A 230,686-nucleotide genomic window follows, 5' to 3' on the forward strand; every position below is an offset into this window, starting at 1 on the left:
GACGAACGGGCCGTCGTTCGCCGGTTATCGCGGGCGCGGAAGGCTCCGCGCGATGCCGTGATGCGGGCCCGGATGATCGAGCTGAGCTGGTCGGGGCTACGGGTGCCGGCGATCGCCGGGGCACTGGACTGCAGCCCCAAAACGGTCCGGTGCTGGCTGCACCGCTTCAACCGCTCGGGCCTGCGGGGGCTGGATGATCTGGGCGGGCAGGGCCGCAAGCGGCGGATCACCGAGGAGGAACGCTCCAAGATCATCGCCCTGGTCAAGACCGTCCCGCCGGGGCGGCTGAGGTGGGAGCCGGTCGGGGAGCTGTGGGCCTTTGACGAGTCCGGGCCACCCGAGTGGACCCTGGATTCCCTGGCCGCGGCGGCACGGGCCGAAGGGATCGAGGTGGGCCGCTCGCAGGTCCGCCGCATCCTGCTCGCCGAGGGCGTGCGCTGGCGCCGTACCCGGTCCTGGACGCGTTCAAAGGACCCGGACTTCGTCCCAAAAGGACACGGATCATCGGCCTCTACACCCACCCGCCCGACGACGCGACGGTGATCTGCGCCGACGAGCTGGGGCCAGTGATCCCGCGGACCTTCCCGCCCGCACCCGCCTGGTCACCCGACGGACACCGGATCAAAGCGGAACTCGACTACAGCCGCGGACCCGAGAAAACCTGGGTCTACGGGGCCTTACGCGTCCGCGACGGCCAGCAGATCACCATGGCCGCTTCCTCCCGCAACAGCGTCTTCTACCAGCAGTTCCTGCAACAGATCGAAGACGCCAACCCGACCGGCGAGGTCTGGATCGTCACCGACAACCTGTCCAGTCACAACAGCCTGTCCACCCGGACCTGGCTCGAGGACCATCCCCGCATCCACCACGCCTTCATTCCCGTCGGCGCGTGCTGGCTCAACCTGCAGGAAGGCTGGTGGCGCATCTTCCGCAAAGCCGCCCTCGCCGGCCGCTCATTCGCCAACCGCGACGACATCGAATACGCCACCACCCTTGCGACCAGCCAGCTCAACTCCCGTGCCAAACCCTGGGTCTGGGGCAGACCCGCACCGCCAACCCGCCGACTACGGCGCCGATATGTGTACACCGTTTGAGGAACCCAGCACTAGGGTTCGTCTTCAAACGGATCTTGCCCAGAGTAGGAATGACGCGAGATTGACCGCTGCCTCGTAGGAGGTGGCGGTCTTGTCGTATCTGGTGGCGATGCCGCGGAAGCCCTTGAGCTGGTTGAAGCAGCGCTCGACGACGTTGCGCCGACGGTAGAGCTGGCGGTCGAAAGCGGGTGGCCGGCCGCCGCGACTGCCGCGATTGTGGCGGTGACGCTTCTGGTCGGTCTTTTCCGGGATGGTGCATGCAATTCCGCGTTTGCGCAGGTAGGAGCGGAAACCACGAGAGCTGTAAGCCTTGTCGGCGACGACCTGGTCGGGTCTGCAACGGGGTCGGCCCGGTCCCATACGCGGGACGTGAATGCGTTCCAGGAGGGGACGCGCGCAGGTGCTGTCGTGGCGTTGTCCGGGTGTCAGCAGGACGGCCAGGGGCCTGCCGCGACCGTCGCAGGCGAGGTGGATTTTGGTGGTCAGTCCGCCTCGGGATCGGCCGAGGGCGTGATCGTCCGGTTCGTCCGGCCGGTGGGTCCCCCTTTTCGGCCGGTGGCGGCCGAGTGCTGGTGGGCGCGGACGATGGTGGAGTCGATCTGGACGAGCCAGTCGATGTCGCCGACAGCGTCCGTGCCCGCCTGAGCCGGGCATTCGGATGGGCCAGGGGTCAAGCAGCCGGTGGCTGCTGGGCCGGGGGGTTCGCCTTCAGCTTCTCGAATGCGGTGGGCGTCGAGCGGTGCGGCAGGAAGTCCTTGATCTGTTGAGCGCAGTCGGCCGGACTGGCGGTGCTCGTGTCGCACTCGATGTCGTAGAGGCCGTGGGCATGGACCTGGGTGATCTGGCGTGCGGCCAGCCCCGGTAGGCGGTCTCCGCGCTCCTGCTCCCGCCGTTGCAGTTCCAGCAAGGGGCAGTGCACTCCGACCAGTACCACGTCTTCGGGGGCGAAGAGTGCGACGCAGTCGAGCAGGTACCAGGGTTCGCTCAGGACGTGGTCCACCACGACGTTGTTGCCGCCCGCAGCCATACCGGCGACCGCACGGTGGAAGCCCATGAATGCACGCCTGAGCACCGATGGCAGTTCGTCCGGAGCGATGGCCCGCTGCGACCGCATGGCATCGAGCATGTCCACCGGCATGTGAAAGTACATATCGTCCAAGACCGTGAGGAGCGCCTTGGCGATGCTCGACTTCCCAGAACTCGACGTGCCGTTCAGAAAGATGATCAGCCCGCCGGATGGCTGCGAAGCACCCGCCGAGCCCGCATTCCCGTGCGATCCATTTTCTGTTGGAGCCGCCATCATCTTCCCCCCGCTTCATGAGCTGCCCTTGTCCGATCATGATGCATGCTCGGTCGGCGGCCTGGGCGGGTGGTGGCCGTCTGGACGACGAAATCCGCGTCTTCAGTGCTGAGTTGGCGGGGACGGCCTCCCGCCCATCGAGGGTCCAGGCAGGCCAGGCCGATCTCGTTGAAGCGGTGGATGACACCGCGGACGGTGTCCTCGTCGGCCTGGACGAGCTGGGCAATCACCGGGACGCGGTTTCCGCCGGCCGAGGCCAGCAGCATCATCGCCCGTCGATAGCGCACCGAGCTGGTACTGCCCCGGCGCACGATCTGCTGCAGTTTCTGCCCCTCCTGATCGGTCAGTCGGCGCACCCGCACAAGCTCGGCCACCACACCTCCAACGGTCGGAGCGGACGTCACCACCCATACAACCGCTCCGAAGGCTCACCCGGCGAACCAATACGGTCACAGCACTAAAGGGTGTTGCACAAGGCCGTGAACTGGGCATCTCCGGTGTATGGCAGGGTTGTTGAGGGCCGAACGGGTGTGGGTGGAGACATTCACCGGGCTGTAAGTGACGCAGTTCGCGCGTCTGTTGAAAGTGGTGCGGGAGCGGGGCGGTAACGGCACCCTGCGGGGCCGGGCATGGTCGCTGCCGCTGGCCGAGCGGGTGCTGGTGGTCGCGGTGTACTACCGCACCAATCTGACGATGCGGCAGCTGGGCACGCTGTTCGGTGTCTCCTCCTCCACCGTGTGCCGGGTCATCCAACGACTGGGACCGCTGCTCGCGATCGAGCCCGTCTCCCGCCCGGCCGATGCCCCGGAACGCATGTGGATCGTGGACGGCACGCTGATCCCGCTCCGCGACCGGTCGGTGGCCGCATCCAGCCGCAACTACCGGTTCTCGGCGAACGTGCAGGTCGTCGTGGACGCGGACACCCGGCTGGTGATCGCGGCAGCACGACCGGTGCCGGGCACGACGGCGGACGCCCACGCCTGGCGTGCGTCCGGGCTGAGCCGACACTGTGAGGGCGTGACGGTGCTCGGCGACGGCGCCTACCTCAACTGCGGCATGGCGGTACCGCACCGCAAACGCCCCGGACGGGCTCTGCTCCCGGGCGAGGAGGACGACAACGCCGCCCACCGCAAGGTCCGCGCCCGCGTGGAACACGTCATCGGCCGCCTGAAGAACTACAAGATCCTCCGCGACTGCCGACAGCACGGCGACGGCCTCCATCACGCGGTCCAAGCCGTCGCCCACATGCACAACCTCGCCCTCGCATCATGACCAGAAGACTGTGCTCACCCACTCTGGCCTGCCCGAACACGGCCTTGTGCAACACCCTTTAAGGCTTGTCCCGTAACACCTGACCGCAGTTGAGATTTCTTCGGCATGCCTGTCTCCACGACCTGCTCCTCGAAGCTGAGGTTCTGCAGGTAGTGGCGGATGCGGATCAGCTCAGGGCTCGAACGAGTCCTTCGTGCTGGGCCTCCGAGAGCGTTTGACACCGCTGCATGCCAAGAGCTCGGTCCCGGTAGCGTCGAAGTACAGAGTGAAGAACCAGAGCCGGTCTACTGCGTCGATGATCCCGGTACGCAGTTGTTCGCCGCGGTGCCGTGCGAGGATCTCAACGGTCTCGTCGAGGCCGATGATCTCTTGCACGCCGCGCTTCAACGACCGTCTCAACCTCGTTGCGGCGATGCCGGCGACCATCCACTGGGGCACCTCCCTGTCCCAGACCTCTACCTCGGCGCCGGCGGCGATGGCCTCGCGTGCTGGCTTGCACGCGCTCGTCTGGTCGGTGAGCATCGCGGCGATGTCGGGGTGCCATGGGTGCTCGTCTTCGGTGGCCATGCGGTGACTGTAGAGACTGAACGTGGGCGTTGCTACAGGATGCGGCGTGGCCGGCGCTGGGCGGGGAGACAGAGGATCGCGATGTTGTGCCCGGCATCATGGAACGATCTTGTGGTGGCTGTTGTGATCACGGCGTCGGAGCCGTCTTGGATAGCCCCGTTCAGCGGGCTGAGCCCGCGTTCCTTCAGGAAGCTGGTGACCGCTCTGCGCCGCGAAGGTGCGGATCCGGTCCGCAAGGGCAGACCGTGGTCCCTTCCGCTGGAGGACCGGGTACTGCTCGTGTCGGCCTACTGGCGCACGAATTTGACGATGCGCCAACTCGCGCCGCTCTTCGGCATCTCGAAGTCCGCGGCCGACCGGATTATCGACCATCTCGGTCCCGCGCTTGCTCTGCGGCCCCGCAGGCGGTTCGCCAAGGGCACCGTGCTCATTGTGGACGGCACCCTGGTCCCCACCCGGGACCACACCATCGCCGAGCGGTCGAAGAACTACCGGTACTCCACCAACCACCAGGTCGTCATCGACGCCGTCACCCGCCTGGTCGTCGTGATCGGCCGGCCGCTCGCCGGCAACCGCAACGACTGCAAGGCATGGGAGGAGTCCGGCGCCAAGGCCGCTGTCGGCAAGACCCTGACAATCGCCGACGGCGGCTACCCGGGCACCGGACTCGTCATCCCACACCGCCGCCAGCGCGGCCAGACCGAACTCCCGGCCTGGAAAGAGGAGCACAACAAGTCCCACCGGCAGGTCCGGGCCCGCGTCGAGCACGTATTCGCCCGCATGAAGACCTGGAAGATCCTCCGCGACTGCCGCCTCAAAGGCGACGGCGTCCACCACGCCATGCTCGGCATCGCCCGGATGCACAACATCGCCCTCGCCGGATAGATCAGCGGGCCGTACGGCGGGTCAGCCCTGCCCGACGCAATCTGGAGATCATTTACGGGACAAGCCTTAGTAGGACTCCGTTAGGTCTTCCTGTTGGCGCTGATCAAGAGCATGTTGGGTTGGTGGACTTACATGAAGTGAGGCGTGTTCGGGCGACGTTGGCGTTGTTTGTGGCCGATGTGTTCGCTTCGGTTCCGCGGAAGGATCAGCGGGCCAAGGGCGACTGCTATCTGCGCGGACTCATGCTGGACGGCCGCCGCAAGTCGATCCAGGCGATGGCTGCGCGACTGCCGGACGGCAACGAACAAAACCTGCAGCAGTTCGTGAACCAGTCGACCTGGGATCCGGAGCCTGTGCAGCTGCGGGTCAACGAACGGCTGCTGCCCCTGGTCGACCCGGTGGCCTGGGTGATCGACGATGTGTCGATGCCCAAGGACGGCCGGATGTCGGTCGGTGTGGCTCCGCAGTACTGCGGAGCCCTGGGCAAACGCGCGAACTGCCAGGTCGCGGTCAGTGTCCACGCTGCCAGTGACACTGCCTCCTGCCCCCTGCAGTGGAGACTGTTCCTGCCCCAGGAGTGGGCCGCGGACAGCCACCGCCGCACCAGGACCCTGATTCCGGCCGAGGTCACACACCGGGAAAAATGGCGCCTGGCACTCGACATGCTCGACAAGCTCGCGGACTGGGGGATGACACCGCCAGCGGTGGTGGCCGACGCCGCCTACGGCACCAATGCACACCTGCGGGCCGCCCTGTCGAAACGAGGACTCACCTATGTCCTGTCCATCCGGTCGGACGTGAGCGCCCACCCCTTCGACGCACAACCCATGGCCCCGGACCGCAAAGGAGATGTCGGCTGCTGGCCGCAGCCTCGCTACCGCCAGAAGGCACCGTCCGTGGCAGTCCTTGCCACAAGCCTTGGACCGGAAGCGTTCACCCCGCTCACATGGCGCCAGGGCTCGAAAGGGGAGTTACGTTCCCGCTTCGCAGCCGTGCGTGTGCGTCCGGCCGGAAAAGCCGTCGAACAACCGGTCAAAGCAGCGGCCTCGGCCGAGCAAGGCTGGTGGGACGGGGTCCTGCCCGACTGCTGGCTACTGGCCGAATGGCCCGCCGGCGCCGAAGCTCCGAGCGAATACTGGCTGTCCAACCTCCCGCCCGATGCCCCGATCACCGATCTGGTCCGCCTGGCCAAGGTCCGCTGGCGCATCGAGCACGACTACCGGGAGCTCAAACACGGCCTGGGCCTGGACCACTTCGAGGGCCGTTCCTGGCCGGGCTGGCACCACCACGTCACCCTCGTGACAGCCGCCCACGCCTTCCTCACCGAACGGCGCCTGGCCCCAAAAGCACAGGAAGCAGCTTCACCCTCTACCAGATCCTCGACGCTCTCCAAGACACCCTGAGGTGCTGGACCGGGATCTGCACCAGCTGCCAGCAACCCCTCCCCACCAGAACCCGCACGACAACAAGATCAAGAAAGACCTAACGGAGTCCTATTAGTCTCGCCGGTCGTGATCGGAGAGACAGTGCCTAGTAGGACGACGCGCGCGAGGCGACCTGGCGCGAACGCGCGCTCAACGCCGAGGAGGCCCTCAAGACCGCACACGGCGAGATCCTCAGCCAGCGGACTCGGATCGGTGAACTCCTCGGCCAGATCCGCGACTTGGAAACCGAGTGGACCGAGGACACCATCCAGCGGATCACCACCGAGAACGCCACTCTCAAGCAGCGAGTCCGCCAGCTCACCACCGACAACCGCACCCTCGACGAGCGACTCAAGGCTGCCCGCTCCAACCTGCGGTTCCAGGACCGCCGCGTCGCCGACCTCGAAGCCCAGATCGCAGCCCCGCCAAGCGGGTGATCACACCCGCGCAGCCGCCTCGTGGCGGATGGCGGCATCAACCAGTTGTCCAGGTTCGAAGACCGCCACCGCCACGCGGAACTCCGGGGCCAGCGCGGCCCACACCTCCTCCAGGAGCTCGCCCTGATCGGCTGCCTCGGTCCGGGCTTCGAGGAACGGCTCACCGGTGGCGACCTGCTGCCCGTCGGATCGGTATGTCGTCATCAGTACGGCATCCCCGGGGCCCAGACCGCGGACGGCGAGCGTCAGCACGTCGGCCGCCGACCTGCCGGCAGCGCTTCGACGGGCGGCACCGAACCAGGCGTCCTGCTCCGAGCGCAGATCCGCCGCCACGGTGATGCGAGGCGTGAAGATCGGCGGATCGGGTTCGTACTCCAGGCCGGCCATCGCCTCGGTCGGCGTTCGCCCTTCCTGCAGCCGGTCCGACACCACGGCTACCTGCTCTCCGTTGCCGAAGACCAGCCAGCCGCCCCGCTCACGAGCCGCGACATAGTGCCGGAGCGGATCGTGGGCCAACTCCCCGGTCGGCGCGACGATGAGCTCTCCGTCCCCTCGGCGCAGGACACGGGCCTTGGACGCAGTACTACGTCCGGTGAGGAAGTAGCCGCCGCACAACGCGCCGCCCAGGGTCCTCGCCCACAGCACACCCCGCCCCGGATAGCGATTGCCTGCCACTACCTCATGCACCTGGTCCACAGGGACGCACACTCCTCGGCCGGTCGCCTCAAGAACGCGGATCTCCACGCACCGCCATCCAACCGGAGACGCGGCGGCCCTCGACCGGCGCCCCGATCGACAGCCGCGCCGGGCCCCCTGACAGTCACTCGGATGAGCGATACCAAACGGCACCCATCCACCGTAACGGACATGTAGTTTATGAATCGCCGCAGTTCAGACCTGGTATCCGAGCTCCTGCGGTCGGTAAAAATCTCCAAGGCGTGGTCACCGATAACGAACTGGATCTTCGTATCGATCTCGACGAGCTTCCGGTCCTCGGCGATGATCTCCTCGTACCGGGCCCGGCTCACATTCCCGATCTTGGTCCCTGCGGGCATACCGCCCACCCCCTGAGGCCCAGGCGCGTCGAGCAATGCCGCCGACGACGAGTCGCGGCCCCACTCCCCGCAGCGTCAACCCACACCGAGATCCGTAGCAACCTCAGGCCAACGCTCCAAGAGCATCAGCAGGGTTCAAAGACGGGTTCTTACGGATCACATCGCGGGGATTCGATCTCAGGACCTGCCGACGTTGATGGGACTGCGGCCTGCGACGATGCGCTTGTGAGCTATGACCTTGCGGTTTGGGAGGGCGACCGTCCACTCGACGACCGCCAAGCGGGCTTGATCTACGACGAGCTCTACGAGCGCTACCTGGAGTCGGACGATGTCGTCGTGCCTCCGGCGCCGTGCATCGTGGCCTATGTGGAAGAGCTCGTCGCGCGATATCCGGACAACGCTGATCGCAGTGTCGTATGGGCGTCCCCGCCGGTCATCGAGGAGGCATCAGGCCCGATCGTGTACCTGCTCATGTCCTATGGCAAGGCGGAGGAAGTGTCCGAGTGGGCCGCCACGCTGGCTCGCGAGCACGGACTCGTCTGCTTCGATCCGCAGGGAGAATGTCTCCGGCCGTGATCTGCTTGTTCGTTCAGCGGGCGGATCATGCGCGGCGTTGGGGCTGCTGATCGCCTTTGCGGGAAGCGGCGGAGCTTATGCCGGGTTCCTGCTGATCGGCCGGTGGGGAGCGGAGGCAGGGGGCGCCGCGGGTGTGGGGACGGTGCTCCTGTGCGTGAGGATCACGATCTTTCTGTGTCATCTGCGGACAAAGTCCTTCCTGGAGAGCATCAAGGTGGGCGACGGGAAGGCGGAGGCGACGGCGGATGCTGTCCTGCGCGGGATCGCGTTGTGCCATCGTCGAGCGCCGGACGGATGTGGCTCTGTCCACCGGCCACGCCGAAGCGCCCCTGTGGAGGACGACGGTCGCCTACTGCCACGGCGGACCGGCCACGGCACACCCGCCCGCCGCTCCCGGTCGGGTGACGGAGCTCTCCTCATGCCTGCGGCTGGTCGGGCCGGGTGTTTCCCGGCCCGACCAGCGGCCCGTTTACAGGCCCAGGAGGAGCCAGGTCAGCGTGATCGCCGCCACTCCGACTCCGATGGCGGCGCCGAGCCGCAGGTCCCGATAGGCGAGGTAAGTCGCCACGCCGCCCACAATTACTGATCTCTTCGGGTTGTTGTCGGGTGCTGATCCCTGCGGTAGGCCGGTCGTATGCGGTACACGCAGGGCGGCGGATTGACCGCCGAGCGGCGACAGTTTCGTGAGCGGATCCGGTACGAGGCGGGCGAACGGTTCACACGCGGCGATAAGAGCGCGGTGATCGCGAAGGATCTGCGGGTGAGCGAGCGGTCGGTGGAACGCTGGCGGCGTGCCTGGCGGGAGGGCGGGATGGATGCTCTCGCCACCGCGGGGCCGCCGAAGTTGCCCAGGCTGTCCGACGGCCAGTTCGCCGAGTTGGAGAAGGAGTTGGCCCTCGGACCCGCCGAGCACGGCTGGGAGGACCAGCGGTGGACTCTGGCACGGATCAGAGCCGTGATCGCCTTCAGGTTCCGGATCGACTGCTCGATGGCGGCGGTATGGCGGCTGCTGCACCGCCACGGCTGGTCCTGGCAGTCTCCCGCGCGCCGGGCCATGGAGCGCGACGGGCATGCGGTCGAACTGTGGAAGAAGGACGTGTGGCCGCAGGCGGAATGACTGCGGCGGCGCTCGGGGCCTTTGTCGTCTTCGAGGACGAGGCAGGGTTCTCGATGACGCCGCCACGGGCCCGCACCTGGGGCCGTCGTGGGTATACGCCCGTGGTGCGGGTGCGGGGCCGGTCCTGGCGCCGCTGGTCGATCGCCGCCATGTGCTGTTACCGGCCGGGCGAGGCATCCCGTCTGATCTACCGGCCGCACCGCCACCGCAAGCACAAGGGCACAGGACGTGACAGCTTCTCCTGGCGTGACTACCGCGACCTGGCCGTCCGCGCCCACATCCAGCTCGGCGCCCCCATCGTCTTGATCTGGGACAACCTCAACGTCCACCGGGCCGCCGGGATGCGGGAGTACGCGGCCGCACATGACTGGCTCACCATCGTGCAACTGCCCTCCTACGCACCGGACTTGAATCCGGTGGAGGGCATCTGGTCGCTGTTACGGCGCGGCCCGCTGGCCAACACCGCCTTCACCGACGACGAGCATCTCGAACGCACCCTGCGCCGGGGCCTGCGTCATATCCAACTCCGACCCGACCTCATCGACGGCTGTCTCGCCGGCACCGGACTCACCCTCACTCAGCGCCCGACAACAATCCGGCGAGCTCAGTAGGGCGACAATGGCGGTGAGGTCGATGTGATTTCCGTTCACGAGGTTCCTTCGGCTGAGGTCCCACCACGCTGCTTCCAGCAAAGTTGCTCGCGTGGTGGGACCTTCCCTTGTTCCGGGCCGGTCGGCCGGATTGAAACAGTGCAAAATGCTCAACTGGCCATGAAATTCGGCGAGTCGGCAATTCACTCTTTTCGTTCGCACCGTACCTACGCCCCTGCTCCCGCACGGCTGCTGGCTGTTGTGGTGGTCGGGTGGCGTGGGTGCCGGTCTTGGGCGGTGGCGGTTCCGGGACGCGGCTGCCGGCCGGCCCGCGGTCGAGGTGCTGCTCCCTGTCCCGCTGCGCGCCGGACCGTCCGCGAGGGGTCAACTGGCCTTCTCCTTATGGTGGTTGGCCTGCAGTTCTGGTCGGAATCTGCGTGTGGGTGACCGGCCGGAGCGGGGAAACCTTCGTGTGGACGCCGACAGCGGGGTGGGCGTCGTGCGGTTCCGGCCCGGTTCGGGGGAGCGTCTCCGGCGTAACTCGGTGTCGCGGCCCGGGGGACCGGCCTGTTCACCCAGCACCTCGGCCACCGTTTCCCGGGCGGCGGCCAGCTTCACCAGGGCGCCTTCCGCTGCCACGAGCGCGGCCTGCACCCGGTCGGCCTCCTCCCGCAGCCGGGCCACCTCCTCGCGGAACTTCTTCTCCCGGGCCTCCAACATTCCGAGCACCGACGGCACAGCCACCTCCACGGACGAGACGAGCAGACGAACCGCCCCATCTCTCCCGCCTCCAGGCGGAGTTCACGCCCACCAACCTCGAACCACACGATCACGTTCGGAAAGCGCAAGCCTTCTCACTTCACCGCGTTGACTGCCACACGAATGGAGTTCGTCGAAGCGGGCGGTCTCGGGACAACATCTCCTGCGCAAGAAAGCTGTGAGATTACTGTGGCCACACCGACCCCTCTTTGCCGTTTCTTTCACTTTTCGAAGGTCGAATACCAGCCACGCCCGGCCGGTCGCTCGCGTGGGGCTGAGTGCAGTTCATGGCGCGTTTCCGGTACGGCGCACACGTGGGGCGAGCATGGCCGGCGGGGTGGCCGTGGGAGTCCCGAGATTGGACCGAAGCTTGGATCATTCAATTCAGCGAATCCTCAGGCCGCGGTCTGAGAGTCGCGGGAGCCGAGTCTCCGAAATGAATGGTTTGCAACTGCGGTCAATATGACGGCGGAGGTGGCCGGCTGGCGCCGACCCTGGACGGGTGCCGCCGGGCTTGACGATGGTCCCTGTCTGCGCAGTCTCCGCCCTGCCCTATTTGGTAGCACCCGTGGTATGGCTGAATCTTGCGCTTCTTCGCTGTATACGCCATTGACCAGCTGTGATGCGCGCGGTTCTGATGAGGCGGCCGTACGGGCGAGGTAAGGACTCCGTGAACGGGTGGGGTGGGGGATGGGGTTTTCTTGGCGTGCGCGCTCGGCGGTCGCCGCGCGTAGACGTGTGGTCTCGTTGGCCGCGACGGCCGCGTTGATGGCAGCTCTGCCGACGCTGGCAGTGCCGGCGACCGGAGCACACGCGGACGACACCACGGTCACCGACCAGCCGACGCCGGAGGCACGGGCGGACGCGGAGAAGGCAGCTGAGACGGGTGAGCAGGTCGAGGTCGTAGGTGAACGCACGCCCTACACCACGACGTTCGCGAATCCGGACGGGGTGACGTTCACGCTGAAGGACTCTGTCGTGCCGGTGCGGACGCGCCAGGCCGATGGTTCCTGGGCGCAGCCGGACGCGACGCTGGAGGCGAGGTCGGACGGCACGGTCGGGCCGAAGGCGTCGGTCGCCAAGATCTCCTTCTCCAACGGCGGGGACGGCGCCGACCTGGTGAAGCTGTCCCTCAACGGGCGTTCGCTGACGGTGGGTTGGCCGGGCACGTTGCCGAAGCCGACGCTGGAGGGGGACTCGGCGGTGTACGGGGATGTCCTGCCGGGCGTGGATCTGCGGATGACCGCCACGGCCGAGGGCTATCGCGAGGTGCTCGTCGTCACCTCGGCGTCGGCTGCCGCGAACCCGGAGTTGAAAGAACTCTCGTTCCCTGTGCGGGCCGACGGGCTGTCCCTGCGGGACGGCGGAGGCGGCGGCCTGTCCGCGGTCGACGACGACGGCAACGCAGTCTTCCGTGCTCCGGCCGCCCAGCAGTGGGATTCGTCCGGCGACACCACCAGCACCGCATCCGCCTCGCCCGCGGCCTCCGCCCACTCGGCGTCCCAGAGCTCGTTCACGACAACGGCGCAGGACACTGCCACTGCGGCGAGCCCTGGCGACGACGGTGAGACGACACCGGACCCGACCGAGGGCCCCAGCGACGGGGACACCTCCACTCGTCTTCCGGTCACCGCGGAGCAGAGCACGATCAAGGTGACCCCGGATGCGTCGATGCTCGCCGCCGACTCCGCTGTCTTCCCGCAGTACATCGACCCGGATGTCGGTATGACGGCCTCCGAGCGGACCCTGCTGTCCTCGGACGGGGACACCTTCTACAACTTCTCCGGCGGGGACGACGGCAAGGGCGTCGGCTACTGCGGCACCTATGTCACGGGCGGTGTCGGGTACTACTGCGGCTCCGGCTACAAGAACCGCATGTACTTCGAGTTCTCGCCAGCGAAGCTGGCGGGGAAGCACGTCCTGGACGCCACGTTCGCGATCACGGAGAAGTGGTCGATGTCCTGCACCCCCTCCTGGGTGGACCTTACCCGGACGGGCAACATCTCCTCGTCGACGAACTGGCCGGGTCCGACGGCGAACTGGGACCTGATGGTGGACCGGAATGTGTCCGCGGGACGCGGGTCCGCCTGCGATCCCAGCCAGCCCTCTGCCTCGATCGAGTTCAACGACAGCCCCACTGAGCCGAACGAGAACCTCACCTCGACCATGACGAAGTTCGCCAACGGTGACTTCTCCCGTCTGACGCTGATGCTTAAGGCGCATGACGAGACCGACCCGAACGGTTGGAAGCGGTTCGACGACAACGCGGAAATCGACGTGAAGTACGTCGGTATCCCGGCCAAGCCCACGAAGATCGGTCTGGTCGTTGGGGCCACTACCGGGACCACTGTCGCCTGCGAGACCACGCAGTCGGACCCGCTGGTGGTGTCCGAGGCGAAGCCTTTGCTTCAGTCGACGCCGCAGACCGCGGCGGGCGGTGAGTCGGGTGCGTCGCTGAAGGCCGTCTACAGTGTGGACGCGTACTCGGCGAGCAGCGGGACGTGGTCGACCGTTTTCGAGACCGCACACCCCACCAGTGGGTATGTGGGTGACAACGTTTCGCCGGGCAGCGTGCAGACGTCAACGCTGACTGAGGGGACGTTGTACCGGTACCGGTCGTGGACCCGGTCGTACTACAACAGCGGTGGCGATTATCTGGCCGGTCCGTCGAACGGGTCAACCACGGGCTGGTGTTACTTCAAGGTCGACCCGAGCCGCCCCAAGGCCCCAGGGATCGCTCTGTCGAGCCCGTACTCGGTGTGCGACACCAGCTCCTGCACTGCGGCTGGCGGACCGGGTACGGACGTGACGTTCACGTTCAGTCCCGCGTCCGGGGACGCGGCCACCAACATCGCCTACCAGTACAAGCTGTCCTCTTCGGCCGCATGGTCGTCGATCCCGGCCTCGACACCGACAGTGACCTTCACCCCACCGACCTCGGGCACCTTCAGTATCGTCGTACGAGCGGAGGACTCGCTGGGCCCAGGCGCCCAGAACTCGGTGGACTTCCTGGTCGCGGAGGGCGACGGCCCGACCGGCCAGTGGCACTTCGACGAAGCCAGCGGTGCCGCACTCGACACGTCCACCACGGTCGCGGCCGAGCAGGACAACGCGACGCTCTCCTCTTCCGGTGCCTCCCGGGACGATCGTGGCCGGAGGGGTGTGCTGACCCATGACGCCACGGGTGCGGAGCTGGCGACGCCGGTCACGGACACGGGCCTGACCGTGGACGGTTCGACAGGCTACGCGGCCACCTCCGGCCCGGTCGTGGAGTCCCGGTCGTCGTACACGGTCGAGGCATGGGCCCGGATGGCCGCCACCCCGAACCGCAACTACGTGGTGCTCTCCCAGACGGGCAGTGGCAGCACGCAACCCGGCTTCGCGATCTACTACTCCACCTCCTACAGCAAGTGGATCTTCAACTGGCACTGGACGGACTCGGCCGGCACCACACACTTCGTGCGCTCGCTCGCGGATGCGGCCTCGCCTCCGGTGAAGGTCTGGACGCATCTGGCCGGCGTGTACGACACGAAGACGGACACGATCCAGCTCTACGTCAACGGCAAGGCACAGGGCAGTCCGCAAGCAATCCCGAGCGGGGAGCCGGAGGCGGACACCGGCCCGTTGGAGTTCGGCCGTGGAAATGGCACCACCGCGGGGACGTTCGCGGATTACTTCAGCGGGCAGATCGACGAGGCCACAGTCTGGCAGCGCGCCCTGTCGCCGACAGAGCTGTCCACCGAGGCGCAGCTGAAGACCAACGACAGTTACGCGGCGGCCGAGTTGATGGCGGCCTGGGATCCGTCCGCGGCAACCGGCACCACGGTCACCGACACCACCTCCGGGTACGGAACGTCCCTGACTCTGTCGGGCGGGGCGTCACTGGACGGGACGGGAATCGTCCTGGACGGCACCGACGACGCCGCGTCCGCGCCGGGCCCGCTGGTGGACGACACCGGATCCTTCACCGTGACCACCGCCGTGCAACTGGACAGCACCGCGCTCGCGGCGAAAGCGGTGGGCTACATGGGGCAGGTCCTCGGCCAACGCAGTGCGGACGGCTCCGCCTGGGGCTTGTGGTACGAGCGGACGGGCAGCAGCGATCCCGATCCTGAGACCGGTGCCACCGCTCCCGCCGGGTTCTGGCACTTCGGCCGCCTCAACACCGACGGCAGCTTCACCGGAGTGGTTTCCGACGATGTCGCCGACCTGGGGAGCGCGGTGCGCCTGACGGGCGTGTTCGACGCCCAGTCCGGCGCGGTCAGCCTCTACGTGGGTGACGCGCAGAACGGTGACACCACCGCTTATACGGCGACTCCGGGAACGGGTGACTTCGCCGTCGGCAAGACGTACGTGAACTCTGTCTGGGGCCGCTATCTGCCCGCGACGGTCAGCGACATCAGGGTCTGGGCCGGGGCCATGGCCAGCCAGCAACAGATCGTCGAAACGGTCGGGGACTGACCTCCCCCCTCCCTGGTGAGGCGGCACCTGCTGCCGCCTCACCCGAGCAAGTCCAGCGCTTCCTTTGTTGATGACTTCTGACGTGTGAGGGGTTGTTGTCGTGAGTGCCGCCAGTGGTGCGAGACGCCGTAGACATCGAGTGCTCACGGTCGGCGTGACACTCGCGCTGGCCGTGGCCGGTCTGACTCCTGTGGCCGCCCAAGCCGCGACATCCACCAAGCAGTTGGTACCCGCCGTACCGGAGCAGCGTTCCGACACCGTGAAGACCGTCGACGGTCTCGGGGCGAAGAAGGCCCGGGCGCGGGTGGCCGCAGCTAAGGCCGCCAACAAGAAGCAGGCTCAGGACGCCCTCGCGGAACAGAAGGCGACGTGGCCCAAAGCCTCCTCCACTTCCGCGCCCTTGGCTGCGTCCGGCGTCACCCGCCTTAGGGCAGGTGGACTGCCCGTGTCCCTGAGCCGTACCGCAGGAGCGAAGTCCGCCTCGGGCACGGCCGGCGTTCAGGTGCTCAGCCGCAAGACCGCAGCCGCGGCGGGTATCAAGGGCGTGCTGCTGACCGCGAGCGCGAGCGGCGACGGCAACGCCAAAATCAGCGTCGACTACAGTGCCTTCGCCTCGGCGTACGGCGGTGACTGGGCAGGCCGCCTGCACCTCGTACAACTGCCGGCCTGTGCCCTGACCACTCCGGACAAAGCCGCCTGCCGAGTCCAGACACCCTTGGACTCGCACAACAACATCAGAGGCCAGAGTGTGTCCGCCACGGTCCCGTTGGGGCAGACACCTGTCCAACAGAGCGACACACGAGCATCCCGCTCAAGCGCCCGTACGGCCGAACTGTCCCAGGGCACGGCGGCCTCGGCCACCGTGCTCGCACTGACGGCCACCTCGGGAGAGTCGGCATCCGGATCGGGCAACTATTCAGCCTCACCCCTGTCCTCGTCGTCGAGCTGGCAGGCCGGCGGCTCCTCCGGTGCGTTCACCTGGAGCTATCCGCTGTCCACTCCGCCGGCCGCGGCGGGCCCGGCGCCCTCGCTCTCCCTGGGCTACGACTCCGGCAGCACCGACGGCAAGACGGCGTCCACCAACAACCAGTCCACCCAGGTCGGTGAGGGCTTCGACCTGAGCGAGTCGTCGTACATCGAGCGGTCGTACGCCTCCTGCGACGACGACGGTCAGACGGACAAGCACGACGAGTGCTGGAAGTACGACAACGCCTCGCTCGTCCTCAACGGCAAGTCCACCGAACTGGTCAAGAACGACGCCGACGGAGCCTGGCACCTCAAGGACGACGACGCCTCCACCGTCACCCACTCCACCGGCGCCGACAACGACGACGACGGCGTGACCGGGAACGACGGCAAGGGCGAGTACTGGACCGTCACCACCGGCGACGGCACCCAGTACGTCTTCGGGCTCAACAAGCTCCCCGGCGCCGACGCTCAGCGCACCAACTCGGTGTGGACCGCGCCGGTCTTCGGCGACGACTCCGGCGAGCCCGGCTACGACCAGGGATCCAGCTTCGCCGACCGCTCCCTCACCCAGGCGTGGCGCTGGAACCTCGACTATGTCGTCGATCTGCACGGCAACGCCATGTCGTACTGGTACACGGCCGAGACGAACTACTACCCCAAGAACGGGGCCTCGACCGCCAACACCAAGTACACCCGCGGCGGACACCTGGACAAGATCCTCTACGGGCAGCGTGCGAGCACCCTGTTCACCGGGACCGCCTCGGACGAGGTGACGTTCTCCTACGACGAGCGGTGCACCGCCTCGGACTGCTCCTCGCTGACCGACTCGACCTCGGACAACTGGCCGGACGTGCCGTTCGACGCCATCTGTGCGAGCGGTGCCGACGACTGCAACAGCGACAGCCCGTCGTTCTTCAGCCGCAAACGACTGACCGGCATCGACACCCTCGCCTATTCGGCAGCCACCTCGGCGTACACGGCTGTGGACTCCTGGGCGCTGACGCAGAAGTTCCTGGACGGCCAGGACATCGGCGACACCTCCGACGAGACCCTGGTGCTTTCCTCGATCCAGCACACCGGCCAGAACGGGACCGACATCACGCTGGACCCGGTCACCTTCACCTACCAACTACGGCCCAACCGGGTGGACTCCACCTCCGACGACATCCTGAAACTCAGCATGCCGCGCATCGCCACCGTCACCTCCGAGACCGGCGCCATCACCACCGTGACCCTGTCCGACCCGGAGTGCGTACGCGGCTCGAACATGCCCTCGTCCGAGGACAACGACACTCTGAGCTGCTATCCCCAGTACTGGCACATCAACGGCGCCACCGAATCCTTGCTCGACTGGTTCCACAAATACCGGGTCACCGCCGTCCTCAGCACCGACCCGACCGGTCTCGGCGAGGGCGTCGAGAACTCCTACAGCTACGCCGACCCGGCCTGGCACTACAACTTCGACCCGCTGGTCCCGGCCGACGAGCGGACCTGGTCGCAGTGGCGGGGCTACGGCAAGGTCACCACGACCACCGGCGCGGCCGGCTCCACCCAGTCGAAGACCGTCAGTCTCTACATGCAGGGTATGGACGGCGACAAGCAGTCCGACGGCACCACCGCCTCCGCCACCCGCACCGGCCTCGACGTCTCAGGTCTGGACGTCTCCGACCTCACCGACAGCGACCAGTACGCCGGATCCCTGCGTGAGCAGGTCACCTACAACGGCGCTATCCCGGTCACGGTGACGGTCAACTCCCCCTGGTCCAAGCAGACGGCCAGCCAGCAGAAGTCCTACGCCAGCATCAAGGCGTACTACGTCCGCACCGGTCAGAGCTCCACCTCCACCTACCTCACCGCGTCCGCGACCTGGCGTACCCGCACCACCAGCACCACCTACGACGACTACGGCATGCCCACCCAGGTCAACGACACCGGCCAGACCGGCGTCAGCGGCGACAACACCTGCACCCGCACCTGGTACGCCCGCAACACCGGCATCGGCCTGACCAGCCTCGTCTCGCGTACCCGAGTCGTGGGCCAGGACTGCTCCGTCACCGAGGCCGGCCTGAACCTGCCGACCGCCTCCACCTCGCGCGGGGACGTCCTCTCCGACTCGGCGACGTCGTACGACAACGCCTCCGCCACCGCCTGGTCCGCCACCCAGACCCCCACTCTCGGTGAGGCAACGTGGACCGGACGGGCCGTCGCCTACCCGGCCGCGGTCACCAACGGCGAGCGCTTTCCGGGCACTTGGCAGACTGTCGCGAAGACCACTTATGACGACAGCGGAGGCACGGCCGGCCTGGGCCGTCGACTGACCGTCACCGACACGGCCGGTAACACCACCGCGACCGCCTACACGCCCACCGATTCGGGCCCGCTGACGAAGACCAAGGTCACCAACGCCAAGGCGCAGGCCACCTACACCTACACCGATTACGCCTCGGGTCTGCCCACCAAGGTCTACGACGTCAACAACAAGATCACCGAGACCAGTTACGACGCCCTGGGCCGCGAGACGGCCACGTGGCTGACCAACCGCTCCCACTCCGCGAACCAGACCCCGAACTACACCTACGCCTACAGCGTCACCAACGACGCCCCCTCCTGGACGTCGACCTCGACCCTGAAGGCCGACGGAACCACCTACAACACCGCGTACACGATCTACGACTCCCTCCTGCGCCCCCTGCAGACACAGTCCCCCACCCCCGACGGCGGACGACTGCTCACCGACACCCGCTACGACAGCAGGGGCCTGGCCTACGAGACCTACGCGGACGTCTTCGACTCCGCCAACCTCCCCAGCGGCACCTACGCGCGAGCCGAATACGGAGGCGCGCCCAAGCAGACCGAGACCGTCTTCGACGGCGTCGGCCGGGCCACCAGCAGCAGCCTGTACGCGTACGGCGTCAAGAAGTGGACCACCAGCACCAGTTACACCGGTGACTCCACCGCGACGACAGCACTGAACGGCGGCTCGGCGACCCGCACGATCACCGACATCTTCGGCAACACCGTCGAGAAGCGGGCCTATGCGGGCACCGACCCCGCCGACGCCGCCTACGGCGCCGGAGCGGGAGCCGCCTACACGTCCACCAAGTACACGTACACCCTGGACAACAAGCCTCTGACGGTCACCGGGCCGGACAACGCCCAGTGGTCCTATGTGTACGACCTGTTCGGCCGGCAGACCTCGGCCTCCGATCCGGACCTGGGCACCACGTCCACGAGCTACACGGCCCTGGACCAGACGGACACCACCACCGACAACCGCGGCACGCAACTGCTGTACGGCTACGACGTGCTGGGCCGCAAGACCGACCAGTGGCAGACGGCGAAGACCGACGCGAACAAGCTGGCCCACTGGGACTACGACACTCTCGCCAAGGGCCAGTTGGACGACGCGATCAGCTACGTCGGCGGCACCACCGGCAATGCCTACACCCGCAAGGTCACCGCCTACGACAGCCTCTACCACGCCACCGGCAGCCAGCTGACCCTGCCCTCCAGCGACCCACTCGTCGCCGACGGTGCGGTTGCTTCGGCGACCCTGGCCACCACCTCGTACTACAACATCGACGGCACCCAGCAGTACTACAGCGAACCCGCGGCCGGCGGCCTCAGCAGCGAGACCGTGGACTACGAGTACAACGGCCTCGGAATGGTCACCGACGTCGGGGGCGCCACCGGCTATCTGCTGGCCGCCGACTACAACGCGCTCGGCCAAGTCAACCAGTACACCCTGGGCACGTCCGAGGCGCTGACGGCCAAGAAGGCGTACATCACCAACACCTATGAGGAAGGCACCGACCGGCTCACCCGCAGCCTCACCACCGACGCCACCCGCAGCGTCCAGGACCTGAACTTCACCCACGACGACGCCGGCAACGTCACCTCCACCTTCGACACCGCCAATCTCTCCGGCACCGGCGCGACCGACTACCAGTGCTTCACCTACGACGGCTACCAGCGCCTCACCGACGCCTGGACCCCGTCCACCGCCTCCTGCGCCACCAGCGGCCGCACCACGACCAACCTGGGCGGAGCCTCCCCCTACTGGACCTCCTACGGCTACACCAGCAGCGGACTGCGCACCACGGAGACCGCGCACACGGGCACGGGAGACTCCTCCCGCACCTACTGCTACAGCACCACCACCCCTCACCAGCTCACCGCGACCACCACCGCCACCTCCTGCACCGGTGTGAGCGCCACCTACGGCTACGACAAGTCCGGTGACACGACCACCCGTCCCAATGGCACCGACACCCAGACGCTGACCTGGAACGCCACCGGTGGCCTCGACACGGTCACCGAGAAGTCCAGCACCGGCACCACCAAGAGCACGACCAGCCACGTCTACGACGCCGACGGCAACCTCCTCATCCGCCGCAACACCAGCGGCGAGACCGTCCTCTACCTCGGTGCCACCGAGGTCCACCTGGACACCTCGACCTCGACGGCCAAGTACTGGGCCCAGCGCTACTACGGCACCGGAAGCGCCACCATCGCCCTGCGCACCAACAAGAGCGGCACCCAGACCCTCTCCTACCTCTCCGGAGACCCGCACGGCACGTCCACGGTCAGCCTCGACGCCACCACCCAGGCCGTCACCAAGCGCTACCTGACCCCGTTCGGGGCCGCACGCACCGGCGGCACCGGCGTCTGGGCCGACGACAAGACCTTCCTCGGCAAGACCACCGATCCCACGACCAGCCTCACCTACGTCGGCGCCCGCGAATACGACTCCGCCATCGGCCGATTCCTCAGCGTCGACCCCGTCCTCGACACCGGCGACGCCCAGTCCCTCAACGGCTACACCTACGCCGACAACAGCCCCGTCACCGGCAGCGACCCCTCGGGGCTGATGAATGTGCCGGATCCCGGCGGCAGTGGCGGATCAAGCGACGGAGGGAACAAGCAGTGCCCGCCCTTCTGCAGCGCTGACGGCCAGCCGCATGGCCCCAGTACTTCCACCGGGGGCAGCAACAGGAATTCCGACGGCAGCCCCGGAGGCGGCACCGTCTCCTCGAACAGCCAGGGGAACGTCAACGGAGGCGGCGGTGGCGTCTCGGGCTGGGTCAGTGATGTCGGCAAAACCATCGTAGGCCAGGCCAAATCGACCGTCGTCACCATCTTCCAAGCCCCCGTTCAGCAGTTCCTCGCCGACAAGAACTGCTTGTTGGACGGCGACGGCTGCACAGACCTGCTCACCCAGCTGCTCATGGGCTCCAATCCGGCCCTCGCCGGCGCGGCAGCGATGACATCGCGCGGCGAGGAAATATACGGCGACTACGCGAACGGCAAGAGCGCCGAAGGCACCGGAAAGCTGCTCTTCGACATAGCCCTCCTCCTGGGAACGCGAGGCGCCGGCGCCGAGGCCGAGGGTGAAGTCGGCGTAAGCAAAGTCATTGAGTGCAGTTTCACCCCCTCCACCCCGGTCCTGATGGCCGACGGCAAGACCAAGCCCATCGGCGACATCAAGACCGGCGACAAGGTCGAGGCCGCCAACCTCACCAACGGCAAGCACCAGGGCCTCCGTACAGTCACGGCCACTCACGTCAACGACGACTACGACCTCGTCGACCTCAAGATCCAGCTGGCCGACGGAAAGACGGAAACCCTTCACACCACGTCCAAGCACCCCTTCTGGGACGACACCCTCCACACCTGGGTCCCCGCAGGCCAACTCCTCGCAGGCCACGCCCTCAACACCGCCGACGACCGCCACGTCCACGTCACCGCCGTCACCCCACGACCCGGCGACCGCGACATGTACAACCTCACGGTCGAGGAACTGCATACGTACTATGTACTCGCTGGACAGACGCCGATACTCGTTCACAACTGCAAAACAGGAGGATTGAGTCTCTCGGGTGCGCGGCACGTCAGCGGACGCTTTCCCAGGACTGCTAACCCCGGGGAGACGCTTTACCGTCAGAAAGAGGACGGGACGGTTACTGCGTATGCGCGTTATGATGAGGAAGGAGAAATTTCCCAGCGCGCGGACCTCGATCCTGACTCGGCACCGCATGCCGGAATACCGGCTCCACACATTCTCGATATGGCCAGGCATGTCAATCCAAAAACAGGCCAGGTTTTTCGCAACTGGGAGAAGATGCCGCGGCCTCTACGCCCCGAGGAAGAACTATGCGGCTGCCGGTAGACCGAGCTAAATATGGATGGCTGACATGGAAGTCGTTCATAAATAATTGAATACTGGTAGAAATGCATCACCTCAGGCGCTCGCAGTAACATGACGGGCGCCTGAGGTCTCTGAATTTGTGAACCTCTGTGGGTTTGCCGCCATATCCCTGGGTGGCTCGAATGGCTGACCCCTACGCAAGTGACGTGAGGAGCTATCTATGAATGACCCGATGGACTACCCCGGAATCAAGTCCTGGGTGGAGGAATGGGGAGGGGGGGTTGATTACCTAGATTATGTGAAAGGTCATGGCGATCTAGGAATGATGGTGGCATTCTCCCGGATCTTCTGGCCGCGTTTTATCGAAGTGGAGGGGTGTGTGCTGTGGGATCGTGCTTACGAAGAATCGAATTTTAAGGCATGGCGCGAGAGTCTCTCCGGTGACATTCGAAAAATTGAGGCGACACTGAATCGGCTGCGAGTCTGGCAGATTGTCGATTCGGATGATGTCGAAGAGGACTGGCGGGCGCAGGATTTCTTTGCCGCATGTGTTGCAAAAACGTGGGGTGCTGCGTTGTCTGCCGAATTTCCTCACCGGAATTTCGATGTTCGGGTTATTGGTTCCGAAGATGGCCCCATTGTTACCTTCTCATCCGGATCCATGTAGTTCATGGTTTTGCCTATAGAAATGGAATCTGGTCGGGGCCGCCCGGCTTCCAGTGCCTGGCGCTGACCAGATAGGCGCTCACTGGACCGTCAGGCTCTCGGGTCCAGTCGGATTGAACGCCAGTCGGTGAAAGGCCCGCGCCGGCATCAGCGCCACCATGAAGTCGACGTAGTCCTCCAGCTCATCCAAGATGGCCGGGGCCAGCAGGCAAACCACGATGCGCTGACCGTCCCCGCTGTCGCGCACCGCTCCAGCTTCAATCACCTTGCTCCCCCAGCGCTCCCACATCGGGTGCGCCTCCATCCGCTGCACGTTGTCGTACGGCATGGGGAAGTCGTTCCACTCGCCGAGCCTTTCCGCCGTCAGCGATCCGGTGTGCAGTGCGTGAGCCAGCCTCGCGGACTCCACCGCTGCGATCTGGACCCGCCGAACCATCGGAACAAGGCGGCATGCCCGGATCAGCAGGCTTTCCGGCACGGATCGGACCAGGTCGCACTCTTTATCGAACGTCGGAACGCCGAGCAGGTGCTGCCGGGCATCGGCTCTGAGTCCCGCCTCCATACCAGGCGGCAGGAGACCGACCGGGACACCGATTGCTCGGGACAAGTTCTCCTTGACGCGCTCCACCACGATGTCGATGGCAACCTCCAGGTCGCCCTCGTCGATCTCCTCATCCGTGTCCCGATTGAAGAGTGTCATTAGTTCGGCTAGCTGGAGCGCTGATCCCTCCTTGACCGGGCCCGTTGCGATGTCCTTCAAACTCCAAGTATGGCCCTGGCGCTTGGCCTTCCGGTCGGCAGCGCCCTGGCGGGCGAGCGCGGCTTCCCGCGGCGAGGCGGCTTGGACGTCCATACCCACTCGCCGGCGCAGCGCAGTCAGGTTCTCGATGACCGCTTCGCGTAGGAGGGCGGCGTCCGGTTCGGACAGCGTGGCGATCAAAGAGATCGGGCCCATCGTCAAGGTGCCCTGCGTTGCATGATCTGCCAGCAGTTTCGCCCGCTCGACGATCTCGTCGCTGAGCTCCGACTTGCTACCTCCGCCTCCGGCGTACGCCCTGGGAAGTCTCGGTAGGAAGCTCCGCTTCTGCCACCGCTCGATCTGTGCCTGAGACGCTCCCGACAACTCCATCAGCTCGCGCATCGCTGTGCTCGTGGTCCTCGCCATGCGGCTCAGCGTAGAACCTCGCGAAGTTCCGGGATCGCTCCGCCCATAGCCCTGTTGGTGACATGGCGCCGTGCCACTCGGCACAGACGAACCGCCGGTTAGGGCGGACAGCGAGGAGAACGTCGTGACCATTCAGATCGCGCCTCTGGCAGCCCTGCTCATTGTCGTGGGCTACGCCGTTGGCATCGGGGTCTTCAAGTACACCGCGCGGACGCACGGAGCCGCTGGCCGTGGCGACATGGTGGCATCGATCCTCACGGGGGCTGCCGTCGCGACACTCCTCGCTCTCCTGCTGGCCCCCGGCTTCGGGCAGTCGTCGGCGCCCTCCATGCCGACGCCGGGCGCGTCTGCTCGGTAGGCAAACATCAGCTGGACCTTTGCCCGGCATGTACGACTCCAAGGGACCCCGCCGGCTGCTGTTCGCGTTCTTCGCCGCGATAGCGGATGTTCTCCCGTTGCTGTCACCGCCCAAGCCAGGAGGAATTGCCACGCTCGTGAGACGGAGCGGCCAGGGCATCGACCTGAGACAACGGAAGGCTCGCTGGTCAGGGAACACAGCCTCTGCCACGAGCGGCGAGACCCTACATCAGGCTATGAGCCGCGGCGCGCCATGGCATCTGATCGGGGCCGCTTCATCACGTACTGGCCCTCGACCCTCTGCTGTGTAGGTAGGGCGCCGCGATCAGGGCCGGCGGCCCGCCTCGCGGTTGCGGGCGGGACGGCTTCCGCGATCTGAATGTCCGAGTCCGACACCCGCACCGGACGCCAACCGAACACGTGTTTCGAGCGGGTGTGCTAGTCCTGGGGTGTGGTGGGTATGTAAGGAGGTGCAGGCCGGGCAGGGGGTGCGCGAGCGACGGGAGGTGTGAGGCGATGGATTTACTCATCTGCACACCGCCTCCGGGCATTCCGTCCGCTACGGTGCGTCGCACGGCCGGGACCTGGTGTCCCGGGCCGCAGGGCGCGGCATGAGCGCGCTCGCGCTCACCGATCGCGACTGTGTCACCGGGACGGTCCGTTTCGTGAAGGCCTGCGCCGCCCACGGCGTACGTCCGACACCGAGCGCGGTCGTTGCCCTCACCCACCTGGAGAACGCCGGCCGCCCGGCAGCAACCACCACCACCGGGTTCGACGAGCCGCCGGAGCCACTGCCGCGACGAGACCGGCGGGCCTGTCGATCTGGCCGAACACCTTCTCCAGCTTGGTGATGAGCTCGGTGGCAAAGTCCTGTTGCGTAGTTCGTGACCCGCGAACCAGTTCGAGACGACCATCTTCTTCGCGTCGACGTCGTCCCCGGCCGTGTACCTGAAATGCCGGGCCGGTGGTCACGTATCCACCGGCCCCGGCACAGGAGATCTACGGGACGCCCTTCAACACCCGCGAGAATGGGACGTAGACGAACAGGTGGGCACGGCGCCTCCGGCAGGTGGATCAGTCGACCCTGATGGAGCGGACGCCAGGCCGACCGTGACCAGGAACATCGCGATGGCCACGGCCGAGCCGATCGCTGTGCCCAGGTCCCCGGTGGGCGGGGCCGCGGTGCTGTTCTTCTTCGTGTAGAGGAACACTGAGACCCCGACGACCGTCGACACCATGACGATGAGCAGCAGACCGGTGGTGATGGGGAACACGGTCATCGGGAGGCCGGCATCTCCATCGGAGTGACGGTCGCGCCGGTATCGAGTGCCTCGCTGGACCCAGCGGGGGCGTTCGTGTTCGTTTCCGCAGGTAGGAGCGATTGTCCGACCTGTGCTGTAGCTTCAAGAATGCCAGTCAAGGGTTTCTCCTACTGCCCGTACACGAGGGGTGGGGGGACCCGGGACGCGCCGAGAGCCCTGGGATGCGGCAGCCGCCAAGCAAAGTCCGCATTTTCAGGGCTCTTTCGGCACGCTCAGCGTCCTGACACCCATGACGCTACCCGCAGGGTCTGACAATGCGGTGTCCGTGCCCGGCACGACACCGGCGAAAAGCCAGGTGCCGTTCTCCACCGCCTCGCTGATCACGTCGGCGTCACCGTGAGTGACTGATATATCGGGCCGTCGTCGACTGCACCGGAGCCGCCGCTCGCGGCGCAGGTCACCCCCTACCTTTGAGCGACAGCGCGCAGACACGGGACCTCTACGGGGGTACTGATGCCTGAGACATCGGCAAAGGAGTCCTTGAACTGGACGATCGGGTCCTGGTCCGCGGTCCCGGAACTCGTGCTCGGTGGCGATACCCCGTCCCGGCCCTGCGATCCGACAAGGACAGGGTCCGGATCAGCACGGCGAACGTGTGCCGCAGGTCGTCTACGAAGAGTCGGTCGCCGAAGGCACGGATTCGGGCAGGCCGAACGGGTATACCGCCCAGGCCTGTTCGAGGATCGGATTCAACGGCACGGTGGCGTGCCCGGCGAGGTCGGCCCGCACCCACCAGCCGCCGGCGGAGCCGGCCCGCGCGCCGTCGATGAGGATCGTGGCCAGGCCCGTGTCCGTGACGGTGACGGCATCCTCCAGTTCCCCGATCGCCGTGACGGGCGTGGGCACGGTGGACTCGGGCAGCACCGACCGGAACTCCGGGGCGTGGACCAGGTAGTAGGTGTCCATGGTGACGACCATCCCGAGGACCGGGCGGTCGTTGGGTATGTGCATGAACTCGGACCTGCGCTCCTCGATGAGCGCGGCGCTCCGGTCGATCTGCTCCACCGCTTTGCCGAGCTTCTTGTTGAGGTCCGTGGCGAAGTCCTTTGGCCCTAGCCGCAGTTGCGCGGTGGGCAGTCCCGACTTCACCTCGACGAGCAGGACGAGGACGGGTGCACCGGCTGCGACGGCAGCCGCGGGCCCGGAGGCCACGACTGGGATGCCCGGATGCGGACCATCACCGAGGCGCAGCCCGACATCGGTAAATGGTTCGACCGGGACGTGTGGACCCGCGCGGTCAACGACACCGGCTACACCGTCACCCGCCGCTGACGCGGGTGCAGCTGCCCGCAGTTCGGTGTTCCGGTAAGAACTCTGTCACCGATCCTGCTGGCTTATTCCGTGCTTAGACGTCATCTCATTTGGTTGGGTAAGCTGCCAGTCGTGGCGAGGATCGTTGAGCGGCTGGTGCCGGATGAGTTGTGGGAGCTGTTCCAGCGGGTGGTGCCGGAGGCGCCGTCGCGGCCTCAGGGTGGGGGTCGGCGTCGGCACGGTGACCGTGAAGTGCTGGCCGCGATCGTCTTCGTGGCGACCTCGGGCTGCACGTGGCAGCAGGTGCCGACCGCGTCGTTCGGGCCGTCCGGAGCGACGGCTCACCGGCGTTTCACCGAGTGGTCGAAGGCTCGAGTGTGGGCCAAACTCCACCGTCTGGTGCTTGACGAACTCGGATCCCGTGGCGAGTTGGACTGGTCGCGGTGCGCGATCGACTCGGTGAACATGCGGGCCCAGAAAAGGGGGAGCTGACAGGTCCGAATCCTGTAGACCGGGGTAAGTACGGGTCAAAGATCCACTTGATCACGGAGCGCACCGGGCTACCCCTGTCCATCGGCATCTCGGGCGCCAACACGCACGACAGCCAGGCGCTGATCCCCTTGGTGCAGGGCATACCGCCGATCCGATCCCGCCGGGGACCCCGGCGGCGCAGGCCCCGCAAACTCCACGCGGACAAGGGCTATGACTACAACCACCTGCGGCGATGGTTATCCAGCCGAGGGATCCGGCACCGCATCGCCCGCAGAGGCATTGACTCCTCGACCCGTCTGGGCCGCCACCGTTGGACCATAGAACGCACGATGTCCTGGCTCGCTGGATGCCGCCGATTGCACCGCCGCTACGAGCGCAAGGCCGAGCACTTCCTGGCCTTCACCAGCATCGCCTGCACCCTCATCTGCTACCGCAGACTCGCCAAATGAGATGACTTCTAAGCCATCAGGTGTTGCGAGGACTGCGAGAATCCGCCAGTAGTCGGCTGGGGCTTCGTCGTGTCAGCGTTCGCTGCCCGGCGCTGGGGTGGAGGTGACCCGACGGGATGTGCAGTGCCGGGCGGCGGACCTCAACATCACAAGACGGCCACACGACCCCGCATCGCCCCACACGGGGCGCGATGATGCACCCTCAGCATCAGCACGCCCGGGGGGACCATGAACGCCCGCACAGCCGCCTGCGCGGCTCTGCTCATCGCGGCCGCCACCGCCTGCAGCAGCAACACCAGCAGCGACGACAGCAAGGCGCCCACGACTGCCGCCAAGCCCTCCAGCACGGCCACCACGACGGCGGTCGCCAAGCTCAAGGCCCTCGCCATCGGCGGTGGCCGCCACTGGTCGGACACCGACCTCGACGGCAGCCACATCAGCGCCACCACCAGCGTCATCAGCTATACCCAGCCGGCCAAGGTCGACCTCTCCGACGCGCTCGCCGACTTCCCCAATCCGACCTGGGCCATCCTCGAAGTCAAGGTTTGCGCCGACGCCACCAGCACCAACGTCATGGTCGCCCAGAGCCCGTGGGCCCTGGGCTACCCCGATGACACCCGGATCCAGGCACCCGGCGTCAGCGGCGCCGGCATCCCCAAGCCGGAGTACCCCGTCGAGAGCACCGCCGTACAGCCTGGCACCTGCCTGCGCGGAAAGATTACGTTCAGCATGGCGAAGGGCACCCGTCCCGACCGGATCATCTACGGCCCTGGCGGCCGCGACCCCGTCACCTGGACCGTGCCCAAGGCGTAGCCGAGGAGGCGCCCGTGGCCGGCAACCCACGCAACGGGCGCCTATACCGCCGGCTGTGTGCCTGGCTCCGAGCCCAGCGCTTCCCGTGCGCACGGTGCGGCCACAACATCGGATACGAGCTGCATGCCAAGCAGCCGCTGTCGTTCACCGTCGACCACGTCGTGCCGCTGTCCAAGGGCGGCGCACGCCTCGACCCCGACAACGCCGCGCCTATCCACGGCGCCCTCCCCGCGGCTCCACGTGCGGGGACAGGCTGGCGGACGCACGCTGAAGTCATGAACAGCCCGATCCCGCCAGGCCCTCCGGACGGGCCACTGCAACCCCCGGACCGCGGCGACAGGACTCAGTCGGAGCCATGTCCAGCGCGCCCCCGCTGGAAGGTCCTCACCCATGCGGGCGCGGCTCTCGTCGGTCTCTTCGTCGGTGTGCTGATCGGCGTCACGAGCAACTCCAGCAGCGACAAGGCAGCACCTTCAGCGACGGTCACCGCGACCGTGACCGCCACGCGCGCGGCCACCGACAGCACCCCGTCGGCAGCCGGCAAGGTTTCCTCGGGTGGGTTCCCTGGCGATGGCACGTACGTCGTCGGTAACGACATCAAGCCGGGCACCTACCGCAGCGGGGGCCCGCAGGGCGGCCTCGTCACCAGTTGCTACTGGGCCAGGCTCTCCAGCACCTCCGGCGAGGTGAAGGACATCATCGCCAACAACGCCACCAGCGGCCAGACGACCGTCACGATCGCCGCCACCGACAAGGCGTTCAACACCACCGGCTGCAAAGCCTGGAAAGAGATTAGCTAGCGGGAAGCCGTACGACCAGTCTGGCGCGCCCGGCCGCTGAGCCATCTGCCCGGGTAACCCCTGGGGTCTGGTGCACGATCGGGTGACATCTGAAATGGCTTGCCCTGTGGGGTGGGTGGGAAGGATGTCGCTGTGCCCAAGCCTTATCCGCAAGAGTTCCGCGAGGACGTCGTACGGATTGCGAGGAACCGCGGTCCGGGCGTGACGGTCGAGCAGGTGGCCGCCGACTTCGGAGTGCACGCGATGACGCTGTGGAAGTGGATGCGTCGCGCGGACATCGATGACGGGACCAAGTCCGGAACGACCGGCCAGGACAACGCGGAACTGCGGGAAGCGCGTCGGCGGATCAAGTTGCTGGAGCAGGAGAACGAGGTCCTGCGCCGGGCCGCGGCCTACCTGTCGCAGGCTCATCTGCCGGGAAAAGGGTCTACCCGCTCGTGAAAGAGCTGGCCACGGGCGGAATTCCCGTCACGGTCACGTGCAGGGTCCTGAAACTCGCCCGCCAGCCCTACTACCGCTGGCTCGAACGTCCCGTGACCGGTGCCGAGTTCGAGCAAGCCACACGCGCGAACGCGTTGTTCGACGCTCACCGCGAGGATCCGGAATTCGGCTACCGGTTCCTGGCCGACGAAGCCCGCAGCGCGGGATCCGGCATGGCCGACCGGACCGCGTGGCGGATCTGCCGGGACAACAACTGGTGGAGCGTGTTCGGCAAGAAGCGCGGCAGTACCGAGAAAGCCGGCCCACCGGTGCACGACGACCTCGTCCGCCGTGACTTCACCGCGACCGGCCCGAACCGGTTGTGGCTCGCCGACATCACCGAACACGTCACCGGCGAAGGCAAGTTGTATCTCTGTGCGGTCAAGGACGTCTTCAGCAGGAGGATCGTCGGCTACTCGATCGACACGCGGATGAAGTCCCGCCTGGCCGTCACAGCCCTCAACAACGCTGTTGCCCGGCGTGGACACGTCGACGGGTGCATTCTGCACAGTGATCGCGGATCGCAGTTCCGCTCACGGAAGTTCGTCCGGGCCCTCGACCACCACCGGATGGCCGGCTCGATAGGGAGGGTCGGCGCGGCAGGCGACAACGCGGCCATGGAGTCCTTCTTCAGCCTGCTGCAGAAGCAACGTCCTCGACCGCCGATCGTGGGCCACCCGCGAGGAACTGCGCATCGCGATCGTGACCTGGATCGAGAGGACCTACCACCGGCGCCGCAGACAAGCCGCACTCGGCCGGCTGACCCCCGTCGAATTCGAGACCGTCATGACCACACCGGCCCTTCAGGCCGCGTGACCGAACCTGTCACCCAAACCTGCAGCAGACCCGGCTGTGATCAGCGGCTTCTGTGATCGTCTCCCATAACCCGGTTCTGGTCGTCTGCTCAAGCTCAGGCTGCTGCCTTCTGCTGCAGGTAGTACGGAGCGAGGTCGCGCCGTTCGGCGGGACGGGTTTTGCTGTGGGTGAGACGCCGGGTCATTGGCGTGATGGCCGCCCACGTGATCAACGATTCGCTCATCTCGGGGAGCTGTTCGTGGTCGCGGAAGTGCCGGCGGGCTCGCATGATCCACGACTGGGAACGCCCGGCCACCCAGCGGCGCGGGAGGGCGACGAAGGCCTTCGCGTCCGGGTGGACGCCGGACCGTTTTGATGGTGATGTCGAGGTAGGTCTTGGCCCAGGTCACAAGCTTCACGGCGTAGGCGGAGTCGGCCCGGACGATGGCGATCTCGGGGTGGATGCGTGCGAGGCGGAACAGCAGTTCCTTGGCCGCGCCGCGGTCGGTCACGTTGGCCGCTGTCACCATCACCAGCAGCACCAGACCACTAGTTGGTGTGGTGTGGCTTGGGGTTGTTGTTTCTGTTGTTGTTGTCAGGCTGCTTTGTCATTTTTTGTTCTGGTGTTCTGTGTTTCCTTGGTTTTGTTTTTCTCCGTTGTTTCTTCGTCCTCTTTGTTGTTTCTGTCCCTGCTGCTGTGGCTGTCTCCTTCGTTCCCGTTGGTGTTCCTGTTGGTGTTCTCGTTGTTGTTCCCGGTGGTGTCTCCTTCGTCCTCGTTGTTGTCCCCGCTTTCGCTGCTCTCGTTCTCGTTGTTGTTGTTGTTTGTGGTGGTGGGGGGCCAGGGGTGGGGGGTGAGGTTGAGGGTGGTGAGGGTGGCGGGGTGGGTGATGGTGGGGAGGGTGTGTTGGAGGAGGGTGGTGATGGTGGTGGGGAGGTTTTGGTAGTTGGTGGTGGCTTGGGACATGGCTTGGATGCCGGCGAAGGCGCCGACGAGGATGTGGGCGGTTTCTTGGGGGTTGACGTGGGGGAGGAGTTCGCCTTGTTGTTGGGCTTGGGTGAGGAGGTTGGTGACGATGGTGGTCCAGTGGTGGAAGGGGGCGGTGCGGTCGAGTCCGTCGGCGCGTTGGTCGAGGGTGAGGCGGACGCCGGCGCGGACGAGGGGGTCTGTTTGGAGGCGGTGGGCGTGGAGCATGGTGGTGTTGATGAGTTCTTGGGTTTTGCAGGGGTGTGGGGGGACGGTGAGGTTTTGGTCTTGTCCGGCGAGGACGCCTTGGGCGAGTTGTTCTTTTGATTTGAAGTGGAAGTAGAGGGCGCCTTTGGTGACGTTGGCGGTGGTGAGGATTTCGCTGATGGTGGCGGCTTGGTAGCCGCGTTCTTCGAAGACGGTGGCTGCGGCCATGAGGATGGTGTGGCGGGTGCGGATGGCGCGGTCTTGTTTGGGTGCTGGCATGGTGTGGCTTCTTTCGTTGCGGGTGGGGTGCCCGCTGGTTTAAAAATACCGTCCAGTTCGTATAGTCTACGGGGTTCGGTGTGGGGGGTGGGGGGTTGTGTGGTGATCGGTTGGCGGGGTGGTCGGGGTGGGGGTGGGGGTGGGGTGTTGGTTTCCTGTGGGTGAACCCACATTTTTTGTGGCGATTTGTCAGTGTGTGTATGTGTTTGTTCTGTGTGGGGTCGGTTCCTTGTTGTAGGGGGTGGCGTTTGCGGGTGGGTGGCGGGTTCGGTCGGGCCGGTGGTGGGGGTGGGGTCCTCGGCGGGGGCTGTGGTGCCGGGTGGTGTGATGCCGGTTTGTTTCTGTGGTCCGGTCGGTGGCCCGTCGGGTGTGGGTGCCGGCTGTGGGTCCGGGGTGGTCTCGCTGCTGGTGCGGGGGTGTTCGTGGTGGGTTGTCGGGTTCGTGGTCCGGGTTCCGGTGGACGGCCGGGGGCTGTGTCGGCTCCAGGTCCGGCGGGCCGGCCGGCGGAGCGGGGTGGGGTGAGAAGGCCCTGCTCGGGGGCTGGGTTCTGGCGGTCGGTGGGTTTTCCCGGCCGGTGTCACCGCGGGCAGGTGGTGTTCCCGGTGGCCGGTTCGTCGTTCGGCGGTCTGTTGCCCGTGCTGTTCGGGTGGTGAGGCGGCGGCGCGGGCGGGTGTCCTGGGTGGTGTCGTGATGTGTGCCGGTGTGTCCGGGCGGCGGACTGTCTGGTGCCGGGGGTGCCGGGGGTGCCGGGGGTGCCGGGGGTGCCGGGGGTGCCGGGGTGTGTCGTGCCGGTCGGGGGGGCCGGGGTTTCTCGTGTGTTCGCGGCGTGGTGTCGCGGTGGGGGGTGTGGGCCGGCGCGGGTGCCGGGTCCGGGTGGTGTCGGGGTGTGTTGCCTGTTGCCCGGGCTGGTGTCGCCGGGAGTGGTGGCCTGTGTGTGGGGGCGGGTCTTTCTTGTCCGGGGCGGCGGGGCCGGGGCGGTGGGGGCGTGGGTCCGGTGTGCGTGCGGGGTGTGGGGGTGGGCCGGCCGGGGCTGGGGTGCCGCTGTGGTTGGTGGTTGGGGGGTTAGGGGGTGGTGGCGGTGATGGTGGAGTGGAAGACGGGGCGGTTGTTCTGGTGGCAGGTGATGTGGATGGTGTGGTGGGTGTCGGGGTGGGTGGGGTGGGGGGTGGGGGTGGTGTGGGTCTGGAGGTGGCAGGGGGTGTCGAGTTCGGCGTAGTTGGTGAAGGTGGTGGTGAGGGTGAGGGGGAGGGTGGGGTGGCCGAGGTGGGCGGTGGTGGCCTGGCGGGCGGCTTCGAGGAGGACCATGCCGGGGACGTGGTCGACGGGGTGGTCGAAGAGGACGGGGTGGCGGGTGTCGGCGCGTAGTTGCCAGGTGTGGGGGTGGGGGGTGGGGGTGAGGACGACGTCGGTGGGGGAGGTGCGGCCGACGGTCTGGGGTGCGGTGGGGGCGGTGAGGGGGAGGGGGGTGGTGTGGGTGCGGGTGCCGCGCAGGCGCTGGTAGACGGCGGGGGGTGTGCAGGTGCAGGAGGCGTCGGCGCGGGCGAGGGTGTGGCCGTCGCGGCGCAGGGTGCTGGTGTAGCGCAGGGAGGAGACGCGGCCGCGGCGGCGGGTGATGTCGGAGCAGGTGACGTCGATGGTGAGGGCGGCGGGTGCGGGGCCGACGTGGAGGTGTGCGGGGTCGACGGTGAGGGCGAGGTCGTGCATGACGAAGCTGTGGTCGAGGGGGACGCCGTATTCGGTGTGGGCGAGCAGGAGTCCGCTCTGGCGGATCGTCTCGGCGGCGATGAGGGGGTCGTGGCGGCCGTTGATGGGGGTGAAGAAGGAGTGGCCGCGCGGCCACTGGGCGCTGACGGTGAAGCGGTCCTCGCCGGTGCGGTGCCAGTCGGTGAGCAGGACCTCGGCGACGGAGGCGCGGTGGACGAACTCCTTGGGGACGGTCCGGGTCAGGGACAGGTGACCGAAGGCGTCACCGGCCCCGGACACCCCCGCCGCACCCGCCGTGCCTGCCGCACCCCCGGACATCGCCGTACCCGCGGACGCTCCGGCACCCGCGGACGCCCGGGCACCCGTGCCCGTGGTGTGCGTGGCGGGTGAGGTCTCCGGGGTGCGTGCGGCGGGTATGACGGGTGCGGCAGGGGTGGCGGGTGCGGTGGGTGCGGTGTCCGGGGCGGGCGGTGTGGCGGGGGCCGGGCGGTGGGCGTGGAACGTGGGTGCGGACATGGTTCCCCCTGGGCCGGGATCGGGACGGATCGGATGAGGTACGGGGCCCCGCGGTGCCCCGCCGTGCAGCACGGGACAGGGCGGGGTGGAGCGGGGTGGGGCGTGCGGTGCCGTGCTCGTACGGGACGGTGCGGTGCGGTGCGCCGGCATGGTGCGGCGGTGCGGTGCACTCGTGCGGTGTGGTGCCGTGCCGTGTGGTGCGGTGTGACGCGGTGTCCGGACCAGAAGATACATACCACTCGGTTTTCTTTCTAGGGGTATCGGGGCTTCCGGGGGCACGGGATGTGGAGGAACCCGCTCCGTGCCGGGTGGCCGGAACTGTGCCGGGCTCCCGTCGTCGGGCCGGCGGGGGCGTGTGGTGCGGGCGGCTTCGCGGGGTGGGCGGCGGGAGCCTGGTACGGGGTGCGGGGGCGGCCCGCCGGGGGTGCGGTGTGTCCGGTGCGGGGGCGGGGCGGGGTGGTTCTCCAGCGGTGCGGGAGTGGTCCTCCAGCGTGCCGGCGCAGGGTGGCCGCACGTCGGGATGAAGGGGGTGCGGGCCGGGTGAGCAGCGCGGAGAGCGTTTTCCGGGTGGAGCGCGGGCGGGCGAGCAGGGAGGAACTGGCGGCGCTGTGCGCCGTGCTGTGCGCGGTGCTGGCCGCCCGCGCGGACGACGGCGGCGACGGGAGCGGCACCGGGCCGGCGCGGGATCAGGCGTGGCACCCGGAGCGGACGGCCGCGGCCTACCGCCCTCCCCGGGCCTGGCGGTGACGGCCCGGGAATCCTGCGGAGGTGGCCGGTTCGGCAAGGGCGTCTCCCACCCCCTCATATAAACCACGCATGCGGTTTGTTACGGTGAGGTGACGTCGTCCGGTCATGCGGTGAGGGAGGGGTACGCCGCGGAAGGAGTGCCCGGCGGCCCGTCCCGCCCGATGGGCGGCGCGGGTGCCCGTGCGTGCCCGGGAGGGCGCCGGCACCCGCACGTGCCGGCCGGCACCCGCACGTATCGGCCGGCCGAGGCGCCTTCCGGCGCGGGTGTGGTGTGGTGCGGGTGTGGGTGTGGGTGTTGTTCCCGGAAGTGCGGGGCGATCCTGCGGTCTCCGGTGGTGCGGAGTGCCCGGGTGCGGGGCGGGCGGTGTTGTCCGTGGTCCGGCGCCGGGTGCCCCGCACCTGCCCCGCGTGGCGCTGCGCGCCGGCCTCGGCACCGCCGGCACCTCGCTCCTCCGTCTCTGGAGGCCGCCCGGTGGCTTCCGGCGGCCGCCCATCCGCCGCTTCCTGCCCTACCGAGCTTCCGGCGATCCGCCGTACGGCAGGGGTGGCGGCACGCTTCCAGCCGTACGTCCCCCTCCCCGGGAGGGTGTCCGACGGTGTCTTCGGGGTTCCCGCCGGTCGCGGACGGGGCCCGCCGCACAGCGAAGGGCGCGGTGAAGGCCGGGCGGGCGGCCCCCCGTCCCGGCCCCCTCCCGCGCACATACCTCCGCCCGGATCTGTGGGGGCGGGAGCGGAGTTCCGGCGGTTACCCGGGCCGCCCCCGCCCGGCACCCCGGCCCCGGCCGGCCCGCGCCCCACCCCGACGCCCCCGCACGTACGCCGGACCCATCCGCCCCCCACCACCCCGGACCGGAAAGACCCGCCCCCCACGGTCCGCGCTCCCGGCGATGCAAGCCCGGGCACCACACGACCGCCCGACATCACCCGGACACGGCACCCAGACCACGGCCCGCACCCCCGCCCTGAATCCCGCGCCCCCCGTACCGCTCAGCCCCGCGCTCCGCGCCCGCCCTGAACCCCGCGTGCCCTCTTGCCCCCGTGTCGCTCGCCCCCGAGCTCCCGTGCCGGTTCCCCGTGCGCTCGCGTGAACTCCTGGGCGGGCGGTTCGCCCCGTGTCCCGCCCGGGGTGGGCCCGGGTCCTGGCGGGGGTCGGGGCGGGTCCTGGCGGAGGTCGGGGCGGGGGCCGGGTTGGCCGGATCTGTGCGTTCCCGGGGGTGGGTTGTCCACCCGGCATTGACAAACCGTCCGTGCTGTTTTTTTATCGAGGGGTTCCGGTGCGGTGACGGCCGGGGCGTTGGGCGGTCCCGGAGTGCGGGGCCGTGGACCTGCTGTCGTGGCGGCCTCGTGGGGGAGTTGGGTGTGGACATCGAAGTGCTGGGCGCGCTGGCGGTGCGGGTGAACGGTGTGTCGGTCGTGCCGACGGCGCCGAAGCCGCGGCGGGTGCTGGGTCTGCTGGCCCTGCACGCCGATCAGGTGGTGGCGGTGGGTGCGCTGGTCGAGGAGCTGTGGGGGGCGCTGCCGCCGCGCAGTGCGCGCACCACCCTGCAGACCTACGTCCTGCAGCTGCGGGAGCTGATCGGCGTGGCGCTGGCCGCACCAGAACCACAACAGCGGCAGGAGCGGGGGGAGCAGCAGGAGGGCGGTGGGGGCGGGCGGCTGGGGGCCAAGGATGTTCTGGCGACCGTGCCGGGCGGTTACCGGCTGTCGACGCGTGGCGGCACGGTCGACCACCGGGAGTTCGAGCGCCGTGCGGGGACCGGTTACCGGGCGATGGACGCCGAGGACTACGCGGGGGCGGCCCGCCGTCTGGCCGGTGCGCTGGATCTGTGGAGCGGGCCGGCGCTGACCGGTCTGCAGGCCGGCAGCCAGATCGGCATGGAGGCCCGGCGGCTGGAGGAGGCCCGGCTGTGCGCGCTGGCCCAGCGCATCGACGCCGACCTGCGCCTGGGCCGTCACCGTGAGCTGCTGCCGGAACTGACGGTGCTGGTCAGCCGGCACCGGATGCACGAGAGCCTGCACGGCCAGTTCATGGTGGCGCTGCACCGCGCGGGCCGGCGCGGCGAGGCCCTGGACGTCTACCAGCGGCTGCGCACCACCCTCGTCACGGAACTGGGCCTGGAACCCTCGGCGCCGCTGGGCCGCCTGCAGCGCTCCATCCTGACGGCCCGCCCCGACAGCGCCCCCGTGACCGCCCCCGCCGCCGGCGGCACGACCCCACAGCTCACCGCCCGCCCGGCCTGACCCGGCCCGGTCTGTGTCCTTCTCGGCCCGCGGGGTTTTGCCCACCGTGGCCGGAACTGCCCGGAGTTGGGAATGTCCGCCTCCTGCAGGGCCTCCAGGATGCGCCGAGCCCTCCTCGCCGGCCGTCGGCCGAGGCTTGGGGGCCGCTTGCCGGCGTACTGCGGTGAGCCGCCTCACGTCGTGGCCGGGCCCTGGCAGCCGTTCGGGATTCGCCTCTGCCGTCGCAGAGGCGGCCCCGGTCCGCGCCCGCCTCTCCCGCGACGTGTCCGGATGCGGTGGCGTCCTGCCGGTCGTGGAGCGCTTTCGGGCGGGCGACCGCAACGACGGTGAGCAGGCCGTCCAGGCCGGTGAAGTCCGTCGGGGTCGGTGGTGAACAGGGGCGGGCCCTCCGCGACGGCGACCGAGGTGATCGTCAGGTCGGCGATGCGGCGCCGGGGCTGACGGCCCGCGCTGATGACGGCGGCGCAGACCTGGCCGTGGACGCGGGCGGCTTCCACGTCGAAGGGGACGGGGCCGAACCCGTTCTCGGCGCGCTGGAGGACGTCGGTGCGGCGGGCGCGTTCGGCGTGCTCGTCGTAGTCGTCCTGTTCGGCGTTGCCGCGGACGGGGTGGGGCCTGCGGAGAGTTCGGCCAGGGTGATGGAGGTGATGGCCATCTCGGCGGGCAGTTCCGCGGGGTCGATCCACTTGCGGAGAATCATGATGTTGGTGTGCAGGAGTCCCTGTCGGTGCTCACCGGGCACAGGGGGCGTCCGGCTCCTGCTCGGCGGTGGCGTCCTGGTCTGTGCGGAAGGCGTCCGGGAAGATGTCGGGGGCGGCGCGGGACATGGCGGCGAACTCGTCGCGCGGGACGAAGTGCCGGCGCAGGGGGATCAGTTCGCCGATGCGATGGCCGTCGCGGGTGACGGTGAAGGACTGGCCGCCCTGAACGGCGTCCATGATCTCTCTGGATCTGGTGCGCAGGTCGCGCTGGGTGATTTCGGGCTGGGCGATCACAGCCTCACCGTAACCGGGTAGCACACCGCTGGGGGCAAGCTGTATGCGGTGTTGGGTCGGGATCGGACTGGCGCGGCCTTCCGGCCTGCGCGGGCTACAAATCGTCAGGCAGGAGACGAAAGGCCGGATGGCCGGTCAGGGGACGGATCATCCGGAAGTGGCGGTCGGTGGTGAACATGGCGTCGGTGCGGTAAGCGGCCGCCAGGGCCACGTTCATCGCGTCGGTCAAACCGATGCCTTTGCCGCCGTCGGCGTCCGCGTACCCCTCGGCGACGGCGATCGCCGCACTCAAGTGCGCGCTGACGGCCGGGACTTCGAACCGACGGGTAGCCGTGTTGCGCTCGATGAACCGGGCTGCCGCCAGGGCCTTGCGGGTTCCCGCGCGCGCTGTGATCAGGTAGTCCAGCTCGGCCAGGACCATGGGGGAGATGACCAGATGGCTGACCGCAGCCAGGGCCTTCTTGTGTTCCTGATGGCCCGTGAGGTTAGGGTCGAGCAGACGGTACAGGGCGTTGGTGTCGGCGATCACGACCAGGCTCATGCCCCCATCCCCCTGAGCGTTTCCTCGATCTCGTCGACGGTGAGGTCGGGCAGGCCGAGGTCGGGCAGCTCTATGTCACCCATGGGGCTGGTCGGGTACGGGGGAACGTCGTTTTCGGTGATGGGCACGACCCGGGCGACGGGAGTGCCGTTCTTGGTGACGGTGACGGTCTCGCCGCGCGCCGCTGCGGCGAGGATCTGTGAGGACTTCTGGTTGAACTCGCGGGCGGTCGTCTCCATGTCCTACATGTTACTACATGGGAGAGGTTCGGATAGGAACGGACCGGCAGAAGGCGGAGGGGGCGGCGCGTCCCACCGCTTCCGATCGGCGAAAACGTCATTGATGCGGCCGGGGGTATCAGGTCGACCGCGATGCCGGCCCGGCCATGGGCCGGTTGCCGGTTGTTGTGTGAACCGGCTCCGGCCCGGCAGTCCGAAGAAGGCGGCTTGCTGTCCAACTGCTCCCGAGGGGGCAATGAGCCCGCCGCCGGCCTCGTCCTGACCGGAACGGCGACGGACATGCCGGGACCCCGGCGGATCCGCGGCCACCGGCTTCCCCGTCCGGTACGGAGCCGGCTGCACCGCGTGAACGACGGATGCGGCAACCGGGCCCCGGAACCCGCCTGGCCCGCGCCGGACCTCGAGCGCACCCGGACCGTCACCACCCACTGCCCCGACACACGCCCCCACCGCGCCCCGCGCCCTCGTGTCCCCGCGCCCTCGTGCTCCGGCATCCGGACATGAACGGGACCGCGCGACCCGGCCGGGCCGCCAGCACCGCCCCGGGAAACGACCGGCACCCCGTCCGCCCCCTGAAGCCTGCCCCGCCCTGTCCGACCGTGCACCCACTCACCTCCGGGACCGCACGTCCGGGGGCCTCCAACAGGCCACCCCTGCCGCGCTGTTGCCCGCCCCGGCAAAGAAGCGGGGCGCCGTCCCGGATGCTGCCCCCGGCCCGTGCCCGCCCCTCCCGCGGTGCTCTCCCCGCCCGCTCCCGGGCGGTTCTCCGGGACCATTGCAAAGAACCGTCCACCCGGTATATTTTGGCGGCGTCCGCACCCCTGGACGGTCGCGCGCGGCCCCGCAGAACCCGTGCCCGGGCCGCGCCGGAAGATGCCGCGGGAAGCCGCAGGAGGGCCGGCAGAGGCAGCCGTAAGACAGTCGGAAGACGGTCGGAGGGCAGGAGATGGAGGGGGAGGGAGGGGGAGGCGCCGTGCCGCGCAGCGCACGGTGTCGTGCGGGCTGCCGTACACCTTCTCCCGTCTCCGCTCCCCTCCCTGCCCCCGCTCTTCGTCTCTTCGTCTCCGTCTTCGGTTCTGTCTTTCTGTCTGTGGGTCTTCTTCCGTCTTCCGGTGTCTTCGGGTTTCCGTGCCGGCCGGTGTTCCGTCGCCGGCGGGTGCGGTGCGTGGACGGCGTGGTTCTGGTCGGGGATGAGGAGGGGGAGTCGGGGATGGCGGGTGACGTGCGGGCGCAGGTGGTGGTCGTGGGCGGGGGTCCGGTGGGGCTGGTGGTGGCGTGTGAGCTGGCGGGGTACGGGGTGCGCACGGTGGTCGTGGAGGAGCGGGGCGGGGTGTCCGCCCGGCCCAAGGCGACCACGCTGCATGCCCGGGCCGTGCAGTGCCTGGTGCGGCGGGGGTATCTCGCCGGTCTGCCCGGGGGGCGGACGGCGTCGGCGCCGACGCGCTGCGGGTTCCATTTCGCGGGGATTCCCGGGATGGACATGTGCGCGCCGGCGCTGGAGCCGCCGCCGGTCCTCAAGTGTGAGCAGGAGCGGCTGGAGCGTCATTTCGAGGCGCGGGCGCTCGCGGCGGGCGCGGTGATCCTGCGCGGTCTGCGGGTGACCGGCGTCCGGCAGGGGCCGGAGGGGGTGCGGGTCACGGCCGAGGGACGCCACGGCCCGGTGACCTGCACGGCCCGCTACGCGGTGGGCGCGGACGGTGCGCGCAGCGTGGTGCGCGAGCAGGCGGGTTTCGCCTGCCGCAGCTACCCGGCCACGGTCTCCGCGCTGGCGGGCGACGTCCGTCTGGAGGAGCCCGGCGCGCTGCGCCCGGGCTGGCACCGCACCGAACGCGGCTGGATCGTCGTCAAGAACATCGACGAGCCCGCCGACATCGACGGGACCACCGGCGCCGGTGGTGTCCGGCTGCGGACTCTCAACTGCACGGGTGCGCACCGTGGCCGGCAGCTGCCGCCCACGCTGGAGGAGCTGCGCCGGGAGGTCGCCTGGATCACCGGGCGGGAGGTCGCGATGGGGCGGGCGCGGTGGCTGAGCCGGTTCAGCGACTTCAGCCGTATCGCCCGTTCCTACCGTGCGGGGCGGATCCTGCTGGCGGGGGACGCGGCGCACGTGCACTTCCCGATCGGCGGGCAGGGGCTGAGCGCCGGGGTGCTGGACGCCCTCGGCCTCGGCTGGAAACTGGCCCTGGCCGTCCGCGGCGCCGCCGCCCCGGGCCTGCTGGACAGCTACGACCAGGAACGCCGTCCCGCCGCGCAGCGGGTCATCGACAACACCCGCGCCCAGCTCGCCCTCATGCGCCCGGACGCCGGCCTGGACCCGCTGCGCACCCTGTTCGGCGAGCTGCTGGCCCGGGGCGGGGAGGGCGAGGGCGGGGTGCTGGCCTCCATGGTCAGCGCCCAGGACACGGTGCTGCCCGCCCGCACCGCGGATCCCTCGCCCTGGGAGGGACGGTTCCTGCCCAACACCGAACTGGCCACCCCGCAGGGCCGTACCGACGTGATCCGCCTGCTGGCCGGCGGATCGCCGCTGCTCCTGCTGTCCGGCGCGGACGGCGGCCGCTGGGAGGCGCAGGCCCGGCCGTGGGCCGGCCTGCTGCGGGTGGTACGGGTCCGGGCGGCGTCACCCGCGCTGCCGGGCGGGGCGGTCCTGGTACGGCCGGACGGATACGTCGGCTGGGCGGCCGGCGCCGGCCCCCTCGCCCCCGCCCTGCGCACCTACTTCCGCGAAGACACGGGCGAAGGCAGGGACGAGGGCATGGGCGAGGGCACGGGTGAGGGCAGTGGGAGGGGCGAGGGCCGCGAGCGGGAGGAGCCGGACACCCGCGCCACCAGCACCAGCACCAGCACCAGCACCAGCACCGCCACCGGGACCGGCACGGTGACGGATGCGGGTGTGGACGCGGGCGCGGGTGTGGTGGCCGGGGTGGGTGCGGGGGTGGGGGATGCGGCGCGGGGTGCGGTCAGGTGAGGGGTGCGGGTCCCGGCGTGCCGCCGGTGTCGTGCAGCTGTTCCTGGACCCAGGCGCCCCGGGTCTCGGAGAGGTCCACCGCGGCCAGCACCGGGGGGATCACGACGGACGGCAGGACGTGCCGCAGCAGGCCGGTGACCCGGCGCGGCAGGTCCTGGTAGCCGGACAGGGACCGGGAGATGGCCTGGACCCCGGCGAACGCGCCGACCAGGACGCCCGCGGTCTCCGCCGGCACCACGTGCGGCAGCAGCTCGCCCCGCTCCCGGGCCTGTTCCAGCAGGCCGGCGCCGACCTCGCGCCAGCGCCGGAAGGAACCGCCGCGGTCCAGCCCCTCGGCCTGCTGGTCGAGGGCGAGCCGCACACCGGCCCGGACCACCGGGTCGGTGCGCAGCCGGTGGGCGTGCAGGACCACGGTGTCCACCAGCTGCTGGACCGCGCAGTGCCGGCCCGCCGCGGGCAGCCGGCCGTCCTGCTCGCGGATCACCCCCTCCGCCAGATCCTCCTTGGAGGGGAAGTGGAAGTAGAGCGCGCCCCGGGTCACCCCCGCCCGGGCGAGGATCTCGCTGATCGTGGCGGCCCGGTAGCCGCGTTCCTCGAAGACCCCGGCCGCCGCGGCGAGGATCGCCTGGCGGGTGAGGATCGCCCGGTCCTGCATCGCCGCCCCCGGTCTTCTCTCTCCGATGAGCCCGAAAGCCCAATAAAAACCGTCCAGTCCGGATCTTACTGCGTCCGGCCCCGCACCGGCAGACCGGACGCACCCACATCACATCCCGGCACCCCGGCCGTTTCCGGCCCGCCGGACCCGCCGGGCCGGAAACGGAAGAAGCGGAAGAATCTGTGAAGAATCAGCTCAAAAAGGGAATCGTGAGGCAGGGGCCAGGGGCCAGGGGCCAGGGGCCAGGGATCAGGGGCCGGGGAGCGGAAGGGGCGCGGGCGCGGAGTCATGGACGAGGGAGGAACGGATGACGGCGGGCGGGATGCGGCGTCGCGGGCCGGCCGCGGGCAGGACCCGGTGATGCCGGTGGTGCTGGTGACGGGTGCGACGGGGACGGTGGGGCGGGAAGTGGTCCGGGGTCTGCCCGCCGGTCTGCGGGTGCGGGTGATGACCCGGGATCCGGCGCGGGCCGCGGGGGTGTTCGCGGGGGCGGGGGTGGAGGCGGTCGCCGGGGACTACACGGACCCGCCGTCGCTGGCCCGGGCCCTGCGGGGCGTGGACACGGCGTTCCTGGTCACCACCGGTGTCGACGGCGAGGACGACGCTGCGTTCGTCCCGGCCGCCCGCGCCGCCGGGGTGCGGCGGGTGGTGAAGCTCTCCGCGGCGGCCGTCCTGGACCCCGGGGCCCAGGACCTCGTCACCCGCCGGCAGCGCGCGAACGAGGACCTGCTGCGCGGCTGCGGCCTGCAGTGGACGCTGCTGCGCCCGCGCGCGTTCATGTCCAACTGCCTGTCCTGGGCCGGGCCCGTGCGCCGCGAGCGCACCGTCCGCGCGCTGTACGGGACCTCGCCCAACGCCTGCGTGGACCCCCGCGACATCGCCGAGGCCGCGGTACGGGCGCTGACCGAGGAGGGCCACGCCGGGCGCGCCTACACCCTGACCGGGCCGCAGGCCCTGACCGCCGCCGACCAGACCCGCGAGCTGGGCCGGCTGCTCGGCGTCCCCCTGCGCTTCGAGGAACTGACCCCGGACCAGGCCCGCGCCGCGCTGGGCCGGCGTTATCCGCCCCCGGTCGTCGAGGCCCTCCTGGCGAGCGCGGAACGCCAGCGGGCCGGCGCCAAGGCCCACGTGGAGGACACCGTCCGCACCCTGACGGGTCACCCGGCCCGCTCCTTCCGGCACTGGGCCCAGGACCACCTCGAGGCCTTCACCCCGCCCCCGGACCAGACCGGCCCCCACCCGCAGACGCCGTAACACCCGCCCCGCAGACCGCAGATGGCAGACGCCGGGACGGCAGGCACCGGCACCACGGTGGCCCGGCCCGCGACCGCAGCCTTCCCCTCCTCCCGCCAACTCCCGTACCACCACGGCCCACCACGGCGGTACGGGACGGCGCAGAACAGGAGATGCGGCATCCCCCCAGTCCCGGGAGGCGGGCAGCAGTCGTACGACAGACAAGGCACCCGCGGCCGGAGCGGCCCGCCGTCCCTGAACGGCGAGACCTGCGCGACGCCGCACCGGGCACCGAAGACACGCGCCGCCCGGTTCGCTCCCGGACCGGGTGCGCGGGCCCCGCAGGCCTCACCCCCGGAGAACAGCGGCCCCGCACCCTCTGAACCCGCACCCCCTGAAACGACGGCCCTGACCGCCCGGGCAAACGGCGCCCCCCAGCGGCACCCCGGCCTCCGCCCCGCCCCCGGTAAGCCACCACGCCGGACGACCGGCCCCTCACCCAGAGCCGCCGCCCCCGGCCCGGCAGCCCGCCCCCGGCCCGGAACACTGCTCCCCACCCCACCCCACTGCACTCCATCTCACCTCAGCCGCCCCCGACCGATCCTCAAGCGATCCCTCAGCACTTCTCCAGCGGTCCGGCCGACCATGGCCGTGGGCCGCGAGGAGAGGAGGGACGGGCCGGACACGGCAACGGCGGACACCGCACGGCGGCGGGAACACGCGGGCCCGGCACCCGTGCGGGCCGCTCCCGCCCCGGTCACCACCCCTCCCGCGCCCGCGGCCGGACAGCACCCGGCCCCCGCGGCGCCCTCCCCGCGCACGCCGGACGGCGGCCGCCGCAGAACCCCACCGCGGCCCGGCGGGCGGCGGACGGGTCCACCGTGTCCCGAGGCGGCTTCCAGCCGCGGGGGAGGGCACCTCATGGACGGTTACTTTTGCTCTCGATGGGACCGGGGCGGATCTCCTCTTCTCCCGGCTGTCCCGGAAACGGACCAGGGATGACGATGACGACGGCGCTCGCACCGGTCGCGGCAGGACCGGGCGGCATGCACGCACACGTGGCGGAGCTGCACGCGATCAGGGCCCAGGCGACGGCCGGGCCGAGCGAGAAGGCGACGGCGGCGCAGCACGCCAAGGGCAAGCTGACGGCGCGGGAGCGGATCGGTCTGCTCCTGGACGAGGGTTCCTTCCAGGAGGTCGAGCAGCTGCGCCGGCACCGCGCGACCGGTTTCGGCCTGGAGACGCGCAAGCCCTACACGGACGGTGTGATCACCGGCTGGGGCACGGTCGAGGGCCGCACCGTGTTCGTCTACGCGCACGACTTCCGGATCTTCGGCGGCGCGCTGGGCGAGGCCCACGCCACGAAGATCCACAAGATCATGGACATGGCCCTGGCGGCCGGCGCGCCCCTCGTCTCCCTCAACGACGGCGCCGGCGCCCGCATCCAGGAGGGGGTGAGCGCGCTGGCCGGCTACGGCGGCATCTTCCAGCGCAACACCAGGGCCTCCGGGGTCATCCCGCAGATCAGCGTGATACTCGGCCCCTGCGCCGGCGGCGCCGCCTACAGTCCCGCGCTGACCGACTTCGTGTTCATGGTCCGCGGCACCTCGCAGATGTTCATCACCGGCCCGGACGTCGTCAAGGCGGTCACCGGCGAGGAGATCACCCACAACGGCCTGGGCGGCGCCGACGTGCACGCCGAGACGTCCGGGGTGTGCCACTTCGCCTACGACGACGAGGAGACCTGCCTGGCGGAGGTGCGCTACCTGCTGTCGATGCTCCCGCAGAACAACCGGGAGGCCCCGCCGCGGGTGCGCACCGCCGACCCGGCCGGCCGGCGCGGCGAGATGCTGCTGGGCCACGTCCCCGCGGACGGCAGCCGCCCCTACGACGTGACCGGGGTCATCGAGGAGATCGTCGACGACGGCGAGTACCTCGAGGTCCACGAGCACTGGGCCCGCAACATCGTCTGCGCGCTGGCCCGCCTGGACGGCCAGGTCGTCGGCGTCGTCGCCAACCAGCCCCGCACCCTGGCCGGCGTGCTGGACATCCGGGCCAGCGAGAAGGCCGCCCGGTTCGTGCAGATGTGCGACGCCTTCAACATCCCCCTGATCACCCTCCTGGACGTGCCCGGCTTCCTGCCCGGCGTCGACCAGGAGCACGGCGGCATCATCCGCCACGGCGCGAAACTCCTCTACGCCTACTGCAACGCCACCGTGCCGCGCATCTCGCTGGTCCTGCGCAAGGCCTACGGCGGCGCCTACATCGTGATGGACAGCCAGTCCATCGGCGCCGACCTCACCTACGCCTGGCCCGCCAACGAGATCGCCGTGATGGGCGCCGAGGGCGCCGCCGGCGTCATCTTCCGCCGCCGCATCGCCGAGGCCGCCGACCCCGAGGCCATGCGCCAGAAACTGGTCAAGGAGTACCGGGCCGAGCTGATGCACCCCTACTACGCCGCCGAACGCGGCCTGGTCGACGACGTCATCGACCCCGCCGCCACCCGCGAGGTCCTCATCCGCTCCCTCGCCATGCTCCACAGCAAGCACGCCGACCTGCCCTCCCGCAAACACGGCAACCAGCCGCAATGACCCCGCCCGCCCCCGGCCCGCCCCCACACCCGCCGCCTCCCGGCAGCACCCCCGGGGCCGGGGGCGGCACTCCCTCCCACACGAACAGCACAATCAGTCTGTTTATGGCGTCCGGGAGCCCCCGCCGCGGCCGCGCGACCGCCCCCTCCACCACGCCGGCCCGGCCCGGACCCGGGCGGACACCCTGGCGCGCACCCCGGGGCCCGGCGGCCCGGATCTCCATGTACCCGCAGTTCAGGGGGTGTTGGAGAGAGGGTGGCGGGGGAGTGGTGCGGGTCCGGCTGCACGATGCATCAAAACAGCGCAAGCGGTTTGGTATTGACAAACCGTCCGGCCTGTTTTGTACTCGGGGTACCGGATGACGGCACACACCCACCGAGGGGGCGACGGCGTGCAGATCGACGTACTGGGCACATTGGATGTCAGGGAGAACGGGGTGTCGATCGCTCCGACCGCGCCCAAGCCGCGCCAGGTCCTGGCGCTGCTGGCACTGCACGCCGACCGGGTGGTGCCGGTGTCCGCGCTGGTCGACGAGCTGTGGTCGGGCCGCCCGCCGCGCAGCGTGCGCACCACCCTGCAGACCTACGTCCTGCAGCTGCGCGAACTCATCACCCTCGCCCTGCACACCCCCGGCTCCGACCCCGGCCCCGGCCCGGACCCCGAGCCGGGCTACGCCGCCCCGCCCGCTGTGCCGTCCGCCGTGTCGGCCGGGCCGGTGCGGCGCGGTGCCAAGGACGTGCTGGCCACCGTGCCCGGCGGGTACCTGCTCGTCTCCGGCGGCGGGACCAGCGACGTGCGGGAGTTCGAACGCCTCGCGGGGATGGGCTACCGCGCGATGGACGCGGGCGACCACAAGGACGCCTCCCGCCTGCTGCGCGAGGCGCTCCTGCTGTGGACCGGCCCGGCCTTCGCCGGCGTGCCCGCCGGCGCCCGGCTGGAGACGGAGGCCAGAAGGCTGGAGGAGAGCCGGCTGTGCGCGCTGGACCAGCGCATCGAGGCCGACCTGCGGCTGGGCCGCCACCGCGAGCTCCTCGCCGAACTGACCGTGCTGAGCAGCCGCTACGCCACCCACGAGAACCTGCACGCCCAGTTCATGCTGGCCCTGCACCGCTCCGGCCGGCGCGGCGAGGCCCTCGACGTCTACCACCGGCTGCGCGCCACCCTGGTGCGGGACCTGGGACTCGAGCCCTCGCCCCGGCTGCGGCGGCTGCAGCAGTCGATCCTGGTGGCCGCGCCGGAGGGCCCGCCGCTGGTCCCCGGGCAGGCGCCCGCCCTCCCCGCACCGCCCGCCGCCCGCACCCGCGTCGGCGTCCGTCCCGCCTGAAGTCGCCCGCCCGCGGCGGGAGACGGCGGCCGGCGCAGTGCCGCGATTGCGGCTGCGGCGCGCCACGGGGAGTGGGTAGCCTCGGACGGAACACCTAAGTTACCGACTGGTAACCGGTTTTTCGCCGGTTCGAGGAGCCCACTCATGCAACTCGTCGCGATCATCGTGTCGCTGGCCCTGACCACGGCCGGCTTCACCCTGTTCGGCCGCGCCCTCTTACGGATCCACCACTTCCTGCGGCTCGGCCTGCCCGTCCCCGACGGCCTGCGCACCGCCGCACCCTGGCGCCGCAGCGCCACCCTGGCCAGGGAGTTCGCCGCCCACACCCGGATGAACCGCTGGGGCGTCATCGGCGCGGCGCACTGGTTCGTCGCGGTCGGCTTCTACGCCCTGCTCATCACCCTCGTCAACGCCACCGGCCAGCTCTTCCAGGCCGACTGGCTGCTGCCGGTCATCGGCGAGTGGACCCCCTACAACGTCGCCGTCGAGTTCCTCGGCACGGCGACCGCCCTGGGCATCCTGGTCCTCATCGCCGTCCGCCAGCTGAACAGACCGGACCGGCCGGGCCGCAAGTCCCGCTTCGCCGGCTCCAGTTCGGGCCAGGCGTACTTCGTCGAGACCGTCATCGTCGTCGTGAGCGTCTGCATCGTGGTGCTGCACGCCCTGGAGGGCGCCCTGCACCACGTCGACGCCTACGAGGCCTCCTTCTTCATCTCCTACCCGCTGGTCGCCGGCTTCCGGCAGCTGGACCCCGCCACCCTGCGCGACCTCGTCTACCTCGTCGCCTGCCTGAAGATCACCACCTCCTACGTCTGGATGATCACCGTCTCGCTGAACACCGACATGGGCATCGCCTGGCACCGTTTCCTGGCGTTCCCCAACATCTGGTTCAAGCGCAACGCGGACGGTGAAACCTCCCTCGGCGCCCTGCTGCCGATGACGTCGGGCGGCAAGCCGATCGACTTCACCGACCCGGGTGACGACGACGTGTTCGGCGTCTCCCAGGTCGAGCAGTTCTCGTGGAAGGGTCTGCTGGACTTCTCCACGTGTACGGAGTGCGGGCGCTGCCAGTCGCAGTGCCCGGCGTGGAACACGGGCAAGCCGCTGTCCCCGAAGCTGCTGATCATGTCGCTGCGGGACCACGCGCATGCCAAGGCCCCCTACCTGCTGGCGGGTGGCGGCACGTCCATGGAGGGCGAGGAGAAGGCCACCGAGGAGCAGTTGGCCGGCGTGCCCGCGGCGGCTCTGGCGGAGGCCGGGCGTCCGTTGATCGGGACGGCGGAGGAGAACGGGGTCATCGACCCGGACGTCCTGTGGTCCTGCACCACCTGCGGGGCGTGCGTGGAGCAGTGCCCGGTGGACATCGAGCACGTCGACCACATCGTCGACATGCGGCGTTACCAGGTGATGATCGAGTCGGCGTTCCCGTCCGAGGCCGGGACGATGCTGAAGAACCTGGAGAAGAAGGGCAATCCCTGGGGGCTGGCGAAGAAGCAGCGCCTGGAGTGGCTCAAGGAGGTCGACTTCGAGATCCCGGTCGTCGGCCAGGACATCGAGGACCTCACCGAGGTCGAGTACCTGTACTGGGTCGGCTGCGCCGGCGCGCTGGAGGACCGGGCGAAGAAGACGACGAAGGCCTTCGCCGAACTCCTCCACATCGCGGGCGTGAAGTTCGCGATCATGGGCGGCGACGAGAAGTGCACCGGCGACTCCGCCCGCCGCCTGGGCAACGAGCCGCTGTTCCAGGAACTCGGCATGGAGAACGTCATGGCGCTGAACACGGCGTTCGGCGAGGAACTCGACGACGACGGCAAGGTCGTGGCCGGGTCCGCGAAGCCGAGGTCGGCGAAGAAGATCGTCGCGACGTGCCCGCACTGCTTGAACACCATCGGCAACGAGTACCCGCAGCTCGGCGGCGACTACGAGGTCATCCACCACACCCAGCTGCTCCAACACCTCGTCGACGACGGCAAGCTGGTCCCGGTGACGCCGGTCGAGGGCATCATCACCTACCACGACCCCTGCTACCTGGGCCGCCACAACAAGATCTACACACCCCCGCGCGAGATCATCGCCAGCGTCCCGGGCCTGCGGAACGAGGAGATGCACCGCCACAAGGAACGCGGCTTCTGCTGCGGCGCCGGCGGCGCGCGGATGTGGATGGAAGAGCGCATCGGCAAGCGCATCAACAACGAACGCGTCGACGAAGCCCTCGCCCTCAACCCGGACATCGTCTCCACGGCCTGCCCCTTCTGCCTCGTCATGCTCACCGACTCCGTCAACGGCAAGAAGAACGACGGCAAGGCCAAGGAATCCATCCAGGTCGTCGACGTCGCCCAGCTACTCCTCGACTCGGTGAAGAGCCCGGCCGGCACAGCGGGTCCGGCGGGTCCGGGTGCCGCGGAGGGTGCCGTGGAGCCGGAGTCCGCCGTGTAGCGGTGGCGGGGGAGTGTCCGGGGAGGATCGGGGGCCGCCTGTGGCGGCCCCCCAGTCGTTGACCAGCGGTGTTCGTGCCCGCTTCATGCCCCCATGCATGAAACCGCTCATGCGGTTTGTTAGTGTGTGGGGTGCGGTTCCTGCCCCGCCGCGCCCGCGCGGCCTGCGGCTTCGCGTGCACGGCGGCCTTCCGTGCCGGGTCTGTGCGCGGTGGGCGGGACAGGGCCGACGTCCCGGTGCCCAGGAGGCAGCACATGGTCAAGCAGGAGCGGGCCGCCCGCACGCGGCGTTCGCTGATCGAGGCCGCGTCCGAGGTGTTCGCCGAGGCCGGTTTCGCCCCCGCGTCGCTGGGCGCCATCAGTACGCGGGCCGGTGTCAGCAACGGGGCGCTGCACTTCCACTTCGCCAACAAGAACATGCTCGCCGAGGCGGTCGAGGCACAGGCCGCCGGGACGGTGTCCGCGATCACCGGGGCGGCCCGGCAGCGGCAGGGCGAGTCCCTGCAGGCGGTGGTGGACGCCACCCACGGCCTGATGGACGCCCTGGCGCGGGACACCGTTCTGCGCGCCGGCTTCCAGCTCGCCGGCGACACCGCCGCACGCCCCGCGGCGTCCCCGCACGCGCTCCCGGGCCCGCGCGCGCAGTGGCAGCACTGGGTCGAGGACAGCCTGCGCCGGGCCGGGCGCGGCGGCGCGCTCGCGCCGGGGGTGTCGGGGGCGGACGCCGCCCGGGTCGTCGTCGCCGCGACCGTGGGCCTGCAGGTCCTCGGCGCCGCGGACGCCTCCTGGCTGCGCCGGCACAACGTCACCCGGCTGTGGGAGGTGCTGCTGCCGCGCCTCGCCCACCGGCGGGACCTGGCCGCGCTGATGTCCGGCGGCACCGCGCCGCCCGCCGCCGCAGCGCCGCGGGCCCGGCGGCAGCCGCCGCCCGCCGGACACTGACGGCAGCCCCCCGTCCTCACCCTCCCGCTTCTCAACTGGCCCCGGCCTTCCCGGACTTCACCGCCCCGCACGCCGACAGGCCGGGGAAGGAAGGGGGGTGGGCGTGTGCGGGGGAGCGGACGGCGTCAACTGGCCCTGGGGGGAGGGGATTTCAGCGATGCCGGTGCATTTGTTCCGGCCGGGCTTTCCCCGCTTCCCCTCCCGCCGGCCGGCCGCCGCGGCCTGTCCGGCGGCGGGGTGTTGAGGACCGCTCGAAGGCCGCTGAAGGAACCCGCGCCTCCGGTGCGGGGGCGGCTAGCGTGCAGATCCACCGACGCATTTCCGCCATCGGGAGTGCCCCACGACGAACGGAGGAAACCATGGAGATTCAGGTTCTGGGTCCGCTGTGTGCCGCCGTGAACGGGGACTCGATCGTCCCGACCGCCGGAAAACCCCGGCAGGTTCTCGCCCTGCTCGCGCTGTATCCGGGCCGCGTCGTGCCCGTGTCGACGCTGATGGAGGAGATCTGGGGGACGGAACTGCCGCAGAGCGCGGTGACGACGCTGCAGACCTACATCATGCAGCTGCGCCGCAGCCTGGGCACGGCCATGGGACCCGGAGCCCCGGGCGGGGCGAAGAACGTTCTGGCCACCCGGCACGGCGGCTACCTCCTGCAGGTGCCGCCCCAGTCCGTGGACGTGCACACCTACGAACGCCTCATCACCGAGGGCCAGGAGGCCTTCGAACAGGGCGAGGACGAACGCGCCGCCCGCTGCTTCCGCCAGGCCCTGGCCCTGTGGCAGGGCCCCGCCCTGGTCGACGTACGCCTGGGCCCGGTGCTGGAGATCGAGGTGCTGCGGCTGGAGGAGTCACGGCTGGTGACCGTCGAACGGCGCATCGACGCGGACCTGCGGCTGGGCCGGCACGCCGAACTCATCGCCGAACTCACCGACCTGGTCGCCCGTCACCCCCAGCACGAGGGCCTGCACGCGCAGGCGATGCTCGCCCTGTACCGGTCCGGCCGACAGGCCTCCGCCCTCGACGTCTACCGCCGGTTACGCAGACGGCTGATAGACGAACTCGGCGTGGAACCCACCCCGCAGCTCCAGCGCCTGCACCAGGCGATGCTCGCCGTCGACCCGGAACTCGACGTGATGGCCGGCCCGCGCCGCGGCTCCACCTTCGACCGCTACGCCGCCTAGCCCTCCCGCCACGACGCCACACCACGCCCGGTGTTGGTGCCGAGCGCCGGTGTCGGTGTCGGTGCCGAGTGCCGGTGTCGGTTGTCGGTTCTCCGCTCCGGCGCACACCGGCCGCCCGGCCACCCCGGCAGGCAGGCTGCGGACGACGGACGGATGGCCGGACGCGACGCGTCGCCCGGCCGGGCCCGGTCCGCGGCAGACAGCGCCCCGCCCCGCTCCGCCCGGCCTCGTCCGCCCGCCGGGTCCGCGGGCCTCAACCCGGCCCGGACAGGCCGTCGTTCATCGGCGCTCTCCTTCGTGGATACTCCCGGCTTCAGCCGGGGGAGGAGACGAAGCTCCTGCGGAGCAGGGCAGGGAAAGCCGGTTCGCCGCCAGGGCGGACCGGCGTCCACCGTCTACCGGCTAACACCCGCCACGCACACGGGAACTGATAGAACGTGAGGCATGACGCGGCAGGTCAAGCGGGCGTTCAAGTACCGCTTTTACCCCACGGACGGGCAGGCAGTTGAGCTGTCGCGCACGTTCGGCTGTGTCCGCCTCGTCTACAACAAGGCGCTGGAGGAGCGCACCCGGGCCTGGTGCGGAGAGCAGCGCCGCATCTCCTACGTGCAGTCGTCGGCCGCGCTGACTCAGTGGAAGAAAACCGAGGAGCTGGCGTTCCTGACGGAGGTGTCCTCGGTTCCGCTTCAGCAGGCGTTGCGCCATCTCCAGACGGCGTTCGGGAACTTCTTCGCCCAGCGCGCGAAGTACCCGCGCTTCAAGTCCCGGAAGAAATCCCGCGTGTCGGCCGAGTACACGCGTAGCGCCTTCACGTGGCGCGAGGGCCGTCTGACGCTGGCGAAGATGGCCGGTCCGCTGGACATCCGCTGGTCGCGTCCCCTCCCGGAGGGTTCGGTACCGACGACGGTGACCGTGTCCCGCGACGCGGCGGGCCGCTGGTTCGTGTCGCTGCTGTGCGACGACCGTATTGCTCCGGCTCCGGCCACCACGAACGCGGTCGGTATCGACGCCGGCGTCACTTCCCTGGTGACCCTGTCCACCGGAGAGAAGGTCACCAACCCCCGGCACGAGCGCCGTGACCGCGCCCGTCTCGCCAGGGCGCAGCGGGACCTGTCGCGCAAGGCGAAGGGTTCGGCGAACCGGGAGAAGGCCCGCCGCAGGGTCGCCCGCGTGCATGCGCGGATCGCCGACCGGCGCCGCGACTTCCTGCACAAGCTGTCTACTCGTCTCGTCCGTGAGAACTGTGAGAATCGGCGGGTGCTGTCCCGGGCTGCGGCTTGACCCGCGTGAGAACGGACCGTGGTGTCCTGGTTTGGATCTGTCGGTCGTTGGTCCGGGGTGGTGCTTGCTGTCACCGGGCCGGCGGGGTGTGTCCCGATAGGGGCCTTGCCGTGAACAGGGCGCCGTCACAGTTTTGACCGCCCCGACCGGTCCGGTGTCGGCCAACCGACACTCCAACAGACCGGGAGCGGATTGACCGTGGCCAGTATGCCCAACCGTGTGCACGCCAGCCAGCGACAGCCCGACGGCGAGGTCGTTCTGGGGGTCGATACCCACAGGGACACACACGTCGCCGCCGTGGTTACTCCTCTCGGCGGAGTCCTGGCCACCGAGGCGTTCCCGGCCACCTCGGTCGGCTATCGCGAACTGCTGGACTGGGCCCGGTCTTTCGGGACACTCACGCGTGCCGGAGTCGAGGGCACGGGCTCCTACGGAGCAGCCCTGACACGCCACCTCCTGGCCCGAGACGTCCAGGTCTTCGACGTCAACCGGCCCGACAGGACGGCCCAGCGGCAGCAGGGCAAGACCGACACCGTCGACGCCCAGGCGGCCGCGCGGGCCGTCATCTCCGGCAGAGCCACTGCCCAGGCCAAGACCGGCAATGGGCCGGTGCAGATCGCGCGCATGTTCAAACTCGCCAAGGACTCCGCCATCAAGGCCCGCACCCAGGCCATCAACCAGCTCAAGGCCGTCCTGGTGTCCGCCGACCCAGCCCTGCGGGAGCAACTGACCCCTCTGACCAACCCGGCGCTGATCCGCACCTGCGCGAACCTGACCTCGGATCCCGGCTACCTCGGCAGGGACGACGTCCTGGACGCCACAGTGGTCACGCTCCAGCTGCTGGCCGAGCGCATCCAGCAACTGACCGCGCAGATCGACGAGCTGAAGCGACGCCTGGCAGGCCTTGTCCAGTCCCACGCTCCGCAACTGCTGGAGCGCGTCGGCGTCGGCCCGGACAGCGCCATCACGCTCCTGATCACCGCCGGTGACAACCCAGAACGCCTGGCCGACGAGGCGTCCTTCGCCGCGCTGTGCGGAGCCAGCCCGGTCGAGCGCTCCTCCGGCAAACAGCAGCGAAGACGCCTCAATCGCGGCGGCGATCGACAGGCCAACGCTGCGCTCTACCGCATCGTGCAGAGCCGCCTGCGCTGGGATCCACGCACCCAGGACTACCTCAAGCGGCGGACCAGCGAGGGAAAGACCCGGCGCGAAGTGATCAGATGCCTCAAGCGTTACGTCGCCCGCGAGATCTTCTCCCTCCTCCCACGTGCCGGGCTCACGCCCGTCCTGGCATGACTGCTTGACAGTCATAGGGGCGTCCAAACGGTTGTGATCGAGGACCTCACCGTCCGCAACCTGCTGAAGAACCACACGCTCGCACGCGCCATCAGTGACGCGTCGTGGACGCAACTCCGGTCCATGCTGGAGTACAAGTGCGCCTGGTACGGGCGCGAACTCGTCGTGATCGACCGCTGGTTCCCCAGCAGCAAGCTGTGCGGGGCCTGCGGCACCCTCGCGGCGATGATGCCGCTCAACGTCCGCGCGTGGACGTGCGACTGCGGTGCCGTACATGACCGCGACATCAACGCGGCCCGCAACATCCTGGCGGCCGGGCTGGCCGTCTTGGCCTGTGGAGCTGGTGTAAGACCTCAAGGGAGTTCTCCTGGCGGGCAGTCGGCGTTGAAGCAGGAACCCCTACGGCGCGAGCCGTAGGAATCCCCCTCCTTCAGGAGGGAGAGGAAGTCAACAAATCCCGTGCCGTGGCGGCCGCTTGAGGCCCTGCGGCGGCGTCCGGACACGCAACACCCCGCCCCCGGGGCCCTGTTGGATGCACCCCGGCGTGGTCTCCGCCGGTACTGGGGCCGTTCTCGAGTGGGGTTCGAGGCGGTGTGGCGATGCTCGGATTCCGCCCCGTCGCCGCGTCGGCCTGTGGTGGGGGGAGCGGACACACGGGAGGTTGCCATGCCGGACGAACAGCCAGTGCGGCTGCACTGTTTCGCACACTCCGCCGAGGGCGTCTCCGTCTTCGACCACTGGGCCGCGAGCGTGGGACCCGGTGTGCGGCCGCTGCCGGTCCTCCTGCCGGGCTGTGCCCCGCGGCGCGGCGAGCCCAGGGTGAGCACGCACCGGGCGCTGCTCGCCGAGGTGCTGCCAAGGTTCGGCGGCCCGCAGCCGGGTCCCTTCGTCCTGTACGGGCACGGGTTCGGCGCGATGATCGCGCTCACCGTCACCCGCGCCCTGCACGAGGCGGGCCTGCCGGGCCCGGCGCTGCTGGCGGTGGGCGCCTGGCCGCCGCCGCGGCTGCCGGCCGGGCTGCCCGACGCCCGGCGGGCCACGGACGCCGAACTGCTGCACGTCCTGGGCGGCCGCGGCGCGGTGCCGGCCGGCAGCGACGAGGGGATCTGGCTGCGGGCCGTCCTGCCGGTGCTGCGCGCCGACCTGGCGCTGGCCCAGTCCCTGCACGAGGCGGCCCGCCTGCCCTCCGCGCAGGGCCCGCTGAGCACCCCGGTCCTCGTCGTCGCCTCGCAGGACAACCCGCTGGCCGCGCCCCGGGCGGGGGAGGGCTGGCAGCGGTGGACCCGCGGCCCCGTCCGCTCCCGTACCGTCCCGGGCCGGCACTTCTTCGTCCGCGGCGGCCGTGAACTGCCCCGGCTGCTGGGCCGGGCCTGCCGCGTCGTACGCCGCCTCACCCCCGAACCCGCACCCGTCGGCTGACCCACCGGCCCGCCCCCCCCGCGGCGTACTGCGGCGTACCGCGATGTACCGCGGCGTACAGACGTGAGACGTGAAGAGAAAAAAGAACAAGGAAGAGAAGAGAGGTGTCCGGGATGGCTGGTGAGCGGGACGGCGGGGCGGTCCACCGCATACAGGTGGCCGCACCCGCCGGTGTGGTCTACGCCGTGTTGGCCGATGCGGCGCAGCTGCCGCTCTACTTCGCCCCGAGCATCCACGTCGAGCGCCTGGACTTCGACGGCGGGCGCGAACGCCTGCGGATGTGGTTCCTGGTGGGCGGCCGGCTGCAGTCGTGGACCTCGTGGCGCTGTCTGGACCCGGTGGAGCGCCGTATCGAGGTCCGCCCGGAGGCCCCCGGTTCCCCGCTGGAGTCGATGCGCGGCGTGGTCAGCATCCGCGACCGCGGCCCGCACGCCAGCGAACTGGAACTGCGCTACGGCTTCGGCGCCCGCGAGGGCGCGCCCGCCGGCGGCCTGTGGCCGGGGCGGCTCGCCGACCTGAACATCCGGCTCCAGCTCACCCAGCTGAAACGGTTCGCCGAACGGTGGAGCCGCCTCGACGACCTGGTGCTGTCCTGCGAGGACTCCATCCGCATCGAGGGCCCCGCCGAGTTGGCCTACGACTTCCTCTACCGGGCCGGGGACTGGCCCGGGCACGTCGCGCACATCAGCGGGGCCCACGTGAGCGAGGAGGCGCCCGGCATCCAGCGCCTGACCCTGCGCACCCCGGCCGGCGACGGCGTGCACACCAGCGAGTCGGTACGGATCTGCTTCCCGCACGCGGGCCGCATCGTCCACAAGCAGACCACGCCGTCCCCGCTGCTGACGGCCCACACCGGCGAGTGGTCCCTCACCGAGGACGAGCGGGGGGCGACCCTCACCTCGCGGCAGACCGTCGTGCTGTGCGAGGAGGACATCCCCGCGGTGCTGGGCGACGGCGCGAGTCTCGCCGACGCCCGCCGGCAGGTACGGGCGGCGCTCGGCCGCGACTGCCGGGCCCTGCTCACCCTGGCCGGCCGGCACGCGGCCGGCCGCCGTCCGCATGCTGGTGCCCCCGACCCGTCCTGTCCCTCCCGTCCGCCTCGTCCGCTAGAGAACGCCTCGAGCCGGCCCCCGGTCCGCGACAGCGCGCCGCCGGGCGCCGGTATCGTGACGCCCGCCCGCCCGGCATACGGTCGGCCGTTGCAACCGGCCGGCGGTCACGGCCGGTGTCGTGTCCCGCCCGGCACGGACACGGTCCGACCCTCTGCGCCACCACCCCCTGCCGCCCCTGCCGCGTTCCGTACGCCGCCCGGCGGTCCGCCGTTCTCGGGACCTGCTCGCACCCCGCTGCACATCCGCTCGGGTAAACGGACTCCGGGCGCGCAGGGCCATTAACGTGCTGATCTCGACCGTTGTGGACGCAGGCAGGCCAGGAGGCCGTCATGGCAGAGAGGCAGTACGGCCCCCCGGACCGGCCCCCGTGCGCCCGGCCCCCCACCGCCCCCACCGCCCGCGTCACAGCCGCCGCCGAAGCCGGGAACCCGCCGGGTCCGGACCTGCCGGATCCGCCGGACCTGCCGGGTCCGTGTGCGGCGGGTGAGCCGGCCGGGGGGAGTCCCGCAGGTCCGTCCCGCGCCCGCAGAGAGGAGACAGAGGGGATCCGGCCTCCCGTAGCGGCCCGCACGCCCCCGGACACCGCCATGACTGCCAACCGCTTCCCGAACGCGCCGACCGTGGTGGTCCTGGGCCCCGGCCCCGGCCTCCCCGCCCGCACCGCGCCGTGGGACCTCGACCTGCGCGGACCGCTCGATCCCGCCGCGCTGCACCGCCTCCTGGACCAGACCGCCCCCGCCGGCGGGCAGCGTCCGGGCAGCACCGGGCACCACCGGCTGCTGCGGCACGCCCCCGACCACCACACCCTGCGCTGCACGGCGACCGCGGACACCCCCGCCTTCGCCGTCGCGGGCCGCATCGCCGACCTGCTCACCGCGCAGGCGGCGTACGGCCACCCGCTCACCCCCGCCCAGCGTGCGCTGCTCACCCGGGCCGGCGCCGCCCGCGGCTACCGGGCGATGTTCCTCGAAACGGCCGCCGGGACGGACACGGAAACGGTGCGCCGCGCCCTGCACACCGTCGTCGCCGCCCACCCGCACCTGTGCCTCCGCCTCGACACCGCGACCGGCCACCTGAGCGGCCCGCCCGTCCCGGCCGGCCAGGACCTGCTGACCGAGGGGCGGTTCACCGACGAGAGCGGCTTCACCGAGGCCGTCACCGCACTGGCCCGCACCCTCGACCCACCCGGCGGCATCCACCTCCGGGCCCTCCTCGCCCGCGACCACCGCCCCTCCCACCCCCACACCGACCGCCTCACCCTCCTCACCCACGAACTCACCGCGGACACCGCCGCCTGGCAAACCCTCCTCACCGACCTGACCAGTGCCCTCGGCCCGACGGCCATCGCCGGTCCGGCTGCGGTCCCTTCCCCGGCCACGGTGCCGGGTCCGGCCGCAGGTCTTTCCCCGGCTACGGTCTCCGGTTCGGCTGGGGTCTCCGGTTCAGCTGAGGCTGTCGGTTCGGCTGCGGTTCTTTCCTCGGCTACGGCGCCGGATCCGGCCGTGGGCTTTTCCCCGGCCGCAGTCGCCGGCTCGGCTGAGGCTGTCGGTCCGGCTGAGGATTCTTCCTCGGCCAAGGTGCCCGGTCCGGCTGAGGTACCCGGCTCGGCCACGGCCTCCTCCTCGGCGGCAGACCCGGCCACGATCCTCGGCTCTGCGGACTTCCCCTCGGCCGCGGCGCCGGGTGCGGCCACGGTTCTCCCCTCGGCCGCGGTCCGCACCGCGGTACGGGCGCAGTGTGCGGGCGACGGCGTGGCCGACTGGGTCGCGGGCCTGCGCGAGTTGGCCCGCGACCCCGCCGAGGCCCGTCACTGGAGCCTGATCGCCGAGCGCAGGTCCCGCCCGGCCGCCTCCCGCCCCGTCGCCGGGCGGCCCCGGCCGAGCTGGACGGCCGACGCCACCGCGCCACCCGGCACCGCCCCGCTGCCGGCCTCGGGGACCCTCACCCCGGGAGCCGGACCGGGCGTCGCTCCGGACACCACCCCGGCCATCACCCCGGGCACTGCCTCGGAAACCGGGCCGGACACCGCCGCCCCGCTCCCCACCCCGGAAACTGGACCGGACCCCGCCCTGCCGCCTGCCCCGGAGACCGGACCGGGCACTGCCTCGGGCCCCGCGCCGTTGCCCACACCGGACCCCACACCGGAAACACCCCCGCCCCCCGCCCCGGACCCGGTGCAGCGCACCGCCTTCGCCCTGGACGAGGAGCGGACCGAGCGGATCACCCAGCACCTGGCCCGGCGTCTCGCGCTCACCGCTGAGCAGGTGCTGACCGGTGTGTTCGCGCTGGCGCTGGCCCGCTGGCAGCACACGGACGAGGTCGGGTTCGACGTCTGCAGCGATCCCCGGAGCGGTCACCCGGGCCTGCGCCGCCACGTCGGCCGGCTCACCGATGTGCACCCGGTCCAGCTCACCCTGGATCCCGGCCCCGACGCCCTGGGCCAACTGGCCGCCGCGGCAGGCTTCCTGGCCGCCGGCGCCGGCCGGGCCGCGGGCGGCGCCGGCTTCGGGGCCTGCCGTGAGTTCAGCCCCGACCCGCTGCTGCGCGCCACCCTGCGCGAACTGCCGCCCGCCCCCGCCTGCCTGATCCTGCACGCCCCGGACGAAGCACCGCCCGCCCCGGCCCACCCCGTCCCCGGCATACCGGAACACCGCACCCACCGCCTCCACGCGCACGCGCGGATCACCGCCGGCCGACTGCACCTCACCCTCGACCAGCTGCCCGACCGGCCCACCACCCCCGCCCCGGTGACCCCCGGTCCCACCACTCCCTCGGCGTTCGACGGCCTCCCCGGCTCCCCAGGCACCGACGACCTCACCACTCCTTCGGTATCCGCAGGCGCTGCCGAGAGCCCGGCGTCAGCCGCCCCGGTGACCACTGGCCGTGCCACCCCCTCGGCGACCGACGGCCTTCCCGACGCCCCGGACACCGACGACCTCACCACCCCGTCCGTGACCACCGGCGTCACCGAGACCTCGACGTCCACCGCCCTCACCGGCCCCCCGGCAACCCCCGCCCTCCCCGCTCCCGAGACACCCCCCACGCCCACCTCCACCCCCACGCCAACAACCCTCGCCCCCTTGCTGCGGGACGTACTGGAAGAACTGGCCGACGCCGCCACCGCCCCGGTCCCGGCCGCGTTCGCGCCCACCGCGCAGCAGGTGGCCCTCTACACCGGGGGCGACGCACAGCCCGGTACCGGCCGGCATGTCGAGCAGCTCGTGTGGGTGTGGCACGGGCCGCTGGACACCGAGCGGTTCGGGGCCGCCTGGCAGTCGGTCTTCGACTGCGAGGCGGTGCTGCGCACGGCGTTCACCGGGACGAGCCCGCCGCAGCTGATCGTGCACGGCCGGGTCACCCCGGACATCACCCACCGGATCCCCTCCGGCGGGGACTGGGCCCCGTTCCTGGAACGGGACCGGCTGCGCGGCTTCGACCTGCGCTGCCCCGGCGCGCTGCGCCTGACCCTGCTGGAGCCGGAACAGGCCCCGCCCGCCACCGCCGGCACGCCCACCCGGATCGTGCTCACCTACCACCGGGCCCTGCTCGACACCTGGTCCGCGCACCTCCTGCTGCGCACCTTCTACCGGGCCTACCTCGCCGGCGGCACCCTGCCCGGCGGCGAACGCCGCCCCGACCTGCGCGACTACACCGCCTGGATCGCCGCCCAGGACCCGCGGCCCGCCCGCGCCCTGTGGGCGCGCTTCACCCCGCCCGGCGCCGCCGCCGCGGCCTCCCGGCCGGGCCGCCCGGGCGAGGCCACCGGCCTGAGCGGGGTCGGCCGGGCCCGGCTGCGCCTGGACCCCGCGGAAACCGTCCGCCTCGCCCGCTGGGCCGGCACCTGGGGCACCGCGGAGAGCAGCGTGCTGCAGGCCGTCTGGGCGATGCTGATCTACCGCGCGTCCGGCGCCACCGGACCGGCCCCGGTGTGTTTCGCGGTGACCGTCCCGGGCCGGGGCATCGCGCTGGACGGCGCGGCCTGGCTGCCGGGCCCGCTGCGCAACCTGCTGCCGATGTCCATCGAGGTCGACCCCGCCGACACGGTGCCCCGTCTGCTGCGCCATCTGCGTGACCGCGCCCTGGACATGGCCGCCTACGAATGGCTGCCCGCCGACCCGCCCCCCACCCCTGCCCCCACCCACCCCCAGGCCCCCCAGGCCCGGGCGCATGCCGGGGCGGACGCCGACCGCGCCGAGACCGTCCTGGTCTTCGAGGACCCGCCGCACCCGGTGCACGGCCTGGAGAACGAACTGGCCGCCCACGGCATCCGGGCCGAGTTCCCCGGCACCGTGCCCGCCCGCTCCGTCCTGCCCCTGGCCCTGCTCGCCCACCACGACAGCACCGGCGGCCTCATCCTCACCGGTGTCCACGACCGCGCCCTCCTCGACGAGGCCGCCGCCGCCGAACTGCTGGTCCAAAGCGCCCTGCTGCTACGCGAACTCCCCCTGGGAGCAGACGAGTCCACCACCGTCGCCCAGGTCCTGAAACTCCTCGAGGGCCGCGCCGTACCCCCCATGGCCGACGACACCCCCAAGGCCGACACCCCCACCACCGGCCCGACCACCGATCGCCCCGGCCCGACCACCGATCGCCCCGCCCCGACCACCGATCGCCCCGCCCCGACCACCGGCCTGCCCGCCCCGATCACCGGTCTGCCCGGCCCGATCACCGGTCTGCCCGGCCCGACCACCGTCACCGGCTCGGCCACCGGTCCCATCGGCCCGACCACCGGTCCAGCCGATCCCCCCGGACCGCCGGCCGCCCCCGACCCGGCCACCACCCCCGCCCCAGATCCCGCCGCCGATCCCGTCGGCCCGGGCACTCCGCTGACCCTCCTGCGCGCGGCCCGTCACCAACAGGCGGGCACCATCTGCCTCGTCCCGCCCCCCGGCGCACCGCCCACCTGCTACGACCTGCTGCCCCCCGCCTATCCCGGCCCCCAGGAACTGCTGCTCCTCAACACCTCCGCCAACCCCGACGCCGGCAGTGCCTCCGCCGCCCTGGCCGCCCGCACCGCCGGCCGGCCCCTGCTGCTCGCCGGGTTCTCCGGAGCCGGCGCGGTGGCCTGCGACCTCGCCCGGCGCCTGGCCGTCGCCGGCCGCCGCCCGCCCCGGGTGGTCCTCACCCCCGCCCCGCCCGGCGAACGGGAACGCGCCCGCGTCCTGGCCCGGGCCCTCCAGAACGCCACCGCACCGCCCCCGTGAGCGCCACCGCACCCACCCCCCCGACCGGGTCGCACCCCCCCGATCGAAGCCGTACACCCCTGACCGGGGTCGCATGCCCCCTGACCGCAGCCGCACCACCACCCCTGGCCGGACAGGGGCAGGAGCAGGACACCACCACACCGGCTCCTGTCCCTGGGGCCGCCCGCCTCCCGGGGATTGGGGCCGCACCACTCCCTGACCCGGAGCCCGCTCCACCCCCCTGGCCGGGAGCCGCTCCACTCCTCTTCCGCCGGGCTTCGACCCCGCCTCGTCCGCGGCCGGGGACCGTGGCGGTGGCAGGGGTGATCCGGCCCGGCTGCCGACGCCGGCCGCGCCCCCAGGCCGCAAGCTTCTGGAGAGCCATGTCCCGTCGTCTGTCCGCCTCGGAGTCCGTGGCCCAAGGTCACTCCGACAAGATTGCCAGCCGGATCAGCGACACCGTCCTGGACGCCCTGCCGCGCCGGGACCGCCTCGCCCTGCTGCGCCCTGTCTGCGCGCAGACCGCCGCCTGCGGCCGCTTCGGCCGTGAACTGCCCGACTTCACCGGGGAGCGCACCGACCGTGTCCGGCACCTGAGGGCTGCCGCCGGTCCGTGAACCCCCGCCCCCGCCCCCGCCCCGGCGCCTGCCGCCAGGACGACGGCAGGCGCAGCGGGGCCGGGGGATTCCTTGCACGCCGGAGCGCCATCCGCTCCTGACCCGCACCGAGCAGAGGAGGACGCGATGTACGACATCACCGAGGTGGACAGCAGGCCGTCCCAGGACGCGGCGGACGCCCCCCTGCCTCCGCACCCGCCCTTGCCGTTGTCCCTGTCCTGTACGCCGCCGCTGCTGCTGGCGGGGATCGACGAGGAGGAGTGGGGGGAGCCGCACGTGGTGCGCGGTATCGACTGACACACCGTCCCGCCGCAACCCCGCCCGTGCCGTTCTCGAGCCGTCCGCGAGCCGCTCTTGGCAGCCTGCGTAGGAAGGAGACGGCGACGGCACGGAGGGGGCGGACATGGGACGGGTGCTGCGGGGCGGCCGGCGGGCGCTGGCGGACTATGTCGTACGGCGGCTGTGGTTGTCCCTGGTGGCCTTCGGCTCCTCCTACGAGCCGTTCGCCCAGCAGGTGGCCGGGCAGCGGGAGCGGCAGGTGCCGCAGCGTCCCGGCGGGCCGCCGCCGGCCCATCCCGAGCGGGTGCGTGAGGATGTCGCGCTGTCCGAGCAGGAGAGGCGGATCCTGCGGCAGCTGTGGCCGGCGGGGTATGCCGGGCACCGGGCCCCCGACGGAGACGGCGGCTGAGGCTGGGGCTGAGGCACGGGCGGCGGGGGAGCAGGTGATGGGGGAGCGGGTGAGGGGCGGCCGGTGGCCGCCCCCCTTTTTTCTGTTCAGCACTCGGCCTTTTTTCTGTTCACCACTCGACGAGGGCGAAGCTGGCGGACATGCCGCCGCCGAAGCCGGCCAGCAGGACCAGTTCGCCGGGGCGGATGTCGCCGGCGCGGACGGCCGCGTCCAGGGTGATGGGGATGGAGGCGGCGCCGGTGTTGCCGTAGTGGGTCACGGTGCGGTGCATGACCGCGTGGGGGAGGGCGAGGTGGGTGAAGACGTCGTCGAGCATGACGCCGTTGGCCTGGTGGGGGACGATGTGGTGGACGTCGGCGGGCTCGACGCCGGCCTCGTGGAGGAACGCCTTGGTCAGCTGGGGGAGTTGGTCCACGACGAAGTCGCGTACGGCGCGGCCCTCCATCGTGAAGTAGTGCAGTCCGGTGTCCAGGGCGGCCGCGTCGAGGGGCCGGCGGCTGCCGCCGGCGGGGACCTGGATGAGGCCGGTGAGTTCGCCGAAGGTGTGCAGGGCGACGTGGCGGACGACGGGGCCGCGGTCGGCGGGGCCCAGCACCATGGCGCCGGCGCCGTCGCCGAACAGGACGACGGTCCTGCGGTCGGCGGGGTCCAGGATGCGTGAGTAGACGTCGGCGCCGATGACCAGGGCGTGGCCGCCGCGGCGCAGGATGACGCTGCCGACCGCGGAGAGCGCGAACACGGTGCCCGAACACACGGCGTTGACGTCGAAGGCGGCGGTGCCCGAGGCGCCGAGGTTGTGCTGGACGTAGGCCGCGGTCGGCGGCTGGGGGTGGTCGGGGGTGGAGGTGGCGACGGCGATCACGGACAGCTGCTCGGCGGTGATGCCGGCCGCCGCCATCGCGGCCCGGGCGGCGGCGGTGGCCAGGTCGGAGGTGGCCTGGGCGGGGCCGGCCCAGCGGCGTTCGCGGATCGCGGTCTTGCGGGTGATCCAGGCGTCGTCGACCCCGGCCGGTGCGCCGGCCTCGTCGTTGGAGACGATCCGCTCGGGCACGTAGGCGCCGGTGCCGAGGATCCTGACGTCCCTGATGGGGCTGCCTGTACCGAGGATCGTCGCGTCGTCCATGCGGCTGCCCTCCCCTTCGCATGGTGCGTGAATGGATGAATGGCGGGTGCGGACGGCCCGTGCGCGGTGGCGGGGCCGTCCGCACCCGCAGAAGTGCTCTCGGAGTGCTCTCGGAGTGCTCGCGGGGGTGTGTCAGCGGGTGGTGTAGAGGCGTTTGTGGCCGCTGATGCCGGCCAGCCGGTAGGGGCCGGTGGTCTGGGCGGGGGTGGCGTGGTCGCCGCCGTCGGCGGGCAGCCGGTGTTCGTGCAGGGCGCGGTAGCCGGCGTAGTCGACCTCGGTGCGCCGGGTGATGGCCTCGCGGTGGGCGGCGGTGCGCAGATGGTCTTGGTAGCCGGCGACGACGGTGCCGGCGAAGAACTCCGCCACGCTTCCGGAGCCGTAGCTGAGGAAGCCGATGTTCTGGCCGGTGAGGTCGTCGGCCTGGTCCAGGAGGGCGGCCAGGGCGAGGTAGAGGGAGGCGGTGTAGCTGTTGCCGATGACCCGGTTGTAGGCGGTGGTGTGGCCCAGGGCGGCGGTGACGGCGGTGGGGTCGGTGTCGCGGCCGCAGTAGTTGAGGAGGTGGCGGTGGGCCTTGTGGGCCATCTTGGTGAAGGGCTGGTGGTAGCAGAACGCGGCGAACTCCTCCAGGGTGCGGCCGCCCTGCTCGGTGTAGTCCTTCCAGGTGCCCTCGACGGCCTGCAGGTAGGCGCCGACCGATTCCTGCCCGTCGACCAGGGCGGTGTCGCGGTAGTTGGGCCGCCAGAAGTCCATGACGTCGGCGGTGAACACGCCCGAGGGGTCCTCGATGCGCACCAGCGCCGGGTTCACGCCGACGAGCATGGCGACCGCGGCGGCGCCCTGGGTGGCCTCGCCGGGGCTGTCGAGGTCGTAGCGGGAGACGTCGCTGGCGATGACGAGGACCTGCTGGGCGGGGTCGCGGCGGACCAGGCCGACGGCGAACTGCAGGGCGGCGGTCGCGCCGTAGCAGGCCTGTTTGAGTTCGACGACGCGGGTGGCGGAGGGCAGGCCGATGAGGGAGTGGACGTAGACGCCGGCCGCCTTGGCCTGGTCGATGGAGGACTCGGTGGCCAGGATCAGGGTGCGGATGCGGTCGCTGCCGTGGCGGGCGATCAGGGGGGCGGCGGCGGTGGCGGCGAGGGTGACGATGTCCTCGTCGGCGGCGGTCACGCTCATCGACTCCTGGCCGATGCCGACGTGGTACTTGCCGATGTCGGCGCCGTTGTGGGCGGCGAGCGCGGTGTGCGGCAGGACGAACTCGCCGGTGGCGAGGGACAGGTCGTGGATTCCGATGGACAGGGACATGGTCAGGCACCAACCTTTGCGGTCTTCGGGTCGCGTTCCAGCTGGACGTGTGCGCGCATCAGTTCGCCGGGGTTGGTCTGCGCGGCGAGCAGGGACAGCTCCCCGCACAGCACGCTCGCGGCGGCGATGACGGCCAGGCGGCGGGCGTTCTCGCCGGGCGCCCGCTGCTCGCGGCAGCCCAGGCGGGTCAGGTTCGTCTCCACGAAGCCCAGGCCCTTGCCGTTGCCGACGGTGCCGACGATCAGGTTGGGCAGGGTGCAGGCGAAGTAGAGGTCGCCGTCGCGGTCCTCGGCCATCGTCACGCCCTGCGAGCCCTCGACGATGTTGGCGGCGTCCTGGCCGGTGGCCAGGTAGAAGCCCAGCAGCATGTTCGCGTAGTGGGCGTTGGCCGAGCGCACCCCGCCGGCCAGCAGGGTGCCCAGCAGGTTCTTGCGCACGTTGAGTTGGGCGATCTTCGCGGCGGTGGTGTGCAGGACGTCGTGCACCACCTGGCGCGGGACGAGGAGTTCGGTGACGACGTTCTTGCCGCGGCCCAGGATGCCGTTGATGGCGGTGGCCTTCTTGTCGGTGCAGTAGTTCCCGGAGATCGAGCCGTAGGAGATGCCGGGAACCGTCGCCAGGAGGTGGGCCAGCAGGGCGTCGGAGGCGAGGGTGGCCATGTTGTGGCCCGAGGCGTCGCCGGTGGAGAACTCGAAGCGCAGAAACAGCAGGTTGGCGTTGATCTCGTGCCGCACGCCGAGGAGGCGGGCGTAGCGGCTGCAGCCGCGCACCACCTCCCGCAGCTCCTCGATCCGCGCCTCCACGCTCCGTGCGGCGCTGTACGCGGCCTGCGCGTCGGTCGCCTCGACCAGGACGGAGCGGGTCATCCGCTCGTCCACCAGGGTGGCGACGATGCCGTCCTCGACCAGCATGGAGACCTTCGCGCCGCGGCCCACCGAGGGCCACAGCGGCGACTCGTAGGTGGCCAGCGGGATCCGGGTCTCGGTGCGGGCGACGTTCCCGGAGATGCGCAGGGGTCCCACCCAGCGCATCGGGACGCCGGCGGTGGCATGGGTGTCGGTCATCGGGTGCTTCCCGTCGTCGGGGCGCGCAGCGCGCCGGAACTGGAACGGCGGGCCAGGGTGCCCGTCTCGATGCCCCGGTCGGCGCAGAAGGCGCGCAGGGAGCCGTGGATCAGCAGGTCGCAGCGGGTCAGGGCGGCCGGGGTGGGGGCGCCGAGCATCGTCTGCAGGGCCGCCAACTGCTCCAGCCAGCGGGCGAGTTGGGCGGTCAGGGCGCCCACGCCGCCGTCCAGGAGGGTGCGCAGGAAGATCCCGGAGGCGCCGACCGCACGCGCCCCCAGCGCCAGCGCGCGGGCGGCGTCGAGCGGGCTGCGCACACCGCCGGAGGCCAGCAGCGGCATCCCGGTGTCCTGGGCGTCCAGCAGACAGGCGGGCGCGGACTGGCCCCAGCCGTGCAGGAAGGCGTACTCGCCCAGCGCGCGGCGGCCGTTCTCGATGCGCGCGAAGTCGGTGCCGCCGCGGCCGCTGACATCGGCCGCGGCCACCCCCAGCGTGCGCAGCAGCTGGACGCTCTGCCGGCTCAGCCCGTTGCCGACCTCCTTGACGATCACCGGAATGTCGACGGCCGCCGCGATCTTCTCGATCTGCCCCGGCCAGGAGGCGAAGGACCGGTCGCCCTCCGGCATCGCGGTCTCCTGCGCGGTGTTGACGTGGATCTGCAGCGCGTCGGCCCGCAGCAGCTCGATCGCCCGCCACACGTTGTCCACCGACGCCGTCGCGTTGACGTTGGCCAGGACGAACCCGTCCGGGTTCTCCTCGCGCAGCACCCGGAAGGTGCCCGCGCAGGAGGGGTCCTTGAAGTAGGCGTTCATCGACCCCGACGCGATCGGCACCCCGCTCTCGCGGGCGGCGGCGGCCAGGTCCCGGTTGATGGCACCGGTGCGGGCGCTGCCGCCGGTCATCGCGTTGACGTAGAGCGGCACCGGCCAGGACAGGCCGGCGAACGAGGTGGCCAGGGACACCTCCTGGCGGTCCAGGCCCGCCAGGGCGTGATGGACGAACGACACCTCGTCGAACTGGTTGGTCCCGCGCGGGCTGTCCTGCTGCTCGATGGCGAGCCGGACGTGGTCGTCCTTGCGTTGAGCACTCATGGCTGTGGGGTCCTTCCGGGCCGTCGCGCGGCGGGGTGCACGGGCAGGGCTTCCACCCCGGCCGCGCTCCACCGCCGCCGTACCTGACAGATGTGCCGGGACGCCGCCGCGTCCAGCAGGGCGATACCGCAGTCGCCGCCGCCCGCCCCGGACGGCTTGGCCGCGCCGCCGACGGCCTCGGCCGCCTCGCACAGCCGTGTCAGCCGGGGGGTGAAGATGCCCAGCCCGACCGCCTCGTCCAGCCGCGCCAACTCGACGCGGGCGGTGCGGATCTGCTCCAGCAGTCCGCCGTCGTCGCCGCGCTCCAGCGCGCGTACGGCCGCCTCCACCAGCCGGTTGCTGGCCTCGGTGTACCGGCCGCGCGCGGCACCGTCCTGCCGGCCGCGGCCGCGGCGGTGCAGGCCGGCCACCAGGGACGCGGTGGAGACGGGCTCCCCGGTCCAGCCGACCTCCAGCCGCAGCCCGGCCGGCGGCGGCAGCCGCCGCACCGCATGCCCCGGCCAGGGCGCGGCCAGCGTCCGCGTGATCCCCACCCGCCGGGCCAGGTCGAGGACGAAGGCCCGCTCCGGCGCCCGGTAGAGGATCCAGCCGCCCCAGGCACTGGCGGCCAGATCACCCCCCGAGCCCTTCGGATCGATCCGCGCACTCGCCAGCAGCGCCAGCCGGTAGCGCTCACCGGCCGACAGCCCGACCCCGCAGAACGCCGCCACGGCGTCCACCGCGGCCACGGTCACCGCACCGGAGGAACCCAGCCCGTACTTGCGCCCGCCCTCGTGCAGCCGGCTGCTCACCGACACCTTCAACGCCGGTACGCCCAGCCCGAGTTCGGCCAGCAGCGCACCCACCGTCTCGACGGCCGACACGACATGCGCGAGCGCGCCGCGCGCCCGCGCCCCGTCACCGGAACGGCCACCGGCGCCGGCGCCGGCGCCGTGGACGACGAGCCGCCCCTCCTGCCAGCGCCAGGCGACGGCTTGCGGGATGAGGTCACTGGAGATCACCACGTCGGGGCTGCCGGGGGCGGTGAGGTTGCGGGCTGTGCCGGGTTCGTCGAGTCCGTGCGGGGCGTGGGGTGCACCGGGACTGCTGGGTGCGCCGGGATTGTCGGGTGCGCTGAACTCGCTGGATCCGCCGGGTCCGTGAGGTCCACTGGGTGCGCCGGGTCCGCGAGGTCCGTCGGGGCTGCCGGGTCCGCTGGATCCGCCAGGTCCGCGAAGCCTGCGGGAGCCGCCGGGTGCGCCGGACTCGCCGGACTCGCCGGGTTCGCCGGGTTTGCCGGGCCCACCGAGCCCGCTGGATCCGCTGAGGCTGCCGAGTGAGCCGAGTGCGCTCGGTGCGCCGAGGCTGCCGGGTGCGCCGGTGACGGTGACGGTGATGTCGCGGTCGACCGCGACAAGGATCGCCGGGTTGCCCGGTTCCACCACCGCGTACTCGCCCGCGACGAACAGCTTGCCCGGCGCCCGCCGTACCACCGTGCGTCCCGCGGACACCGCCGTCGTCATTGCCGTCGGCGCGGTCATCGTCCGGCCCCGTCCGCCTCGTCGAGCAGACGGGCTCCGGGTCCCGGCCCGGCCACCAGCACCCGCGCCGCCGGTACGGCCTCGCCGACGGCGCCGGCCACCCGCCGCGCGTCCGCGCGCCGGCACAGCACCTTCACGTTCGGCCCGGCGTCCATCGTCGCGTAGGCCGCCACACCGTCCCGCCGCAACTCCAGCACCCGGTCCAGCACGGTGACGGTGGCCGGCGACAGATAGCGCACCGCGGGCCGCGCGGCCAGCATCGTCGCGTGCATGCCGAGCGCGTTGCGCTCCGCGATCTCACCCACCGCCTCCAGGTCACCGAGCGCCAGCGCCGCCCGCATGCCGGCCAGGTCGGCCCGGCTGGAGTCGGCCCAGGGCCGGTACAGCGGGGAGGTGTCCACGGTGCGGCGCATCGCCTCCCGGCTGGAGACCGTCTTGGCGCCCGCGTCGACCACGGCGACGACCAGCGCCGGGTCCATGCCCGCGGCGGGCACCGGCTCGGCGTAGGAGGCGGCGTCCGCCGCCGCGCCGGTGGCGCCGGGCGGTCCGGCGTGCCAGACGGCGAAGCCGCCGAACACCGACCGCGAGGCCGACCCCGACCCCCGGCGCGCCAGCCGGGACAGTCCCGTGGCGTCCAGCCCCAGCCCGTACGCGGCCGCGGCGGCCACGGCCAGCGCGGCGAACCCGCTGGCCGAGGACGCCAGCCCCGCCCCGGTGGGCACGGTGTTACGGCTGTCCACCACCGCCCGCCACGACAGACCGGCCCGCTCCCGCACCAGTTCCAGGAACGCGATGACGCGCCGCGCGGCCTCGCCCGTCGCGGGCACCCCGTCGAGGACCACCTTGTCGTGGCCGGCCGCGGCGTCCAGCCGGACGCGGGTGGTGGTCGGGAAGACGTCCAGCGTCATCGACAGACTGTCGCTCCAGGGCAGGATCAGCCGCTCGTCCCGCTTGCCCCAGTACTTGACCAGGGCGATGTTCGGATGCGCGACGGCGGTGACATCGGCGGCGTCCGCCTTCATCGGGCGCGGCACGGTCTGCGACAGCCGCGGCACCGTCTCAGGCAGGCTTGGCACAGTTGTCGGTGGTTCACGGCGCATGGCTGTCGAGCCCTTTCCGCTTGGTCTTGCGAGGAACCCCGGGCGTTCATGTCCGGGAGGAATTGCGTCCTTGGCCAGGTGACGCGGAGTGCCGCAGCGTCATGACGCTGCTCGGCCGCCGGCTCTTTCGTGCGGTCAAGGCGCCAGCGCACGGCCCTGCGTGTCATTGGTCCGGGCGAGCGGTGTACAAGGCCCGCCGGGCGGGAGTGCCGGTGGTGTACGTCGATCCGGCGTACACCTCCCGCACCTGCGCCGAGTGCGGTCACATCGGCAGAGCGAACCGGGTCTCCCAGGCCTGGTCCGCGTGCCGCAACTGCGGCGTCGTTGCGCATGCGGACCGCAACAGTTCCCGCAACATCCGCGTCCGCGCGTGGGAGTTGTGGCGACGCGGGGCCCCGTCAACGGCCCCTGCCCCGCCCCGAACAGCTCGGAGCGGGGCTGGACGCAAACGCGGCATCACACCCGGTGATGCCCGTTGTGCGAGCCCAGCGTCTTAGCGCTGGTCAGCGTTGACCGGTACGAGCCATGTCTGTACGGCGCCTGCCTCGTGCAGTCGCCGGGTGACCTCCCGGGCCCGCTGCGGCGGGGCCAGCGCGATCATGCAGCCGCCCAGACCACCGCCGGTGATCTTGGCGCCGAGACTGCCAGCCCCCAGCGCGGCCTGGACCAGCCGCTCGATGGAGCCGGTGCTCAGCCGGGCCGCCCGCAGCAGCGCGTGATAGTCCGTCATCCGCCGGCCCAGGTCACCGGCCCGGCCCTCGGCGAGCGCCGACAGGGCCTCCTCGGTCAGCTGCGAGGCCCGCCGCACGAACCGCGTCCGCGCCCCGGGCCGGCGTTCGAACCCGTCCCGCAGCAGCTCGACCGCCTCCCGGGTACTGCCCGGCTCCCCGCTGTCCGCGACGATGAACAGGCCGTCGCAGCCCAGCCTCAACTCCCGTGTCCGGCCCGCCCGGAACAGCAGCGGGCGCAGCGCGCCGACGGTCATGGCGTCGACACCGCTGGCCCTGCCGTGCGCCATGTTCTCGGCCGTCTGCACCAGGTCGAACGCCGTGGCCTCGTCCAGCTCCCGGCCGAAGAGGTCGGCCAGCGCGAACGCGATCGCCCGCGAACTGGCCGCGCTGGAACCCAGCCCCCGGCCGTGCGGGATCGCACCGTCGAGGATCACGTCCAGATGCGGCCGGCCGCTCACGCCCATCCGCGCCTTGAACTCTGCGGTCAGCCGGCGCAGACCGTCGGAGGCCTGCGTCACCATCGCCCGCGAGGGCGAACCGGTCACCGTGTAGGACAAGTCGCCCTGCCCGTCGCCGGGTTGGGAGGACCAGCCGGCACTGGCGGTGACCGTGAGCTGCGGGATCGGCAGGGCGAGCGCCGGAGCCCCGTAGACGACCGCGTGCTCGCCCAGCAGGATCGCCTTGGCGTGGGCGCGGCCGATGCCGACCGAGCGGGACCGGCGGCTGTCCGGCACCCCCTCCGCCGAGGTCGGTAGAGTCAACGCACTCAGCTCCCTATGTCAGTTGTGCATGGAGATGTCTGTTGTGCAGGGGGTCCGCGAGGGCGCGCGGCAGCAACTGCCGTACGCGACAGGGGACTTCACCGACTTCGCTGCTTCACCCGCGGCGCGGTGCCGGTGGCGGGGCACCGCGACAGCACCCGGGTGCGCCGGGCGGCGGAGCGGACGCGGTGGAAGAACGCCGGAAGAAACGGTGAAGGAAACCGCGAAAGAAAAAGTGCCGCGCGCCCGATGACGGGCGGCCGCGGCACGCGTCCCCTGCCGTCGCACGGCCTCGCGGCGGCTTTTGGGCAGGGGAGATGTAGGGAGATAGTGACACGGGGTCAGGCCCCCCGCCAACACCGCACCGAAGTGACGTGGGTCACTCGGATGGAGGGGCGGATCCGCAGCCCGCACAACCGCCGCAGCCGCGGCTGCCAGGGCAGTCGCGGCGGGCACATCGAGGGCTACGGGCGTACAGGGAAAGGGAATTGACATCACGTCAGGAGAGTCGGCGGGCTGAGAGCGGCGGAGCGGGGGAGTGGGAAAGTCGGTGGGCCGGGAGCCGGGAGCTGGTCGCCGGAGGTCGGAGGCCGGGCCGGTGTGGGGGTGGGCCGGGGTGCGAGGCCCGGGGTCCGGTCAGGGCCGTCGGTGCAGGGCGATCTCGGTGAGTTCCTCGATGTCGAACTCCGAGCGGCGGTTCGGGGCGCCGTAGCGGGTGATCTTCCCGCGGCTGACCCACTTGCGGATCGTCGCCTCGGACACGCCCACGGCGAGGGCGGCCACTTTGGTGGGGACGAGCCGGTGGCTCGGTGGCTTGATCATGCGCTGACGCCCTTCCGCTGCCGTTCCATGAGGGTGCGCAGCCCCAGCCACTCGCCCACGTCCCACGCGTGCCCCGAGGAACAGCGGATGCTGCCCCCCGAACCCGAACCGGCATCGTTACCGCCTCCTGCGCCGGTCGGGCCGCCTGTGCCGGTGGCGTGCTGGGGGAGGGCGCTGATCGTCCCCGGGCAGCCGTCCACGACGCAGTTGCGGATGAGGGCGTTGAGGGGATGGGGGTCGGGGTCGATGGTCCGGCGCAGTTCGCCGACCAGGGACTCGATCTCCTCGGCGAAGTCGTCGGCCGGGGGCTGGCCGGCGAGCCATTCCAGATGCCGGGTCAGAAACCGTGCCAGGGAGGGGACGGCACGCGGCGGAGTGGTGATTCCGCGTTTTTCCGCGACCATCGACGACCACGACTCGAGAAGGGTCTCGATGCTGTGGCGGGCGTCGAGGACGGTGATGTCCAGGTGGTCCCTCCTGCGGCTGCCGGAGACCTTGGTGGGATTCGTGCGCCGGCCCGTCAGGGACGCCTGGTGCAGGCATTCCTGGTGAAGGGCGGGAAGCACCCGCAGATGGTGCGCCGCCCTTCGCACGCACGGGGCGCAGAGGACGGACCCGGCGGCGGCGACGCTTTCCTGGGGGTGACTCCTGGGGCATGACTGGGAATTCATCGAAACTCCTCCACGAGGCGTCGGCGCCCCGCAACCGCTGTCCATAACTGTGCTTTTCCAGATATCCCGCATATCCCGCATGTCCCGCGAGCTCTCCCGGACCTGCCGTTTCCCCCGGACCTGCCGGCTCTTCCGGCTCTGTCGGTTCTTCCGGCTTTCCGGACCTGCGGGTTCTGCTGTCGGATATCCCGTGCCGATCGCGGCAGTTGACCCGGCGCTTTCGTCCGCCAAGGGCTGCTGCGCCGGCCTCTGACGGTTCCTTCCATTACCCGACGGGCGACTCGAGTCCCGATACAGCCCGGTTCGGGAACACGCCGGTGAAATACGGGGCCCGTTTTCTCGAGGCCTTTTCCACCCGGAGCCGAGCCCTGGTCGAGCGCCTGCACGGACGGTGGCCGCAGGAAGGGAGGAACTGTGGACGGTACGCACGCAGGCGAACGCGCAGTAGACGCCGGACTCCTCGCAGGGCCGCTCGTCATGACGGCCGCTCAGTCTCCCCCGGGCGGGGCCTTTCCCCCCGGGGACCCGGACCCACGCGCCGCCGCGCCGCCACCCGGCGACGCCGCCACGGCGCATCTGGAGGTGTGCCTGGTCGGTGCCGGCCCGCGGGGCCTCTCCGTACTGGAACGGCTGTGCGCGCAGGAACGGAAGTCGCCCCGCTGGGACACCGTCACCGTGCATGTCGTCGACCCCGACCCGCCGGGCTCGGGCCGGGTGTGGCGCCCCACCCAGTCGCGGCACCTGCTGATGAACACCGTCGCCTCGCAGGTGACGGTCTACACCGATGCCAGCGTCCGCATCGACGGCCCGCTGGAGGAGGGCCCGAGCCTGTACGAGTGGGCCCGCGCCCTGGAGTCGGGCACCCTCGACAGCGGCCCCGGACCGGCCGGCGGCACGGAGCTCCTCGACCAGGACGGCGCGGAGATCGCGGAGATCCTCGCCGAGGCGCGCGCCCTGGGCCCCGACACCTATCCCACCCGCGCCCTCTACGGCTCCTACCTCACCTGGGCGTTCGGGCGGGTCGTGGCGAACGCCGCCGCGCATGTACGGGTGCGCACCCACGCGGCGCGCGCCGTCGCCCTCACCGACACCGACGGCGTCCGGGCGGGGCGCCAGAGCATCACCCTGGAGGACGGCACCCGGCTGAACGGCCTGTCCGCGGTCGTCCTGGCGCAGGGCCACGTCCCGGCCCGGCTGTCCACCACCGAGCGGCGGCTGGCGGGCTTCGCCGCCCGGCACGGTCTGACGTACGTGGCCCCCGCCAACCCGGCCGACGTCGACCTCTCCCGCGTACGGCCCGGGCAGAGCGTGCTGCTGCGCGGCCTGGGGCTCAACTTCTTCGACCACATGGCCCTGTTCACCCGGGGCAGGGGCGGCGTCTTCACCCGCAGCGGCGGCCGTCTGGTCTACCGGCCCTCGGGCCGCGAGCCGCGCCTGTACGCCGGGTCGCGGCGCGGGGTGCCCTACCAGGCGCGCGGCGAGAACGAGAAGGGCGCCCACGGCCGCCACCGCCCCCGGCTGCTGACCGCCGGCTGCGTCGCCGCGCTGCGCGCGGGGGACCGGCGCAGCACGGCCGTCGACTTCGCCGCCGACCTGTGGCCGCTCATCTCCAAGGAGGTGTGCGCCGTCTACTACGCGGCCCTGCTCACCCGGCGCGGTGAACCGGCCGCGGTGGCCGAGGAGTTCACCGAGCGCTATCTGCACGCCGAGCCGGGCGGGGCCGAGGACCGCCTGCTGGAGGAGGCCGGAATCGCCGGGGCCGAGCGCTGGGACTGGGAGCGCCTGGCCCGCCCCTACGGCGCCCGCACCTTCCCCGACCTGGCGGCCTTCCGGACCTGGCTGCGCGGCCATCTCGACGAGGACGTCCGCCTGGCCCGCCAGGGCAATGTCAGCGGGCCGGTCAAGGCGGCCCTGGACGTGCTGCGCGACCTGCGCAACGAGGTCCGGCTCGCCGTCGACCACGCCGGCCTGAGCGCCGCCTCGCACCGCGACGACCTGGAGGGCTGGTACACCCCGCTCAACGCCTACCTCTCGATCGGCCCGCCGGCCTCCCGCATCGAGGAGATGGCCGCGCTCATCGACGCCGGCGTCCTGGAGGTGACCGGCCCCGGCCTGCGCATCGGCACGGACGCGCACGATCTTGGCGGCCCCTGCTTCGTGGCCACCTCCGAGACGGTTCCCGGCGTACGGATCCGGGCGGCCGTCCTCATCGAGGCCCGGCTGCCCGCGATCGACCTGCGGCGCACCGCCGACCCCCTGATGAACCAGCTGCTGCGCACCGGCCAGTGCCGCCCCTACCGCATCCCCGCCCACGACGACGGCAGCGGCGGGGGAGAGGGAGAGGGCGGCGGGGAGTACGAGACCGGGGGACTGGCGGTGTCCGGACGGCCCTACCGTCTGATCGACGCGCACGGGGTGCCGCATCCGCGCCGGTTCGCCTACGGGGTGCCCACCGAGTCCGTGCACTGGGTGACCGCCGCGGGCATCCGGCCCGGCGTCGGCTCGGTCACCCTGGAGGACTCCGACGCCATCGCGGCGGCGGTCCTCGCCGTACCGCAGGCACCCGCCCCCGCCCGCTGGCCGGCCTGGGCCGCCGCAACTCCCGTGCCCCAGAGCCCTGTTACGGCCCCGAGCGCGAAGGCGGACGCATGACCACCTCCCCCCGGCAGCCCCCGCCCGCCGCCCTGTCCGCGCATCTGGACGCCGGGCTGCTGTCCCCGGTGCGGGCGGGCACCCCCGTCGAGGCGGCCGTCGGCGACGGCGCGTGGCTGCAGGCGATGCTGGACGCGGAGGCGGCCCTGGCCCGGGCGCAGGCCCGCCTGGGCACCGTGCCCGAACACGCGGCGGCAGCCGTGACCGCGGCCGCCCGCGCGGAGCTCTTCGACGTACGCGAACTCGCCCTGGCCGCGCGGGAGACCGCGAACCCGGTGGTGGGCCTGGTCGCGGCGCTGACCGCGCGGGTCGCCCGGGACTGCCCGGGCGCGGCCGAGTACGTGCACCGCGGCTCCACCAGCCAGGACGTCCTGGACACCGGCGCGATGCTGGTGGCCGCCCGCGCGCTGCGCCTGATCGTCGCCGACCTGCGGGCCGTCGCCGATGCCCTCGCCGTCCTGGCGGCCGGACACCGGGACACGGTGATGGCGGGCCGCACCCTCGCCCTGCACGCCGTGCCCACGACCTTCGGCCTCAAGGCGGCCGGCTGGCGCCGCCTCGTCCTGGACGCGGCCGACCGCCTCGACCGTGCCCGCGGCGGGCTTCCGGTGGCGCTCGGCGGCGCGGCCGGCACCCTGGCCGGCTACCTGCAGTACGCGGGCGAGGACACCGATCCCGCCGTCCTGTCCCAGACCCTGACCGCGGCCTTCGCCGAGGAGACGGGCCTGACGGCACCGGTGCTGCCCTGGCACGCGCTGCGCACCCCGGTCGCCGATCTGGCGGCCGCCCTCGCGCATACGGCCGGGGCGCTCGGCAAGATCGCCGCGGACGTGCTGGTGCTGGCCCGTACCGAGATCGGCGAGGTGGCCGAGCCCGCCGTGGCCGGCCGGGGCGCGTCCTCGGCGATGCCGCACAAACGCAACCCGGTGCTGGCCACCCTGATCCGCTCCGCCGCCCTCCAGGTGCCCGCGCTGGCGAGCGTGCTGATGCAGTGTCTGGCCGCCGAGGACGAACGCTCGGCCGGGGTGTGGCACGCGGAGTGGCAGCCGCTGCGCGAGTGCCTGCGGCTGACCGGCGGCGCCGCGCACACGGCCGTCGAACTCGCCCGCGGCCTGACCGTCAGCCCCGAGCGGATGCGCGCCAACCTCCGCGCCACCGGCGGACAGCTCCTGTCCGAACGCGTCTCCGCCGTCCTGACCCCCCGCCTGGGCCGGACGGCGGCCAGACAACTCCTCACCCAGGCCTCCCTCCTCGCCACCCGCACCGGCCTCCCGCTCGCCGACGTCCTGGCCGGCCTCCCCCAACTGGCCGGCGTACTCACCCCCCAGGAAGCAACCACCCTCCTCGACCCGGCCGGCTACACCGGCGCGGCAGCGGCCCTGGTGGACCGCTCCCTGCTCCTGCCCGACTCCACCGCTCCCGATCCCGACCGCGACCCCGGCCTCCGCTCCGACGATGCGCCCGGTACCGGCCCCGGCGCGGGTGCGGTGGCAGCGCCGTCCGGCGGACACGGCACCTGACGACACCTCACCCGCCGCCGGTCCGGGGGCCTTTGGCTTCCGTACCGCCGTCACCGACCCCAACTCCCAAGCCGTACAAGAACGTTGCCCACCCGGCACGCACCGGGGCCGGCCCGCGACGGTGCCTCCGTGCACCCACCGGACCGGCCCCGAGCGCTGACTGCTCCGGTACCCGGACCGGTCTCTGAACGCCCACAGCCCCGGCACCCGGCACCCGCCGGAGCAGACCCCGGTCCGGCACCCGGAGCAAGGCCAGGCCGGCTCCCGTACCGGCACCCGGCCCCCAGCCCCCCCGGACTCCCGGTCCGGCCCCCAGCCCCCCGGACTCCCGGCCCGGCGCCCGAGCATTCACCGGCCCGGCACCCGGGCCCCCGGACGGCCCCCCGGACACCCGCCCCGCCCCCGGACTGCCCCCTGGACACCCCCGCCGGACCGGCCCCCGGAGCAGACCCAGCCCCGCCCTCCCCGGAGCAAGATCAGCCCCGGCCCCCGCCCCGCCCCCCTCCCGGAACAGCCCCCGAACCCCCCACCCCCCGAAACAGCCCCCGAACCCCGCCCCACCCCGCTCCCCGCCCTGGTCACGCCCCTGTCGCTCAAGTCCCGCTGGAGTCCTCCTCGAATCTCCCCGGAGCCGCTCCACAGCGCCGGTGGAGTCCCGCTGGAGAGGGGCTGGAGGGGTGGTCCTCGGGCGGTCGAAGCGGCCGTCCGGGGTGATGGGGGCGCCGCATGATGAAGGCACAACGAGCAGGGAGGGCAGCCGAGTTGAGTGCATACGCGGGGGCCGGCGCGGGTGGTGGACACGGGCGTGCCGTGGTCATCGGCGCCGGTCTCGCCGGGCTCACGGCGGCACGGGCCCTGGCGAACTTCATGGACCACGTCACGGTGATCGAGCGCGACCGGGTGCCCTCCGGACCGGGGCGGCGCCCGGGGGTGCCCCAGGCCCGGCACACCCACACGCTGGTGCCGGCCGCCCACCAGGGGCTGGAGCGGCTCTTCCCCGGCATCGGCCAGGACCTGGCCGGCGCCGGGGCGGTCCCGCTCACCGTGCCCCGGGACGTGCTGCTGCTGGGGCCGGGCGGCTGGCTGCCCCGCTCCGACACCGGCGTGGCGCTGCTCTCCGCCGGCCGCGACCTGATCGACGCGGTGGTGCGGACACGGCTGCGCACCGACCCGAAGGTGGCCTTCCTGCCCGGGCACGAGGCCGTCGCCCTGCGCGGCGGCCGCCACGACACCGTCACCGGCGTGTGGACACACGCCCGCGACCGCGGCGCTCCCCACGGCCGGGGCGGGCGGCGTCTGCTGCCGGCCGAGTTCGTGGTCGACGCCTCCGGCCGCGGCTCCCACGCCCGGCGCTGGCTGGCCGAACTCGGCTACCAGCAGGCCCCGCAGAGCCTCACCAGCGCCCCCTCCGCCTGCGCGAGCGCCGTGTTCGCCCCGCCGGTGGGCCATGTCGCCGACTGGAGGAGCCTGGTGCTGAGCGCTGCGCCCGGCCATCCGCGCCAGGGCGTCCTGCACCCGGTCGAGGGCGGCCGCTGGTCGGTGACCCTCACCACCGCAGGCCCCGCCCGCCCGCCGGCCGGCCACTCCGCCCTGCTGCACGCCGCGCGCGCCCTGCGCCACCCGCTGCTGCACGACGTCCTCGCCGCCGCCACCCCCCTCGGCCCGGTCTACGGCCGCACCCGCACCGGCGCCTGCTGGCACCGCTACGAGAAACTGCGCCGCTGGCCCGACCAGTTCCTGGTGGTCGGCGACGCCCTCGCCGAGCTGGACGCGCCCGGCGGCCAGGGCATGGCGCTGGCCGTGCAGTGCGCCCTGGCGCTGGACCAGTTGCTGGCCTGCCACGGCACCGCCGTCGGCATCAGCCACCGGCTGCGCCACGCCATGGCCGGGCAGGTGGCCCCCGCCTGGCAGCAGGCCCGCTCCGCCTCCCGTACGGCGCACGGGCCGCGCGCCCGGTACGCGGCCCGCATCGCGGCCGCCGCGACCACCGACCCCTACGCGGCCGGCATGCTGCTGCGCACCCTGCACGGCATCACGCCGCCGCCCGGCGGCGCGCTGCGGCCGCGCGCGCTGCGGGCCGCCCTGCGCACCCCGCGCGGCCCCGCCCCGTACGCGCCCCCCAGCACCACCCACGGCCCGGACGCACCGCGCCGCCGCGCGCCCGCCGCCCCGGCCCGCCCGGCCGGTGCCCCGCACCCGCGCCCCACGGGCCTGCCCGCGCCGGCTCCCGCCGGTGAGCGCGGGCGGCCGTGAACACCCCGCCCGCACCCGGTCCCACGAGGTGTCCCGCATGACGAGAGTGGAGAAAGTGAACCGACCAGCCGCCCCAGAAGCCGGCCCGGCCCGCACCCCCGGCAGGGCAGACACCGCACGCCGGCCGGTCACGGGGGAGACCGGCACATCCCCGGGCGCCACCCGACCCGCCCACAGGACAGCCCCGTCGGGCCCGGTCCCGTCACAGCCGGCGGCGGCGTGCCCGCCGCGGCGCCCCGCCCGCACCGTCCGGCGGCGAGGGGAAGGGGCACGGGCATGAGCGGCACCGACACACCCCCGCGCGCCGGCCGCACCGCCGCGCCGCGCGGCGAACGCATCGCCGACTGGACCGACGGCCGGCTGGGGATCTACAACTTCCGCTTCCTGGTGCGCAAGGTGTTCCCCGAGCACTGGTCGTTCATGTTCGGCGAGATCGCCCTCTACAGCTTCGTCGTGCTGCTGGTGACCGGGACCTGGCTCACCCTCTTCTTCGACCCGAGCATGTCCGAGACCGTCTACAACGGCTCCTACGCCCCGCTGCGCGGGGTGCAGATGTCGCAGGCCTACTCCTCCACGGTCCACATCAGCTTCGAGGTGCGCGGCGGCCTGTTCATCCGCCAGCTGCACCACTGGTCGGCGCTGACCATGATCGGCGCCCTGTGCCTGCACACCCTGCGCCACTTCCTGACCGGCTCGTTCCGCAAGCCGCGCGAGCTGAACTGGCTGTTCGGGTTCACGCTGCTGGTGCTGGTCACCCTGGAGGGCTTCGTGGGCTACTCCCTGCCCGACGACCTGCTCTCCGGCACCGGCCTGCGCATCGCCGAGGGCGTCACCCTGGCCATTCCGCTGGTGGGCACGTACCTGTCGATGTTCCTGTTCGGCGGCGAGTTCCCGGGCCACAACGTGATCGGCCGGTTCTACGGCTTCCACATCCTGCTGATCCCGGCCATCGTCGTGGCGCTGCTGACCGTGCACCTGATCCTGGTCTTCTACCACAAGCACACCCAGTTCCGGGGCCCGGCCCGCACCGAGAAGAACGTCGTGGGCCAGCCCCTGTTCCCGCACTACACGGCCAAGGCGGGCGGCTTCTTCTTCATCATCGCCGGGGTGCTCTCCCTGCTCGCGGGCATCGCGCAGATCAACCCCGTGTGGACCTACGGCCCCTACAGCGCCGACCAGATCTCCCAGGGCTCCCAGCCCGACTGGTACATGGGCTTCCTGGAGGGCGCGCTGCGGGCCATGCCCGCCTGGGAGTTCAGCCTCGGCGGATACACCGTCAACCTCGGCATCCTGATCCCGGCCGTGATCGTGCCCACCCTGATGATGGCCGTGATCGCGCTGTGGCCGTTCCTGGAGGCGTGGGTGACCGGCGACCGGCGCGAGCACCATCTCCTGGACCGGCCGCGCGACCACCCCACCCGCACCGCGTTCGGCACCGGCTTCGTCGCCCTGTACCTGGTGCTGTTCCTCGGCGGCGCCAACGACGTGCTGGCCCAGGAGTTCCACCTGTCCCTGAACCAGATCACCTGGGCGGTACGGATCGGCGTGTTCGCCGTCCCCGCACTCACCTACGTCCTCACCCGGCGGATCTGCCTGGGCCTGCAGCGCCGCGAACGCGACACCCTCCTGCACGGCCGCGAGACCGGCCGGATCAGGAGACTGCCCGACGGCGAGTTCGTCGAGGTCCACCAACGCCTGGACCGGCAGCGGGAGTACGCACTGCTGGCCCGCAGGGCCTACGCCCCGCTGCCCGCCCCCACCCCCGAACACGACGGCGTCCCCAACCCCGACCGCCGCCGGCAGGCCCTGCGCCACCGCCTCAGCCGCTGGCTCTACGGCAACCAGATCGCCAAACCGACCCCGCAGGAGATGCGCGAGGCCCTGGCCCACCTCGGCCACCCGGACAACGGACACGCCGCGCTGGAGGGACACGCCGCCTCCAACGGGCACGCCTCCTCGTCCAACGGCCACGGCCCCTCCACACCCGGCTCCGAGTCCGAGTCCGAGTCCGTGTCCGCGGACTCCGGCGCGGGGCGGGGTTCCGCCCGGGACCGGGAGGCGGGCCGGGAACCGCACTGACCCGAAAGACGGGGCCGGTGAGGGCGGCGCGGGTGATCGGGGGACGGTCACCCGCGCCGCCGCCGTTCCACGACCACCCCCGCCACCCTGACGAACCGTCACTGTCCGCCGCCTTCAAGGCAGTTGCCGTAGAGCACGGCGGGCATGGGCACGGGCGCGGATACGGCCGGCCGCGCACCGCGCGGGGAACCCCGGCCGCCGCGCACCGCGCCCGCCGTACCCCGCCCCTTTGTCCGGTTGTCCGGCGTGTTCGTGCCGGAGTGTCCGCGGAGGCCCCGATGAACAGAGTTCCCCGGCGCCCGGCCCCGGCCGAGTCCATCACCCGGGCGCGTACCGGTCTGACGCGTGACCTGCGCGGCCGGCAGCGCCGCTACCTCATGGCGATGCTGGTGCGCACCGTGTGCGTGGTGGTGATGGCCGCGACCTGGAACCGCTGGCCCGTCCTCGCGGCCTGCGCACTGGCCGGCGCGGTCGTCATCCCGTACGTCGCGGTGGTCCTCGCACAGGCCCACTGGCGCCAGCAGCGCGGCCCGCGCCACGCCGTGGCCCCGGTGGTACGCGAGGAGCCCGCCGCCCGCGTCGTCCTGGAACCCACCCTGATCCTGCCGCCGGAACGGTGATGCCGCTGGGGGGCACGGGGTGCTCAGTGAGGATCGGCGGTTCCACCCAACAGGGGAATCAGCACGTCTGATGCCCCGATCTCCTGCAGCCGATGGCTCACGTCCTGCCACTCGTGCGGCGATTGACGGCGGGAGGCTGCTGACCTGGGGTTCTTTGGAGATGTGTGCGCTGACCAGGGGAAACGCCTCTCGGTAGTTCTCACTGGTCTACGCCGTTTCCCAGGCTCATGTGCCCTGGTTGTACCCTCGCCGTCCTAGAAGGCTATCGGCCTGCTGAGCGACAGGAGTTCCTGGTCCAGTCCCTCAAGGAAATCCTGGCGGCTGGTGCTGGGGCGTCCGCCCGCGTGTGAGCGGACCCGGACCGGGTGCGCCACACAAAGCTGTGGTGCACCCGGTCCCGGTCACTGCGCTACGCGTCCGGGCCCAGTGATGCCAGGTCGAAGGCGTTGCTGATGGTGCTGTAAGCGTCCGCGGTCAGATTGACGTGGTCGCCGGAGTCGAAGTCCGCCGGGGCCGTGTCGTTGCCCAGTTTCAGTGCTTGCGGGTCCGTAGTGCTCGCTGCGTCGGTGACCGCGACGATCGCCTCCGCGTCCACATAACTCACCGTGGGCGAGGTGAAGTCGAGTTGGTCGGTGATCCAGGTGTTGGTGTCGATGCGGTTCTGGTCGACTGCCGCCGTGCAGGCGCTGTTGCCGTCGCAGGGTGTCAGGGTGGTGAAGATGACCTTGATGCCCCAGCCCTTCAGCTGGTCCCGCAGCAGTCCGAGGGCGCTGTCGATGTCGACGTCGTCGTGGCCGGCGACTCACCGTCGGCACCCTCCACACGTACTATGTGCTCGCGGGAGCCACGCCGGTCCTGGTCCACAATTGCGGCCCTGGTGGTCCGGAATTTGGTCAGGCCTGTACATGCAGCGGGGATCAGGGGTTTGCGCGCCTTGGGACAAGCAAGGAGAGCACTGGTCGGCTCTCGAAACAAGCGCAAATGGCGGAAGATAACTCAAAGTCGTTCGGGCATGGTGTTTCAGTGCGAGCGGTTGATGGTCCGGTTGAAGGAGCATCGGTAGCGACCAAAGAAGAGATAGAGACAGCTGGGTTCTCGTTGATATTCACTCCGACGCGAAATCTTCCTATGCATCACACGCTGATACTTCCGAAACCGGTGGACTCGGCAGTTCAAAGAGGTTTCAACACGGTGTTTGGTCGGAGCTGATATGACGGGAAATCTAGATGGGATCCGCGGTCAACTTCAGGTGTTAGTGATCTTCGACTGGCGTGATGGTCCACTGGAAGGGATCTTGAGGTGGAAGAGCGAGAGTTCCTGCTGGTATTTCAAGCTGTTCGCGGAACGCCCTGAGAGCTCAATTCTGGACGATAGGATTTTCGGGCTCTGGGAAATTCCGGATTCAGATGGATCGGTCCTCAATGAGGAGTTCGGCGATGGTGGTGACGGTCCGGTTGTCTGGCCAGTTTCTGGTGGGCTCGGCTCGGTTGAGGCGCGCAGAATTGTTGACGGGCTTTTGTCGAGCAGGACTGGATCACCGAATCTGATTGTTCGAACTGAGGACTTTGTTAAAGTTCTCGGTGTATGGGCTGTAGTGCTTGATTGATTGAGCGGGGAGGGATTCCCCCCGGCAATAGGTAGATGGGTTCCGGTGGATTGATTTCCGGCGGGGCCCACCTGCTGTTTAATGACAAGAACACCAGTCGGTCGAGGAAGGCCAGGAACGCGCTGAGTTTAAGGCTTGTGTGGTCGAAGAGACGTCTCAGCGTCGCGCAGAACGTCGGTGATCACATCGGAGGTGGCGTGCAAGTGGCCGACCCGGTCAGCGCTATCGCCGTGACCGCGACGGTCTTGTTCGACGCGGCCAAGAAGGTGCTGGAGCGCAGATCACGCAGGGCAGCGGAGGGTGGCCGATGAACCAGGCCAGAGTGGATGCTGAGGGAATCGTTGAGCAATACGGTCGGGACGGGGTCCTGTCCTCAGAGAGCCTTGCCTCTGCGGAGTTCGGTGTCTGGGATCGACTGACTCCGGGCGTGCTCCTCGTCATGGCCCTTGGTGTTGCCGCAGCTGAGGACCCGTCGTTCGTCGAGCGGATCGCGGAGTCGGACGACACGCTACTGGCCGGGTTGATCGCGGGAGACTTCCGCGCGATTGAACTGGGCGTCGAGGACGCGACCAAAAGCTGGGATCAGATTGTTGCCCGGCTCGTGGAGTACGTCCGGCGCCCTGATGCGTCGGAGGGCACCTTCGACGTTCTGCTGTCCGAGGCGGAAGAACTCTGGTCCGAGGTGCTTGATTCCGGCGAGATGACGCGTCCTCAGGTGAGGGACGGCGAGTTCGGGCCCTGGGACGCGACCGAGACGCCGGTGTCCGCCGGAGTGGAGCGGCTCGACTACGGCGTGTTGAGGGTGCCGCTGTTGGAGGGCGCGGGTATGCATCCGCTGATGGCTGGTGGGCGTACCGTCGGGGTGACCGTCTCTCTCGGTGATGCCGCCTTCAGCCTCCAGGCGTTCCGGGTTCCTGTGGAGCCGGCCTGGAGGAAGACCCTCCCGAAGATCATCCAGGGGATCCGGGATCAGGGCGGTACGGCGGAGGAGGCCGAGAGCGGCCTCGGATCCGAGGTCCGTGCGCGGATCTTTGTTGTGAAGGACGGGCAGCGAGTGCTTCAGCCGACGCGGATCGTCGGGTGCGACGGGCCGGGATGGCTGCTGCGTGGGAGCTACGGTGGGCCAGCGGCACTGACGGACTTGGTGGACCCGCGGGCCCATCACCTCTTCACCCAGACGGTGGTCGACCTGTCGGCGGCGGAGGGCCAAGCGGACGCGACCCAGGAGATCACGAACCTGGAGATCCGCTGGCCTACCACGGAGTGAGCCGACTGGGACGGGTGTTCCGATTCACCCCGTTCAGCAGCTCAGCGTAGGGCAGCGAGTTCCCGCGTCCACGCAACTGTGAATGCTCCCGGAACGCGAGCACGCGGGACTCGATTCCGTGTTGCAGGACGGGCTCATCACCGAACGATCGCAGCGACCTCGCTGGGCAGGAGAAGCTGGTTAGCGGACGAGTTGGATCTCGATGGCGAGAGCGCCGAGAACTCCTTTCTCGGGCGGGTAGATGGCGCGGATGTTGGCGAGCTGCTCGTCGTGAGTGGCGGTCGGGTTGACGTTTGCTGGCACCTCGCCGTCGAGCAGGGCCTCGAAGTCGGTGTACTCGGTTACGCGCTTGACCTCGACCTCGGTCGTGTCCCGCCTCGTGGTGTAAGCGACCTTGCTCGACGAGTTCCGGTAAGCCGCGCGTCGGCCACCTGATGGGCAACGACGCCCGCGTCGCGCGCGGCTGACCTGCCGTCAGCGCCATCGGCGGCCCAGAATCACGTCAGTGTCGCGATGACCTGCGCATTCCGAGCACCTGATCGGCTACACCACCTGACGGGACGCGATCTCGACCTCGCAGGTCTCGTCCGTGCCCTTGATGCGGAACTGGATGACGTCGCCGACGGCGAGACCGGCGAGGTGGGGGTATTTGACCCGTACCTCGATGGTCTTGGTGCCAGCGGCGACAAGGCCGAAGTACTGGCGGTAGAGGTTGAGTTCGCGGACGCGCGGGGTGGTGTTGCCCATGGGGCGGGAACGTTCCTGGGTACTGGTGCTGTGCTGTGAGCAGGCGGCTGATCTCGGCTGCGGAGTACGAGCGGAAGAAATGTCGGGGGTCGGACAGCATCGTCTCGGTTATGCAGCGGTTGGAAGCGATCCACCGAGGACCAGGAGGAGGGATCGGCCCAGAAGAGCCTTCCTCCCGGTGCGCCCGGTGTGCGAAGCCCTCATGGATCTGCTGCGTTGGACAGTCACGAGGGCACATCCAGGGCACATGGGCCTGGGAAACGGCGTCGACCAGGGAAAACCACGGAAAGGAGTTTTCCCTGGTCGGCAGACATCTCACCAAGAAACCAGGTCATGCGGGGCGCTGCCGCACGGTGTTGTCTCCCCTGGTCGGGGACCGCACGGCGAGCCGCTTGATCCGGCTCATGCCGCCCTGTATCGGGCCGTCCTCTCACGCGTCGCTCACGCGCTGCCGGCAGCAGCGCGTGGTCAGACCTGGCCGAGGTCGATCTCCACGGGGAAGGGGGCCGCTGCCTTGAGGACGCCGGTGAACACGTCCCCGTCCCGGTAGGTCTTCGTCGCGGGGTCGAGAACGTAGGTGTACACGAGAGGAACGCCTGTCGCGGCCTGCTCGATCCGCCAGTAGAAGCCGATGCCTGCCTTGGCGTACTGGTCGACCTTCACGATCCGGTCGGTGGTCTCCGAGCCCGGTGACACCACCTCCGCGACCAGCAGCACGTGCTCAGGGCGGGTGGGGGTGATGTCGATCGTGTCCGCGCGGTACACGACGACGTCCGGGCGGCGATTGGTGAGCGGGACATCCTGAAGCCGGACGTCGAAGTCCGTGTCGGCGTTCCATTCCGGGCCCGCGGCGGCATCCAGGGCGTTCGCCAGAATCCGGGCCGGCCGGTTGTGCCGCTTGGACGCACTCGGACTCACCACGACCATCCCGTCCACGATCTCGATGCCGGCGCACTGCTCCTCGGACCAGGACTCGTATTCCTCTGCCGTGATCTGCTCATGCATCCACGCCGGGGCCACCATCTCGGCCGTCATGAAGCACCTCCCGGACACTGCGCTGCGGGCCCGATCCCGCTGGACTCAGCCTACTGTCCGCCATCCGCCCGGCAGGCTGATCTTGCTCACGCCTTTTTCCCGCCGGTCGGCATCCGACCAGCGGGGCCCACGACAAGTGAGGAACCCCGGCAGGCCCCTCGCGACTCCTCAAGGCGCTGGAGAACGCGGGTACAGCGGCTTTGCCGCAGGTCGAGCCGGTGCTGGTTGATTCTGCCGTGGCGACGGACGTTCGTGAGTGCCGAATGCTGTCGGGGAACGGCGAGCGGGGTGGTACCCCGGACCGCTCCGCGTCCGGCTGTCGCGTCAGGATGACCGCATGACCGGGAGCGGAGCGGTCCTGCCGGTGTTGTTGCGCGAGCTCGATGATCCGGACTGGCTGGAGTGGCCGCAGCACTACAACCGTGCCGGGACTGCAGCCCTGTTCAGCGGTCTGGTGAGCCGGCTCGAAGACGACTTTGCAGCTCGGTGCACGGCTGAGCAGGACACTCAGGACTCCGGCGAGTACGGATGTCCTCTGTCATCCAACCGAGGCGCTTGACATGGAACCCAGCCGTTTCAGCTTCTTTGACAGCGAACCCAGTCGTGCAGAGTGAGCGCACTGGAGTGTGCTGGTCCACGTGTCCACTGAGGCAAGTAGCTCGTTGCGATCATGGCCCTCGCTTCGCTGACCAGGGGGCCTTGTGACGACGAAAGGCCCCACACGCCACCATGGCTCAGCGTTTGCATGACCAAGCTCCGTCTCGGTTCGGCGAGTTCGGCCTGTCCCCGGAGCCGCCCGCGGTCCATACGAAGGTGCTGCGGGACGAACTCGTGGCGGCGGCCGAGTGGGCCGCCCGGTACCTGAGCGAACTGCCCCAGGGCCCGGTCAGCCGTCCGCTGCCCACGCAGCTGCGGTCCGAGCTGCGTGCCGGGCAACTGCGGCAGCAAGGCGGGGAGTTGGGCGCGGTGCTGGACTTCGTGCGCGACGAGATCGCGCCATACCCGACCGGGAACGGGCACCCCGCGTTCTTCGCGTGGGTCAACTCACCGCCCGCACCGGCCGGGATCGTCGCCGACCTGCTGGCCTGCGCCGTCAACGCGACCTGCGGCATGGGCGAGAACGCCCTGATGGACCTGGAACGCGGCACTGTCCGCATGCTCGCCGACCTGGCGGGTCTGCCCGACGGCGCGGGCGGGGTGCTGACCAGCGGCGGCTCCATGGCCAACCTGCTCGCCCTGGCCACCGCCCGCACCTGGTTCCTCACCCGGCGCGGCTCCGCCGACGGCCCCGCCTTCGACCGTGACCACGCCCGTCTCACCCTCTACTACAGCGCCCAGGCGCACATGTCCGTCGCCAAGGCAGCCGCCTGCGTCGGCCTGCCCGCCCATCGGCTGCGCCCCGTCGCCACCGACCCGCACGACCAGTTGGACCCCGCCGCGCTGCGCGCCGCGGTCACCGCCGACCTGGACGCGGGCCTGCTGCCCTTCTGCACCGTCACCACGCTGGGCACCACCGCCACCGGCGCCGTGGATCCGCTCGAACCGGTCACGGACCTGTGCCGGAGCGTGGGCATGTGGCACCACGCGGACGGCGCCTGGGGCGGACTCGGTGCAAGCGTGTCGGCCCTCGCACCGCAGTACGTGGGCGTCGGTGGCGTCGATTCGCTGACCGTGGACCCGCACAAGACCCTCAGCGTGCCGGTGGGGTGCGGGGCGCTGCTCGTCCCGGACCCCGAGCACCTGCACACGGCCTTCGCCCACCAGGCGTCGTACCTGACCGCCGGTGAATCGGACGCACTGCCCTGGCTGTCCCACGCGACGATCGAACTGACCCGCCCCGGCACCCGCGCCCTCGCCGTGTGGGCCACCCTGCACCACCTGGGCCGCGACGGCGTCACCGGCCTCATCGAGCATTACCTGGCCCTCGCCGGCGAGTTGCGCGAGCGGATCACCGCCGAACCCCGGCTCCACCTGCTGGCAGGCGGCCCGTGGCCGGTCGCCTGCTTCCGGATCACCGACCCCGACCAGGGCGACCCGGACGCCCTGCACACCCGCATCGCCCGCCGGGTCCAGGACAACGGACGCGCCTACCTCGCCACCGTCTCCATCCACGACCGCACCGTCCTGCGCGCCGCCCTGTGCAACTACCGCACCATCACCGACGACCTCGACCTGCTGATCCGCGAAGTCCTCCACGCCGCCGACACCGAGCAGTCCGCCGCCGAGACCGATCAGCCGCCGCATCGGTGACCGCCGGCCCCGCCTGCTCGAACCCGTCGACCACATGGCGCTGCCCAGGCCGGTGAACATCTGCTGTCCAGGCTTGGGCTCTGGGCCACTTTTGAAGTGGCCCAGAGCCCACACTCGTGAGCCCGTCACTCTCGCGTTGCCATCCAACCTAGTCGCCGCAGGTCAGCGCGCTGCACACGACTAACTTCACTGTCGAAGGACAACAGACGTGTCGTCGTTCCTGCGGACGCGACCGTATGCGGAACCCGGATCGTGGTCTGTGTGAGCAAGTTCGGCTCTTTGGCTCTGGTCTGCGCGGACAACCCGGGCGCCTTCTTCGGAACGGAGGACGCCCGGAGCCAGGGTGAACTGGACGGCGTCGACCTTGTCAGGGTGAAGCGCGTGTTGGTCGAGCTCGGTTACGCGGTGGTCGCCGAGGAAGTGTTGGAGCGTGACTACGACGGGCCGAGCCGCCTGCCCTCGCATGTTCAGCGGCCCAGCTGGTGGTATCGCTTCTTCGGCGTCTTCTGACGATCACGACCACAGGGTCGGGCGGTGCCCGCCAGGCAGCCGTCGGTCACCTCCGGCTGGTGCTGCACCATCTTGAGCCTGCGCTTCACAGCGCGGGTGACCTGGCCGGGGTCTGCGGGGCACCGGGGCGTACATCTGCCGGCCAAGGCCAGTCGTCCGGGCGATCGTGCCCTTCGTTATCCAGGTGCTCCGCGAAGGTGGCTGCTGTGACGAACGATGCGGGCAGTCGGACGGCGCGCAGGTGAGGTTGTTCCGCGCGGGCAGCCCGACGGCAGGCTGGTGGATCGCGTCCCGCCAGGTGGTGTAGCCGATCAAGTGCTCGGAATGCGCAGGTCATCGCGACACTGACGTGATTCAGGGCCGCCGATGGCGCTGACGGCAGGTCAGCCGCGCGCGACGCGGGCGTCGTTGCCCATCAGGTGGCCGACGCGCGGCTTACCGGAACGCGTCGAGCAAGGTCGCTTACACCACGAGGCGGGACACGACCGGCTGGTGCAGGGCGGGAGCACTGCGGGCGCCGTGCCGAATCCGTCCCAGACGGATGCCGTACGCCGTCAGGGTTCCGGCCGCTGCCTCTGCTATCCCCGAAGTTGCCGGGTACATCCTGGTGCATCCAGGAAAGACTGGCCGGATGCACCGTCAGCTGGTGGACGCCCTGAGCCCTACTACCAGGGCACCGGACGCACACGTTCAAGGGCACTCCTCGGGACAGAGCACGGAGGGCAGGGCCAAGGCATCGACGTCCACGCCGAAACGCCAGCCGTAGTCCTTGTTCGTGGCCCGGCTGCAGCCAGCCGTGCTGGTGAACCAGCGGGTACGCATTCAAGAGCTGAACCGGTGGCATTTCAGATACCCGGCAGAGACACGGGTACCGGCGGTTGCTCCGCCTCCCGGCGGTTTCTTCCCCGGTCCGTGCTGGTGCGGCTGGTGTCCCATGCCAGGACCCAGCACCCCAGCACTTCCTGACCAGGGAGCTGAGGCAGGGGCGGATGCCTGCGACAGTGCTGCGTGATTGCCGCCTGTGACGTCAGCGGCCAGTGTCTTCGGGCTGCTGTCCGGCTGCTTGCCCAGCCCTGTGCGCCGGCGCCGGGCACGGGAAGGTCCCCGGCACGGCGGATCGTGGAACGTGCGGTCTGCTGATGGATCAGGTTTCCTGGTGTCCCGGCGGACCTGGCCGGGCCGCCTCGGGCGTCAGCAGGTGGACGTGCTCGGGAAACGCGCTGAACCAGCTGCGCCTGACGGTGTGGGGCGACACACCGTAGACATCGGCCATGACTGCCACGACGCTCTCCCGGACGGTTGCTTCCAGCCAGGCCGATACGGGCCGGCCGGATTCGAGAACCTGCAGTTTCCATGCCGTGGCCCGGGCAGGTCCCTTGGGCAGTGAGGGGGCCAGCAGGCGGACTGCTTCCACGCGGCTGAGGCCGGCGAAGCGCCGCAGATCCGCCAACGACTCCTCACCCGATGGGATCCCGGCCAGAATCCGGGCACCTTCCCGCGTTCGTCCGCGACACCATCGCCCAGCGTCTGAACCTTGCCCCTGCTGTAAACGGGGGCAGTGCTCGCCGAGCATGTGCGCTCCGTGGCCTCCATGCTCACCCTTTGGAACTTCCGGACGCGCGCGATCAGTACGCCGTCGGCTGAGTGCCGGAGGGGAACCGAAGTTGTCGGTGATCCGGTCGGCGGCGGGCTTCGGGACACCGAAAAGTGGGGCGACCTGTCGCGGGGAGAGGGGAAATTCCAGTGCGCCACATTATGTCGAAGTAGACTTAGACGCATTGCGTCGCAGTCGATGTACAGGAGAGCGAGTGAAGAAGGACCTGCCGGTCAAGCCGGACGACGTGGTCGACCGGGACCGGGAATGGGGTCTGCTTGCGGAATTCCTCACCGATCCGGATCCGGCGATGCGGCTCGGCATCGTGTCGGGGAGGCGGCGGCATGGGAAGTCGTACCTTCTGCAGGCCCTGTCCGAGGAGGTCGGCGGCCTCTACGTCACCGCCGTCCGGGAGGAGGGGCGACTTCCCGCGATCCAGCGGTTCAGTGATGCGATTGCCGCCCACGCCGGCCTGCGGCCGGGGAGCCTGCGCCTGACCGACTGGCGTGACGTCCTGTCCAATGCCCTTGATGTGACCGCCCGTTCGTCGCGCCCGTTCCTGGTGATCGACGAGTTGCCGTATCTGCTCCAGCACTCACCCGAGATCCCGGGTCTGCTTCAGCAGCTCTACGACGAGCGTCAGAGGGGTGCCCGGCCCGGTGCCGGGCCGGGGCCGCGGCTGATCCTGTGCGGCTCCGCGATGAGCGTCATGCACGAACTGCTCTCGGGGACCAAGCCGTTGCGGGGACGGGCCGTGGTCGATCTGCGACTGGGCGCTTTCGACTACCGTGACAGCAGGACCTTTTGGCAGATTACCGACCCGCTGACCGCGCTGAAGGTGCATGCGGTCCTGGGCGGGGCCCCCGGTTATCGGCCGGTGGCTGCCCGGCCGCATCCGGACGACGGCTTCGACACGTGGCTGGCCCGGACACTGCTCGATCCGGGCAGGGCGGTGTACTCGCGTACCGAGACCGAGTACCTGCTGCGCGAGGACCCGAGGATCACGCAGCACACGCTGTACTACGACATCCTCACCGCGATCGCGCGGGGCGCCACCACACCCAGCAAGATCGGCGCCGCGCTGGAACGCCCGCGCAACGCCGTCGCCCACCCTCTCGGAGTGCTGGAATCCACTGGATACATCCGGCGGGAACAGGACATCCTCCGATCCAAGCACCCCGTTATCACCCTCGCGGACCCGGTCATCCGCTTCAACCAGCTCATCACCCTCCCGCAGGCCGCCGCTGTGGAGCAGGGTTTCGCCGAGCAGGTGTGGCAGCAGGCCGCCCCGACCTTCAACTCCAAGATCCTCGGGCCGCACTTCGAAGACCTGGCCCGCGACTTCACCCGGCGCTACGCCCACACCCTGCTGCCCGGCGGACTGCCCGGCCCGGTCGGCACCACCGAGGTCGCCGACCAGACCGCCCGGACGAAGCACGAGGTCGACGTCATCGCCCTGGCCGCCGGTGAGCGCCCGCAGGCTCCCCGCGCGAAGATCGCGCTGCTAGGCGAAGCCAAGGCGACCGCCGCCCGCCGTGGGACCGGTGACCTGGAACGCCTGGAACGCATTCGTGCCCTGCTCGCCGACCAGGGGTACGACACAGCTGCCACGACCTTGGCCCTGTATTCCCTGCATGGCTTTTACCCCGATCTGGTCGACCTGGCCGACCGCCGTGACGACCTTCTCCTGGTCGATCTGCCCACCCTCTACGGCGGCTGACATCAAGAGCGGCCGGTCTTCGGACCCATCGGGTGCGGGTGGTCGCACGCAGGCCGCAGCGCACCGACGACCAGCGGATCGTTCGAGGCCCGCCGAGGCTGTTGGCCAAACGACGCAACGCTGAACTGAGAGGCTGTGGCACATCTTCTTTCGGCAGGTCACGGTGTTGCGAACGCATCCGTGATCCGGTTTCCCGTTCGGTTGGGCGTCAACGGACGGACAGCCTCACAGCAGTGAGGGACCTTAGGCCGACTGCCGTGAGGGCGGCCGGGACCGCATTGAGGCGGTGGTCCACACGACCATCGCCCGGCGGGCGGTACCTGTGGCCCAGTCGTAGCTCCGGGCGGATCCGCCCGGAGCTACGAGCCCTCAACTGCATCAATAAAACCGACTTGTCATGCAAGGACCTGACACGGACACCGGCCCATGTGCAGCGGTTGTGGTGATGCCTGCAGCTCCGGGGGCCAGCAGCATGGTGCTCAGCACACTTGCGTTCACAGCTGCGCCTGCAAAGGGCTTGAGGCCCTGGCCCGTCCGACCGAGGAAGTCGGCTCCCTGGCTCCGCAGGCGATGACGCCCGTGCGTTCCAGGCTGTGTGGGATTGCTCGCTGCCGTGCACCGGCAGGGGCCGGACCTGGCCCCAGACTACCGGTTCGGGGTCACTCTCCGTGGTAGAGGCGAGGCAAGCCGATCAGCTGAATCGTAGGGTCGTTCTTTGCAAGATGACTGAGTTCGTCGGTGCAGCCGGTCGGTGGAGTGTGGGCTGCGGCGGTCCGGGCGGGTGCTGATCCAGCGTGACACCTCGCGCGGGGAGGGCGGGCGTTCGCGTGGTTCGTCCAAGGGCAGCCCCGCCGCAAGGGGGCGATGGCCATCTTCACGCGCTGGTAGTGGCCGAGATAGCTCTTCGTCAGGAGTTCCTCATGGAGGATCTTCGCGCTGTGCTGCCTCTCGTCCCACCGTTGTTGCAGGTAGCCGAGGTAAGGGTCCAGCGTGGAGGGTCGGTGGGGCGGGCGGCGCACGACCTCCTGCCAGGTGCGGGCCCTGGCGTACTTGCGCACCGTCTTGCGGTCCAGGCCCAGTTCTCGGGCCACGGAGCTGTAGGTGCGGCCGGAGTCGAGCCGCGGTGGGTGGCAGTCACGTCCTGGACGCGGCGGGGCAGTCCCTGTCAGAGGTGAGAGCGGTCGCTGACCTGCACGGCGTCGGGGGCTCCGTCGGTGATGCCCTGCCGGTAGGTGAGTGAGCCGTCGCGGCAGGCGATCTCGACACCGGGATGGGCGCGGAGCCAGCGGCACGGCCAATGCCGTTGTTTGAGAGGTGCAGGTAGTTCCTCTCCCAAGCACGGTGACCGCCGTGGTGCTGGTTCGTTGATCCAGATCTGCTGCCGGAGTGCTGGCCTTCGCCGGATCAGGCCGGATCGTCTGGTCAGGGCCGTTTCCCGGCCGCCTCCTGGCGCATCCTTGCGGCGAGGGCCAGGAAGACCGAAAGATTCTGGACCATCTCTACGGGGAGCCTGGCCCACGGCTTTCCGTCACCATGCCGATGGATCTCCAGCCGGCCTTGTTCCACCGTGACCCGGTCGACCTCGTGCCAGTCGAGCCGGTGGTCGAGGTATCCGACACCGGCGGGATCGAGGTGGGCCCCGAAGAAGTCGACCCGTTCGCCCGCCTTCAGCCGGTCTCTGTCCTGCGGCAGCCGAACGCGCGTGAAGGTCTTTTCCAGTTCGTCGATGAACCGTGCGACCCCGTTGTACGCGTCGGTCACCGTGATCTCGGCGCCCTCATGGGGACGCACCCAGAGTTCGTGCGTGGTGACGCTGGTGATCCCGTTCGTCACTTTGGTGCTGCTCCGCCGAACGCCGGCGATCTCGTCCCATGAGTACGCCTCCGGCACGTGTCCGGCGACCTCCCGGACGATGCCGTGCTCGTAGTGACCTACCCAGACCTGCGTCTGCCGTCTCGTGAGCGCGAGGAAGAGGAAATACCCGACTGAGGCGACCATGGCGGTCCCCAAGATGAGCAGCGGCAGCCCGTAGTACCAGGCGCCGTCGCTCCGCTGGCCCTCCACCGCGGCCGAAACCCCCAGCCAGAGCACCGGCAGTGCGACCAGTGTCGGCAGCAGCACCACGATCCACGGGAAGCGCTTGGGCTCGGTCCACACCAGCCCCTGGCGCGACCCGAGTTCGAAGTCCCGCGCGACCCTGCGCATGGCGGGCGGAACAGGAGTGGAACCACGATCCGACACAAGCCCCCCACGGCCAGACAACGGAGGGCCATTATCGGGGAGGGGAGCCCGTATAAGGAAGAACGCCCCGGCCCGGCGCATCGGTTATGCGGACGGTCCCGCGCCCTCGGGCCGGGACGGTCCCCCGCTCTCGTCGCCGCCTCCGGCCCCACGACGTCCCGCTGCGCTCGCTCGGCAAGACAGACGCCCGCGCCGGCCAGGCCCCGGGAGGCGGGGGTCGCCGGAATCGGTCGGGGTTGGTGGTGTAGGCGTCGGCCAGTACTGCGGCTCGCTGGGCCTGGATGGCTTTCGCTGTGCCGTCGTGGACGGATGCGGGGGTGTGCAGCCCGATGCGGGAGTGCCGGTGGACGGTGTTGCAGTGGGTGAAGAACCGCTCGCGGAAGGCGCGGGAACCGGCTTACCGTTCACCGGGCGGGACCGACTCGCAGGTCTCCGGTTGTGTGCGGCACAACGCGAAGCTCGCCCTTGTGGACATGACAATCGCAAGCACGAGCCCGGCAAGTAGGAATACATAGAGGATCCGCCATGGCTGGGCCATCCGGTTGGGGCCACGCATCAGCCTCATGCCAATGAGCAGCATGAGCAACAAGGCGAACAGAAGCAGCGTCACCAGGAGATCCAGCACAGTGTCACTCTATGATCGCTTCGGCCGTCTCCGGCAGCCCTCGTTCGCCAACCCTGGAGATCTTCAATGGCTGGGGTTACGGCGGTTGGAAGTCGAGTCCGGTCTTGGCGATGAGCCCTTCGATGAGGTGGGGCCGGGTACTGGGTCACGTCCGCTGAGGTGGTGTGTTGACGGCCACTCGGTGATCTCGTTTTGAGGCCGGCCTCAATCGTTCTTGACGGTCCGCCGACGGAGTCGGCGGACCGTTTCGCTTTCGGTGGCTGAGGGTGGGCAGGCCGACAGCCGTTGTGTCGGGTGGGCGCCGGGTTCCGCTTTCCCGGTGTGGTGGTGCGGATCGTTGGGGTGGTCGGCGTGGTTCAGCGGTCCGCAGGAGCTGCCGCGGCGTACCGGGGGAGGAGGGGGTCTCGGTGGCCCGCTGCTCAGTGCTGGGCCTCTTCCGCCGGCCGGTTCTGCCAGGGGCGGCACATGAGCAGGAGGGAGGTGACGGCGGCGAGCGCGCTGCCGGTCTGGACGGCGGCCATGGGGACGGCGGTGCCCTTGCCGGCGATGCCGACGAGGAGGGTGGCGATCGCGCCCATGGCGAAGCAGGAGGTGCCCACCAGGGCGGAGGCGGAGCCGGCGGCGTGCGGGGTGCGCATCAGGGCCAGCGCGTTGGTGTTGGGCAGGACCAGTCCCAGCGCGGAGATCATGACGAAGAGGCAGCAGGCGACCGGGATCGTGCCGGCGTCGCCGAAGACGCCCTGCGCGACCAGCAGCAGCACCGTCCCGGCCACGGCGATGACGGCGAGCCCGGCGCCCAGGGCCCGGTCCAGGCGGACCCGGCCGACCAGGAGCTTGCCGTTGACGCGGCCGACGATCATCATGCCGAGCGAGTTGAGGCCGTAGAGGAGGGAGAAGGTCTGCGGGGAGGCGCCGTAGATGCCCTGGATGACGAAGGGGGAGGCGGCGATGTAGGAGAACAGGGCGCCGTAGGCGAAGCCGTTGACCATCACGTAGCCGGCGAAGACGCGGTCGGCGAGCAGGCCGCGCATGATGAACAGGGCCCCCAGCACGCCGCCGCCGCGGCGCCGGGCGGGCGGCAGGGTCTCCGGCAGCCGGCGCCACACCAGCGCGGTGAGCGCGACGCCGATCACGGCCAGGACGAGGAAGACGCCCCGCCAGGCGGTGAAGCGCAGCACCTGTCCGCCCAGGACGGGCGCGGCGACCGGGGCGAGGCTGGAGACCAGCAGCAGGGTGGAGAAGAAACGGGCCATCTCCAGGCCGTCGTAGAGGTCGCGCACGACGGCGCGGGCGATGACGATGCCGGCCGCCCCGGCCAGGCCCTGCACCAGCCGGCAGCCGATCAGCAGCGCGGCGTCGGGCGCCAGCGCGCAGCTCACGGAGGCGAGGACGTAGACGAGCAGGCCGATCAGCAGCGGCCTGCGCCGGCCCCACCGGTCGCTCATCGGGCCGACGATCAGCTGGCCCAGCGCCATGCCGGTCAGGCACGCGGTCAGGGTCAGCTGGCCGCTGGTGGCGGAGGTGTGCAGGGAGCGGGTGACGTCCGGCAGCGCGGGCAGGTACATGTCCATCGACAGCGGCGGCACCGCGGACAGGGCGCCGAGCATGAAGGTGATCAGGGCCCCGGTCCGGCGCAGCCCCTCCAGCCGGCCGGCTGAGCCGCCGGCCCGCGCCGGTGGTGCGGTCGACCGTTTGGTCCTGACGGTGGCTTCCTCGGCGCGAGACATTCGCCCTCCGTGTCCGGTCGTGTGGGTCTGGGCCGATGGTGGCAGCAGGCCGCTACAGAACCGGTCGGGTGCGGGTGGCGTGATCCGTACGCCAACTCCGCCGCCCGCCCCCGCAGTTGACGTGACCTACGTCACTTTGGGGGAGTCTTGGCGGGCGGACACCGGCCGTGTCACTATTTCGGCACACGCCCCCTGCCCGAAAACAGTTCGTACGGCGGACAGTCCGTACAGCGGGGGAGCGGTGGGGAGTTGAGGGGCCGAGCGCCCCGACTCCCCTTTTTTCTGCCCCTGTTGTTCTCTCCTGTTTCTCTCCGCGCCTGTCGCGCGGCGGCGGCCGCGACCCTGTGACCTCGTCCGGGTCTGCCGCCCTTCACCCCCGTCACCGGCCGGACGGCTTTTGTCAGGAGCCCTCTTGGAGCAGCTCATGGAGCACCTCGTGCGGCATGCCGTCACCACGATCCGCGAACGCTTCTGGGAGCCGCTGAGCCTGGAGGAGCTGGCGCGTGGCGCGATGGTCAGCAAGTACCACTTCCTGCGGGTGTTCACCAAGGTCACGGGGGTCACCCCGGGGCGGTTCCTGTGTGCGGTGCGGCTGCAGGAGGCCAAGGTCCTGCTGCTGAGCACGCAGTTGACCGTCGCGGACATCGGGGCGCGGGTCGGCTACAGCAGCACCGGCAGTTTCACCCGCCGCTTCACCGAGCTGGTGGGACTGTCGCCCACCCGCTACCGCGCCCTCTCCCTGACCTCGACCCTGACCCCGGCCCCGGTCTCGCCCCTGACCCCGGCCTCCACCCCGGCGGTGCCCGAACCGGCCGCGCCCGCACCTCAGTTGGCGCCGCGCGCACCCGCAGCCGCACCCGTGCCGGTCCGGTGTGCCGGCACGGTGACGGGACTCCTGCACACCACCACCATCACCGGCGGCGGCGGCGCTGGGCGGGCGGTGCGGGTCGGCGTCTTCGCCGGCCCCCTGCTGCAGGGCGCCCCCGTCCGTCTCACCCACGCGTCCGCGCCGGGGCCCTTCACGCTGGAGCGCATCCCCGCGGGCGTCTGGTACGTCCACGCGGTGACCCGCCCCGGACCCCCCGCCCCCGCCTCGGATGACGGCAGCGGCGGCAGCGACGACAGGGCTGACGCACCGTCACCGGCACGGCTGACGGCGGCCGTTGGCCCGGTGCGGGTCAAGGACGGCACCGCGCGCCGCCTGGAACTCACCCTGAGCGCGCCGGACTGGAGCAGGCCGCCGGTCCTCTCCGCCCTGATGGACCTCGCCCCGCACCCCGCGGCGGCGTGACGCGGAACCGTACACGCCCCACGCGGCGGACACGGCACCCGCACCCCACACCCGGCCCCACCCCCACACCTACACGCAGCCCCACACCCACACCCACACGCACTCCCACATGTACGTGCACGCGCACTTTTCCCCAGGCAGACCCTAGAGAAGGCGGACCCAGACATGGCCAGGCTGTGCAAGCCCGCGGTGCAGGCGCCCGAACACGTCATCACGATGGAGGAGACGCTGGAGTTCGCCCGGCGGGTGCACGAGGGGAAGGAGCAACTGCCGCTCGCGCTGCGCCTGATACGCAACACGGGCGTGCAGAAGCGCCACCTCGTCCAGCCCATCGAGCAGACCCTGCGCCACCCGGGCCTGACCGAACGCAACCGCATCTACGAGGTCGAGTCGAAGAAGCGCACCCCCCAGGTCGTCGAGGAGGCGCTGAAGAACGCCGACGTGGCGGCCCGTGACATCGACGCGATCATCTACGTGTCGTGCACCGGCTTCCTGATGCCGTCGCTGACGGCGTGGCTCATCAACACGATGGGGCTGCGCCCCGACACCCGGCAGATCCCCATCGCCCAGCTGGGCTGCGCGGCCGGCGGCGCGGCCGTCAACCGCGCGCACGACTTCTGCGTGGCCCACCCGGGAAGCAACGTCCTGATCGTGTCGGCGGAGTTCTGCTCGCTGTGCTACCAGCCCGACATGGACGACATCGGCTCGCTGCTCTCCGACGGCCTGTTCGGGGACGCGGTCGCGGCGGCCGTGGTGCGCGGCACCGGCGGCACCGGCATCGAGCTGGAGCGCAACGCCTCCTACCTCATCCCGCACACCGAGGACTGGATCTCCTACGCGGTGCGCGAGACGGGCTTCCACTTCCAGCTGGACCGGCGGGTGCCGGGCACGATGGAGCCGCTGGCGCCGGTGCTGCGGGAGTTCGCCAAGGACCACAGCTGGGACGCGGGCAGCCTCGACTTCTACATCGTGCACGCGGGCGGCCCGCGGATCCTGGACGACCTCGCGAAGTTCCTGGAGGTCGACCGCAGCGTGTTCCGCCACAGCTGGGCCACGCTCAGCGAGTACGGCAACATCGCCAGCGCGGTGGTCCTGGAGGCGGCCCGCCGCCTGTTCGAGGAGGACCCGCCGGCCCCCGACGCCACCGGCCTGATCGCGGGCTTCGGCCCCGGCATCACCGCCGAGATGGCCCTGGGCCGCTGGAACGACGGCGCCCGCGCCGACGTGGCCTGACCGGCCTCCCTCCGCCCCCGCTGCTGCTGCCGGCGCCTCTGCTGCTGTCTCTGCCGAAGGAACCGAATAGATGACTGGCCTCATCGTCCCGCCCGGCCAGGGCCGGAAACTGATCACCAAGGCGCAGGAAGTCACCTTCAAGGCCACGAAGGACCAGGGTTCCTCCCTGTCGGTCTTCGAGGTGGTCGTCCCGCCCGGCTTCGACGTCGGGGCGCACGTCCACCACGACGCGCAGGAGTTCTTCTACGTCCTGGAGGGCGAGCTGGAGCTCCTGGCGTTCGAACCGGAGCGGCGCACCGAGGACTCCTGGCACCGGTGGACCTCCCCGGACGGGGACCGGATCGCCGCCGCGACCGAGGGCGCCTTCATGTTCGTCCCCCCGGGCACCCCGCACGCCTTCCGCAACGCCTCCGACAAGCCGGCCCGCATGCTCTTCCAGTGCTATCCCTCGCCGTACCACGAGTTCTACTTCGAGGAGATCGCCGAGATCTGGCAGGCGGGCGGCACGGTCGACCAGGAGGCCGTGGAACGCATGCGCCGGCGCTACGACGTCCACCAGCTGACCCCGCTGCGCTACGAACCCCCCACCCCCGCACCGAAATCCGCCCCGGAACCCGCCCCCGGGCCCGCACCGGACCCCGGGCCCGCGCCGGAGCCGGCAGCCGCCCCTGCCCCTGCCCCTGCCCCTGCACCTTCTCTTGCCCCTGCCCCTGTTGTTTCTTCCCCCCGGGCCGCCGGGCGCGGAGCGTGAACGGAGTTGACCACGATGGACGCGATTCCCCTGGTGCACGCGAGCCTGGGTGAGCGGGAACTGGCCGCCGTCGCCGAGGTGTTCGCCTCCGGCTGGCCGGCCGGCCAGGGACCGCAGGGCAAGGCGCTGGAGGCGCGCCTGGCGGCGGAGTACGCGGTCGGTGACGCGGTCGCGGTGAGCAACTGCGGCGCCGCCCTGCACCTGGCCATGCTCGCCCTGGGCGTGGGCCCCGGCGACGAGGTCATCGTCGCCGACTACGGGTTCCCGGCGCCCGCCCAGGCCGCCCGCTACGTCGGCGCGACCCCGGTCTTCGCCGACGTACGCCCCGACACCTACACCGTCGACCCGCGTGCGGTGGCCGATCTGGTCACCGCCCGCACCGTGGGGATCGTCGCGGTCGACACGGTCGGCCTGCCCGCCGACTACACCGAGCTGCAGGAGATCGCCGACCGCCACGGCCTGTTCCTCGTCGAGGACGCCGCCTGCGCGGTCGGCGCCACCTACCAGGGCCGCAGGGCGGGCGCACTCGCCGAGGTGGGCTGCCTGTCCTTCCACGGCCGCAAGGGCGCCAGCAGCGGCGAGGGCGGCGCGCTGCTGGCCGCCGACCCGCAGATCGGGGCGGACGCGCGGCTGCGCTCGTCCTTCGGCATCGGCAGCATCTTCGACATGGGCAACGTCGTCGGCCTGCCCATCCCGACGTTCACCGAGATCGGCTACAACTTCAAACTGTCCGACATCGCCGCCGCGATCCTCCAGGTACAGCTGGGCCGTATCGGCGAACTCCTCGCCCGCCGCACCGCGGTTGCCGCGCAGTACGGCGAACTCCTGGGCGGCGAGGACCTGTTGACGCTGCCGCACGTGCCCGCCGACCGCACCCACGCCTGGCAGACCTACATGGTCACCCTGGACGGGAGCGTGGACCGCGGCGCGGTGGCCACCGCGCTGCGCGGCCAGGGCATCGGCTGCGGGCACGGCACGTTCGCCGGCCACATCCAGCCCGTGTTCGACGCGAAGCAGCACTGCCCCGTCTCGCTCGGCCTGGCCACCCGCCAGCTCGCGATCCCCATGCACGCCGAGCTGACCGAGGACCAGGTCACCCGCGTCGCCCACGCCCTGCGCACCGCCGTCCGCACCCACACCGGCACCGCCCGCCGTGCCGCGTAGGACCGACCTGTCCGTGCGGAGCCCGCCGCCCACGCGGCCCCCGTCCCGCACGCCACCCCACGCCCGTCCCGCAGCGTGCCCCCGAAGGAGACACATTCCTATGAAGGGCTCCACCGCCTACCGATCGATCCAACGACGCGGCCTGCACATCGGCCTCCTGCCCGAGATCGCCGCGGCGATCGACCCGTCGACGCCGATCACCCTGGACCACGACCTGGACGTCCTGCCCGAGGCGGGACGCCGGCTGACGGTGGGCCGGTACGCCGGACACGTCGACGACCTGGCCGCCCGGCTGTGGGCGGCCGGCGTCCGGCCCGGCGAACACGTCGTGATCTACAAGACGGCCAACGCCGACCACTGGATGCTGGCCTGCGCGGTCTCGCGTATCGGCGCGGTTGTGGTCAACCTGTCGCCGGCCCTGGACGCGGCGACCGTGGGCGTCCTCCTCGGCCGGGTGGGCTGCCCGACGCTGCTCACCGACGGCCCCACCCTGGACCGCCTGGCCGAGGTGCCGCTGGCGGACCTCACCCGCCGGGTGGTCACCTCGGCCGCCGACCGCCCCGGCACCGTCTCCCTGGCCGGCCTGGCGGGCGCGCCGCGGGTGCGGCCGGTGCTGCGGCCGCTGGACGAGGCCGCCGTCATCACCCACACCTCCGGCACCACCGGCATCCCCAAACTCGTCGTCCACACCCCCCGCACCCAGGCCGTCCGCCTGGTCCCGCAGTGGCGGCTGCTGGCCCTGATGCGCCGCAGGGAGACCGTCGCCATCCATGTGCCGTTCGTGCACTCCCGGATGGTCGCGGCGATGTCCCTGGCGCTGCTGAGGCGCTACCCGGTGCTGCTGATGCGCGAGAACGACCCCGCCGCCGTCGCCGAACACCTCCTCGCCCACCGCCCGGCCTTCATCGAGGCGCTGCCCAACTCGCTGATGGAGTGGGAGCAGCTCACCGCCGACCCGAGGATGCCGTTCGCGTCGGTGAAGGTCTTCTCCAGCACCTTCGACGCCATCCACCCGGGCACGATGAGCCGCCTGCTGAAGTCCTCCACCCGGCGCGGTGCGCTGTTCTTCCAGATCTACGGCCAGAGCGAGGTCGGCCCGGCCGTCGGCCGCGCCTACTTCCGTCCCTTCGCCCACAAGGCCAACGGCCGCTGCGTGGGCTGGCCCATGCCGAAGGGCGCCGCGCGGATCCGCGTCGTGAGCCGCGACGGCAGACGCCCCACCGAACACCACCCCGGCCGCATCGAGGTCGCCTGGCCGGGCCTCGCGAAGACCTACCACGGCGAGCAGGAGCGCTACGACGGCAACCGCAAGGGCGCCTGGTGGGGGACCGGCGACGTCGGCTACGTCACCCGCCTGGGCTGCCTGCACCTCCTGGACCGGGAGGTCGACATGATCCCCGGGGTGCGCAGCTCCCTGGAGATCGAGGACGTCGTCCTGGGCGCGCTCGGGGAACTGAGCGAACTGGTCGTGGTGCAGGGCCCCGACGCCCGCCCGGTCCCGGTCATCTGCACCCACGACGACACCCCCCTGGACCCGGCCCGCTGGCGCGCCGCCACCACCGCCTTCCCCCAGCTCGCCGACCCCGTCCAGATCCCGCAGGCCGAACTGCCCAGGACGGCCACGCTGAAGGTGCAGCGCCTCGCGCTGGCCCGCCGCTTCGAACAGCAGCCGAACCGCCCGGACACAACCCCGCCCGGCCCGGCCGCGCACGTCACCGACCCGAAAGGCTGACGCCGTGACACCTGACGCCACGCTCGCCCGGCTGCGCGAGTACATGGTCGGACCCACGCGGTTCATGAGCCTGCTCTCCGCCTTCGAACTCGGCCTGATCGACACCCTGCGCGAGCACCCCGGTGCGAGCGCCGCCCATCTCGGCGAGGCGGCCGGCACCACCCCGGACGCCGTGGAACAACTCCTGTTCCTCCTCGTCAAGGAGGGCTTCGTCGCCCACGACGAGGCCGCCGGCACCTACACCCTCGACGCGCTGGCCGCCGTCCCCGTCGCCGACCTCGACCGGGCCCTGGCCTATATGAACCTGATCAAGGTCACCGCGCTGCGCCAGCTGTTCCACCTCACCGAGTCCGCCCGCACCGGCACTGTCGTCGGCCTCAAGGAGCTCTACGGCGCCTCGGGCACCCTCTACGACGCGGTCGGTGACCACCCGGACCTCAACGAGTCCTGGCTGACGCTGATGAACAGCGTCACCGCCCACATCGACCCCTGGTTCTTCGACACCATCGACATCCCGGCCGGCTCCCGCGTCCTGGACGTCGCCGGCAACACCGGCCTGGGCGCGATCCACGCCTACCGCCACCAGGCATCCCCGGGCCTGAAGGTGACCACCTTCGACCTGCCCGGCAAGGAGAGCGAGGCGCTGGCCAACTTCCGTGCCGCGGGCCTGCAGGAGCATCTGTCGTTCATCGGCGGCGACGTCTTCGAGGAGATCCCGCAGGGCTACGACGTCGTCCTGGTCAAGCACTTCCTGGACATGTTCGACAAGGCCGACGTGGTCAGGATCCTGCAGGGCGTCCACAAAGCGCTCAGGGTCGGCGGCACGGTCAACGTCCTGGTGCCGGTCTACCCGGAGGACATCAAGGACACCGGCAACTACAACGTCGACTTCTTCCCGGCGTTCTTCATCGGCGCCGCCATGGGCCAGGGTGGCCCGCAGAAACTCTCGGTCTACGAGCGCTGGCTGCGGGAGTGCGGCTTCGAGGTGACCAGGGCGGTCACCAGGGACACCGCCCAGATCCCGCCGGACGTCATCCCCGTCCAGGCCGTCCTGACCGCGACGAAGACCGCGTGAGCGGCCGGCCCTCCACCCTGCCCCCGCATCTTTGGGAGCGGGGGGAGTCATGAGGGTGGCCGTGTCCGGGACCTACTCCTCGGGCAAGACCTCGACGGTGATGGCGCTGTCGCACTACACCGGCATCCCGCGCTCGCGCGCCCGCACCGTCCGGGAGATCATGCCGCAGGCCCTGCCCGGGGTGAGACTCACGGACGTGACGCCGGCCCAGTTCCTCCAGCTCACCCTGCGCCGCCACACCGGCCGCGCCGTGCAGGAGGCCCTGCTGGGCGACGACTTCGTCTCCGACGGGTCCTCCCTGCAGGAATGGCTCTACGGCGAGGTCCGCCGCCGCTACGGCATGAACCCCAACACCGCCGCAGCCGGGGGAGGGGGCGGGGGCGGGGGCGGGGTGCCGGCCACGACGGCGTCGCCGGAGATGGTGTTCTTCGGCGAGGTCGTCGAGCAGTACGGGCACGCCTTCAAACAGCACGTCAAGGCCACCTACGACGCCTACGTCCACCTGCGGCACGAACTGCCGCTCGCCGCGGACGGCCACCGGCCGATGAACGACGCCTTCCGCGCGGACGTCGACCGGATGCTGCTGGCCACCCTGGAGGAACTGCGCATCCCCCACCACGTGGTCGGCGGCCCCCTGGCCCGGCGGCTGGAGACCATCACCGACATCTTCGGCTGGACCCCGGTGATGAGCACGGCCGAGGCCATCGAACTGGCCCGGCAGGAGTACGGCCGCCAGGACTTCCGTATGGAGCACGAACGGGTCCCGGCACACCCCTGAGCCGCCCCGCGTCCGCAGGAGGACAACCGATGCAGACACCGCCCGTCATCGCCGTCGCCTACCACTCCGGCCGCGGCCACACCGACGTGCTGGCGCGGTCCGTCCGGGCCGGCGCCCGCTCGGCGGGCGCCGAGGTGACCATGGTCGGTGTCGCCGCCATGGACGACGCCGCGTGGGACAGCCTCGACCGTGCCGACGCGATCGTCTTCGGGGCGCCCACCCACATGGGGTCGGCGTCGGGAGCGTTCCACGTCTTCGCCGAGTCGACCAGCCGGCGCTGGGCGCGGCAGGCGTGGAAGGACAAGCTCGGATCGGGGTTCACGATCGGCGCCTGCAAGGCGGGCGACAAGGACTCCACCCTCGGCTACTTCGCGACCCTGGGCGCCCAGCACGGCATGATCTGGGTCAGCCTCGGCCTGCTCCCGGGCTGGCATCTGAGCCACGAGAGCGAGAACGACCTGAACCGGCTCGGCTACTTCAACGGCGCCGCCGCCACCGCGCCGGGCGACCTCCCCGCCGACACCGTCCACAAGGCGGACATCGCCACCGCCGAACACCTCGGCGAACGCGTCGCCCGCCTGACAGCGATCCACCTCGCCGGCCGCACCGCCCTGACCACCGGACAACGGCCCGCCACGGAGAACTGACCCGAGGCCCGAGGCCCGAGGCCCGAGATCCGAGGGCGGTCCGGGCGGAGCACCGGGGCGATCCCGGACACGCCCTCTGCGGACTGCCCGCCCCCCCCGGCGCTGCGCCCGGACCGGGTGGGCCAGGGGCGGGCCGTTCCGGCAGCGGACACAGACCCGCCAAGACCGTCCTCCTGCCCATGACGGCACCCAACTGCCCGATGGTGCCCGCCCGGTGGTCTCCGAGGAGTCCTCCGCCGGCCTGCCCGGAGCGGGACGGCCTCCGCCCGTTCTTGCCCGTCCTCCGGCGACGCAGGACACGGGCACCGGCCCCACCCGGGGGAGAGGCCCGCGCGCTACGGCACCCCACCCCCACGGTCAGGCCCCGCGGACCCACGCGCCGTACCCGTCCGCGCGTCACCCCCGGCTGCCGCCGGCGCGCGGGCCGCGTGTCTCCACCCGTACCAGGACAGCCACGCCCATCGCCGAGGGCGTCACCGCGGACGCGGCGGACGTACGGCCGCTCCCGCCGCCCGAACCCGGAGGGGACGGTCTCCCGGCGGGAACAGGAGCACCTGTGTCATCCCTGCACCTCGCGTCCATCGACGATTTCCTCGGCCCGCGCGAGGGCCGGTTCCTCGGCGAGGGATTCAAGCGGGTCGCACACTCGCTGACCGACCTCACGATCACACCGGCCACCACCACCCCCGGCACAACTGTCACCCCCGGTACGGCCGGCGGCGGTGCGGGCATCCGGGCCACGGCCCACCTCGCGCTGCCCGCCGCCTGGTCCCGCAAGGGTGACCGGTATCCGACCCCGCATCTCAGCTCCCTCGACGTGATGCTCTTCGCCGCCCGGCTCACCGGCCTGTACGCGGCCCACGCCTGCTCGCCTGCGCCCGGCGACCTTTTCGAGGTGTGCCGCGTCGACATCAGGGCCGGCTCGCGCCCGGACGAGGAGGGACTGGAGAGCTTCCCGGTCACCGGCCGGCTCGTCGCCGCCGAGACGGCCGGGCCGGTCTGGTCCACCACCCTGGACTGCCGCATCGGCTCCCTGTCGGCCCGCGTCCAGGCACGGCACGGCCCGGGCCGCCGCCCGCCCGGCCCGCCCCGGTCGTACTACCTGGCGGAGGAGCTGCCCGGACCCTGGAACGACGCGCCCTACGGCGTCCCGCACGGCGGGCGCCGCCAGCTGCTCACCGGCGTGCGCGTCGAGGACGGGGCCGGGGAGGACCCGCGGGCGTCGGCCCGGGTCGCGCTGGTCGGGGACGGGACACAGCCCGCCCTCGACGACGCACCGGCCACCATGATCGACGCGTTCGTCGCCGCCATGCAGCTGGGCCAGGTCCTGCTCTACACGCTGGACGGCGTCGAGCGCGCCGACAGCAACAACCTGTGGATGCGGCGCACCCGCATCACCGCCGGCACCGGCGCGGCGGAGGGGACGGGCGGTGAGGTGACGGCCCGTCTGGAGCGGGCCCGGCTGCTGCGCTCCCCGTCCGGCACCTGGCGTACGGCCGAGGTGGACGGCGCCCTGCACGGCGTGCGGGCGTGGGCCTCGGTGGCGCACCTGCTCACCTCCCCCTCACCGAGCACAAGCCGGGCGGAACACGGCCGTTGAACACGCCCGCACCCGCGCCGGACATCCCCGCCCCGCCCTGCTCCTGCCTCATCTGTCCCCGCCTGTTCCCACCCGCAACGACAAGGAGTTCCCGGTGACCACCCTGATGCTTTTGCCGGACGGAATGCGCCGCTGGTCCGAGGCGCACGGCGTCTCTCTCGACGACGGTTACGCGGCGATGGGGGACAAGATCGTCGAGTTCATGGACTGGGCCCGCCAGGAGGGGGTCACGACCCTCTACATCACGGCCTCCTCCGCCGCCAACCACAGCCGTCCCCAGGCCGCGGTGACCACGTTCATGAACGCGTTCACCGATGTGGTGCGCCGCGTCCACGACACCTGTGCCTTCGACTTCTCCGGCTCCCTCGACCTGGTGTCGGCCCCGCACCTGGCCGAACTGGAGGAACTGCGCGACAAGTCGGCCAGGGACGCGCCGTTCACGCTCCACTACATCCTGGGGATGTCCCTCACCCATGAGGTCGTGGGCATCTTCAACCGGCTCAACGGGAAGATCCCGGAGCTGACCGAGGAGATCCTGGCCCGCCACGCCTACGTCCCCACGCAGGTCGACCACCTCATCCGCACCGGCGGCGCGACCCGCATGTCGTCCTTCTTCCCGCTGATGTCCCCCTACGCCGAACTGCACTTCTCGCCGTGCCTGTTCCCCGACATGACGCGCGCGGACTTCGACGCCGCGCTGGCGGACCTGCGGGACCGGGAGCGGCGTTTCGGCGGCTACCCGCACTGAGCCGCCCCACCCCGCACTGAGCCGCCCCACCCCGCACTGAGCCGCGCCATGCCGCCCGCACCGTTCCCGCGGGGAGCCCGGTGACCGCACACAGTGGCCGCCGGGTTCCGCGGCTGTCCCGCGGTGGTGCGGCCGGCGTCCCGCCGCCGGTGTGCCGCGGCACGACCCTTGCTCTGCTCCCGGGCCGGATTCCACCTACGGAGATCTTTCGCCATGACCACTCATCAGACCTCGTCCCTGCTTCTCGGTCTCGCCGCCGTCGTGTTCCTGGCCCGTGTGCTCGGCATGCTGGCCCGGCGGCTGAACCAGCCGGCGGTGATCGGCGAGGTCCTCGCCGGCATCGCGCTGGGGCCGACCCTCTTCCACGGGGCGCTGTCCGACGCCCTCTTCCCGGCCGGCATCCGGCCGCTGCTGGGCGCGCTGGCCGCGGTCGGCGTGGCGGCGTTCATGTTCCTGGTCGGCCTGGAGTGGGACGCCTCGATGATCCGCGGCAGCGGAAGCCTGGCCGCGACCGTGTCCTTCAGCTCCGTCCTGCTGCCGTTCGGCCTGGGCATGCTGCTGGCCCTGTATCTGATGGACGACTACGGCACCGGTGACCGGACGGCGTTCATGCTGTTCATGGGCATCGCCATGTCGATCACGGCGTTCCCGGTGCTGGCCCGCATCCTCACCGACCGGGGCATGTCCCGTTCCCCGCTCGGTGTGGTGGCGCTGGCCTGCGCGTCCATCGACGACGTCCTGGCCTGGTCGCTGCTGGCCGCGGTGATCGCCGTCAGCGGCGCGGCCGGCCCCGACCAGTGGCGCATCCTGCTGGCCGTCCCCTACCTGCTGGGCATGCTCTTCGTCGTACGGCCCCTGCTGCGCCGCCTGGTGGCCCGCCGCCCGGCCCGCACGCTGACCCCGACGGTGTTCGCGGCCGCCCTGGTGGGCCTGCTGCTGTCGGCGGCGGCCACCGAGTGGGTGGGCCTGCACTACATCTTCGGCGCGTTCCTCTTCGGCGTGATCCTGCCGCGCGGCGGCAGCGAGCGGCTGCGCGCCGACGTGCACGAGCGGCTGGGCCACCTGAGCGGCACGCTGCTGCTGCCGGTGTTCTTCCTGGTCGCCGGTCTCCAGGTCGACCTGTCCCAGCTGGACGCGGGCGCGCTGGGCACGCTGGGGCTGATCCTGCTGGTGGCGGTCGGCGGCAAGTTCACCGGCGCGTTCGCCGCCGCCCGCCTCAACCGGATGCCGCTGCGGCAGTCCGCCGCGCTCGCGACGCTGATGAACACCCGCGGCCTGACCGAGCTCATCGTGCTGAACGTGGGCCTGCAACTGGGCTTCCTGGAGCGGGACCTGTACTCGCTGATGGTCGTCATGGCCGTGGTCACCACCGCGATGGCGGGCCCGCTGCTGAGCTGGATCACCGCCCGCCCCACGGACGTCGACCTGCCCCGCCCGCCCGCCCCCGCGACGAGCACCGACCCCGCGACCGGAACCGGAACCGGAACCGGTACCGGGCACCCGGCGGGAACCGTGGGCACGGCCGCCTAGCCCTGCCCGGCGCATCGAGCCGCAGGAGAGCGGCGGCCCCTCACCGGCGCCGACCGGTGGGCGGGCCGTGGCGCGCGCGGCCGCGAGACAGATAGAGAGAACCAGCGCGACGGGGGGCCCGCCCCTCGGGCGAAGCCGGGAAACGGCGGAGCCGCCGACCGCCGACCGGCGCCGCAGACGGGCGTGCCCCCCGGGGCGCGTCCGCGGCAGGATCCGCCGGCCGGGTCTCACCCTGTGCCTGCCTGCCGGCCGGCCGTACGCGCGCTGCGGGTCTCCTGGACCGCCGGCGGACGGGCGGGCCCGGGGGAGGGGACGAGGCGCGGGCCGGCCCGGCCCCGTCCTTCGGGGTCCTCGCCGCGGCAGGCGCGGACGCCGTAGCCGGCCTGCTGCTTCTCCCGCCGGGGTGCCCCTGCGACTGCCGTCGAGGTCCTCCGGGTCGCGGGACGGGCCGATCACCACCCGTTCACGCTGTTCACGCGCTCACGACTTCACCGACCCCGGCGTCAGTGAATTCTCCAGCGGTTCCCGAGCGGCCCCGCGTTATGTTCCCGAAGGCGGCGGAGCACGGGATTCCTGCGGAATCAACGACCGGCGCAGACTACTTGGAGTGTTGATGTCCCAAGGCACTGAGGCGGAAAAGCTGTACTCGGCCATCGAGGAGGCGGCCGGGCTGGTGGGGGCGGCCTTCTCGCGTGACACGGTCTGGCCGGTCCTGGAGGCGTTCCGTGACGCGCTCACCGACGGCGCGATCATTTTCAGCGCGCAGGTCAACGCGGGCCGGGTGGGAGAACTCGAATACACCGTCCAGGTGTCCCCGGGCACCGAGGGCCCCTATGCCCGGGCGCTGGCCGGCGGCCTGCTTCCCCCCACCGGCCATCCCGTCGCGACGCTGCTTTCGGACATCGAGGAGCGGATCGTCGTCGACGACTACTTCATCGACTGCGGGGTCGCCGACGGCTTCAAGAAGATCTACGCGCAGTTCCCCCGCAACCTGCAGAAGGTGTCGGAGTTCGCCCGGATCCCGTCGGTGCCGCGCTCGGTGGCCGACAACGCCGGTCTCTTCGCCCGTCACGGCCTGGAGGAGGTGGCGCTGGTCGGGATCAACTACCGCAGCAGGACGCTGAACCTGTACTTCCAGCTGCCCGCCGAGGTGGCGGGGAACCTGGACCCGCGGACGGTCCTGTCGCTGCTGCGGGCGATGGGGCTGCCCGAGCCCGACGAGCGGATGCTGGCGTACGCCTGCACGGCGTACCGGGTCTACGCGACCCTCGGCTGGGACTCCCCGGACATCCGGCGGATCTCCTTCGCCCCCGTGCCGTCCCCGGGTCTGGACCCCTCGGCGCTCCCGGCCCGGCTGGATCCGCGGCTGGAGCACTTCGTCAGGTCCTCCCCGTACACGTACGCCGGTGAGCCGGTCAACGCGTCGGCGGTCAAGTGGTCGCCCGGCGGGGACCATCTCGACCTCGCGGTGTACCACCAGATCTCGCCGCTGCTGCTGAAGGTGTTCACGTCGCACGCCCGCCCCGCCTGACCCGCCCCCCCGCTTTTGCCCTCCGGGGTGCCGTCCTGCTCGCGCCGGCTCCCGGCCGCAGCCGCACCCGCTCCGCGGTCATGTCACAGCCGCCACCCCGTGTCTCGTCCTAGGGGCGAGGCATCGAGCCCGTTCGCCGAAAACGCCGGACCACGGAACAAGGAGAAGATGATCATGGCAGCACAGAGCGCAGCCGCCGCGGCTGGGCCGAGCACGGGGGCGGCCGCGGACGCACGGCGGCGGTGGCTGATCGGCGCCGTCATCTGCACCGCCTATCTGATGGTCGGCCTCGACCTGACCGTCATGAACATCGCGCTTCCCTCCGCGCAGCGGGCCCTGGACTTCGGCAACGCCGACCGGCAGTGGATCGTGACCGCGTACGCGCTGCCCTTCGGCGGCCTGCTGCTGTTCTGCGGACGGCTGTCCGACCTGATCGGCCGCAAGCGGGCCTTCCTGATCGGCCTGCTGGGCTTCGCGGCCGCCTCCGCGGTGGGCGGCGCCGCGACCAACTTCGAGATGCTGGTGACGGCGCGGGCCTGCCAGGGCGCGTTCGCCGCGCTGCTGTCGCCGTCCTGCCTGGCCCTGCTGGCCACCACGTTCACCGACCCCAAGGAACGGGCCAAGGCCTTCGGCGTCTTCAGCGGCGTCGTGGCCAGCGGCTCGGGCGTGGGCCTGATCATCGGCGGTGCGCTGACCTCCGGCCTGAGCTGGCGCTGGTGCATGTACGTCAACCTGCTGCTCGCCGCCGTCGCGTTCTTCGGCGGCATGGCCCTGCTGCAGGACCAGCCCAAGTCGGACGCCCGGATGGACATCCCGGGAGTGCTGCTCGCGTCGGTCGGGATGTTCGGCGTGGTGCTGGGCTTCTCCAACGCGCACAACGGCTGGGGCGAGACCTCCACCTGGGGCTTCCTGGCCCTGGGCGCCGTCCTGCTGATCGCCTTCGCGATCTGGCAGACGCGTGCCGCGCACCCGCTGCTGCCGCCCCGGATCGTCCTGAACCGCACCCGCGGCGCCGCCTACTTCACCGTGCTCCTGGTCGGCATCGGCTTCTTCGGCATCCTGATGTTCCTCGTCTACTACATGCAGACCATCCTGGGCTACTCGGCGATCACCTCCGGCTGCGCGCTGCTCCCGATGATCGCGATCACCCCGGTGGGCACCAGCGTGGGCGCGATCAAGCTGCTGCCGAAGTTCGGCCCGCGGCCGCTGATCACCGGCGGCCTGCTGATCAGCGCCGTCGGCATGGCCGGCCTGACCCGCATCGACGCGAACTCCGCCTACGCCAGCCACATCCTGGGCCCCGTGCTGCTGGTCGGCATCGGCATGGGCCTCATCTACGGCGCGGCGCTGAGCGCGGGCACCTCCGGTGTGGCACCCCAGGACGCGGGCATCGCCTCGGCGGTCATCAGCACCGGCCAGCAGCTCGGCGGCGCCATCGGCACCGCACTGCTCAACACGATCGCCGCCGCCGCCGCCACCGACTGGCTCGCCGGCCACGTCCAGGGCAGCCCGACCGTGCGGGAGCTGCACCTGGCGTCGATCCACGGCGACATCCGGGTGTTCTGGTGGTGCACCGCCCTCCTCGTCCTGGGCGCCGTCGTCTCCGCCCTGCTGCTGCGCGGCGGACCCCTGCCCGCACCGGCCGGCGCCGGCGCCCCGAAGCCGTCCGAACAGGCCCAAGCGGCCCGCTCCTGACGCACGCCCCCCTCACGGACGGGCCGTCGAAGCGGCCGGCCGCACCCGGGTCACCCCCGGGCACGGCCGGCCGCACCCGCCGTTCCCGCTCAAGACCCGCCACAGCCGTACTCGAGCACCGCTGGAGCGTGCGGGGCGCGCACGGACACCGCCCCTAGGGTGAAAACCGCCCCGGCACAGGCCCGGATCCACGCTCGGCACCACGGCAGGAGGTCACGGTGAGCCGGATCGAGGAGTTCGAGGAACTGCGCTCCCTGCTGTTCTCCATCGCCTACCGCATCCTGGGCAGCGTCAGCGAGGCCGAGGACGCGGTCCAGGAGACCTGGCTGCGCTACGACGCCTCCACGGCGAGCCCCACGTCGGTGAAGTCCTTCCTGTCCGCGGTGGTGACCCGCATCTCGATCGACGTGCTGCGCTCGGCCCGCGTACGGCGCGAGCAGTACGTCGGCCCGTGGCTGCCCGAACCCCTGCTCACCGACCCCTACCAGGACCCGGCCCGCTCGGCGGAGCTGGCCGACTCCGTGTCCATGGCGGCCCTGATCCTGCTGGAGCGGCTCTCCCCGCTGGAACGCGCGGTGTTCGTGCTGCGCGAGGTGTTCGCCTTCGACTTCCCGCAGATCGCCGCGGCGGTGGGCCGCTCGCAGAGCGCCTGCCGCCAGCTCGCGGTACGCGCCCGCCGGCACATGGCCGCCGAGCGCCCCCGTTTCGAGGCCGGCCGCCGCGAACGCGACGAACTCGCCGCCCGCTTCTTCTGCGCGCTGCGCGAGGGCGACGTGGAGGGCCTGCGCGACCTGCTCGCCGCGGACGCGCAACTGGTCGGCGACGGCGGCGGCAAGACCCCGCAGCTGGCCAGGGCGGTCAGCGGCGCCGGCAACACGGCCCGCCTGCTGGCCTCGGTCGTGCCCGCGCTCGTACGGGTGGAGGTGACGCTGGAGCCGCGCGAGGTCAACGGCCAGCCCGGCGCGATCTTCCGCGACCGCGACGGCCGGGTCCTCACCGCCTGGACCCTGGACGTCCTGGACGGACGCGTCCAGACGATCCGCTCGGTGACCAACCCCGACAAGCTCGCCCACCTGGGCCCGGTCGCCGACGCCTGGGCACTGAGCCGCGAGGCCAACCGCGCCCGCCGCGCCACACACTGACCACACCCCCCACGACCCGCCCCTGCGCCCTCGGCGCCCCCCTCTTTTTCTCCCCGCCCCTCCGCACCCGCGGAGGGGCGTTCTGCTGCCCGCACACCTTCCCCCCGCCCTCCTCATGTCTTCCCTTCATCTTTTCCCTCGCGACGAAAGGGGTCCGCCGGTGACCACGGATGCCTCGACCACGGACGCCTCGGCACGCCTGAGCCCCCAGCAGTTCATCGACCGCGGTCCGATGAGCCGCCGGCAGTGGCTCATCGTGATCCTGGGCCTGCTCATGATGGTGGCCGAAGGACTCGACGCCGTCGTCGCCGCCTTCGTCTACCCGAAGATCGAGAAACAGTGGGGGACCGGTGACGGCGCCGTCACCGCCACCGTCACCCTGAGCGTGCTGGCGATGGTCCTCGGCGGCGCGGTGGCCGGACCGCTCGCCGACCGGTACGGGCGCAGGGGCGTCACCGCCGCCGGCATCGCCGTCTTCGGCCTGGGCACGGCCGGCATGGCGCTCACGCACGGCATCGGCCCCTTCGCCGGGGTGCGGATCGTGGCCTGCCTGGGGCTGGGCGCGGTGCTGCCGACGATGATGGCCCTGGTCGCGGACTGGACCCCCGCCGCGCGCCGGGCCCAGATGGTCGCGCTGGCCTTCGCCGGGGTGACCGCCGGCACCACCGCCGGCGGCATCCTCTCCTCGCTCCTGATCCCCGCCCACGGGTGGCCCGTGCTGCTGACGGTGTGCGGACTCCTCCCGCTCCTGCTGATCCCGGCACTGCTCGTGTACGTCCCGGAGTCGGTGAGCGTGCTCGCCGCCCGCGGCCGGCCGCCGGCGCAGGTGCGCGCGGCGCTGCGTGCCGCCGTCGCCGGCCGGGACCTGACCGGCGTGGACCTGGATCTGGACCGGGGGGAGACGGAGTCCCGGCAGCTCCCCGTCTCCCGGGCCGTCCTGTCCGGGGCGACGGCCCGCACCACGGTCCTGCTGTGGCTGTGCTTCCTGACGGGCCTGGGCGTGGTCGGCCTGATCCTCAGCTACCTGCCCCTGCTGGCCGAGCGCGCGGGCCTGACGTCCGCACAGGCCGGCATCGCCGTCGCGGCGTTCGGATGGGGCGGCCTGGCGGGACAGCTCGCGGTCTCCTTCGTCCTGCGGCGCTTCGACCGGTTCGCGGTGCTGGCCGCCCTGTGGACAGCGGGCGCACTGGGCCTGGCGGCCGCCGGCCTGTGGGCGCCGCAGTTCGCCGCGCTGCTGGCCGGGGCGTTCGTCCTGGGACTGTGCCTGCCGGCCGCCAACTCCGCGCTGCAGGTGATCGCCGCGCTCGCCTACCCGCCGTCCGCCCGCGCCACCGGCATCAGCTGGGCCAACAGCGCCGGCAAACTGGGTCCCGTGCTCGGCGCCCTGGCGGGCGGCCTGATGGCCCAGGCCGGCTGGAGCCTGGGCACGGTACTGACCGTCCTCGCCCTCCCCCTCGCCCTGTGCCTGCCGGCCGTACGCGCGCTGCGGGCCCGCGGCCGGGACCACCGGGCCGCCGAGCACACCGCCCCCCGCCCGCTGCCGGCCCCCGCACCCGGGCAGGTGTGAGCACACACGCGGCAGGCCCCGCACCCGGACCGGATGCGGGGCCTGCCTCATGTGCCCGCACCGTCACGTGCGGCCGAGCAGCCCCTTCGCCTCCACGGAGCCCTCGCTGATCTGGTAGTACGTCTGGAGCTTGAAGTACTCCCCGCCGGCGTACGACGCCACGTTGTACAGGCCCTTGCCGACCGCGCCGTAGGTGTGGGGGGCGTTCCGCGCGAACCCGGCGACCCGCGGGTCGACGTCGAAGCGCTCGGGAAGCTCGCGGACGTCGGGCAGCAGCGCGGCGAAGGTGATCCGCTGGATCGCGGGGGAGTCCCAGCTCAGGGTCGTGTAGATGCCGCCGGCCTGCGCGGCGTGCGCCAGCATCGCCGCGCTCGGCTCCGGCAGCCCGATGTCGCGCATCATCGCGCGCACGGTCTCCGGCTCGCGGCAGGCGGCGGGGGCCCCGAGGAAGTAGACGTTGACCGTCCTGCTCGGGTAGTCGATCCCGACCATGCTGATCTTGTCGTCCAGGCCGTAGCGGGCGTAGAAGTCGCGGTTGCCGCCCAGGCTCGGGGGCATGGAGGGGACCTCGGCGAGATCCGACAGCTTCTGCAGGTCCTCGACCGGGAAGAACGTCCAGGTCTTCTTGAAACCGCCGACCAGCCCGAAGTCGGCACCGTGGCAGGGGATCGGGAACCGCTCCTCGAGGTCGGCCAGCAGCGACCCGACGGGGTGCTCCGTCTTCTCGGTCAGCGAGTGCGCCACCGCGTGCGCGTACGGGTCGAAGCCCCGGGGGAACGCCGTGAAACGGCAGTCGAGGTCACCCGTGTCGCGCGTCGCCACCCGGAAGGCGATCACGGCCTGCGGGATGAGGGGCGCGTAGGCGTCCAGGATGGGCCAGACCCGGTCGCGCGAGGGAGTGATGTCCAGCAGCCCGGCCGTTTCCTCCATGACGGAGTAAAGACTTTCCAGCTCCGCTGTCCCGCTCATTCGTCTTCCTCCAGTGTCACCGTCAATGACCATATCGATTTCCGTATCGATATCTATATCGATGTCCGCGCACAACCGGGGCGGATCATCCGCACACGGCGCCGGTACCGGCGTCTGTATCGGCACCGGCAGAAAGCACGTCCCGGGCCGCCGCTCCATCGAAGCATCGACGCCGGAAACTCGGCCTGTCAAGATATTGGCTAATCTTTCCCACCGATATTCTGCAGGGCCGGTAAATGCAGCGGATTTCCACCGGGCCTCGAGCGGCCGCGGTTACTCTCCATGGGGTGAAATGCGGGATTCCCGGACGGAATTCGCGACGCAGGTGAACAGCAGCCCGCCGGATCTCCGCACAGAAAGGCCCGCCCCGCCCCCGGACCGCAGCGTCCTCTTCACCGCAGCGCCCTCTCCAAGGAAAAGGACACACCCCATGACGACGTCCGGCCCCGCACCCGCCGCCCCGGCCGCACCGGCTGCGCCTCCCGCCCCGAAGGTCGCCTTCGACTTCGACAACGGCAACTTCATCCGGGACCTGATCACCACCAACGGCGGCGGCGGCTTCCCCCGGCCGAGGCCATCGCCCCCGGCGACACCCCCGTCTACACCTGGATCACCCTCCAGTTCCAGACGGCCTGGTTCGACGCGCTGGCGCCCTACCACCCCACCGCCCTGGGCGTGCACTCCCGCATCGCCCGCCGCCCCGCCGCCGAGTCCGCCACCAACCGCAACAAGAACATCGCCGGCCTCCACGCCTCCTACCAGGTCGTCAAGGCCGTCTTCGAGGAACGCGCCCCGGTCATGCGGATGGCGATGACCGCGTTCGGCCTGGACCCCGACGACGACTCCCAGGACCCCACCACCGCGGTCGGCATCGGCAACACCGCCGGCAAAGCCGTCGTCGCCGCCCACCACGACGACGGCATGAACCACCGCGGCGACCACGACGGCCGCACCTACAACGCCCTGCCCTACGCCGACTACACCGGCTACACCCCCGTCAACACCGCCTACGAGCTGACCGACCCCACCCGCTGGCAGCCCGCGCTGGGACCCCACCAGCGCCGCGTCGGCGGCGGACCGGGCGACAAGGGCGTCTACACCGTCCAGCAGTTCCTCACCCCGCAGCTGCGGCTGGTCACCCCCTACACCTACAAGGACCCGGCCGCCTTCCCCCTCGCCCCGCCCGCCCACCTCGACCCCGCCGACCCCGGTGCCTACCGGCGCGCGGTCGACGAGGTCCTGGACGCGTCGGCCCGCCTGAGCGACGAGCAGAAGGTGAAGGCGGAGTTCTTCGAGCACTCACCGGTCTCCCTCACCTGGGCGCCGCGCGCCGCCGCCCTCGCCCACGACCTGGACCTGGACGGCTGGGCCCAGCTGTTCCTCACCACCGCCCTGGCCCGCTTCGACAACCTGATCGCCGTCTGGCACCACAAGCACGCCCACGACGCGGTACGGCCCCCCAGCGCGGTCCGGCACGTCCACGGCCACACCCCGGTGGCCGCCTGGGGCGGCCCCGGCCGGGGAACCGTCACCGACCTGCCCGCCAACTTGTGGAGCGGCTACCTGCCCCAGGGCAGCCACCCCGAGTTCCCCTCCGCGTTCACCGCCCTGTGCTCCGCCCAGGCCCAGGCGGCCCGGCGCTTCCTCGGCGACGACGTCCTGGACTGGACGCACGCCTTCCCGGCCGGCACCGCACAGACCGAGCCGGGCCTGGTGCCCGCCGGCGACCTGAAACTGACCTGGGACACCTGGACCGACTTCGAGAACGACTGCGCCGCCAGCCGGGTGTGGGCGGGCGTGGCCTTCCCCGGGACGACACAGCGCTCCATCCCCTTCGGCGCCCAGTTCGGCGACCTGGCCCACGACTTCGTGCAGCGCCACATCAGCGGCGACACCGAGGACTGACCCGCCCACCGCCGCCCCGCCCGCGGCCGGGGCGGCGGTGCGTGCGGCTCCCCGGAGCAGGAGAGACCCACCGACGGAGGACAGCCGATGAGCGCCGCCCCGCCCGCCCCGCAACGGCCCGCACCCGCCGCCGAACTGGTCTCCCGGGCCTGGACCGAGGCCCTCGCCATGACCTCCGCAGACCCCCACCCCGGCCCCGGCTCAGGCCCCGGCTCTCGCTCCGGTTCTGACGGCAGGGCAGACCCCGGCTGCCCGGGGCCCGGTGAGCTGGCGGCCCACGCGCTGCGGGCCCACAGCGCACTGGCGCAGGGCCTGGGCCGGTGCATCCCGGTCACCGGCCTGAGCCCCGGCGGCGGAGGCGAAGTCCGCGCGCTCGCCGCCTTCCTCGCGGTCTACGCCGCCCACGACGAACACCCGGCGCCCACCCCCGACACGCCGTCCTGACCCCGGCCCCCGTGCGCACCCCACCCCCCGGCGCGCACGGGACACGCGGCGGCGGCCACCCCCCCCGAGGCCGCCCCGCACGGACCGCCGCGCCCGCCCGTCCCGCCCCCCCCGGCCGACGGGCGGGCGCGACGGTCCGCACCCCTCGATGCCCCTTCGATGCCCTTCGATGTCACGTGCGCCGGGACCGTCTCGTCTCGTGCACGGCAGGCGGCAGACGTGCGTGCGGCGCAGAGGACGGGAAACCGGTGCCGCCGCCGGACGCACGGCGGTGACGACGGCCCGCAGGGGGTCAGTGCTTCTCCCGCGGCGAGCACGGCGAGCAGGAGGCGGACACCGTCCGCCGTGTCCAAGAAGGGAGGGGCCCGGGTGAGCCGGACCGAAGAGTTCGAGGAACTGCGGCCGCTGCTGTTCTCGATCGCCTACCGGATCCTGGGCAACGCGAGCCGGGCCCGGGACGCCGTCGAGGAGACCCGGCTCGCCTACGAGAGTGCCCCCGCCGTGCCCGCCGCGCCCCGGGCGTTCCTGTCGGCCGAAGTCACCCGGATCGCCCGGGCCGCACAGCACCCGGCCCACGCCCCCCTCCAGGACCCGCCGCACCCGCAGCAGCAGCCGACCTCGGCCCCGGCGGCCCTGTCGCCGATGACGGCGGCAGCGGCCGTACTGCTCCTGGAACGGCTCGCCCCGCTGGAGCGCGCGGTCTTCGCCCTGCGGGAGATCTTCGGATGCGACACGGCACAGATCGCGGCGGCCGTGGGCTGCCCGCAGGCGGTGAGCCGCCGGCTCACCGCCTGCGTGACGCCGCCGGAGGGGCCCGGCGGCCCCGGCCCGTCCTGGCCCGACCGCATCACCGGCGCGGACCACGTCGCCCGGGTCCTGGCCGCGGTCGTCCCGGCCCTGCTGCGCATCGGCGTCACCATGAGGCCGCAGGACGTGGACGGCGGCCCCGGCGCTGTCTTCCACGACCGCGACGGCACGGCCCTGGGCGCCCTGGCGCTCGGCATCCTCGACGCACGGATACAGACGGTCCGCTGGGTGAGTGCCCCGAAGCACCCCGGCGGCCAGGACGCGGCAGCCTGACACCCCGGCCCGCCGCCCCGGTCCGCCGCCCGCCCCGCCCCGCCCCACTCCGGCTTGGCCTGGCCGGACAGCGCGGTGCGGCAGCCCCCGCTCCCGGGAACCGCCGCACCGTGCTGTCCGTGCCGGGACCCGCCGCACCCGCTTCTGCGGGCCCCGGTCAGGCCCCGGCGTCATGTCATACGCCGGCCGCGCCGGCCTGCGTGGCGTCGGCGACGAGGTCGTCGAGGTCGAGGTCGAACAGCCCGCCGGCCCGCCCGCTGAGCCCGGAGATCAGCTTCACGAAGTCGACCTGGGCGTCGTTCTCCTGGCCGGGGTCGTTGATCTCCTGGGCCAGGTTGAAATAGAACCCCTTGGTCTTCGAACGGTCGTAGAAGCCCTCCACGAACGTACGGATGTCGTGGAAGAAGTCCTGGTACGCGGTCGAGTACCGGTCGAGTGCCTTCTCCTCGATCCCCGGGGTCTGCAGGATCTTGTCGACGACCTTCGACAGCGTGCTGCCCGCCAGCGTCGCGAGCGCGACCCCGGTGGAGAACAGCGGGTCCACGAAGGCGGCGGCATCCCCGACCAGCACCCACCCGTTCCCGTGGAAACGCTCGTTCGTGTACGACCAGTCGCGCGCGGAACGGTAGCCGGCGGCCTGGGTCGCGTCCTTGAGGATGTCCTTCAGCTTGGTGGTCTGCGCGATCTCCGACTCGAAGAGGTCCTCCAGCGACTTGTCGCTCCCGCTGGCGACGTCCGACCGGGTCACGTAACCGACGCTGAAGACACCCTTGTCGATCGGGATGCCCCAGAACCAGCCGTCCCGGGTCCCCTCGATGAGGATGTTGCTCCACTCGTCGCCGGGCAGCCGGTGGCAGTTGTCGAAGTACGTCCACACCGCGACGTTGCGCAGCTGGTCGTTCCAGTTGACCGTGGAGAACTTCCGCCCCAGCACCCGCGCCTGTCCGGACGCGTCCACGACCAGACGGGCCCGGGCCTCGTGGGTGCCGCTCAGGCCGCGCAGGGCGTAGCGGACACCGACGACCCGGCCGTCCTCCTCCAGGGGCTCCTTCACCGTCGCGTCCTCCACGACGAACGCGCCCAGCTCCCGCGCCCGGTCCAGCAGCAGCGCGTCCAGGTCGGCACGGCGCGTGTGATAGGCGTACGGGATACGGCCGCCCGTGGTGAACGAGAAATTCCACGGAACCTCGTTGTTCCCCCACACCAGAGTCCCGCCGTATTTACGCTCGAATCCCTTGGCCTCCATGCGCTCGACCAGGCCGAGTTCCTCCATGGGCACCATCACGCCGGGAATCAGGGATTCCCCGACGTGATAACGCGGGAACCGTTCACGGTCGAGCACGAGAACACGGTGCCCGCGCTTCGCGAGAAGCCCCGCGGTGGTCGCACCGGCGGGCCCGCCGCCGATCACGATAACGTCGAAATCCTCAGTGACCCCAAAAAGAGTGGGCGACATGCGAGACCTTCCCCAGTCATGGATTCGGCCGTACCCGCGAGCCACGTGAATTCATCTCCCGCTCCCGCAGAGCACGTTCACACATCAGGGTGCGGCCGGCACACCGGCAATGTCATCGCCGAGATTGCTCAACGCGAAACACAGCGCTTCTGCAGCGGAACCCCGCCACACATGCAGGACACGCACCCCCCGGGTCCCCGGCCCGTGTCACCCGCTGCGGGGACGAGGCGGCCCGGCCAGCAGGACGGGCTCGACCGCCTCGTAACGGTTGCGTTCACGCGCCGCGGCCCTCCTGCCCGACAGCACCGTGCCGAGCACCCCGCACAGGAAACCCGCCGGCACCGACACCAGAGCGGTCGTCGTGAACGGGAACCAGTTGAAGTCGGCCTCGGGGAACGCCGACTGAGGAGAACCGGAGACGAGGTTGGTGCCGGTCATCAGGACCAGGACACTGAGGCTGCCGCCGATCAGTGTGCACAGCAGGCCGGCACGGGTGTAGCGCCGCCAGAACAGACCGAACACCAGCGCGGGCGCGATGGCCGAGGCGCCCAGACAGAACGAGACGATCGCCAGCGGCTGCAGACTGCGGTGCTGGGCCAGCACCGCCAGCGCGATCACCGGCACCCCCACCGCGAGCGCCGACAGCCGCGCCAGCCCCATCTCCCGCAACGGCGCCGTGCCCGCGCGGGCAAGGACGTCATGGGCCAGCGAATTCGCGCACGCCAGCGTCATGCTCGCCACCGACGCCAGCAGCGTCAGGAAGATCGCCGTGGTGACCGTGGTGAACAACAGCCCCTCCGCACGGGAGAGATCCGCCCCGAACGCGGCACGCGCCCCCAGCAGATACGCCGTGTTGCCCCGCGGATCCGCCGCCGCGACCTCCTTGCCCCCGATCAACGCGGTCGCCCCCACCGCCACGACGGTCATCACCGCCATGAACAGCGCGACCGCCGACACCGCCCAGGACATCGCACGCCGCACCTGACGCGTACTGCCCGCCGTGTACATCCGCATCGTGACGTGCGGCAGACAGGCACCGCCCAGCACGATCGCGCACTGCGTGCTCACCATGTCCAGGGCCGGATGCTCCCCGCCCGCGAACTGCAGGCCGTAACGCAGGTAGCCCGGCCCGGCACCGCTGTTCTGCGCGGCGCTCTGGAACAGGGTCTGCGGGCTCCAGCCGAAGGTGTGCAGGATGAGCGCGGCGACGACGAGCCCGGAACCGAGGAGGATCACCGTCTTCAGGATCTGGATCAGCGCGGTCCCGCGCATCCCCCCGATCGCCGCGTACGTGATCATCAGCGCGCCGGCCCCGACGACGCAGCCGGTGCGCATCGAACTGTCGTCGAAGCCGAGGACGAACGCCAACAGCTGCCCCACACCGGCCAGTTGCACCACCATCATGGGCACCAGCGCCGCCAGCGTGACCACACACGCCGTGATCCGCACCGCCCGCCCCGGCATCCGCCGCCCGAGCACGTCCCCCATCGTGAACCGGCCCGTGTGATGCAGCGGCTCCGCCAGCAGGAACATCAGCAGCAGCAGCGAGAGCAGCGTGCTCAGCGCCAGCACCACACCGTCGTAACCGCACAGCGCGATGATCCCGCCCACCGTCAGGACGGTGGCCGCCGAGATGTAGTCACCGGCGATGGCCAGCCCGTTGCGCAGCGGCGACAGGAACCGGTAGCCGGTGTAGAACTCGTCCAGGTCCTCCCGGTCGGGACCGGTGATCACACACAGCAGCAGCGTCAGCGTCACCACACTGCAGAACGCCACGAGCGACCAGGACTGCGCGGCGCCCTCGAAATCCGTCACGGCCGCCACTGCCCCTCACGGCCCTGACGCCGCACCCGGCGGGCGAGCGGATCCACGAACCGGCGCGCGGTGACCTCGTAGAAGACCACCGCCAGCCACGTCACCGGCAACTGCACCAGCGCCAGGAACAACCCGAACGGCAGCCCGCCCGGAGCAGGACGCGCCATCAGGGAGGGCACCTCCACGGTCAGCGCCAGAAAGACCGCGAAATAACCGAGCGCGGCGAACGCGGCCACCCGCCGCTGCCACCGGCACGCCCGCCGCAACAGCCGCAGATCCCGGTGCGGCCCGGTCCACGGACGGACCCGGCCCGTGGCCCACCCAGGCGCAACAGCGGAAGCATGCCGTCCGGCCCGATGCGGCAGCGGACGTAACTCGGAGCTGTCGGAAGACATCCCAAGATCTCCTAGAGGGTCGTGGGCCCCACAAGGCACGGACCGCAAAACCGCGGGGAAACGGCCCGGTCACCGCACGCTATGCGCCTCCCGCACCCGCCGCAGCACTTCCGGCGAACTCCCTGATGAACACCAGTACGACGCCCTGACCTCGGATGTTGCAGGTGAGGAGGAGGTGACGGGGGACCACGGCAGTGCCCTGTGGGCCCTGGACACGTCGAATCGGCCGGCACACCGGCGGCCGGTCCGTAACGCTTGTTCCCCAGCCGGCCGGGCCTGTCCGGTGCCGGTGTGCCGGATGACGACCGTTGCCCGACTGCCGGGCAGACACGCGGTGGCGACGGCTGTCTCGCCAGTGACGACGCGGGATCCGTTTCGACGCCAACGGCCGTGAGGGACCTCGTGTGTTTCCCACTTCGATGCCCAGCCGACCCTCATGCGGATGTCAGCTGTCCTCATTGATCGCAGTCTTGATCCGTTGACATAGCGCGAGGAAAAGCGGCGGCATCCTCTAAGAATGCCCAGTGCATCGGCGTGAGACGTCGCACCGGATACGGCTGGAGGTCAACGACGCAGATTCGGCCGACCTGTACGCCCTTTGCTGCCATTCCTGACCGACTGTGTCACTTCCTCACCGGTCGTTGACTACACCTGAATGAAGGGCATCTCTGCGTGGGGGAGAAGGTGCTGTTCGTGCTGACGATCAATGTGGCGGTGCTGCTGGCGGTCATCATCTTCTTCCGGCTGCGCCGCCGGACTCAGGCACGCAGCCGCAATGACGAACTGCTGACCGTGCTCATCGTCCTGGCCTTCGGCGTGCTCATCGCCCCGACAACGTTCGGGCAGGGAGTCGCCCACACCATGGGACAGATCGCCGACGGCATTACCCAGTCGGGCCATTGAGGGACGTGGCCTCCGGCATGATCTCGCTGTCGGGATGTTCGGCGGACGAACGAGCACGCACCGACACCAGATCCTTGCCCCCTTCACCCAGCCTCGTCGTCATCACCGAGCGGGAGCCTCCGAGAACGCCGCACACGAAGAGGCCGGTCCAGGGCTACTCGGACCGGCCGTGTCGTAGCGAGGCTCGTCACAACGACTGCGCCCTCATGCTCAACTCCCGCAGGGTGGCCTTGTCCAGGAGCGGTCCTTTTCCGATCAGCGGGTGGCGGGCTGGCGTGGGCTGATCGGTTTGGTGCTGGTGGGTGGTGGCGCTTCAGGCGGATGCTCCATCCCTTGATCTTCGCAGGGAATCCCGGCCTTCAGGCCGGGCGGGAATGCGATCCTTCGTCCGGAGGCGCGAAGCGCCGGACTTCTCTGCGCTTTCGTTCTGACGGTCAGACAGGCCGCTTCTGGTTATCGATGTAGTCCTTGACGATGCTCAGTGGTGCGCCGCCGCAGGATCCCGCGAAGTAGGACGGGGACCAGAAGACGGACCCGGTGCCGATCCGGTTGATCCGGCCGGTGTACTCCGCGCGCAGGTAGCGGGAGCTGACGCCTTTGAGGCTGTTGACGAGCTTGGACAGGGTGATCTTCGGCGGGTAGTGCACGAGCAGGTGGACGTGATCGCCTTCGCCGTTGAACTCGCGCAACTCGGCCTCGAAGGACTGGCACACGTCCCGCATGATCTCTTCGCAGCGTGTCAGCATGTCGTCGTTGAAGACCTCGCGCCGGTACTTCGTGACAAACACCAAGTGTGCGTGGAGGTTGTAGATGACGTGGTTTCCACGTCTGATATCGGGATCTGGTTCCCAGCGCGGTGATATACGCCAAGTTTAGTAGGATCGAGCGAACTCGACCGGAGGGGGTGGGCTGAGATGATCCGTGCGTACAAGTTCCTCCTGCGGCCCACCGTCCGTCAGGCCCAGGCACTGGCCGAGATGCTGCGGGATCACTGCTGCCTCTACAACGGGGCCTTGCAGGAGCGGCGTGACGCCTATCGCCACAGCTCGAAGACGAGCGTCAGGTACGGGATGCAGTCCGGGCAGCTCAAGGAGATCCGGGCGTTCGACCCGGAGCGTCAAGGGCGGTGGTCGTTCTCCTCGCAGCAGGCGACGCTGCGTCGCCTGGACAAGGCGATGCAGGCGTTCTTCCGCCGTGTCAAGTCCGGTGAGACGCCCGGCTACCCGCGCTTTCGCGGGGTGAACTGGTTCGACACGGTCGATTTCCCGAAGGACGGCGACGGCTGCCGGTGGGACTCCATCCCGCACGACCCCGTTAGCCGTGTCCGCTTCCAGGGCGTCGGCCACGTCAGGGTCAACCAGCACCGCGCCGTGGCCGGCCGGGTCAAGACCGTGTCGGTCAAGCGCGAGGGCCGTAAGTGGTTCGTCGTGTTGACCGCCGAACAGGAACAGCCGGAGCCGCTGCCCGCGACCGCCAGCGTGGTCGGGATCGACCTGGGCATCGCGAACTTCCTCGCCGACTCGAACGGCGACTTCGTCCCCAACCCGCGCCACGGGCGCAAGGCCGCCGCGAAACTCGAAGCCGCACAGCAGGCCCTCTCCCGGTTCCCGCGCCGCCAGGCCAAGGACCGCACAGCCAACCACCAGCGCGCCGTGGACAAGGTTGCCCAGCTCCACGGCAAGGTGCGGCGCCAGCGCCTCGACCACGCACACAAGACCGCCCTCGGCCTGGTCCGCGCACACGGCTTCATCGCGCACGAAGACCTCAAGATCCGCAACATGAGCAAGGCCCCCGCACCCAAGCCCGACCCCGACCAGGCGGGCGCCTTCCTGCCGAACGGGGCCGTGGCGAAGGCCGGGCTCAACAAGTCGATCCACGATGCCGGTTGGGGGGTGTTCCTGACGATCCTGCATGCCAAGGCTGAAAGCGCCGGACGGGAAGTGATCGCCGTGGACCCCCGCAACACCTCCCGCACCTGCCCCGAATGCGGGCACACCGCCAAGGAGAACCGGCCCACACAGGAAAAGTTCCACTGCGTGGCCTGCGGCCACACCGCGCACGCCGACACAGTCGGAGCCACCAACGTTCTACGGGCCGGGCTGGTCCGTCGCAACGCCAACCCGGCATAGCGAGAAGCCCCCGGCTGCAGCCGGGGGAGGAGTCACGCAGCAGGTCCCTGCCGGGGCAGCCGGACACAAGCCGGCACTCGCTTCACGCGGCGCCGCTGACCCCGGGGGTGATGAAACGCCGGTGCAGCGGGCAGAACTCGCTCTCGGGCTCGCCGGTGATCCCTGCCTTCTCGACCGCAGGGAACAGCCGTGCGGCGAAGAAAGCCTGGAAGGCCTGCTCCGACTCCCAGACATCGGTCACGTTGAGTCCCTGGCCGTCGAACCACGCCACATGGACCTGAGCGCCCTCAGGCGCGGTCTCCTCCCAGCCCGCGGCATCCCGCACGGTGTCGTACTGCTCGGGGGTCACACCCGCCCAGCGCATGACCATCACCACAGCCAATTCCCGCTCCTTGCTCGTGTCGTCTACGACCGGCCCTCACGCCGGCCAACGCCCGACCACCTGCACCCGCACAACTGCGGCCGCCGGTCGCGGTGGCTCAGGCATCGTCCCGCGGGACACGCCCCCGGCGAAGAGCGCACAGAGGTGCGGCACAGCAGCGGTTCACTCTTCACGCCCGGCAGACAACGGCCTGACTGCCCGCACGGACATCTCGTTCCGCGGCAGGGAACAGCACCCCCAACGAACGCCCGGAGACCTGAGCTGCCGGTGAGCGACCGGACAGCAGGCGAGCTGACGACGGATGGCCTCGGCGGTGCGCAGTCCTGTCACCCCTGGCGGGGAAAGATGTCGCCGGCCGGACGATGACCGACGTAGACAGGGCGGCACCCGGGGCGGCCTGCACCACGTCCGCCACCCGCTGGAAGAACTCTCGCTGAGTCCTGCCCCCCCCGCGGTGCCGAGACTGCGATCAGGCCGGCAGGCCCAGGCCACGCAACAGTTCGCCGACACGGACGGTCTGCTTGCTCACGGCGTGTGAACCGCGCGACCGGGCGGAACACCGTCGCACACCCCGCAGGCGGTGACCGGCCCGGGATTCACTCGTTTGACGCAACGACACATCGCCACGTCCCCTCCCGGAAAGCGTCCTGCTCCATGCAACTTCGCTCGCTCCGGCGCCACACCGGGGGCGTCAGGTCCCGGGTCCGGCAGACCGAATCCGTCCTCGTCGAGCAGTACGGCGACCTCGTCCGCCTGGCACATCTCGTCCTTCCCGCCTCACTCGGCCGGCACCGGCGGGTACTCCTGGCGCACTCCCTCGTCCAGCGGACGCTGCGCCGCGCGGGAACGGCACCCACCGCACCCACCGCACCCGCCGTCCCCCTGCCGCGCCGGGAGTCCCGCGGCGGGGACACCGTCGAGCGCCGCCTCCTGGTGGAAGTGCTGCGCGCCGCGCTGACCTACGGGCGGCGTCCGCGGATGTGGCCCGCACGCTTCGTCCACCCGGGCGCTCTGCGGCCCCGGCTGCCCATGGTCTGGGGGCTGCGGCTGTTCCCGCGTTCGGGAGGAGCGGACGAACTCGCCCTGGCACAGCGGCTGTCCGCAGCCCCCGCCGCGGCCCGCGCAGCCTTCCTGCTGCGTACCGTCCACGGCCTGCCCCCCGACACCGTCCACGCCCTGCTGGAGTCGGCGGACGCGCCGGATGCGGCCGCCGCCCTGCGCACCGCAGGCCTCCTGGAGGAGGACGCGCGCAGGCCACCTGCCACCCTGCTCGCGTCACAGGAGTTCGACGCCTGCGCCCTCCAGGCCGGCCCCACCGATCTGCTGCGCCGCACCCGGCGAACCCGCCTGGTCCTGGGGACGGCCGCGATCGGACTCGTGACGGTGGTGACCCTGGTCGTGGCCGCCGGCGGCACGGCGCACCGGACGGGCACCCAGGCACCCGCGTCACACGGCACACCGGGGCCGGCCGACCTGGTGCGCACGGCCGCCGGAGTGTGGGACAACACCTCGCGGGTCGACTTCACCGCATGGCCGGCCCGCGGCTCCCGCGTCCACGACCAGCACCTCCTCGACCGCGCCCTGTCCGCATGGACGCGCCCGCAGGCCCGCACCCACCTCCACCTCGCCCCCGCCACGACCGCGAGCCCACCGGCGACCGCACCGCAACTGCTGTACGCCGGGGACGTCGGCGACCGCGCCGTGGTGCTGCTCTACGACGGAGCGCGTCTCGCCCGCTACAGCGAGACCCGCTCCGCGGCGCGGGACACGCAGCTCAGCATCGCCCGCGCCGACGACGCGGACGTCACCACGGCGGCGGCCCTCACCCTCACCCCGGCAGGCAGCACCGCCCGCTACCTGCTGGCCCCCTGGATCGCCGAGACACAGACCCGCGACCTGCTGCGCCCCGATGTCCCCGCCCGCGCGCTGCACGTCTCCAAGGACGGCGTCACGGACCCGGTCGCGACCGGGCCCGCGACAGGGGACTGCGACAGCCGGCCGGTCCTGCAACTGCGTTCCTCGCAACGCATCGCCGAACACCACGCGTTCCTGCTCGCCCCCCTGGGCGACCTGTCCCCGGTCCACCTCACCTACACCCCCCTGCCCGGACACGGCACACCACCCGCCCGCCAGCCCCGCGAGGCCACCGGCCCCCAGGCCCTGCTGGCCTGGGCCCACCAGGCCTGCTCCCTGCAACTGCTGCACGACACCGGCGTACGCGCCGTCAACACCTGGGACTTCGCCGAACAGGACCTGCCCGACGGCGGCGGCCACGCCGTGTGGACCTGCGCCCGCGCCGACACCTGGCGCGGACCCGGCGACGTGACGGTCTCCTTCCGCACGAGCACATACGCACCCGGCGCACCGGCCCGGACCATCACCCGGGCCCGCGCGACCGCGGCCTGCAGCCGGTTCGGCCAGCACGTCGTGGCCGCCGACGGCTGGCGCTCCCCGAACGGCCACTGGTACGCACTGGCCGCCGGCAGCCGCGCCGTCACACGCCTCACGGTGAGCGGAGACGTGACGGCCACGCAGCGAACCCGCACCCTCGCCGTACCCGCCCCCCACAACCCACGCATCACCGTCCGGGCCCGCCTCGCCACCGGCGAAGAGCTGAACGCCGTCGGCACTCCCGGAACGTGAAGGAAGAAGACCTCTGGCTCACGCCGGCGGGGGACCGGCCGCCCGTCAGCTCTTGCATGATCAACACCAGCCGCATTGCGACCAACCGGGCGAGCACCACGCGGGCGGAGCTCCTGTCCCTGGTCGGCAACGGCCATTTCGGCGAACTCGTCGGCTTCCGGTCGCCGGCGACAGCAGAGCAGTCTCGCTCCGGAGGCGTGTCGTTGCTCGCGGGCCGGCGCTTCTGCCCCACCGCGAACGAGACGTCCGCGAAGGCCACGTTGTGTTTGAGAACAAGGGCTGCCGGTGTTCTCAAACCAGCTGGCTCCTTTGCAGGTCAGCGAACCACAGCCTGCACGACAGGAGATCGTCACTCGCCGTCCGGGTTGTCCTTGCGCCACCTCCACCGCCAGAACTCGTCGACCCGATGGTCGTGTTCGAAGCCGGCACCGAGTGGCCCCACCCGTTCGATCGCCTCGGCGGTGCGCGGGTCGTCCCGCCGGGCGAGACCGTAGGCGGCCTCCAGACGCACGAGTTGGTTGTCCTCACCGAGCAACGCGGCCAGGGCGTCGGCAACGGCGGGCGTACGGTCCGGGGAACCGGCCAGCGCCGCCACGGCCTCACCCCGCACACCGGCATCCGGTGCCTCGGCCAGCAACAGCAGCGCCCGGGTGATCTCCGGGAGGAGGTCGCCGTCCCGCATGCTCGCCTCGCATGCCCTGAGCCGCACTCCGGCGTCCGGGTCGCGCAGGAGGGTGCGCAGGGCGGCCCTGGCCGCGGGCGTGCGGGTCGCGCAGAGGGCGTAAGGCACTTCGCGGCGTACACGCGGGTCGGGATGGCCGGCATGCCGAAGGCCGATGGCCTCCTGACCCGGATGGGCACGGTTGGTGAAGGCGTCGAGCACCTTCGCGAGCATCTCGCCGTCCGTTTCCTCGGCCGCCCACGCGGCCAGGACTTCGCCCTCCTCCTTCTCGTAGTAGGGACTGGTATCGAGGAACCCCCGCATCCGCAGGTAATCCACTACGAACCGGCGATGCGCCCGCTCCGGGTCGTGACGATGGGCCACCACAGCGGACCAGGTCTCGAAGCTGCGGCGCTCGGTGAGGATCCAGCAGACCGTGGACCAGCCCACATGCTCCTCGTCCGGCTGCTCCACAGCACGGGCGATCAGTTCGTCGACGGGGGTCAGAACACGGAAGGCCCACTCCAGCGCGGTCAGGATGGCACCGTGCCCAGCCCGCACGACGAGGCCGCCGAGCGTGACCTGATCGACCCAGTCGTACTCGCCGTCCTGAACCCGGACCGTCACGGCCGGACCCGGTGCGCCCGTCCTGCGCCGCAGCTCCTCGGCCGCGCCCGTCTCGTACCAGCTCCGGGCCGACGCGAGCAACCGTTCCCGGGCAGCCTCCGCAAGCCGCAGCCGGGGCTCCTTGCCCAGCACCGCCGAGAAGAGCGCCGGGGAACCGCCGTCGACGGCGCACCCCAGCGGCGTGGTCCCGTCCGGCAGCACCCGGTCAGGGTCCGCCCCGCCCTCCACCAACGCCTCGGCGACCTGCTCGTCGTACGCCGTCACCGCCACACACAGCACCGGCAGCCCGTTCGCGTCCACCGCATCCGGATCCGCACCCCTGCTCAGCAGATCCCGAACCGCCTCGGCATCCCCCGCCCGAACCGCCGACACGAGCCGACCCTCGAGTCCGACCTCGCCCATGATCCCGCCCCCCCGTTCCCAATGACACCGCCAGCCCGCCCGGCAGAGCGCGCATCTCGCCGGGGAAGCACGGTCGAGCTGCGCCGCCAGCTGTCCGCGGCCTCCACCCCGCTCGCAGCACCGCCCCACCACCGGCTACGAGAACTTCCCCGCGAAGGGCAACTCACCTGAGCCCCCGCCGCATCGCATTCTCAAACTATCTGGCAGCCCCGCGGAAAAGCCTGCCACCTGCCGGCTCGAATGCGATGGGACACCCACGTCACAGGCTCTACGGTCGCGCCAGTCAGCCCGAACCGCTGAGTACACGAAGATCGAGGAGACCTTCCAGGCCGGCAAGGGCCTCGCCGGCCTGGAAGAGCACCAGGTCCGCCGCCACACCCCCTGGCTGCGCTGGGTCACCCTCTCGGCGCTCGCCCACGCCTTCCTGGCCGTCATCCGCGCCGACGAGCACCCCGCCCCCACCGAACTCATCGCTCTCACCGGCAACGAAATACAGCGACCATTCGCCCTGCCCGCCGCATCCCCGAACCACCAACGCGACCATCGCCTGCACTGGTCCCTATGACGTCGTCGACACCAGGCCCGCGCCCGCGACTGCCACTACCGCCGACGCGAGGCCACAACTTGACTTCCTCCCCTGCCTAAAGGCGGGGGATTCCAGCGGTCGCCCGCTGGGGTTCCTGTTTCACCGACGACTGCCCCGTCCGGGAGGACTCCCGTTGAGGTCTTACACCGTCTCCACAGGCTGCTGCCGCCAGCCCGGCGGCCAGGATGTTGCGTGCCGCGTTCACGTCGCGGTCATGCACGGCGCCGCAGTGCTCGCACGTCCACTCACGGACGTTCAGCGACAGTTTCCCGCGCACCGTGCCGCAGCTTCCGCACAGCTTCGAGCTGGGGAAGAAGCGGTCGATCACGACGAGTTCACGCCCGTACCAGGCACACTTGTACTCCAGCATGAAGCGCAGGTCCGTCCAGGCCGCGTCCGAGATGGCGCGCGCGAGCGTGCCGTTCTTCAGCAGGTTGCGGACGGTCAGGTCCTCGATCACGACCACTTGGTTCTCGTGGACGATGCGCGAGGTCAGTTTGTGCAGGAAGTCGCGGCGCCGGTCAGCGATCCGCGCATGCACGCGGGCCACCTTGCGGCGGGCCTTCTCCCGGTTCGCAGAGCCCTTCGCCTTGCGCGACAGCTCCCGCTGCGCGCCGGCCAGACGGGCGCGATCCCGCCGCTCGTGCTTCGGATTGGCGATCTTCTCCCCGGTGGACAGGGTCACCAGGGAGGTGATCCCGGCGTCCAGGCCGACCGCTGTGTTCATGGCGGGGGCCGGGGCGATGGTGTCCTCGCACAGCAGGGACACGAACCAGCGACCCGCCGCGTCGCGGGACACGCTCACCGTGGTCGGCTCCGCACCTTCAGGCAGGGGGCGCGACCAGCGGATGTCCAAAGGCTCCGCCATCTTGGCCAGCGTGAGCAGTCCTTCGCACCAGGTGAAGGCGCTGCGGGTGTACTCGGCCGACGCACGGGACTTGTAGCGCGGATACTTCGCACGCTTGGCAAAGAAGTGGGCGAACGCCGCCTGAAGATGACGCAGCGCCTGCTGGAGCGGAACCGAGGACACCTCCGCCAGGAAGGCCAGTTCCTCGGTCTTCTTCCACTGGGTGAGCGCGGCGGACGACTGCACGTAGGAGATCCGGCGCTGCTCCCCGTACCAGGCCCGGGTGCGCTCCTCCAGCGCCTTGTTGTACACCAAGCGGACACAGCCGAACGTGCGCGACAGCTCCGCCGCCTGCTCGTCCGTGGGGTAGAAGCGGTATTTGAACGCCCGCTTAACCTGCTCCGCCATACCTCACCCTCTATCAACTCCCGTGTGAGAGGCGGGTATCGGACGGTCGGCGGTGGGCGCCGGTCCGCCCCGGCGGCGAACCGACTCCTCCTGCCCTGCTCCGCAGGAGCTTCGTTTCCTCCCCGGCCTGAAGGCCGGGGTATCCACGAAGGAAGGCCCCGATGAAGATCCACGACTGCGGATGGAGTGTTAATTGACTGAGCTCAGAAGCAACCGACCGAAGTCAGTGCGGCCCGAGGGCCCCCTCATCCCGCCGTTAGCGCCGCCAGGGCGCGGTCCATCGCGTCGTTGAATTCTTCCGGCGTCAGCGGCAGACGGGACTTGATGTCCCGACTCCACTGGTCGGCGAGGACCTCGGCGAAGCCTGCCTCGACACCGTCGAGCGCCGCGTCGGCCAGGTCCGACGGCGCGATCTTGGCCACGGGCCAGCCCGCCGCCATGTCGGTGTCGGCCAGGCCGAGGTGCACCGCTGTCACGAGCGTGCCCTGCTCGGAGAGTTCCAGGCGGACGCCGTTGGTCATGGCCCAGGCGGCGGCCTTGGTCAGGTGGTAGGTATTGGCGCCCCTGACCCCGAACCATGACATGGCGGAGAGGACGTTGACGATCGCGCCCCCGCCGTTTTTGGCGAGCGTCGGCGCGAACTCCCGGATCATTCCCAGGTGGCCGAACATGTTGGTCTCCAGCTCGTGCCGTACCGCGTCCAGCGAACCGGTCACCAGGTCGGTCCCCGTCTGGATCCCCGCGTTGTTGATGAGCAGCGAGACGTCCGGGGCGGCCTCGGCTGCGGCCCTCACGGATGCGGGATCGGCGATGTCGAGGGGCAGCACGTCGACCCCGGGCAGGTCCACGGTCTCGGGCCGGCGAGCCGTCGCGTAGACCTTGCGGGCGCCCCGTTCGAGCAGACGCTGGGCGAAGGCGCGGCCCAGGCCGCGGTTGGCTCCGGTGACAAGGGCAACTGAGTTGTTGATGTCCATGCCCGGTACGCTAAAACCTGACGCTGACGTCAGAGGCAAGTGCTGGTCATCAGGGCCGGGGGAGAGGAATCACCATGACCGTTACGCAGGCCGCGGTCGAGCGGTTGATCCGCATCGGCGAGGTGGCGCGGGGTGCCGGCGTCTCGGTACGCGCCGTGCGCTACTACGAGCAGCAGGGGCTGCTCGTCGCGGAGCGCAGCCCATCCGGCCAGCGTCTCTACCGGCAGGATGCCGTCGCCCTGGTCCGTTTCTTCCAGCAGATGTTCGCCGCCGGCCTGACCAGCCGAGGGATCATGGCACTCCTTCCGTGCTGGGACTCCGGGCACACCGACGCCGGGCAACGAGCCATGCTGCGCACCGAGCGGGACCGCATCCAGGCCAAGATCGACGACATGCAGGCTGCCCTGGACCGCCTCGACAAGGTCATCGCAATCACGGACACGCACCCGTAGGCGCGGTCGGTCGGACGTCGCACCAGCGATCTACGGCTGGAGTACTAGGGCGTGTTTCAGAAGTGGATCAAGCATCGTGGTCGGTTGGGCGGGGTGTCTCGTCTGTCCAGCCTCGAGGTAAGGCCAGTCGGCCTGACCGATGTGCCTCGCGCTGTTCGGTGACCCATCGCTCGACCTGGTTCACGGATGTCGCGAGCGACTGGCCGGTGGTGTCGATCAGGTGGGTGCGCCATCGCGGGTCCTCGGCGGTCCACGTGGTCCACCGGCGCCAGACCATCTCCGGCCAGCTCCCGTCGATGATGACGTCAGGCCGGAAGCGCGGGTCGCGGGCGTGCCCGCGGTGCCATGCGGCCCAGCCGCAGAAGGCGTCGGTGGCGGCCTGATCCCATCGGCCGCCGTCGCGTGCGGCGAGTCGGTGTCGCCGGTCCTGGTCGGCGACGTCGATCAGGCAGACTGCGGTCCCGTTCAGCAACGGGGCCGAGGGGGCGGCCAGGACCTCGCCCAGTGGCGAGTTCCCGGACAGCAGCAGGTCCATTCCACGGTCCTGGTACTCCAGCGCGCGCCGTACCCACATCTCGGTCATGTGATTGCGCCAGTGGGGAGGGATAGGAGGGTCCGGGACACCGACTTCGTCGAACTCGTGCACCACGACCCCGTCCAGCCGGTCGGCGAGGGCGAAGGCGAGCGTGGTCTTGCCCGCGCCGCTGGATCCGGTCAGCTTGAGCAACATCTGGCCAGGGTGACAGCCCGCAAAGGCTTTCTCGACTGGTTTGTGGGGCCTCCACCGGCTCTCGGCTTTCGCCGGATTCCTACAGCCACTCGTTGATGGCGGCGACCAGTACGGTCGCTTCGTAACGGACGGCAAGTTTGATGCCCCTATGGATGTCAACCGGCGGGGGCTGGTGCGGGAGATCGCCTCCGCGATGTGAGTAGGGCTTGGTAGATCTCGCGGGCGACGTATCTCGTGGCGACCGCGCGGTGTCTTTTAAGGCGATTGATGCCGCACTCCACCGCGTGGCGTTCTTTGTAGTCAACCGGGTCGAACTTCGGCGGACGGCCGCCGCGAGAACCGTGCTTCTTGCGGTTGGCGATCTGATCGCGCTTCTCCGGGATGGTGCAGCGGATCCCTCGTCGGCGCAGGTAGGCGCGATTCGCACGGGAGCCGTAGGCCTTGTCGGCGCGGACCTTGTCCGGCCGGGTGCGAGGCCGGCCGGACCCGGACCGGGGTACGCGGATGCGGCCGAGGACGACCTGGAACTGCGGGGAGTCTCCGCGCTGCCCGGCCGTGATCACCAGCGACATCGGTTTCTGGGCCTGCTCGACCGCCAGGTGCAGCTTGGTGGTCAGACCGCCCCGGGAGCGTCCGAGCCCGTGGTCGTCGGGCTCGATGGCAACCCCGCCGGGCGGCTCGACCTGGAGATCCCCCTTTTGCGAGCGCCAGCCGCGTGCTGGTGGGCACGGGCGACGGTGGAGTCTACTGAGACGTCCCAGGTGATCAGGCCCTCAGCATCGGCCCGGGCCTGGAGCTGTTCGAGGATGCGGTGCCAGGTGCCGTCGCGCTGCCAGCGGCGGAACAGCCCGTACACCGTCTCCCACGGCCCGTACCGTTCGGGTAGGTCCCGCCACGGTATGCCGGTACGGGTGCGGAACCGTATCCCGTTGATCAGCTGCCGCTTGGTGTGCACCGGCGGGCGTCCGGACTTGATGCCCCTCGGCAACAGCGGCTCCAGTACCACCCACTGGATTTCTGTCAGATCTCCCCGAGCCACGAGACGTGATCATCGCACAACCTTGATCCACTTCTGAAACACGCCCTAGTACTCCAGTACGGTTTCGTGATTCATGGCTGGAGGGTGCGGCAAGTCGTCACGGCGACGCGTCCTTGGAGCGGCAGATGTTGTCGGGTGCTGCGCACATCCACGCTTGCGTTGGCCTGCCGTTGATCGTGTGTCCCGGATTTCGGAGAACTCCCTGCATGACCGCCGGAGTTGGGGAATCCTGGCTGCTCATGACCGAAAATACGAGCGAAACAGCTCCGGATAATGAGGTCAGGGCGCTTCTTCGGGTCTTGACCGGGCAGCGTCGCCACGTTCTCGGCATCCTTGACGGGCTCGACGCCGAAGTTCTGCGACGGCCGGTGCTGCCATCCGGATGGCACTGCCTGGGGCTGGTCCAACACCTCACGCTCGACGTTGAGCGTTTCTGGTTCCGTGCGGTTGTCGCCGGGGACGAGGAGATCATCCGCGGCCTGACGAGCGGCGACGAAGCTTGGAACGTGGCTCCGGAAGCGCGGGCCGTCGACGTGCTCGACGGATATCGGCAGGAGGCAGAGCTCTCCGACGTCATCATCGCCACCACCTCTGCCGACGCCGTCCTGGCCTGGTGGCCTCACGACCTGTTCGGCGAACCACACCTACACACCCTGCGCGACGTCCTGTTGCACGTCATCACCGAGACTGCATGCCACGCCGGCCACCTCGATGCGGCACGAGAGCTCATCGACGGCCGGCGCTGGTTGGTCCTGACCTAGCACTGCGGTCCAGCTTCATGACCTCGTGTCAGGGTCGGCCGGGAACGAGCACGACCACCGCGTGATCATCGGGGGTTGTGTGGACTCCTGAAGATCGTGCGGTGGCTGCGGGCCACGGCGTAGACCCTGCCCGTTGGCGGGCGATGTTCGACCAGGTCATGGCCCGGATCGCGGGCCGGTTCGGGCGAGTTGAGCCCCGGGCCGTGGCCCGCGCCTACCTGCATGGCCAACCAAGCGGCGACGTTGCCGCCGTCTACCGCTTCGACCACGTGGTGTGCAGTACGCAGGGAACCACCGGCGCGAGTTCCACCCCCAATGAAGTCGAGGGCTATTACCTGCGCGTACGGCAACGGGGCCGGGCCGCGGAGGTGAGCGGCCTCCTGGTCCTGGTGGCTGGATTCGCTGCGCAGAGCGACGGTGTCGGCAGCGGCGGGGCCGCCTGCGCCGACAGCGCCAGCGGCGATCGCGGCACGCAGGACCCCTCGCCTGCTTGTCGTTGTCACTGGTCGAGCTGCTCCTCGATGAGGCTGGCGGCAAGGGCGACGGCCTTATTCACCTCGCTAGTGACAAGCAGGATGTTGTTCTCGGCAACGGGATAGGCGGACACGCCGAACTCGCCGGCGGCAGCGCCGATGACAGGGAACCGTTCGCCCCCGCGCATCTGGAAGTCGTCTGTCCGGGAGAAGGTGAGCATGGTGGTCGACAGCTCTGGATACAGCGTGCTCAGCAGCGGATGCCTGTGGGCGGCCTGCAGCAGGGTCCACATCGCCGGCGTGTAGAGGTCCGAGCCGGAGTGTGGGGGGCGGAACTCCTGCAGCAGGCGCGTCCATGCCGATTCCGGACTGCGAGAGTCACTCAGCATGGCGCGTCTCCGTTCACGAAGGTCGTGATGGCCCGGGCAGCCGCGTTCCCGCAGATGTAGCGCAGCTCCATCGCCGTGACCACGCGTGGCTACGTAACTCTCTCCGCCGGTCAGCATTTCGTCGACCCTTGTGATGCCGTGCATGTTGAAGGTCATGCGTCCACTGCGGCTGACAACGACGTCGATCATGTCTCGGACCATGGGCTCGGTCATGACGCCCCCGATGGGGACGTTGAACATGGCGTCGGTGTAGGTGATCGCTGCGACGCTTCGAGCGAACTCGTCCAGAAGCCCCTGCTGGCCACCATGGATGCTTCTCAGACCCAGGGCGAGGTGGGGCCCGCAGCCAGGCTGAGCGTTGTGGACCAGGTCACCTTGGCCAGTGCCCACATAGTAGGTGTGGAGATCGTCGACGGTGAGGTTGTAGACCGGGGTCTGCTTGGTGTGGTGACGGATGGCAGTGATCTGTACCCGAGTGCCGCTGCTGGTTTGCAGCCATTGACCGGCCGTCAGGTTGCCTGCTTCGACCCACTGATGGAGTGCGGGAACCCAGAAGGGGTGGCCGTTAGTGGCGGTGACGGCGCCTGTCTTGGTCCCGGTGGCAGAGGTGGCCTGGCGAGAGGTCGGCCGGGCCATGGATTTTCGTTTCCCGCACACGATCGCCACGCACGACGTCAGCCCCCGTTGACCGTCGTGTGATCCCGACGATCGCTGGACTTTCCGCGACTGCTCAGGGTCTACGAGCCGCCAGTGGTGTTCGAGGAGCAGGAACCGCAGCCGAGTCAGTTGCAAGCCCTGCTTCAAGGGCGTGCCGGTTTCTTCCATGCACGTGCGCCGGCCCGTCGCATCAGTGCTTCTGTGGCCTTGTCGGCCAGCAAAGGGTGTACGAGCCGGACGTATCTGGCTTGCCCCGACAGTGATTTTCTGAGTTGGGTGAGGTTGCGGGCGCTGTAGGAGATTTTTCCGTGGACCTCGATGACCCCGGCCGTCAGTGCCAGCTGCTCCACGTTCACGGTGAAGTCGACAGTTTCTGTTTCGGTGCCGACGACGCAGTCCACATAGCCCTCTCTGATGTCGAGTTCGACGCTGTACTCGACGCCGCCGGCTGTGTACGTCGACACCGGTAGGACGTTCTCCGTCTCGACCGGACCGGCCAGACGCAGAGAACCTGCCGTCTCTGCGTAAGCCGCTCGTACTTCTTCGAAGAAGATCTTTGACGATGGGGCCATGCGGTCCTCCTCTGCCTCTGCAGTCTTCCGCCGGCCTAGGGCGGGTCGGGTCTCGTCAGCGGGTGCTGCTATTGCTCGGTGCACGTCACATGCGCGGCGTCTTGCCCTCACCCTGGTGCGCGGCCTTCAGTCCCGTCGACCGGGCTGTTGCTCGGAACGTCCGCAGTCATCCGGATAGGGTGACGGATTGTGGATCACAGCAGGCAACGTACGGTGAGCAGCACGTACCTCACACGCTTCACCCAAGCAGTGCCCCCGGCAACGCCCAAAGCCCGCGCCGGTGACATCAGGCGACCGGAGGCTGCTTTGACGAGCCGTATTGCCTCAAGCCGTCAGAAGCGGTTTTCTGCCGCGGGCACCGTGAGAACGTCACTGCCTGCCGCGGTTTCGTACCGGAGTCCGCAACCCGTCCCGACCAGGGCACTGTCATGACCGTCGAACACCAGCCCCCCTCCGAGTTCCTCACTCGGCTGCAGATCGGGAACTACCGCTCCATCGGAGGCTGCGACGTACGCCTTGGCCCTCTGACCGTCCTGGCCGGCCCGAACGCCGCAGGCAAGTCGAACTTCCTCGACGCTCTGAGGTTCGTCCGCGATGCTGTGCGAACCTCGCCTGCACGTGCACTCGAACCACGCGGCGGCCTCGATGAAGTCCTGCACCGCGACGGAGCCGGCCGGCAGGCACAGTCCTTCCGCATTCACATGGAAGTCCGTGCACACGACGGCCGCACCCCCTTCGATGCCGCCTACACAGTGGAGATCGGCACCGACCCGCAGCGTGACCCCTCCCTGCCGGTGGTGCGCAAGGACGAACTCGTCATCAACGGAACTCTGGTCGGCGAGCCGTTCCCCCCCGACCCGTCCGGGGACGAGCCTGTCTTCCGGGACGACTTCCTTTTGCCGATCCGTCTCAGTCGCGGCAACCGTGAGGCGCGTGCACTCGTCCGCTCCCTGGGCCGTATGCGCTTCTACGAGTTCCTGACGCCGGCCCTGCGGGACGTCGACGACACCTCGAGCAGTACGAGCGGACAACTGCTCGGCGAGCGAGGAAGCCATCTGGCCCGAGTGCTCACCAAGATGAGCAAGCAGTATCCCTGGGCCAAGGAGGCCGTGGACGGCTACCTCTCCACCATGATCGACAACGCCGTCGCGGTGGACGGCGTCGAGGTATCCGAAGCCAGCCTCGCCTATGTCGTCGGCCGCTTCCTCCAGGCGGACGGACACGAAACCAGGGTCGACCGCCGGTCGCTGTCGGAGGGGACCCTCCGCCTCACTGCGGTCCTGGCCGCGCTGTTCCAGCCGCTGGCGCTGGAGGGCAACATCCCGCTCGTCGGGATCGAAGAACCAGAGATCTCTTTGCACCCCCCGATGCTCGGCGCCCTCTACGACGCCCTGGTAGCCGCCTCCCGCAATACCCAGGTGATCGTCACTACACAGAGCGCGGACCTCCTGGACAACGCGGCCGCCGATCCCGACCATCTGCTGATCGTCCGGGACGCCGGAACAGGAACCGTGATCGGGCCGATCGACGGCTCAGGGCGCCGCCTCCTCGCCGACGGCGTGCTGACCCTGCCGGAACTCCTGCGCAGTGGAGAGATGCGTCCTGCAACCGCTTCGGGACCAGGGCAGCGGGAAGAGGGCGAGCAGCGGTGAACAGCCCCTACCCGGTCATCGCCTCGATCGTCGAGGGACACGGGGAAGAGAGAGCCCTGCACGGGCTGCTGAACCGCCTTGTCCCTCACCTGCTGCCCGGCATGTACGCAGACATCCAGCGTCCTCACCGCCTCCCCCGGGACCGGATGCTCAAAAAGAACCACCTCGAGCACACCCTGACCATCGTCATGACGCGTTCCCCCCGGCCGACCGGGGTCCTGGCTCTGCTGGACTCGGACGACGACTGCCCCGTCGAGCTGGCCCGGACCCTGCATGAGCACGCACAAGCCACTCACCACAACGTCCCGCTGGTCGCAGTCGCGGCAGTCCGTGAATTCGAAGCCTGGTTCCTCGCCGGCGCGGCCAGCCTGGCCGGCCGCGCCGGACTGCCGCACGACCTCCAGCCGCCACCGCGTCCAGAGAGCATCCGGGGCGCCAAGGAGTGGCTCTCACGGCAGATGCCACCGGGCGCGACGTACCAGGAGACCGCACACCAGCCGTCCTTCGCAGCACAGTTCGACCTGGACACCGCGCGCGCCGCAGCGCCCTCCTTCGACAAATTCTGCCGTGACGTGAAATTCCTCGTCACCGGAGAACGCGAACGACACGACTGACCTCGCCAGACGGGTGGGTGGTGATCCATGAGAGGCCGCCGAGGTCGAGGTGCTGTTGGGCGCGAGTGACGGCGACGTAGGCGAGGCGGGCGTCGGTGTCGTTGACGGGTTCCGGGACGGGGCGTCCCCGGTCGTCGTGCTGGTCGGTGTCTTTGGGCGGTGGGAAGTCGTTGCCGATTTGGACGGTGGGCCATTCGCGGCCTTTGGCGGTGTGGGCGGTGGAGACGGTCACATCGGCGTGGGCCTCGTCGGTGAGTTGGTCGACGGCGTTGAGGATGGCGTCGGGGCCGTGGGTGTCGACGAGGTCGACGAAGGGCCGCAGGTCACGACCGGCGGGGTCGTAGAGGGCGTAGTCCTGGACTTCGCCCCAGGAGGGGAAGAGGACGAGTTCGGGGCAGGTGGTGCGGCGCCGGTCTTTGAGGTCGCGGGCGGCGAGGGCCAGCGCGGCGAGCTGCTGTCCTCCTCGGGCGAGGGCGAGGGCGACGCGGTGGCCGGTAGTGAGCAGGCGCATGACTTCGGCCAGGGCGCCGATGTCGCGGTCGCTGGCCGCCATCCCTTCGGCACCGGCAGCACCGAGGCCGTTGCCTTCCGCGTACTCAACGGTGAGCCGGAGTCCCGGACCACTCATCACCCAAGCGGGGACGCACTCGGCCACCTGGGAGGGAGCTGAGGAGAACCTGCTTGACGTAATGATTGCGTCACTTCCATGATCGGGAGTTACATCGAAGACCGTACAGACCCGGACCGCGGAACGCGGGTGGCCACCGGCGGATCGGTAGCCACCCGCGTGACCCGCGAGGCGCTCGAGCTACGCCTTGAAGACGCCCCGGTTGCAGCGCAGCGCCGCCACGACGACGGCGATCATGACCGCCGTGATGACGGCCGTCCCTACGGCCGAGTCGGTGGCGGCGAAGATGCCACCGAAGCCGGCTACGCCCAGCGCCGCACCCACCGCGAGGGCCGTCTCCTGGAGGGCCGCGGCGCGCGCGATGTCTTTCGGCGGGACGCTGCCCAGCAGGTAGGCGTCGCCGGAGGCCATGGAGACGCCGACGCCTAGGCCGATCAGGAAGCTGGCGGGCCACAGGCCGACGAAGGCGGCCACGATGAGGCCGACGGCGCAGGTGGCCAGGCTGACCTGGAGCATGCGCACTGCGGTAAAGCGGGCCTGGAGCTTGTGGAACGCGAACCCGCCGAGGGAGACCCACAGGGCCAGGACCGAAACCGGCAGGATCGACAGGAGCGAGTCGGCCTCCGCGCTGAACAGGAAGACCGATCCCGTGTAGCTGGCGGAACTCACGACGAGCGCGAGGGAAGGCGCGCCGAGCCGGGAGAAGCTGAGCATCCGTACGTCGATAAGCGGGTCGAGCGAGCGGAGCTGCCGCGTGCAGAAGACCGCCAGGACCAGGCAGCCCGCGACCGTCGCGAGGAGGCGCCCGAACGCGGCACCATGGCTCTGCAGTCCGGCCACGAAGAGTCCGAAGCCCACGAAGGCGAGGGCGGAAGAGGCGACGTCGACCCTGGTCGATGAGGCCTGTCCCAGGGTGATGCCGCGCAGCAGCGCGGTGGCGAGCACTCCGCACACCAGGGCGACGGCGGCGGGCAGCCAGAAGAGCATCGTGTAGGCGTCCATGCCGACGAACGCCCGGCCGATCAGGGGTCCTGTACCGGCTCCGATGGCGTATGTGGTGATCCACAGGGAGTAGCCGAGGGTGCGCTCCGACGTCTCGGGCAGTCCGCCGATGACCGAGGCGACGCTGGAGACGATCAGCGCGTAGCCGAAGCCTTGGATGAACCGGCTCGCCGTCCACGTCGTCGCCGAGTCCAGCAGTGCGGGACTCGCCCCCGCGAGGGCGAAGACGAAGAGGCCGGTCGCCAGCGTCACGCCGGGACCCAGGCGTGCGCCCAGACGCGAGCCGAGGACGACGCTGGAGGCGAGGGCGATCGTGTACCCGTCGATGAACCACAGGCGCCATGAGTCGGTCAGGACCGGCAGGTCGTAGGCGATGGAGTTGAACAGCGTGGAGTCCACACCGCCCAGGAACATGGGGACCAGCAGCAGCGGGAAGAGGACCTTCTTCGACACGCCGGTGGACCGTGCTGGGGCAAGGACAGTTCCGGTCATGGCAGACCTCGTCTCAGTTGGCTTTCTTCGGCGAGCGCAGCAGGAGGAGGACTTTTGCGACGACGCCCGGCAGGACTGCTAAATCCGCCGTCGGTCTTCTCTCTCCGAGCCCGGTGGGACCTGTGTGCGCCGCGCGGTGGGCCGCAGGGCACTCAGGGCTGGTTTTCGAGGGCGCCATGAGGTCTCCGAGTCGAGGATGAACCACCTGAGACGGTTCTACCAGTCTGTGATTCTTAAGTCAACCGGCCAAGCCGGTTCCACGCTCCTGCCTGGGGCGCCGCGCGAGTATTGCGTCGGAGGCCGACCCTGCGACGGACCGGCGGCCGGAACTACGCAAGCCGGGCCCCGGCCCGTGCGGCGCCCGGAGAGGGGGCGCTGGCACGGCCGAGGCCAGCACGGCCTCACCTGTGCGGCGACGGGCGCGGGTGCCCTACATGCCCCGCGAGGAGGGGAATTCGCGGTTGCTGAGGTGCTGCGGACGCGGAGTGTCCGCAGCGTAGGGTGCCCCCAGCGTGTTCTCCACGCTGTTGTAGACGATGAAGATGTTCGAGCGCGCGAACGGCGAGAGGTTCCCGTTGGAGCCGTGCAGCAGGTTGGAGTCGAACATCACCGCGGAGCCGGCGGGACCCGTGATCTGCTCGATCCCGTGCTCCTCCGCCATGTGCGTCAGGTGCTTGCGGTCCGGGGAGCCGACGCTGGGGGCGGCCACGCGGAGCGACTCCTTGTGGTAGTCCTGCGGGGTGGCCCCGACCGTGGGGACGAACGTCTTGTGGGTGCTGGGCATGACCATGAGCGGGCCGTTGAACGGGTGGTTCTCGGTGAGGGAGATCGAGACGCTGAACGCGCGCGGCCGGGGCATGCCGTCCTCGGAGTGCCAGGTCTCGAAGTCGGAGTGCCAGTGGAACGGGGCGCCGCCGAACCCCGGCTTGTAGTTGACCCGGCTCTGGTGGATGTAGACCTCGGAGTCGAGTACCTGGCGGGCGATGTTCATGAGCCGGGGCGACCGGAGCAGCTCGGCGAAGATCTCGCTGACCTTCTCGACCTCGAAGACGGAACGGACCTCGTCGGACTCCGGTTCCAGGATGACGCGCTCGCTCGCGCGCAGCGCCGGGTCCTCACCGAGGCGCCGGAGTTCGGAGAGGTAGAGGTCCACCTCCTGCGTGGAGAGCAGGTCGTCGAGGACCAGGTAGCCGTTGGACTCGTACTGCTTGAGCTGCTCGGCGTCGAGCGGGCCCGGAGCCTCTCCCCACACCGACGGGTCCGTCCGCGGCTTGGGAACGGCTTCACCGAGGACTCGGGTCGGATACAGGTCTGGGCGCTGAGCGACAGTCATGTGCTGTTCTCCTTTTCAGGGAGCGGCGGCTTCTTCTGCCCGTATAGGAGCGCAATTCATCGGCTCGCGGGGCGGGGTGCCGGAATTCCAAGGCCTTTTTTCTCGCGGCTCATTGGTCCGTCCTCCGGCCCTTTCGATACTGCAAGCTCGCAGAGAGTAAAGAAAGGGTCTTCGAGTGTCCTGAATCGTCCTTGGCCTAATCAGGACCGCGAAGCGCACCGTCCGTCCACGGAGACGCGGACGCGGGGTGCCGTGCCCTCCAGCAGCGCGGAACCACCTGGAGCAGTTCGCTTGCTTGTCCTCGGCATGGCAACCGGCTAAGGTGGTTCCATGTCCGTCAAGCGATTCCCCGAGTTCCGTCTTGGCAAGGTGCTGGCGACCAGCTTCACGGCAACCCTCACAGAACGCTGCGGTGAACCCGTCGAACGCATTCCCATCCCCGAGCGGCTGGTCGACTGGTTGGCGGTCAACGGGCTCAAGGTCGATTCGTGCAGCGATTCCCAGCTGGAGCATGCTCGGCAACTGCGTGAAGCGATCCATGAAGCCGCTACCGCCGTCGCAACGCAGGTCCCCCCTCCCGCCGCAGCCGTCCAGGTCATCAATGACTGCAGTACGGGCGGCCAGGCCTCGGCGGTCCTTTCGCCCCGGGGCGAACAGGAGTGGTACCTGGGTTCCGCCTCCGTCGAGGACGCTCTCAGCGTGATCGCCGCCGACGCGGTTGACATCGTCTCGGGCGCGCGCGAGGGGAGGATGACGTTGTGTGCGTCCCCGACGTGTCGGGCCGCTTTCTTCGACGCCAGTCGGGGCGCCACGCGCAGATGGTGCGAGATGAACACCTGCGGGAACCGCGAGAAGAAGGCGCGTTTCCTCGCCAGCAAGCGCCAGGACCCGAGCCGCGCCGGCTGAAGTCGCACCGGGCGCCGTTCTACGCCGACGCCCCTCTGCCTCCTGGCCGTCCCTCCTCGTCAGGGAGGTGCCCGACCCAGTCGCACGGTGGCCGGAGCGCCTCGTGTTCGACCGTCGCAAGCGAGTAGCCGAGCCGTCGTCGCTCATCGCGACCGCGTCCAACGTCAGGACTTGCCTCGTGCGTTGGAAGCGGCCCGCGCCGCAGTGTGCTGCTCGCGAATTCGGAATGCTACCGCTCGACAACCGTCGGGCGCTGTAGACGACGAGGGCAGGGCGTCGTTGCCGCAGGCTCCCGCACCCCCTCGTCCGCTACCGCACGCAGGTGCAGAGAGGGAAGTACATGCTGGACGTTCTGAAGATCGACGCCACCGCGGAAGTGGTCTACCGCGAGATGCTGGCGCATCCGCAGGAGGGCATGGCCGAGCTGGTGCGCCGGCTCGAACTGACCGAGCAGGAGGTACGGGCAGCACTCGACACCCTCGGCGAGCTGGCCCTGGTGCGGCACTCCCTCGAAGACCCCCAGAGCTTCCACGTCGTGGAACCTCACCTCGCCGCGGAGATTCTGCTCGCCAGGGAACGGGCCGAGCTCGCGGCCCAGCAGCAGCGCGTGCAGGAGGTCCAGGCCGCCGCCTTGCAGCTCAAGTCGGAGTTCACCCAGGAGAGCCCCAAGGACGAGGTGCACCGCCTGACCGGGGTCGACTCCGTACGCGACTACCTGGCGGCGCTTCACAACGAGGTCCAGGACGAGCTGCTGACGTTCGCCCCGGGCGGAGCGCAGACGGAGGCCAACCTGCGCAGCTCGCGCCCGATCGCGGACTCCCTGCTCGCGCGAGGGGTGCAGATGCGCACCGTGTACCTGGACAGCGTCCGCAACGATCCCCTCACGGTCGCGCACGCGGACTGGCTCGCCGAACGGGGCGGCCGGATACGCACCGCGCCTTCGCTGCCGAACCGACTGATCATCTGCGACAAGAAGATCGCCATCGTCGCCGTCGACTCAGACGACACCTCGGCCGGGGCGGTGGTCCTCCGGACGGCTGGATTAGTTTCGTCCCTTTACGCACTTTTCGAGAATATTTGGCAGGCCGCCCAACTCATGGGAGAGAGCGCCCAGTCGAGTGACGAACAGGGCCTCAGTCCGCAACAACTGGAAGCCCTGAGGCTCTTGTCCCTCGGGCACACCGACGACTACGTTGCGGCGCGGCTGGGCGTGTCAGGCCGCACGGCACGCCGGATCGCCACGAAACTCATGGGTCACCTCGGCGCGCGAAGCCGGTTCCAGGCCGGCCTGCACGCGGCTGCTAGGGGCCTCATTCGGCCGTGACGGCCCGTACGTCACCGATCGACAAGCAGTTGAAAGGAAATAACCATTCGGACAGGACACTCCACTCATGTACCTCGTACAGCTCACCCTCGCACCCTCGGGCGATGCCCACCCACCTGCTGAGATCAAGCAGGCGCTCCACGACGCAGCGCCGGACGTCGTCGAACACGTCAGCGTTCACACGCAGACGCGGCCCCACCTTGTCGTCAGCCTCTTTCTCCGCGCCGCCTCCCTGGACGAGGCCGAGGCGGCAGCGAAGCGGATCTGGCAGCACGCGACCACCAGCTGCAGCCCTCTGGCCGCCTGGTCCCTGCGGCGGGCCGAAGTGCCCCTCCACCCCTACGACGTGGAGTGAGCCCTGCTCCTCTCGACGCCCGTGCCACGCGCCGCCGCTGCCCGTGCCCGGGCGGTGCGTGGGACCTGCATGCACATTCTTGCGTGTCCCAAACGGTCCAGCCCGGAGAATGTCGCGATCGCCGTGTCCCTTTGGCCGGATGACTAATCCGACCGCAGTCCTGAACAGGTCAGGACCCTTTAGGCCAACCGTCCGCCCTTCCCTCGCCGCTGCGAACATCGCAGACTCGTTATCGCCGCACAGCAAACCAGCGAGAGGCGAGTCATGAAAGAGCGAATGTTCATCTCCGATAGCTCACCGGTGAAGAGGGGAATTCCTTGCCTCTCACCCGAAGACGACGGCGGGTGGCAGTGACCGTATGACGACCTCGAAGAACAGTGTCCAGGGAAATTCGATGGCGGATCTCGCCGAGAAGTACGGCACCCCGCTGTTCGTCTACGACGCGGACGTCCTCGCGGACACGTACCGCACGTTGCGCGGCCTGCTCCCCGCCGGCGCCGACATCTTCTACTCGCTCAAGGCGAACCCGAACATCAGCGTCTGCGCCCTGCTGAACTCGTTCGGTACGGGAGCCGAGGTCTCCTCCTACGCCGAACTGGCCACCGCCCTGCGGGCGGGAGTCCATCCTGGCGACATTATCTTCCTCGGCCCCGGTAAGGACGAGAGGGAGCTCACCGCGTGCGTCGAAGCCGACATTCACGCGATTGTCTGCGAGTCACTGGATGAACTCGACCTGCTCGACTCGCTGTTGGCAGCGGCAGGACGTGACGACTTCCCGGTGCTCCTCCGGGTGAACCCGGCCTTCGACAGCAAGGGGTCCGGGCTGGCCATGGGCGGTAAACCCCGGCAGTTCGGCATCGATGAAGCCGAACTGCGCGGTTCCAAGCACCGCCTCGCGGCCCTCCGTAACGTCCGAGTGAAGGGCGTGCACGCGTACATGGGGACGCGGTTTCTTAACCACGAGGACGTCGTCGAGAACACCCGGCGCATCCTCGCCAATGCGGAGGACCTGGCCGGACAGCTCGGTTTCCCCCTGGAGACCGTCGACTTCGGCGGCGGACTCGGCGTCGCCTACTTCGAGAACGAGGAGGACCTGGACCTCGATGCGCTGGGCGCCGGCCTCACGGAGGTCATCACCCCCTTCTCGGTGCGCAACCCAGACTGCCGAATGATCATGGAACTGGGCCGCTTCCTCACCGCCACGGCCGGTACGTACGTCGTCCGCGCCCGCTACGTGAAGGAGTCCATGGGAGAGAGCTTCGTGGTGGCCGACGGCGGCACGAACCACCACATGGCAGCCGTCGGCGTCGGCAGCTTCGTCAAGCGCAACTTCCCGGTCCGCCACCTGGGAAACCGGGCCGCCGGAGCCTCGCGCCCCTACAGCGTGACAGGACCCCTGTGCACGCCCAACGACGTCGTGGCCAAGAAGGTCCGTCTGCCGGAAGTACGGCCGGGAGACCTGCTCGCGGTGGAGCGGTCCGGAGCCTACGGGCCGACCGCTTCACCCGGCCTCTTCCTGAGCCACGGCTTCCCGGCCGAGGTGCTCGTCCACGGCGGGCGCGCCCACCTCATCCGGGAGCGCGACACGACGGAGGACCTGCTGGCGAAGCAGCGCCTCGTCGATCTCCGCGCCGTGTCCGCCTGAACACGTGATCCGTATGGACACCTGATCCGAATGAGAACCGCAGCGAAGCAAGCTGCGCGAGTCGGACTGGACGTACTCGACCGCTCCGAACTCCGCCGCCTCATCGAACGACCCTGGTTCTTGCGCTTCAGTTTCGCCCCGGAGGAAATAGCCCATGCCGAGACCCTCGGCGAAGATCGTCGCCTGGAATTCCTGGCCGGTCGGTTCGCCGCCAAAGAGGCTCTCCTCAAAGTCCTGGGAATCGGTTTCCTGCAAGGTGTGACGCCACGGGAGATTTACGTGGAACACACCGCGCACGGCGCCCCTGTCGTCCACCTCCGCGGACGAGCTGCGCAACTGACCCCGTCATCCGTCTCGGTCTCCATAACTCATAAGCAGAACGTCGTGGCCGCCGTCGCCATCAGCTTTCCCGAGGCCCTTGGTGCGACCGCCGACGACCCCACCGGCGAAGCCGGCGGAGACGGACGAACCGAACCCACTGCACCGAAGGAGCTTGACGCCGTGCCGCCGCCGAACACTCCCGCGACCGCGACCATCGAGACCAGTACCCGCGACGAGCGAGAAGCGCAGACCACCGCCTTCCTCCGCGTACGCGTCGGCCAGGAAGAGGCTCACTACGGGGGCAATCTCGTCGACGGTGCGCGCATCTTGCGCCTGTTCGGCGACCTCGTCACCGAGATCACCGTCCGCACGGACGGCGACGAAGGACTGCTGGCCCAGTACAGCGACATCCGCTTCACCGCGCCCGTGAGGCCTGGCGACTACATCGAGGCGCGCGCACGGCTGGTGCGCCAGACTCGACTGCGCCGCGTGGTCGAGCTGGAGGCGCACAAGGTCATCCGCGCCAGCCCCGAAGAGGCCGACAGCGCCGGCGAGGTCCTCGACGAGCCTCAACTCGTGTGCGCTGCGACCGCCACCACTGTTGTACCCCACCGCCGGGCACACATGGCGACCGCCCGCATCCCCACGGCCGAGGAGGCCTGATGCCCCGCATTCCGCAGCTCCTGCACGAGATACTGGACCGGGCCGCCGACCGCGATCCGGAGTCGGCCGCACTGAGCTCACGCGATCGCGGCCTCACCTACCGGGAACTCGCCACCGCCACCACCGCCATGGCCGCCCGCCTGCGGCGCGAGGGCCTGCGGCGCGGCGACCGGATCATCGTCACCGCCTCCGACGGCATCGGCATCGCCATCCTGGTCTACGCCGCCTCGCGTGTCGGCGCCGTCTTCAGCGTGCTCCACGAGCAAGTACGCGGCGGGCCGCTGGAACACGTCCTGCGCGACTGCGAGCCCGCGCTGCTGGTCTCCGACGACCTCGACGCCGGACGGACCGCCGCCGAGCACGGCGTCCGCTCTCTCGTGCTCGACGAGCTCGTGCGCACGGCACTCGACGCGGACACCGCCGAGCCCGCTACCCCCGCCGGCCCGAACGCCCTAGGCGTGGACCCCGTCAGCCTGATCTACACCTCGGGCACCACCTCCCTGCCCAAGGCCGTGGTGAGCACCCACCAGCAGGTGCTATTCGCCGCCATCGCGATCCAGGAGTGCCTGGAGTACCGCAGTGACGACGTCGTCTACTGCCCGCTCCCGCTCTCCTTCGACTACGGCCTCTACCAGGTCTACCTCGCGGCCCTCAGCGGCGCCCGACTCCACCTGGCCACGGTCGCCGAGGTCGGCCCCCCGCTGCTGCGCAGCCTGGAGGAGGCGGGCGCCACCGTCCTGCCCTCCATGCCTTCCGTCTCGGACCGACTCGCCTGGCTGCTCAGCCGCAGCAGCGGGGGGCCGAGCCGCCTACGCCTGCTCACCAATACTGGTGCGGCGCTCTCCGAGCCCACCATGACCGCGCTGCGCGCCGCCCTGCCCCACCTGCGAATCCAGGTGATGTACGGCCTCACCGAGTGCAAGCGCACGGCGATCATGCCCCCCGATGGGGACCTGGACCACCCGGGCTCCTGTGGGCTGCCGCTGCCAGGCACCGAGGTCTTCATCGTCGACGACGACGGAGACCGGCTGCCCGCGGGAGAGATCGGCCAGATCGTCGTCCGCGGACCCAACGTCATGGCCGGGTACTGGCGCCGCCCCGAGCTGACCGGCGAGCGCTTCCCGCGCACGGAGGGGCTGTTCCCCGAGCTGCACACCGGCGACTACGGCTGGCAGGACAAGGACGGCTACCTCTACTTCTCCGGCCGCAGGGACGACCTCTACAAGGAGCGCGGGTTCCGCCTCAGCACCACCGAGGTCGAGGCCGCCGCGACCCGGGTCGACGGAGTGACCTCTGCCGCCGTACTGCCTCCTGAGGGCAAGCGGACCGCGCTCCTCGTCGTCGTCGCGGACCTCACCGCCGACCAGGTGCGCGAGGGTATGCGGGACCACATCGAACCCTTCAAGATCCCGCGCCGCTGCGTCCGCCTCGACGCCCTGCCCACCAACGGCAACGGCAAGGTCGACCGCAAGAAGCTGGCCGCCCTGATCGAACAGGACCCGCCCGCCTCGGTCACCACAGAGGCCCTCCAAGCGCGCCTGGCCCACTGACCCCCGCACGCCCCACCAGAGCAACGCCCGAGAACGACAACCACCCGACACACGTGAGGAACTGACCATGGACCGCCAGCACGTCGTCACCGCCCTCGAGAGCGCCCTCACTGACGTCCTGGAGCGCCCCGTCACCGGTCTCACCGGCGACGTGAAGCTCTTCGCCGACCTGCACCTGGACTCCACCACCATGCTCGAGATGCTCATGTTCCTTGAGGACTCCATCGGCCTGGTCGTCGACCCGGAGGAGCTGGACGCGGACGACTTCGTCTCCGTGGACACCTTCACCGACTTCGTCCTCGCGACACAGGGCGAGCAGGTCGCGGCATGACGCTCACCCAGCCCGACCTCAGCGTCTTCACGACCCTGGAGTCCGAGGTACGCAGCTACTGCCGCAGCTGGCCCACCGTGTTCAACCGCGCGCAAGGTAGCCGGATGTACGACGAGGACGGGCACGAGTACCTCGACTTCTTCGCCGGGGCCGGTTCTCTCAACTACGGCCACAACAATCCCGTGCTCAAGCGCACCCTGCTCGACTACCTGGAGCACGACGGCGTCACCCACGGCCTGGACATGTCCACCACGGCCAAGCGCGCGTTCCTCGAGTACTTCCAGAACACGGTGCTGCGCCCGCGGGACCTGCCCTACAAGGTCATGTTCCCGGGCCCGACCGGCACCAACGCCGTCGAGGCCGCCCTCAAGCTGGCACGCAAGGTCAAGGGCCGCGAGTCGATCGTGTCGTTCACGAACGCCTTCCACGGCATGTCGCTCGGCTCGCTCGCCGTGACCGGCAACGCCTTCAAGCGGGCCGGCGCCGGCATCCCGCTGGTACACGGCACCCCCATGCCGTTCGACAACTACCTCGACGGCAGGACCCCGGACTTCATCTGGTTCGAGCGGCTCCTGGAGGACCAGGGCTCGGGCCTGAACCAGCCGGCCGCCGTCATCGTCGAGACGGTCCAGGGCGAGGGCGGCATCAACGTCGCCCGCGCCGAGTGGCTGCACGCCCTCGCCCAGCTCTGCCGCCGGCACGACATGCTGCTCATCGTCGACGACATCCAGATGGGCTGCGGCCGCACCGGCGCCTTCTTCTCCTTCGAGGAGTCGGGCATCACGCCGGACATCGTCACCGTCTCCAAGTCCATCAGTGGCTACGGACTGCCCATGTCGCTCTGCCTGTTCCGAGCGGAGCTCGACGTGTGGGAGCCGGGCGAGCACAACGGCACCTTCCGCGGCAACAACCCGGCCTTCGTCACCGCGACCGCCGCCCTCAACACCTACTGGAGCGACGACACGCTGGAGCGGCAGACCCTGGCGCACGCCCAGACCATCGAGGCAGCGCTCCACGACACCGCCGCACACCACAGCGGATCGGCCTACCGCGGCCGCGGGATGGCCTGGGGCCTGGAGCTCGCCGACCCTCGGCACACGGGGCGCGCCGCACGCCGCGCCTTCGAACTCGGGCTCCTCGTGGAGACCTCCGGGGCCTACGACGAGGTCTTGAAGCTGCTGCCTCCGCTCACCATCACCACCGATGAACTCGACGAGGGACTGCGCACTGTGCAGCGCGCGGTCTACGAAACGGCGTGACCGCGCCCGCCACCGACATGAGAGACACACGAAAGAAAGGCCCGACCCGAGATGACGATCACCATGCCCACTGCAGCCTCCACGGAGCCGAACACTGCCGAGAAGAAGCGGGCAGTCTTCCGCGCACCGGTCCCTCAGGACGGACCCGCCGTGTGGAAGATGGTCGAGGACACTCCCGGCCTGGACTCCAACAGCCTCTACTACTACTCGCTATGGTTCCGGGACTTCGCCGACGGCTCGCTGGTCGCGACGGTGGACGACGAACTCGTCGGCTTCCTCACGGGCTACCGCCGCCCCGAGCAGCCCGAGACCTACTTCGTGTGGCAGACCGCCGTCAACCCGCGCCACGGCATCCCGTTCCTCGGCGTCAAGCTCTTCCAGGAGGCGGCCGACCAGCAGGTTGCCAACGGCGCCCGGTACGTCGAGGCCACTGTCTCCGCCGAGAACAAGGCGATCATCATGGTGCTGAAGCAGTACGCGAAGAAGCACTCGGCCCCCGTTGAGACCCGCGTGCTCTTCCCCAGCTCCCTCTTCGCCGACAGCGAGGGCCACCACGACGAGGTCCTGTACCGCATCGGCCCGCTGACCGCCGGCTGAACCGGGCCGCCCGTCACTGGTCCGAGCAGCACCGCATCCGACGACTGGGAGCCGACCGTCATGGCCACGCAACCCACGACACTGCACCTCGACATCAGCAACGCCTACTTCCGCATGGACTCCGAGGAGGTGCGGAAGGCACGAGACGCCCACTGGTACGCACGTACGGATTGGGGCATCGCCGTCCTGCGCTACGAGGACAGCAGCGCCCTCCTGAAGAGCCCCCTGTTGACGCAAGGATCGGCCAAGTGGCCCGCCCAGCACGGGGTCGTCGAAGGACACTTCGACGAGTGGTGGCAGAAGACCCTGCTGGTGCTGGAGGGCGGCGAGCACAACAGGATTCGCCGTCTGGTGAACCCCGCCTTCTCGCCTCGCCAGATAGCGCCGCTGCACGCGAAGTTCCAAGATCTGGCGGACGGCCTGGTGGACGAGTGGATCGAGGACGGGCGCACCGAGTTCGCGAGCCGGTTCGCCGCACCGTACGCGACCAGGATTCTGTGCGTGTTGCTGGGCATCGACGAGAACGACTGGAAGAAGATCCACGAACTCGCCTCTACGATCGGCCTCGGCCTCGGCATCACCATCCAGGAGAATATCGCCCGGATCGACCAGGCCATCGTCGAGCTAACCGAGTACGCCGAGTCCCTGGTCCGCAGCCGCAGGGAGTCCCCCAAGGGCGACATCCTGAGCACTCTCGTGGACGCGAGGGACGAGGACGCGGGCAAGCTTTCCGACAAGGAGCTCATCAACCTCATCATCCTGTTGATCTTCGCGGGCATCGACACGACCCGGAACCAACTGGCCCTGAGCGTCGAGACGTTCTCCAAGCAGCCCGACCAGTGGGAGAAGCTGGCATCGGACCCTGAGCGCTACTCCGCCGCGGCGGTCGAGGAGGCGCTGCGCGTCAACCCGATCGGCCGCTGGATCTCGCGCGAAGCGGCGGAGACGTTCCAGCACAAGGAGCGCACGATCGAGAAGGGGACCACGCTCCACCTCTTCACCATGACGTCGGCCACCGACCCGGCCGCGTTCGACGACCCTGACCGCATCGACCTCGACGCCGAGCGTTCCCCGCACTTCGCGTTCGGCGGCGGACTGCACCACTGCCTTGGGCACTTCGTCGCCCGTGCGGACATCGGCGTGGCCCTCTCGACGCTGGCCACGCGGCTGACCGACCTGCGCGTGGGGGAGGACGCCGAGTGGCTGCCCGACTCCGGCAACACGGGGGCGGTTGTGCTGCCCATCACGTTCACCTCGCGTTCCTAAACCGTGCTTCCGATCGGAGGAGACCATGAAGATCACCGTTGACGAGGTCAAGTGCCAGAACCACGGCCTGTGCGCCATCTCGGCGCCGGATCACTTCGAACTCGACGCCGACGGGAAGCTGACGTACCAGGAGACGTTCGACGAGGAAAACCTCGATGCGATCGAGGACGCCATCGACTCGTGCCCCTTGCAGGCGATCGTCATGGGCCGTGACGCCGCATGACTGGCGCAGCGCCGCGCATCGGCATCGTCGGCTCCGGCATAGCCGGCCTGCGGGCAGCCCAATCGGTCCTCACTTGCGAAACCGGTGCCAGGATCACCGTCTTCGGGGACGAGGCCCACCGCACGTACAACCGGCCGGGACTCACGAAGAAGCGGTACCCGCCGTCGGCCGACCTCAGGGCGGCCATCACCGAGGACCTGAGGGTCAAGGGGGCCGAGACCAGCGCGCTCGACTGGCACCTCGGCACCCGCGTCGAGGCGGCGAACCTGCGCGGCAGGGTCCTGCACTTGAGCACCGGCGGAACGTTCGCCTACGACGGCCTGGTGGTCGCCTCGGGAGTACGCCCGCGGACCGCCGCCCGTGACGACGAGGAGTGCGCCTCGCACGCGCACAGGACGCTGCGCGGCCTGGACGACGCGCACTCCATCCACCAAGAGCTCCATAGGAGAGAGGTGGTGACGATCGCGGGCGCCGGGTTCGTCGCGTGCGAACTGGCCTCGTTGGCCAAGGAGTACGGCTGCGACGTGGTCATGCTCGAAGCGATGAGGCACGGCCCCTTCGAGAACATCCTGGGCGAGGACGTCGCGCGAGCGCTCGGACGCTGGGTCACCGCGAACGGCGTCACTCTGCTGACAGGCGAGGCGGCGAAGGAGCTCCTCTGCGACCGCTCGGGAAGGCGCTCCGGAGGCAGGCACGCGGCGTCGCCTCCCGGGGCGGCGTCCGAACGACCGCTCTTCATCGAGGCCATCGGCAGCGTTCCCAACGTGGAATGGCTGGACGGGAACGGCCTGGACCTGTCTGACGGGGTACGGGTCGACGAGTATATGCGCGTACTGGGGTGCGATGGCGTTTTCGCAGCCGGCGACATCGCCCGCTATCCCGACCCGTGGGGCACGGTAAAGCTAACCCGCATGGAATTCTGGAAAAATGCGATTGACACCGGAAATATCGCTGGGAAGGCGCTAGCGTCGTCTCTGGGATACGGATCGAAGATGACTCGGATCGCGTACTTCCCCAGCATGGCTACCGAAGTATTCGGACTTCGCATCCAGATCGCGGGGAACCCCAGGAATGCGGACTCCGTGGAGATCGTTCGCGGCGACCTCGAACGCCCCGGTGACGGAGTCCTCGTCACGTACCTGCGGGAGAGCGCGATCGTCGGGGCGGCCTACCTGGATAAAGGGGCCCAGTTCAACCGCCTCTACATCGAGCTCCTGAAGTCGCTGAAAACGCGCTAGCCCTATCGACCTCACCTCATTTGTCATAGCGCCAAGAATTCGAGAACGATCAGGAGGAATATCATGCAGGTTCGCAGGATTTCGGAGATCGAAGGCACTGACCGCGATGTCACGGCGGCGAGCGGCGCGTGGCGCAGCAAGCGCATCCTGCTGGCTTCGGATGGATTCGGGTACTCGGTTTCCGAGACCGTCGTGTACGCCGGAACCGAGACCGACATCTGCTACGCGAACCACGTGGAAGCCGTCTTCTGCATCTCCGGGAAGATGATTCTGGTCGACCGCGACGAGAACGAGGAACACGTCATCACGCCCGGCACCCTCCACATCCTGGACGACGCCGACAACCACACGATCAAGCCGATCGAGGACAGCACGTTCCTGTGCATCTTCACCCCGGCCCTCACCGGCCGTGAGGACCACGACGAGAACGGAGTCTATCCGCTGCTGACGGACGAGGTGGTGGAGGCCAAGTAGGCCGCGCCGCGACACCCGCGCATCCCTGGAGTCCCTGCCAGGCCACTGGCGGGGACTCGGCGTCACCGCGTCCGGGACGGTCCCGGCGGCGGGTTGCCCCAGGACGGGCCGGGTAGGTGCGCACGATCATGGATCTGCCAGAAGGGAACCTACAGTGAAAGTCCTGTGGCTCACCGCCCACCCCGAACCCCGTTCCCTGAACGGCTCCTTGTACCGCGACGGTGTCCAACGCCTCCTGGACCAGGGGCACGAGGTGCGCACCAGCGACCTGTACGCGATGAAGTTCGACCCGGTCGTCAGGGCCAGTGACTTCTCCCACCCCGACGGCGAGCGGCTCGTCGTCGGCAGCGCGGCCCAGCAGGCCTTCGAACGGGGCGCGTTGTCCCCTGACATCGCCGTCGAACACGACAAGTTGTCCTGGGCAGACACGCTTGTCGTGCAGTTCCCGTTGTGGTGGTACGGGATGCCGGCCATCCTCAAAGGCTGGTTCGACCGCGTCTTCGTCGGCGGGTTCGCCTTCGGCGTCCGTGACGCCCAGGGGCGCCAACTGCGCTATGGCGAGGGGGCGCTCGCGGGTAAGCGCGCGATGGTCGTCGTCAGTGCCGGTGCTCGGGAGGCGAGCCTCGGCCCTCGCGGCGTCAACGGTGAGCTCAACGACCTGCTCTTCCCTCTCCAGCACGGCACGCTGTGGTACGCGGGGATCGAGGTCCTGCCCCCGCTGCTCGTCCACGGAGCCGACCGTGTGGACGAGGCCGCGTACGCCTTCCACGCGAACGTCCTACGCCAGCGTCTCGAGGACCTTCCGTACACCGGACCGCTGCCGTTCCGCCACCAGAACGGCGGCGACTACGACGAGGACCTGGTCCTGCGCCCCGAACTCAACCCGCACGCCACAGGGACCGCCGCCCACTACCGCACTGAGAGCTGACGACGAGGCCGTCCTCGTCACATCAGTCATCAACTGTCGCTCTCTGCACGGGAGTTACACCACTCACCGTACGGACCTCTGCTGGAGGCGTGTTCGTGTGACTCGCCCCCGGCATCGAGGGGTTTCTGCACGTATCCGAGATGACCGACTCGCCAGTCGAAAGCCCAGCCCAACTCGTCAGCGAGGGCGACCAGATCACGGTGCGGGTTGCGGAAGTCGACCTTCAGCGACACCGCGTCAGGCTTTGCGCCCATGGCTCCTGAGTCCAGGTCGTCGGGACAGGACACCTCAGCCGATCACCTTCAGTGACGTTGCCTGCGCCGAACTCGCAACCTTCGTGCTCCGCCCTCGCGAACCGTCGCGCTCCCTGGAGCTGGTGACCAGCTCGCTCCTTGCGATCACTCGCAAACAGTCGTGCTCTGTCACACCGGGGCGCCGTCACATAGGGTGCTGCGGGTCGTTGAAGGCGTGTGACCACCACCGCGCTGACCGATGCCGTTGAACGGGACGCTCTCGTGCTCCTGGCGGCGTACGAGGGCGGGAACTGGTTCCCGGCGGACGGGGAGCACGCGCTCGCCGGGGATCTGGCCCGGGTGCGGTGGAACGGATCCGCCTTCCGGGCCGCGCTGCGCGATCTGCCGGCCTCCGTCCGCGCCGGGCACCTGGTCGCCGTCCTCGATCCGGCGGCGACGGTACTGGAGGCGGTGGACGCCTCCGGTGCACGGAACATAGTGCAGGCGCTGCGGCAGTTGCTGGACGCCCTCGCCGTCGACTGAGCCCGCTCCCCGGCGGACGCGCACCGGCATCTCGCCGACGATGCCACCGGCACCGCGCAGGACGGGCAGGCCGACGACCCGGCCGGGCAAACGCGCACGTCACACACCGCCCCACTCGGAGGAGTTGGGCGAGGGCTGCGGAGGCTACCCTCCGGCGGGCGGGCCGGGCAGCACCTGATCGGGACGGCCGGCCTCACCCGCCGCGCTTGAGGGCCTTGCCGAGGTCGCTGGCCTCCTGGGCATTTGCGTCGAGCACAGCCACACACTTACGCCGCCGCGTCGTAGGCGGCCCGCAACCGGACTTCGCCGCCGGTCCGGCGCTGCGGGGCACCCTCGGCGAACACCGCCAGACGCAGTACGAGATAGCGGCCCATCCCGACGAGCGCGGTGGCCGACAGGTACACCGTCTGCTGCAGGACGAGTCCGGCGCCGGGGCGGAGCACGGCCAGCGCGCCGACCGCAGCGGACGTGACCAGCCAGCCGGCAGCGATGGTGGCCGCGCTCTTCAGGTGCCCGGCAAGGCCGGGCCGTCCGTGGCCGAACGAGACGCGGGCGTGCACCTCGGTGGCGACCACGGTGGAGGCGACAGTGGTCAGCGCGTTCGCCGCCATCCACGGGATCCACTGCGAAAGCAGGACCAGGGCCGCCGAGGCCGCCAGGGTGACCCCGCTGCCCAGCCCGGCGAAGCGCCCGAAGGCCGCCGCGTGCCGACGGATCAGCCGCAGGCTGTTCATGGTGATCCCCTCCCCGTCCGCTGCCCCTGACGGGGCCGTTGTCGTCATGCCGCAGAGCGTGACCGACCCTCCATTCAGCGCGGTCTCAGCGCGGTCTCAGGGGCACCGACGGTGGTGAAACCGGTGTGGCGATACGCCGCCGCCCGCCTCGACCGTGATCACCTGCCCAACGGGCTGGAGTTGGGCAAGCACATCGAGCCGGCCGTGCCCACGAGCTGAACCACCGTCACCGTCAAAACCGCTCCGCAACGACGTCGGCAGAGTCGCAGGACGCCGTAGGCCAGGCGCGGTGGTGATGCGTCATGTCCCTGCCCGCCCACGCGTGGTTCACGGACAGTGGCGATATGCGGGGTGCGGTTCCTGCGTTGCGCGCCGACGGCGCCGGGCGTGGGACATCTGCGCGCCCGTACGCCGTACCCCCGCACGGTAGGCCGACAGTCGGGTAGGGCAGCATCTGCTCAGCCATTGCCTGCCTGTGAGGGGTCATCATGCGTTCCACCCGCCGCGCCGCATCATCCGTGCTGCTCACCTGCCTGGTGCTCGCGGGCTGCTCTCCCACGTCGCTCGGAAACTCGAACGCGGGCGCGTCAGGGAGCGGAACCCCTTCGGCGGGTCCGTCGGGTGCCGGCGGTGCCGGGCGGGCGATCGCGGTGGGGGCGGGTCCGCAGAAGACGTACACGGTGCAGCGGCAGCCGGCCGCGGGTACCTGCCACTACCGGTATCTCAAGGGCGAGCCGATCGAGGATCCGACGTGCACGCCGGGTGCCATCTCCCCGGCGGTCACGCAGTCGAATCTGAAGTCGACGATCTGCCGCAAGGGCGGCTACACCTCCGGCATCCGCCCCTCCACGTCCGTCACCGGCAAGGAGAAGAAGCTGAACGCCGCCTCCTACGGCTTCACCGGCCGCATGGGGGATGCCGAGTACGACCACCTGATCAGCCTGCAGCTGGGCGGGGACCCGAACGACTACCGCAACCTGTGGGTGGAGCCCGCCGACCCCGGCCACAAGAAGGGCTCCGGGGTCAACAACGCCAAGGACCCGGTGGAGACGAAGCTGCACACCGCGGTCTGCAAGGGCACGGTCACCCTCGCCGCCGCGCAGAAGGCGATCGTCACCGACTGGACCACCGCCCTCAGCCGCCTCGGCCTCGCCTGAGACACGGCGTAAAGCAGTTGGCTCGGCACCGACGCCTCGATCGGCACCGCTGGCGATGCGCTCACGGAATCCCAGACGGGCCTCTACACGATGGAATTGATCAGGCTGAGCCTGCCCTGACACAACCTTGCCGATGCCGGACTCGCTACCGCGGAAGGGCGCGGGCGACGGCGAGTACTCCCCGGACGTGTTGATTCAGACCGTGGTGTCTGGTGGTGTGCGGTTGTTGCCCCGTGGCTTCAGCGGTCGGTGTCGTCGGGCTTCTCCTCGGCCTGGGGCGCAGTTGTCGGCTCCGGTGCGGTGGGGGCGGTGTAGAAGACGGCGGCGCCCTGCTTGGTGCGCTGGGCCTGGCTCTTGGCCACGAGCCCTTCGAGAGTGACGCGGACGACCTTGGTCTTGATGCCGCGCTCGGGGTGGGCCTGGCTGAGTGCGGTGGAGATTTCCGCGGCGGAGCGCGGCTCGTTCTGCTCGGTGAGGTGGCGGCGGATGAGTTCCACCAGGGTGGGCCGGGCCGCCGTGGTGCCGGCCTTGGGCAGGGGCTTGCGGGCGGCAGGCTTCTTGGCCGTCGTTTCTTGCACGGCTGTGGCCTTCCGTGCCCTTCGCTTGCTGGGGGCGCAGCCTCGGTCTTCTGCTGAAGAGAGGGCACTGCGGCGCTCTCAGCCGCGGCCGACTGCCCGTCAGGTTCGTGCGTGACGCCGAGCGCCTGCTGGATGTTGACCAGCACGCTGTGGTCCTGCTGCAGGGCAGTCAGCTGTTGCTGCAGGACGGCGATCTCCGCGCCGATGCGTTCCTGCTCCTTGAAGTTGCTTTCGAGGTCGCCGGCCACCTGGGCGATGTACTGGGATGTCAGTCCCGTGGCGACAGTTGTGCTCTCGGACATGGTGCTGGCCTTTCCTCGGTGTGCGGCAGCGATCCAGGCTCTCGGCCCCGAACCGGGGCAGCGCTTCCTCTGTGCTGTACCGGTGAGGCAGCCGCTGTAACTGGCGCAAAATGCCTGCCCCGTAGAGATACTACGGACAGGCGGAACCCGTTGTTCCCTTCAGCTTGTCTTATATGGCCCGAGCTACGGGAGGACGCCCGGCCGGCCAGCGCACCGAAACCCAACACCGCAGGCCCCGGCCGACCAGTCGGCGTGAAGAACAAGCACCGTGCACGCCAGCATGCCGTCGGGAAACAGGACAAACCAAACCTCGCGGCAACCGTCACAAGCAGCAGAGCTGCATAGACGCCAAGCTTAGCGTTGTGTCCTGCGCTCCACCCGGTGAGGCCGGCGCGACGTCGGCCGGTAGCTATGGAGTGCCAGCCAGACGGCCGGGACAACGGTGAGCAGAGTGGCGGGCCGCACCGAGGCCGTTGCGACGTTGCCAGCACTCAGCCAGTGACACAGCTGGGTCATCCACGCAGGATCGAGGGCGCCCGGCCCGACGCGGTGCTGTGCCGTACCGACGGCCGGAGCCATGGCCCAGGCCATGGGCCTGATATAGCCACCGAGTACAGGCTTGCGGCCGAACAAGGCCGGGACACCGACCTCATCGGGGCCTTCCTTCGTGGATACGCCGGCCTTCAGGCCGGGGAGGAAGCGAAGCTCCTGCGGAGCAGGGCAGGAGGAGTCGGTTCGCCGCCGGGGTGGACCGGCGCCCACCGCCGACCGTCCGATACCCGCCTCTCACACGGGAGTTGATAGAGGGTGAGGTATGGCGGAGCAGGTTAAGCGGGCGTTCAGGTACCGCTTCTACCCCACGGACGAGCAGGCGGCCGAGCTGTCGCGCACGTTCGGCTGTGTCCGCCTCGTCTACAACAAGGCGCTGGAGGAGCGCACCCGGGCCTGGTACGGCGAGCAGCGCCGCATCTCCTACGTGCAGTCGTCGGCCGCGCTGACCCAGTGGAAGAAGACCGGGGAGCTCGCCTTCCTGACGGAGGTGTCCTCGGTTCCGCTCCAGCAGGCGCTGCGCCACCTGCAGACGGCGTTCGGGAGCTTCTTCGCCCAGCGGGCGAAGTATCCGCGCTTCAAGTCGAGGAAGAAGTCGCGGGCGTCGGCCGAGTACACGCGTAGCGCCTTCACGTGGCGCGAAGGACAGCTGACTCTGGCGAAGATGGCCGGTGCACTGGACATCCGCTGGTCGCGTCCCCTTCCTGAGGGCAGCGAGCCGACCACGGTGAGCGTGTCCCGCGACGCGGCGGGTCGCTGGTTCGTGTCCCTGCTGTGCGAGGACACCATCGCCCCGGCCCCCGCCATGAGCACAGCGGTCGGCCTGGACGCCGGGATCACCTCCCTGGTGACCCTGTCCACCGGGGAGAAGATCGCCAATCCGAAGCACGAGCGGCGGGATCGCGCCCGTCTGGCCGGCGCGCAGCGGGAGCTGTCGCGCAAGGCGAAGGGCTCTGCGAACCGGGAGAAGGCCCGCCGCAAGGTGGCCCGCGTGCATGCGCGGATCGCTGACCGGCGCCGCGACTTCCTGCACAAACTGACCTCGCGCATCGTCCACGAGAACCAAGTGGTCGTGATCGAGGACCTGACCGTCCGCAACCTGCTGAAGAACCACACGCTCGCGCGCGCCATCTCGGACGCGGCCTGGACGGACCTGCGCTTCATGCTGGAGTACAAGTGTGCCTGGTACGGGCGTGAACTCGTCGTGATCGACCGCTTCTTCCCCAGCTCGAAGCTGTGCGGAAGCTGCGGCACGGTCCGCGGGAAACTGTCGCTGAACGTCCGTGAGTGGACGTGCGAGCACTGCGGCGCCGTGCATGACCGCGACGTGAACGCGGCACGCAACATCCTGGCCGCCGGGCTGGCGGCAGCAGCCTGTGGAGACGGTGTAAGACCTCAACGGGAGTCCTCCCGGACGGGGCAGTCGTCGGTGAAACAGGAACCCCAGCGGGCGACCGCTGGAATCCCCCGCCTTTAGGCAGGGGAGGAAGTCAAGAGAGGAGTGCTCTGACCCGCCTGCTTGTTCGCATGCTTCGAACCCAGTGCGAGGGTCTTGCTACGGCGGTCACCGCTGTGTGACAGTCCGCCCGGCCTGCCCGGATGCTGTGGCCGGCGGACGCATGCTCGCCTCTCCGAACGATCAGAGGGGGAATCATGCTGACGAAGGTCCGGGGCGCGGTTGCGGCGGCGGTGATGGCGGGGGCACTCCTGGTGCCGGTGGCCGTGGCAGCCGATGCGGCGGCCGCGTCGTGCGCGCGCCACACGACGGGTGTCTGCAAGGCGAACTCACCTCATCCGCGCGGCGCTACCGCGAAGTGCAAGGACGGCTTGTACTCCTACAGTGCCCACGCCCGCGGGACGTGCTCGCACCACCGGGGCGTCAAGTACTGGTACCGGTAGATGCGGCCCGTGGCCGCAGCTGGGAGGACTGGATGCCTGTGGGCACTCTGATCCTGCTCGCTGTATCCAGGACACCTGGCATCTGACGGGGCGTTTTGCGCTTCGGTCCGGCGTACGGCCACGGAGTACTTCGACAAGCACCCGGTACGAGGGGCCCGGTCCTCCTGGATGAGATTGCCCGCTGGGGTTCTTGTCAGCTTTGGAGCGGTTTGCTGACCGCGGACACTGGGATCAGGTCGCGGGCGTCGTCGAGGTTGCTGGCGACCTGATCCCTTTGTTTCGCGGTCCAATTGGGAGGCGCCGGAGTCCCAGGCCTCGGCGAGCGGTACGAGGTGGTCGACGTCCAGCTTGCTCGCGCTGTCGAGGTAGCGGTCGTCGTAGGGGGAGTACCAACTGCCGCCGGTCAGAGCGCAGTTGGGTCCCTGGGTCGGGGCGGTGACGGCTTCGGCCTTGGTGAGTTCGTAGCCGGTGCGATTCTCGCTCTGAATGGGACCTCGCTCGTCGGCGGGGCCGCGCGACCAGCCGACGAGCGTTCCCCTGCCGGACCCGGTGCGGGTGATCTTCTCCGCGTGGCCGTGACGGACCGACCGGCGCCGGTACTCGGCGGAACCCGGCCGCCCCTCTTGTCCGGCCTCGTGACATGCAGGTTCACACGCCGGACGGGACCGGTGTGGGCCGGCCCGGTGGACGCTCCCCCGTGGTGAATGGTGCGCTACGGCCGGTTGAGGGTGATGGAGTTGATCGGCGTGAGGCTCTCGTAAGTCCAATCGTCCTGGAAGAGGGTCTCGTAGCAGTTGGTGCCGCCGTAGTTGTAGCAGAGGCTGGCGGTGGCGCCGCCGTACTGGTTGTTGAGGACCCAATGGTCCCCGTACTGGTTGCTCAGGTTGTGGTAGCCGTAGCTGCTGTACTGGACCGTCGGGTGCGGGTTGTTGAAGGGTTCGACGCCCTGGGGCCAGATACACACGTTGCCGGACCTGCATCCGTACACCGTGGAGTCGCCGTCGGGCGCGGCCTGGGCGGCGCCGCTCATCGCCACTACTGCCGTGGCCGCGGTCGCGAACGCGGCGGCGGCGCTCATTACCTTGCGCATGTTTCCCCCTGGCGGTCGGTCTGGTGGGCAAGAACCTAGGTGCCGCCAGCAGGGGGCGCCAGCTTTTCGAAGGAGGCCGAAACGTCGCGGGCCGCTAGGGCGTGTATCCGGTTGTGATCAATTGTCCCGTGTCACCGAACCTTGATCGCGCGCCATCGAACCTTGACGGACGCGAGTTCGTGTCGTCGAAGTTTGAGCACAGTGTCAAGGGGCGTGGCCAGCTGAGCGGCGCCGAAAACAGCGAAACGGCCGCGCGATGAGTTCGCGGGCCCGGAACGGTCTACCCCAGTAGTGAATGGATCAGGCGACTCACCGCGAAGGCGACGGAAGGTCGCCACCAGGAGGACGGCACAGTGACCAAACGTTTGGGCAGGGTGACCTGCGACCTCTCGATCTCCGTCGACGGGTACTCGGCCGGACTCAACCAGGCCGAGCAGCGCCCGTTCGGCGACGACGCCGGTGATGGCTGGGGCGACAGGCTGCACGCATGGATGTTTGAAACCTCGGAGCAGCGGCAGGTCGAACTCGACCGGCTGACGGCAGTCGGCGCCTTCATCATGGGGCGCAACATGTTTGGCCCCGTACGCGGCGCGTGGGATCGGCAGTGGAAGGGCTGGTGGGGCGACAATCCGCCGTACCACGCGCCGGTCTTCGTCCTCACCCACCACCCGCGCGACCCGCAACCGATGGACGGCGGCACCACATTCCACTTCGTCACCGACGGCATCGAATCCGCACTGCGGCAGGCTCGCGAGGCGGCCGGGGACCGCAACGTGTCGATCCACGGGGGCGCGACCACCATCAACCAGTACCTAGCCGCAGGCTTGATCGACGAGCTGCGGCTGCACATTGTGCCGTTCACGCTCGGCGCCGGCACACGGCTGTTCGACGGAGTGCCGTCACTGAATCTTGAGCAGGTGGAGTCGCGAGCAGCGAACTCGGTTACACACGTGACTTATCGCGTGCTGCCCTGAGAGAAGGGCGGTGTCAGTCAAAAGTACCGCTTGATCACGACTCGATACGTGCCTTAGGGCACGAGGAAGACTGGTGCACGGCCTGCCGCTATGCGCCGGTTTCCTGGCGCAGGTCCAGGAAACAGCGCAGCCGTACGCCGGGTTCGCCGGGCGTGCGAGTTGTACGGTCCGCCGTCGCGGTCGCCCACCACGCAGCGAGCGCTTGCTGGAACACGAACGCGGTCTCGTCGTCGGCTGCTGCGATGTCCACTACGACCAGGCCCGGCGCGGCCACGTGCGCTTCAGTGATCTGCTTCATGCCCGGCACGACGTGCCGGCGCCCGCGGAAGTTCTCCCGCAGAGGTGACTTCACCCGGCCGGGTGCACGGGCCGCGAGGTCAGACGCGCGTGCTGATGTAGCGCACGAACGTGCCCACCCCGACTGGACCGGGGCCATGCACCACTGGCGCAGCAGGCTGCCGCCGGATCCGTACTTGTGGGTCTTGCGCTGGCATCCGGAGCAGAGGCCGACCCGGTCCCCGGGGCAGGTCAGTGCGGACGGGTCGGGTTCGGTGAGCGGGGGGCGGGGGAGTCGTGGTCATCGGAAGGGGGCCTGTTCTAGGCGGTCATCACAAGTCGCCTGTTCGGCACGATAGCGGGCGTGGTGGAACGGTCGTTCGAGGCGGGGCGGGGGTGGTTTCGCCGGTCGGCTAAGTCGCCGATGATGCGCAGCTGGGTGTCGGGGTGGCAGAACGGGCACGCTGGCACGGCGTCCGTGGTGAGGAGTCGGCGGGCTTCGTTGCGGCTGACCTCACGGTGCCGTTTGCCTTTCATGCCGCATGCGCCGTCGTGGACCTGGAGCGGTCCGTCGGTGGCTCTGCTGAGTTCGACGACCCTGTCCGGGGGCTTCGGCCGGTTGCGGCGTCTGCGTTCCTCTTCGGCCTGCCGCTTGCGGACGTAGGCGATTCTGCGGTCGATGCGGTCCAGCCACATGGCGTGCCATACGCGCATTCTGTGGAATCAGGTTTGTCAAGCGTTCTCGGTAGAGGCAGTGCACCTACGGGTGGGCACGGTCGCCGGCGAGCTCAGGCGGTCAGTGCATCACTGCTGTTCAGGAGGTCAGCGTAGACGTCTGCCGGAGAACGGTAGCCGTGGGTCTTGCCTGGACGGTGGTTGAGTTCGTGGGCGATGGCGTCCAGGCCGGGAGCTGTGACCCGCGGCGATCAGATCGGCTTAGATCTGCGGATGTGGGTGGTCTCAGCTGATCTGGTAGCGGGCGAGTGCATGCCGGAAGCTGTGCCAGTTGGTCTGGCTCTGGCGTTTCGTACTGCTACCACGCCTGGATGGGTAGCCACGACTGGCAGCCCCGGCAGAGAGCTTCTCCTGGCCGGAAGTCGGGGGGTGTCGCCCATCCCCTGCCTGGTTCTACCCTGGTCCCAGGGCAGTCGTCCGCTTCACCGGCACCAGCCGGCCACCGGACGCCGAGCCCGCATGCGTCGCCCCCCAGCCCCCGGGGGCGATTGACGGTCGGAGCCGTATCGCCGACAACACGGCTCCGACGCCGTCCTCCCAGCTTTTCGAGCCGGGGTGAACTCCCGCGCACCCCGGACGCCGGTGAGGACGACCGGTGCGAGGACACCGCGGAGGGGAGCCGCCCGTCCCCGTGCCACGGCCGCCGCCGGGGACGCCGATGCCCCGGCGGCGGCCACACACTCCGGCCGGGCCGCAGGCCCGGAGTTCGTCCTCGTACTCCGACACTACGCGGCGCCGGCCCGCGAGGAGCCCCTTCTGCGCCAGGCCAATTACGGACCAGACCGCCAAGGCTCAGAAGCCACCAGATTCAAGTCACCGTTCCGACAGGTCCCGACATCCTCCGCCGCTCCGGCAAGTCGACGCCGCAGGCGACAGTTCTCGTCAAGCAACCTCTGGTGCGAATCACGCGCAAAAGCGGGCAGCTGGCATCCCGCGAAGCCCGGCGGCACTGATCGTTCTCAAGGTCAGGGTCATCACATTGGTCTTTTGCCCCGGCCGAAATTGCGGTCCTGAGAACGACTCTCCCACCGCCGTCCGTGATCTGTCAGCGGAACACCCGGCGGTGCTGCTGGTGGTCTCCGAGCTGTTCGCCAACGCGGTGCAGCGCACAGTCACCGTCAGCTGAACGCATGTCATACCGCGTGATCACTGAATCTTCGTCTCACACCACAGTCACAAGGTGGCTTGCCGCGTCGATGTACATCTTGGTGACGTCGGTGATGAAGTCGCGGCTGCTGTCGGGGCTGAGCGCCTGGGCCTGAAGGTGATCATGCAGCACGCTGTAATGCTGCACGTCGGATGGTTTCTCCAGGTAGAGGTCGCTGGTGAACCGCTCCAGATACACCACCGCCGCCGCGCAGCTGTCGGCGGACCGCAGGATGGAGAACTGTCCTGACAGGCCCGGATGGGCGCCCGCCGTGCAGGGGAGGACCTGCACGGTGATGTGCGGCTCGGCGCCGAGCGCGTTCAGGTGCTCCAGTTGTTCACGCATGACGTCCGGGCTGCCGACGACACGGCGCAGAGCCGATTCGTCCAGGACGACCCACAGGTGCAGCGGACGGGCCGGGTCGTAGATCCGGTGCTGGCGGCGCAACCGCACCTTCAGGCGCGTGTCGGCCTCTTCGGCGGTGAGCTGGGGGATCGTTTCCTCGATGACCGCGTGGGCGTAGGCGGGCGTCTGCAACAGGCCGGGGATCACCAAGGGCTCGTAGGCATGGAGTGAGGCGGCATCCGTCTCCAGGGCGATGTAGACGCTCTGGGGAATGTCGCCGTAGGCGTGCCACCAGCCCGGCTGTCCGGATTCTCTGGCCATCTGCATCAGTGAGTCGATGGCCTGCTGGCCCGTCACTCCGTAGATCGCGCACAGGTCTCGTACGTCGCGGGGGCTGACGGTGCGGCGGCCGTTCTCCAGGTGACTGATCTTGGGCTGGGAGACCATGAGCCGCTCGGCCACTTCTGTGCTCTTCAGCCCACTCGCCAAGCGGAGCCTGCGAAGCTCGGCTCCCAGGAGGCGTCTCCTGACGGTGGGGTTGTTGTTCGCCGCCACGGGCGGTGTACCTCCGGCTCCAAGTCATCCTGCTGGGCCGCAGATTGCCATGGAGCACAGGGTGTTGATCATGCGCCATGCCGCCTTGTTCGTCGGGCAGCCAAAACGGACGGTGACTCTGTCATTTGCCTCACGGCAGGGGTCGCACAGAGGGTTCGGGAACAGGCACTCACGTCAGGGCGATGCATCCCCGCCGCTCCAGCGTGGCCACCATTTGCGGGGTGAGCTCGCATGGGTTCCAGCGCAGATCCAGCTTTTCCAGTGAGGGCATGTCGACGACCCATTCCGGCAGTCGGGTGAGGTGGTTGCTTCGCACGTCCAGCTGGCGTAGTCGGGGCAGGCCCGCCAGCATCTCCGGCAGTTCGGCGAGTGCGTTCTCCCGCAGGTCCAGGTGGCGTAGTTCGGGTAGGTCGGCTGCAGACGGCGGCAAGCTCTCGAGCACGTTGCCCCTCAGCCAGAGCTCACGGAGGTTGCGGAGGCGGCCGATACTGTCGGGCAGCGTGGCCAGCCGGTTGTGCTGTGCCCGGAGCTCGATAAGGTCGGCCATCCGGCCGACGGCCTCGGGCAGGGTGGCGAGAGCGTTCTCGCCGACGTTGAGGTAGCGCAGCCGCGTCAGGTTTCCCAGCGAGCCCGGGACGTTCGCCCCGCGCCGGTGAGGCCGCGACGTCAACTCGCGAACGAACACCCCCACATGCGCCCGGCCGGCAGCCAGCGGATCGACGCCCTCCCGGTCGCACAACGCCAGATACTCCGCCAGCCCCCGTGCGTACGCGTCCAAGGTCCGCGGCGCACGACCGAGGTCCTCCCACGCCTGCAACCAGGCCGCTGCATGCCCATGCCGGGCCAGTACCGGCCACTTGACCACCAGTAACGATGTGCTGCTCAATCCGTTCCCCAGATCCGTGGACGACGCCGGGCTACATGATCACCCAGGCGGATTCCACGTAACTTCTAGGGTGTGCAGGCGGTCCAGGTCGGGCGGCAGGTCGTCGGGCATGTCGTGATCCAGAGTCGTGGTCCGTGGTGCACGTAACTCGCGCGTTCGAATACTAGTTCGATAGCGTGGTGTGTGAGAGGCGGGTGCGGTGAACATGGACGGAGAGAGGCGCCGGGTGCCGGTGGTGATGCATGTGCGCTGTGCGGAGCGGCTGCCGGATGAGCTGTACCGGCTGGTCTTGGAGCAGCTGGGGGAGTTGTCGCCGGTGGTGCAGGCGCTGCCGCCTACTGCGGCGCTGGTCGACCTGCGCGGCGCGCTGCGCTACCACGCCGCTACCGCCGCCCACCTCGCAGACGTGCTGCGGTTGCGGACGGTCTCCCGGTACGGCATCGACGTGCGCGTCGGTATCGGCCCGACCATCACCGTCGCCACGACCGCCTCCGCCCAGGTTCCCCACCCCGGCGGCGTCCTCGCCATCGAGCCGGCCGACGCCGCCGACTGGCTCGCCCTGCTCCCCGTGGAGGACCTGCACGGCATCGGCCCCCGCCACGCGGCCACCCTGAAGCGCTACGGCATCGACCGCGTCGGCCTGCTCGCCGCACTCCCGTCGGCCACGGTCCAGCGGATGCTCGGAGGCAAGACCGGCCGCATGGCTGTCGACCGGGCACGCGGGATCGACCCTCGTACCGTCACCCCGCGCCTCCAGCCCGCCTCAGCGACCGTCCGCCACCGCTTCCCCCGCGACGTCCATGACGGCGCCGCCGCCCGCGCGGCTCTGCTCGGTCTGGTCGTGCAGCTGGGTGCCGAACTGCGCGGCCGCGGGCAGGCCGCACGCGCGCTCACGCTCACGTTGTCGTTCGCCGGCGGACCGACGTGGGAGAAGACGCGTCGCCTGACCGGGCCGTCCGCGCACGAGGACGATCTGCGGCTGCTCGCCTACCAGTTGATGGACGCCGCGGGTCTCCAGCGGGGCCGGCTGACCGGACTCGCGCTGCGCGGCGAGGACCTCGTCGACGCCGGCCTGGTGGCCGAACAGCTCAGCCTCGATGCCGCGCGGCAGGCCCGTCTGGTGACGGAGTCGGCCGCCGACCGGATCCGGGAGAAGTTCGGGCCCGGCGCGATCGGCCCCGCCGCCACGTACCGGCCCGCTTCCTGACCCCACCCTGGCGAGACCGCGCACCCACTGGTCAGCCCCTCGCTGACACCGTTCGCCCCCCGGGGGGGTGTTCGCGTGTTCAGTCTCCGTATTCGCGCACTGACCAGCCGGCAGGCACGTCGCGGACCGCGAAGCCCGGCGCCATGATCTGGTGCAGTGTTTCGCCGTCGGTCCAGTCATGGAGCGTGTCGGCGAGAGCCGTGATGAGCGGCTCGTCGACGTTGTCGAAGAGGATGACGGGCTCGACGGCCAGCTGGTCATCGGTTCGCCGCATGCCGTCTACGGGAGTTGCCCAGCCGACGATCGGCATCACCATGATCAGGCTGTCGCTGGGGCACTTGATCGCCACCCGCCACCCGCCACCCGCCACCCGCCACCCGTCCGGGGCGGCGGCAAAGGGGAAGGGGACTGCGGCCATGATGCCAGACTCTAGCCCCGCGGTTCGGGCAGCAGCCCAGGCAGGACGGGCGCAACGTCCACGCCACTGCACCCGGCGGCCTCAAGCTACCCCCGAGACGGGGTAGGGGGCGGGTTCCGCTTCCGCCCAGCGCGTGGGCGGCTGGACGGAAGCGGGGCGGTCCCCTTTGGTTGTTCTTCAGCACAAGGGGGCCGCGCGGCCTTCCAGACCGGAAGGTGCGACGCCGGGGGAGGCGTCCGCTTCCATGGTGCGCCATCCCGCCGGTGCCGCAACGACAAGTACGGTTTCGCCACCAAAAGCGTTCATTCGGCCATGATTTGCCCGTACTTGTGGCCGTCATGGAGTAACGGGCCGACTGTGCCGGGGCGGGCGACGGGCGCTATTTGTTCCGTAACCCCCGAATCACGTTGAGTGGTGTGCGCCCGGCGCACCATGCTGTCGTCCAACTCCTCCGGGGCGATTCAGCACCGTCCCGGAGGGGCCCTCCCAGACCCTTCTTTCCGCCCAGGGAAGGTGCAATGACAAGCAAGCAGGTGATGACCGCAGCCGTGCTGGCGGCGGTCCTCGCATGGAGCACGGTGATGACTGTGCTCGGGCAACTCGCGGCGGTGGCCGCGTTACTGCCCTCGCTGGGGCTCCTCATCCAGCAGATCGTCGCCGCGCTCAGCGGCACGGACAGCCGTTCCGGCCCGACCCCGGCCGCAGCGGCCGGGAGTGAGGAGCCGCCACGGTGAAGCCGCCCCAGGTGCCCGAGCAGCCCGGAGGGGATCCTCCCAGTCGCCGCGGCCGCCCGCCGGAGCCGATCTGCGAGAGCGCCGGCACCGCCCACCGGACCTGGCTGGAGCCGGTCCGTACCCGGCTGACCGCGAGCGGCCTGACCCTCGATGACCTCGTGAGCCGCTCCGGCTACTCCAAGACCCGCCTGTCGGAACTCCTGCGGGGCAAGGGCTACTACCCGGGCTGGGAGATCACCTACAGCGTGGTCCGCGCGCTCGACATCCCCGTCAGCCCGGTGTGCCGGCTGTGGAAGGCGGCCGCCGTGGAGGCGGAGAAGGACACTTCCTGGATCAAGAACGGGATCCGGGACGTCCAGGCGCCCGACCTGGAGGAGCAGCCGGTCGCCCATCTGGCGTTCACCCAGGCGATGTGGCAGCCCTACACCGCCTACGCCCGCGCGTTCCTGCAGTCCGACCAGCGTGCCCAGCAGGTGGTCGCGGAGACCTTCGACATTCTCTGGCTGACCTGGGACGAAGCGACCGCGAGCCCCGACACGCCCCGCCACGCCTGGCTGCTGCTGCGCTCGCGAGTCCTGGCCCGGGCCCCGCAAAGGCCCGGCGGCCGTCCCGACCTGCGCGCGGCCGCGTTCTTCGCGGCCTGTCAGGCCGGCATCGTCGACCTCTCCGAACGGCTGGCCCGCATCGGCGTCCTGACCCGGTTCTTCGACGCGATCGCGGGCCTGCCCCCGGACCAGATGGACGTCACCGTGCTGCGCTATCTGTGCGGCATCCCTCCGGACACGGTCCCCGGCGTCGTCGGCCTGTCCGAGGCCGTCGCCCACACCCTGGACCACCACGCACGAGGGGCTCTGAACGAGCTCTTCCCCGACACCGACACCCAGGAGTGATCACCCCGCCATGAGCACCGTCGACGACCTCCTCGCCCAGTCCCTGCTGCTGCACCAGCCGCACGTCCCGTCCGATGTCGTCCCCTACGACGACCTGGCCTACGACGATCTCGCCGCGGACGGCTTCCCGCTGTGGGACCTCAGGCCCAGGACGGCAGATGACGGCGCAGCGCGGAGTCTTGCCGCCCTGTGCGAGGCGGTCGTCACCCACTGCACCATCGAACAGCTCGCCGACTTCCTCACCGACCAGGTGCCCCAGCCGCGGGCCGCATGGATCCTCGGCTGCGCCCTGCAGCTCGCGGGCGCCGACGACGGCGCCCGCTTCTGGTGGCAGTACGCTGCCGGCGCCGACGACCAGCCGTCCTCCTACTGCCTCTACCTCCACCACCTCGCCCAGGGCGACACCCACGCCGCCGCCCTGTGGCGAGCGCAGGCCGGTCCCCACGCACCCCACGACAGCGGTGACGGCACGGATCCGGCGGAGGCTGACCAGGACGCTCCGGCCTACCGGATGATGACCGCCGACACCAGTCTCTCCACCGTCCTGCGCATCCTCAGCCGCCTCACCCGCACCGACCCCCGCAGGCACACACCGATGGCGCAGGCCGTCATCGACATCGTCGCCGCCGCGGTCGCCGTCGGCTACGACCGCCACCCCGACCTCGAACTCCCCGTACCCGGGGACCACTTCGCCGAACGGCTCGCGGTCGTCGCCATCGCGGCATCCGGCACGGGCCACTACACCCGTCCGACTGACACGTCGGGCGCCGCAACCGCCGACACGGAGGACCTGCCCAACCGTCCCCCGGCCGACCCGGACAGCGACAGCGAGCGCGTGCCGGCCTGGACGCAGGGCCCGGAGCAGATGCTGGTGAACGTCACCGCCGACGGCCACGACGAGCCCGCGATCACCCACACGTTCTTCCAGGAGGCGAGCGCCGTCTGCTCCTGGGAGGCGGCCACCGCCGACAGCACGGACAGCCTCGGCACCCGCACGGCCTACTACCTCAGCCGCCTCCGCACCCGGGCCGCCAAGGCGCTCTCGCAGGGCCCCTCCGGATTCGGGACCGGATTCGCAGCCCCGGCTGCCTCCGGCGCCGGTTCCTTGCCAACCTTCCACCGGCTATAATCGATCTTGAGCTGGTCGCCGCAACTCCGGTCGGCTGGTGCTGCGTTGGTGGTCCAAGGAAAGACGCCCCGCTTCCTGCGGGGAAATGCAGGTGCAAGGCCTGCCCGGCGCTCCATACACGGTCGCTGTCCCGCACACGGTGCGGGACAGCGACCGTTTTGCATCCCGGGGTTGTGAACGAGGCCCGGCTGTCGGCCGGTTTCGTCGGCTCGCCGTACGCCCGGCCCGTTGGTGGACGAGCCTGATCGGCATCAACTGACGTGCGGTCGCGGTCAGGAGGAGAAGGAGCGGGGTCGGTGATCGCCGTAGCCCCGAGGTGCAGGGAAACGACCGGAAGCGGCGGTGAGGTGCAGGAGCGGCTACGCCTCATCCTCATCCTCTTCGTCGTCGGGGCGTCAAGGTCCTGGTTCAGGGCGTGCAGCAAGGCGTGGGCGGGGGAGGAGCCGACAGCATGAACTCCGGGCGGCAGTTGGCCGGTGAGGCCCGGTGCGCCGTGAAGCGGCGTGAAGGTGTCCCGGGTGAGGCCGGTCCGATGCCGCGTCCCCCTGGTATGTCTCCGCGTTCAACCTGGCATCGAGGGAGGAGCCCTGACCGGCGGACGAGCAGCTCCCTGGTGGTGATGCTCCCGTGGACAGCCCTGATCCCCTTGGTACCGGCCTTCGTCTTTGCCTGGACCACGCGGGCAGCCTTCCCACATCCGCAGTCGCGGTAAATGCCGGACCGTGGGCGAAGTCCCGTCTGCGACCCGGTCACTCCGGCTGGTGTTCTGGCCCCCCGAAGTCTGGGTCTTCGAAGTCCGGGCTGCTGAAGCTCGGGCGGTGCCTCGGTTCCGGGCCGTCGTCCGGGCTGGAGAAGCCGGGGCGGTCGTAGCCGAGGTGCGGCATGCGACTCGGTCCCGGGGGCGTCGTACGGCGCAGTGCCAGCGTGCCCGGAGCCGCGAGCGCCTCCTGGAGGAACGGCAGGATGCCGCGTTCCAGGAGGGCGTCGTGCCAGGCATCCCTGGCGCGGGCCACTTCGCCGCCAGACTCGCCGTAGGGGCCGGTGTCGGGTGAGGGCCTGTTGCGCAGAACGGTGAACAGCAGGCCGACGGCGGCGACGAGGATCGCCGCGGCGGTCATGGCACCGAACACCCACCCGGCGGTCAGCATGGTCTGGGCGAACGCCGGCTCGGGGTTGAGCATCTTGAGGATGTAGCCCACGAGCAGGAAGATCGCGGTGAATGTTCCAGAGAGGACGGGGGTGAGGACGGCGGCGACGGCGACGGCACCCGCACCCTCGGCCGCCTCCCCCCGGGTGGTGGCGAGCCCCATCGCGCCCACGCCGCCCGGCTCCGCGGAGCCGGTCTCGCGGACGGTCGACGGGGTGGACGACGCCGGCTGGCGCAGTTCCTCGCGGACCTTCACGTAGTGCTGGTACTCGGTCGCCGCGGCCGCCGTGATGAGCGCGGTGGCGTTCAGCGCCATGGTGCGCAGCTGTTCGGGGTTGAGCCGCTGACCGACAGCGGCCAGTTCCGGGCGGGTAGGGGCGGAGCGCAGCGCCTCGTCGAGGATCCGCTCGTACTCCTGGCGGTCCTCGCTGTGCAGGTGGCCTTTGGTACGAGTGTGCCGGGGTTCGTGCTGGCCGGCCGGGGGCGGGGTGTGGACCGGCGTGGGGGAGTCGTCGAGATGGTCGGCGGTCGGGGGAGATTCCTCGGCCCTGGTGATGGATCCGCCGGGAGCCGCGGGTGCGACGGGTGAGGTGGAGGTCTGTGGAAGGCCTGGGCGTACGCGGATGCCGAGGAGCGAGGCCAGCAGCCGTCGCCGGAGCGGGAGGCTGCGCTGCTGTTCCATCGTCGGCGGGATACGTCCGGGGCGGGCGACGCCGAGAACGCTGGCGGCGATGCGCGTCGGCCAGGAGGAGCGGACCGTCATGTGGTCCCTTCCTCTCCCCGGTGCCGGGTATGAGGCAGCGGCGGCATATCGGGCCCGGTGTGCCCGGTCACCGGTTCGCTTACGGCATCCGCCGGCCGGCCGTTCGACTGCGCCTGTGGTCCCTCTGTTCGTCTCTCGGCCCGGACCGGCGACGGGAACTCGCCACGGTGCGCGGATGTACGCGGAGGTACCTGGAGTTGGGGCGGTGTCACCGCCGTGGAACCGAGCGCCATGGAAGTTGCTGCGGGCTCGGGAGCGATCGGATCACGGCGCGCTGTGGGTTCCGTCGTCGTGTCGCCGGAGGCTGTACCCGCCGTTGGGCCCGCGGTGAGCGCATCGCTCACCGACTGGACGCGGCTGAGCTGAGTCAGGATGACCGGTGCGGAGATCCCCACCACAATGGCCGCGTACGCCCCGCTGATCTGTCCCGTGGCGCCGAACAGTACTGCGGCGCCGGCACCCATACCGCTGTGGACCACAGCGGCGACAGGATCGCCGACCGGATCGAAGTACTGCTGGAAGCGCGGTGGTTCACCCTCCTGTCCAGGCGGTAATCGGCGGTGGGCACGGCGGTCCGACTGCCAGTCAAGAAACCGGGTGTAGACATCGAGAAGCCCGCGCAGCACGCCACCGGCAGCCCCCAGCAGGATCAGCGTCGGCACCGTCACGTTGTCCCCCGGCAGCACATAGGAGGGGCTTCGCCCTCTGCCCCGTGCCATTGAGCGTAGAGCCACCCGCACTTCCCCAGAAGAGGATCGGAGGCCACCGCCTCGCCGGCGATCGCCGACCAAACCAGAGCAGGCGCACCACAGCTGCCAGCGGTGTCCGGAAGGCGAAGAGCGCTGCCTGACCTTGTCGTTGGGGGACCACTGTGCCAAGGACTCTGCGAGCTGCATCCGGGCCATCCCATCGGCTGATTCCGCCGCACCTCGTATGTCCGGCCTGCGGATGTGGCACGGTGGAAGTGGTTCCGGCCCGTCGCTTTCCCCCGTAGCGGCGGGCCGGAGTCGTGTTCAGCGGGCGAGGGTGACGGTGATCGGCCAGTCGGGACAGCCGACGAGCTGCTGGGTGAGCACGTCGCGCTCGGTGGCGTCGATGCTCAGGCCCCACCGCATCTTGTCGGCGACCCAGTCGGTGTCGTACTGGCACCGGTAGCCTGCGTACGGCGGCATCCACTCGCTGGGGTCTTTGTCGGCCTTGGACCGGTTGCTGGCCGCGGACACGGCGATCAGGTCGCGGGCGTCGTCCAGGTCGTTCGCGTACAACTCCCGTTCCTTCGCGGTCCATTGGGAGGCGCCGGAGTCCCAGGCCTCGGCGAGCGGAACGAGGTGGTCGACGTCCAGCATGCTCGCGCTGTCGAGGTAGCGGTCGTCGTACGGCGAGTACCAACTGCCCCCGGTCAAAACGCAGTTGGGGCCCTGGACCGGGGCGCTGACCGCCTCCGCCTTGAGGACTTCCAGGCGGGTGTTGCAGCCGTCGCGGTCCGCGTCGGTCCAGTGGCGGAACTTGGTGCGCTCGTAGCCGGTGCGGTTCTCGGTCTGGACGGGGAGCGCGGCCAGGGCATCACGGACCGGCAGCGTCACACTGTCACCGGGAGCAGCGTGACGCTCGGTCGCGGCAGCATGGGCTGCGGTGGGGGAGAGCAGGGCGGCGAGGACGGACAGGACGGCTGTCGCGGAGCGTGCCGTGCGGATGGGGTGCACGAGGATCCTTCCGGAGAACAGACAGGGCTGTGATCTCCGTAGCGGGCCGGAGCCCCGGCACGCCCGGTGATCCGCCGTCACCTCACCCGGCCGGGCGGTAAGTCACACCGGCGACCGTTCCCAGGTCGGTCGCCTGCGCGAACCGATCTCTGACGAGGAGATCAACGCGCTGGAAACGATCGCAAAAGACGTCGTCGCGTAGGTGGGGCGTGCGTCCGATCTCCACCGATCGCAAAACGAGACCACGGCTCGGCCGGCTATGCCGCCGACCGCTCGGTGATCCAGCCACCGAAGTCAGCCGCCGAGCTGAATGCCGGGGCCTGTGCCCGCATCTCGTCCTGAGTGCGAGCAGAAACCGGTGGTCCCGCACGGCGGCGGCCATGCACACTGGCCTGGTGATCAAGTCGCAACCGCCTGCCGCTGCCCTCACCTGGGCGGCCGAAATCGCTGGCCCCCATGCCTCCGCGCGCACCGTACAGCGACTGGTCGGCGGCACTCACGCCGCCACTCATCTGTTGGAAACCGTGGACCCGGCGGGAGAGATGGTCCTGCGTCGCTTTCCGCCTGGTGACCGCGCTGCCGCTCGAGAAGCACGCGTATTGGCGGCGCTTGACGGACTGGGGGGCTGGGCTCCTCGGCTTCTGGGCGCCGACCCCGACGGAGAGCGTTTCAGCGAACCTGCGACCTTGATCACCCGTCTCTCCGGCCGCTCGGACATCACATCAGCATCCCCCGACGTGGCAGCGGTCCAACTGGGGCGCACCCTGGCCCGTCTCCACGATGTCCCGCTCGCTGAACTCATCGGACTGCGCGACGGAATGGCGGCCGCAACTGTCTCGTCCGCCCGTGTGAATGCCGCCGCTCCTGCTTCAACGATCCTGGCGTCCCATGGTCATCGTCTCGCCGAAGAAGCACCGGTCCTGACTCATTACGACTACTGGTCGGGCAACGTCCTGTGGCAGGAGGACGAACTCACCGGCATCGTCGACTGGTCAGGGGCATCGTTGGCACCGCGCGGCTTCGACGTGAGCTGGTGTCGACTCGACCTCGCCCTGCTGTACGGCCCGGTCGCAGCTGAGACATTCCTGGCCGCGTACGAGGAGACTGCCGCCCAGACAGTGCCGGTGTGATTCCGGGGTTCATAGTCGGTGCGGCAAGGGTGGCTTGAGCTGGGGTGTTGGGAGTTTTCTGAGAAGCGGCAGGGCGCGTTCTGGGTACTGGGTGGGGCGATGACGAGGCTTCTGGCCTGGGGCTATTCGTGGTTGGTTGATAACGGTGGCGTGGTGTTGGTAATGGTCCCCGGTGTCTAAAGGTCCGGTGCGTGTTTGTGCTGGTCAGCGGCTTGCTTGCCGGTCGGGGCAGCCGGGTGGGGCGGGTTGCCGCTGCCGCCGGTCCAGTACAGGGCGGTGTCGATGTCGCGTGCGGTCCAGCCGTCGGCGCGTGCTGCGCCGTGCCTGAGGAGGTCGTCGAGGAACTGGAGGTAGCGGCCGTAGCGTCCCGGTGCGGGGGTGAGAGTGAGGCCGAGGGTGTCGAGGGCGTGTTGGACGCGTTGGTCGTAGACGGCCATCCGCTGGGGTGCTGCTGCGGTGAGGACGGCTGAGGCGAGGGCGTCGCCGGTGCGGAAGCCGGGCAGTTCGGCGATGATGCCGCGTCCGGCGCGGGCGGCTTCGCCACGGGACAGGGCGGCGTCGCGGACGGCGGCGACGGCCCGCTGGGTGACGGCCCGTACGTGGGTGTCGGGCAGGGACATGAGGGCCGTCACCCAACGGGTTTGTGCGGAGAGCCGTTTCCAGACGACGAGGGCTGCGATGTCTGTCTTGCCGAGGCTGCCGGTGTCTTCGGTTCGCTGCGCGACGTCGTGGAAGACTTCGTCGTAGTGCGGTGAGACGGCGGCCAGGTAGCCGACACGGGCGGGGATCAGGACGTCCCACGCCCGGCCGTAGAGGGCAGCGAACTCCTCGTCGGCCGGCATGGCCGTGCTCTTCTTCACGTTCGCATCATGCCGTTGTGGACGGTTGGCGGGTGCGGGGGCGCCTGGCTTCTTCGGCGAGATGGTCGAGCTGGATGGCTTCCAGCGTCTTCTTGGTGATGCGTTCGGTGCCGTCGCAGATGGCGGTGATGGCGGCTTGGCGGATGAGGCGGGCGAGGCTTCCGATGCGGCCGGCGGTGCGCTGGTGGAGGTAGGAGGCGTGGTGGGGGAGTGTGCCGGGGGTGTGCTGGGTCAGGTCCAGGGCGGCTTCCATGTCGGTGATGAGGTCTGTGAAGGGCCGGCGGGCGCCGTGGCGGGCGGGGAGGGGGCCGCAGGTGATGAGGCTGGCGCGGCCGGCGAGTTGGGCGCCGCGGACGCCGGCGAACAGGGGGGTGGCGGCGACGTCGATGCCGGTGTAGACGAAGGTCGCTTTGATGCGTTCGGTCAGGTCTTTCAGCAGGTCGGCGGCTTCGGCACCGGTGGTGGTGCGCGGGTTGAGGCGGTGGATCTCGTCGATGAGGACCAGGCGGACGCCGGCTTGGGTGTAGGTGTGGCAGACGGCGCTGGTGATCTGGGCCTGGGTCATGCGGGTGGTGACCGGGATGCCGAGGTAGCGGGCGAATTCGGTGGCGAGGGTCTTGGCGGTGGCGCCGGGCGGCACCAGCAGGTACGCGACCGGTATTTGCTGGTAGGTGCGGCCGGGCGGGGCGGGGGGTGTGCGGGTGTGGGCGAGGTGGCAGGTGCGTCCGACTTCGAGGAGGGCGGTCGTTTTCCCGGCCGCGGCGGGGCCGGTGACGATCAGTGAGGGCCGGGCGGTGGTCTGCTGGTGGCGGCCGAGCAGCATCAGGGTGCGGACCTGGGTGGCGAGGGTGTCGATGGCGGGGGTGCGGACGGTGACGAACGCGGAGTGGTAGGCGAGGCGTTCTTCCGTGCTGCGGGGCGCATTGCCGGGCTGGGGCGGGGTGAGGGGCGGCGTGGTGGCGAAGGTGTGCCAGCCCTGCCAGTGGGTGATCGGCCACTCCGGCTGTGCTGTGTGCGTGCCAGGCAGCGGCGGTGTGGTGTCGGTGGTGGCGTGGTGGTCGGGTGCGGGGCTGGTCACCAGTTGAGGGCTTCCTGGGCGGGGTCGTAGAGGCCGAGTCCGGTGTACGGCACGGGGGCGTGGTCGTTGTCGCCGGGGTCGGGTTCGTCTTCGCTGTCGGCCTGTTCCGGGTCGTCGAGGTCGTCGAGGCTGTCGTCGTCCCAGCCGTCGGCGGGCGGGTCCGGAGCGCGGGGAGGGCGGGTGTGGTCCGCGGGCGGGGGTGTTTTCAGCGGCGCGGTGCGGGTGATCAGGCGCTGTTCGCCGGGGGTGGCGGTGCCGGTGCGGGCGCGGCGCATGAGTTGGTCGAGGGCGTCGGCGAGGTCGACTTCGTGGGTGTCGCGGTCGCCGTGGCGGGCGGTGATGGTCTTGATGTGCTGCCAGGTGGCGGTGTTGAAAGGCTGGTGGATGTGGTCGCGGTGGATCCACGGGATCTCTGTCAGGCGTCCGTCGGGCAGGCGGATCCAGACCTGGCGGGCGTCGTGGGGGTTGGTGTGGATCTCCCATTTGCCGCCGCGTGCGGAGACGGGGGAGGGCTGGCCGCGGTAGGGGGCCAGGACGTCCGCGTCGTAGGTGCGGTGGTCGATGCGGATGCCGCGTTCGGTGATGGCCTGCCAGCGCACCGGCAGCAGCTCGAGGTAGTCGTTGCCGTTCAAAGGCAGGGACACGTACCCGGCCACCGCGACCAGAGCGGCCCACATCTGGTTCGGGGTGAGCGCCTTCTTCGGCAGGGTGGGGTGGCGCAGGCCTTCGTGCGGGCGGTGGTGGTAGTGGATGAGCCATTCATCGAGCAGGTCCTGCAGCTGGGCGACGCTGAAGCGGGCCTCGCCTTCGGCGGCCGGTCCGCGCCGGGTGACATCCGAGCCGGTGTAGCCGGGCAGGTGCTGGCACAGCAGGGCGTTGATGGTGCCGAAGGTGCGCTCCACGATGCCTTTGGCGGTGGGGGCGTGGGGCGGGGTGGGCTGGACGCTGATGCCGAGGGTTTCGCAGGCGGCGGTGAACGCCGCGGACAGGTAGACCTTGCCCCGGTCGACGACGATCGTCTCGGGTATCACGACCGGCCGGGCCGCCGCGCCCTCAAGGCGTTCGTCCAGGGTCAGCAGCCGCTGCAGCTGGGGGAGTTGGGCGTGGGCCAGGCGCAGCGCGTCGGGCCAGGCGGGGCGGGCCGGGTGGGGGACGGCCGTCTCGGCCAGCAGCAGGGCGGCGTCGACGGCCTTGGTGCCGGCCGGGCGCAGGACGGCGGCGAGGATGGCGCGGGTGGCGACGTCGACGGCGATCGTGAGTTCGGGCCGGCCGGTGGTGCCGTCGTCGAAGACGGCGAGGACGTCCAGGCGGGTGGTGTCGACCTGTACCTGTTCGCCCGGGCGCAGCGCCACGGTCGGGGTGAACGCCTGTCCGCCGGTGGGGGAGGGGAGGGTACGGGCGGGGCGGTGGGGGTGGTCGGCGGGGTGGGCGAGCCGGTGGACGAGCCGGTAGAAGGTGGCCTGGGAGGGCGTGGGCACTGTGCCGCGCCCGTGCCGGTCGGTCAGGATCTGGGTGACCAGGGGCCTGAGGCCCTTGATGGTGCCCTTGGAGCGGCCGCGCTGGCGGCGCAGGGCTTCCTCGATGGCGGCGATGACGCGCTCGTCGGTGCGCCCGGTGGGGTGTGGGCGGCGGGTGGTGCGGTGGTCGACCAGGCCCCACAGGCCTTGTTTGCGGTAGGCCAGGCGCATGCGCTGCACCGTCGTGCGGGAGACGGGCCCGAAGCCGATCGCGGTCAGTTCCGCGGCCTTGGCCTCCTCGCGCTGCGCGAGGGTGAACCGCTCGGGGTCGTACTGTGCCCGGGGCGCCTGGCCGCTGTCCGTCTGGTCGGGCAGGCCGGACTCCACCTCGCGGATGTGCCGCTGCCAGGCCAGCGCCTTGCGGCGCGCGCTCTCGGGGGCGGTTTCGAACAGCCCCCACTGCGTCACGGCCTGGGGCATTTCGGCACCCACGAGGGCGAAGGACGGGTCGGCGAACAGATGCCCGGCCACGACGGTCTCGTCTTCTCCCGCCTCACCGGCCAGGTGGACCTGCTGTCCTGCCAGAGCGATGACCTGCCAGGTGCGGTCGCGGAAGCGGACGTGCGCGCCGACCTTCAGCACCGGCCGCCCGCCACGCCGCACGCTCACCGCTCCTCCCCACGGTCTGGGCCGCCGGTGCTGTCGCGGCGGCCGCTCTCCTGGTCGGCGCCGGGGCTGACGAGGACCCGTTCGCTCAGCGGGACGTCCAGGGGCGCCGTGAGGTGTCCGTGCCACAGGGCGTGGAAGACGGCGGGCAGGACCTCGAGCGGGTCGCCGACCGCTTCGGTGCCCTCGATCAGCGGCCGCGGCCGGGTAAACGCCCCGCGCACGGCGGCCGCGAGGCCGGGCCGGCCCTGGTTGCGGGGGTGGCGGTATCCGGCCAGCCACTTCAGGTTTGCCGCCCGCACCTTCTCCAGCGGCTCAAGACGCCGGTAGCTGAAGCCGGCCTGCGCGCACGCCGCCTCGAGAACCGGCGCAGCCCGCCGGGCCCGTTCGCCGCCGGCCTGCGGGTGGCTGGGGCAGTCGGCCAGCAGGGCGCTGCCGTCGCTGTAGCGGGCGAAGAGCTGCGGGACCCACGAATACGCCTTGCCGCGCCCGTCCCGCCACAGCAGCCGGACCGGCCGCCCGGCCAGGCCGACCACCCGCGGATCGCGGTCCAGCACCATCAACTGCGCCCGCATCGCGGCCGATCCGCAGGACACATGCCGGCCGGTCGTGGCCGACCACCACAGGCCCGGACCCCACCGCGTTCCCGGCACCACCGGGAACGTCGATACCGGCTCCAGGTCCTCGAACGCCACCGCGAGGGCCGCGTCCGCCCACCGCTGCTGCACCACCTGCCCGAGGGGGTCGACGAAGACCGCCTCCCACCCCGATGCGGCAGCCGCCTGCACACGCCGTGGCCGGCCGCCCGATGTGGCCGCCGCGTCCTTGCCGCTCATACGCTCCATCCAAGCCCGTGCCGCCTGGTGACGGGCAGTTTTTACAGGTTTTGATCACACCGTGCCCGGTGATGCGGAAACACCCTTCGAAGCGCCCCGTGCCGTGCTGCGGCCGTGGCGATGCGTGCTCACCGCTCAGGTCCGGGCCGGTCGTTGTGGTAGTCCGCGAGCGCCTCGGCCAGGGCGTCGGCAGGCAGGCGGGCCCACTGCGCCAGATCCTCCAGCGCCACCCCTGCCTGCCGGGCCGCCGCCGCGGTCTCCCGCACGGCCTGGTCGATCAGCGTGGCGGCCTGGCCGAGGCTGCCCAGCAACTGCCGCGCGGCATCAGTGGTCGTGCCCTGCTGGGCGCCGCGCAGCTGGGTCAACTGCTCCTCGGCGCCGCCGATCAGACTAGTGATCAGGGCACGCCGCTCGGCCAGAACCACCGAGCGCCACGTGGTGCCGGAGCCGGGCGAGCTGCGCTCCTTGGCCAGCACCCGCAGCTGGGTGGCCATGGCCGCGGGCTGGTGTTCCTGCCGGACCCACCACGGGTTGTTGTCGTACCCGGGCGGTCCGCCGCTGCCGCGGCGCAGGCGGATGACGCTGCCCATCCACGCGATCAGCGGCCCGCCGTAGTCGACCGCGGCGAGCGGCCCCAGCCAGTCCCGTCCCACCCGCTCGCCCAGCCGGCGGCAGCATCCTCCGTCGACAGGCAGCTGCCGCGGACGCGCACCACCGCTGTCCTTCCAAGCCAGCTCGGCCATGGCCGGGTCCAGCAGCGCGCCGGCCACGGCCACCACCTCGGGGAAGATGACCGCATCCCGTCCCACGATCCGCCACCGCTCAACGTCCCCGCCGGCGTCGCCGCCCGCCACCTGGTGCAGGCGCCGCGGCCAGATCTCCTCCCGTTCCCAGTACAGGGCCTCATCCCACCACCGGGCCACGACCGCGTGCGCCAGGGCGAACACCTCCCCGCACTCCGCTCCGGCCCGCACCGCACGGCGTGCCACCCCCGCCCACCGCCGCTGGGCCGCAACGACCTCCGGGACACCGCGCAGGTCGAGGTCCTCAAGGGGCTGGTCGGCGTCCGCATCCAGCTGCCACCGCCCGTGCCGCACGCACACCCGCTCCCACCGCGCCGCGTACCGCACCACCTGCACCGGCATCCCGCACCGCCGGGCCGCGCACCGGCGGCAGCCGAAGGCGACCGGCCCGGCCAACTCACCCCCGATGCGCCACACCGCCAGCGGCCCCCCGTCCTGCGCGGCGGACAGCTTCGCGTCCTGCCGAGCCCAGGACGGCAACACCTGAGCCAGCGACTCCTCTCCCACGCCGCACAGCCCGGCCAGCACCTGCCGCCCCGCCGTATTCAGCAGGACATCGGCATCAAAGCGCACCCGCCCGCTCTCGTGGCGGGGCTGGTAGTTGCGCCACTTCCAGCAGGATCGCAACGCCTTCGCCTCCAGCCCGTAGCGCGCCGCGATGCGGCAGATCAGGGACGACGTCGTCTCCCCGCTGAAGGCAACGACGCGGAAGACCCCGACGCGGTGAGGATCGCCCTCAAGGGCCTGTCCCGGGAAGCCGGCCACCACCGGCCCTCACCGCCGTCCGGGCACCGCGGGGAGCGGCGCCACCGCCTGAAGGTCCTCGAACCGCCCCACGGGGGCGGCCGCGAGCCGGCGCCGTGGCAGCCGCGTTCCGTCCGGCGCGGCGAACACCGCTTCCACGCCGTCCGTCTCCGGGATCCGGCACCCGCCTGCGGCGGCGGCCGGTAAACCGGCGGGCACCTCGGCGTGATGGCTCTCGATGATCACGTGCTCCAGACAAGTCCATGCGTACGGCGCCGCGCAGGCGAACCGGCCGGTAACTCCAACTCCCGCCCGCCCACCGGCCGGCGGGCCGGGCGCGCGGCGCCCAGGATGCCGCGCAGCGTCCGCCCGTGTCAGTGCGGGATCCTGCACTTTCCCCGCCTGGGGCGTGACCGGTTACGGGGCCGGACGGCGGCGGTAGGCCCGTCCGCGGCGTCCGCGCCGGTCGGTGAACGCCTCGCCCGCGCTCCAGCCCGCCCCCGACCGCGCCCGGCGGGCCGCCTCCTGACGGGCCGCCACCTGCCGTGCGGCGTACTCCTGCCCGGCCAGCCGCCGCAGTCCTGCGGCCACGGACGGCGGCCGCCACTCACGGCGCAGGAAGAACGGGTCGTAGCCGTAGGCGGCCGGACCGCTCGCGCCGGGCGCCGGCGGCCAGCGCCGGGTGCGCACCACCACGCCCATGAAGTCGTACAGCGCGCTCGGGCAGTCGTCCCCGGCCAGCGGCCCCAGCCAGGGACGCGCGACCAGCTCGCCGAGGCGGGCCACGAAACGGCCGTCGGGCCCCAGCGGCCGCACACTCCGGGCGCCGCCCGCGTCGGCCCACACCAGCTCGTGCAGCACCGGGTCGATCAGCGCGCCGGCGACGGCCACCGTCTCGGGCAGGGTGACCGCGTCCCGGCCCACCGCCCGCCACCACGCCAGCCGCTCCCCGGCGCTGCCGCCCACCACCCGGTGCAGCCGGCCGGGCCAGATGCTCTCCTCCTCCCAGTACAGGGCCTGCTCCCACCACCGGGCGACCACCGCATGCGCCATCGCGAACACCCGCCCCGCGTCATGCCCCCCACCCTGCGCGCGCCGGGCCACCGCCTCCCAGCGCCGCTGCGCGCGCCCGATCTCCGGGCACCCGGACACGTCCAGGGCCACCGGCCCGTACCCGCCGGGCCCGTCCTGCCCGTCGGGGGCGTCCGGCTGCCAGTACTGGTGGCGCGGGCACACCCGACGCCACAGCGGCAGATACCGCAGCACCTCCCCGTCACGCCCGGTGCGCCGCGCGGCGCACCGGCGGCAGGCGAGCGCCACCGGCCCCGCCACCCGCGACGCGAGCTCCCACCGCGCCCGCGGCCCTGCTGCGTCCGTCTCCTCGCCGAAGAGCGCCGCGGCGTGCGGCCACGACGGCAGCGCCCGGGCCAGATGCTGCTCGGGCACGCCGCACAGCCGCGCCAGCACCCGCTGCCCGGCCCGGTCGAACAGCACCTCCGCGTCCGGGCGCGGACCCGTGCCCGTGCCCGGATGCCGGGGCGGATGGTTGGCCCACGACCACCACGGCAGCACCTGGGCGGGCGTCATGCCGTAGCGGGCGGCGGCCCGGCGCAGCAGCGAGAAGGCCGTCTCACCGGCGAGCGGGGCGGTACGGACGGCGCCCGGGATCACGGCGGCTCCTTCCGGCAAGGCAGTGATCAAGTGATCACCAGCATGCGGTGCCTGCCTCCGCCGGGTCCAGGGAGGAAGTCTGCACCGGCCTGCGGGCGGACACTCTTCTCGTGATGCGAAAAACTCAATCTGCATGCGGAAGTCACATGATTGGGGTAGGGTGTGGGGCATGGGAATGTCTCTGGCGGAGCGAGTGCGGGTCACGGTGGCGGCGCTGCTGCATGCCACCGGTGAGTCGCAGGCGGCACTGGCCGGGGTGCTCGGGGTCACGCAGGGGCAGGTGAGCCGCCGTCAGTCCGGCACGGCCGCATGGAGCCTGGACGACTGCGACGCACTGGCCGCGCATTACGGCATCGACGTACTGGACCTGCTGGCCGGGCCGAGCCGGGCGTGCGAGGAACTGCCCGACGCGCGCCGCGCCGTGCGGGAACGGGCGGATACGGGCGAACGTGAGAGGAAGCGGTGATGGCACAGTTCGACGCGGTCGACGCCCTGCTGGCCACGGCCCGCAAGGAGGCCGAACTGCCCCCGGCCGAGCAGCGCCGGATGCTGCGCGAGGCGCTGAACCTCTCGCGTGCGCAGGTGGCCCGCGCCCTGGGCGTCAGCCCTTCCACGGTCGGCGGCTGGGAGAGCGGCCGCGACCCGGGCGGCGAAGTCCGCGACCAGTACGCCTACTTCCTCAAGGGCGCCCAGACCAGGCTCGCCGCCCTCGACGCGGACCGCGCAGCCGAAGATGCCGACACCCACACCGGCACCGGTGCCGAGGACGCGCCGGATGCCGGGCCGGGCGACGCGGCGCACCAGACGCCCGCCGGGCAGGAGACCGACGACGCCGAGGACGTCGAGGACGTGCAGACCCTGACGGTGCCCCGGCCGTGCGTGCTGTGCGGACACGACGCACGCCACGAGGTCGCCGGTTACCCCCAGCACCTGGACCCCGCCGAGTGCACCGCTCCTGCACCCCCGGTCCCGGCACCCACTGCGACGGTGCCTTCGGTGGCGGAGGCTCCGGCCGGCCGTGTGCCGCGCCCGGCCCCGCCGCGCCGGTCCGGGAGCGTGAAGACGGTGGGGTCCACCGCAGGCCGGGTGCGGACCGCCGCCGACGTCCCCGATCCCATCGGCGACGCGGTCGCGGCCGCGCTCGCCGAGCACCGGGGCGATATGGAGGCCGCGACCGCTGCGCTGGTCAAGCGGGCCATCCCGGACGCGATGGCCCTGCTGGACGCCACCCGCAAGGGCGGCCGCTACGACATCGTGGCCCACCCGGGGATCCCCGACATCCTGCGCAAGCAGACCGCCAGGGGAGCCGACCAGATCTGGGAGGCCCGCCCCAAGTGGACCCGCCCCGAACTGCCCGCCGGAGCGCACGAAGTGGCCCGCCTCGACATCAACGGCGCCTACATGTCGGCCCTCAAGACCCACCTGCCGATCGGCCGCCTCGAACACTCCGAAGGCAACGTCCACGACCGGCGCCGCTCCGGGGTCCACCGGATCACCGCGTCCGCCTGGGAACACGACGCGGTCCTGCCCAACCCGCTGGGCGACCGCGACGAGCCCGGTCCGCTGTGGGTGACCGAACCCACCCTGCGCCTGCTGATGCGTCTGGCGGGCCCGAAGCACCGGCTGTGCGAGCCGCCCGTGATCCACGAGTCGTTCACCTCGGGAGCGACCGAGAGCCTGCTGGAGAAGTTCCGCATCACCCTCAAGGACGCCCGCGACAAGGCGATCGCCGAGGACGACGAGGTCACCGTCGAGTACGTGAAAGCCATGTACTCCAAATTCGTCTCCACGATGGGGGAATCGACGTACAACCGGGAGCTCAACCGCCCCGACTGGATGCACCTCATCCGCTCCCAGGCCTTCGCCAACCTCTGGACCAAGGCATTCAGGGCCCACGACGAGGGCCTGATGGTCGTCAGCGTCCAGGGCACCGACGAACTCCACGTCATCGGCGACTGGCACCAGGTCTTCACCGAGGGCCGCGGCGTCACCGAGGTGAAGGTCAAGGACACCTACATGGTGGGCGGTCCGCCCGACGACCCGGCCGCCCCCGGCGACACCGACGAGTAGAGGAGGAGCAGCCCCGCATGCCCGAGCGCACCGTCGACTTCGGCAAGTACCACGCCCGAGGAACCAAGGGCCACGAACTGGTGGCCCGCCAGCTGGACTCCTACCTGACCTACATCACCACCCCCGTCACCACCGAACGCGGCCTGCTCGCCCGCCTGCACTACCTCACCCGCACCGACCACGCCCGCACCGCCGCCCGCGACGCGGGCCTGACCGTCACCGACGACACCGTCAACGCCTGGCTCAACGGCGAGCGCCGGCCCCTGAAGAAGAACCTCGCCGCCGTCGAGGACGCCTACCGCGCGGTGCGCCGCCACAACGTCGCCCGCCACCTCCTGTCCCGCCTCAACCGCGAGGGCCGCGGCACCCGCGTGGAGATCCACCCCCTCGACCAGTCCCTCGTCAGCCGCCCCCTGCAGCGGGTCATGGGGCACCGCCACCTCAACGTCCGCCACTGGGACCGCATCGTCGACGCGTGGGCCGCCGGCGACGACCGGGCGCTGGACGACGCCTGGATCGAGAAGATCGTCGATCTCGGCTCCCAGTGGGGCCAGTACGAGTACTGCACCAGCATCGGCTTCGCCGCCTAGAAGCCGCTGCGGTGTGCCGGACAGGCCACCAGCCGGTGCCGGCACCGAGTGCACAAGGGGAGCCTGCTCGCTGCGTTGGGCAGGTCAGGCGCGCTGGGTGATCTGCCGCAGGAGGGACTGCGGTTTCAGGCCGCGTTGCACCGACAGCAGATAGGCGGCGGGGTTCCCGGACTTGAGGCCTTGCACCTGCTGTTTGTGCGTGTGGCGGACGTTCATGAAGCCGAGCGCCGCTCCGGCTGCCGCACCTGCCACGGGATGGTCGAGGAAGCCGCCTGCAGCCGTACCGGCCAGGCTCATCAGGGCGGGTACATCGAACTTCACGTTGGCCAGGCCGTACACCGTACCCATGCCCTGTGCCTTCATCGCTTTCCGCAAGGCCTGCAAGGGACGATCGAATCGGTCCTCGACCGCGAGCCGCACATCGCGCACGCGCGCCTCCTGCAACGTCACCCCGCTCAGCTCCTGCCGCAGTTCCTCCACGGTCTGCGTCACGACGGCGTTGAACGCGGCGAACTCCTCGCGGTGCTCCTGGCGCAGCTTGACGATCTTCTCGACCGGTATGTTGTCCATTCCGGCCGGCACAGCCAGACGGATGGCCAGCAGTCCCACCGCATCGGTGAGGTCGTCCGGCCGAGCGGCCGCTGCCACGCCCGGAGCGTCGAGCAGGCTCTGGGCAATGCGGTCCACATCCCAGCCGTCCGACGCCAGATGCGCATCCGGCTGGTCCGTCGTGGGCGTGTAACGGCCCTGGCGCGCGAGGACTTCGACAAACGCACACTTGTAGACCCAGGTGAGTCTGGCGTCCATCGCCATCCAGCGCCCGTACACGAGGGACTGCCGCTCTTGCAGTCCGGGCGTCCGCCGCACATCGGCTGCCAGCCCGCACTCCATGAGCACCTCGCGCAGCTCGGGGGTGAACTCTTCCTCGTAGGAGGCAGCAACGCCCGCACGCGCGGACACCCTGCCGTGGGTGTGCCTCGCTGCGCGTCCCCATGTGAGCGGCGGTGCCGGATTGAAGGAGTCCCCCGCGCTGTGGCGGCCCCAGGCGCCCCACGCCGGCGACGCTGCGTATCCGGCGGCGCGCAGGGCCCCGCCGTGACGGGCAAGGACACTGAGGAACAGGGGTGCCACCTGCCGGGCTGTCTCCGCCGGATCCACCGGCCTGACGAAGCCGAGCTCCTCACGCAGCACACGGGCGGTCCGTGAATCCGCCAGGGGGTATCCCTGCGGCACGACGCGCGCCAGCTCCCGCCAGTACAGCGCGGCCGTCTTCAGCCACCGCTCATCACGGAAGTGGATGAACGGGTAGTACAGCCCCACCTGCGGCAGCATGCCAACTCCTCACCGACGACCGCCCCCTCGGCAGCCCGCCAGGAAACCGTAGTAGACCCCGCCATCACGAGTCCCCCGGAACCACACGGCCAAGGAGACGTACACGGCTGCCCGTTGGGCCGCGACGGCCTGCCAGGAACCGTGCGCCCCGCCCGATGCCAAAAGACCAGCGGGCGCGGAAGCCGCAGCACTTGCCTGCCCCACCGTCCGGCGCGCTCCGCGGATCCGCACCGCACCCGCCCCCGCGGTACGGGAGGATGAACGCCAACGTCCTGCCCGCCGCCCCGCCGCTCCGCATACCGAGGACCCGCGCGATGACCGCCCAACCCACGCCCGACGGCCGCCCGCCGCGCTTCGTCCTGCGCACGGACCAGCAGGACGGCGTCGACAGCGCGGCCCGCCACCTCAGACGTCCCCGCACCCGCGGCCACGAGGTGTCCGCCTGCGGCACCGGCAAGACCCTCATCGCGCTGCGCACGGCGGAGGCGCTCGGGATCGGTCACCTGGGGGTGGCGGCGCCGAGCCTGGACCTGGTTGCCCAGTGGGCCGCGGCCGCCCGCGCCGACCACCGCGACGAGCCGATGATCACCGTCTCCTCGATGAACGCCGCCTCCCACCCGCTGCTGGCCGACGCCGACGTCGCCTCCACCAACTCGGGGGAGTACCTGGCCTACTGGCTGGGCCGCCACCCCCGGGCGACGGTGTTCTTCACCTTCGACTCCCTGGACAAGGTCGCAGAGGCCCAGCACTCCGCGGTGTTCGCCCCGCCCGTGTTCGGGCTGCTGGTCGTGGACGAGGCCCACGCCACCGCGGGCACCTGGACCAAGAACTGGACCGCGCTGCACGACGACGAGCGCATCCCCGCCGAGCGCCGCCTCTACCTCACCGCCACCCCCTACGTGTGGGAGGCCCCCCGCCTGGCCGAGGCGCCCACCAGCAGGGCGCAGCCCAAGCGCACCCCCTCCACCGCGCCCGGCTGGGACGATCCGTCCCTGCTGGCGACGATGGACCAGCCGAGGGTCTTCGGCCCCCGTCTGCACACCTACTCCCACGCCGACGCCATCGACGACGGCGTCCTGGCCGACTACCAGCTCGTCGTGCCCACTGTCACCGACACCGACCTGCGCACCGCCCTCACCGACCCGGACGCCGGGCCCACCGCACGCCGCACCACCGCCCTGCACCTGGCCATCCTCAAGGCCATGCGCGAGCAGAACCTCAAGCATGTGTTCGTCTACTTCCAGCAGATCGCCGACGCCGCAGACTTCGCCCGCCAGTTCGCCCACACCCTGCGCACCCTCCCCGACGACCTGCGCCCCGGCTGGGCCGGCCAGCTGAGCGTGCAGTCCATCGACGGCACCCACAGCCCCCACCGGCGCGCCGCCATCCTCACCCGCTTCGCCGACGCCGAACGCGGCGTGCTGGCCAACGCCAAGGTCCTGGGCGAAGGCGTCGACCTGCCGGCCGTCGACGGCATCGTCTTCGCCGACCGCACCGCCAGCGTCCGCCGCATCGTCCAGGCCCTGGGCCGCGCCCTGCGCAAACCCCCCACCCTCACGACCAAGACGGCCTCCCTCGTCGTCCCCGCCTACATCCCGCCCGGCGCCGACCCCACCGACCTCCTCGGCACCCCCTACGAAGCCCTCTGGCTGGTCACCGCAGCCCTGCGCCACCACGACCAGACCATCGCCGCCCGCGCCCCCCGCGCCAAGAACACCCACCCCGCCCGCGACTCCCACACCTACATCACCCGCCGTTTCCGCTTCGACCACACCCTCGACCCCACCGCGATCGCCCGCGCCCTGGACCTGCTGGTGTGGCCCTCCGACGGCGCCGTCCTGTCCGCCCCGCGCCGCGCGGGCCTCGCGGCCGCGGTCCGCTACCACGCCGAGCGCGGCCACCTGCGCGTGAGCGCCGACTACGAGGACGCCTACGGCTACCGGCTGGGGGCCTTCGTCACCGGCCAGCGCACCGCCCACCGCGCGGGCGCCCTCGATCCGGCGTGGACCGCCGAACTCGAGGCGCTCGGCATGGTCTGGGACGAGCACGAGGCCCTCTGGCAGGGGCACATGGCCACCGTCGAGGCCTTCCTCGCCGAACACGGCCACCTCGCCGTCCCCGCCCAGGCGCCCGGCGGCCAGTTCCTCGCCGACCAGCGCACCGCCGCCCGCAACGGCCGCCTCACCCCCGCCCGCGCCGCCGAACTCACCGCCCTCGACCCCGGCTGGATGCTCCCGCACGGCCCCGACTGGCACCGCAAGTACCACGTGATCCGCCGCCACCTCGAAGCCGGCCACCACCCCGCCACCCTCACCCGCGACACGGTCATCGGCACCGTCAAGGCGGGCAGCTGGCTGCACCGCCAGTTCACCACCTGGACCCAGCTCGCCCCCGGACAGCGCGACCTGCTCACCTCGACCGGCCTCACCCCCGACCAGGCCTCCCCCAGCGCCGGCGCCCCGAAGCGGCGCACCTTCGCCCAGACCGCGCAGATCCTCAGCCTGTTCGTCGACCGCTGGGGACGCACCCCCGGCGCCCGCGAGTGGATCGAGGTCGACGGCGAACGCGTCATGATCGGTCCCTGGCTCGCCAAGACCCGCACGAAGAGGAACGCCGGAACACTGCCGCCCCAGCAGGCGGAGCTGCTGTCCGGGATCCTCCAGGAGGACTGGAGCACACCCGAGACGGAGCCGGCCGCCGTCCCCGGCCCGGCATCCGCACAGCAGCAGGCACTGCGCTGACCTGCGCCGGGAGCTCACCCGGCAGCCGGCGACCGCGCCAGTTGCACCGCGGAAGATGAATTGGTTTTTCCACTCGACCGGAACAACTTCCCTCCGCAATCACACGGCATGAATTGTGCCGACGTCGGAAGTGAAGTGGTGAACGTGAACTGCACCGACGTCGGAAGTGAAATGGTGAACATGAATTGCAGGCATGCAAAACATTGCCGGTGCGGTAGTTGCTGCCGGATTTGACGAACTGGAAAGTTCCGACGTCCAAAACATTCGTATGTGGAGTGTGATTCCAGTTCGGGACGCGGTAGAATGACTGTGCCCGAAAGTTCGGCGACGCCGAACCTCCGGGCACAGTCTTGGAAAGTTGTTTCCCGGGAATCTCTTGGCCGCGAAACCGTGTGAGATTCCCGGGAAGGTTCCGGGACTGCCGCAGGGCTGGGGTCACCGGCTGGTGACTCCGGCCCTGTCGGCCTACAGCATCCCGATGACCTGCACAATCATGCTGGCCAGTGTGCAGAGCAGGGGCCGCAGCCAGTGCTCCACGATGTAGATGCTGTAGTACGTGGTCGCCACGATGACGTGGAGGGCGAGGAGCCACTTCCACAGGCGGCGGTCACCTTTTCCCGGCACCTTGTCGTCGGAACGCTCGGAAGCCGACTCTTCGATACCGGACATGCCTGGGCCTTTCTTCTAGGGGATATGAGCCTGCTGAGGAAAGAATATCAAGGCGGGCCCCTGTTCCCTTTTCCTGCCGTTGTTGATCATCTTTTCGATCTTGCTTTCCGGTCCTGTCGAGGGTAATTAGTCCGTATTTTCCGGCCGCAATGTTCGAACCTGTTTTCGCCTGTCCCTGATTTCGTGTGACGTGCCTCACTTTCTGTGAGTGCTGGTCCCGGACCGTCGGAGGCTGTCCGACGAGAAGCCAAGAGCCCTCCTCTGCCGGGCGCCCTCACTCCAGATGCCGGGCACACCTCTCCCCGCCCGGTGTCGACGACGGATGCGGCATCGCTGCCCTGGGGCTCCGCCGCACGCGGGCAGGAAGACCGCGCTGTTATGCGTCCGCGGCCCGTGAGAGTCCGCGTCGAGGCGGGGTGCTGCCGCTCAAGCCGTGCTCGGCGGCCTGCCTGTTGCGCCCGCAGCAGTCACCGTTTCCCGAAGCGCCCGACGAACTCACGCCACAAGCCGTTTGCAGCGCTCGCACCCGCCAGTCCGTGTCCGTTCCGGCGGCGGGCGGCGGAGTTCCGGCCGGGGCCGCAGCAGTATGCTCCGCCGTCACGCAGTGCTGTCCGCGCATGCTTCATCCATCGGCGGCCGGTCCTGCACAGTCTGGCCCTGCCATGGTCTGCCCGACCCGGCACTCCGCTCGGCGTCGGTTCCGCCGGGTGCGGGAGCCCACTTTCCTGTTGGTAGCCCGGGAGAGCCAGGAGTCCACAGTCCATGGCCGGCTGGCCCTGTGCTGCCTGTCACCCCAACGGGCAGTCCGTCGGAGGCCATCGGCCGCAGCTTCACCAGTCCCACGTGTTCCTGCGGCGAGAGGTCAGGCGCGGGATCGTCGACCAGTCCGCAGGCTGCCACCACAACGGGCACTCCGGCGGAGAGCATCCGCAGCTTCACCAGTCCGAACTGCTCCTGCCCTACGAGGTCGGGCGCGGGCTCACCGAAGTGCCCTCCGCCCAAGGCCATGGCCGGTGCCGGCTGTCCCATGGGGAGCGGCTTTTGAGGCGACGGCGCCGTCGGCAACGACACGAGGACGGCGCAGCCGAGCGTGATCGGAACCGGGATGCGGTCGTGCCCCGACCGCCAGGGAGCCCCAGGCTTCGGTGCCGGACGTGGCGCATAGGCCTGCGTCCTGCGCAGGTCTGCCTCTTCCGTGGAGAAGACCAACTTCAGCATCTGGACCAGGCCATGACGGAACATCACCTGCCTCGCGGTGCAAAAGAGTTCGGTGGCCTCGAGTGAGAAGTCCGCAGGCAGCCTGATCGCCAACGGCGTGTACCTCTGCAGACGGCCTGCAGGAGGGGTCGGCGATACCTGTTCGCGTGCGGCACGCATGGCGGCCTCGGCCTGCTGCTGCGCCCGGCCGAGGAGTTCGGCCGCTTCCCGGCGGGCCTGCGTGGTGATCCGTTCGGCCGCCGCCCGGGCGGCAGCCTGTTCGGCCGCCCAGGGGTCCGGGCGCACCAGTCGTACCTGCACCGGCGGCCAGTCGCGCCAGGTCGTGGGGGCGGTGATCCGGTTCTGCCCGCAGACCACGGTCGGTGCGGTGTCCGCAGATTCGGCGGGCACCGCCGCGTCCGCGCCGTGCCGGGTCCAGCGTGTGGCCGTGTCCGGAGGCTGTGGGGCGAGGCGGTCTGCGGCCTGGCGTGTCTGCGCCTCGGCAAGGGTGCCGTCCGCGCCGGGGACACGGTGGCGGGCCGCCACCTTCAGCCACTGGAGGGCCTTGGCCCAGTTGCCGCGCTCCAGGTACTCCTGGCCCAGGGCGTACGCCTCGTAGCCCAGGACCGCACCCTCGGCCTCGGCCGCAAGCACGGCGCGCTCGGCCTCGCTCCGGCTCGCCAGCCGCTGCATGACCGCGGCGAATCCCGCCTTCCGGGCCGCGCTCGGTGTGCCGCACTCCTGCGGCACATCACGTCCGTCGCTCTCCACGTGCTTCACCGGCGCACCTCCTTCATCCCTGCGGCGATCTCGTAGCTATCCATCCGCGGCGAACGCCGCAGCAAATCCCGCGCCTTCGTCAAGATCTTCTTCATGTTCTCGTAGCTGACCCCGAGGGTCTCGGCACAGTCCTGTACCGAGAGCTCCGCCACGTAGCGCAGCACCAGCGACTGCCGCTGCTGCTCGGTCAGTTCGGCCAGTGCCCGGTCGAGGTCCAGGCGCAGGTCGACGGCTTCGAATCCGTCCTCGCCCGCCTCGACGTCCATGGCCGCGTGCAGGTCGTCCGCGACGAGGGTCAGGTCCCGGCCCATGCTGCGCAGCCGGTCCAGCAGACGGCAGTTGGCGATCCGGTAGAGGCTTGCCACCGGGTTGGTGTGGCCGGGGTTGTCCGGCCACCAGGCGAAGAACTGCTCGAACACGTGGATCATGAGATCCTCGGCGTCGTTCGCGCCGGCCTTGCGGTACAGGTACCGGCGCAGACGGGCGGCCTCCTGCTCGTAGAACATGACGAGCCGGGCTTCGTCGATCACCGGCCGGCTGTCGCCGGCGCCGCCGGGGACCGCTTCCAGGTGCTCCTCCACGGTCACCGGCGCGGCTCCGTCCCGCCTGTGGCACCGGGGGGCCTTCGGCGGCCCGCCTTCGCCTGGACCGTGACTCGCGAAGGGGCGTACCGGTGGCCGGCATCGCTCTGCGGTCCTTCGGCCCGGAGCACACTCGGCCTGGACACCTCCTCACACACTGCCAACTCCTGCATCGCGGTTACTGCCCCGTTCCTCGTTCTCCGTGCCGTCCACCCTCTTCATCGCGCGGAGGACCCGGACCGGGGAACGGATCTTTCAAGATCTTTTAGTGAGGGGTGCGGAGAGCCCGTCCGGGCCGCGGCCGATGTGCCGCATCCGGCCCTGTGGCGCGCGGCTGTTCCTGCCGGTGTCCGCCGATGCCGCGTCCGCACCGTCAACCGTAGCCGCGCCCACGGCAGTTGGGGGCCGCGACCGCATCGCGGACGGGGCGTCAGGGGTGCCGAGGGACCGGTCACCGGAGCGAGGCCGGCCCGCCGGAACCGGCCGTCGGCCGCCGAGGCATGGCGCCGTCGCGGCTCGGCCTCCCGCCGGTGACGGAACGCGCGGGCCGGCGCCGGGGAAGGGCGGGGCCGCCCCAAGGTCTTGCGATTATCGTAAATCTTTACGATAATCGAAAAATGCTGCTGATTGATGAACTCGCCACCGTGCTCTGCCCGTTGCCCGAGCCGGGGAGTGTGACTCCGCAGGAGGCCTTCCCCGACGCCTGCGAGGAGGCCGAGCGCGAGCGCTCGGAGTACGCCTCCAACCTGGAGGCCGCCGCCCTGGGCCTCGATGCCGATCCCCTGATCCTGGCCCTGGAGGAGGCCCGGGCGCAGAGGGAGGCGGCCGACCGCCGCGTCCGCCTGCTCCTGGCCTACGCCCGGGAGTTCCACCCCTCGGGCCGCTACCCGCTGCGCGAACTCGCCCCGGCCTCCGGCTACAAGCCCTCGGGCGTGACCACCGCCTACGGCGCCGAGCAGATCGAACTGGTCAGCAGCCTGATCCACCGCGCCCCCCGGCGCCCCGCCCCGGGCGCGGACCCGTCGTGAGCAACGCCGCGGCGGCGCCCGGCAGTCCACGCGCACGGGCTGCCCGCAGGACTCCGACACGGCGTCTGCCGCACTCCTCGGACCGGCCTCCCTACCGCCTCCTGGCCGACGACCTGCGGCGCCAGATCCTCGCCGGGCGGCTGGCTCCCGGTGACCAGATCCCGCCCTCCCGCATCCTGGGAGAGGACTACGGCATCGCCGACATGACCGCCCGGTCCGCCGTGCGGATCCTGCGCGACGAAGGCCTCGTCCACACAAGGCCCGGCCGGGGAACCTTCGTCGCCGACCCTCTCCCCGCTCCCACCGGGGCCGCGTCCGAGGCCGCCGCCCGGACGCACATGCCCACGGACGAATACATCGAACTCTCGCGCCGCGTCGACGAGTTCGCCGATGTCCTGGACACCCTGCTGCGCCTCTTCGGCCAGGCTGGCGGCCTCTGTCGGCGGACGGCCGTCCCCAGCGCGTGACAGACCGCGGCCTTCTCGCTGTGCCGTGCCCGGGCCGGCGGTGTCATCCGCGCCGTCGGTCGCCCTGACCTGCACTCACATCGTGAATCTGGTTGCTTGGTGTGGCTGAAGCTCACGTTGATGGGGGTCGAATCGCTCGCTGATGTTCTGTTCGCCGGGTTCGATGTGCGGTTGACGCGCGTCACCAAGGCCGCGGAGGGGCTGGTCGTCGAGGCGGTCGCGTGCGGGCCGCCACCACGTTGTCCGGGGTGCAACTCACAGGCAACGAGGGTGCATTCGTCGTACGAGCGCGGCCTGGCCGGGCTGCCGGTGAACGGGCGGAGGGCGCAAGCCCTTTGTTCGACCCGCCGTAGGTACCCCTGCCTCGCACGTGCCGGTCAGTCCTGGGTGCTTCGTGTCTACCACGCATGCCAGAGCTCACCGTGACGGTGGCGGACCGGAGGGATATCTACGTCGTCAAGGTCGTGGCCGGCGTGGTGCAGTCCGCGGATCCGCTGGGCTTCGAGTCGACCCTGGAGCCGGGCGCGACCTTCAGCCGTAGCGATCTCGGCGGAGAATGAGCCCTTTCTGCAGTAGAGCACCATCGACTGCCAGGAGGTGATCCGGCGCAGCGTCTTCGTTGGAGCAGGGCGACGGCCTTCGCGGGCGGCTTGGGCCAATTCAGCGTGTGTGTAGCGCAGGTCGTACAGGGACATGGACTCCGATGCGCCGTCTCGGACGCGGAGTCGCCAGGGAGTCGTGCGAACAGTCCTGGACATCGAGAGCCTCCGTAGGGCCCTCTGGGCTCTCCAGAGGTACCTACGGCGGGTGCGAAGTGGTCAGCACAACTCAGCCCTCAAATCGGTGAACGATCTACCAGCAGCACAGTAGTCGCGCGGAGGAGTAGGGCCGAGTTTTTTGCTCGCCCCCGCTGTTAGGTCAGGCCACCCCAAGATCCTTCACGGAACTGCGGCCAGAATCTCGAGAACGGCCATCTCCTGCTCCGGGGTCCCCCCAAACCTGCTTGACGGACCTCCCTCAGCGGAAGGCCGCCAGCCGGGCGCGAGGCGCACTTCTGAGGGCGTATTTCGTTTGGCGGGCAGCGTGACCGCCGCATAGGGTCACCGCGTCCCAGGAGGTGAGGCCGTGACCACGTACGGCACGATCTTGATTCCTGTGCCGCTCGGACAGGCGGCCCCTGTCCTGCGCGAGGTCTGCACGGACGGCTACGCGACTCCCGCCGGGCCGCGTTTCTGCCTTGTCCATCCGAACCGGTTCGTCGACGGCAATGGTGTCTTCGCGCTCGCCGGGCCGATCAGTGCGGAGTTGGGCGTCGCGGTGCTGGCGGCCTTCCAGTACGACGGTGACCGACTGGAGTTGGAGGTCTGGCGGGACGGAGATCGTGCCCACCGCTACGACTCCTGGCCGGGCCGGGACGATGGGAGCGCCGACGATGCACCGTTGGGTGCGGATCCTGCTGCGTTCCTGGACTTCGCCACCGGCCCCGTGGACAGCCACCGTTTGGCCTCCGCGCTCGCGAACACCCCGATCGACGCGGAGGACATGGACGTCGACGGCGGGCCGGGGTACGTCTGGGCCCAGGCCCTGCACTGGGACGTGCTGCGTGCGCTCGGTCATCCGGACGAGATGATTCGCCGCGCGCAGTGGGACCACCACCACATGCGCGGCGCGCCGCAGGCGGTCGCGGAGGTGTTGGGCAGCACCGAACTCGTCGTTCTGGGAACGGCCGATCGCCCGGCGTGAAGCCCGCCCCCCCGCCCTCTGGAAGAGTCCTCACGAGGCAGCACGGCACATGACACGGCGTCTGCCGGGGGTTCATCTCGCGCACTCCACGAGCGGGGGACTACCAGTCGGCACGGCGCCCGGCGCTCGCTGGAACTTCCCGCTGTGTTGACCACCGGATCGAGTGGCGCGATGAGCGTACCCGGCCGTTTTCAACATCCTCATCAACGCGGCAGCGAGCCCCCGGGGCCCAACCGCCGGGGGCTCGCGCTGACGTAGTTCCGCGGGGAAGAGAAATACGTTCCGGGGCTTCAACGACGCCGTCCCTGCCGTGGTCACGGCCCGTTCGCACGCCGCCGTGTGTGCGGGCAGCTCAGCCATGGCTGTGGGAGGTCTCGCTCCAGTACCAGCCGTAGGCGGCCATGCCTTCCCTGGTCCACTCGATCATCAGCCGGCTGCCTTCCTCTGCCCGGCTGAGATCGTGGCCGCCGCCTGAGGCGAAGAAGCCGATGACCGCGGAGGCCGCGGGTTTGTCCGCGTCGCAGACCTTGCACAGCTCCAGCCGGATACGCCGGCCGTCGGCGTCGTTCTTGGGCATGTCCGCCACGGTCATGAGTTCGTCGGCGTGGCAGCGTGAGCAGACGGGAAGGGTCCGGGATCGCACAATCTGGTTCATAAGGCGCCCCCTTGTGTAAACCGAGAGCCTCTACCCAAGACCCACCCACACCTCACGTCAACCCCCGTGTACCAGGCGTGACCGGAGCGGCCTGTCTCTCCTCGACCGGGGCTCGGGGCCGCTGACGGATGCGGGCGTCGCGACTGGGCCCGCACCTGCCCGTTCCGGGTGGGTGGGGGAGGAGCGCCCGTTTAGGCACGTCCCAGGACCCGCCGCTCCGGGGGAGGGAACGGCGGGCCCGCTCGGGAGGCCTGACCGTACGTCAGGACAAGACGAAAACGAAAGATGTCGTGCCTATTAATCTGAAAACCGCACAGAGGCGGTCTGGACTTCCTTTTCACCCCTAGTGCCGTCCGGGCACAGCTCCTCCAGGCGCGTCAGCGCCTTGCCGCCGACCCGCTCGTGGCCCTGATCGCCGGCGCCGCGAGATCCTGACTGCGCACCGGCCTGCGCGCGACGCCGGTGAACCGGACCGGCCGTCTCATCCGGCAGGCCGGGCCCCGGGCGGGGGAGTGCTGGGCCGGTAGGAGGCATGGACGTCGGCCACGGTCTGCTGCCAGGCCCTCCGGGCGGCCGGGCCGTCGCCCGGCGTGGCCGGGTGTCTGTAGTGCGGGTGCGGCGTCCCGCTGCCGGTGGTGATCAGGGCGGTGAGCGGCCGGGTGGAACGGGAGCGGGCGGACGCGGACTCAAGGGCCCGGCGCTGCTCCTCCTCGCTCAGCTCGCGCAGCCCCTTGACCTGCGCACACAGCCGGTCCCAGGGGATGGTGGCCTGGAGCCGGGCGGTGTGTTCGAGGACGTCGCGCGCGGCGTCCGCCACCGCGTCGACGCCGGCAGGGGCGGGACGGCGCGGGGCGTCGCGACGGCGCTCCCGCGGGGCCGCGCTCTGCGCGGGTGCCTCCTCCACGACGGCGGTCGGAGCAACGGACACCTCGGCCACGGGCAGTGCGGCCGGCCGGGTGCGTTTCGTCCAGGCGGTGATCTGCCTGCGCTGAACGCGCGTCAGCCAGGGCTCGGCCGCCCGCGCCTGGTCCTGCAGCCGGGTCACCAGGCGTTCCTGCTCGCCGGGACCCAGGTGGCCGCGGCGCCGGTCGAGGACGTCCAGGAGATCGGCGACCGCCTCGGCCGCCCGCCCCGCGGTGCTCTTCCCGCCGCGCTCGGCGCGGACGAGACGACCACGCCCTGGCGGGTCAGGGGGCGGGGCGCTGACGCCCACACCGCGGTCCCGGCGCAGCAGCAGGTCGGCGGCGTCGCGCAGCAGGGCGTTCTCCTCGGCGCTCGCGCCGCCGTGGGCGGCGGCCTCCGCATGGGTGAGGTGATGGCGCAGTTCGCTGGTGGAGTGCTCGCCCTCGACGGCCGTGCGCAGCGCGTCGAACGCGGCCTGGCGGTCGTCCGGCGCCTGGGGCGCTGCCACCGGCCGGACCACGGCGCCGGGCGGGGCCGGTGCGGCGCGGCGCGGGAAGGAGGCGAGGGGGCGGCTGCTGCCGCGCAGGCGGCGGACCTCCTCGACCGCGGGCGTGGACAGCCCCCACGGCCTGAGACGGCATTCGTCCAGGCCGAACCACTCGGTGCGGCCGTGAAGTTGGGTTCCGATCATGACGCGGCGCAGGTGGCTGTCGGTGTCGCAGCGGATGCGCAGCACGTAGCCGTCCAGGACGAGACGGTGCGGATCGTGCGCGACCTGCGGGCCCAGGAGCAGCTGGATACCGTCCTGGGACGCCGGCAGCGCGGCATCCTGGTCCAGCAGGACCCGCAGGCAGCCGTGCTCGGCCGGCTCGAACACCACCTCGGAGCCGGGCGGTTGGTCTTCGGGCAGGCGCGCGGCGGCGGTGATGTCCTGGCCGGCCAGCCACGCGAGGATTTGCTGCTTGATGTAGAGGTGGTCGGCGCCGGAGATACCTACCGACGCCCGGCGGCACACAACGCGCCCAGGGCCCGGGACATGGGCGAAGTGGGCGACACGGTCCGCGTAGGTCTTGATCGTCAGACGCCCTCGGCAGCCGCCCAGCCACTGCCCGCACCAGAACGTGTCCCCGGCGTGGGCCCGCCGGAACAGGTCCGCCTGCCCGGCCTCCATCGGCAACCTTGCCGCCGCAGACCTCGGCCAGGTCACCCGCGCTGTGAAGCGCAAGCTCAAGATGTTGCAGTACCAACCGGAGGTGATTGACGGCTGCCTGGCGGGCACCGGCCTGACCCTGTGGTCGTGATCGTCAGGAGATGCCGAAGAAGCGATGCCACCAGCTGGGCCGCTGAACGTGCGAGGGCAGGCGGCTCGGCCCGTCGTAATCGCGCTCCAACACTTCCTCGGCGACCACCACGTAGCCGAGCTCGACCAACGCTCGATTCACCTTGGCAAGGTCAACGCGGTCCAGTTCGCCCTCAGCCTGGGCATCCTCCGTCCCGAAGAAGGCGCCCGGGTTGTCCGCGCAGACCAGAGCCAATGAGCCGAACTTGCTCACACAGACCACGATCCGGGTTCCGCATACGGTCGCGTCCGCAGGCACGACGACACGTCCGTACTCGCTGGAGTCCTGAGTGTCCTGCTCAGCCGTGCACCGAGCTGCGAAGTCACCTTCGAGCCGGCTCACCAGACCGCTGAACAGGGCCGCGGTCTCGCCACGGTTGTAGTGCTGCGGCCACTCCAGCCACTCCGGATCATCGAGCTCGCGCAGCAACGCCAGCAGATCCGCTTCGCTCTCGGTCATGCGGTCATCTTGACGCGACAGCCTTACGCGGAGCGGTTCGGGGTACCACCACGCTCGCCGTCCCCCGACATCACCCATTCAAGTTCAGTAGTGCTTCGAACGGGAAGGTTCACCGGGTGGACGGTTCCAGCGGTTGGATGCGAGGCGACATCCGATCCGATCGCAGAAAGGCACCCGATGGGGGCGGACACCCCCATCGGTGAAGCTGCGTGAGTTCAGGTCTCATGCCTGGGGCTCGCTCCGCAGGTCAACGAAGCCGGTTTCGACGTCGCCGCGGAAGGTGAGGGCTTCCTCGCCGATGCCGAGAGCATCGAGCAGGATACCGAGCGCCATGTCGACGTCCGCGTGGGCACGGCCGACCCAGACGAAGACATCAGGATGGGTGCTGCCTTCCAACCGGCTGAGTGCGAAGTCGATCTTCTGGATGCGGAACATCGCCGCATCCACCGCACCCAGGTCTTCCCAGCCCCGCTCGATGGTCAATCGCAGCCGAGCGGCCAGAACGTCCAGCGACGGCGACAGGCCGGCAGCGAGCCGGAAGGAGCTCGTCGCGTACTCCCACATGCTGGCCTGGAGGGCCGGGTTTCGCTTCCCTCCCTGGTACTCCGGCGCACGCTCCCAGTCCGACACGGGCCCTGAAACCTCAGCCTTCGCCATACGCCTCTCCCACCCACAGCTGAGCTGTGACGCCTCACTCTAGAAGCTCGTCCCCTCGCACCACTGATCGCCAACCCGGTGAACGTATGCGGTCACGGCACCAGGAGACGGTCCCGGGACGGGCGGCCTCGTCGCACAGACCGGGCCCGGCGGCCCGCGCTGTGGGCCGGGTGGCTGTCCAGCGCGCCCGCGTACGATGGAAATCTCGTCCGCCCGCGTGTGTCTGGTGCTGCGGGCGGTGAAGGGTTCGGCCATGGCCGCCCTGCCACGGATCACGCCCATGCTCGCGACACCGGGTCGGCTGCCGCTGCCCGGTGGCGACGACCGGTGGGCGGTGGAGACCAAGCAGGACGGCCAGCGGGCGGTCGTGTATCTGCCGGGGGACGGCACGGTCCAGGTGCGCTCCCGGTCCGGCGAGGTCATCACCTCTGCGTACCCGGAACTGCGAGATGTGGGTGGCGCGCTCGGGGGGACGCCGGCGGTCCTCGACGGCGAGATCGTCGCACTTGATGAACAGGGACGGGCGGATTTCGAGCGGCTGCAGTCCCGGATGGGGCTCACCAGGGCGCCGGTCCGGGCTGTCGAGCGGGCCGCAGAGCTGACCCCGGCGCACCTGGTCCTGTTCGACGTGATGTTCCTCGGCGGGCAGAGCCTGCTGGCACAGCCGTATGCGGAGCGACGGCAGGTACTGCGCTCGCTGGGACTTAACGGGCCGCGCTGGTCGGTGCCGGGCGCGGCGGTCGGACGCAGCGCGGAGGCGCTCGACCTGACCCGGGCCTCGGGGCTGGAAGGGATCGTGTGCAAGCTCCTGGCCTCGCGGTATGAGCCGGGGGTGCGCTCCCGGTCGTGGATCAAGATCAGGAACCTGCTCACCACCGACACGGTCATCGGAGGGTGGGTGCCGGGGCGGGGCCGTCTGACAGGCCTGCCCGGGGCGCTCCTGCTCGGGGAGCGGACGGAAGGCCGGCTGCGCTATATCGGCAGCGTCGGCACCGGGTGGAGCGAGCGTGAACGGGCAGCTCTGGCCGGTCTGTTGTCCGTCGCCGCGGTCGCCTCCTGCCCCTTCACCCCGGTGCCCCGGATCGCGGGCGCGCACTGGGTATTGCCGCGCCTGGTCGGCGAGGTCACCTACGCCTCCCGTACCCGGGCCGGCTACCTGCGTCATCCCTCCTGGCACCGGCTGCGCCCGGACCTGGCACCGGGGGACATGGCGTGAGCCGGGCTCCGTGTGCCGGTATCCGCTGGCCGCAGTGGCCCTCCGGGAAGGAGACGTCGCGGGTCCCGTCGTAGCGGCCGGGGCACACACCGCGGTGCGGGCCGTCGCGCCGTGGCCGGGATGCGACGCCGCCCGGGCGGCCCGCGAGTCCCGGGTGCTGCTGGAGGACGGCGGCGGCGGGGCGCGCGCCCGGTCCGTCCGTCGCCGGCGCGCACGCTCCGATCAGCCCGGATCCCCTGGTGGGCCGCCCGGGCCCGGTTCGTTAGGCTCCGACGATGCTGCGTTGAACACGGCGCGGACAGGCACGAGTTGAGGAGGACCAGGGTGGGCCGAAGACAGGCTGTGGCGGGGGTCTTGGCGGGGCTGGCGGCGGCGTTGCTCGCGGGGTGCGGTTCCGCGAACAGCGGGGCGCACAACGTTGGTGGTGTCCATGCGCCAGGTTCGGGGAGCACGGCTGGATCGTCCGCGGTGCCGGAGAAGAACGTGCTGACGTTCGCCTATCACCGGCACAGCGGCGACAACTACATCGACCAGACCCTGGAGATCAAGAACGCGGAACCCCACTCGGTTGTCCCGGACCTGGAGTTCACCGCGCTCGACCGCCACCACCACCCGCTGCCCGGAGTACGGGTCAGGACCGTCTATGGCAGCGACAGCGGCCGTCTGGTGGTTCCCTACGGGTGGAGCCTGGACATCCTGCGATTCTCCGGCCCCGGCGAGCACGAGGTGTACGACGTGCGGGTCACCGTGGCCCACCTCGCTGCCGCGAAGACCAGGGCCAACATTCATCCCCTGACGGCCGAGCCGCTGGACGCTGCCGGACACGTCGTCAGCAAGTTTTCGCGCTTCTCCTCCGTCCGGGTACAGAACCCTGACGCCTTTCCGGTCTCCGTGCGGGTCTCCTACCTCGTCTACGACCAGCCGGCTGCGGGTGACACCCAGCAAGCGATCTCCGACACCCCGGTCGGCGGACTGGTCCGCGTCCCCGCCCACGGCAGTGCGGTGGTCGAGGTCACCGGCGCCGCAGCCCGCGCAGTGGCCAGGTACTCCAACGGCCCGGCGGTGAGTGTCAAGGCGTACAACTCCCAGTGACCACTGCGGACGCCCCGGACGAGCTGACGCACGTGGCCGCCGCGTTCCAGCCCGCCGCCTTTTTCGTAGGTTGGTGGGCGCTCTCCGGCCGGTCCGCGACCTGATCGCCACCTACTCCAGCCGGACCTGTCCTCGCTCTACGACGTCCTGCAGAGCGCCGTATACACCGGCGCCGCCCGCCCGGACGCTCCCGGCTTCAGCCGCCGAGGGGCATTTCGGCGGCTGAAGCAACGCCCTGTTCCCAAGGGCCCCGGGCGGGCCGGACACCGGCGGGTTCGCTCCGGCACCACGGGCCGGAGCCGGACCGGGCCGTGCCGGATCAGGGGTCGCGGCACGGGCAGGGCGGGCATACTCCTGGGCATGAGAGTTGCGCCCAGCACCCGCCTGTACGCGGCGTTGGCGCTGCTGCTCCTGTGCGCGGGCGCTGCCGGGAGCTGGGCCGGGCGTCTGCTGGGTGGCGGGTGGGGCTCGGTCGGGGGGATCGCCGCGGGCATGGGCACAGTGCTCCTGTGCGTGCGGGTCACGATTTCCCTGTGCCGTCTGCGGACGAAGACCCTCCTGGAGCGCATCGTGGTGGGCGACGGGAAGACGGAAGCCACCGCGGATGCTGTCCTGCGGGCCATCACGCTGTACGAGGCCACGGTCTTCCCGCTGACTCCCGAGGGAGCGAGCCTCACGGAGCGCCAGGCCCGGCGTGCCATCGCCTACCAGCTCGCCGCCTATGACGACCTGCCGCTTTCGGTGCGGGTGACGGCCGCCGAGGCGCTGGAAGCCATCGACCATGGCCGGGATACGAAACGGACACAGGCCGCGGTCCGGACGCTGGCCCACGCGGTGCGCGAATGCCGGGCCGGTCACGTCAGCGTCCGCGACGAGCAGACATCCTGACCAGCCCGGACGGGCACGGCCGTCGGCCTTGGGCAGGGGCGCGGCGCGCGAGGCCGCGCCCGTCCGGAATGCGGGCCAGAGCGGGCCTCGGCCCGCGGCGGTCCCGGAGGGGAGGCGCGTGCGCCCGGGGGAGCCGTCCCGTCGTTGGTCATGTCCTTGCCCGGCCGTCGTCGCAGGGAACGCGTCGCCGCTGGGCGGGTGCTGCACAGGCCAGGTCGTTCCGGGAGGACCCTGCGGTGAGGGGCGTTTGGGTCCGGTGAGAACCGGGCGGTGCAAGCCGTGAGTTCAGTCAGCCGGCGGGGATGACGTAGGCGCGGGCGAAGTGGGTGGCGATCAGAGCTTCGTGGAGGTGTCCGGCGATGGCACGGTCACCTTCGACGCCCATCACGACGTGAAGATGGACAAGACCGCTGCGGATCTCGCCGCCGCCGGTCATCTCGCCGGGTAGGTCGTACTTGGTGATGGTGTCCGTGAGTGCGTCGCCTTTGGGCATGGTCGAGACGGTGAAGGAGTCGACGCCTCCGATCAGGGAGACGATCGCCGCGTCGGTGATGCCGGCCTCGGCGGCCTGGCGGTTCAGCTCGGCGACGAGGTCACCCTCGGGGACTTCAAAGACGATCATCACGCGGGACTCCGTCCGATCATGGGGCTCAGCTCCCGCAGCATGACCGAGGCACACCAGCGGGCGCCAGAGTCACGGGGGTTGAGAGCCTCTCCGACGAAACGGGTGGCGAGGAAGTCCGCGCGGTGCGCGTAGGCGGTGGGCTGGGAGGCGATCTGGCCCGCGGTGGTCCAGTCGACGGCGCAGACGCGGGAAGTGACGGCCGTCAGGTAGAGGTGACGGACCTCCTCGTCGTGGGCCAGAGTGCGGGCGACATGGTCGGCCTGGCCCTGGCCGGGGATCTTGGCGAGGATGCCCGCGGCGTTGACCCGCAGGATCGGTACGTCGCCGTCCGCCATCCACCGGCGCAGGTGCGTGGTGGACGCCTTGTCCGCCAGCGACGCGGTGACGATGTCCGCGCCGTGCGTCGTCTGCACGCGGGCGAGGGGTCCCGGGTCGCGTCCGGCGATGCTGGCCGCCATCTCGGCAGCGAGTGGGCCGTGTGTGACGGCCAGGGCGGACAGTCCCAGAAAGGCTCGTCGGTTCACACGGTCGAGCGTAGCCTCCGCTGCCAGCAGCCCGGCAGGGACGTCCAGCACACCCGACAGGTGCCCGATCCAGTGCCTTCCGGGGATGACCTTCCCGCTCTCCCACCGTTTGACGGCGTCCCGGCCCGGAGCACCGGTGGGGTCACCTGCGGCGATGGCTAATCGCTCGGCGAGCTGGGCCTGTGTCCACCGTTCGAGGGTGCGCAGATCGCGGATCAACTGTCCGATCGGCATGGGCACATGATGCCCCTCAAGATGCCCCTCCGCGGCGGGTGCGGCACAGTTCACCCTTGCGTGAGCCCGACCGATGGAGGCCGCGTCATGCACACCGGGCACCGGCCCGTCTCCCACCGCCACCTGCCCGACTGGCTGCACGAAGGCTCCGTCGCGGTCGACGGCCAGGGCCGGCGGGGCATCGTGCAGTTCATCGGCGAGTGGGAAGACCCCGTCACCCGGAGCGTCACCGTCTGCGCGGTCTTCCTGCGCCCCGAGGGCGGCGGTACGGAATGGATCGTCGCCGACCACGACGCCCTCAACCCGGGGTGAATACCCGTGACTTCCCGCTTTGGCCTCGTCACGTTGCTGAGACCGTCCGCGACCGCCCGCCGACCGTGGCGTCCACGAAGGCGGTGCCCGCCGTGAGCACCACGCTGTACCCGGCGTTCGGGCGGGACCTTGGGCAGACTCCTACAGCGCGGCTGCTGCGGTGATGCACCAGGGCCCGGACGCAGGAGCCGACGAACCAGATGTGCGCCCTTCCCGACTGGTGCGGCCGGCCCACCCCACTGTGGAACACAACCGGAGGGAACACACGTGACGATCGCACCCGAAGCCCCGACAACGACAACCCCCCTCATTCCTCGGGTTCTTCAGCTGGAGATCACCCGCCGCTGCCAACTCTCCTGCTCTTCGCACTGCTACGCCGCAGCGGGCCCGGCACAGGGGCACGGTGTCATGACCGTCGATGACTGGCGCCGGGCCATCAGCGAGGCCGCCGCGCTCGGCGTCAGGTCGGTTCAGCTCATCGGCGGGGAGCCCACGCTCCACCCCGGCTTCGCCGAACTCGTGGAACACGCCCTCGCGGAAGGGCTCAGGGCCGAGGTGTACTCGAATCTGTACCGCGTGCGCCCCGACCACTGGAGCCTCTTCACCCGGCCCGGCATCAGCCTCGCGACCTCCTACTATGCCGACACCGACGAGGGACACGACCAGGTCACCGGCCGCAGGGGCTCCCACGCCGCGACCCGCAAGAACATCGTCGAGGCGCACCGGCGCGGCATTCCCGTGCGGGTGGGAATCGTCGACGTCCTCGACGGACAGCGCGTCGGCCAGGCCCGCGCGGACCTGGCGGCGCTCGGCATCACGAACGTGCACACCGACCCAGTGCGAGAAGTCGGCAATGCCCTCACCGGCGGTGGCTTGCCGTCCACGTCCGCACTGTGCGGCCGGTGCGCCAACGGCATCGCCGCGATCCTTTCGGACGGTAGCGTGGCCCCCTGCGTGCTGGGCCGGTTCCTGCCGGCTGGGCAGGTCCAAGGCACGGCGCTGGAGCGGGTGTTCACCTCGGCGCGGTGGCGGCAGGCCGCCGCGAGCATCCCGGCCGGCCGCCACGACCCGTGCACCCCCGACTGCGGCCCCAACGACGACAGCAAGGGCGGCGGCGGAACCTGTGGCCCCGCCGACGACGGGGTCATCCCGAGCACCGCAGGCTGAAAGGACACCCCCGATGGACTGGGAGTCAGCAGCGCGAGGGCTCGCCGCCGAGACCGTGATCCGGCGCGAGTCACGCTGGTACCAGGCGCTGGCCACCACACCGAGACACCTTTTCGTGCCCCGCTGGTGGACCAGGACCACCAGCACCGACGGCGAAGACCTGTGGGAGCTGCGCGGCGGCGGCGACACCGACACATGGCTGCGGGACACCTACGCCGACACCACGCTCGTCACCCGTGTCGGCACCCACCACGCCGACCACGCCCAGAGGGGCCAGACTCTCCCCCGGGGACGGGACCGGCGTTCCACCTCGTCCTCCACGCTGCCCGCACTGCTTGTGATGATGTACCGGGCGGCATTCGTCACCGACGCCTCCCGCCTCCTGGTGACCACCGGCAGCGGCTACGGCACCGCGCTGGCCTGTGTCCGTCTCGGCGCAGAGCGGGTGACGAGTGTGGACGTCGACCCGTACCTGGTGAAGGCGGCGCGGGAACGGCTGGCAGCCGCCGGCCACCACCCCCGGGTCGAGGTCTGCGACCTGACCGGGCCCCTGCCCGAAGGTGCCTACGACCGGATCGTCTCCACCGTCTCCGTGCCCACCGTGCCCGCCTCCTGGCTGACGGCGCTCGCCCCCGGCGGGCGGCTGGTCACCGCCCTCGCCGACACCGGGCTGGTCGTCGTCGCCGACAAGACCCCCGAGGGCGGCGCCGTCGGGCACGTCGCACCGGAGGCGGCCGGGTTCATGAACGCGCGCCACGGCGAGGACTACGACGACACCTTCCCCGAGAACCCGCCGGTGTGGCAGAGCGCCCAGCACGCCGAGGGCGAGAGCATCACCACCGGCCTCTATCCGCTGATGTACGTGCCGGACACCTGGGACGTACGCTCCACCCTCGCAGTCCTCGTCCCCGGCATCGACCACCGCCGGCACACGGCGGACGACGGCATCCGCACCGTCTACATGCTCCACGCGGACGGGTCGTGGGCCCGCGCCACGGCTGCGGGGCGTCGGGACCTCCCGACCGTGCACCAGGGCGGACCTCGGCGGCTGTGGGACGAACTGGACCGCATCCGCACCTGGCTCGTCATAGACGGCGACCTCCCTGTACGGGGCGCCACGGTGACCATCACCCCCGACGGGGCGGCCACGCTCTCGCGTAGGGGGTGGTCGGCCACCATCGCCTGAGCCGTACCCAGCACGGCGCCTCCTCTGCTCCGGGGGCACCTAGTGCTGGGTTCCTCAAACGGTGTACACATATCGGCGCCGTAGTCGGCGGGTTGGCGGTGCGGGTCTGCCCCAGACCCAGGGTTTGGCACGGGAGTTGAGCTGGCTGGTCGCAAGGGTGGTGGCGTATTCGATGTCGTCGCGGTTGGCGAATGAGCGGCCGGCGAGGGCGGCTTTGCGGAAGATGCGCCACCAGCCTTCCTGCAGGTTGAGCCAGCACGCGCCGACGGGAATGAAGGCGTGGTGGATGCGGGGATGGTCCTCGAGCCAGGTCCGGGTGGACAGGCTGTTGTGACTGGACAGGTTGTCGGTGACGATCCAGACCTCGCCGGTCGGGTTGGCGTCTTCGATCTGTTGCAGGAACTGCTGGTAGAAGACGCTGTTGCGGGAGGAAGCGGCCATGGTGATCTGCTGGCCGTCGCGGACGCGTAAGGCCCCGTAGACCCAGGTTTTCTCGGGTCCGCGGCTGTAGTCGAGTTCCGCTTTGATCCGGTGTCCGTCGGGTGACCAGGCGGGTGCGGGCGGGAAGGTCCGCGGGATCACTGGCCCCAGCTCGTCGGCGCAGATCACCGTCGCGTCGTCGGGCGGGTGGGTGTAGAGGCCGATGATCCGTGTCCTTTTGGGACGAAGTCCGGGTCCTTTGAACGCGTCCAGGACCGGGTACGGCGCCAGCGCACGCCCTCGGCGAGCAGGATGCGGCGGACCTGCGAGCGGCCCACCTCGATCCCTTCGGCCCGTGCCGCCGCGGCCAGGGAATCCAGGGTCCACTCGGGTGGCCCGGACTCGTCAAAGGCCCACAGCTCCCCGACCGGCTCCCACCTCAGCCGCCCCGGCGGGACGGTCTTGACCAGGGCGATGATCTTGGAGCGTTCCTCCTCGGTGATCCGCCGCTTGCGGCCCTGCCCGCCCAGATCATCCAGCCCCCGCAGGCCCGAGCGGTTGAAGCGGTGCAGCCAGCACCGGACCGTTTTGGGGCTGCAGTCCAGTGCCCCGGCGATCGCCGGCACCCGTAGCCCCGACCAGCTCAGCTCGATCATCCGGGCCCGCATCACGGCATCGCGCGGAGCCTTCCGCGCCCGCGATAACCGGCGAACGACGGCCCGTTCGTCCTCGTCAAGCCCCGGTCGTGCCCGTAAAACCATCGTCCAGCACCCGCCCCCGAGCACCGTCAACTACCCCGCCACCAGGACTTATACCCAGCCAAAGAGGAACCCAGCACTAGTAGGACTCCGTTAGGTCTTTCTGTTTGCGCTGATCAAGAGCATGTTAAGTATGTGGACTTACATGAAGTGAGGCGTGTTCGAGCGACGTTGGCGTTGTTCGTGGCCGATGTGTTCGCTTCGGTGCCGCGGAAGGATCAGCGGGCCAAGGGCGACTGCTACCTGCGGGGACTCATGCTGGACGGCCGCCGCAAATCGATCCAGGCGATGGCTGCGCGGCTGCCGGACGGCAACGAGCAGAACCTGCAGCAGTTCGTGAATCAGTCGACCTGGGATCCGGTGCCTGTTCAGCGGCGGGTCAACGAACGGCTGCTGCCGCTGGTCGACCCGGTGGCCTGGGTGATCGACGATGTGTCGATGCCCAAGGACGGCCGGATGTCGGTCGGTGTGGCTCCGCAGTACTGCGGAGCCCTGGGCAAACGCGCGAACTGCCAGGTCGCGGTCAGCGTCCACGCTGCCAGTAACACTGCCTCGTGCCCTTTGCAGTGGAGGCTGTTCCTGCCCGAGGATTGGGCTGCGGACAGCCACCGCCGCACAAGGACCCTGATTCCGCCCGAGGTCACGCACCGGGAGAAGTGGCGTCTGGCCCTGGACATGCTCGACAGTCTCGCGGACTGGGGGATGACCCCGCCGGCGGTGGTGGCCGATGCCGCCTACGGCACCAACGCACACCTGCGGGCCGCCCTGTCGGAGCGAGGACTCACCTATGTCCTGTCCATCCGGTCGGATGTGAGCGCCCACCCGTTCGACGCGGAACCCGTGGCCCCGGACCGCAAAGGAGATGTCGGCTGCTGGCCCCAGCCGCGCTACCGCCAGAAGGCCCCGTCAGTTGCAGCCCTTGCCACGGGCCTGGGGCAAGAGGCATTCGTCCCGGTCACCTGGCGCCAGGGAGCGAAAGGGGAATTGCGTTCCCGCTTCGCGGCCGTGCGCGTACGTCCGGCCGGCAAGGCGGTCGAACGCCCGATCAAAGCAGCGGCCTCGGCCGAGCAGGGCTGGTGGGACGGGGTTTTGCCCGACTGCTGGCTGCTGGCCGAATGGCCCGTCGGCGCCGAAGCACCGAGCGAATACTGGCTCTCCAACCTCCCGCCCGACACTCCGATCGCCGATCTGGTCCGCCTGGCCAAGGTCCGCTGGCGCATCGAGCACGACTACCGAGAGCTCAAACACGGCCTGGGCCTGGACCACTTCGAAGGCCGTTCCTGGCCGGGCTGGCATCACCACGTCACCCTCGTGACGGCTGCACAGGCATTCCTCACCGAGCGGCGCCTCGCCCCAAAAGCACCGGAACCAGCTTCACCCTCTACCAGATCCTCGACGCTCTCCAAGACACCCTGAGGTGCTGGACCGGGACCTGCACCACCTGCCACCAACCCCTGCCCAGCGGTTCATACTCAAAGCCAAGATCCAGGCAGACCTAACGGAGTCCTACTAGTGCTGTGACCGGAATGGTTCACCGGCTTGGCGGTACTGTCCGCGCATGAAGCAGCTCCCCAGCACTTTGGAAGCCCTTGTTGTGCGCACTGACTTCTCGGCGGACGGTGCCTGGGATGCTCTGCGGGCGGCGTTGTATTCGCCCAGCAAGGACGGCTTCTTGGCCAACGTCGCGCTCGTCGATGACCGGAGGTACGAGGGCGTGACGCCTGAGCAGGCCATTGACCTGATCCATCCCGCGTACCGGCATCCCCTGCTTGTCCTGGCGGACTCCGCGGCTGTCACCTCGGCCGACCTGCCGCTCCTCGTGGTGGACCTGCGGGGTGGTCGCGGGCGTTGTGTCCGCGTGGTGGCAGCCGAGCTGTGGAGCATCGAGAACAACCTCTCGGGCGCGAACATGGACTTCGGGGAGTTCGTCGGTGCCGTCGACGACGACGGTGTCTTCCGGGGCTTCTGAGCCACTGTCAGGCTGCGGCGGCGAGGGGGCGTCCGCCCCAGCGGATGCCCTTCTCACCGCGGATGCGGGCGCGTTCCCTGCGCTGGGCCGCGAGTACGTCGGGGTGGCGGGCGTTGGCGTTGCGCCAGCGCAGATAGGCATGCAGGGCCTGGGTCTGCGCGGGGTGGCTGCGGTGGTGGGAGTTGGCCAGGGTGAACTGCCGCAGTGGGCCGAAGTGCGCCTCGATCGGGTTGGCCCAGGAGGCGTAGGTCGGGGTGAAGCACAGTTCGACCTTGTTCTTCTTCGCCCAGTGGCGGATGTCCACGCTGGTGTGTGCGGAGAGGTTGTCCAGGATGATGTAGATCGGGGCGCCGTCGGGCCGGGCGGCGCGGATCGACTTCAACGCGGCCAGTGTGTTGACGGTGCCTTTGCGGCGGCGGTTGACGCCCCAGAGTGTGTCGTCGCCGACGGAGTAGCAGCCGTGGAAGTAGGTGACGCCGTGCGTACGACGGTAGGTCGCCGGGAGCCGGTTGGGCTTGCCCTGTTTCGCCCAGCAGGAGCCTGCGGTGGGCCGGATTCCCAGGGGCCCGAACTCGTCGAAGGCGAAGACCCGGTCCGGGAAGCGGTCCAGTACCTGCTCGATCCGGTCGAGCTTGGCGTCGCGTTCGGGGTCGGGCGATTCCTTCCAGGTCTTGGTGCGCTGGAAAGTGATGCCGCGGCGCAGGAGCAGACACCGTAAGGCTTCCCGGCCAATCCGGATGACGCGTCCGTGTATACGGCGCAGGTAGGCGGCAAGTTTGCGGATCGACCAGCGGGTGAAGGGCTGGCCGAGCTTGGTCGGGCGGGTGGTGGCCGTCTGGACGACGAAGTCCTCGTCGTCAGTGCTGAGTTGGCGGGGACGGCCTCCCGCCCATCGAGGGTCCAGGCAGGCCAGGCCGATCTCGTTGAAGCGGTGGATCACATCGCGGACGGTGTCCTCGTCGGCCTGGACGAGCTGGGCGATCACCGGGACGCGGTTTCCGCCGGCCGAGGCCAGCAGCATCATCGCCCGTCGATAGCGCACCGAGCTGGTACTGCCCCGGCGCACGATCTGCTGCAGTTTCTGCCCCTCCTGATCGGTCAGTCGGCGCACCCGCACAAGCTCGGCCACCACACCTCCAACGGTCGGAGCGGACGTCACCACCCATACAACCGCTCCGAAAGCCCACCCGGCGAACCAATGCGGTCACAGCACTAGCCGCGTCCGACGCACGCTCATCAGATCCACGCGGAACCGGAGCGCTCGGCAGCACGGTGCCGGATGGGGGCCGTCTCCAGCCTGCGGAACCGGTACAACGGGCCCGCACCGCACGCCGGTTGACCGGCACCCACTGATTCCTGCTGATGCTGGTGAAAGGGGCGGCTCGCCCGGTCAACCGCCCCGGCCATCGAGGGCGGGCCCGGGGCTGCGATTCCGTCCTGCGCTACCGGAAGGACACCGGCCGCCCCGTTTCTCCCATCATACGGGACGAGGGCTCTCACCTGCACCAACGCCCTGATGCTGCCGCTCACACTCCCGGTGACGACAGGACCGTCGTGTCCGACGGCTCCTCGTCCGGACCAGAACGGAGCGTCTGCCTTGATCCACCCGATCCACCACACCCCGGAAGCCGTCCATGCAGGGATACAGGAGCGGCTGCGTAAAGCCGAGGAGCAGCGCTGGGTCGGGGCAGCGGTCGCGGAGCACCGCCGTGCCACGCGCGCGGCACGGCCGGGACGTCTGGCCGCGCGGTCGGGACTCTGCGCCGGGCGGCGGCTGCGAGCTCGCCTCCGTGACAGCACTCAGGCGTGATGCTGGCGACGACGTACGCCCGGTGTCCGCCGGTTGCCCCGGCCGTCAGGCCACAACGGCCGCGCCGTTGCGTCGGCGGGGGCATGTGCCGGTCCAGTCCTGGAGCCGGCGGGGGTGACGCTGTTCGGCAGCAGGGCAGCGGTCATCTCTCCCGGATTCTCTGCCGCCACCACGCTGCCGCATGCCACGAACTGACTGATGCGGCCCGGGGGTCAGGCAGGGTTCGACGGAGGAACTCCTCATCCAGCGGGGCAACGATCCTGCCGAGCCCCGCCCGGGCTGCGGGCGGCAGCCGGCGAAGCGCCTCTTCAAGGATGTCCCGAGCGTCCGTCGGGTCGCAGCAAGGGCACTCGTCCCACGGCAGATAGAGGTATCTGCCGGATTGGCGGAGGAAGCGCTCGTACTGGTGCAGGGCCTTGGCGACCGCACCACGCCCGAGATGCTGGGCTTCGATCCGGTGGATGGTCGACAGCGTTCGGCGGGAAATGCCGGGAATCTGGCGGATCGGACGAGTGTCGCTGCGGGCTGGCCACCGCTGAGAGCGGATGGCGCCGGGCGGCCTACGCGCCATCGGCCTTTCGGGTCTGCGTCATGGTGCCCATCGTGCCAGGCCCCAGGGACGTCGTCGGCGGGTAGGCCGGCAGGCGCTCATAAAATGGGAGGCCCTACTCGATCTCGTCCATGCCGGCGAAGAGCTCGTCCCACAGATGCGTCTCGTCTGACTCCATCTTGAGCGCGTAGTACCGGCGGTGCTCCTCGCCCTGCTGCGTGTAGAGCTCGGAGTCCATCAGGGCGTCGACAAAGCCGACGGTCAGTACCCGGGCCGCATCCGGGTCCTTCGCTCGCAGCCGGGCCAGGTTCCTGTCCGCGTGCCGGGCCTGAGCGCCCTCCAAGAGCAACTCTTCAGCCCTGGCGACTATGCCTTCGGGTTCTGTCATGGGGCCGTCTCCACCCAGATGCCGGTCTTGCCAGGGCCGCGGAGGGCTCTGTCGCTGTCGCGCGAAGCGGGGTTCGCGGAGTTCCACGCGCAGTTTCGCACAAGCCCCCGTGCCGCACCGTCCGTCAGCAGCCGGCCCGCACCCACCACCGGCGCGTGCCCGCGTCACGTACGCGGCGAGTTCGGCGCGCAGGTCCCCCGCCGCACCGGCCGCGGTCGCCTCCTGCCCCTTCACCCCGGTGCCCCGGATCGAGGGCGCGCACTGGGTACTGCCGCGTCTGGTCGGCGAGGTCACATACGCCTCCCGTGCCCGGGCCGGCTACCTGCGGCATCCCTCCTGGCACCGGCTGCGCCCGGACCTGGCGCCGGGGGACATGGCGTGAGCCGGGCACGGTGTGCCGGGTATCCGCTGGCCGCAGTGGCCCTCTGGGAAGGAGACGTCGCGGGTCCCGAGTCTGTTCTTCAGGCGCCTGCTGGAACGGGGAGGGGGCCCCACTCTGCGGAGTTGGAGCAGACCGTGCCGGATACCCGAGCGGGCCGTCGAGCTCCAGGCGGGTTGGCCGGAGACACGGCGAGGGGCCGACGGTAACCGCCGGCCTCTCGCACGTCGTGTCGGCAGGTGAAGCGGGCCGACGGTCGCGGGAGCCCTCGCGGCAACGCGGCCGCCCACGACGATGTCCCGAGGTCGTGGGGGAGCCCACAAACGGAACGGGATCCTCAGCGCTTGGCGCGGTGAGGCGTCAACCAGAATCGGCAGTACGCGCAGGAGTGCACAACCACGATTGAGACGGAATCGGCGCAAAGTCCAGAGAGCCCCCGCGCCGACCTGCGGCTTCGGCGCGTGTGAAGGCCTGGATGCGTGATGTCCAGTGTGAGACGGGGACGGGTCTATACGCGGCGTGGTCCGGGAGTTGGTCATGAGCAGTCTGTGCGGTGCGCCAGCATCGTTGGAATGTCACTCGCATGGGCGACGGCAACCGCCCGCGCAGTGACGCCAGTTGGGGAGCCCGAACAGACACCGAAGGGGAGAACACCATGTCTCACACTGCCCGCGCTACCTGCGTGGTGACCGGCGACCGGCCGCTGAACGCTCCGGAGGCGACCGTCGTCGTGGTCGTCCTGGTCCTGGCCGTGCTGCTGGCCCTCGCGGGGATGCCGGCCCTGTCCGTCCTGGTCCTGCTCGCCGAGACGACGGACTCGGGCCTGCGCCTGGTCCGCCGGGCGCGTTCCGCCAAGCGGGTCGAAGCGGCGAGCTGACGGTGGGGCGGCGGGAGAACCCGATCGCCTCGTGCGAGCGGGAGTTGGAGAAGCTGGCTCTCTATCTGCGGGACCACCGCGAGCGGGCCGGGCTGAACTACAGGGAACTCGCCGTACGGTCCGGATGCAGCGCCTCGACGCTGATCCGGGCCGTGGCCGGCGAGCAGATGCCGAAGCTGAAGACGGTCCGGGCCTACGCCCTGGCCTGCGACGCCGACCCCGATGAGGCCGAGCGGCTGTGGAAGCGTGCCCGCTACCGGGCCGCCCGCGGCTGCCAGGAGCCCGTTCCGCACCCGCGGTACGTGCGCAACTTCGCGGAACTGCACGTAGCGCTGGCCGACCTCTATCAGAAGGACGGCGCCCGGCCGTACCGCGAGCTGGAGGCCGCCAGCGCCGGTGTGCTGGCCCACGCCACCGTCGGGCGCTTCCTCCGCCAGGAGGGCGGCCGTCCCACCCGCCAGTTCGTCCGGGCGTTCGCCATCGCCTGCGGGGCGAAGGGGCTGGTGCTGCGCGAGTGGGAACAGGCGTGGGACCGGGCGGAGGAGCGGCGGCTCGGGCCCGCGGTCGTCGCCCGGCGCCAGGCCTCGGGAGTCGTTCTTCCGGACGGCCGCCCGGTGTACCTCCACTCGGATCCCGAGCGCACCCCCGACGGGCAGGAGCTCCGGCGTTTCACCCTTCCCGACGGAACTACCGTCCTCTCGGCGAGGTCCAAGCCCTGTCCCGTCTGCACGTCCACCACCATGCAGCCCTTCACACAGGTTTCCCGGCAGCTGATGCAGCGGTTCGCGGTGGCAGAACTCTTGCCGACCCCTGAAGGACCCGGGCCAGATCCCGCGACAGCAAGAAGGGCGCCTTCACGTCTGGTGATCAAGGCCCGGGCGGCGCTCGGGCACGGCCCGGACAGTGATCCGACCGGCACGCGGCGCCCCTGACGAAACCACAGTTCACATCAAGGAGGGGAGCTCGAAATTTTCGATGGTCCCAGGGGCCCAGACACCGGCCGAGCACCACTTTTGGGGACCCCCTGCAAATCGCCCCGCGTCACCGAGTCTCTTTTCTCCGTCGCAGGTGGAGCCGCTAATTGACATGGGCTCAGCGGCTTTTGGACTTCCGCAGGTTGTGCTCCTCGGTGCCCTCGTGTGTCGGCCCCACCTCTATGCTTGGGGACGTTCCTCTGTGGCGCCTGCCTTGTACTTCACCGCCTGGTGAAGGCCCGGCAGATCAGCCGGGCTGTCTCGGACGCCACGGAGGCCCACATGGAAGGCAAGACACCCGCCGACGGCGGTGACGAGGAGGAAGCAGCCGAGAAGCGCCGGAGACGGCGCCGACTCACCCGGCAGCTTCTGATCGACTGGTCACCGGTGCTCGCGGGCCTCGCCAACCTCGTGGTGCAGCACTTCTCCTGACGGAGAACGTGGGAGCGGGTCGTAGCGCCGGGCAGCAGTAAGCCCGGCCGATGTCTGGACGACCGGGCTCACTGGCTGTGTCGCGGATGGAGGGCCCTGGACCTGGGGTGGAGCCCAGGAAAGGGGTCCTCTGCGTCAAGTTTTCCGCGTTGTTCCGCGTCTCGATCGTACGGGAAATAGCCTCCCGGTCTACAACCTGGGCTACAGACTCCGCTGCTGTGAAGTCGTCGTTCTACCTCAGGGACCCCTGTGGCCCCCTGCTCGACAGCACCTACGGGAAGCCGCTGCGAGCCGCGCAGGGCGCCAGTGGACCAGGGCAAACCGTGCCGCGAACGGACGGGCGGCGAGAAGCCACAGCACCTCCGTCTTCGACCCGTCGCGCTCCCGGGCCCGTCAGCGCCGTATCGCCCGCGCTCCCGCCCTGCCGCGCCGGCTTGGGCCCGGTGGTCGGACTTGTCCGATTCCTGCCCGGCCACCGCCCACCACGCTCTACGGTGCACCGGTGAGCGACGAGATGCCGCCGGCCGGACTGCCCGTGGTCGACGAGACCCTGGCCGACGCCCTGACCGCTCAGGGGGAGGCGGGCGTACGGGCGTTGGGGCTGCTGCGGGACGCGCACCGGGTGCTCACCGTGGCGGGGTTCCTCCAGCCGGAGGAGGTGGCCGCGGCGTGTGTGCGGTCCGCGGCGGACGCGCTGCTGGGCCTGTCCGGCTCGCCGGGCACGGTGAGCCTGATGCTCCCGGCGAAGGACCTGTTGGCCGCAGTGGACGCCGTCCCGTCACCGGCCGCCGCCGAGGCCGCCCGGGCCGCCGCTCCCGGCGTCACCGACTCCCCGGCCAGCCCGTCTCCGACGGAGCGCGCGGCGTGGGAACGGGTGACGGCGGCGGCCGACGTGCTGCGCGATGAACTCAACCAGCCGGGCCACCAGGTACGGGCCGCGAGAATCGTCGAGCGGCTGATGGGCGTCACACTCGGCGCGGCGCAAGAGACGGCGCTGGACGTGTGGAGAACCCTCTACGGGGTGGCCTCGGGCATCCTGCACGGCCGCGCCGCCGCCCCCGGCAAGGCCGCCTCGCTGTACACCGAACTCCTCAGCGCGGCCCGCAACTTGCTGGTGCCGCTCCCCGCCCGTGCCGCGCGGGTTCTTGAGCTGACCGCGCTCACGGGCCCGGGTGAGCAGGAGGCGCGAGAGCTGGCCGGCTGGGCGGACCCGCGCGCCACCGGGTACTTCTTCCGCTCCGGCCCTGCCCCGGCCTGGCTTCACGTCCTTGACGAGCACGCACCGCACCTGCTCCTGCCCGACAAGGCGACCGGCCGGTGGCCGGCTGTCCGGTTCTTCGAGCACCTGGCCGCCGCAGCCCCGGACACCGCCCGCCCGTGGCTGGCCGCCCACGCCGAACAACTCGCCGCCGCCGGCCCGGACGCCCTGTACGTACTGCTCCTGGCTCCGGTCGGAGCCCTCGCTCCCGCCGGTGTCCGCCTGCTGCTCCCCGTCGTCATCGGACCGGCCCGGGCCGGGATGCCGATCGAGCCGGCGGGCTGGCCGCGCGGGCTGACTGCCCGCTGGGCGTGCACTCTCCCGATGCCGCAGCGGGACGGGGACTGGCTGGCCGTCGTCGAGGAGCTGCTCAAAGACGTGGTGGACGCAGGCTTCCCGGCCCTGGAAGCGATGCTGGAGCGCCCGCATGCCACCGAGGAATGGGCTGCCCTCCTGCCCGAGGGCGACGTGGTGGCCCTGCTGCGGGAGCTGGTGGCGACCGTCCACAGCCCGGACGGCGTGACGGTCCGCTGGGACCGCCGGGCCCGGAACGCGCTGGCAGCGCTGCTGTGCCGCAACGTCTCGGCGACCTCCAAGAGCACCTGGCAGGAGGGCTTTGTCGACGGCGTCGACCTGGACGAGGTCCGCCTCCGGGACGACGAGGTCCCCTTCCTGGCCAGTGTCCTCGGCCCGTTCCTGGGCCCGCTCCTGGCCCGGGCGGTCCTCGACCTCGCCGTAGCGGACGCCGCGGCCGGTGTCCCCTTTGTCGAGCGGATGCGGGGATGGCCGCGGATCGACGCCGCGGCCCCGCGCTTGCACGACCGGATGCTCGCCGCACACCTGGCCGCACACCCACCGGCCGCGGGCACCGACTCCGCGGGCGCGGGGGAGTGGTGGGACCGGGCGGTCGAGGTCACCGTGCGGCTGCTGGCCGGCCGCCCGAACCCGGAAGGCTCCCGGCTGGCCGCCCTGGTGCTGGACACCTGCCCGCCCGAGCGGGCCGCCGACCTGAACCAGCGGGCACGCGCGGCACTCGGTCCGGCCCCTTCCCCCGACGAGATCGACCAGGCCCTGCCCGCCGCCCCCGCTGCCACCCAGGCCAGCGGCCGGACCGAGCTGCCCGCCTCCTGGCTGCGGGTATGGCACTGGTCACCGGTCCTGCCCGTACCGCTGCTCACCGACTTCGCCCCGCTGCTCGCCGCGCTGCACCGGCTGAAGCCGGCCGGACCGCCCGACCCGCGTTCCGCCGCGCGCCCGCGCTCGCGCCATGACACCGTCGTCGCCCTCCAGGACCTGCTGGATCTGGCCGCCGCGGCCGGCCCGCTCGAGGCCGCCGCCGCCCTCGCCGCCGCCGAAGACGCGGGCGCCGACGGCTACGCCCTCGTGCTGCAGCGCCTCGTGGGAGCCGACCGGGCCGCCTGGACCGCCGACGTCCCCCAGGTCCTCGCCGTCCTGGCCCGGCCGGAGCTCGGCGCGTTCTACCTCGCCGCCGTCGCGACCGTCGCGCGCGCCCCTGACGCCTTCCCCGCCGGCCCGGCCGAGGCCGTCCTCGCCGCTCTCGCACTGAGCCGCGCCCTGCCCGCCCCCGCCAGCCCCCATGTCCCCGACGCGGCGGAGTTCGCCGGCCGGGCGTGGTCCGGTCTGCTGAGCGTCGTGTGGCACACCGGCGCCGACCTCGACGGTTACCTGCCGGCCGTCCTGGACAACCTGCGCGGCCTCGCCGAGCCCCTCACCCGCCCCGCCCCGCCACCGCCCGCAAGCACCTCGGACACGCCCGCCCCCAGCGTCGGCGACAGCGACGGTGCGGGTGCGGGTGCGGGTGCGGGTGCGGGCGGAGAAGAAGAGCTGCCCGAGGGACTGCTGGGCTCACACCCGGCAGTGCGCGCGCTGGACTGCCTGCTCGACTACGCCGCAAGCCGGGCCCCTGCGGACGGTGAGATGCCCGCCGACATCCTTCGCCTTCTCTCCGACGTCCTGGCCGCCCGCCCGGGCGACGAGGCGGTCGCTGCTGTGATCGGCGCGCACCTGCCGGTCCTGCACCGCCGTGCCACCGCCTTCACCGCCGCCCACCCCGAGCTGTACGCCCTCGACCCCCACCGGCCCTCCCCGGCCTCCGTATGGCTGGCCCGGGGAAGAACTGATCCGCTGCTGCTCGCCGCCCTGCACCGCGACCAGCTCCTGGCCGCGGTGCGCGAGAACCGGTACCGCGCGGCCACACGCGTCGCGTTCGCGCTCCTGCTGGACGGCCAGCACGACCTGCTCGGCGACCCGGTCGACGCCTGGCGCGAGGTGGCCGGGCCGGACGGCGCCGGAGCCTCCCATCTCCTCATGCCGCTCGCCCTTTCCGCGCGCGGGCGCCCGCGGTCCGGCGAGGCCGCGGGAGCCCCGGCCGCCCGCGCCCCCGAAGACGTCGCACGCACGTGGTGGACGGCGGCGCTGGAGGCCGACCTGCCGTCCGGTGCGCTCGCCGATGCCGGCTACTTCGTCAGCTCCGCCCTCACGGACGAGGTATGGCTGCCCCTGGCCCGGCGCAGCGCCGAGCACACCCCCGCCCAGACCTGCGCCGACAAGGTCGCCAAAATCGCCGCCGACCACCCGCGCAGCCCTGATGCCCTGCTCCTGACCGCGCACCTGCTGACCCACCCCGCCCCCGACCCCGAGTACGATGCCGACGTCCGCCGGCACGCACGGGCCCTGCTCCAGGCCGCCGAAGCGCTGCCGGAGGCCGAACGGCCCACCCAGACCGAACAACTACGCCGGTCCCTGGTCGAAGCCGGCGAGGTGGACCTCGCCCCGACACCGGCCACGCCCGCTGACCGGCCGGGGCCCGGGCGGCGCCGCGGTGCCGCCCGTCAGGAATGAGGGATGACCGGTGACCTCCCCGCCCGAACCGGCGCGGCATTCCCACGGCCCGGACGATCTCGGGGCGTTGGCTCGCTGATGGTGTGAGTGCTGGTGGGTGGTCTCGGTCCCCGTCGTCGGGAATGTGTTGTGTCCGGGTCTGCTGTCATGTGATGGCGTTGAGACAGACCTGCCCGATGCGCTCGGCGCATCTCGCGTCCGTCATGAGTTCCGGCCGGGAGGCGCGCACAGCCTGGTCGTCTTCGGCACGGCGGTGGAGCTCGGCGGCAAGGTCGTGGTTCAACGTGAGCCGGCTCTCCTCGTCGACGCCGGAGCGGAGGTGATGAAGCGGCGGCCAGCCGGGCCGTACTCAGCTGGCCGAGGCACGGCGCTCGTCACCTTCGGGGGATTCCTGCCGGTTGTGCTGCGTGCGGGCAGCCTCAAGCAGACACCGCCAAGACGTCACTGTGGGCCGCCGCCGCAGCAGTGCGCGCCTTTCCCTCTCCGACATACCGCCCCAAATCCCAAACTCAATACGGTTGTCGAGAGCGTAGGCGAGGCACTCCGTACGCACCGGACAGCCGGTGCACACCGCCTTCGCCCGGTTCTGCGCGGCGCCTTCGACGAACAGTTCCTCGGGGTCGGCGGTTCGGCAGATCGCCCTCGCACCCCACGACTCCCCATCACCCGCGATCACCCGATGCCGTCCTCTCCCCGATCCGGACCGCCACAGTCCCACCCGAGGATGCGACGGTGGGGAGACCGTACGACAAACGCACCTGGCATGAGACACCGTCAAGGCGCGGCAATCCCTACGGGTGAAGGCGGCCTTGACGGCCGCACGACAAAGCCTCAACCTCCCGTCCACGCACAGCCGTTGCCGGCATTGGGACGGTGACCAGTTGCCCCAGCAACTCCCGTACGAAGTCGTGCCGTTGGATCCATCCGTAGGGCCGCGGCCCGTCACTGCTCGACGGTCATGCCGGCGTCACCCCCGCGAGTTCCCCGGCCAGGCCGCGCCCGTGGCGGGGTCCCAACCGCCTGGTGCCATCGGGGAGTTAGGGGCACGGCTACTCGTGGGGCGGGGGCGGGACATCGAGCTGGAGGGAGGCATGCCGGCCCCGGCTGTCCTGGAAGAGGGCGCGGATGGCGAGGGCCCAGTCCGGGAGCTCGATGAGCTGGTCGGCCGCTGGGGCGTCGTGGGCGGCGGAACCCGGTCGCGGCGCGGATGCGCGGTCGCCGGGTGTCCAGTAGGAGGAGAAGGAGAGGTTCGGGTCGTCCGTGCCGTCGGCGAGCAGGTACCGGCCTCCCGCCTGGCCGGCGGCACGGGGCGACCGGGATCTGCGGCGGCACGGCGGCCAGGGGTCAGGTGTGGGCCTGTCCGTCGAGCGGGCCGCCGTGGTAGCGCAGTTCCGTCTCCGGCGTGCGCATCCGGGAGGCGCGCGCGAGGTCGTCGAAGAGGGTCATGCAGCACCTCCCGGCCCGGTCCGGAGGCCGTTGCTGGTCATCGGCTGCGGGTTCCTTCCTCGTCGGGCTGTAGGGCGGGCTCCATCATGCGGCCGGCGCCGTGTGGACGGTCGCAGGCCTCGACGGCGACGTCGTCGTTCACCTCGTCCACCCTGTCGGCCTGTTGTGCGGTGCGGCGGGTGCGGGAGCGCTCGGCGAGCTGGTGGACGCGGCCGGTCCAGGCCTCCATGTAGGCCTCGGCTGAGCCGTGTTCGTCGCCGGGCAGCCACAGCAGCCCGCGCCCGGTGTCGGCCTGCTGGGCGAGCAGAGCCTCGAAGTGGGCGGCGAGCGCGCCCATGACGGGCATCAGGCACATGACGAGGGCCTGGGGGACGCCGGTCGGGTTGATCATGAGGGGGACGAGCTGGGCGACGATCACCCCGAAACCGGAGGCGTCGAGCTGCTCGCGCAGGTGGGCGAGGCCGGGGGTGTCGGGCATCAGCAGCCCGTGCATCACGTAGAGGCCGCCGATCCCGGCGAGCAGCTGCGCCGTCCGGCGCGCGGCGGCCACCTCCTGCTCGCCGGCCGCCCGCAGGAGGGCGAGCGGGTCGAGCGTCCCGGCCCGGACCCAGTCCTCCAGGGTTCCCGCCTCCTCGGCCCGCCGCGCCTCCGCGGCGACGGGCGCCCAGTCGAGGCCGGGCATCAGGGCGGCGAGCGCGTCGACGAAGGCCTCGCCGCCGACCTCGTCGGCACCCATGCCGGCGGCCGCGATCAGACGGACCGCGCCGCGCCGCAGCCGGCGGTCGGGGCCGCGCTCCAGCTCGGCGTCCGGGTCCTGGACCACCCGCAGCAGCTCGTCCGGGTGCGGGAGAGGGCCCGGGGCACGCCCGAACAGCCGGGTGACGTGGGTGTAGAAGGCGTCCTGCTCCGCGTCGCCGGCGGCGGCCGCGGCTCTCCCGGCGGCGGCCAGGCGCTGCGCCTGGGAGCGGCCCGCGGCCCACAGCAGGGCCTCGTGCACGGCCGGCCACGGCGGCTCCGGCACCACCGACTCCCCGGGCACCACCGGCCGTCCGGCCTCGGCGTACCAGGCGATCACCGTCCAGCGCAGGTCCCGCCCCGGCCGCGCGTGCTCGGCGATCGCCGCGGCCACCGCGACGGTCTCCTCGGCGAGCACGGACACCGAGCCGCGCCCGCGCCCCAGCCACGCCCGAGCGTGCCCGGGCAGCAGCCCCGCCCCGCGCCACCGCTCCAGCTGCGCCGCCGACACGTCCAGGCCGAGCGCTGTCAGGTGCTCGATCAGCTGCTGGTCCGCCGGGCTCGGTTCTCCTCTGGTCACCGCCGCATTTTAGAACCCCGCGAGGTACCCGGAAAACGTGCGCCGCGTACCCGCTGAACTGGGCAGACGACCGGGTCCCGGCAGGGGCCCAGGGTATCGCCGCACGCCGCGAAGGAGCCGTTCGCCCATGCCAGCCCGTCCCCGTCCCGCCCGCCGGCGTTCCGCTCGGCGCCGGCCCGCCCGTACGGCCACCACGGCCGCCACCGTGCTCCTCCTCGCCCCGGCCGGCCGCACCGCCCTCGCGTACGCCGGCGCTGCGCTCCTGCTTCTCCTGACCCTCACCGCCGTCATCGCCCTCGGCGCCGCCTACGCTCCGCGCCCCGCCCACCGCACCGCCGCCCGCCACACCCTCCACCTCCTCCTGCGCCTCGCCCCCTGGTACCCCGACGCCGGCGGAGAGCAGGGGACGGGGGAGGGGCGGGGTGAGACCTGAGGACCCCACTTCGATCAGTCATGCGCGTGACCGGCACCCGCCGGTCGGTCCCGGGGCCGAATCCCGTGGCACGGGACGCTCAGAGCGGCACGGACCGCCAGGCGGGAGGACTCGCCGCGCACAGCGATCAGCAGCGTGCCCACACGGCAGGCTGGCGGACAGCAACCACCGCTCCGCCGCTGCCGCACCGAGGGGAGAGACCGCCGTGTCACGCCTGTTGGACCGCCGGCTGCTCCAGCCGGACCCGCCCTTGCTCTGCGACGTCCTGCAGACCGCCGTATACGCCGGCACCGCCCGCCCGGACGCTTTCCGGCTGCGCCGACTCCTGAGCAGCCCCGCGGCCGTAGTACGGGCGCGACTAGTCCGTCCTGGCGGCGCCGGCTGGTACGGCCGCATCCCGGTGATCTCCCACTGCAAGATGTCGGCGACCGTCCCGGGCCTTGCCGGGGCCGTCGGTGTCCGGGGCCGGTGCCTGTGAGCAGGGAGCGGTACGAGAGGGCCACGGCGTACGTCGCCCTGCAGGACGACGGGCGCTGGCTGATGGCGGTGGCGCCCGGTGAGCTGCACGAGGACGGCGGGGACCCGTGGATGGATGAGCCGACGGTGTTTCTCGACGCGGGCCTGCTGACCGGCTCCGGCCGCCGCCGGGCGCTCGCCGAGCTCGGCTACGAGGAAGCCGACCGCGGCGGAGCGTGGGAGTGGAGTGAGGGTCTGTGGGAGTTCGATGAGATTCCCCTGCTGTGCACGGCTGCCGTGCGCCCGCTCCGACGCTGACCAGCTCGCACTTCGCCAGCTCGGCATCGTGCAGTACCACGGGTCGTGCCCGGTATCTCACGTCTGGATGTCCGGGACCGCACACGGCTCCGGCCCCGCCGATCTGGGATATCGGAGGGGGCCGGATGGTGGTAG

At 70.6% G+C, this 230,686-nt stretch carries 196 protein-coding genes and 14 pseudogenes; 123 read left to right on the plus strand and 87 right to left on the minus strand.

The genetic code is table 11. The features are described 5' to 3' along the window. Window positions 1–60: 60 nt before the first annotated feature. Both OG714_RS53045 and OG714_RS53050 read left to right on the plus strand, forming a co-directional pair. A complete protein-coding gene (locus OG714_RS53045; protein ID WP_406117645.1) occupies window positions 61–543 on the plus strand; it encodes a transposase in 483 nt (160 codons plus the stop codon). Then, on the plus strand, window positions 540–1,094 hold the full coding sequence (locus OG714_RS53050; protein WP_406117647.1) for a transposase: 555 nt from the start codon (window positions 540–542) through the stop codon (window positions 1,092–1,094). Before OG714_RS53045 ends, OG714_RS53050 begins: the two co-directional genes overlap by 4 nt. Window positions 1,095–1,118: 24 nt before the next feature. On the opposite strand, the pseudogene OG714_RS53055 reads toward OG714_RS53050, so the two are convergent. The 3 genes and pseudogenes from OG714_RS53055 to OG714_RS53065 all read right to left on the minus strand — a co-directional run. Next, window positions 1,119–1,738: pseudogene (locus OG714_RS53055) on the minus strand (IS5 family transposase); the annotation flags it as partial. Window positions 1,739–1,764: 26 nt separating this feature from the next. Continuing rightward, window positions 1,765–2,397: a chloramphenicol phosphotransferase CPT family protein gene (locus OG714_RS53060; protein WP_406131641.1), complete on the minus strand. Its 633-nt coding sequence runs from the start codon at window positions 2,395–2,397 to the stop codon at window positions 1,765–1,767. Then, window positions 2,394–2,768 carry a transposase gene (locus OG714_RS53065; RefSeq protein WP_406131642.1) on the minus strand — a complete coding sequence of 125 codons (375 nt, stop codon included), beginning with the start codon at window positions 2,766–2,768 and terminating at the stop codon, window positions 2,394–2,396. The genes OG714_RS53060 and OG714_RS53065 overlap by 4 nt, the downstream gene beginning before the upstream one ends. Before the next feature lie 184 nt (window positions 2,769–2,952). Here OG714_RS53065 and OG714_RS53070 point away from each other — a divergent pair, with 184 nt between their 5' ends. After that, the gene (locus tag OG714_RS53070; RefSeq protein ID WP_406131643.1) at window positions 2,953–3,666 is read left to right on the plus strand and encodes a transposase family protein; all 714 of its coding nucleotides are present in this window, start codon (window positions 2,953–2,955) and stop codon (window positions 3,664–3,666) included. Window positions 3,667–3,837: 171 nt separating this feature from the next. Here the strand turns inward: OG714_RS53070 and OG714_RS53075 are convergent, their stop codons facing one another. Next, entirely contained in the window at window positions 3,838–4,233 is a 396-nt protein-coding gene (locus OG714_RS53075; RefSeq protein ID WP_406131644.1) for a hypothetical protein, read from the minus strand. A gap of 114 nt (window positions 4,234–4,347) precedes the next feature. Here OG714_RS53075 and OG714_RS53080 point away from each other — a divergent pair, with 114 nt between their 5' ends. The 3 genes from OG714_RS53080 (at window position 4,348) to OG714_RS53090 (ending at window position 6,979) form a co-directional block, all read left to right on the plus strand. Then, window positions 4,348–5,118 (plus strand): transposase, encoded by a 771-nt coding sequence (locus OG714_RS53080; RefSeq protein WP_406131645.1) that lies wholly within the window; start codon window positions 4,348–4,350, stop codon window positions 5,116–5,118. A 122-nt stretch (window positions 5,119–5,240) separates the two neighbouring features. Further along, complete coding sequence (locus OG714_RS53085; RefSeq protein WP_406117848.1) at window positions 5,241–6,521, plus strand: IS701 family transposase; 1,281 nt, start codon at window positions 5,241–5,243, stop codon at window positions 6,519–6,521. Between the two features lie 260 nt (window positions 6,522–6,781). Next, entirely contained in the window at window positions 6,782–6,979 is a 198-nt protein-coding gene (locus tag OG714_RS53090) for a hypothetical protein (RefSeq protein ID WP_406131647.1), read from the plus strand. Here OG714_RS53090 and OG714_RS53095 read toward each other — a convergent pair whose 3' ends face one another. After that, window positions 6,980–7,675 (minus strand): IMP cyclohydrolase, encoded by a 696-nt coding sequence (locus OG714_RS53095; RefSeq protein ID WP_406131648.1) that lies wholly within the window; start codon window positions 7,673–7,675, stop codon window positions 6,980–6,982. A 584-nt stretch (window positions 7,676–8,259) separates the two neighbouring features. Between OG714_RS53095 and OG714_RS53100 the strand changes: the two genes are divergently transcribed. From OG714_RS53100 to OG714_RS53110, 3 genes are all read left to right on the plus strand, one after another. Next, window positions 8,260–8,610 (plus strand): hypothetical protein, encoded by a 351-nt coding sequence (locus OG714_RS53100; protein ID WP_406131649.1) that lies wholly within the window; start codon window positions 8,260–8,262, stop codon window positions 8,608–8,610. Window positions 8,611–9,244: 634 nt separating this feature from the next. Then, window positions 9,245–9,727: a winged helix-turn-helix domain-containing protein gene (locus tag OG714_RS53105; protein WP_406131650.1), complete on the plus strand. Its 483-nt coding sequence runs from the start codon at window positions 9,245–9,247 to the stop codon at window positions 9,725–9,727. After that, window positions 9,724–10,338: a transposase gene (locus tag OG714_RS53110; RefSeq protein ID WP_406132239.1), complete on the plus strand. Its 615-nt coding sequence runs from the start codon at window positions 9,724–9,726 to the stop codon at window positions 10,336–10,338. The genes OG714_RS53105 and OG714_RS53110 overlap by 4 nt, the downstream gene beginning before the upstream one ends. A gap of 363 nt (window positions 10,339–10,701) precedes the next feature. Here the strand turns inward: OG714_RS53110 and OG714_RS53115 are convergent, their stop codons facing one another. Next, on the minus strand, window positions 10,702–11,055 hold the full coding sequence (locus OG714_RS53115) for a hypothetical protein (protein WP_406131651.1): 354 nt from the start codon (window positions 11,053–11,055) through the stop codon (window positions 10,702–10,704). Between the two features lie 789 nt (window positions 11,056–11,844). Here OG714_RS53115 and OG714_RS53120 point away from each other — a divergent pair. From OG714_RS53120 to OG714_RS53130, 3 genes are all read left to right on the plus strand, one after another. After that, window positions 11,845–15,537 carry a LamG domain-containing protein gene (locus OG714_RS53120; RefSeq protein WP_406131652.1) on the plus strand — a complete coding sequence of 1,231 codons (3,693 nt, stop codon included), beginning with the start codon at window positions 11,845–11,847 and terminating at the stop codon, window positions 15,535–15,537. Window positions 15,538–15,637: 100 nt separating this feature from the next. Continuing rightward, on the plus strand, window positions 15,638–22,675 hold the full coding sequence (locus OG714_RS53125; RefSeq protein ID WP_406131653.1) for a polymorphic toxin-type HINT domain-containing protein: 7,038 nt from the start codon (window positions 15,638–15,640) through the stop codon (window positions 22,673–22,675). 199 nt (window positions 22,676–22,874) lie between these two features. Continuing rightward, complete coding sequence (locus tag OG714_RS53130) at window positions 22,875–23,321, plus strand: hypothetical protein (protein ID WP_406131654.1); 447 nt, start codon at window positions 22,875–22,877, stop codon at window positions 23,319–23,321. 78 nt (window positions 23,322–23,399) lie between these two features. Here OG714_RS53130 and OG714_RS53135 read toward each other — a convergent pair whose 3' ends face one another. After that, a complete protein-coding gene (locus tag OG714_RS53135; protein ID WP_406131655.1) occupies window positions 23,400–24,485 on the minus strand; it encodes a hypothetical protein in 1,086 nt (361 codons plus the stop codon). Between the two features lie 124 nt (window positions 24,486–24,609). Between OG714_RS53135 and OG714_RS53140 the strand changes: the two genes are divergently transcribed. Further along, complete coding sequence (locus OG714_RS53140; RefSeq protein ID WP_406131656.1) at window positions 24,610–24,843, plus strand: hypothetical protein; 234 nt, start codon at window positions 24,610–24,612, stop codon at window positions 24,841–24,843. Between the two features lie 586 nt (window positions 24,844–25,429). Further along, window positions 25,430–25,693 (plus strand): hypothetical protein, encoded by a 264-nt coding sequence (locus OG714_RS53145; RefSeq protein WP_406131657.1) that lies wholly within the window; start codon window positions 25,430–25,432, stop codon window positions 25,691–25,693. A 162-nt stretch (window positions 25,694–25,855) separates the two neighbouring features. On the opposite strand, the gene OG714_RS53150 is transcribed toward OG714_RS53145, so the two are convergent. From OG714_RS53150 to OG714_RS53160, 3 genes and pseudogenes are all read right to left on the minus strand, one after another. Further along, window positions 25,856–26,122 carry a hypothetical protein gene (locus OG714_RS53150; RefSeq protein WP_406131658.1) on the minus strand — a complete coding sequence of 89 codons (267 nt, stop codon included), beginning with the start codon at window positions 26,120–26,122 and terminating at the stop codon, window positions 25,856–25,858. Window positions 26,123–26,377: 255 nt separating this feature from the next. Then, window positions 26,378–26,509: pseudogene (locus OG714_RS53155) on the minus strand (methionine synthase); the annotation flags it as partial. A gap of 264 nt (window positions 26,510–26,773) precedes the next feature. Beyond that, a complete protein-coding gene (locus OG714_RS53160) occupies window positions 26,774–27,316 on the minus strand; it encodes a hypothetical protein (RefSeq protein ID WP_406131660.1) in 543 nt (180 codons plus the stop codon). Window positions 27,317–27,556: 240 nt separating this feature from the next. Between OG714_RS53160 and OG714_RS53165 the strand changes: the two genes are divergently transcribed. From OG714_RS53165 to OG714_RS53180, 4 genes and pseudogenes are all read left to right on the plus strand, one after another. Then, window positions 27,557–28,356, plus strand: a protein-coding gene (locus OG714_RS53165; RefSeq protein ID WP_406132240.1) for an IS5 family transposase whose coding sequence is annotated in 2 segments (ribosomal slippage) — window positions 27,557–27,905 and window positions 27,905–28,356 — 801 coding nt in all. Because the reading frame shifts where the segments join, the coding sequence is not laid out codon by codon here. A 228-nt stretch (window positions 28,357–28,584) separates the two neighbouring features. After that, a complete protein-coding gene (locus tag OG714_RS53170) occupies window positions 28,585–29,169 on the plus strand; it encodes a hypothetical protein (protein ID WP_406117844.1) in 585 nt (194 codons plus the stop codon). A gap of 14 nt (window positions 29,170–29,183) precedes the next feature. Further along, complete coding sequence (locus OG714_RS53175; protein WP_406117842.1) at window positions 29,184–29,969, plus strand: HNH endonuclease; 786 nt, start codon at window positions 29,184–29,186, stop codon at window positions 29,967–29,969. 132 nt (window positions 29,970–30,101) lie between these two features. Next, a pseudogene (locus OG714_RS53180) lies at window positions 30,102–31,265 on the plus strand (IS3 family transposase). Between the two features lie 160 nt (window positions 31,266–31,425). Here OG714_RS53180 and OG714_RS53185 read toward each other — a convergent pair. The 3 genes and pseudogenes from OG714_RS53185 to OG714_RS53195 all read right to left on the minus strand — a co-directional run. Further along, window positions 31,426–31,798 (minus strand): annotated as a pseudogene (locus OG714_RS53185) (transposase); the annotation flags it as partial. Between the two features lie 293 nt (window positions 31,799–32,091). Then, window positions 32,092–32,694 (minus strand): annotated as a pseudogene (locus tag OG714_RS53190) (ScbR family autoregulator-binding transcription factor); the annotation flags it as partial. Between the two features lie 1,062 nt (window positions 32,695–33,756). Next, a complete protein-coding gene (locus OG714_RS53195) occupies window positions 33,757–34,914 on the minus strand; it encodes a ScbA/BarX family gamma-butyrolactone biosynthesis protein (RefSeq protein ID WP_406117840.1) in 1,158 nt (385 codons plus the stop codon). Between the two features lie 540 nt (window positions 34,915–35,454). Here OG714_RS53195 and OG714_RS53200 point away from each other — a divergent pair. Together OG714_RS53200 and OG714_RS53205 are read left to right on the plus strand one after the other, a co-directional pair. After that, window positions 35,455–35,661, plus strand: a complete 207-nt coding sequence (locus OG714_RS53200; RefSeq protein ID WP_406117838.1) for an acyl-CoA carboxylase epsilon subunit — start codon at window positions 35,455–35,457, stop codon at window positions 35,659–35,661. A 1,359-nt stretch (window positions 35,662–37,020) separates the two neighbouring features. Continuing rightward, window positions 37,021–37,902 carry a BTAD domain-containing putative transcriptional regulator gene (locus OG714_RS53205; protein WP_406117837.1) on the plus strand — a complete coding sequence of 294 codons (882 nt, stop codon included), beginning with the start codon at window positions 37,021–37,023 and terminating at the stop codon, window positions 37,900–37,902. 286 nt (window positions 37,903–38,188) lie between these two features. On the opposite strand, the pseudogene OG714_RS53210 reads toward OG714_RS53205, so the two are convergent. From OG714_RS53210 to OG714_RS53225, 4 genes and pseudogenes are all read right to left on the minus strand, one after another. After that, window positions 38,189–38,602: pseudogene (locus OG714_RS53210) on the minus strand (type II toxin-antitoxin system VapC family toxin); the annotation flags it as partial. Between the two features lie 31 nt (window positions 38,603–38,633). Next, window positions 38,634–38,897 (minus strand): type II toxin-antitoxin system Phd/YefM family antitoxin, encoded by a 264-nt coding sequence (locus OG714_RS53215; protein ID WP_406117836.1) that lies wholly within the window; start codon window positions 38,895–38,897, stop codon window positions 38,634–38,636. Between the two features lie 94 nt (window positions 38,898–38,991). After that, window positions 38,992–39,438 (minus strand): PIN domain-containing protein, encoded by a 447-nt coding sequence (locus OG714_RS53220; RefSeq protein WP_406117835.1) that lies wholly within the window; start codon window positions 39,436–39,438, stop codon window positions 38,992–38,994. After that, a complete protein-coding gene (locus OG714_RS53225) occupies window positions 39,435–39,677 on the minus strand; it encodes a type II toxin-antitoxin system Phd/YefM family antitoxin (protein ID WP_406117833.1) in 243 nt (80 codons plus the stop codon). Before OG714_RS53225 ends, OG714_RS53220 begins: the two co-directional genes overlap by 4 nt. A gap of 1,165 nt (window positions 39,678–40,842) precedes the next feature. Between OG714_RS53225 and OG714_RS53230 the strand changes: the two genes are divergently transcribed. Continuing rightward, window positions 40,843–42,642, plus strand: a complete 1,800-nt coding sequence (locus OG714_RS53230) for an FAD-dependent monooxygenase (protein ID WP_406117831.1) — start codon at window positions 40,843–40,845, stop codon at window positions 42,640–42,642. On the opposite strand, the gene OG714_RS53235 is transcribed toward OG714_RS53230, so the two are convergent. Next, window positions 42,635–43,297: a ScbR family autoregulator-binding transcription factor gene (locus OG714_RS53235; RefSeq protein ID WP_406117830.1), complete on the minus strand. Its 663-nt coding sequence runs from the start codon at window positions 43,295–43,297 to the stop codon at window positions 42,635–42,637. The genes OG714_RS53230 and OG714_RS53235 overlap by 8 nt on opposite strands. Window positions 43,298–43,663: 366 nt before the next feature. Between OG714_RS53235 and OG714_RS53240 the strand changes: the two genes are divergently transcribed. The 15 genes and pseudogenes from OG714_RS53240 to OG714_RS53310 all read left to right on the plus strand — a co-directional run bounded on the left by OG714_RS53240 (window position 43,664) and on the right by OG714_RS53310 (window position 64,599). Next, entirely contained in the window at window positions 43,664–44,551 is an 888-nt protein-coding gene (locus OG714_RS53240) for an NAD(P)H-binding protein (RefSeq protein ID WP_406131681.1), read from the plus strand. Between the two features lie 977 nt (window positions 44,552–45,528). Continuing rightward, window positions 45,529–47,121 carry an acyl-CoA carboxylase subunit beta gene (locus OG714_RS53245; RefSeq protein WP_406117829.1) on the plus strand — a complete coding sequence of 531 codons (1,593 nt, stop codon included), beginning with the start codon at window positions 45,529–45,531 and terminating at the stop codon, window positions 47,119–47,121. A 391-nt stretch (window positions 47,122–47,512) separates the two neighbouring features. Further along, window positions 47,513–48,445, plus strand: a complete 933-nt coding sequence (locus OG714_RS53250; protein ID WP_406117828.1) for a BTAD domain-containing putative transcriptional regulator — start codon at window positions 47,513–47,515, stop codon at window positions 48,443–48,445. A gap of 144 nt (window positions 48,446–48,589) precedes the next feature. Further along, entirely contained in the window at window positions 48,590–50,881 is a 2,292-nt protein-coding gene (locus OG714_RS53255; protein WP_406117826.1) for a (Fe-S)-binding protein, read from the plus strand. 254 nt (window positions 50,882–51,135) lie between these two features. Continuing rightward, on the plus strand, window positions 51,136–51,822 hold the full coding sequence (locus OG714_RS53260; protein ID WP_406117823.1) for a ScbR family autoregulator-binding transcription factor: 687 nt from the start codon (window positions 51,136–51,138) through the stop codon (window positions 51,820–51,822). Window positions 51,823–52,181: 359 nt separating this feature from the next. Continuing rightward, window positions 52,182–53,003 carry a BTAD domain-containing putative transcriptional regulator gene (locus OG714_RS53265; protein WP_406117822.1) on the plus strand — a complete coding sequence of 274 codons (822 nt, stop codon included), beginning with the start codon at window positions 52,182–52,184 and terminating at the stop codon, window positions 53,001–53,003. Window positions 53,004–53,447: 444 nt separating this feature from the next. Further along, window positions 53,448–54,245, plus strand: a pseudogene (locus tag OG714_RS53270) (RNA-guided endonuclease InsQ/TnpB family protein); the annotation flags it as partial. A gap of 246 nt (window positions 54,246–54,491) precedes the next feature. After that, complete coding sequence (locus tag OG714_RS53275) at window positions 54,492–55,580, plus strand: IS110 family transposase (protein ID WP_329557339.1); 1,089 nt, start codon at window positions 54,492–54,494, stop codon at window positions 55,578–55,580. A gap of 24 nt (window positions 55,581–55,604) precedes the next feature. After that, a pseudogene (locus OG714_RS53280) lies at window positions 55,605–55,997 on the plus strand (RNA-guided endonuclease TnpB family protein); the annotation flags it as partial. 249 nt (window positions 55,998–56,246) lie between these two features. Next, complete coding sequence (locus OG714_RS53285) at window positions 56,247–56,999, plus strand: thioesterase II family protein (protein WP_406117821.1); 753 nt, start codon at window positions 56,247–56,249, stop codon at window positions 56,997–56,999. 113 nt (window positions 57,000–57,112) lie between these two features. Next, the gene (locus OG714_RS53290; RefSeq protein ID WP_406131661.1) at window positions 57,113–58,393 is read left to right on the plus strand and encodes an aromatase/cyclase; all 1,281 of its coding nucleotides are present in this window, start codon (window positions 57,113–57,115) and stop codon (window positions 58,391–58,393) included. A 305-nt stretch (window positions 58,394–58,698) separates the two neighbouring features. Then, window positions 58,699–63,315 carry a condensation domain-containing protein gene (locus OG714_RS53295; RefSeq protein ID WP_406117818.1) on the plus strand — a complete coding sequence of 1,539 codons (4,617 nt, stop codon included), beginning with the start codon at window positions 58,699–58,701 and terminating at the stop codon, window positions 63,313–63,315. 362 nt (window positions 63,316–63,677) lie between these two features. Continuing rightward, window positions 63,678–63,911, plus strand: a complete 234-nt coding sequence (locus OG714_RS53300) for an S-adenosylmethionine synthetase N-terminal domain-containing protein (protein WP_406131662.1) — start codon at window positions 63,678–63,680, stop codon at window positions 63,909–63,911. Between the two features lie 126 nt (window positions 63,912–64,037). Then, entirely contained in the window at window positions 64,038–64,208 is a 171-nt protein-coding gene (locus tag OG714_RS53305; RefSeq protein WP_406117816.1) for a hypothetical protein, read from the plus strand. A gap of 106 nt (window positions 64,209–64,314) precedes the next feature. Further along, window positions 64,315–64,599, plus strand: coding sequence for a DUF6059 family protein (locus OG714_RS53310; RefSeq protein WP_406117815.1), 285 nt, complete (start codon window positions 64,315–64,317; stop codon window positions 64,597–64,599). Between the two features lie 109 nt (window positions 64,600–64,708). Here OG714_RS53310 and OG714_RS53315 read toward each other — a convergent pair whose 3' ends face one another. The 6 genes from OG714_RS53315 to mvaD all read right to left on the minus strand — a co-directional run bounded on the left by OG714_RS53315 (window position 64,709) and on the right by mvaD (window position 71,718). Next, window positions 64,709–65,722 carry a 3-oxoacyl-ACP synthase III family protein gene (locus OG714_RS53315; RefSeq protein WP_406117814.1) on the minus strand — a complete coding sequence of 338 codons (1,014 nt, stop codon included), beginning with the start codon at window positions 65,720–65,722 and terminating at the stop codon, window positions 64,709–64,711. A gap of 132 nt (window positions 65,723–65,854) precedes the next feature. Then, window positions 65,855–67,024: a hydroxymethylglutaryl-CoA synthase gene (locus tag OG714_RS53320; protein WP_406117813.1), complete on the minus strand. Its 1,170-nt coding sequence runs from the start codon at window positions 67,022–67,024 to the stop codon at window positions 65,855–65,857. 2 nt (window positions 67,025–67,026) lie between these two features. Further along, the gene (locus OG714_RS53325; RefSeq protein ID WP_406117811.1) at window positions 67,027–68,088 is read right to left on the minus strand and encodes a hydroxymethylglutaryl-CoA reductase; all 1,062 of its coding nucleotides are present in this window, start codon (window positions 68,086–68,088) and stop codon (window positions 67,027–67,029) included. After that, entirely contained in the window at window positions 68,085–69,176 is a 1,092-nt protein-coding gene (fni, locus tag OG714_RS53330; protein WP_406117810.1) for a type 2 isopentenyl-diphosphate Delta-isomerase, read from the minus strand. Before fni ends, OG714_RS53325 begins: the two co-directional genes overlap by 4 nt. Beyond that, on the minus strand, window positions 69,173–70,696 hold the full coding sequence (locus OG714_RS53335; protein WP_406117808.1) for a phosphomevalonate kinase: 1,524 nt from the start codon (window positions 70,694–70,696) through the stop codon (window positions 69,173–69,175). Before OG714_RS53335 ends, fni begins: the two co-directional genes overlap by 4 nt. Further along, window positions 70,693–71,718, minus strand: a complete 1,026-nt coding sequence (gene mvaD / locus OG714_RS53340) for a diphosphomevalonate decarboxylase (protein WP_406131680.1) — start codon at window positions 71,716–71,718, stop codon at window positions 70,693–70,695. Before mvaD ends, OG714_RS53335 begins: the two co-directional genes overlap by 4 nt. 179 nt (window positions 71,719–71,897) lie before the next feature. Here mvaD and OG714_RS53345 point away from each other — a divergent pair, with 179 nt between their 5' ends. Beyond that, on the plus strand, window positions 71,898–72,293 hold the full coding sequence (locus tag OG714_RS53345; RefSeq protein WP_406117807.1) for a transposase: 396 nt from the start codon (window positions 71,898–71,900) through the stop codon (window positions 72,291–72,293). Here OG714_RS53345 and mvk read toward each other — a convergent pair. The 3 genes from mvk to OG714_RS53360 form a co-directional block, all read right to left on the minus strand. Next, window positions 72,290–73,288, minus strand: coding sequence for a mevalonate kinase (gene mvk, locus OG714_RS53350; protein WP_406117805.1), 999 nt, complete (start codon window positions 73,286–73,288; stop codon window positions 72,290–72,292). The genes OG714_RS53345 and mvk overlap by 4 nt on opposite strands. Window positions 73,289–73,924: 636 nt before the next feature. Next, entirely contained in the window at window positions 73,925–74,110 is a 186-nt protein-coding gene (locus tag OG714_RS53355) for a hypothetical protein (RefSeq protein WP_200690554.1), read from the minus strand. Further along, window positions 74,107–74,676, minus strand: coding sequence for a hypothetical protein (locus OG714_RS53360; RefSeq protein ID WP_406117804.1), 570 nt, complete (start codon window positions 74,674–74,676; stop codon window positions 74,107–74,109). The genes OG714_RS53355 and OG714_RS53360 overlap by 4 nt, the downstream gene beginning before the upstream one ends. Window positions 74,677–75,258: 582 nt before the next feature. On the opposite strand from OG714_RS53360, the gene OG714_RS53365 reads away from it, so the two are divergent. From OG714_RS53365 to OG714_RS53385, 5 genes are all read left to right on the plus strand, one after another. Next, a complete protein-coding gene (locus tag OG714_RS53365; RefSeq protein ID WP_406117802.1) occupies window positions 75,259–77,433 on the plus strand; it encodes an FAD/NAD(P)-binding protein in 2,175 nt (724 codons plus the stop codon). Next, entirely contained in the window at window positions 77,430–78,953 is a 1,524-nt protein-coding gene (gene pcaB, locus OG714_RS53370; protein ID WP_406117801.1) for a 3-carboxy-cis,cis-muconate cycloisomerase, read from the plus strand. Before OG714_RS53365 ends, pcaB begins: the two co-directional genes overlap by 4 nt. A gap of 762 nt (window positions 78,954–79,715) precedes the next feature. Beyond that, on the plus strand, window positions 79,716–81,206 hold the full coding sequence (locus tag OG714_RS53375; RefSeq protein WP_406117799.1) for an FAD-dependent oxidoreductase: 1,491 nt from the start codon (window positions 79,716–79,718) through the stop codon (window positions 81,204–81,206). A gap of 276 nt (window positions 81,207–81,482) precedes the next feature. Beyond that, window positions 81,483–83,285 carry a cytochrome bc complex cytochrome b subunit gene (locus OG714_RS53380; protein ID WP_406117797.1) on the plus strand — a complete coding sequence of 601 codons (1,803 nt, stop codon included), beginning with the start codon at window positions 81,483–81,485 and terminating at the stop codon, window positions 83,283–83,285. A 278-nt stretch (window positions 83,286–83,563) separates the two neighbouring features. Further along, the gene (locus tag OG714_RS53385; protein WP_406117795.1) at window positions 83,564–83,905 is read left to right on the plus strand and encodes a DUF3099 domain-containing protein; all 342 of its coding nucleotides are present in this window, start codon (window positions 83,564–83,566) and stop codon (window positions 83,903–83,905) included. A gap of 409 nt (window positions 83,906–84,314) precedes the next feature. On the opposite strand, the gene OG714_RS53390 is transcribed toward OG714_RS53385, so the two are convergent. Next, window positions 84,315–84,509 carry a hypothetical protein gene (locus OG714_RS53390; protein WP_406117793.1) on the minus strand — a complete coding sequence of 65 codons (195 nt, stop codon included), beginning with the start codon at window positions 84,507–84,509 and terminating at the stop codon, window positions 84,315–84,317. A gap of 606 nt (window positions 84,510–85,115) precedes the next feature. Here OG714_RS53390 and OG714_RS53395 point away from each other — a divergent pair. Further along, window positions 85,116–85,511: a hypothetical protein gene (locus OG714_RS53395; RefSeq protein WP_406117792.1), complete on the plus strand. Its 396-nt coding sequence runs from the start codon at window positions 85,116–85,118 to the stop codon at window positions 85,509–85,511. A 307-nt stretch (window positions 85,512–85,818) separates the two neighbouring features. Next, on the plus strand, window positions 85,819–86,778 hold the full coding sequence (locus OG714_RS53400) for a DUF3710 domain-containing protein (RefSeq protein ID WP_406117790.1): 960 nt from the start codon (window positions 85,819–85,821) through the stop codon (window positions 86,776–86,778). A 180-nt stretch (window positions 86,779–86,958) separates the two neighbouring features. Here OG714_RS53400 and OG714_RS53405 read toward each other — a convergent pair. The 3 genes and pseudogenes from OG714_RS53405 to OG714_RS53415 form a co-directional block, all read right to left on the minus strand. Next, a pseudogene (locus OG714_RS53405) lies at window positions 86,959–87,150 on the minus strand (RNA-binding protein); the annotation flags it as partial. Window positions 87,151–87,342: 192 nt separating this feature from the next. Beyond that, window positions 87,343–87,525: pseudogene (locus tag OG714_RS53410) on the minus strand (ASCH domain-containing protein); the annotation flags it as partial. Between the two features lie 468 nt (window positions 87,526–87,993). Continuing rightward, on the minus strand, window positions 87,994–88,560 hold the full coding sequence (locus OG714_RS53415; protein ID WP_406117789.1) for a Uma2 family endonuclease: 567 nt from the start codon (window positions 88,558–88,560) through the stop codon (window positions 87,994–87,996). Window positions 88,561–89,301: 741 nt separating this feature from the next. On the opposite strand from OG714_RS53415, the gene OG714_RS53420 reads away from it, so the two are divergent. Next, a complete protein-coding gene (locus OG714_RS53420; protein WP_406117788.1) occupies window positions 89,302–90,810 on the plus strand; it encodes a pyridoxal phosphate-dependent decarboxylase family protein in 1,509 nt (502 codons plus the stop codon). 261 nt (window positions 90,811–91,071) lie between these two features. Next, a complete protein-coding gene (locus tag OG714_RS53425; protein ID WP_406117787.1) occupies window positions 91,072–91,320 on the plus strand; it encodes a hypothetical protein in 249 nt (82 codons plus the stop codon). Window positions 91,321–92,464: 1,144 nt separating this feature from the next. On the opposite strand, the gene OG714_RS53430 is transcribed toward OG714_RS53425, so the two are convergent. After that, window positions 92,465–92,770, minus strand: a complete 306-nt coding sequence (locus OG714_RS53430) for a hypothetical protein (protein WP_406117785.1) — start codon at window positions 92,768–92,770, stop codon at window positions 92,465–92,467. A 358-nt stretch (window positions 92,771–93,128) separates the two neighbouring features. Between OG714_RS53430 and OG714_RS53435 the strand changes: the two genes are divergently transcribed. Then, window positions 93,129–94,634 carry an ATP-binding protein gene (locus OG714_RS53435; protein WP_406117784.1) on the plus strand — a complete coding sequence of 502 codons (1,506 nt, stop codon included), beginning with the start codon at window positions 93,129–93,131 and terminating at the stop codon, window positions 94,632–94,634. A gap of 659 nt (window positions 94,635–95,293) precedes the next feature. Here OG714_RS53435 and OG714_RS53440 read toward each other — a convergent pair. From OG714_RS53440 to OG714_RS53455, 4 genes are all read right to left on the minus strand, one after another. Then, the gene (locus OG714_RS53440; protein ID WP_406117782.1) at window positions 95,294–95,725 is read right to left on the minus strand and encodes a hypothetical protein; all 432 of its coding nucleotides are present in this window, start codon (window positions 95,723–95,725) and stop codon (window positions 95,294–95,296) included. 331 nt (window positions 95,726–96,056) lie between these two features. Next, a complete protein-coding gene (locus OG714_RS53445) occupies window positions 96,057–96,839 on the minus strand; it encodes a DUF6585 family protein (RefSeq protein ID WP_406117781.1) in 783 nt (260 codons plus the stop codon). Between the two features lie 433 nt (window positions 96,840–97,272). Beyond that, a complete protein-coding gene (locus OG714_RS53450) occupies window positions 97,273–97,500 on the minus strand; it encodes a hypothetical protein (RefSeq protein ID WP_406117780.1) in 228 nt (75 codons plus the stop codon). A 419-nt stretch (window positions 97,501–97,919) separates the two neighbouring features. Beyond that, entirely contained in the window at window positions 97,920–99,227 is a 1,308-nt protein-coding gene (locus OG714_RS53455; RefSeq protein ID WP_406117778.1) for a multidrug effflux MFS transporter, read from the minus strand. A 412-nt stretch (window positions 99,228–99,639) separates the two neighbouring features. Here OG714_RS53455 and OG714_RS53460 point away from each other — a divergent pair, with 412 nt between their 5' ends. The 15 genes and pseudogenes from OG714_RS53460 (at window position 99,640) to OG714_RS53530 (ending at window position 117,711) form a co-directional block, all read left to right on the plus strand. Next, the gene (locus OG714_RS53460) at window positions 99,640–100,518 is read left to right on the plus strand and encodes a helix-turn-helix transcriptional regulator (RefSeq protein WP_406117777.1); all 879 of its coding nucleotides are present in this window, start codon (window positions 99,640–99,642) and stop codon (window positions 100,516–100,518) included. A gap of 165 nt (window positions 100,519–100,683) precedes the next feature. Then, the gene (locus OG714_RS53465) at window positions 100,684–101,751 is read left to right on the plus strand and encodes a type III polyketide synthase (RefSeq protein ID WP_406117776.1); all 1,068 of its coding nucleotides are present in this window, start codon (window positions 100,684–100,686) and stop codon (window positions 101,749–101,751) included. A gap of 70 nt (window positions 101,752–101,821) precedes the next feature. Then, window positions 101,822–102,358: pseudogene (locus tag OG714_RS53470) on the plus strand (cupin domain-containing protein); the annotation flags it as partial. Window positions 102,359–102,517: 159 nt separating this feature from the next. Next, window positions 102,518–103,666 carry a DegT/DnrJ/EryC1/StrS family aminotransferase gene (locus OG714_RS53475; protein ID WP_406117775.1) on the plus strand — a complete coding sequence of 383 codons (1,149 nt, stop codon included), beginning with the start codon at window positions 102,518–102,520 and terminating at the stop codon, window positions 103,664–103,666. 100 nt (window positions 103,667–103,766) lie between these two features. Then, window positions 103,767–105,398, plus strand: a complete 1,632-nt coding sequence (locus OG714_RS53480; protein WP_406117774.1) for a class I adenylate-forming enzyme family protein — start codon at window positions 103,767–103,769, stop codon at window positions 105,396–105,398. A 4-nt stretch (window positions 105,399–105,402) separates the two neighbouring features. Further along, entirely contained in the window at window positions 105,403–106,473 is a 1,071-nt protein-coding gene (locus OG714_RS53485) for a methyltransferase (protein ID WP_406117773.1), read from the plus strand. A 49-nt stretch (window positions 106,474–106,522) separates the two neighbouring features. After that, window positions 106,523–107,251, plus strand: coding sequence for an AAA family ATPase (locus OG714_RS53490; RefSeq protein ID WP_406117771.1), 729 nt, complete (start codon window positions 106,523–106,525; stop codon window positions 107,249–107,251). 29 nt (window positions 107,252–107,280) lie between these two features. After that, complete coding sequence (locus OG714_RS53495; protein WP_406117769.1) at window positions 107,281–107,898, plus strand: flavodoxin family protein; 618 nt, start codon at window positions 107,281–107,283, stop codon at window positions 107,896–107,898. 556 nt (window positions 107,899–108,454) lie between these two features. Next, window positions 108,455–109,498: an AvrD family protein gene (locus OG714_RS53500; RefSeq protein WP_406117768.1), complete on the plus strand. Its 1,044-nt coding sequence runs from the start codon at window positions 108,455–108,457 to the stop codon at window positions 109,496–109,498. Window positions 109,499–109,592: 94 nt separating this feature from the next. Next, window positions 109,593–110,246: an undecaprenyl diphosphate synthase family protein gene (locus tag OG714_RS53505; protein WP_406117766.1), complete on the plus strand. Its 654-nt coding sequence runs from the start codon at window positions 109,593–109,595 to the stop codon at window positions 110,244–110,246. Window positions 110,247–110,459: 213 nt separating this feature from the next. Beyond that, window positions 110,460–111,776 (plus strand): cation:proton antiporter, encoded by a 1,317-nt coding sequence (locus OG714_RS53510; protein ID WP_406117764.1) that lies wholly within the window; start codon window positions 110,460–110,462, stop codon window positions 111,774–111,776. Window positions 111,777–112,389: 613 nt separating this feature from the next. Then, window positions 112,390–113,307 (plus strand): aromatic prenyltransferase, encoded by a 918-nt coding sequence (locus OG714_RS53515; protein WP_406117761.1) that lies wholly within the window; start codon window positions 112,390–112,392, stop codon window positions 113,305–113,307. A gap of 174 nt (window positions 113,308–113,481) precedes the next feature. Further along, on the plus strand, window positions 113,482–115,002 hold the full coding sequence (locus OG714_RS53520; protein WP_406117759.1) for an MFS transporter: 1,521 nt from the start codon (window positions 113,482–113,484) through the stop codon (window positions 115,000–115,002). Window positions 115,003–115,220: 218 nt separating this feature from the next. Next, window positions 115,221–116,144: an RNA polymerase sigma-70 factor gene (locus OG714_RS53525; RefSeq protein ID WP_406117758.1), complete on the plus strand. Its 924-nt coding sequence runs from the start codon at window positions 115,221–115,223 to the stop codon at window positions 116,142–116,144. 160 nt (window positions 116,145–116,304) lie between these two features. Beyond that, on the plus strand, window positions 116,305–117,711 hold the full coding sequence (locus OG714_RS53530; protein ID WP_406117756.1) for an MFS transporter: 1,407 nt from the start codon (window positions 116,305–116,307) through the stop codon (window positions 117,709–117,711). Window positions 117,712–117,774: 63 nt separating this feature from the next. On the opposite strand, the gene OG714_RS53535 is transcribed toward OG714_RS53530, so the two are convergent. Then, window positions 117,775–118,680: an aromatic prenyltransferase gene (locus OG714_RS53535; protein ID WP_406117754.1), complete on the minus strand. Its 906-nt coding sequence runs from the start codon at window positions 118,678–118,680 to the stop codon at window positions 117,775–117,777. A gap of 675 nt (window positions 118,681–119,355) precedes the next feature. Between OG714_RS53535 and OG714_RS53540 the strand changes: the two genes are divergently transcribed. The 3 genes from OG714_RS53540 to OG714_RS53550 all read left to right on the plus strand — a co-directional run bounded on the left by OG714_RS53540 (window position 119,356) and on the right by OG714_RS53550 (window position 122,109). Then, the gene (locus OG714_RS53540; RefSeq protein ID WP_406131663.1) at window positions 119,356–120,585 is read left to right on the plus strand and encodes a DUF6851 domain-containing protein; all 1,230 of its coding nucleotides are present in this window, start codon (window positions 119,356–119,358) and stop codon (window positions 120,583–120,585) included. 87 nt (window positions 120,586–120,672) lie between these two features. Beyond that, entirely contained in the window at window positions 120,673–121,029 is a 357-nt protein-coding gene (locus tag OG714_RS53545; RefSeq protein ID WP_406117751.1) for a hypothetical protein, read from the plus strand. A gap of 369 nt (window positions 121,030–121,398) precedes the next feature. Next, a complete protein-coding gene (locus OG714_RS53550; RefSeq protein ID WP_406117750.1) occupies window positions 121,399–122,109 on the plus strand; it encodes a sigma factor-like helix-turn-helix DNA-binding protein in 711 nt (236 codons plus the stop codon). A 175-nt stretch (window positions 122,110–122,284) separates the two neighbouring features. Here the strand turns inward: OG714_RS53550 and OG714_RS53555 are convergent, their stop codons facing one another. From OG714_RS53555 to OG714_RS53565, 3 genes are all read right to left on the minus strand, one after another. Then, window positions 122,285–123,565: an NAD(P)/FAD-dependent oxidoreductase gene (locus OG714_RS53555; protein ID WP_406117749.1), complete on the minus strand. Its 1,281-nt coding sequence runs from the start codon at window positions 123,563–123,565 to the stop codon at window positions 122,285–122,287. 207 nt (window positions 123,566–123,772) lie between these two features. Further along, window positions 123,773–125,380: a cation acetate symporter gene (locus OG714_RS53560; RefSeq protein ID WP_406117748.1), complete on the minus strand. Its 1,608-nt coding sequence runs from the start codon at window positions 125,378–125,380 to the stop codon at window positions 123,773–123,775. Continuing rightward, window positions 125,377–125,775 (minus strand): DUF485 domain-containing protein, encoded by a 399-nt coding sequence (locus OG714_RS53565; protein ID WP_406117747.1) that lies wholly within the window; start codon window positions 125,773–125,775, stop codon window positions 125,377–125,379. Before OG714_RS53565 ends, OG714_RS53560 begins: the two co-directional genes overlap by 4 nt. Before the next feature lie 693 nt (window positions 125,776–126,468). Here OG714_RS53565 and OG714_RS53570 point away from each other — a divergent pair. Next, entirely contained in the window at window positions 126,469–126,678 is a 210-nt protein-coding gene (locus tag OG714_RS53570; protein WP_406131678.1) for a hypothetical protein, read from the plus strand. A 434-nt stretch (window positions 126,679–127,112) separates the two neighbouring features. On the opposite strand, the gene tnpA is transcribed toward OG714_RS53570, so the two are convergent. After that, the gene (gene tnpA, locus OG714_RS53575) at window positions 127,113–127,541 is read right to left on the minus strand and encodes an IS200/IS605 family transposase (RefSeq protein WP_406131677.1); all 429 of its coding nucleotides are present in this window, start codon (window positions 127,539–127,541) and stop codon (window positions 127,113–127,115) included. A 51-nt stretch (window positions 127,542–127,592) separates the two neighbouring features. Between tnpA and OG714_RS53580 the strand changes: the two genes are divergently transcribed. Then, window positions 127,593–128,807: an RNA-guided endonuclease InsQ/TnpB family protein gene (locus OG714_RS53580; protein ID WP_406117746.1), complete on the plus strand. Its 1,215-nt coding sequence runs from the start codon at window positions 127,593–127,595 to the stop codon at window positions 128,805–128,807. A gap of 82 nt (window positions 128,808–128,889) precedes the next feature. On the opposite strand, the gene OG714_RS53585 is transcribed toward OG714_RS53580, so the two are convergent. Next, window positions 128,890–129,183, minus strand: a complete 294-nt coding sequence (locus OG714_RS53585) for a hypothetical protein (RefSeq protein ID WP_406131676.1) — start codon at window positions 129,181–129,183, stop codon at window positions 128,890–128,892. Between the two features lie 660 nt (window positions 129,184–129,843). On the opposite strand from OG714_RS53585, the gene OG714_RS53590 reads away from it, so the two are divergent. Then, the gene (locus OG714_RS53590; protein WP_406117744.1) at window positions 129,844–131,832 is read left to right on the plus strand and encodes a hypothetical protein; all 1,989 of its coding nucleotides are present in this window, start codon (window positions 129,844–129,846) and stop codon (window positions 131,830–131,832) included. Between the two features lie 349 nt (window positions 131,833–132,181). Here the strand turns inward: OG714_RS53590 and OG714_RS53595 are convergent, their stop codons facing one another. From OG714_RS53595 to OG714_RS53610, 4 genes are all read right to left on the minus strand, one after another. After that, on the minus strand, window positions 132,182–133,492 hold the full coding sequence (locus OG714_RS53595; RefSeq protein ID WP_406117743.1) for a HEAT repeat domain-containing protein: 1,311 nt from the start codon (window positions 133,490–133,492) through the stop codon (window positions 132,182–132,184). A gap of 313 nt (window positions 133,493–133,805) precedes the next feature. Then, the gene (locus OG714_RS53600; protein WP_406131674.1) at window positions 133,806–134,066 is read right to left on the minus strand and encodes a hypothetical protein; all 261 of its coding nucleotides are present in this window, start codon (window positions 134,064–134,066) and stop codon (window positions 133,806–133,808) included. 97 nt (window positions 134,067–134,163) lie between these two features. Then, a complete protein-coding gene (locus tag OG714_RS53605; RefSeq protein ID WP_406117742.1) occupies window positions 134,164–135,363 on the minus strand; it encodes an RNA-guided endonuclease InsQ/TnpB family protein in 1,200 nt (399 codons plus the stop codon). Between the two features lie 245 nt (window positions 135,364–135,608). After that, on the minus strand, window positions 135,609–136,337 hold the full coding sequence (locus tag OG714_RS53610; protein WP_406117740.1) for an SDR family oxidoreductase: 729 nt from the start codon (window positions 136,335–136,337) through the stop codon (window positions 135,609–135,611). A 74-nt stretch (window positions 136,338–136,411) separates the two neighbouring features. On the opposite strand from OG714_RS53610, the gene OG714_RS53615 reads away from it, so the two are divergent. Beyond that, window positions 136,412–136,789 (plus strand): MerR family transcriptional regulator, encoded by a 378-nt coding sequence (locus tag OG714_RS53615; protein WP_406117739.1) that lies wholly within the window; start codon window positions 136,412–136,414, stop codon window positions 136,787–136,789. Window positions 136,790–136,856: 67 nt separating this feature from the next. Here the strand turns inward: OG714_RS53615 and OG714_RS53620 are convergent, their stop codons facing one another. Next, on the minus strand, window positions 136,857–137,519 hold the full coding sequence (locus OG714_RS53620; protein WP_406117738.1) for a hypothetical protein: 663 nt from the start codon (window positions 137,517–137,519) through the stop codon (window positions 136,857–136,859). A gap of 155 nt (window positions 137,520–137,674) precedes the next feature. Next, a protein-coding gene (locus OG714_RS53625; protein ID WP_406117737.1) for an IS5 family transposase occupies window positions 137,675–138,558 on the minus strand; the annotation gives its coding sequence in 2 pieces (ribosomal slippage) (window positions 137,675–138,211 and window positions 138,214–138,558; 882 coding nt in all). Between the two features lie 239 nt (window positions 138,559–138,797). Here OG714_RS53625 and OG714_RS53630 point away from each other — a divergent pair. After that, a complete protein-coding gene (locus OG714_RS53630) occupies window positions 138,798–139,319 on the plus strand; it encodes a DinB family protein (RefSeq protein ID WP_406131673.1) in 522 nt (173 codons plus the stop codon). A 499-nt stretch (window positions 139,320–139,818) separates the two neighbouring features. On the opposite strand, the gene OG714_RS53635 is transcribed toward OG714_RS53630, so the two are convergent. Both OG714_RS53635 and OG714_RS53640 read right to left on the minus strand, forming a co-directional pair. Continuing rightward, the gene (locus OG714_RS53635) at window positions 139,819–141,006 is read right to left on the minus strand and encodes a polymorphic toxin-type HINT domain-containing protein (RefSeq protein ID WP_406117735.1); all 1,188 of its coding nucleotides are present in this window, start codon (window positions 141,004–141,006) and stop codon (window positions 139,819–139,821) included. Then, complete coding sequence (locus OG714_RS53640) at window positions 140,982–141,410, minus strand: hypothetical protein (RefSeq protein ID WP_406117733.1); 429 nt, start codon at window positions 141,408–141,410, stop codon at window positions 140,982–140,984. Before OG714_RS53640 ends, OG714_RS53635 begins: the two co-directional genes overlap by 25 nt. Before the next feature lie 428 nt (window positions 141,411–141,838). Here OG714_RS53640 and OG714_RS53645 point away from each other — a divergent pair, with 428 nt between their 5' ends. Together OG714_RS53645 and OG714_RS53650 are read left to right on the plus strand one after the other, a co-directional pair. Continuing rightward, window positions 141,839–143,062 (plus strand): AAA family ATPase, encoded by a 1,224-nt coding sequence (locus OG714_RS53645; protein WP_406117732.1) that lies wholly within the window; start codon window positions 141,839–141,841, stop codon window positions 143,060–143,062. After that, a complete protein-coding gene (locus OG714_RS53650) occupies window positions 143,059–143,676 on the plus strand; it encodes a DUF4276 family protein (RefSeq protein ID WP_406117731.1) in 618 nt (205 codons plus the stop codon). Before OG714_RS53645 ends, OG714_RS53650 begins: the two co-directional genes overlap by 4 nt. Here OG714_RS53650 and OG714_RS53655 read toward each other — a convergent pair. The 3 genes and pseudogenes from OG714_RS53655 to thpD all read right to left on the minus strand — a co-directional run. Next, window positions 143,648–144,211, minus strand: a pseudogene (locus OG714_RS53655) (3'-5' exonuclease); the annotation flags it as partial. The gene OG714_RS53650 and the pseudogene OG714_RS53655 overlap by 29 nt on opposite strands. A 273-nt stretch (window positions 144,212–144,484) precedes the next feature. Further along, entirely contained in the window at window positions 144,485–145,798 is a 1,314-nt protein-coding gene (locus OG714_RS53660) for an MFS transporter (RefSeq protein ID WP_406117729.1), read from the minus strand. A gap of 430 nt (window positions 145,799–146,228) precedes the next feature. Then, the gene (gene thpD / locus OG714_RS53665; RefSeq protein WP_406117728.1) at window positions 146,229–147,131 is read right to left on the minus strand and encodes an ectoine hydroxylase; all 903 of its coding nucleotides are present in this window, start codon (window positions 147,129–147,131) and stop codon (window positions 146,229–146,231) included. A 330-nt stretch (window positions 147,132–147,461) separates the two neighbouring features. Between thpD and OG714_RS53670 the strand changes: the two genes are divergently transcribed. The 17 genes and pseudogenes from OG714_RS53670 to OG714_RS53750 all read left to right on the plus strand — a co-directional run bounded on the left by OG714_RS53670 (window position 147,462) and on the right by OG714_RS53750 (window position 160,987). Beyond that, window positions 147,462–148,037, plus strand: coding sequence for a CGNR zinc finger domain-containing protein (locus OG714_RS53670; protein WP_406117727.1), 576 nt, complete (start codon window positions 147,462–147,464; stop codon window positions 148,035–148,037). Between the two features lie 340 nt (window positions 148,038–148,377). Continuing rightward, window positions 148,378–149,361, plus strand: a complete 984-nt coding sequence (locus OG714_RS53675; protein WP_406117726.1) for a helix-turn-helix transcriptional regulator — start codon at window positions 148,378–148,380, stop codon at window positions 149,359–149,361. A 67-nt stretch (window positions 149,362–149,428) separates the two neighbouring features. After that, on the plus strand, window positions 149,429–149,716 hold the full coding sequence (locus OG714_RS53680) for a hypothetical protein (protein ID WP_099918038.1): 288 nt from the start codon (window positions 149,429–149,431) through the stop codon (window positions 149,714–149,716). A gap of 358 nt (window positions 149,717–150,074) precedes the next feature. Then, complete coding sequence (locus tag OG714_RS53685) at window positions 150,075–151,361, plus strand: diaminopimelate decarboxylase (protein ID WP_406117725.1); 1,287 nt, start codon at window positions 150,075–150,077, stop codon at window positions 151,359–151,361. A 30-nt stretch (window positions 151,362–151,391) separates the two neighbouring features. Then, window positions 151,392–151,751: pseudogene (locus tag OG714_RS53690) on the plus strand (holo-ACP synthase); the annotation flags it as partial. Window positions 151,752–151,895: 144 nt separating this feature from the next. Then, on the plus strand, window positions 151,896–152,345 hold the full coding sequence (locus OG714_RS53695) for a hotdog domain-containing protein (RefSeq protein WP_406131672.1): 450 nt from the start codon (window positions 151,896–151,898) through the stop codon (window positions 152,343–152,345). Continuing rightward, the gene (locus OG714_RS53700; RefSeq protein WP_406117724.1) at window positions 152,345–153,895 is read left to right on the plus strand and encodes a class I adenylate-forming enzyme family protein; all 1,551 of its coding nucleotides are present in this window, start codon (window positions 152,345–152,347) and stop codon (window positions 153,893–153,895) included. Before OG714_RS53695 ends, OG714_RS53700 begins: the two co-directional genes overlap by 1 nt. A 67-nt stretch (window positions 153,896–153,962) precedes the next feature. Beyond that, window positions 153,963–154,226 (plus strand): acyl carrier protein, encoded by a 264-nt coding sequence (locus OG714_RS53705; RefSeq protein ID WP_327398734.1) that lies wholly within the window; start codon window positions 153,963–153,965, stop codon window positions 154,224–154,226. Beyond that, window positions 154,223–155,485 (plus strand): diaminobutyrate--2-oxoglutarate transaminase, encoded by a 1,263-nt coding sequence (gene ectB, locus OG714_RS53710; RefSeq protein ID WP_406117722.1) that lies wholly within the window; start codon window positions 154,223–154,225, stop codon window positions 155,483–155,485. The genes OG714_RS53705 and ectB overlap by 4 nt, the downstream gene beginning before the upstream one ends. A gap of 63 nt (window positions 155,486–155,548) precedes the next feature. Then, window positions 155,549–156,082, plus strand: a complete 534-nt coding sequence (gene ectA / locus OG714_RS53715; RefSeq protein WP_406117720.1) for a diaminobutyrate acetyltransferase — start codon at window positions 155,549–155,551, stop codon at window positions 156,080–156,082. A gap of 60 nt (window positions 156,083–156,142) precedes the next feature. Next, window positions 156,143–157,348: a cytochrome P450 gene (locus OG714_RS53720; protein ID WP_406117718.1), complete on the plus strand. Its 1,206-nt coding sequence runs from the start codon at window positions 156,143–156,145 to the stop codon at window positions 157,346–157,348. A gap of 25 nt (window positions 157,349–157,373) precedes the next feature. After that, window positions 157,374–157,571 (plus strand): ferredoxin, encoded by a 198-nt coding sequence (locus tag OG714_RS53725; RefSeq protein ID WP_406117715.1) that lies wholly within the window; start codon window positions 157,374–157,376, stop codon window positions 157,569–157,571. Then, the gene (locus OG714_RS53730; protein WP_406117713.1) at window positions 157,568–158,809 is read left to right on the plus strand and encodes an NAD(P)/FAD-dependent oxidoreductase; all 1,242 of its coding nucleotides are present in this window, start codon (window positions 157,568–157,570) and stop codon (window positions 158,807–158,809) included. Before OG714_RS53725 ends, OG714_RS53730 begins: the two co-directional genes overlap by 4 nt. A gap of 63 nt (window positions 158,810–158,872) precedes the next feature. Further along, complete coding sequence (locus OG714_RS53735) at window positions 158,873–159,283, plus strand: ectoine synthase (protein WP_255918540.1); 411 nt, start codon at window positions 158,873–158,875, stop codon at window positions 159,281–159,283. 154 nt (window positions 159,284–159,437) lie between these two features. Further along, window positions 159,438–160,211, plus strand: a complete 774-nt coding sequence (locus OG714_RS53740) for an NAD(P)H-dependent oxidoreductase (RefSeq protein WP_406117712.1) — start codon at window positions 159,438–159,440, stop codon at window positions 160,209–160,211. Window positions 160,212–160,324: 113 nt separating this feature from the next. Continuing rightward, window positions 160,325–160,474: a S1 RNA-binding domain-containing protein gene (locus OG714_RS53745; protein WP_406131671.1), complete on the plus strand. Its 150-nt coding sequence runs from the start codon at window positions 160,325–160,327 to the stop codon at window positions 160,472–160,474. A 207-nt stretch (window positions 160,475–160,681) separates the two neighbouring features. Then, window positions 160,682–160,987 carry a hypothetical protein gene (locus OG714_RS53750; RefSeq protein WP_406117710.1) on the plus strand — a complete coding sequence of 102 codons (306 nt, stop codon included), beginning with the start codon at window positions 160,682–160,684 and terminating at the stop codon, window positions 160,985–160,987. Window positions 160,988–161,253: 266 nt separating this feature from the next. On the opposite strand, the gene OG714_RS53755 is transcribed toward OG714_RS53750, so the two are convergent. Then, a complete protein-coding gene (locus tag OG714_RS53755) occupies window positions 161,254–161,769 on the minus strand; it encodes a hypothetical protein (RefSeq protein WP_406117709.1) in 516 nt (171 codons plus the stop codon). A gap of 440 nt (window positions 161,770–162,209) precedes the next feature. Here OG714_RS53755 and OG714_RS53760 point away from each other — a divergent pair, with 440 nt between their 5' ends. After that, window positions 162,210–162,878 (plus strand): hypothetical protein, encoded by a 669-nt coding sequence (locus OG714_RS53760; protein ID WP_406117708.1) that lies wholly within the window; start codon window positions 162,210–162,212, stop codon window positions 162,876–162,878. Between the two features lie 239 nt (window positions 162,879–163,117). Here the strand turns inward: OG714_RS53760 and OG714_RS53765 are convergent, their stop codons facing one another. Beyond that, on the minus strand, window positions 163,118–163,456 hold the full coding sequence (locus tag OG714_RS53765; RefSeq protein ID WP_406117706.1) for a hypothetical protein: 339 nt from the start codon (window positions 163,454–163,456) through the stop codon (window positions 163,118–163,120). Between the two features lie 1,116 nt (window positions 163,457–164,572). On the opposite strand from OG714_RS53765, the gene OG714_RS53770 reads away from it, so the two are divergent. Together OG714_RS53770 and OG714_RS53775 are read left to right on the plus strand one after the other, a co-directional pair. Next, window positions 164,573–165,784, plus strand: coding sequence for an RNA-guided endonuclease InsQ/TnpB family protein (locus OG714_RS53770; protein ID WP_406117705.1), 1,212 nt, complete (start codon window positions 164,573–164,575; stop codon window positions 165,782–165,784). Window positions 165,785–165,960: 176 nt separating this feature from the next. Continuing rightward, a complete protein-coding gene (locus OG714_RS53775) occupies window positions 165,961–166,206 on the plus strand; it encodes a DUF3761 domain-containing protein (protein WP_406117704.1) in 246 nt (81 codons plus the stop codon). 712 nt (window positions 166,207–166,918) lie between these two features. Here OG714_RS53775 and OG714_RS53780 read toward each other — a convergent pair. Continuing rightward, entirely contained in the window at window positions 166,919–167,296 is a 378-nt protein-coding gene (locus OG714_RS53780; protein WP_406117702.1) for a hypothetical protein, read from the minus strand. A 353-nt stretch (window positions 167,297–167,649) separates the two neighbouring features. On the opposite strand from OG714_RS53780, the gene OG714_RS53785 reads away from it, so the two are divergent. Beyond that, complete coding sequence (locus OG714_RS53785; RefSeq protein ID WP_393673271.1) at window positions 167,650–168,270, plus strand: dihydrofolate reductase family protein; 621 nt, start codon at window positions 167,650–167,652, stop codon at window positions 168,268–168,270. 88 nt (window positions 168,271–168,358) lie between these two features. On the opposite strand, the gene OG714_RS53790 is transcribed toward OG714_RS53785, so the two are convergent. The 4 genes from OG714_RS53790 to OG714_RS53805 form a co-directional block, all read right to left on the minus strand. Beyond that, window positions 168,359–168,568 (minus strand): DUF6207 family protein, encoded by a 210-nt coding sequence (locus tag OG714_RS53790; protein WP_406117699.1) that lies wholly within the window; start codon window positions 168,566–168,568, stop codon window positions 168,359–168,361. Window positions 168,569–168,867: 299 nt separating this feature from the next. Beyond that, window positions 168,868–169,260, minus strand: coding sequence for a DUF6233 domain-containing protein (locus tag OG714_RS53795; RefSeq protein WP_406117698.1), 393 nt, complete (start codon window positions 169,258–169,260; stop codon window positions 168,868–168,870). Between the two features lie 1,183 nt (window positions 169,261–170,443). Next, window positions 170,444–171,328 (minus strand): helix-turn-helix domain-containing protein, encoded by an 885-nt coding sequence (locus OG714_RS53800; RefSeq protein WP_406117696.1) that lies wholly within the window; start codon window positions 171,326–171,328, stop codon window positions 170,444–170,446. Between the two features lie 169 nt (window positions 171,329–171,497). Then, window positions 171,498–172,214 (minus strand): leucine-rich repeat domain-containing protein, encoded by a 717-nt coding sequence (locus tag OG714_RS53805; protein ID WP_406117694.1) that lies wholly within the window; start codon window positions 172,212–172,214, stop codon window positions 171,498–171,500. A 205-nt stretch (window positions 172,215–172,419) separates the two neighbouring features. Between OG714_RS53805 and OG714_RS53810 the strand changes: the two genes are divergently transcribed. Then, window positions 172,420–173,421 carry a hypothetical protein gene (locus OG714_RS53810; protein ID WP_406117693.1) on the plus strand — a complete coding sequence of 334 codons (1,002 nt, stop codon included), beginning with the start codon at window positions 172,420–172,422 and terminating at the stop codon, window positions 173,419–173,421. Between the two features lie 79 nt (window positions 173,422–173,500). Here OG714_RS53810 and OG714_RS53815 read toward each other — a convergent pair whose 3' ends face one another. After that, complete coding sequence (locus OG714_RS53815; RefSeq protein ID WP_406117692.1) at window positions 173,501–173,839, minus strand: hypothetical protein; 339 nt, start codon at window positions 173,837–173,839, stop codon at window positions 173,501–173,503. A gap of 518 nt (window positions 173,840–174,357) precedes the next feature. On the opposite strand from OG714_RS53815, the gene OG714_RS53820 reads away from it, so the two are divergent. The 3 genes from OG714_RS53820 to OG714_RS53830 are packed head-to-tail and all read left to right on the plus strand — an operon-like array spanning window position 174,358 to window position 176,592. After that, window positions 174,358–174,573 (plus strand): hypothetical protein, encoded by a 216-nt coding sequence (locus OG714_RS53820; RefSeq protein WP_406117691.1) that lies wholly within the window; start codon window positions 174,358–174,360, stop codon window positions 174,571–174,573. Next, entirely contained in the window at window positions 174,570–175,463 is an 894-nt protein-coding gene (locus OG714_RS53825) for an XRE family transcriptional regulator (RefSeq protein WP_406117689.1), read from the plus strand. Before OG714_RS53820 ends, OG714_RS53825 begins: the two co-directional genes overlap by 4 nt. Window positions 175,464–175,473: 10 nt before the next feature. Next, window positions 175,474–176,592 (plus strand): hypothetical protein, encoded by a 1,119-nt coding sequence (locus OG714_RS53830; RefSeq protein ID WP_406117688.1) that lies wholly within the window; start codon window positions 175,474–175,476, stop codon window positions 176,590–176,592. Between the two features lie 749 nt (window positions 176,593–177,341). Here OG714_RS53830 and OG714_RS53835 read toward each other — a convergent pair. Continuing rightward, entirely contained in the window at window positions 177,342–178,175 is an 834-nt protein-coding gene (locus OG714_RS53835) for a hypothetical protein (protein ID WP_406132241.1), read from the minus strand. 1,340 nt (window positions 178,176–179,515) lie between these two features. Next, window positions 179,516–180,196 (minus strand): HNH endonuclease family protein, encoded by a 681-nt coding sequence (locus tag OG714_RS53840; protein WP_406131670.1) that lies wholly within the window; start codon window positions 180,194–180,196, stop codon window positions 179,516–179,518. Window positions 180,197–180,600: 404 nt separating this feature from the next. On the opposite strand from OG714_RS53840, the gene OG714_RS53845 reads away from it, so the two are divergent. Continuing rightward, the gene (locus OG714_RS53845) at window positions 180,601–181,335 is read left to right on the plus strand and encodes a phosphotransferase family protein (RefSeq protein ID WP_406117687.1); all 735 of its coding nucleotides are present in this window, start codon (window positions 180,601–180,603) and stop codon (window positions 181,333–181,335) included. A gap of 176 nt (window positions 181,336–181,511) precedes the next feature. Here OG714_RS53845 and OG714_RS53850 read toward each other — a convergent pair whose 3' ends face one another. The 7 genes from OG714_RS53850 to OG714_RS53880 form a co-directional block, all read right to left on the minus strand. Beyond that, window positions 181,512–182,195 carry a hypothetical protein gene (locus OG714_RS53850; protein ID WP_406117686.1) on the minus strand — a complete coding sequence of 228 codons (684 nt, stop codon included), beginning with the start codon at window positions 182,193–182,195 and terminating at the stop codon, window positions 181,512–181,514. Between the two features lie 7 nt (window positions 182,196–182,202). Then, complete coding sequence (locus tag OG714_RS53855) at window positions 182,203–183,186, minus strand: TniB family NTP-binding protein (RefSeq protein ID WP_406131669.1); 984 nt, start codon at window positions 183,184–183,186, stop codon at window positions 182,203–182,205. Window positions 183,187–183,269: 83 nt separating this feature from the next. Next, on the minus strand, window positions 183,270–185,399 hold the full coding sequence (locus OG714_RS53860; RefSeq protein ID WP_406117685.1) for a Mu transposase C-terminal domain-containing protein: 2,130 nt from the start codon (window positions 185,397–185,399) through the stop codon (window positions 183,270–183,272). Further along, window positions 185,396–186,232 (minus strand): TnsA-like heteromeric transposase endonuclease subunit, encoded by an 837-nt coding sequence (locus OG714_RS53865; RefSeq protein ID WP_406117684.1) that lies wholly within the window; start codon window positions 186,230–186,232, stop codon window positions 185,396–185,398. Before OG714_RS53865 ends, OG714_RS53860 begins: the two co-directional genes overlap by 4 nt. Window positions 186,233–186,360: 128 nt before the next feature. Beyond that, window positions 186,361–187,800, minus strand: coding sequence for a DNA-binding protein (locus OG714_RS53870; protein WP_406117683.1), 1,440 nt, complete (start codon window positions 187,798–187,800; stop codon window positions 186,361–186,363). A gap of 9 nt (window positions 187,801–187,809) precedes the next feature. Beyond that, on the minus strand, window positions 187,810–188,025 hold the full coding sequence (locus tag OG714_RS53875; RefSeq protein ID WP_406117682.1) for a hypothetical protein: 216 nt from the start codon (window positions 188,023–188,025) through the stop codon (window positions 187,810–187,812). Window positions 188,026–188,196: 171 nt separating this feature from the next. Next, window positions 188,197–189,450 carry a DNA-binding protein gene (locus OG714_RS53880; RefSeq protein ID WP_406117681.1) on the minus strand — a complete coding sequence of 418 codons (1,254 nt, stop codon included), beginning with the start codon at window positions 189,448–189,450 and terminating at the stop codon, window positions 188,197–188,199. A 169-nt stretch (window positions 189,451–189,619) separates the two neighbouring features. Between OG714_RS53880 and OG714_RS53885 the strand changes: the two genes are divergently transcribed. From OG714_RS53885 to OG714_RS53895, 3 genes are read left to right on the plus strand one after another with little or no spacing between them, the layout of a single operon-like run. Beyond that, complete coding sequence (locus tag OG714_RS53885; RefSeq protein ID WP_406117679.1) at window positions 189,620–189,916, plus strand: helix-turn-helix domain-containing protein; 297 nt, start codon at window positions 189,620–189,622, stop codon at window positions 189,914–189,916. Continuing rightward, window positions 189,916–191,520, plus strand: a complete 1,605-nt coding sequence (locus OG714_RS53890; RefSeq protein ID WP_406117678.1) for a helix-turn-helix domain-containing protein — start codon at window positions 189,916–189,918, stop codon at window positions 191,518–191,520. The genes OG714_RS53885 and OG714_RS53890 overlap by 1 nt, the downstream gene beginning before the upstream one ends. Window positions 191,521–191,537: 17 nt before the next feature. After that, window positions 191,538–192,110 carry a transcriptional regulator gene (locus OG714_RS53895; RefSeq protein WP_406117676.1) on the plus strand — a complete coding sequence of 191 codons (573 nt, stop codon included), beginning with the start codon at window positions 191,538–191,540 and terminating at the stop codon, window positions 192,108–192,110. Between the two features lie 84 nt (window positions 192,111–192,194). Here OG714_RS53895 and OG714_RS53900 read toward each other — a convergent pair whose 3' ends face one another. After that, window positions 192,195–193,442 carry a DUF6236 family protein gene (locus OG714_RS53900; protein WP_406117675.1) on the minus strand — a complete coding sequence of 416 codons (1,248 nt, stop codon included), beginning with the start codon at window positions 193,440–193,442 and terminating at the stop codon, window positions 192,195–192,197. Between the two features lie 257 nt (window positions 193,443–193,699). On the opposite strand from OG714_RS53900, the gene OG714_RS53905 reads away from it, so the two are divergent. Next, entirely contained in the window at window positions 193,700–196,183 is a 2,484-nt protein-coding gene (locus OG714_RS53905; protein WP_406117674.1) for a Helicase associated domain protein, read from the plus strand. 465 nt (window positions 196,184–196,648) lie between these two features. Here the strand turns inward: OG714_RS53905 and OG714_RS53910 are convergent, their stop codons facing one another. The 3 genes from OG714_RS53910 to OG714_RS53920 form a co-directional block, all read right to left on the minus strand. Further along, complete coding sequence (locus OG714_RS53910; RefSeq protein ID WP_406117672.1) at window positions 196,649–196,852, minus strand: hypothetical protein; 204 nt, start codon at window positions 196,850–196,852, stop codon at window positions 196,649–196,651. Between the two features lie 597 nt (window positions 196,853–197,449). Continuing rightward, window positions 197,450–198,829 (minus strand): hypothetical protein, encoded by a 1,380-nt coding sequence (locus tag OG714_RS53915; protein ID WP_406117671.1) that lies wholly within the window; start codon window positions 198,827–198,829, stop codon window positions 197,450–197,452. Beyond that, a complete protein-coding gene (locus OG714_RS53920; RefSeq protein ID WP_406117669.1) occupies window positions 198,826–199,416 on the minus strand; it encodes an RNA polymerase sigma factor in 591 nt (196 codons plus the stop codon). The genes OG714_RS53915 and OG714_RS53920 overlap by 4 nt, the downstream gene beginning before the upstream one ends. A gap of 611 nt (window positions 199,417–200,027) precedes the next feature. Here OG714_RS53920 and OG714_RS53925 point away from each other — a divergent pair. The 5 genes from OG714_RS53925 to OG714_RS53945 all read left to right on the plus strand — a co-directional run bounded on the left by OG714_RS53925 (window position 200,028) and on the right by OG714_RS53945 (window position 202,648). Next, complete coding sequence (locus tag OG714_RS53925) at window positions 200,028–200,438, plus strand: hypothetical protein (protein ID WP_406117667.1); 411 nt, start codon at window positions 200,028–200,030, stop codon at window positions 200,436–200,438. After that, a complete protein-coding gene (locus OG714_RS53930; protein WP_406117665.1) occupies window positions 200,435–200,905 on the plus strand; it encodes a GntR family transcriptional regulator in 471 nt (156 codons plus the stop codon). The genes OG714_RS53925 and OG714_RS53930 overlap by 4 nt, the downstream gene beginning before the upstream one ends. A gap of 120 nt (window positions 200,906–201,025) precedes the next feature. After that, window positions 201,026–201,331: a transposase family protein gene (locus OG714_RS53935; RefSeq protein WP_406131668.1), complete on the plus strand. Its 306-nt coding sequence runs from the start codon at window positions 201,026–201,028 to the stop codon at window positions 201,329–201,331. Further along, window positions 201,313–201,465 (plus strand): hypothetical protein, encoded by a 153-nt coding sequence (locus tag OG714_RS53940; protein WP_352113987.1) that lies wholly within the window; start codon window positions 201,313–201,315, stop codon window positions 201,463–201,465. Before OG714_RS53935 ends, OG714_RS53940 begins: the two co-directional genes overlap by 19 nt. Window positions 201,466–202,030: 565 nt before the next feature. Continuing rightward, the gene (locus tag OG714_RS53945; RefSeq protein ID WP_406117664.1) at window positions 202,031–202,648 is read left to right on the plus strand and encodes a hypothetical protein; all 618 of its coding nucleotides are present in this window, start codon (window positions 202,031–202,033) and stop codon (window positions 202,646–202,648) included. 352 nt (window positions 202,649–203,000) lie between these two features. Here the strand turns inward: OG714_RS53945 and OG714_RS53950 are convergent, their stop codons facing one another. From OG714_RS53950 to OG714_RS53965, 4 genes are all read right to left on the minus strand, one after another. Next, the gene (locus OG714_RS53950; RefSeq protein WP_406117662.1) at window positions 203,001–203,303 is read right to left on the minus strand and encodes a DUF6300 family protein; all 303 of its coding nucleotides are present in this window, start codon (window positions 203,301–203,303) and stop codon (window positions 203,001–203,003) included. Between the two features lie 481 nt (window positions 203,304–203,784). Then, window positions 203,785–205,377: a hypothetical protein gene (locus OG714_RS53955; protein WP_406117661.1), complete on the minus strand. Its 1,593-nt coding sequence runs from the start codon at window positions 205,375–205,377 to the stop codon at window positions 203,785–203,787. Between the two features lie 133 nt (window positions 205,378–205,510). Then, on the minus strand, window positions 205,511–206,005 hold the full coding sequence (locus tag OG714_RS53960) for a hypothetical protein (RefSeq protein WP_406117660.1): 495 nt from the start codon (window positions 206,003–206,005) through the stop codon (window positions 205,511–205,513). Between the two features lie 222 nt (window positions 206,006–206,227). After that, the gene (locus OG714_RS53965; protein ID WP_406117659.1) at window positions 206,228–206,662 is read right to left on the minus strand and encodes a hypothetical protein; all 435 of its coding nucleotides are present in this window, start codon (window positions 206,660–206,662) and stop codon (window positions 206,228–206,230) included. 253 nt (window positions 206,663–206,915) lie between these two features. On the opposite strand from OG714_RS53965, the gene OG714_RS53970 reads away from it, so the two are divergent. The 3 genes from OG714_RS53970 (at window position 206,916) to OG714_RS53980 (ending at window position 209,858) form a co-directional block, all read left to right on the plus strand. Then, window positions 206,916–207,878 carry an ATP-dependent DNA ligase gene (locus OG714_RS53970; protein ID WP_406131667.1) on the plus strand — a complete coding sequence of 321 codons (963 nt, stop codon included), beginning with the start codon at window positions 206,916–206,918 and terminating at the stop codon, window positions 207,876–207,878. Window positions 207,879–208,346: 468 nt separating this feature from the next. Beyond that, window positions 208,347–208,970, plus strand: coding sequence for a hypothetical protein (locus OG714_RS53975; RefSeq protein ID WP_406117657.1), 624 nt, complete (start codon window positions 208,347–208,349; stop codon window positions 208,968–208,970). Window positions 208,971–209,330: 360 nt separating this feature from the next. Beyond that, entirely contained in the window at window positions 209,331–209,858 is a 528-nt protein-coding gene (locus OG714_RS53980; RefSeq protein WP_406117656.1) for a hypothetical protein, read from the plus strand. Between the two features lie 289 nt (window positions 209,859–210,147). On the opposite strand, the gene OG714_RS53985 is transcribed toward OG714_RS53980, so the two are convergent. Both OG714_RS53985 and OG714_RS53990 read right to left on the minus strand, forming a co-directional pair. Beyond that, complete coding sequence (locus OG714_RS53985; RefSeq protein WP_406117654.1) at window positions 210,148–210,480, minus strand: PCC domain-containing protein; 333 nt, start codon at window positions 210,478–210,480, stop codon at window positions 210,148–210,150. Continuing rightward, a complete protein-coding gene (locus OG714_RS53990) occupies window positions 210,480–211,241 on the minus strand; it encodes a helix-turn-helix domain-containing protein (protein WP_406117653.1) in 762 nt (253 codons plus the stop codon). The genes OG714_RS53985 and OG714_RS53990 overlap by 1 nt, the downstream gene beginning before the upstream one ends. Before the next feature lie 87 nt (window positions 211,242–211,328). Here OG714_RS53990 and OG714_RS53995 point away from each other — a divergent pair, with 87 nt between their 5' ends. The 3 genes from OG714_RS53995 (at window position 211,329) to OG714_RS54005 (ending at window position 213,906) form a co-directional block, all read left to right on the plus strand. After that, a complete protein-coding gene (locus tag OG714_RS53995; protein WP_406117651.1) occupies window positions 211,329–211,553 on the plus strand; it encodes a hypothetical protein in 225 nt (74 codons plus the stop codon). 267 nt (window positions 211,554–211,820) lie between these two features. Beyond that, a complete protein-coding gene (locus OG714_RS54000; protein ID WP_406117650.1) occupies window positions 211,821–212,720 on the plus strand; it encodes a radical SAM protein in 900 nt (299 codons plus the stop codon). Window positions 212,721–212,733: 13 nt separating this feature from the next. Beyond that, window positions 212,734–213,906 carry a methyltransferase domain-containing protein gene (locus OG714_RS54005; RefSeq protein WP_406117649.1) on the plus strand — a complete coding sequence of 391 codons (1,173 nt, stop codon included), beginning with the start codon at window positions 212,734–212,736 and terminating at the stop codon, window positions 213,904–213,906. 54 nt (window positions 213,907–213,960) lie between these two features. On the opposite strand, the gene OG714_RS54010 is transcribed toward OG714_RS54005, so the two are convergent. Both OG714_RS54010 and OG714_RS54015 read right to left on the minus strand, forming a co-directional pair. Next, a complete protein-coding gene (locus tag OG714_RS54010; protein ID WP_406117647.1) occupies window positions 213,961–214,515 on the minus strand; it encodes a transposase in 555 nt (184 codons plus the stop codon). Next, the gene (locus OG714_RS54015; RefSeq protein ID WP_406117645.1) at window positions 214,512–214,994 is read right to left on the minus strand and encodes a transposase; all 483 of its coding nucleotides are present in this window, start codon (window positions 214,992–214,994) and stop codon (window positions 214,512–214,514) included. The genes OG714_RS54010 and OG714_RS54015 overlap by 4 nt, the downstream gene beginning before the upstream one ends. A gap of 225 nt (window positions 214,995–215,219) precedes the next feature. Here OG714_RS54015 and OG714_RS54020 point away from each other — a divergent pair, with 225 nt between their 5' ends. Together OG714_RS54020 and OG714_RS54025 are read left to right on the plus strand one after the other, a co-directional pair. After that, on the plus strand, window positions 215,220–216,500 hold the full coding sequence (locus OG714_RS54020) for an IS701 family transposase (RefSeq protein WP_406117644.1): 1,281 nt from the start codon (window positions 215,220–215,222) through the stop codon (window positions 216,498–216,500). 142 nt (window positions 216,501–216,642) lie between these two features. Next, the gene (locus tag OG714_RS54025; protein ID WP_406117642.1) at window positions 216,643–217,053 is read left to right on the plus strand and encodes a DUF6924 domain-containing protein; all 411 of its coding nucleotides are present in this window, start codon (window positions 216,643–216,645) and stop codon (window positions 217,051–217,053) included. A 7-nt stretch (window positions 217,054–217,060) separates the two neighbouring features. Here OG714_RS54025 and OG714_RS54030 read toward each other — a convergent pair whose 3' ends face one another. Next, the gene (locus OG714_RS54030; RefSeq protein ID WP_406131666.1) at window positions 217,061–218,182 is read right to left on the minus strand and encodes an IS630 family transposase; all 1,122 of its coding nucleotides are present in this window, start codon (window positions 218,180–218,182) and stop codon (window positions 217,061–217,063) included. Window positions 218,183–219,528: 1,346 nt separating this feature from the next. Further along, entirely contained in the window at window positions 219,529–219,801 is a 273-nt protein-coding gene (locus OG714_RS54035; protein WP_406117641.1) for a hypothetical protein, read from the minus strand. Window positions 219,802–220,009: 208 nt separating this feature from the next. Between OG714_RS54035 and OG714_RS54040 the strand changes: the two are divergent. From OG714_RS54040 to OG714_RS54060, 5 genes and pseudogenes are all read left to right on the plus strand, one after another. Beyond that, window positions 220,010–220,183, plus strand: a pseudogene (locus OG714_RS54040) (ATP-dependent DNA ligase); the annotation flags it as partial. A 652-nt stretch (window positions 220,184–220,835) separates the two neighbouring features. Beyond that, window positions 220,836–221,057: a hypothetical protein gene (locus tag OG714_RS54045; protein ID WP_406117640.1), complete on the plus strand. Its 222-nt coding sequence runs from the start codon at window positions 220,836–220,838 to the stop codon at window positions 221,055–221,057. 2 nt (window positions 221,058–221,059) lie between these two features. Then, a complete protein-coding gene (locus tag OG714_RS54050) occupies window positions 221,060–221,989 on the plus strand; it encodes a helix-turn-helix domain-containing protein (RefSeq protein WP_406117638.1) in 930 nt (309 codons plus the stop codon). Between the two features lie 324 nt (window positions 221,990–222,313). Further along, window positions 222,314–222,463 carry a hypothetical protein gene (locus OG714_RS54055; protein ID WP_406117637.1) on the plus strand — a complete coding sequence of 50 codons (150 nt, stop codon included), beginning with the start codon at window positions 222,314–222,316 and terminating at the stop codon, window positions 222,461–222,463. 502 nt (window positions 222,464–222,965) lie between these two features. Then, the gene (locus tag OG714_RS54060) at window positions 222,966–226,583 is read left to right on the plus strand and encodes a hypothetical protein (protein WP_406117635.1); all 3,618 of its coding nucleotides are present in this window, start codon (window positions 222,966–222,968) and stop codon (window positions 226,581–226,583) included. A 145-nt stretch (window positions 226,584–226,728) separates the two neighbouring features. Here OG714_RS54060 and OG714_RS54065 read toward each other — a convergent pair whose 3' ends face one another. The 3 genes from OG714_RS54065 to OG714_RS54075 all read right to left on the minus strand — a co-directional run bounded on the left by OG714_RS54065 (window position 226,729) and on the right by OG714_RS54075 (window position 229,344). Further along, on the minus strand, window positions 226,729–226,866 hold the full coding sequence (locus tag OG714_RS54065; RefSeq protein WP_406117634.1) for a hypothetical protein: 138 nt from the start codon (window positions 226,864–226,866) through the stop codon (window positions 226,729–226,731). Between the two features lie 66 nt (window positions 226,867–226,932). Further along, the gene (locus OG714_RS54070) at window positions 226,933–227,256 is read right to left on the minus strand and encodes a WhiB family transcriptional regulator (protein WP_406131665.1); all 324 of its coding nucleotides are present in this window, start codon (window positions 227,254–227,256) and stop codon (window positions 226,933–226,935) included. An 810-nt stretch (window positions 227,257–228,066) separates the two neighbouring features. Further along, a complete protein-coding gene (locus OG714_RS54075; RefSeq protein ID WP_406117633.1) occupies window positions 228,067–229,344 on the minus strand; it encodes a hypothetical protein in 1,278 nt (425 codons plus the stop codon). Between the two features lie 127 nt (window positions 229,345–229,471). Between OG714_RS54075 and OG714_RS54080 the strand changes: the two genes are divergently transcribed. From OG714_RS54080 to OG714_RS54090, 3 genes are all read left to right on the plus strand, one after another. Then, entirely contained in the window at window positions 229,472–229,777 is a 306-nt protein-coding gene (locus tag OG714_RS54080; RefSeq protein ID WP_406117632.1) for a hypothetical protein, read from the plus strand. Between the two features lie 205 nt (window positions 229,778–229,982). Beyond that, window positions 229,983–230,255 (plus strand): hypothetical protein, encoded by a 273-nt coding sequence (locus OG714_RS54085; RefSeq protein WP_406117630.1) that lies wholly within the window; start codon window positions 229,983–229,985, stop codon window positions 230,253–230,255. Continuing rightward, window positions 230,246–230,551, plus strand: a complete 306-nt coding sequence (locus tag OG714_RS54090) for a DUF6303 family protein (protein WP_406117628.1) — start codon at window positions 230,246–230,248, stop codon at window positions 230,549–230,551. Before OG714_RS54085 ends, OG714_RS54090 begins: the two co-directional genes overlap by 10 nt. The last annotated feature ends 135 nt before the right edge of the window (window positions 230,552–230,686 follow it).

Source organism: Streptomyces sp. NBC_00989 (assembly GCF_045162655.1).
Taxonomy (GTDB): Bacteria; Actinomycetota; Actinomycetes; order Streptomycetales; family Streptomycetaceae; genus Streptomyces.

What these genes read in the sequence shown, in the direction of transcription:
- OG714_RS53535 (WP_406117754.1), bottom strand. Translation starts at nt 118,680, where the DNA reads ATGAGCGGGACAGCGGAGCTGGAAAGTCTTTACTCCGTCATGGAGGAA.
- OG714_RS53730 (WP_406117713.1), top strand. Translation starts at nt 157,568, where the DNA reads ATGACTGGCGCAGCGCCGCGCATCGGCATCGTCGGCTCCGGCATAGCC.
- OG714_RS53970 (WP_406131667.1), top strand. Translation starts at nt 206,916, where the DNA reads ATGGCCGCCCTGCCACGGATCACGCCCATGCTCGCGACACCGGGTCGG.
- OG714_RS53940 (WP_352113987.1), top strand. Translation starts at nt 201,313, where the DNA reads ATGCCAGAGCTCACCGTGACGGTGGCGGACCGGAGGGATATCTACGTC.
- OG714_RS53905 (WP_406117674.1), top strand. Translation starts at nt 193,700, where the DNA reads ATGAACGCCAACGTCCTGCCCGCCGCCCCGCCGCTCCGCATACCGAGG.
- OG714_RS53295 (WP_406117818.1), top strand. Translation starts at nt 58,699, where the DNA reads ATGACTGCCAACCGCTTCCCGAACGCGCCGACCGTGGTGGTCCTGGGC.
- OG714_RS53705 (WP_327398734.1), top strand. Translation starts at nt 153,963, where the DNA reads ATGGACCGCCAGCACGTCGTCACCGCCCTCGAGAGCGCCCTCACTGAC.
- OG714_RS53600 (WP_406131674.1), bottom strand. Translation starts at nt 134,066, where the DNA reads ATGGTCGCGTTGGTGGTTCGGGGATGCGGCGGGCAGGGCGAATGGTCG.
- ectB (WP_406117722.1), top strand. Translation starts at nt 154,223, where the DNA reads ATGACGCTCACCCAGCCCGACCTCAGCGTCTTCACGACCCTGGAGTCC.
- OG714_RS53910 (WP_406117672.1), bottom strand. Translation starts at nt 196,852, where the DNA reads ATGTCCGGTATCGAAGAGTCGGCTTCCGAGCGTTCCGACGACAAGGTG.
- OG714_RS53105 (WP_406131650.1), top strand. Translation starts at nt 9,245, where the DNA reads ATGCGGTACACGCAGGGCGGCGGATTGACCGCCGAGCGGCGACAGTTT.
- OG714_RS53985 (WP_406117654.1), bottom strand. Translation starts at nt 210,480, where the DNA reads ATGATCGTCTTTGAAGTCCCCGAGGGTGACCTCGTCGCCGAGCTGAAC.
- OG714_RS53520 (WP_406117759.1), top strand. Translation starts at nt 113,482, where the DNA reads ATGGCAGCACAGAGCGCAGCCGCCGCGGCTGGGCCGAGCACGGGGGCG.
- OG714_RS53445 (WP_406117781.1), bottom strand. Translation starts at nt 96,839, where the DNA reads ATGCGCAGGGTCGCGCGGGACTTCGAACTCGGGTCGCGCCAGGGGCTG.
- OG714_RS53315 (WP_406117814.1), bottom strand. Translation starts at nt 65,722, where the DNA reads ATGGACGACGCGACGATCCTCGGTACAGGCAGCCCCATCAGGGACGTC.
- OG714_RS53510 (WP_406117764.1), top strand. Translation starts at nt 110,460, where the DNA reads ATGACCACTCATCAGACCTCGTCCCTGCTTCTCGGTCTCGCCGCCGTC.
- OG714_RS53780 (WP_406117702.1), bottom strand. Translation starts at nt 167,296, where the DNA reads ATGCGCAAGGTAATGAGCGCCGCCGCCGCGTTCGCGACCGCGGCCACG.
- OG714_RS53475 (WP_406117775.1), top strand. Translation starts at nt 102,518, where the DNA reads ATGGACGCGATTCCCCTGGTGCACGCGAGCCTGGGTGAGCGGGAACTG.
- OG714_RS53980 (WP_406117656.1), top strand. Translation starts at nt 209,331, where the DNA reads ATGAGAGTTGCGCCCAGCACCCGCCTGTACGCGGCGTTGGCGCTGCTG.
- OG714_RS53355 (WP_200690554.1), bottom strand. Translation starts at nt 74,110, where the DNA reads ATGATCAAGCCACCGAGCCACCGGCTCGTCCCCACCAAAGTGGCCGCC.
- OG714_RS53380 (WP_406117797.1), top strand. Translation starts at nt 81,483, where the DNA reads ATGAGCGGCACCGACACACCCCCGCGCGCCGGCCGCACCGCCGCGCCG.
- OG714_RS53110 (WP_406132239.1), top strand. Translation starts at nt 9,724, where the DNA reads ATGACTGCGGCGGCGCTCGGGGCCTTTGTCGTCTTCGAGGACGAGGCA.
- pcaB (WP_406117801.1), top strand. Translation starts at nt 77,430, where the DNA reads ATGACCACCTCCCCCCGGCAGCCCCCGCCCGCCGCCCTGTCCGCGCAT.
- OG714_RS53680 (WP_099918038.1), top strand. Translation starts at nt 149,429, where the DNA reads ATGTACCTCGTACAGCTCACCCTCGCACCCTCGGGCGATGCCCACCCA.
- OG714_RS53895 (WP_406117676.1), top strand. Translation starts at nt 191,538, where the DNA reads ATGCCCGAGCGCACCGTCGACTTCGGCAAGTACCACGCCCGAGGAACC.
- OG714_RS53320 (WP_406117813.1), bottom strand. Translation starts at nt 67,024, where the DNA reads ATGTCCCTGTCCATCGGAATCCACGACCTGTCCCTCGCCACCGGCGAG.
- OG714_RS53365 (WP_406117802.1), top strand. Translation starts at nt 75,259, where the DNA reads ATGACGGCCGCTCAGTCTCCCCCGGGCGGGGCCTTTCCCCCCGGGGAC.
- OG714_RS53675 (WP_406117726.1), top strand. Translation starts at nt 148,378, where the DNA reads ATGCTGGACGTTCTGAAGATCGACGCCACCGCGGAAGTGGTCTACCGC.
- OG714_RS53385 (WP_406117795.1), top strand. Translation starts at nt 83,564, where the DNA reads ATGAACAGAGTTCCCCGGCGCCCGGCCCCGGCCGAGTCCATCACCCGG.
- OG714_RS53615 (WP_406117739.1), top strand. Translation starts at nt 136,412, where the DNA reads ATGACCGTTACGCAGGCCGCGGTCGAGCGGTTGATCCGCATCGGCGAG.
- OG714_RS53565 (WP_406117747.1), bottom strand. Translation starts at nt 125,775, where the DNA reads ATGTCTTCCGACAGCTCCGAGTTACGTCCGCTGCCGCATCGGGCCGGA.
- OG714_RS53760 (WP_406117708.1), top strand. Translation starts at nt 162,210, where the DNA reads ATGCGTTCCACCCGCCGCGCCGCATCATCCGTGCTGCTCACCTGCCTG.
- OG714_RS53480 (WP_406117774.1), top strand. Translation starts at nt 103,767, where the DNA reads ATGAAGGGCTCCACCGCCTACCGATCGATCCAACGACGCGGCCTGCAC.
- OG714_RS53225 (WP_406117833.1), bottom strand. Translation starts at nt 39,677, where the DNA reads ATGGAGACGACCGCCCGCGAGTTCAACCAGAAGTCCTCACAGATCCTC.
- OG714_RS53515 (WP_406117761.1), top strand. Translation starts at nt 112,390, where the DNA reads ATGTCCCAAGGCACTGAGGCGGAAAAGCTGTACTCGGCCATCGAGGAG.
- OG714_RS53670 (WP_406117727.1), top strand. Translation starts at nt 147,462, where the DNA reads ATGTCCGTCAAGCGATTCCCCGAGTTCCGTCTTGGCAAGGTGCTGGCG.
- OG714_RS53725 (WP_406117715.1), top strand. Translation starts at nt 157,374, where the DNA reads ATGAAGATCACCGTTGACGAGGTCAAGTGCCAGAACCACGGCCTGTGC.
- OG714_RS53700 (WP_406117724.1), top strand. Translation starts at nt 152,345, where the DNA reads ATGCCCCGCATTCCGCAGCTCCTGCACGAGATACTGGACCGGGCCGCC.
- OG714_RS53325 (WP_406117811.1), bottom strand. Translation starts at nt 68,088, where the DNA reads ATGACCGACACCCATGCCACCGCCGGCGTCCCGATGCGCTGGGTGGGA.
- OG714_RS53075 (WP_406131644.1), bottom strand. Translation starts at nt 4,233, where the DNA reads ATGGCCACCGAAGACGAGCACCCATGGCACCCCGACATCGCCGCGATG.
- OG714_RS53820 (WP_406117691.1), top strand. Translation starts at nt 174,358, where the DNA reads ATGACAAGCAAGCAGGTGATGACCGCAGCCGTGCTGGCGGCGGTCCTC.
- OG714_RS53770 (WP_406117705.1), top strand. Translation starts at nt 164,573, where the DNA reads ATGGCGGAGCAGGTTAAGCGGGCGTTCAGGTACCGCTTCTACCCCACG.
- OG714_RS53285 (WP_406117821.1), top strand. Translation starts at nt 56,247, where the DNA reads ATGCCGGACGAACAGCCAGTGCGGCTGCACTGTTTCGCACACTCCGCC.
- OG714_RS53415 (WP_406117789.1), bottom strand. Translation starts at nt 88,560, where the DNA reads ATGACGGCCGAGATGGTGGCCCCGGCGTGGATGCATGAGCAGATCACG.
- OG714_RS53630 (WP_406131673.1), top strand. Translation starts at nt 138,798, where the DNA reads ATGACCGAAAATACGAGCGAAACAGCTCCGGATAATGAGGTCAGGGCG.
- OG714_RS53790 (WP_406117699.1), bottom strand. Translation starts at nt 168,568, where the DNA reads ATGAAGCAGATCACTGAAGCGCACGTGGCCGCGCCGGGCCTGGTCGTA.
- OG714_RS53170 (WP_406117844.1), top strand. Translation starts at nt 28,585, where the DNA reads ATGAACGCCCGCACAGCCGCCTGCGCGGCTCTGCTCATCGCGGCCGCC.
- OG714_RS53345 (WP_406117807.1), top strand. Translation starts at nt 71,898, where the DNA reads ATGACGCTGCTCGGCCGCCGGCTCTTTCGTGCGGTCAAGGCGCCAGCG.
- OG714_RS54055 (WP_406117637.1), top strand. Translation starts at nt 222,314, where the DNA reads ATGGAAGGCAAGACACCCGCCGACGGCGGTGACGAGGAGGAAGCAGCC.
- OG714_RS54080 (WP_406117632.1), top strand. Translation starts at nt 229,472, where the DNA reads ATGCCAGCCCGTCCCCGTCCCGCCCGCCGGCGTTCCGCTCGGCGCCGG.
- OG714_RS53590 (WP_406117744.1), top strand. Translation starts at nt 129,844, where the DNA reads ATGCAACTTCGCTCGCTCCGGCGCCACACCGGGGGCGTCAGGTCCCGG.
- OG714_RS53260 (WP_406117823.1), top strand. Translation starts at nt 51,136, where the DNA reads ATGGTCAAGCAGGAGCGGGCCGCCCGCACGCGGCGTTCGCTGATCGAG.
- OG714_RS53195 (WP_406117840.1), bottom strand. Translation starts at nt 34,914, where the DNA reads ATGTCCGCACCCACGTTCCACGCCCACCGCCCGGCCCCCGCCACACCG.
- OG714_RS53130 (WP_406131654.1), top strand. Translation starts at nt 22,875, where the DNA reads ATGAATGACCCGATGGACTACCCCGGAATCAAGTCCTGGGTGGAGGAA.
- OG714_RS53545 (WP_406117751.1), top strand. Translation starts at nt 120,673, where the DNA reads ATGAGCGCCGCCCCGCCCGCCCCGCAACGGCCCGCACCCGCCGCCGAA.
- OG714_RS53455 (WP_406117778.1), bottom strand. Translation starts at nt 99,227, where the DNA reads ATGTCTCGCGCCGAGGAAGCCACCGTCAGGACCAAACGGTCGACCGCA.
- OG714_RS53060 (WP_406131641.1), bottom strand. Translation starts at nt 2,397, where the DNA reads ATGATGGCGGCTCCAACAGAAAATGGATCGCACGGGAATGCGGGCTCG.
- OG714_RS53300 (WP_406131662.1), top strand. Translation starts at nt 63,678, where the DNA reads ATGTCCCGTCGTCTGTCCGCCTCGGAGTCCGTGGCCCAAGGTCACTCC.
- OG714_RS53735 (WP_255918540.1), top strand. Translation starts at nt 158,873, where the DNA reads ATGCAGGTTCGCAGGATTTCGGAGATCGAAGGCACTGACCGCGATGTC.
- OG714_RS53890 (WP_406117678.1), top strand. Translation starts at nt 189,916, where the DNA reads ATGGCACAGTTCGACGCGGTCGACGCCCTGCTGGCCACGGCCCGCAAG.
- OG714_RS53685 (WP_406117725.1), top strand. Translation starts at nt 150,075, where the DNA reads ATGACGACCTCGAAGAACAGTGTCCAGGGAAATTCGATGGCGGATCTC.
- OG714_RS53960 (WP_406117660.1), bottom strand. Translation starts at nt 206,005, where the DNA reads ATGACCGAGAGCGAAGCGGATCTGCTGGCGTTGCTGCGCGAGCTCGAT.
- OG714_RS53335 (WP_406117808.1), bottom strand. Translation starts at nt 70,696, where the DNA reads ATGACCGCGCCGACGGCAATGACGACGGCGGTGTCCGCGGGACGCACG.
- mvaD (WP_406131680.1), bottom strand. Translation starts at nt 71,718, where the DNA reads ATGAAGGCGGACGCCGCCGATGTCACCGCCGTCGCGCATCCGAACATC.
- OG714_RS53885 (WP_406117679.1), top strand. Translation starts at nt 189,620, where the DNA reads ATGGGAATGTCTCTGGCGGAGCGAGTGCGGGTCACGGTGGCGGCGCTG.
- OG714_RS53755 (WP_406117709.1), bottom strand. Translation starts at nt 161,769, where the DNA reads ATGACGACAACGGCCCCGTCAGGGGCAGCGGACGGGGAGGGGATCACC.
- OG714_RS53120 (WP_406131652.1), top strand. Translation starts at nt 11,845, where the DNA reads ATGGCAGCTCTGCCGACGCTGGCAGTGCCGGCGACCGGAGCACACGCG.
- OG714_RS53610 (WP_406117740.1), bottom strand. Translation starts at nt 136,337, where the DNA reads ATGGACATCAACAACTCAGTTGCCCTTGTCACCGGAGCCAACCGCGGC.
- OG714_RS53310 (WP_406117815.1), top strand. Translation starts at nt 64,315, where the DNA reads ATGGGACGGGTGCTGCGGGGCGGCCGGCGGGCGCTGGCGGACTATGTC.
- OG714_RS53620 (WP_406117738.1), bottom strand. Translation starts at nt 137,519, where the DNA reads ATGTTGCTCAAGCTGACCGGATCCAGCGGCGCGGGCAAGACCACGCTC.
- OG714_RS53305 (WP_406117816.1), top strand. Translation starts at nt 64,038, where the DNA reads ATGTACGACATCACCGAGGTGGACAGCAGGCCGTCCCAGGACGCGGCG.
- OG714_RS53865 (WP_406117684.1), bottom strand. Translation starts at nt 186,232, where the DNA reads ATGAGCGGCAAGGACGCGGCGGCCACATCGGGCGGCCGGCCACGGCGT.
- OG714_RS53815 (WP_406117692.1), bottom strand. Translation starts at nt 173,839, where the DNA reads ATGGCCGCAGTCCCCTTCCCCTTTGCCGCCGCCCCGGACGGGTGGCGG.
- OG714_RS53235 (WP_406117830.1), bottom strand. Translation starts at nt 43,297, where the DNA reads ATGCAGGACCGGGCGATCCTCACCCGCCAGGCGATCCTCGCCGCGGCG.
- OG714_RS53775 (WP_406117704.1), top strand. Translation starts at nt 165,961, where the DNA reads ATGCTGACGAAGGTCCGGGGCGCGGTTGCGGCGGCGGTGATGGCGGGG.
- OG714_RS53795 (WP_406117698.1), bottom strand. Translation starts at nt 169,260, where the DNA reads ATGCGCGTATGGCACGCCATGTGGCTGGACCGCATCGACCGCAGAATC.
- OG714_RS54035 (WP_406117641.1), bottom strand. Translation starts at nt 219,801, where the DNA reads ATGACAGAACCCGAAGGCATAGTCGCCAGGGCTGAAGAGTTGCTCTTG.
- OG714_RS53990 (WP_406117653.1), bottom strand. Translation starts at nt 211,241, where the DNA reads ATGCCGATCGGACAGTTGATCCGCGATCTGCGCACCCTCGAACGGTGG.
- OG714_RS53490 (WP_406117771.1), top strand. Translation starts at nt 106,523, where the DNA reads ATGAGGGTGGCCGTGTCCGGGACCTACTCCTCGGGCAAGACCTCGACG.
- OG714_RS53830 (WP_406117688.1), top strand. Translation starts at nt 175,474, where the DNA reads ATGAGCACCGTCGACGACCTCCTCGCCCAGTCCCTGCTGCTGCACCAG.
- OG714_RS54015 (WP_406117645.1), bottom strand. Translation starts at nt 214,994, where the DNA reads ATGCGGGCCCGGATGATCGAGCTGAGCTGGTCGGGGCTACGGGTGCCG.
- OG714_RS53720 (WP_406117718.1), top strand. Translation starts at nt 156,143, where the DNA reads ATGGCCACGCAACCCACGACACTGCACCTCGACATCAGCAACGCCTAC.
- OG714_RS53640 (WP_406117733.1), bottom strand. Translation starts at nt 141,410, where the DNA reads ATGGCCCCATCGTCAAAGATCTTCTTCGAAGAAGTACGAGCGGCTTAC.
- OG714_RS53580 (WP_406117746.1), top strand. Translation starts at nt 127,593, where the DNA reads ATGATCCGTGCGTACAAGTTCCTCCTGCGGCCCACCGTCCGTCAGGCC.
- OG714_RS53955 (WP_406117661.1), bottom strand. Translation starts at nt 205,377, where the DNA reads ATGGAGGCCGGGCAGGCGGACCTGTTCCGGCGGGCCCACGCCGGGGAC.
- OG714_RS53265 (WP_406117822.1), top strand. Translation starts at nt 52,182, where the DNA reads ATGGAGATTCAGGTTCTGGGTCCGCTGTGTGCCGCCGTGAACGGGGAC.
- OG714_RS54045 (WP_406117640.1), top strand. Translation starts at nt 220,836, where the DNA reads ATGTCTCACACTGCCCGCGCTACCTGCGTGGTGACCGGCGACCGGCCG.
- OG714_RS53495 (WP_406117769.1), top strand. Translation starts at nt 107,281, where the DNA reads ATGCAGACACCGCCCGTCATCGCCGTCGCCTACCACTCCGGCCGCGGC.
- OG714_RS53245 (WP_406117829.1), top strand. Translation starts at nt 45,529, where the DNA reads ATGACGATGACGACGGCGCTCGCACCGGTCGCGGCAGGACCGGGCGGC.
- OG714_RS53925 (WP_406117667.1), top strand. Translation starts at nt 200,028, where the DNA reads ATGCTGCTGATTGATGAACTCGCCACCGTGCTCTGCCCGTTGCCCGAG.
- OG714_RS53290 (WP_406131661.1), top strand. Translation starts at nt 57,113, where the DNA reads ATGGCTGGTGAGCGGGACGGCGGGGCGGTCCACCGCATACAGGTGGCC.
- OG714_RS53645 (WP_406117732.1), top strand. Translation starts at nt 141,839, where the DNA reads ATGACCGTCGAACACCAGCCCCCCTCCGAGTTCCTCACTCGGCTGCAG.
- OG714_RS53605 (WP_406117742.1), bottom strand. Translation starts at nt 135,363, where the DNA reads ATGGCGGAGCAGGTTAAGCGGGCGTTCAAATACCGCTTCTACCCCACG.
- OG714_RS53935 (WP_406131668.1), top strand. Translation starts at nt 201,026, where the DNA reads ATGGGGGTCGAATCGCTCGCTGATGTTCTGTTCGCCGGGTTCGATGTG.
- OG714_RS53900 (WP_406117675.1), bottom strand. Translation starts at nt 193,442, where the DNA reads ATGCTGCCGCAGGTGGGGCTGTACTACCCGTTCATCCACTTCCGTGAT.
- OG714_RS53135 (WP_406131655.1), bottom strand. Translation starts at nt 24,485, where the DNA reads ATGGCGAGGACCACGAGCACAGCGATGCGCGAGCTGATGGAGTTGTCG.
- OG714_RS53995 (WP_406117651.1), top strand. Translation starts at nt 211,329, where the DNA reads ATGCACACCGGGCACCGGCCCGTCTCCCACCGCCACCTGCCCGACTGG.
- OG714_RS53255 (WP_406117826.1), top strand. Translation starts at nt 48,590, where the DNA reads ATGCAACTCGTCGCGATCATCGTGTCGCTGGCCCTGACCACGGCCGGC.
- OG714_RS53395 (WP_406117792.1), top strand. Translation starts at nt 85,116, where the DNA reads ATGACGGGAAATCTAGATGGGATCCGCGGTCAACTTCAGGTGTTAGTG.
- OG714_RS53965 (WP_406117659.1), bottom strand. Translation starts at nt 206,662, where the DNA reads ATGGCGAAGGCTGAGGTTTCAGGGCCCGTGTCGGACTGGGAGCGTGCG.
- OG714_RS53660 (WP_406117729.1), bottom strand. Translation starts at nt 145,798, where the DNA reads ATGACCGGAACTGTCCTTGCCCCAGCACGGTCCACCGGCGTGTCGAAG.
- OG714_RS53810 (WP_406117693.1), top strand. Translation starts at nt 172,420, where the DNA reads ATGGACGGAGAGAGGCGCCGGGTGCCGGTGGTGATGCATGTGCGCTGT.
- OG714_RS53950 (WP_406117662.1), bottom strand. Translation starts at nt 203,303, where the DNA reads ATGAACCAGATTGTGCGATCCCGGACCCTTCCCGTCTGCTCACGCTGC.
- fni (WP_406117810.1), bottom strand. Translation starts at nt 69,176, where the DNA reads ATGAGTGCTCAACGCAAGGACGACCACGTCCGGCTCGCCATCGAGCAG.
- OG714_RS53555 (WP_406117749.1), bottom strand. Translation starts at nt 123,565, where the DNA reads ATGTCGCCCACTCTTTTTGGGGTCACTGAGGATTTCGACGTTATCGTG.
- OG714_RS54025 (WP_406117642.1), top strand. Translation starts at nt 216,643, where the DNA reads ATGAAGCAGCTCCCCAGCACTTTGGAAGCCCTTGTTGTGCGCACTGAC.
- OG714_RS53045 (WP_406117645.1), top strand. Translation starts at nt 61, where the DNA reads ATGCGGGCCCGGATGATCGAGCTGAGCTGGTCGGGGCTACGGGTGCCG.
- OG714_RS53220 (WP_406117835.1), bottom strand. Translation starts at nt 39,438, where the DNA reads ATGAGCCTGGTCGTGATCGCCGACACCAACGCCCTGTACCGTCTGCTC.
- OG714_RS53275 (WP_329557339.1), top strand. Translation starts at nt 54,492, where the DNA reads ATGCCCAACCGTGTGCACGCCAGCCAGCGACAGCCCGACGGCGAGGTC.
- OG714_RS53635 (WP_406117735.1), bottom strand. Translation starts at nt 141,006, where the DNA reads ATGGAAGAAACCGGCACGCCCTTGAAGCAGGGCTTGCAACTGACTCGG.
- thpD (WP_406117728.1), bottom strand. Translation starts at nt 147,131, where the DNA reads ATGACTGTCGCTCAGCGCCCAGACCTGTATCCGACCCGAGTCCTCGGT.
- OG714_RS53400 (WP_406117790.1), top strand. Translation starts at nt 85,819, where the DNA reads ATGAACCAGGCCAGAGTGGATGCTGAGGGAATCGTTGAGCAATACGGT.
- OG714_RS53465 (WP_406117776.1), top strand. Translation starts at nt 100,684, where the DNA reads ATGGCCAGGCTGTGCAAGCCCGCGGTGCAGGCGCCCGAACACGTCATC.
- OG714_RS53150 (WP_406131658.1), bottom strand. Translation starts at nt 26,122, where the DNA reads ATGACCGTGTTCCCCATCACCACCGGTCTGCTGCTCATCGTCATGGTG.
- ectA (WP_406117720.1), top strand. Translation starts at nt 155,549, where the DNA reads ATGCCCACTGCAGCCTCCACGGAGCCGAACACTGCCGAGAAGAAGCGG.
- OG714_RS54005 (WP_406117649.1), top strand. Translation starts at nt 212,734, where the DNA reads ATGGACTGGGAGTCAGCAGCGCGAGGGCTCGCCGCCGAGACCGTGATC.